Consider the following 226,386-nt stretch of genomic DNA (forward strand, 5'->3'; position numbering starts at 1 on the left):
TCGTCGCCGCCGCGATTGAATCACCGCCCCGAAATTCCTGCAGCGATGCGGCCGAAAGGCCGCGGGGTCTGGCCCTGCCTCAGGCCTTGCGCTTCGACGGCACCGCTTCTTCCAGCGCGGCCGGCGCGGTGTCGGTGGCGTCGCGCAGCTGGCCGTGGGTGTCGTGGTGCGCCAGCAGCTGGCGCGTGCGCTGCCAGGTCGACAGGCGCGCGGGCGCGACCTCGATGTACGACGCCAGCGCGAACAGCGACGACTGCTCTTTTTCCGGCGGCGTTTCGCGCCGGTGCTGGCGGCGGCGCAGCGGGCCCATGACCAGCATCGAGGCGAGGATCACGCCGATGACGATGGCGTACAGGCCCAGCAGCTGCAGCACTTCGGGCTGGGAACGCGCACCCATCACGTAGGGCCATGCGTACCAGAGGGCGCAGAACCAGATCGCGACGGTGATCGCCGGGCGCAACGCGCGCAGCCACAGGAACATGGCCAGGGTGCGTGCCGGCGAGCGGCCGTTGCCGAAGGCGTGCAGCGGGATGCGCGCGGCGTCGATGATGGGTTCGTCCATCGCGGGTTGGCCCCACGAGCGGGTGCGGGGCGGCGGGGCTTCGTGGACCGTCGGCGAAGAAATCGGGTGTTCAGGATGCATCGGAAGAAACTCCTCGGTCAGGGCTCGTCCACACCGCGCGCTTGCCGCGACGGCGTATCAGGGCTTTGGGAAGGGCGACCACCGTGGTGGCCATCGTGATCGTCCAGAACGCGATCGGGTACCAGATCGTTCCAGCGAAATAGCGCATGAGGTCGCGGTCGTAGCGACGGTCGATCCACAGGCTCAGCAGCATCTGCAGGATGCAGGTCATGGCCAGCAGCGTGCCCTGCCAGTGCGGCAGCAGCGCGGAATGCCAGGCCGACTCATGCGGCAGGAAGGGACGGATGAAGCTGATCACCAGCACCAGCGCCATCGCATAGGCCCACACCACGCTCACCATGTACTCGCTGTAGATGAGCCACAGGCGCCAGCTGCGCAGGCGCAGGATGGACGGCGTGATGCGCAGCATGGTCTGGATGCCGCCGATGGCCCAGCGCAGGCGCTGCTTCCACAGGCCGCGCAGCGTCTCGGGCATGAGGATCCAGCACAGCGCGCGCGGTTCGAAGCGCAGGCGCCAGCCGGCGAGCTGGAGCTTCCAGCTCATGTCGATGTCCTCGGTGAGCACGTCGGGGCTCCAGAAGCCCACCTCGAGCACGGCGCGGCGGCGGAACATGGCGAGCACGCCCGACACCGTGAACAGCGTGCCGATGAGCTGCTGCGAGCGCTTGATGAGGCCGATGATCGACGAGAACTCGCCCACCTGCATGCGCCCCAGCAGTGTGGTGCGCGTGCGGATGCGCGGGTTGCCGGTGACCGCGCCGATGCGCTCCGAGGCCAGCATGCGCTTGAGCATCCACGCGATGGCGTTCGGGTCGACCAGCGCGTCGCCGTCGATGCCCAGGATGTACTCGCCGCGCGCCAGCTGGCAGGCGGTGTTCAGGCCCACGGCCTTGCCCTGGTTGCTGGCGTTGTGGACCACGCGCAGGCGGCTGAACTCGAGCGTCATCTGGTCGAGCAGCTCGCCGGTGCCGTCGGTGCTGCCGTCGTTGACGGCGATCACCTCGTAGTTCGGGTAGTGCGTGCGCATGAGCTGCTCGATCACTTCGCGCAGGTGCGGCGCTTCGTTGAAGCAGGGCACGACCACGGTCACGAGCGGCTGCGAGGGCAGCAGCGGCAGCGGGTCGACCTCGACATCGCGCTTGCGTTCGAACGACCACGCGTGCGAGAGGCCGCCCGCGATCCACACCCACGCCATGAAGAACGGGTAGTAGAAGACGAAGCCGAAGAGCACCGGCGGAATCAGGTCCACCAGCATCTGGAGCGTGTTCATCGGGGCTTCCCTCCTTCAGGCGGCAGCGTGGCGGCGTCGTGGTTGCGCCGGGGTGCGCGCGACAGCAGCGAGCGCACCGAGATCGCGCGGCGCACGGTCTCCAGCGAGGGCTGGTTGTTCAGAAAGTCGTCGGGGTAGTAGCCCAGGTGGCGCACGCCGGCGCGCTGTAGCAGCGTCCACTGGCGCGTGAGTTCGGCGTCGGGCACGGGCTTGCCGGTGCGCCAGTCGCGCGCTTGCAGCTCGAACACGGTGCCGTCGAGGCCGCGCGGCGTAGCGGCCGCGCGCTGGGCGAGGCGGCCGAGCCAGGCGTCGCTGTCAGCGGCGGTGCGGGCTTCCTGCTCCATGCGCGGCATGGCCATGAGGCCGACGTAGTCGTAGGCGGCGAGCGAGGCCTCGTAGTTCTGCGCGAACCACTGTTCGGCAGCAGGTTCGAGCACCGGCCGCGCGTAGAGGTTGCGCGCCGTCTCCAGGCCCGGGCGCCAGGTGCCGACGCGCGCTGCCAGCTCCTGCGTGAACTCGATCAGGTGGCGGGTCTTGGCGGTGGTCCAGCGCGCCATGAGCGCGGGGTCGGCGCGCAGCGCGGCCACGTCGGCCGGCAGGCCCCAGCGGCGGTAGGTGTCGAGCGCGGCGGGGCTGGCGTCCTCGTCGTCCGAGAGCATGGCGTCGTCGTGGAACAGCAGGCCCTCGAAGAAGGTGTGGCGGCCCAGGTCTTCGTACAGGTCGCCGACCAGCGTGCGCACGGCGGGGTCGAAGGGCGAGAGCCGGTGGTAGCGGTCGGCCGGCGTGTCGCCCTTCAGCGTGCGCACCGTGTGCGTGGCGAGCGGGTTCGACGCCGGCAGCCGGTAGGCGGTGACGGGCATCCACGCGTAGACCTTCACGCCGGTGCGGCTGCGCAGCTGCCAGGCGGCGCGGGCGAACAGGTCGGCGCGCATCGGCAGGTGGCGGTTGGGAAAGTACAGCGCGTCGGCCACGCCGTCGCCGTCGGGGTCGGCGTAGGCCTGCAGGAACACCGAGCGCGGGCGCACGGCGGCGACACGCTCGATCAGCGCCGAGAGGTTGCGCTCCTGCTGGGCCGGGTCGGGGTCGTACACGTAGTCGAGGTCGACGTGCATCACGCGGTTGATCGGCCGCACCTCGCCGCCCACCGGGCTGCGCAGCATCTGCACGTAGTCGGGCGCTTCGTTGTCGTAGGCGGCCAGGGCGCGGCGGATGCGGCTGAGCGGAATCTCCTTCGTGTTCGCGCCGTCGTCGAGCGTGAAGGTGATCGGCATGCCCACGCGCGCCGAGGCTTCCAGCGCGGGCGTGTTGTAGGCGCCGTAGGGCCACACGGTGGCGCGCACCTTGGCGCCGGTGCGTTGCTCGATGAGTTCGCGGCTGCGGCGCAGGTCGGCCTCGATGCGGCGCAGGTAGGCGGCGTCGTCTTCGTAGCGGCCGGTGGCCGGGTCGTAGCGGTGCGTGGCCGCGGCGGGCAGCATGTTGCCTTGCGGGTTGGCCTGGATGCCGGTGTGCATCGCGTCGGTGTGGCTCGCGAACTCGACCAGCGGCGAGCGCGCCATCTCGGCGGCTTCGCGCCACAGCAGGAAGTTCTCGCGCGGCGCGGGCTTGTCGCCCCAGTGCACGGGCTGGCCTTCGGGCACTTCGAGCCAGCTCGTCACCAGCGCGAACAGCGCCGGGTAGTTGAAGCGCTTGAGCAGCGGGAACACGTGGGTGTAGGCGCTGCGGTAGCCGTCGTCGAAGGTCAGCAGCACGGGCTGCGCCGGCAGCGGCTTGCCGCCTTTGCGCGCATCGAGGATCTGCTGCAGGCTGACCGGGTGGTAGCCGCTGTGCTGCAGCCAGGCGAACACTTCGGCGAGCGTGCGCTCGTCGATGGCGGTTTCGTCGGGCGAGGTCTCGAAGCTGGCGCGCACGTTGGGGCGCACGTCATGGAACGAGATCACGCGGAAGTCGACACCGTTGTCGGGGTCGGCGGGCAGCACCGGGGCTGCGAGCACAGGCAGCGAGGCCGCCAGCAGCAGCCCGAGCAGGGCTGCGCGCAGCCGGCGGAAGAAGGTGGGGGCTTGCATCACGGACATCACTGCAGGGGCATCGAAAGGTTCAGGAACACGCCACGCTGTTTTTCGCGCACGCCGTCGTAAGGGTGGCTGCCGTAGGTCAGGCCATAGCGCAGCGTGAGCTTCTGGCCGAGGGCCCAGCGGTGCTCGTAGCGCAGGTTCCACAGCGGGCCGCTGCCGAAGCCTGCCTGGTGGTAGCTGCCGCCGCCGAGTTCCAGCACCTGGAAGAACTGGCGGTCGTCGCTTTTCCAGGTGAGCCACTGGCCGCGCACCGACAGCTGCGCGCTGGCGTCGCGCGAGGGGCTGAAGTAGCGCACGTCCTGCAGGCGGCTGCGGCTGGCATCGACGCCCAGCCGTGTCTCGAGCTGGAAACGCGGCGTGCTGACCCAGCGTTCGCGCCAGCCGAGGTCGAGGCCGTCGCGCAGGTTGCCGTCGCTGAAGTCGAGCCGGCGCCATTGCAGGTCGAAGCGGCGCGACTCGTTGACGATGTGGGCCACGCTGGCGCCGAACTCGCGCGCGCCGATGGCCTGCGCGCCGAAGGGCACGGCGCGGGCTTTCCACGGCAGCTCCTTGCTGTCGCCGTCGTAGGTGGCCGACAGCTGCCAGGCATCGCCGGCGCGGTAGTCCACGCGGCCAGCCACGCTGTTGCGGTAGCGGCCGCTGTTCGAATGCTGCAGCACGCCTTCGGCCAGCCAGCGGCCCTGCTGCCAGCTGGCGCCGAGGCCGCTGCGGGCCCACTTGGCGTTGCCTTCGGAGGTGTAGCCGCGGCCCAGCGTCTGCGCGTAGAACACGCGCCACGCGTCGTCGATGAGGCCGGAGCTGAGCCGGCTGTCGACGCGCCATTCGCGGCTGGCGAGCGTGCCGCCGCCGCGCGAACCTTCGGCGTCGATCTCGAGTTGCGGGCCGACCAGCGAGCGCCGCTTGCGTGCCATCTCGCGCACTTCGGCGGCGTCGGGCGCGTCGGCCTCGACGGCTTCGGCGCGCAGCCACGCGGCGCGGAATTCGTCGGCGTCGAGCAGCGCTTCGACATGGCCGGTGCGCACGCTCAGGTCGTCGGGGTGGTCGGCGCTCAGCGCCTCGAAGCGCGCCACGGCCGCTTCGGGGTGCTCGCGCAGCCGCTCGGTGAGCGCGGCGCCGTAGGCGTAGCTCGCGTTGAGTGGGGCTTCGTAGGTGAGCGTGTCGAAGCGCGGTTGCGCCACCTTGGGCCGGTCGCCGTAGAGCTGCAGCAATGCGCTCAGGCCGCTCACTTCGGAGAACTGGTCGTTGGGACGACCGGCTTCGGGTGCCAGCCGCATCAGCACGGGCGTGGCGTCTTCGATGCGTTTGAGCAGTGCTTCGGCGTCGTCGAAGCGACCCGTATCCAGGTACGCATAGACCAGGCCGAAATGCAGGGGGTCGGGCATCGGCAGATCAACGACTGCCTTTTCGAACAGCGGCACGGCGTCGGCCGAGCGGCGCTCCTGCGCCAGCGCGCGGGCGGCGGTGCCCAGTGCGTAGGGCGGCAGCAGGGTGCCGTCGGCACGCAGGCTGTCGTACAGCGCGATCGTGTCGGCGGGACGGCCACGCTCCAGCAGTGCCATCATGCGGTCGGACTGCAGCCGCGTGCGCAGCGTGCGCCAGGTGTCGGCGTCTGGTGTGGCGGGCTGCGCGAGCGCGGCGTCGACCCGGGTCAGCGCGGCGCTCTGGGCGGCCAGCACCTTGTCGAGGTCGGTGACGCGTGCCGCGCCCAGGCGCTGGTCGCGCGCCTTCACGGCCCAGCGCAGTTGCTGCGCCAGCGCCTGCTGTTCGAGCAGGGCGAGTGTCAGCGGCGCGATGCTGCCGGGCTGCTTGCGGTCGGCGGCTTGTGCGTCTTCGAAGGCAGCGGTGGCGCCGCCGTACTCGGCGAGCAGAAAGTCGGCGTCGCGCTGTGCATCGCGTCGGTCGGGCTGCAGCGCGGTGATCTCGCCGTAGGCCGACAGCGCCTGGAAGGGCTGGCCTTGGGCACGCGCCAGCGCGGCGCGCAGGTCGAGCAGCGCGACGCGGTCGGCGACCGCTGTGGGCGCGGTCTGGGACAGCGCACGGTAGATGGTTTGCGCGCCCGCCTTGTCGCCGCTGGCCAGTCGCCAGAAGGCTTCGTGGATGCGCGGCTCGCGGGCGGTCGGCTGGCGCGCGCGCCAGACCTTGACCGTGTCGCCTTGCAGCGCAACGTCGCCCGTGCGCCGCGCGGCGCCGGCCAGCGGGCCGAGCGCGTAGTCGCTCAGCTCAGTGGGCGGCACCTGGCGGGCCATGGCCACTGCGTCGGCGAACTGGCCCTCGGCCACCGCGATGGCGATGGCGTCGGACGCCACGCGGCGACGTTGATCGTCGGCCAGCGGGGCGGCCAGCCATTGGCGCAGCTGTTGCAGGGCGTGGGCCGGCGTGATGCGACCGGCGCGGCGCGCGACGATCAGGGCGTCGTGCTGCGACGCGTCATAAGCCACCGCGCCGCCAAGGGCGGCGACAGGCGGGGGCGTGACAGTGGAATCCGCGTACGCGGTGCTGCTTCCGAAGATCAGCACGCACACGATCGGCGGCAAACCCCGCACGGCACGTGCGAGATGGTGAGGCAATGCCTTGAAGGGCGCGACTTTGCGCCCGGCAACGACGGTGCCTCCATTTTTTTGTGGATGGATGGACACGCAACTCCCTTTTGCTTGAACTCTCCTGGGCCGTGACAAGCCGTAGCGGAAAGTTCGTGAAAAGGGACTCTAGGCCAATTTGTAAACAATAGGGCCAAACATGGGCAAAGATGAGAACTAATCGTGAACAGATTCGCGATCAATTCGTCGGATGTTGGCAAGTTGTATGCAAGTGCTACCCACAACGCGCCCCTGGCCCTCGCCCTAAGATCGCGACATGAACGCACTTCCGGTCTCTTCGCCCCGTTTGCCCCGCTTCTGGTCTCAATTGACGACGCGCGACTTCGCCGCGCTCGACGCGGCGACCACGGTGGCGGTGCTGCCGCTGGGCGCGACCGAGCAGCACGGCCCGCACCTGCCGCTGGGCGTGGACACCGTGCTGGCCGACGGCATCGTGGCCGCCGCGCTGCCGCTGCTGCCGCCGGAACTGCCGGCGCTGTTCCTGCCGACCCAGCAGATCGGCCTGAGCCCCGAGCACGCGCGTTTCGCGGGCACGCTCACCTTCTCGGCCGAGACATTGATCCGGATGTGGAACGACATCGGCGCGGGCGTGGCGCGCGCCGGCGTGAAGAAGCTGGTGCTGTTCAACGCCCACGGCGGCCATGTGGGCGCAATGGACATCGTGGCGCGCGAACTGCGCGCCGCGCACGGCCTCATCGTCTACAGCGTGAGCTGGTTCAACCTGCCGCTGGGCGATGCGAACGCGCAGTTCAGCGCCCAGGAGCACCGCTTCGGCGTGCATGCGGGCGAGGTCGAGACTTCGATGATGCTGGCGCTGACGCCCGAGTTCGTGCGCATGGGCGAGGCAAAAGATTTCAGTTCCACCTCGCAACAGCGCGCGGCGGACTACGCGATCCTCGGCAACGGCAAGAGCGCCAAGCTCGGCTGGGCCATGGAGGACTACAACGCGCACGGTGCGGCAGGCAATGCGGCGGCGGCCACAGCGGCGAAGGGCCAGGCGGTGATCGATGCGGCTGCGCAGCAGTTGGCCTTGCTGCTGGCCGAGGTGTCGCGGCTGCCATTGAGCACTGCGAATACCGGGCCGCTGCCCTGAGGGTGTGGTTCAGGGCGACGCTCCCGCCGACGCGGTACCTTGCTCCGCGAATGTCCCCCGGGGCTGCGCCCCTCCTCCTTGATTTCGCTGCGCAAGGCACCGCATCGACGTGAGCGTGTTCAGTGCGGTCGTTGATCGGCGAGTACCACGACGGCGCCCAGCGGGCTCAGGACACTGGGTGCTTCCCGCAGCGAAATCAAGGAGGAGGGCGAAGCCCGGGGGACATTCGCGGAGGGAAGTACCCGGTGGCCTGTGCACGCGCCCTGAACAGCAGCAACTCGCTCAGGAAGCGCTGCGCCCCAACACGCCGGCGAACATGTCGGCGTCGACATTGCCGCCGCTCAGCGCAATGCCCACCGTCTTGCCGCGCCAGCGTTCCTGCTGCTGAAGCGCCCCCGCCAACGCCGCCGCACCCGCCCCTTCCGCCACGTTGTGCGTGTCGCTGAAAAGAACGCGCATCGCTTCCGCCACTTCGTCGTCGGTGACGGTGATCACGTCGTCGGCTTCCTGCAGGATCACGTCCAGCGAGGCAGGCACCGGCGTGCGACAGGCCATGCCGTCGGCCAGCAATGTAGTGACGGGCGATTCGATCGGCTGGCGCGCACGGAACGAATCGCGGTAGGCGGTGGCATGCGCCGACACCACGCCGATGAGCTTCGTCGACACGCCGCAATGCGCGCGCGCCGCCGCCGCGCCGGCAAAGCCGGAGCCCAGGCCGATGGGCACGAACAGCACGTCGGGCGGTGAATCTTTCAAAGCACTGAAGAACTCGACATACGCGGTCGACACACCCCGCACCAGCTCGCGATGGAACGAGGGCACGCGGTGCAGTGCGTCGCGCTCGGCCAGCACGGCCGCATGTTCGGAGGCCGCCTGGAAGTCGTCGCCATGCTCGACCAGCGTCACGCCGAGCGCGCGCATCGCGGCGTTCTTCTCGCGCGAATTGCCGTGCGGCACCACGATGGTCGCGGCCAGCCCGTGGCGCTGCGCCGCGAAGCCGACCGACTGGCCGTGGTTGCCGCGCGTGGCGCTGATCACATGGCGCACCTCGGGGTGTTCGCGCGCCAGGGTTTCGAAGTAAGTCAGGCCGCCGCGGATCTTGAAGGCGCCGACCGGCGTGTGGTTCTCGTGCTTGGCCCACACGGTGGTGCCTAGGCGCTGCGACAGCAGCGGCCAGGTGTACTGGGGCGTGGGCGGCATGGCGGCATGCACGGTGCGCAACGCAGCGTCGATCTCTTCGCGGGTGAATCGCATCAGGCGTCTTTCGTTCTTACTTGCGTTCGGTGAGCGCCACGCGCACGGCCAGCGCGGCCAGCACGCTGCCCATGATGTAGCGCTGCGCACGCAGCCAACCGGCACTTTGCGACAGCACCGCGGTGATGCTTGCGGCGCCGACGATCACCACGGTGTTGACCAGTGCGCTGCTCGCCATCTGCGCCAGGCCCAGCTGCAGGCTCTGCAGCAGCACCGAGCCGCGCTCGGGGTGGATGAACTGCGGAAAGAACGACAGGTAGAACATCGCCACCTTCGGGTTCAGCAGGTTCGTGAGAAAGCCCATGCGAAACAGCTTGGCCGGCGGATCGGCCGGCAGCGAACGGGCCTCGAAGGGCGCGTTGCCGCCGGGCTTGACCGCCTGCCACGCGAGCCACAGCAGGTAGGCCGCACCGGCAAAGCGGATCGCGTCGAACGCGACCGGCACCGCCAGCAGCAGCGCCGTGAGCCCCAGCGCCGCGGCGAACAGGTGTACCAGGAAGGCCATCAGCACGCCGCCCAGCGAGATCATCCCCGCGCGGCGGCCCTGGATCAGCGTGCGCGAGACGCAATAGATCATGTTCGGCCCCGGCGTGAGCGCCAGCAGCAAAGAGGCAAGAGCGAACCAGGCGATTTCGGTGAGGGTCAGCATGTCAGAGTCCTTTGGATTCGAGCGTGACGGGGCCGCGCGGCGTGTCGAACACCGCGACGAGGTTGGGTGGGCCGGCATCGACCGGCAAGCGGCCCATGCCGATGGCCGAGAGCGCGGCCGACAGTGCCGGCGCGCGCGGATGCGCCACGCGCAGCGAACGCAGCGTGAGGCCCGAGGCGGGCATGGCATCGGTCGGATGCACGGCGCCCCACTGGATCAGCGTGGGCAGCGCGCCGTAGAACAGGCGCTGGCCGTCGTCGCGCACCGTGATCTGCCATTCGAGCCGGCCGGCCGGCGTGTCGCGCGAGGCTTCGAGCAGGTGGCCGCGGTCGATGTGCGCATGCTCTTCACGCGCGAGCGCCTGCGTGGCAGCGTGCGCGTCGGGCACGCGCGCCACGAAGTGGATCAGCCGCGGGCCGCGCTGCACGAGCGCAGTCTGCAGCGCGGCGTCGTCGAGGTCGAACCAGCGGTGCGTCTTCGGCCGCGACGGCGCCTTGCCGGGCTCGATCGCGATGATCTCGGCATAGGCCCTCGGGAACGCGTCGCTCGCGATGTTCAGCAGCCGGTTGTGCGTGCCCATGAGCGGGTGCGCGCCGCCCGGCGCGGGCGTGACACCGAACGTGGCCTCGCACCATGCCACGCCCTCCGCCAGCGAAGCGGCGGCGATCACGAGGTGGTCGACTTCGGCAGGGGCCATGGTGTGCTTTCGTTCAGAGCGCGACGTGGCCATCGACGCAGGTCACGGCATCGCCGCCGACCCAGATCGTGCCGTCGCTGTCGCGCTCGATGTACACGCGGCCCGCGCGGCCCAGGCACTGGCCTTGCGCGGCCAGGTAGCGCTCGGGCATGTGGCCGTCGGCAATGAGCCATTCGGCCAGGCCCGCGTTGAAGCTGCCGGTGACCGGGTCTTCATCGACGCCGACGGCGGCTGCAAAGGCGCGCACCTCGAGATCGATCGTCACGCCGTCGGCGTCGGGCGCGACCACGGTTGTCGACCGCTTGCCGAAGGCGCGCGCTTCACGGTTGGAGCGGCTGATCAGCTGCGAGGAGTCGTGCGCCGAAGGCACGCCGGCCACGCCCACCTCGACGCCCAGTTCCTTGAGCAGCCGGTGGTCGGGGCGCAGTTGCAGCACCGCATCGGCGTTCTCGAGCAGCAGGCCGAGCCAGGCGGGGCCGTTCTGGAGCATCTGCGCCGCGACGATCTGCTGCGCCTTCAGACCCAGCGCGCCGGCCACCTTGGCCAGCAGCGCGGGGCTCGGTGCGCTGCGCTTGAGCGGCGGCGCGGCAAAGGCCAGGCGCGCGAGGCGCTCGCCGTCGCGCCGCAGCGGCACCAGCCCAGCGCCGCACTGCTGCACCACGCGGCCCGCCACCTTGGGCTTGCCGCCGGCCTGCAGCCATGCGTGGCAGCTGCCGATGGTCGGGTGGCCGGCAAAGGGCAGTTCGCCGCCGGGCGTGAAGATGCGCACGCGGTAGTCGGCGGTCGCGTCGGTCGGCGGCACCAGGAAGGTGGTCTCGGACAGGTTCGTCCACTGCGCAAAGCGCTGCATGGCGTCGTCGTCCAGGTCCTGGCCGTCGAGCACCACCGCGAGCGGGTTGCCGAGGTAGGCGGTGGCGGTGAAGACGTCGACTTGCTTGAAGGGGCGGGATTTCATCAGGGTCATTCGAGAGGTAAATCGAGCACGCCACGCGTGCCCGGTCGGGAAAGCAATTCCGAGTACCAACGCTCGACGTTCGGCCAGACCGGATGGCGGTACTCGGCGCCGGGCAGGCCGAACCAGCGGTGCGCTTCGCAGCCGATCGGGATGTCGGCCATGGTGAAGCGATCGCCGGCCATGTAGGGGCGCTGCGCGAGGTGCGCGTCGAGCATGGCGAACAGCGCCTCGCTGTCGCGCACCGACGCGGCAATCAGCGCGGGCTGGCGCTCCGAAGGCGCTGTGCGCACCCATTGCACGAAGGCGTCGCGGCTGGCGCGGTTGAGCGTGGTCTGCTGCCAGTCCATCCAGCGCTCGGCATCGAAGCGCGCGGGCAGCTCGCTCGGGTAGAGCGTGCCGTGCGCGTGCTTGGCGCAGAGGTAGCGCACGATGACGTTCGACTCCCACAGCGTGACGCGCTCGGCGCCTTCGCCGTCGTCGATGGTGGGCACCATGGCGTTCGGGTTGAGCGCGCGGTATTCGGGCGTCTGCACCACGCCGAACTTGCCGCCGGCCTCGGTGCGCTGGAAGTCGAGCCCGAGTTCCTGCGCGCACCACACGACCTTGCGCACGTTGATCGAGCTGATGCGGCCCCAGATGTTGAGCATGGGTGAGGTTCCTTGTGTGTGTTGGCCGAGGGGGCTCAGGCCGCCATGACGCGCGCCGTGCCCGACACGCGAACCGAGCTGCCCGCCACGGGCGAGATGTCGGCATGCAGGCGCGACAGCATGCCCATGTCTTCGCCCTGCACCACGTCGATGGCGCCCCCGTGGGGCCACCCGAGGTCGCGCAGGTAGCCCGCGAGCGCGGCCGTCGCGGCGCCGGTGGCCGGGTCTTCGTAGACGCCGCCCGAGGCAAAGGGGTTGCGTGTGTGAAAGCGCTGGGCGCTTTCTGCGTGGAGCCAAACGATGGTCGTCAGCTCGGCGCGTTGCATCAGCGCGCGGCCGGCTTCCAGCGCGTAGCGCATGGCGGACAGTGCCTGGCGGCTGTGCAGGGCCAGCACCAGATGGTTCGCGCCGGCGTGGGCCACGGCGGGCGGAATGCGTGCGTCGAGGTCGCTGGGCGCGTAGCCGAAGAGGGCCAGTGCCTCGGCGACCAGTGCGGGCGCTGCAGGCGCGCTGTGCGTGGGCGGCGATTGCAAGGCGGCGGCAATCACGTTGCCTTCACGCCGGCCCTCGACCGTGATCTCGGCCTGGTTGAGCGTGAGCGCGAACACACCGTCGCCGTGGCGCAGCGCGAGCGCGGCACCGAGCGCGATGGTCGCGTGGCCGCAGAACGGCACTTCGGACTGGGGCGAAAAGTAGCGCACGCGCCAGCCGCCGTCGATGGGCGCCGCGAAGGCGGTCTCGGAGAAACCGACCTCGGCGGCCACCGCCTGCATCTGCGCGGCGGACGGCAGCGCATCGCCGATGACGACGCCGGCGGGGTTGCCGCCTGTCTGTCCCTCCGAGAAGGCTGCGATCTTCAAGACGTTCATGAGGGGACTCGCTTTCAGCGCGGTGTCGGTCGGTCGAGGAACAACAGGCGCACGGCCAGCCCCAGCATCACGGCGGCGAGCAGGCCGCGCTGGAACTTCTCGGCGCCCGGGCGTTGCTGCAGCCAGCGGCCGACCTGCCCGCTGCAGGCGCCCAGCAGCGTGTTGAACGCGAGCGCGGCCAGCGACAGCACCACGCCGAGCTGCACCAGTTGCAGCGGCACGCTGCCGTGCGACGGATCGACGAACTGCGGCAAAAAGACCATGAAGAACAGCAGTGCCTTCGGGTTCACGAGGTTGTTCAGCAGCGCCATGCGCACGATGCGGCCGAAGCCGGCCGGCTGCGCCTGCGCGCCGGGGCGGAAGCCGCCGCCGCTGCGCAGTGCCTGCACCGCGAGCCAGACCAGGTACAGCGCGCCCGCATAGCGCAGCATGTCGAAGGCCGGCGGCCACGCCGCGACCAATGCGGTGACGCCGGTGGCCGCGAACAGCGTATGGACCAGGTCGGCCGCCGAAATGCCGACCGCCGCCGCGAAGCCGCCGCGCGGGCCGTGCGCCACGCCGTGCGACATCACGAAGGCCATGTTCGGGCCGGGCGACAGGAACAGCGCCAGCACCGCGAGCAGGAAGAGCGAGAGGGTTGCGAGTCCGATCATGTCTGTGTTCCGTGGGTCAGTGGATCAGGCCGTGGCCGCTTGCTGCGTCTGCAGGTACGGCTCGATGTTGCGCAGCGCGCGCGCCACGTAGTCTTCTTTCTCGCCGACCGGCGCGACGTAGTGAAGCGCGCTCTTCGCAGTTTCGAGGCCTTCGGTGCGCGCGATGAGCCACGCCGCGAGGTAGGGCGCCGAGAAGCAGCCGCCCGCTGTGGCCACGTTGCCCTGTGCAAAGAAGGGCTGGTTGAGCACCTCGATGCCGGCCTCCTGCACCCAGGGCTTGGTCGTGAGGTCGGTGCACGCGGGCACGGTGCCCAGCAGGCCGAGCTTGGCGAGCAGCAGCGTGCCCGAGCATTGCGCGCCGATGAGCTGGCGCGACGGGTCGAGCCCGCGCAGCACGCCCATCAAGCCCGCGTCGGCGGCGATCTCGCGCGTGCGGATGCCGCTGCCGACGATCACTGCACCCGCCTCGCAAGCCGATTCGAGCGTCGAACTTGCATGCACCGTGACGCCGTTCATCGAGGTCACGGTGGCGCTGGGCGAGGCCAGCGTCACGCGCCAGCCCGGCTTCTTCACGCGGTTGAGCACACCGAGCGCGACCAGCGAGTCGAGCTCGTTGAAGCCGTCGAAGGTGAGGATGGCGATGTGCATGGTCGTGGGCCGGTTCAGGCGTGGGCGGGGGCGAGCAGCGCCAGCTCTTCGCGCAGCGTGAGTGCGAGCGCTGCGATGGCGGTGTCGATCTCTTTGACGCTGGCTGTCACGAAGGACAGGCGCAGCGTGCGCGGATCGCCCTCGCCCGCGTAGAACGGCGCGCCGGGCACGAAGGCCACGTTGCGCTCGACCGCCTTGGGCAGCAGGGTCACGGTGTCGATGCCCTCGGGCAGGCGCGCCCACAGGAACATGCCGCCCTTGGGGGCGTTGAACTTCACGTCCAGGCCGGCCATCTCGCGCGTGAGCGCGGCCATCATGGCGTCGCGCTGGCGCTTGTACAGCGCGCGGATGGTGGGCACGTGGCGGTCGAGGAAACCGTCTCGCATCACGGCCGAGACCATGCGCTGTGTGAAGATCGGCGTGTGCAGGTCGACCGCCTGCTTGGCCTGCAGCAGCTTGGGGAAGATGGCCTTCGGCGCCACCAGGAAGCCCAGGCGCAGGCCCGGGGCCAGCACCTTCGAGAACGAGCCCAGGTAGATCACGCCCTCGGGATTGCGCGCGGCCAGCGGCAGCGGCGGGGCTTCGTCGAACCAGAGCTCGCCGTAGGGGTTGTCTTCGACGATCGGCAGGTTCGCGGCAGCGGCTGCAGTCGACACGGCGGCGCGGCGCGCCTCGGTCATGGTGCGGCCGGTGGGGTTCTGGAAGTTGGGCAGCAGGTAGACGAAGCGCGCATCGGCGGCCTTGCTCACGAGGTCGTCGACGATCACGCCGTCGTCGTCGCTGGCCACGCCCACGGGGTGCGGTTCCATCGGGCCGAAGGCCTGCAGCGCGCCCAGGTAGGTGGGCGTTTCGACCAGCACCTTGCTGCCCGGATCGATCAGCACCTTGGCCACGAGGTCGAGGCCCTGCTGCGAGCCGGTGGTGATGAGCACCTGCGAGGCATCGACGTCCCAGGGCAGCATGTCGGCCACGGCCTGGCGCAGCGGTGCGTAGCCTTCGCTGGCGGCGTACTGCAGCGCGGCCGCGCCGTCGTTGTGCAGCACTTCGGCGCAGGCGTCGGCGAACTCCTGGATCGGGAAGGTCTTTGGCGAGGGCAGGCCGCCGGCCAGGCTGATGATGCCGGGGCGCTCGGTGACCTTGAGGATTTCACGCAGCACCGAAGGATTCATCTTGGCGGCGCGGGCGGCGAGTTTCCAGTTCATGGGAGGCTTTCTTCTTTCTGGCGGATGAGAGGTGAGGTGAGTCTGAGTGTGGGGTCAGGGCGGCGGAATGTCGCCACGGTGCACGACATGGATTTTGTTGCCGTCCGGGTCGCGCAGGTAGGCGCCGTAATAGCCCTGCCCGTAGCGGGGGCGGGGACCGGGCGCGCCTTCGTCGCGGCCACCGCGGCGCAGGGCCGCCTCGTGGGCGGCGTGAACGGCCTGCGGCGAGGGCGCGCAGAACGCGACCATGCTGCCGTTGCCGGCGCTGGCGGGTTCGCCGTCCAGCGGGATGTACACGTAGAAGCGCGGCAGCGTCTGGCCCGGCACGATCCAGCAGGCGGCGTCGGGGCCGCCGTCGGGCGTCACGGGGCGACGGATCAGGCCGAGCGGCGCGAGCACCGCGTCGTAGAAGACGGCGGCACGCGACAGGTCGGTGCAGCCGACGGTGACATGGCTGAACAGCGTCATGGTCGTCAGCTCCTGGCCTGCGGCTCGGCGCCGCGCGGCACAGCGGGCGCCGTCGCCGGTTGCGACAGCCGCTTGCCCACCACCACCGTGGCGACCACGGCGGCGGCGAAGCCCAGCGTCACCAGGTCGAGCGGTTCGCCCAGCAGCGGGATCGAGGCGAGGATCGACAAAAACGGCTGCAGCAGCTGCGTCTGGCTCACGCGCAGCGCGCCGCCCAGGGCCAGGCCGCGGTACCACGCGAAGAAGCCGATCCACATCGAGAACATGCCCACGTAGGTGAAGCCGACCCAGGCCGAGGCGGCCACGGGCTGCTGCGGCCAGAGGGCGATCGTGGCGGGCAGCGACACGGGCAGCGCCATCACGCAGACCCAGCAGATCACGCGCTCGGCACCGAGCGCGGGCGTGACCTGCGCGCCGTAGATGTAGCCGACCGAGGCCGCGATGACCGCGCCGACCAGCAGCAGGTCGGCCCATTCGAAACCGAAGCCGTGCCCGCTCTGCTGTGCGCGCAGCACCGAGAACACCACCACCAGCAGGCTGCCCGCGACGGCGCAGAGCCAGAAGCCCAGCCGCGCGCGCTGGTGCAGCACCCAGGCCGCGACCGCGGCCGTCACCAGCGGCAGCAGCGCCGTCACCACCGCCGCGTGGCTGGCTGTGACCACACGCAGCGCAAAGGCCAGCAGCAGCGGAAAGCCGATCGCGTTGCCCAGCACCGCCATGCCCAGCGGCTTCCATTGGTGCGCCGCCGGGCGCGGCGAGCGCGTGACCAGCAGGAAGATGGCCGACAGCACGCCCGCCAGCGCCGCACGCCCGACCGTGACGAACCACGGCGACAGCTGCGGCGCGTCTTGTGTGCCCGTGGCCAGCCGCGTCATCGGCAGCGTGACGGCGAACAGCGCCACACCGACCATGCCAAGCCACATGCCCAGCGTTTCGTCCTTGATGGCGAGCTTCATACGCCCACCATCCACCAGGCCGTGAGCACGAGGATCAGGCCCATCGTGCGGTTGAACCACAAGAGGCGCGTGTCCTTGGCCAGCCACTCGCGCAACAGCGCGCCGACCAGCGCATAGGCGAAGTTGCTCGTGAAGGCGTAGGTCAGCATCACCGGCGCGACGATGGCGAAGCGCGCGAGCGCGTCGGGCTGGCCGGCGATCCAGCCGGCCACCAGCGTGAGCGCCAGCAGCCAGGCCTTGATGTTCACGAACTGCAGCATCACGCCCTGCGTGAACCCGACCGAGAGGCTGGCGTTGTCGGCCTTGCCGAGCTGGGCGCTGCCGCTGAGCTTGTAGGCCAGCCACAGCAGGTAGGCGATGCCCAGGCCCTTGATCGCCAGGCGCAGCGGCGGCATGGCCACCACCAGCGCGCCGACGCCGGCCGCGCAGATGGCGAGCAGCAAGGTCCAGCCGACCGGCACCGCGACCACGAAGCGCATCGCGCGCGGCAGGCCGCCGTTGGCCGCCAGGGCGGTGGAGAGCGTGGTGTTGGGTCCGGGCGAGAAGCTCATCGCCGTGGCCAGCACCAGCAGCGCGGTGAATTCTTGCCAGTTCATGTCACAGACTCTAAACTTGAGACCATTACAGTTCCGGTACAGATGATCGAACAATATCTGAATCTGTATTGGTTATCTCTTCGGTACACCCTTCGACACACCTGCCGTCGCAGCACCTTTTCACCCTGAACCGCATGCTGACACGAACCTCCACCCAGTCACTCACCAGCCAACTGGCCGACCGCCTGGCCGAACGCATCCGCACCCGCCTGCTGCCGCCCGGGGCCCGCCTGCCGTCGGTGCGCGAATGCGCGCGGCAGCAGGGCGTGAGCCCCTACACCGTGGTCGCGGCGTACGACCAGTTGCTGGCGCAGGGGCTGGTCGAGGCGCGTCGGCAGCGCGGCTTCTATGTGCGGGATTCGGCACCGGTACAGGACAGCCGCCCCGGCAATGGTGCGGACCCCGTCGGCATGCCGGCGGCGATGGCCGTGCAGATGCTGGCTTCGCGCGTGCCGGCCGATGCCAGCTCGCTGATCCGCAGCATGTTCCATCGCCCGAGCGACAAGCCGCAGCCGGGCATGGGCGTGTTTCCGCCGGACTGGATGGCGTCGACCTTCATGCCCACGGCCGTGCGGCGCGTGACCAGTACAGCGGCGCTGCAGGAGCTGTCGCTCCAGTACGGCGAGCCCTCCGGCGACATGGCCCTGCGCCGCAGCCTGTCGCAGAAGCTGGTGGGCATCAACGTGCCGGCCACGCCCGACCAGATCGTCACCACCATCGGCGCCACCCACGCGCTGGACATCGTCAGCCGCACGCTGCTGCGCGCGGGCGATCCGGTGATGGTCGAGGAGCCCGGCTGGGCGCTGGAGTTCGCGCGGCTCGAGGCGCTGGGCATGCGCATCCTGCCGGTGCCGCGCCGCGCCGACGGGCCCGACCTCGACGTGATGGCGCAGTACTGCAAGCTGCACAGCCCCAAGCTCTTCGTCAGCGTGAGCGTGCTGCACAACCCGACCGGCTACAGCCTCACGCCGGGCAGCGCGCACCGCGTGCTCAAGCTGGCCAATGAATACGACTTCCACATCGTCGAGGACGACACCTACAGCCACCTCGCGCCCGAGCACGCCACGCGGCTCAGTGCGCTCGACGGGCTGCAGCGCACCATCTACGTCAGCGGCTTCGCGAAGATCCTGGCGCCCAACTGGCGCATCGGCTTCCTGGCCGCCTCGCCCGCGCTGAAGGAGCGGCTGCTCGAGACCAAGCTGCTGGCCACGCTGACCTCGCCCACGTTGTTCGAGCGGGCGCTGTCGTGGTGCATCGACCAGGGCCAGCTGCGCCGGCATTCGGAGCGCATCCGCATCCGGCTCGACGGCGCGCGCGCCCGCACGGTCAAGCTCGCGATGGCGCACGGCTGTCGCTTCGCCTCGGAGCCCGCGGGGCTGTTCGGCTGGGTCGACACGGGCGTCGACACCGACGCGCTCACGCAGCGCATGCTCGACCAGGGCTACCTGCTGGCGCCGGGCTCGCTGTTCCATGCGCGGCGCCCGCCGAGCACGATGATGCGGATCAACTTCGCGACCTCGCAGGACGCGAATTTCTGGAAAGTTTTCAGCCGCGTCAGGGACGAGCTCTGATTCGCTGGCAAAGGGCTTGGAGTAAGCTGGCAACACAAGAAAACCCAGCCAGGAGACCTCCCGCATGAGCAACGCCAGCAAACCCTTCGACTTCAGCCAGTTCGTCCCCGGATTCGACTTCCTGAAGAACCTCGCCGGCGGTGCCGCAGCTGGCTCCGGGTCGGTGCCCGGCATCCCCAGCCTCGCCAGCTGGGTCGCGCCCACCATGAGCGTCGAAGAGGTCGACAAGCGCATCCAGGAATTGAAGACGGTCCAGTACTGGCTCGAACAGAACGGCCACGCGCTCAAGGCGACCATCCAGGCGCTCGAGGTGCAGAAGATGACGCTGTCGACCCTGCGCGGCATGAACGTGCGGATGGAAGACATCGCCAGCGCGTTCACCAAGCAGGCCGCGGCCATGGCGCCAGCGCCTGCATCGGCCCCTGCCGCTCCGGCTCCCGCACCCCGGCCCGAACCGGAGGCCGTCGAGGAAGAGGAAGAAGAGTTCGACGAGGCCGAGGAAGAAGAAGCGGAAGAAGAAACCCCGGCGCCGACGAAGAAGTCGCGCGCCAAGACGGCCACGGCTGGCGCTGCCGGCGTCGACCCGATGCAATGGTGGGGCTCGCTCACCGAACAGTTCCAGCAGATCGCGAGCACGGCGCTGCAGGACGCGGCGCAGCTCAAGGTGCCGGCCATGGCGCAGCCGCTGGCCGACGCCGTGGGGCAGGTCATCGGCAAGGCGACGGCGGCACGCAAGCCGGCCGCCAAGACCGCCGCTGCGAAAAAGGCCGCCCCCAAGAAAGCCGCGCCGGCACCCGCCGCGCGCAAGAAAACCACGTCCGCCGCCGCGCGCAAGCGAACCTCCGGCCGGCGCTGACGTCTTACAGCCACCTTTCCAGACGACGACGCACGGGTCGGTACGCACCATGAAACTGTTTCCCACCGGCCATGCCACCCACCCGCAATGGCGCATGGCCGCCGGCCTCGTGCTGGCCCAATTGCGCGCGCAGATGGCGCTGCCTGACTACGCGTCGAACCCGACGCTCGGGCTGCTCTACATCACCGACCACTACGCGAGCGAGGCGCAGGAGATCCTCGATCACCTGAGCGGCGAGCTGCCCGAAGTGACCGACTGGTCGGGCACGGTCGGCATCGGCGTGTCGGCCAACAACGCCGAGTACTTTGACGAGCCCGGCCTGAGCCTGATGCTGTGCGCGCTGCCGAGCGACCAGTACCGCGTGTTCTCGGGCGTGGCGCCGCTGGGCAGCTCCGAAATGAGCGGCTTCGAGGCGCACACCGCGCTCGTGCACGCCGACCCCGCCACGCCCGACCTGGGCGAACTCATCGCCGAGATGGCGGGCCGCACCGACACCGGCTACCTGTTCGGCGGGCTCTCGTCCGGCCGCGGCGGGGCGCTCCAGTTCGCGGTCGGCGGCAACGGCAACATCCGCGGCCACGGCGCGGCGGGTGGTGTGTTCTCGGGCGGCCTGTCGGGCGTGGTGTTCGGCGAGGGCGTGCGGCTGGTGTCGCGCGTCACGCAAGGCTGCCAGCCGCTGCGCACCGGCGGCGCGCGCGAGCGCGAGATCACCGAGGCCGACGGCAACCTGCTGCTGTCGCTCGACGGCGAACCGGCGCTCGACGTGCTGCTGGCCGACCTGCAGGTGTCGCTCGACCGGCCGCAGGAAGCCATCGACGCCGTGCGCAACACGCTGGTCGGCCTGGCCGACGCGGGCAGCGACGGCCTGCGCCGCACCGGCGACTTGGGCGCCGACGTGCTGGTGCGCCACATCATCGGCCTCGATCCGACGCGGCGCGGCATCGCGATTGCCGACAACGCCGAGGCCGGCATGCGGCTGAGTTTCTGCCGCCGCAACGCGCAGGCGGCACGCGCCGACCTGATGCGCATCTGCGCCGAGATCCGCGAAGAGCTGGAGCCCGAAGAACAGACGCTGGCCACCGCGCGCGCCGTGGCGGCCGGCGAGGCGGAGGCCGCGCCGCATCCCGCGCGCCGCATCGCGGGCGCGGTGTACGTGAGCTGCTCGGGGCGCGGCGGTCCGCACTTCGGCGCACCGGGCGCCGAGCTGCAGATCGTGCGCCATGCGCTGGGCGACGTGCCGCTGGTCGGCTTCTTCGCCGCCGGCGAAATCGCACGCCACCACCTGTACGGCTACACCGGTGTGCTGACGGTGTTCACCGCGCCGGACTGAGGTCCGGCGCCGGTTGCGTTCAGGCCGGTTGCAACGCGCGCGGTGCGGGCGCCGGCATGCCGGCGAACGCGAAGTCGACCTCGGGTGCGAGCCCGCTCACGATGCGCGCGATCGACTTGCCCGAGCCGCAAGCGTGCGTCCAGCCGAGCGTGCCGTGGCCCGTGTTGAGGAACAGGTTCGGCAGCTTGGTCTTGCCGATCAGCGGCACGTTGCTCGGCGTGGCCGGGCGCAGGCCGGTCCAGAACTGCGCGCGCTCGGTGTCGCCGGCGCCGGGGAAGAGTTCTTCGACGCGCCGCACGATCGCTTCGCAGCGCACGCGGTTCAGGTCGCGGTCGTAGCCGTTGAGTTCGGCCGTGCCGGCGATGCGCAGGCGGTCGCCCGATTCGGACGTGTAGCGCGAGAACACCAGCTTGTATTCGTCGTCGGTGAGCGAGACCTGGTGCGCCTTCGATGCGTCCTTCACGGGCAGCGTCACCGAGTAGCCCTTGGCCGGGTAGATCGGCAGGCGAATGCCCAACGGCGCGGCGTACAGCGGGCTCAGCGAACCCATCGCGAGCACGAAGGCGTCGCCGCGGATGCGCTGGAAGCGGCCTTCGTTGTCGGTGGCTTCGATGTGGTCGATGCTGCCGCCGGCTTCGCGCAGCGCGGTCACGGTGTGGCTCATGAGGAACTTCACGCCGGCCGCTTCGGCCAGCTTCACGAGCTCGCGCGCGAAACGGTTGGCGTCGCCCGACTCGTCTTCGGCGGTGTACGTGGCGCCGGCGAGTTGCGGACGGATGTGGGCGAGGGCGGGTTCGATCTTGATGGCCTCGTCGGCCGAGATGACCAGGCGCTCGCAGCCCAGGGCGCGCATCTGCTCGGAGGGCTTGAGGGCGCCGTCGAATTCTTTCTGCGTCGTATAGAAGTGCAGGATGCCCTGCGTGCGCTGGTCATAGCTCAGGCCGGTGTCTCGACGCAATTGCTGCAACATTTCCCGGCTGTATGTACCGAGACGAACGATCTGTTCGATGTTGTGGCGGGTGCGCGCGGGGGTGCATTCGCGCAAAAACTGCAGGCCCCAGAGCCACTGGCGCATGTCGGCGCGGATGCGGAAGAGCAGCGGCGCATCTTCCTTGCCGAGCCATTGCAGCACCTTCAGCGGCGCGCTCGGATTGGCCCACGGTTCGGCATGGCTGACCGAGATCTGGCCGCCGTTGGCGAAGCTGGTTTCGGCGGCCGGGGTGGCCTGCCGATCGATCACGGTCACCTCGTGACCGAGTTGCTGGAGGTAATAGGCCGAAGTCACGCCGAGCAGGCCGGCGCCAAGAACGATCACACGCATTGCAAGTACCTTTGAGTTTGCAGCGCTTGAACGGCGGGCGTGGAGTGCTATTGAATGAATAGCAAGCAACCGGACGACCGCTGTCCAAGTTGCCGCTCCCCCTGTCCTCGGTACCTGAGAGATTCACCCTGCTGCACCCGCAGCGGGTTTGCTCCTTCGGTGCGCCACATGGCGTGGCGGCTCTCCAGACGGCTGTATCGATGAGTGCAGTACTGACCCCTTGCCGAAATTCCTTGGCGTTGCCTGGAATGTCGTCGGGCCGACCTGAGCGTTTATGGGAGTTTGCGCCTTCGGTAGGGCCTCCATGGAAGCCCGCTCTCCTGCAATTGCTGCCGATTGTAGGCGGGCCCCGCAAGCCGGCCAAGCCCTGTACATCGGCACTTCACACCGATGGGATAATTGAATGTTGATTTTCGGTAAAGCAAACTTTTTTCTACATGCAGGGAGCCCCATGATCCTGGTTACCGGCGGCGCAGGCTTCATTGGCGCCAATTTCGTACTCGACTGGATCGCGCAGGGCGGCGAGCCCGTCGTGAACCTCGACAAGCTGACCTACGCAGGCAACCTCGAGACCCTCGCATCGCTCAAGGGCAACGCGAACCACGTCTTCGTGCAAGGCGACATCGGCGACAGCGCGCTGCTCGACCGCCTGCTGGCCGAGCACAAACCGCGTGCCGTCGTGAACTTTGCCGCGGAATCGCACGTCGACCGTTCGATCCACGGCCCGGAAGACTTCGTGCAGACCAACGTGCTCGGCACCTTCCGCCTGCTCGAATCGGTGCGCGGTTACTGGAACGCCCTTCCGGCCGACCAGAAGGCGGCCTTCCGCTTCCTGCATGTGTCGACCGACGAGGTCTACGGCTCGCTCTCCAAGACCGATCCGGCCTTCACTGAAGAGAACAAGTACGAGCCCAACAGCCCGTACTCGGCCAGCAAGGCCGCCAGCGACCACCTCGTGCGCGCCTGGCACCACACCTACGGCCTGCCGGTGGTCACCACCAACTGCTCGAACAACTACGGCCCGTTCCACTTCCCCGAGAAGCTGATCCCGCTGATGATCGTCAACGCACTCGCCGGCAAGAACCTGCCCGTGTACGGCGACGGCATGCAGGTGCGCGACTGGCTCTACGTGAAGGACCACTGCAGCGCCATCCGCCGCGTGCTCGAAGCCGGCCGGCTCGGCGAGACCTACAACGTGGGCGGCTGGAACGAGAAGCCCAACATCGAGATCGTCAACACCGTGTGTGCGCTGCTCGACGAACTGAGCCCCCGCGCCGACGGCAAGCCGTACAAGGAACAGATCACCTACGTCACGGACCGCCCGGGCCACGACCGCCGCTATGCCATCGATGCACGCAAGCTCGAGGCCGAACTCGGCTGGAAGCCCGCCGAGACCTTCGACACCGGCATCCGCAAGACCGTCGAGTGGTACCTCGCCAACGGCGAGTGGGTGCGCAACGTGCAAAGCGGCGCGTACCGTGAGTGGGTCGAGAAGCAGTACGACGCCACGACGGCGAAGGCCGGCGCATGAAGCTGCTGCTGCTTGGCAAGGGCGGACAGGTCGGCTGGGAGCTGCAGCGCAGCCTCGCGCCGCTCGGCGAACTGGTCGCGCTGGATTTCGACAGCACCGACTTCCACGCCGACTTCAGCCGTCCCGAGCAGCTGGCCGAGACGGTGCTGGCGGTGCGCCCCGACGTCATCGTCAATGCCGCCGCGCACACCGCCGTCGACAAGGCCGAGAGCGAGCCCGACTTCGCGCGCAAGCTCAACGCCACCTCGCCCGGCGTGGTGGCCGAGGCGGCGCAGCAGATCGGCGCGCTGATGGTGCATTACTCCACCGACTACGTCTTCGACGGTAGTGGTACCCGGCCCTGGAAAGAAGACGACGCGACCGGCCCGCTCAGCGTGTACGGCCAGACCAAGCTCGAAGGCGAGCAACTGGTGGCCAAGCACTGCGCGAAGCACCTGATCTTTCGCACCAGCTGGGTCTATGCCGCACGCGGCGGTAACTTCGCCAAGACCATGCTGCGCCTGGCCAAGGAGCGCGACAAGCTGACCGTCATCGACGATCAGTTCGGCGCACCGACCGGCGCGGAGCTGCTGGCCGACATCACCGCGCACGCCATCCGCGCCACGCTGCAAGACCCGACCAAGGCCGGGCTGTACCACGCCATCGCCGGTGGTGAGACCAGCTGGCACGGCTACGCGCGCTTCGTGCTCGAGATGGCGCAGCAAGCCGGCGTCGAACTCAAGGCCGGCCCGCAGGCCGTGGAAGCCGTGCCCACCAGCGCCTTCCCGACGCCCGCGACGCGACCGCACAACTCGCGGCTCGACACCACCAAGCTGCAGACCACCTTCGGACTGCGCCTGCCGCCCTGGCAGGAAGGCGTCGCGCGCATGCTGCGCGAGACGCTCTGACCGACTGACTGATTTTTCCGGCCCCTACAGAAGAAGACCCCCATGACGCAACGCAAAGGCATCATCCTCGCCGGTGGCTCCGGCACCCGCCTGCACCCGGCCACGCTCGCCATGAGCAAGCAGCTGCTGCCGGTGTACGACAAGCCGATGATCTATTACCCGCTGAGCACCCTGATGCTCGGCGGCATGCGCGACATCCTGATCATCAGCACGCCGCAGGACACGCCGCGCTTCCAGCAGCTGCTGGGCGACGGCAGCCAGTGGGGCATGAATCTGCAGTACGCGGTGCAACCGAGTCCTGATGGGCTGGCGCAGGCGTTCATCATCGGCGAGAAGTTCGTGGGCAATTCGCCGAGCGCGCTGGTGTTGGGGGACAACATCTTCTACGGGCATGACTTTGCCCATCTGCTGGGCGGTGCCGACGCGCAGGACTCGGGAGCCACTGTTTTCGCGTACCACGTGCACGATCCGGAGCGCTATGGCGTGGTGGCGTTCGACGCGCAGGGCAAGGCCAGCAGCATCGAGGAAAAGCCGCTTAAGCCCAAGAGCAACTATGCGGTGACCGGCCTGTATTTCTACGACAACCAGGTCATCGACATCGCCAAGGCGGTGAAGCCGAGCCCGCGAGGCGAACTCGAGATCACGGCTGTCAATCAGGCGTACCTCGATCTCGGCCAGCTCAACGTGCAGATCATGCAGCGCGGCTACGCCTGGCTCGATACCGGCACGCATGAAAGCCTGCTCGAGGCGGGGCAGTTCATTGCGACGCTGGAGCACCGGCAAGGGTTGAAGATCGCTTGCCCGGAGGAAATCGCGTGGCGACAAGGGTTCATCGACAAGGAACAACTGGCGCGACTGGCCTTGCCATTGCAGAAGAATGCTTACGGCAAGTACCTCAATCGGCTGCTTGCCGAAGAGCACTCATTCTGAATACTGACTCACAACAATTTCTTCGGTAGCACAAGCCATGCATGCATCAACTCAAACCCTGACGGGTCAAAAATACCTCGTAACCGGCGCAGGCGGGTTCATCGGCAGCCATCTTGTCGAAGCGCTGGTGCGCGCCGGCGCAGACGTCACTGCCATGGTTCGTTATGGTTCCGCATCGAGCTGGGGCAACCTGGAATTCGCGCCCGATGATGTGAAGGGCCAGTTTCGCGTTGTGGCGGGCAACATCGACGATGGTGATTTCGTCATGCACGCCATGCAGGGCATTGACGTCGTCTGCCATCTGGCGGCGTTGATCGCCATTCCGTATTCGTACGTTGCGCCGCGCAGCTACGTGCGCACCAACGTCGAGGGAACGCTCAACGTCGTGGAGGCCGCGCGTCGGCTGTCGGTTCGTCGCGTCGTCCACACGAGCACCTCGGAGGTGTACGGCACCGCGGTGCGCGTTCCAATCGACGAAGAACATCCGCTGCAAGGGCAGTCGCCTTACTCGGCCTCGAAGATCGGGGCGGACAAGATTGCCGAGAGCTACTACCGCTCGTTCGATACCGGTGTCGTGACCTTGCGCCCGTTCAACACCTTCGGCCCGCGTCAGTCGGCCAGGGCATTCATTCCGACGATCATCTCGCAGGCACTGACGCAGGACGTGATCAAGCTCGGGTCGCTGACTCCCGAGCGCGACATGACCTTCGTGACGGACACGGTCGCCGGTTTCGTCGCCGCTTCGGTGACACCCGGCATCGAGGGGCAGACCATCAACCTGGGAACCGGCTCGACCTACACGATCGGCCACTTTGCCGAGCGCATCCTCAAGCTGATGGGCGTGGAAAAAGAGATCGTTGCGGACACCGCGCGCATGCGCCCTGACAAGAGCGAGGTCTTGAAGCTCGTCTCCGACAACGCACTGGCCGCGAAGTTGATGGGATGGTCGCCGCAAGTCGATCTGGATGAGGGATTGCGCCAGAGCATCGAATTCATCCGGCGCAACATCCACCTGTACCGCCCCGCGGTCTACACCGTCTAAGGGAGCACGTATCATGAAAGCAGTCGTCATGGCCGGCGGCAAGGGCACCCGCCTGCAGCCGTTCACCGCCTCGTTTCCCAAGCCTCTCATGCCCCTGGGGGACATGCCCGTGCTGGAGCTGCTGCTGCGGCAGCTTCGTCGTGCCGGCGTCGAGGAAGTCTTCCTCGCGGTCAACCATTTGCATCACCTGATCCGCGCGTTTTGCGGCGACGGTTCGCGATTCGGGCTGAAGATCGACTACAGCCTCGAGGACAGCCCTCTGGGCACGGCCGGCCCGCTCGGCGCATTGATCGACAAGGTCGGCGAGAACTTCATCGTCACCAACGGCGATCTGCTCACCACTTTCGATATCGGTCAGCTGATCCGCACGCATGCGGAGCGGCAGTCGGATGCCACGATCTGTGTCTACGAAAGAGAGGTCAAGATCGATTTCGGGCTCATCCAGGTCGATGCGGAGATGAATCTCCAGGGCTACCTCGAGAAGCCCATGAGCAAGCACCTGGTCAGCATGGGCCTCTACATGCTCAATCGCGATGCGGTGAAGCCGCATGTCAGCGAGGGCGTTCACCTGGACATGCCGGACCTGTTGCTCAAGCTGAGCGCGGCCGGCAAGAAGGTGCGCTGCCATCAACAGCCCGAGAGCTTCTGGCTCGACATCGGTCGGCCGGATGACTACTCGACGGCGCAGAAGATGTTCGACGAGAGTCGCGAGCTTTTCCTGCCCGAGTAGCCCATGCGTGTGCTTGTCACCGGTGCCAGCGGATTCGTCGGGCGGGCGGTGCTTGAAGAACTGCGGGCGCGCGGCCTTGAAGTCTTCGCCGTCAGCAGAACCGAACGGCCTGCTGTCGCAGGCGAAGCAAGGCGCGTGCTTTCCGATCCTGCCGATACGGCCGAGGTCCGCGCTCTGCTCTCGTCCATAGAGCCACAGTTCGTCGTGCATCTGGCGGGTGTTTCCTCCGCCCCCTCTTACAGCGAGCTCTACGAGGCCAATGTCGTCTTCGCGGCCAACCTGCTGGATGCCGCGCTCGCCATGTCGCGCAAGCCGCGCGTGCTCCTGGCGGGAAGCGCAGCCGAATACGGGGCAGTGCCCGCCGCCCAGCAGCCCGTGCACGAGGATGTGGCGTGCCGTCCCAACACGGCCTACGGTGCAAGCAAGCTGGCCCAGACGAGTCATGCCTTCGTCGCCGCTTCGCGTGGGCTGCCCGTGGTGGTGGCCCGACTGTTCAATCCCATCGGACCTGGCATGCCGAAATCTCTGGCCCTGGGAAGCTTTGCACACCAGATCGCCAGCATGGGCGCGCGTGGCGGTGTGCTGGCAACCGGCGATCTCGATGTTGTGCGGGACTTCATGGATGTCCGGATCGCTGCGAAGCTTCTCGTCGATCTGTCCCTGGTGAGCGACACCTCTGCGCAGGTGGTGAACATCTGCAGCGGCGACGGACAACGTCTGCTTGACCTGACCCAGCGCTTGATCGCTGTCTCCGGCGTGCCGGTCGAGTTGCAGCACGATGAATCGCGACGCGGCAACAGTGATGTCAGAGCTTTCGTCGGCGATCCGTCCAGGTTGAAGGCCCTGGGGCTGCATGCCGGGCGCTCCGACATGGACTCGGTTCTCGACGCGATCCTGCGCAGCGCGCGCGAAGAGATCTCCGCAACTTAGACCGAGGGCGTGCAAGGGACGTGTTCGGCCCGATGCCGGACAGCCCTTTCGTTTTCTACTGGCAAACAACAAAAATGATCTGCAACGCGTGTTCCGGTACCAGCTTCAAGCCGTTCGCCATCCGGGCGGATGGCATGGAAATCAAGCGATGCAGCTATTGCGGCCTGGGTGTGATCGCCAACCTGCCTGAGAGCACGCAGGCGTACTACGACGACAACTATTACGTGAACGGCACGAGCAGCGGCTATGCGGACTACAACTTCATGGCCGAGCACGGACTGGGTTGGGCGGCCGCGCTGGTCCGGCTTCTGGCCGACCACGGAAAGATCCTCGACATAGGCTGCGCGGACGGCTACTTGCTGGACAAGTTCACAAGCGCTTTCGACAAGTCCGGCATCGAAGTCAATGCCAAGGCGGCCGGGCAGGCGCGGGACAAGGGCATCCGGCTTCTTGGCAACGACCTGCTGGATCCGCAGCTGGTGCATGACCATCGCGCCGGGTTCGATGTGGTGACCGCCATCGCCGTCTTCGAGCATCTGCTCGATTTTCGCGGTGGATTCCACGCCGCCATCGAACTGCTGAAAGACGACGGGTTCCTGCTGTTCGAGGTACCTGTCATGTCGGCCGAGGCCAGCAACGCGGCATGGCTGAACAGTTCGCTGGAGCACATCTACTATCCAACCGAGGGGGCGATCCGCCACATCGTCGAAACGGAGCTCGGCGCTCACCTGATCGGCGCGGAAGTTCTCATCAAAGACTACGCTTCGACTTATGTCGGCATCGTCACGAAGAACGAACGCCAGGCTGCGCGCGTCAAGGAAGTTTTTGACCGCTTGATGAGCGCCGACTTCGATGGCGCGACGGCCGAGGAAGCCAAGGCCCTGACGCACCTGTTCCTTCTGCATGCGGGCCAGGCGACCGAAGCCTCGGTGCGATCGCTCACTCGACTGGACGGCAACGAGTTCACGCCGCCGCTGGTTGCGCGCATCGCCCAGCTCTGGTCGTTTGACCTGAAGCGGCTGCAATCCGGTGCCTGGCAACCGGTGAGTTTCGGGGCCGCGAGCCGCGAGGTCCAACGCCTGAAGGGCGAAGTCGAAGTGATCCTCGCAGACGCGCGTCTCAATGCGGCGCAGGCCACCGAGGCCATCAACTTCGAGATCAGGCGGGCCGCGGAGCGTGAGGGAGAAGCGGCGGCGCTTCGCAGGAAACTCTCCGAGGAGGTCGCGAAGACCGCCGCCATGGAACATCGGGCGCTGGAGGCTGCGGGTCGGCTGGAGGCCATGCAACAAACCATCGCATGGCGGGCCACGACGCCCTTGCGTCGCTGGGCGACGAACAATCCCCGCGCGGCACGACGGGCCAAGCAAGTCGCAAAGCTGGCGTGGTGGACGCTTCGGGGTCGCATCTTCGATCACCTGCGGGAATTCAGGCGCCGGCGTGCGCTGGCCGGAGGCGGCGCCAGGAACCTGGAGGCCGCAAGGCGCACTGCGGCGGCGGTCCGTCTCCTCGCGCCGGCAGGCGTGGTGCCGGATGCCGTGAAACCGCCGAGCGGAGCGGACTGGCCATTGGATCGGCCGCTCGTCAGCATCGTGATTCCTTGCTTCAACTACGGCCACCTCGTGGGCGAGGCGATTCGCTCGGTCGAGGCGCAGACCTTCACCGACATCGAGATCATCGTGGTGGAGGGGGGCTCGAGCTCCCCCGAATCCCGCCAGCGCCTGATCGACGCCGTCTCCAAGGCATCGCCCAAACTGCGTCTGTTGCTGCAGGACCAACCGTACCGTGCCGGCGCCAACCGCAACTTCGGCATCAGCCACGCCAGGGGCAAATACATCTGCTGCCTGGATGCCGACGACCGCATCGCGCCGACTTACATCGAGAAGGCGGTCTTCATGCTGGAGCATTCCGGCTACGGGGTGGTCTCGCCGGGGCTGCAGTTCTTCGGCGACAGGTCGGATGTCTGGACGCCGCACGAACGCCCGACCCTGGACATGCTGCTCGATGGCAACAATGCGCTCACTTGCGCCGTGTACAGCAAGGAGCTCTGGCGCAAGGCCGGTGGCTACCGGGACACGGACCCGACCACCGGCCATGTCCACGAGGACTGGTTGTTCTGGGTGCGTCTTGCGGCGCTCGGCGCGCGCTTCATCGGCATTCGCGAGCCGCTTTTCCACTATCGCAGCCACGGCAACACGCTGAGCAATCGAAGCGACGTGCTCGATAACGAAATCCAGAAGCTGCTGGTCCGCCGCTTCAACGACGACGTGCTGACGGAAGACGTGCTCCAGTCCGCGAGAGCGGTCAGCGCTTCCCCACCAGGCCGTCCGCCGCAGTCTTTTGCGACCCGGCGAAATTTCCATGTTCAGGCGGCCACCGGCCCCACACTGTTGATTGCCTTGCCATTCCTGGTTCTGGGCGGTGCCGAGCGTTTGTTGAGCGCCATCGTTGCGCAATTGGTGCGAAATGGGTGGCGCGTGGTGATCGTGACCACCGTGCCCGTGGGGCAAACCCACGGCGATACCACCTCCTGGTTCGAATCGGCAACGCCGGAAATATTCCATTTGCCGCGGTTTCTCGAAGTCGAGTACTGGCGGGACTTTCTCGATCACCTGCTGCAATCCAGGGATGTCCAGATTCTCTGGGTGATCGGCAGTGCTTTTGCCTATGACTGCCTGCCCGCATGGAAGCTCAGGTATCCGCGCCTTGCCGTGGCCGACTTGCTTTTCAATACGGTGGGCCATACAGCCAACAACCGGCGGTATGCCGACTGCATCGACCTGACCTTCATTGAAAATACCGAAGTCCGGGAATGGTTGATCGCCGCAGGCGAATCGCCGGGGCGCATCAGCCTGGTGGAAAGCGGTGTCGATCTCGATCAAAACGCGCCGGCGGCCCCAGGGCAACTGTCCGTGATGGCCGGTGATATTCCTGAAGATGCGACAGTCGTCGGATTCTTTGGCCGTTGGTCCGAAGAAAAAGACCCTCTGGGCTTCGTCGAAATAGCAAAGCGCCTTTCCAGCGAATCGAAGGCGGTGTTTTTGATGACCGGCACCGGGTCTCTCGAGCCGGAACTCAGGTTGGCCATTGCAGCGGCCAATTTTCCGCCGGGAAGATTCCTGTTGAAAGGGTCCGTACCGGATCTCAAGCCTTACCTCCAGGCGTGCGACATCCTGTGCCTGCCGTCACGGCTTGACGGGCGGCCGAACATCATCATGGAAGCATTGGCCAGCGGCGCGGCGGTGATCGCGTCCAGGGTGGGGGCGCTGCCGGACATGATCGAAGAAGGGCGGCAAGGCTATCTGTGCGCGCCCGGTGCGTACGATGAATTCGCTCGCAGGATTGAAGAGCTTGCGTCGGACAAGCAGAAGCTCCAAAACTTTCAATTGGCAGCCAGAGCCTTTGCGGAGAGTCGTTTCGACATTCAGGCAATGCTCCGGCAATATGAGGGCGAGCTGCGGCGCTTGATTGGACGGGGGTGAACCAGTCCAGCCAACTCCGCGCAATACCTGCGGGTGGTCGCCGAAGCCTGCACCGTTGTTTTCCCGATCTCCTTGCATCGATACGCAGGCAACGGGGGGTGACGCCGGGCAATCCAGTCGGGATTTTGGATAACAATGTCCTCATCGTGGCGCCGGGTTTGACGGCGAGCGTTTCTCTAACGATGAAGTATGAAGATATCTCCTACCAGCATTCCGGACGTCGTTGTCCTGGAGCCCAAAGTCTTCGGTGATGCCCGAGGCTTCTTTCTCGAGAGCTACAACGAGGAAGTGTTCCGGCGATCGACGGGTTCGGAGTTGACGTTCAAGCAGGACAATCATTCCCGCTCGTCGAAGGGTGTGTTGCGGGGGCTGCATTTCCAGGTCGAGCAGCCACAGGGCAAGCTGGTCCGCGTGGCGCGCGGCGCCGTGTTCGACGTCGCGGTCGACATCCGTCCCACGTCTGCGACTTTTGGACAATGGGTCGGTATCGAATTGAGCGAGGACAACAACCGGCAGCTCTGGATTCCTCCCGGCCTGGCACATGGCTTCCTGGTGTTGAGCGAAAGCGCAGACTTTCTCTACAAGACCACTGAATACTATGCGCCTGCCCACGAGCGAAGCATTGCGTGGAACGATCCGGCCATCGGCATCGAGTGGCCACTGTTCGGTGCCGCCCCGGTCCTGTCGGCGAAAGACGCCGCCGCGCCGTCGCTTGCCGCCAGCCTTGCCGGAGACGGGCGTTGATTCTGGTCACTGGCGGGGCCGGATACATCGGGTCCCACACATGCATCGAGCTGGCGCGTGTCGGGCATGAATTCGTGGTGTTCGACAATTTTTCCAACAGCACCCCTGCAGTCCTGGCGCGCATGGAGCAAATCATCGGGCGGCCGGTGATTTGGCATGCGGGCGATGTCCGTGACCCAGCGGCATTGGACAAAGTCTTTGCAGGGCATCCGGTGTCCGCGGTCCTGCATTTCGCGGGGCTGAAGGCGGTGACCGAATCGATCAGCCAGCCGATCGACTACTTTGACCACAACGTGCACGGGTCCATTGCGCTCATGGGAGCAATGGCGCGTGCGGGATGCAAGACCTTGGTCTTCTCGTCATCCGCAACGGTCTACGGGCCCGAGCAGCCGATGCCCGTTGCCGAGGATGCACCATGTGCGGTGAGCAATCCCTACGGGCGCACCAAGCTGGTTGTGGAAGACTTGCTGAATGAGCTGGGCCGCTCCGATCCGCAATGGCGCATTGCGACGCTCCGGTACTTCAACCCGACGGGGGCACACCCCAGTGCGCTGATCGGCGAAAGCCCTTTGGGTACGCCCAGCAACTTGATGCCGCTGGTGTGCCAGGTGGCAGCGGGAATCCGCCCGTCGTTGCAGATATTCGGTGACGATTACCCGAGTCCTGACGGAACCGGCGTGCGCGATTTCGTCCATGTCATGGATCTTGCAGAGGGCCACGTGGCTGCGCTCGATTTCCTTACGAAGAATCAGGCTCGCATCGTGGTCAATCTCGGAACGGGGCACGGAACCTCGGTGCTGGAAGTCATCCAGACGTTCGAACGGGTCAGTGGCCAGCGTGTCCCTTATGAAATCGTGCCGCGGCGGGATGCGGACATCGGCATCAGCTTTGCCGATGTGCGTCTTGCGCGCGAATTGCTGGGCTGGGTCGCCAAGCGCGATGTCGATGAGATGTGCCGCGATGCATGGCGGTGGCAGGCTGCGAACGGCAGCTGAAGAGAACAGGCGATCGCTTGCGGGCGAATCAGTCGATGTAAGACGATGAAAAAAATCCCGAAACGGGACGGGGGAGACGCAGTGTCTGATTCAATGTTGTCGACTGGCGCGACGGTGTGCGCCAGTCCGGGTGTATCTCCCGGCGGCGTGCGAGTTGGTCACGGTATTGCCGGCGAAATGCCGCTGTCGCACTCCGGCGTCGCCGGCGCTTTCAGGGAAGCTGAATGAGCCGTCTCGTGTTCGTTTCCACGGAGCTGGCTCCGTACACGCCCGGGGCCGTTGGCCGGGTGATGCGCAACATGCTGCGCGCGCTCGACGAAGCAGACCGCATGCGCACGACCATGGTGATGGTCGATGCCGCCGTTGACGCCGTGGCGTTCAGGGCCGCGTTCCCTCATGTGGAACTGGTCGAGGTCGACACCCGGGCGCCTCAGGCTCGCTTCACCGATTCGCGCCACCACCCTCCGGCCTCGGCGTACTCGAACACGCTGTGGCACTGGCGCTCGGCTTGCGTCTTCAGGGCCCTGGCCGAATTGAGCAAGAGCGGACCCATCGATTACCTGGAGTTTCCGGATCTCGGGGGGCTGGCATTCTGTACCTTGCAGGAACGCCGGCTCCAGGACTTTCTGCCCGATGCCATCGTCGCCGTTCGTCTTCACGGATCGCACACCGCCCTCCTGCACGCTGAAGCGAGACCGCTCGCGATCGCAGATCTCAACTTGAGCGACCTCGAGCGCAAATGCCTGCGCGATTGCGACTACGTCATTGCGTCCAGCCTCGCGGTGAGCGAGGCCGTGCGCGACATCTTCGATTTTCCGGCGCAGGAATGGGAGCCTCGGGTGCTCTGCCATGTGCCGTTCGATGGGATGTCGCTGGTCACAGACACGGTGCCCGCGTCATATGGCCAAGCCGTGGTCTTCGCCTCCGAATTCCAGCGGTCGGGGCGCCCCGATCTCTTTGTGCGCGGCGTCGTCGGCCTGATGCGCAATTGCCCGCAGTACACCGGCGCGATGACGCTGGATGCGCGCAGCACCGACGAGGCCTATCGTGCGCAGATCGAACGGCTGGTTCCGCCGACGCTTGTCGAACGTGCCGTTTTTCTGGCGCACGCGGAGCAGCAGGTGTTCGACGCGCTTGCCGCACATGCGACGGTCGTGTTCCCCGGCACCTTCGAGGCTGCGGCCACGGCTGCGCTGAACGTGTCACTTCAGGGGGGGCGCGTGATCCTGAACAAGGCGAATCCCGCCTTCGGCGAAGGCACGCCTTGGCTTGACGGGATCAACTGCCTGACGTTCGACGGAACGCCCACGGGACTGGTCGAGGTGCTGGAACGCAACTTCGCCCGCAATGAGAAACTGGTGCCGGTGCGCCATCCGGAAAGTCCGTGGCCATGGCTCAACGCTGCGAAGCGAAAGCGGGCGTGGCGGGCATTGGGTGAACACCCCCCCCTGGTCTCGGTCGTGGTGCCTCACTACAACCTCGGGGGCTATTTGCCCGCGACACTCGAGAACCTGATCGGGCAGAGCTACGGGAACATCGAAATCCTCGTGGTGGACGATGCGTCGACGGACGCACAGAGCGTGCTCGCGATCGACGAACTCGCACGCAGCGCGGACCCCCGCATCAAGGTGATCCGACTGGCTGCGAATGTCGGTCTGGCGGGCGCGCGCAATGTCGGCGTTCGTCATGCGACCGGACCGTACGTACTGACACTCGACGCCGACGACCTGATCCATCCGCGTTTTCTCGAGGTCGGCGTGGCCGCGCTGGAGAACAACGCGGAGTTCGATATCGTCGTGACGCCGGCGGGTTATTTCATCGATGGAGACGTGCCGCCTGTGGTCGGAGCGGTGGTCACTCCCTGCCGTGACTACGCCATGTTTTCCGGTGAAGCCGTTGTCGCCGGATTGCTCGAGAACAGGTTTTCCACCGCAACTGCGCTCTTCAGGCGCTCGGCGATGGAACGGTTTCCCTATCTGGAGAGCTTGAGTTGCTACGAGGACTGGTCGCTCTTCATGAGGATGTGCGATGCGGGCCTGCGGTCCATCGTGACCACAGACGTTTTCTTCTTCTACAGGAAACGGCGCAATTCGATGGTGCACACGCCGCGCGATCTTGCCCGCAGGCGCATCGAATACAGCGACCTGCTGCGAACAAGTGCCCCTGCATCGCTCAGGCAGAAATCCAGGCAGCTTTTGGTGGGCCTTGGCTCAGCGGTCGCCGGCAACCAGTCGGAGGCTGTCGACGACTCCGTGGTCGCACCTCCCAGGATGGAGCCCACGGCGGAAGAACTCATCAGCGGGCTCTTCGGATCCGGAGGGCAGTACGACGAGCAGATTGTTTTCGCGAGCCTCAAGGCTTCGCGTTGGCTCGAGCGCAACGCGCCTTGGATCATTCGGGGTGGCGTGTTGGCTGCCCGCTGGACTTGGCAGGCCTATCGCTTCGTTCGCCGCAAATGATGAAAATTCGGCTCGTTGATCCAGGCAATGGATACGCCACACTGAATCGACCGAATCAAGATTGCCGATGCCTCGAATCAAAATTTATGGAAGGAACTGATTTGCACTTTGTCAAATCATTCGTTTGATGAAAACAGAAAAAAATAAAATCGACGACTTGCTTGAATCAAGGCATCTGAAGCTGTTGCTCATATTCTTCGGCGTTGCATTGGTCGCAAGAGGCGGCGTGCTCGACCGAGGCTTTGCCGTGGATGATTACTCATTTGGGCAAGGATTTTCAACGAGTGAGTTTGACGTCTTTTTGGCACAAGGACGCTTTTTTCTGGCCGCAATCGATGCGGCTATACACGCCTTGGGCGTAAACATAGCCGATATCTATATTTCTTTGGGACTTCTGTCACTGCTGTTGCAAGCCGGGTTGATTTTGGCGGTGTTGAGATTTGTTGGGGCGGCTGATAAGCCGGGTGCCATCGTTGCTGGCTCGCTGATGGTGGCGCACCCGTACTTTGCCGAAATACTTACCTTCCGCATGGTACTTCCGGGCTATTGCGTCGGAGCATTGCTTACGATCATTGCGCTTGAAGCATTGTCGCAAGAGGCAGAGAAGAAAAAAAGAAACCTTCTGATCTCTCTCGTCGCGACGGTAGGCATGCTTTTTATTTATCAGGGATTTTTGAATTATTTTTCAGTCGCATTGATTTTTTCATTCTTGTTTGGTGAGGTTTTTAAAAGCGCATCGACATCGAATAACCAAATCATCACGGATCATCGCAGTCGAGCCTTGAATCTATTGCTTGTTTGCTTTGTTTCGATTGTGATTTTCCTGGCGATCGTGACCGCTGCCAAAAAATTCGGCCTCATCAGTTTGACGAGTCGTGCGGCATTTATCAGGTCGCATGAAGTGCCCGAGAGAATTTCTCAGATTTTCGACCTGATTGCAAAGGTATATTGGCTTGGAGAGCCAATGGGGGCCCATTGGGTGAAAGTCATCATTGCCATGATGCTTGTCATTAGTAGCGTTGCGGTATGCGTTGAGATTTTTCGAAGCCCAAGGGACGAGGGATTTCGAACAAAAACGATGGTGTTTTTACTTGCAGGCCCGTTGCTCGTATTGGCGACAGTGGGCGTTGTCCTCCCTTTCAAGGACTGGTGGCCAGTGCCAAGAGTGCTGTCGCAGACGTCACTGATCACCGGGTTGATCTTCTTGCTCGCGTATCCGATATTGCGCCAACGGCTGGCGAAAATACCCACAGCCGCCTTCATGGTGCTTCCGGCCGTCTTGATCTCGGCATTTATTTTCAAGAGCAATCAAGTTTTCGCCGATCAGCAGCGCCTGAATTCGTGGGACAAGATGAGAGTCAATCGAATCATTGCGCGCCTGGAGAAAAATCCTGATTTTCAAAAAATAGAATATGTCTTTTTTAGCGGCGGAAGAGGAGGCTACCCAGCGGGGTTGAATACCATTCAAGGCGATATGAATGTATCCGCGCTCTATCCGTCTTATTCAAAACTACCGTTATTCTTGGAGACTTCTGGATATAAATTCAAATTGGCAGTTGGTGAGCAGGTGACTCTCGGCGAAGGTTTCTGCAAAACTGCAACGACATGGCCGAGCGAAGCCTCAATTTCTGTGGTTGGAAACTTGGCGATGATCTGTTTGGGTGATTGATTTTTTTGAATTTCCATTTGCCTTTCTGGGGCTATGGATTGAAGTAGTTCGGCCGATAATTTGAAAATGTGATGCATTGCAATGAATGACGCTCAAAGAGTATCCGTCGTAATTCCTGTTTATGCGGGAGAACAGACGCTTGCCGCACTTGTCGCCGAAATTGAAAAATTTACCTCGCCTCAAAAAACGGGCGGGGGCGTCGATTTTTTTGTGTGCGAAATATTGCTCGTTCACGATTGCGGTCCGGACCGTTCAGACGTCGTGATTGGCGCGCTCTCAAAGAAATATTCTTTCGTTCACCCGGTATGGCTGTCTCGTAATTACGGGCAACACGCCGCGACGATGGCTGGCATGGCGAGTGCCACCGGTGATTGGGTGGTCACCATGGATGAGGATGGGCAACAGGACCCGGAAAGCATCCAGGTCCTGATGGATCAAGCGCTGCGAGAAGGTTTGCAGCTTGTTTACGCCCAACCTACAAATCCGGCTCCGCATGGGCTTGTCAGAAATTTTTTCAGCAAAGCCGCCAAAATCATAAGCATGCGGCTTTTGGGCAACGCATCCATTGGCCGCTTCAACAGTTTCAGGTTGATCGACGGAGAAATAGCGCGTACCTTGTCGGCGTATTGCGGAAACGGTGTATACCTTGATGTCGGGCTTTTCTGGATAACTGGCCGAATTGGGCATTGCCCACTCGAACTTAGAGAAGAGTTCGGCCGACCATCGGGCTATTCGTTTCTTTCACTCGTCAAACATTTCTGGAGCCTGGTCCTGACGACCGGAACCCGACCGCTCCGACTGATCACGATCGTTGGGGCATTTTCAATACTTTTTGCTATTGGATTTGCGCTCTATGCCCTGTATGAAAAATACACGGGACAAGTTCCCGTGGAGGGTTGGGCATCGCTGGCGGTCGTGATGGCTTTTTTCTCAGGAGTCATCCTCACAGCACTCGGAGTCATTGCGGAATATCTAGCGGTGACGATGGGGATCGCAATGGGCAAGCCGCTCTACGTGGTCAGTTCCAAGCCGACCCGGTCGAACCGTTCATGACACTGGCTTGGGTCTTGGGTGCGCGAGGTCTGCTGGGATCGGCTTTGTGTCGGGCGCTCTCACTTCGCGGTGTGAGGTCATTTGTGCCCTCGGAAAAATTTCAATGGACCAATGAATCGAGTCTGCGGTCGCAGATCGAATCGGCCGTCCGTGAATTTTCCGCCCATGCGAGTCAAGCGAACCACTGGGAAATCTATTGGGCCGCAGGCGTGGGGACCATGGCAAGCTCCGAAGAAGCACTTGGGCCGGAGACCCGTGCCTTGGCTTGGCTGCTGGAATTGATCCAATCGGACACCCGGCTTGTCGCCATGCCCGGCAAACTCGTTTTCTCTAGCTCTGCGGGAGCGATCTACGCGGCTTGCTCGGACGAAGTGATCACAGAGCAATCCTTGCCAGCGCCTAACAGCGCATACGGCCGGGAGAAGCTGAGTCAAGAAGATTTGCTGCGATCGTTTTGTGCTGCGAATCCAGCGATGACGGTACTCCTTGCCCGCATATCCACGCTCTATGGTGTGGGCCAGGCAACGGGGAAACCGCAGGGGCTGTTGACGCATGTCGCACGCAGCATCGTTCGAAACAAGCCGGTAAAAATTTATGTTCCGATCGACACCATTCGTGACTATATCTCGGTCGATGATGCGGCAACGGAAATAATTTCAGTGCTTGATGAATTGAATTCAAGCCGCGGTTTATCCGTGAAAATTATTGCCTCGGAGCGCCCGGTGACGATCGCTGAAATAATTTCCATATTCAAAAGGGTCGCGAAAAAATCGCCGAAAATCACGACTGGAGTCAGTGAGTCATCAATGCTATTTTCGCGGCGTGTTCAGTTTCGTTCCATTGTTCCGATCGGGGCACGCATGCGAAAAATTCGCAGTCTCACGGTGGGAATTGCGCAATTGCTCGGTGCCGAGCGGTGTGTGCATGCAAATCCTCGCCGCCAATCAAATTCGGACTGATCTCGTGAACTTATTGAAAATGAAGAGAGATGAAATTTTCTCCTCTCAATTCATTCGATTTCTCGTTGTGGGTGTCATAAATACCCTGAGTGGGTTGTCGATAATATTTGCTGCGAAGTATTTCTTTCATGCGGGGGATGTCGTCGCGAATCTCATAGGCTATGGCGTTGGGTTGTGCATAAGTTTCAATCTCAACAGCCGATGGACGTTTGCGTACCAGGGGCGGCAACTGACTGCGGTAGTGAAATTTATTCTTGCTACTGCAGTTGCTTACGGCGCAAACCTTTTGACAGTCATTGTTGCAATAGAACACCTTGGGTTGAATAGCTATCTTGGGCAGGCAATGGGCATGCCTGCGTACACAGTGACAGCCTATCTGGCGAGCAGGTATATCGTGTTTCGCCCGACCCGTTCGTGACCCGGAGCGGTTGCTGCTGGGACGCAGGTCAATCGGAATTGTTTTTCATCGGTGTGCTGCTGGTGGCTGCGGGTGTCACAGTTATGAAATGTCAACCGTATACTCGCCCGACTTGCTTCGGCGCGGGACACCTTTCTTCTGACTTACCACACCGTTGCACATGACTCTTTTTATCTATGGGGCCGGCGGACTGGGACGCGAAGTGCTGTCCGCCCTGCAAGCATGCGGGGAGTGCGTGTCCGGCTTCATGGTTGATCCGGGCTTCTCGACGGCGGATATCCAGGGTCTGCAAGTGCGAGCCGAGCGTCTGGAGGCTTTGTCGGACCCTGCCGCGCGCTTCGTCCTGGCGGTCGGGGATGGCAGGGCGCGTCAACGTGCTGCGCTGTCGCTGGGTACCGGCACTGAGTTCGTCACGGTGCGGCATCCGGCCGCAGTGATCGGCTCCTGCGTTTCAATCGGCGAAGGAACCATGGTCATCGGCCTGTGCAGCATCACGACGGATGTTTCGATCGGGTCCCACGGGCTGATCAATCCCGGTTGCACGATCGCCCATGACTGTGTGCTCGAGGACTTCGTCAATCTCGGGCCTTCGTGCGCTCTTGCCGGGCGTGTCACGATTCAAGAGGGCGCGAATCTGGGCGTGGGCGTCTCAGTCGCGCCAGGCGTCGTGATCGGTGCCTGGTCGACGGTGGGGGCCGGCGCGGTGGTGATACGGGACGTCGAGCCCGGATCGACCGTCGTTGGCGTTCCGGCGCGCCCCATTCGGCACAGGGGTGACCCTGACCCTGCGGTTCTCTCTTCGACCTAGTCTTTTATCGCCCCACTGCTCAGATGCCTCAAGCCATGCCCAATCAAGAACACGACGCTTCCCCGGCGACGATCAAGGTTCTGCGACCGAAACTGCCGACGTCGGCTGAACTCCTCCCTTACCTGGAGCGCATCGACAGCTCCCGCACATACAGCAACTACGGGCCGCTCAATGGAGAGTTCGCGCGCCGTCTCGGCGACCTGGTCGGAGGAAGTCACACGACGCTGACCTCCAATGGAACCACCGCAATTGAGCTTGCGCTCAGGTTGCGCTGTGACCAAGGCGGTCATTGCCTGATGCCGGCATTCACCTTCATCGCCAGCGCGCACGCGGTGTGCAATGCCGGGCTGACGCCGTACCTGCTTGAAACAGACCCGGACTCCCTGGCGCTCACGCCCGAAATCGCGACCGCAGCGCTGAACTCGGTGCCTGGTCCGGTCGCGGCGGTGCTGGTCGTCAGTGCCTTCGGCGCACCACCGGACTTCGCCGCTTGGGCCGACTTTGAGGCGCGGCATGGGATTCCCGTCGTGTTCGATGCGGCGGCGGCATTGACCTCGCTCTCCGGTATCGGTCAGCAACCCGTGTGCGTGAGCCTGCATGCCACCAAGACGCTGGGCATCGGTGAAGGCGGTGCCATCTTCTGTGCCGACCGGACGCTGATGGACCGCGCAACGGCCATGACGGGCTTCGGATTCGTCGGTCAGGAGCGCCTGTCGTCACTGCGCGCGGGCAACTATCGCATTTCCGAATACTCGGCAGCGGTGGGTCTTGCCGGGCTGGACGGGCTGCCGATGCGCCTCGAGGAGATGCGTGAATTGACGGCCGCGTATGCGAGTCGACTGGAAGGAAAAGCGGTGCAGCTCCAGCGCGGCGTCGGAATCGATTGGGTCACCATGACACTGAACGTGATTGTTCCGGCTGCGGATGTTGCCGCGACCCTGGGTCGACTCGACGATGCCAAGGTCGAGTGGCGCCGCTGGTGGGGCCTGGGTTGCCACAAGCATCCGGCGTTCAAGGATGTGCCGATGTCCGATTTGTCGGTCACCGATGCCCTCGCGCCTCGTGTCATCGGCTTGCCTTTCCATGCCGACCTGTCGCCGGGTGACCTGGACCGCGTCACCGGTTGCCTCCAATGAGCACGAGCCCGCTTCTTTCGTACATCGTTCTTTCGTACAACTACGAGCGCTACATAGGCAAGACATTGCGCAGCATCCTGGACCAGACGGTGCAGGACTTCGAGATCGTGGTCGTGGACGACAGATCCATCGACAACTCGGTGGCCGTCGTGTCGGCCATTGATGACCCGCGCATCAGACTGTTCGTCAATGAGAAGAACCTGGGCGGTGCGGCGAGCTACAACCGGGCGGTTCAAGAAGCGCGCGGCGAGTGGTTGGTCAACCTGGATGCGGACGATTGGGTCGATCCGCGAAAGGCTGAAATCCAGTTGGAGGCGGCTGCTCGGAATCCACAACTCGATGTCATTGGCACCTATGTCGAGATCTATGACGAGAATGACAATCGACATCCGTCGGCCGATGCGATGGAGGCGGGATACAACCAGCCGCGCGACCTGAATCTGGTCGACACCTGGATCGGTGCCAACCATCTGTGTCGGTCCTCCACCATGGTGCGCGCTTCCGCGCACAAGCGAATCGGGTTGGATGACCCGCTGATGGTCCGTGCGCCCGACTACGAACTGTGGACGCGCGCGCTGCAGCACGGGTGCAAGTTCGCCATCATTCCGCAGCGCCTGACTTTCATTCGTGCGCACTCGCGCGGCGTGACCCATGGTGATCCGGTCGGCACGCTGCTCGAGGTCAGCTACGCGATGCAACGCAATCTGGTGCCCCTTGCCGAGGCCCGTTCGCTGCTTCTTTCCATCACTCGAATGGTTGCATGGACATGCCGCCATCCATCGCTGAGCCAGTTGCCTCCATTGCAGGCGCACAGGCTGATGGGCGTGATGATGCAATCGACTGCGGCCTCCGATTTCCAGCATTTCCTGGCGATGCTGGGAAACTACAGCGACCATCCCGAACTCGCTGAAGTCGGTCGACGCTCCTTTGCATTCGTGGGGCCGAGCGCCGATGCCTATCAGGATGTCGACAAACTTCACAGTGACATCCGGGCCTATATCGAGGCGAGGGACTACTTCAAAGGGGAGTGCGAGAACTGGGAGCGCGCCTACCGCACGCTTCAAGCCGAGCACCAAGCGCTCAACGACGCTCTGGCCTCACGCGGTTCACTCTCTCTTCCCCGGCGTGCTTGGTCGCGTCTTATCCGTACCCTGACCAAATGAACTCGCCCCGTATCCTGGCGCTGCTCCCTTTCCTGGTGAAGGGGGCTCTCTCGATTGCGATCTTCCGTGCGCTCCGAGCGCGCGGAGTCGAAATCACGGTTGCCTATTGCGGCGATGCCTCGGCGGACTACGAGCCCGATGCGCTGGAAGATTTCGCCTCGACCGGGCACCTTCTCGATCTGTCCGACATGAGCGCGGTGACCCGGTTCGATCTGGTTCAGAAACAGCTTGTCGATCGCAAGATCGATCTCGTGCTGCAGGTAGGCGCTACACAGCTGTATCACCTGCTTCCCTATTGGAAAGAGCGGTTGCCTGCGCTGCGGATCGCCGACGTTCTTTACAACGAAATCGGCCATACGTTGAATCACTTCCTCTATGAAGGATGTTTCGATGCGGTGATCGTCGAGAGTGATTTCATGGGCGGTTTCATCAGACGTTCATCCCTCAGGCCTGATCCTCCTGTTGTCGTCGTTCGCAGCGGTGTCGCTCTGGACGAGTTTTCTCCTGCCACGACGCACAGCGGCTCGGGACTCAAGGTCGGATATGTGGGCCGGATGTCAGACGAGAAGAATCCCGTCGGATTCGTCGAGTTGGCACGGCGACTGGCGAGCCTGAACCCCGGGCTCGAGTTCGAAATGTTCGGCACGGGCCCCGATGCGGCCATGGTCAAGGAGCGCGTTGCAGCCAGTGGGATCACAGAAAGACTGAGATATCACGGCTTTGTGGAGCACGCCCGAGATGCGTTGCACCAATTGGACGTACTCATCCTGCCGTCGAAGTTCGATGGCAGACCCGTTCTGGTCATGGAGGCGAATGCGTGTGGTATTCCCGTGATCGCAGCGCCGGTGGGCGGAATCCCTGAACTGGTGGCCGACGGGGTCAACGGCTTTCTGATGCATCCGACTGAAACCGAGCGCATTCATGGGTTGCTGTCCAGGTTGCAGGAGCAACCGCAGGCACTCCAAGCGCTGAAGACCGCAGCGCGCGCCCATGCGCTGGAGCATTTCAGCCGCGACAAGATGATCGAGGCGTATGCAGCCGCCTTTGCGAAAGTGGCCCTCGTTTGAAAGAGACTCACGACCGGTATCGCGAGCTTCGCTGTGACGCGCGTAGCAGCAAGCGCACGGGCCCAAACGATGCCGCAGCAACCCACCATTGAAAATCTAAGGGCGCTGACCAGCCTGCGGTTTTTTGCCGCAATGATGATTGTGGTCTTGCACGGGTCCAACAGCCTTGCCTGGCCATGGCTGCGCGGTGCGCCTTTGGCGCTTGCACAGGGCGTCAGTTTCTTTTTCGTCCTGTCCGGTTTTATCCTGACGCATGTCTACGCTGATCGCCCGCCTGGGTCGATCCTGACGTTCATGCGCGCAAGGGTGGCAAGACTTTGGCCAGTGCACGTGGTCGGCATTGTCTTACTGGTCGTCGGCGTCGCGCCAGACTCGATCACGTTCGACGGTCCCGGGATTTTCAACAAGTGGGTGGTGCTCGGCTTCAATGCCATCCTCGTGCACTCGGTTTTCCCCTTTCTGGCGTACACGTTCTCGTGGAACTCGGTGTCGTGGAGCATCTCGACAGAGATGTTTTTCTATCTGGCGTTTCCGTTTCTGCTGGTCAACATCGAGCGCACCTGGCACTGGAAGCTCTTGGGCGCCGCTCTGTTGGCGGCGGTTTTGATCGCAGCGCTTCGCATCGCGGCGGTACCGATCCAAAGCGATGACTTCAATCGATTCACTGCGGGCTATGCGACCTACCCGAGCCCATTGATGCGTGGGTTCGAGTTTGTGCTGGGCATGTCGACCAACGTGCTGTGGAGGAAGTATCTGAGCCCTCAGTCCAGATCGCTGTGGTGGTGGACGGCAGTCGAAGTGTTCGCACTCGCTGTCTTCACATGGTGGATGTTGACGGGCTTCTACGTGGTGCAACGACAGTTCCCGAGCCCGTGGTTCAACCTGTTTTTTCAGCCGGCCGGATCGTGCTGGGCCTTTGCATTGGCGATCGGGTGTCTTGCCTCCGGTCGCGGCCTGGTCGGGCGATTGCTGTCCGTGCGCCCGCTCGTATTTTTTGGCGAGATCAGCTTCTCCATCTACATGCTGCATCTCATTCTGATCAAGGCATTCGTCACCACGTTCGCATGGCCGGGCGTCCCCGAGGTTGTCTACTTCAGTGTGCTCTTTGTGTTGGCGACGACGGTCTATCTGCTCGTTGAAAAGCCTGCACAGCGGCTGCTGCGTGGTGGGAGCAAGGCCAAGACCTTGCATCCGCCGATTGCAGAGCGAGCGGCGGCAAAGTAGAGCGCCATCGACCCATGAGAGAAACCTACCTTGACGGCCTGCGCGGCTGGGCGGCGCTCGTCGTCGTCCTGTGCCACGCGGGAGAGGTCCTCTGGCCAGCATGGCATCCTGGCTTCTTCCCTCTCCTCACCGACGGGTCATTTTCGGTGTTCATCTTTTTCGTTCTCTCCGGCTACGTGTTGAGCGTGGGGTTTTTTCGGACCGGTGAGCGACGCGCGGTCGTCGACCTCGCGCTTCGACGCTATCCACGGCTCACTGTGCCGATCTTTGCGGCTTCGTGTCTGGCCATGGTGTTGATGGCGCTTGGCTGGATGCGCAACATCCCGGCGAGCAAAGTGGCAGGAAGCGAGGGCTGGCTGCCGATCGTCTATACCTTCACCCCCACCGTGGCAGACGTGCTGCACTTTTCCTTCTGGAGGGTGTACGTCGACGGCTCGCCGGCAAGCTCCTACGATGCGCCACTTTGGACCATGCCCGTCGAGATGCAAGGCTCGATCCTTGTCTTTGCGGCGCTGCTTGTCATGGGGCAGGGGGCTGTGCTGCGAGGCGTCATTCATGTGGCGCTGCTCGCGATCACCGGATGGCTTGCATCTCCGTTCGTGGCGATGGCCGCAGGGGCCGCGATTGCGAACTTCACGCAACTCGACATGCATCGGAAGCTGGGCGAATCAAAAGCCGCGCCCGTGGTGTCGTGGGCGCTGCTGATCGGTGCGATCGTTTTAGCCGCGGTGCGGCCGAAGGACTTCGGGCCGGTGTGGCTCACGCTCTGCAGCGCCGGGCTGCTCTACGGCGTGTTGCTCAACAAAGGATTTCAGCGGGCACTTTCGTTGCCGATATCCCAGTGGCTCGGCCGGATCTCCTTCTCGCTGTACCTGTTGCACGTTCTGGTGCTCTGCAGCTTCACATCGTGGGCCTATCTGGCGTTGGGGCGCGGAGAGAAGCTGTCGAGCAGCGGGACCGCTGTGCTGCTGTGCGCAACGGTCGGCCTTTGCCTTGTCGCTGCCACCCTGTTCCATGCGGTGGAAAGAGGGGGCATCGCCCTAGGGCGCCGCTTTTCACGGGCCGTCCTTCGCACCGTCTAGTCGCGGCGCGTCTTCGATTCGCGATGCGCCGCAGTCGTCCAGGTGCTGCGCCCTGATCCGGAGCGGTCCCTGGAGTTTCTCGACACGCCGTTCAGGATGGATTCAACAGCGACTGCAGCTGCTTGTACATCGCAGCGTTGGTCGCTTTCAGGTTTTCAGTGTCGTGATGCAGGCGATCCCACTCATGCTGCCAATTTTTCGCCTGTTGCTCATGCCATTTCGCACTCTCCAACGCACCTCCGGCGTTGTCTGCGACGACCCGGTCCGTGTGCCAGAGCTGCGTCAGGCGCTTCACCAGATTGAAGCTGTAGGCGTGCTTGACGAGCGTAGGCAGCGCCAGAATGCGGTCTGCCGTCACGTTGAATGAGTGGACGACGTTGTACGCAAGATTGATGCAGGTCTCCGCGTCGGAAAGGCCGGCAGGCGAAGGCTTTGTCATGGCCTCGAAAAGCTGACTCACGCGAGAAAAAACCTGCGGATCACGGGCGGCAACGCCGATATAGGTCGAGCTGTAGCCGGCGATGTCGGACTCGAATCCCGTGAACTGATAGTTCGGGAATTCCTTGAACAAAGCCTCCAACCCCTTGACCGTGGGGTAGTACACATGCTCGTACGAGGATTCGAGCCAATCCTTGTTGTTCCTTGTGTACGACATCAGCGGAACCTCGAAGATGAGGACGCCGTCGGGTCGAAGGGATTGCAGGGAAACATCGAATGCGCCCCTGAAGTCGTTCACGTGCTCGAAGGTTGCGATCGACGTGATGAAGTCAAAACTGCCGTGCGTTCGATTGCTGACTGCGGGATCGAACACATCGGAGGCAATGACGGCCACGCCTCTCTTCTTGGCCACGCTGGCTGCGGCCGCATTGACCTCGATGCCGAAGCGTTCGTAGGCCCCGTTCAGGCTTTGGAGCAAATGGCCGTTGGCGCAACCGATGTCCAGAATCCGGCCCGCGGGTGAGATCGCCTCCAGGACCAGCTTGACCCACAGAAGGCTGTGGTCCGCCGTGAACTCGTAGTCGTGGTACCCGACCTCGTCCGCGTTGCTCGCGCCGTAGTACGTGTCTTCATAGAAAACGCTCGTATCTTCGGGAACCACTTCGACGACCCCCATGTCGCAGTTCTCGCAGAACAGGACATTGCGCCCATCACCCCGTGTCAGTGACCGGCCCGCACGGACAGACGCGCAAACGTTGCATTTGAAATGCATATTCATTCAATCCTTGAGGGGCGCAATACGGGGGCAATCATCATTTTTGTTGAATGTCCCGAGGCTTTGTGGAGGCCGAAGAGAACCAGGGCGCCGGAAGCCGTACCTTCAACTTTCGACGATTCGCCCGTGCTCCATGTGAATCACGCGATTGCACTCTTTGGCAATCAGGTCGGGCGAGTGCGATGCCAGCACCAGGATGCCCGACTTCGACACCACGTCGCGCATCCGCTTCTCGGCCTTCTCGGTGAACGCAGCATCGCCCACCGACAGCCATTCGTCCATCAGCAGGATGTCGGCTTCGACGCTGGTCGAGATGGAGAACGCGAGCCGCATCATCATGCCGGTGGAGTAGGTGCGAACAGGCATGTTGACGTACTCGCCCAGCCCGCTGAACTCGCAGATCTCGGGCGTGAGCCGGTCGACCTCTTTCTTGCTCATGCCCATCACGAGGCCGCGCAGCATGATGTTTTCGATGCCGGTGGCGTCCATCTCGATGCCCAGTGCGGGGTCGATCAGGCTCGCGACGGAGCCCTGGCGCGTGAATTCGCCCGACGACGGCTCATAGACGCCCGCCAGCGTGCGCAGCAGCGTGGACTTGCCTGCGCCGTTGTGGCCGATCAGCCCCAGCCGGTCGCCGCTCTTGAGCTCGAGGTTGAGGCCGCTGAGCGCCTGCACCACGGTGACCCCGGTTTCCTTGCCGAAGCGCCCGCCGGTGACGGACGCCGCCAGCGTCTTCTTGAGCGACACCGAGCCTGCCCCGTAGATGGGGAAGCTGACCGAAACGTTTTTAAGTGAAATGGATGCCATGGATCAGAGCCAGTAAACGACGCGGCGACGGTATTTGACGAACATCACGCTCGCGGCGGTCAGGCACAACACGGTCCACAGACCGATACCGATCCAGCTCTCGAGGTGGGCTACGCCGCCCATCAGCGGTGTGCGCAACAGGTCGAGCATCTGCGCGAAGGGGTTCCAAAGCACGTACTTGGCGCGGCCCGGGAGGTTCTCGGGGAGCCAGAACACGGGCGTGAGGAACATCAGCATCTGCATGACGCTGGTGATGATCTGGGTCACGTCGCGGTAGCGGGTGCAAATGAGGCCCAGCAGCAGGCCGAGCGCGTGGGCGTTGACGACGAGGATCAGGAAGGCCGGAATGACCAGGAGAACCGACCATGACAGCGAGACACCGGCCCAGAGGGCGACGGGGATGTACAGCACGATCTGGTGGGCGAACTGGATCAGGTTGCGTCCCAGGCCTCGCCATACGAAGAGACTGACGGGGAAGTAGCCCTGCTTCAAATAGTTGGAGGCGCCGACAAAGGCGTTGCAGGCATCGGTGACGATGGCGGAGAAGAAACCCCAGAAGATCACGCCGAGCGCCAAGTGCGGGAAGAACTTGTCCAGCTGGGTGCCGAAGAGCGAGGCGTACAGCGGGCCCATGCCGCCGATCATGATGCCCATGCTCAGCGTGAGCCACAGCGGCCCCAGCATGGAGCGGCGGTAGCGCAGCACGATGTCGAACCACGCCAGGGTCCACCAGATGTCGGTGCGGCGGGTGCCTTCCCACCAGTCGGCCAGGGCGCTTCGATGGAGATTGGAATGAACTTGGCTCATGCGTGTGCGTCAGTGTCTTTGTCTGCCATGCGGATGGTGATGTGCAGGGTCAGGTTCCCACCGCCGCGTGAAACGGCGATGAGCAAAAGCGCTTCGTGGCCGAGGGGGTCAAGCGGGATTTCTTGGAGGGCTATGGCCGGATGGGCCGGGACGGTGCTCGTGCGAGCCCGCGCATTTTATTCAGAGTATCAACTGAGAGATAATTTTACCGGCTCCGGTTCCCGTGCAATTCGTAACCATGGAAGAGCCCACCGCTCCCCCGATCGGCCGGGTTGTGGCTGCCATCGGCAGCATGCCCGACAGAAAAAACGATCAGCCCATGCGCAATTCCCGTTCCCTCGAAGTCTCCGTCGCCCTGTGCACCTACAACGGCGCCCGCTTTCTGCGCGAACAGGTGCGCAGCATCTGCCTGCAGACCCGGCCGCCGATCGAGATCGTGCTCTCCGACGACGCTTCTCGCGATGGCTCGGTCGATGTCGTGCGCGCCACGGTGGCCGAATGCGCGGCGGAGCGCCCCGGGCTGGCCATCGCCTTGCGGGTCTTCGAGAACCCCGTGGCCCTGCGGGTCGTCAAGAATTTCGAGCAGGCCATCTCGGCCTGCACCGGCGACCTGATCGCGCTGAGCGACCAGGACGACGTGTGGGTGCCCGACCGGCTCGAGCGGATGGTGGCGCCTTTCGTGCAGGACGACAACCTGTGGCTGCTGCACACCGACGCGCGCTTGGTGGATTCGCAAGGCCGCGACCTGGGCAACACGCTGTTCCATGCGCTCGAGGTCACGCCGTCCGAAATCGAGCGGATTCACACCGGCCGGGCCTTCGACGTGCTCCTGCGCCGCAACCTCGTGACCGGCGCCACCACGGTTTTCCGCCGCGCGCTGCTCGCCGATGCGCTGCCTTTGCCCGTCGAATGGGTGCACGACGAGTGGCTGGCCATCGTCGCGTCGACGACGTCGCGGGTCGACCTGCTGGAAGAGCCCCTCATCGAATACCGGCAGCACGAATCCAACCAGATCGGTGCCCGCCGCGACACCTACAAGGAAAAAGTGCGCAAGGCGCTCGCCTCGCGCGGCAACACGCACGTCGAGCGCGCGATCAAGGCCGAGCTGCTGCTGGAGCGCCTGCTTCAGCTGGGCGACCGCGTGCCTCCCGAAATCCTCGACAAGGTGCGCAGCAAGATCGTGCATCAGCGCTTTCGCGCCGCCCTGCCGGCCTCGCGCCTGGCGCGGTGCGTGCCGATCCTGCGCGAAGCCATGACCGGTCGCTACGACAAGTTCGGTCGCGGGGTGCGCGGCGTGGTCCGCGATCTTTTCGAGTCTGTCTGATAGAGCACACAACAACAATGAATTCCACCCACACCCCCATGAACTCTCCCCGGCCCAGCGAGCCGCCGGCCTGGCCGAGCGTCGTGGTCATCATTCCGTTCTACAACGGCGCCGATTTCATCGAGCGTTCGGTGAAGAGCGTGTTCGAGCAGTCGGTGCCCGCGCACGAAGTGATCGTGGTCAACGACGGCTCGCGCCCCGAAGAGCGCGCTGCGCTCGACGGGCTGGCCGCCCGCTACCCGTTCCGCATCCTCGACAAGGAGAACGGCGGACAGGGCTCGGCGCGCAATGCGGGCGTGGCGGCGTCGACGTCCGAGTACATCTGCTTCCTGGACCAGGACGACTTCTACCTGCCGAACCACATCGAGACGCTGGTGTCGTCGATTCCGGCGGACGACCGCCTGTTCGGCTACATCTACGCCGACCTGTACGAGGCGGACGGCGACGGCAACGTGATCCGCACCGGCGTCATCAAGGACCACGCGCAGCACCCGAAGCGCAGCATCTTCGACCTGCTGCGCTACGACATGTTCGTGCTGCCCTCGGCCACGCTCGTGAGTCGCAAGGCCTTCGACGCGGTGGGTGGTTTCGACTCGCAGTTCATGGGCTACGAGGACGACGACCTGTTCCTGCGCATCTTCCGCAAGGGCTACAGCAATCACTTCGTGGACAAGGCGGTGACGGTCTGGTGCATCCACACGGCCAGCACCTCGTTCGGCATCCGCATGGTGCGCAGCCGCTTCAAGTACTTCAAGAAGCTGCTGCAGATGTTCCCCGACGAGCACCAGCGCGGTCGCTACTACCTGCGCGAATACCTGATGCCGCGCTTCCAGCTGTTCTTCGTGAACGAAGCGATCGAGGCCATCAAGAAGGACGACCAGTACCGCGGCGAGATGACGGCGGTGCTCGACGACTACGCGGCCATCGTCTTCGCAAACCCGTATGTGGGCCGCAAGAAGAAGCTGCGTCTGTGGATCACGTTGTTCCTGCTGCGTCGCAGCACGCCGGGCATGGTGCGCTTCATCGGCGCGCTGACGAAGCTGCCGGGCATTCGCAGCCTGCGCAAGGTCTACAAGTCCTGACGATGCGCACCGCGGCGGCCCCGAGGCCGCCGCAGCCTGGTGCTCAGCGGGCCGGCGCCGGCACCGGCGTGGTCATTGCCGGGTCCATGTAGGTCGCGTGCTTGCGCACGTACTCGGCGCGCAGGTGGCCAGCGTCCTTGTAGATCGGCGTGGCGTCGGCATCGGCGCGGGTGCACCAGTCTTTCTCGCACAGGGTCGGAATCGGGTCGATCACGATCGCGCCGCTGCGCTGCGCGATCTGCCGCATGCGCTCGTGCAGCACCTTCTGCTTTGGGTCCCAGGGCGCGGTGGGCGACATCTTGCCCACTTGCATGTCGCCCAGGCGCCCGCCCTTCACGAACTCTTCGGGGCCGAAGCCTTCGCCGACCGGGTTGTCCAGCAGCAGGTAGACCTGCTTGTGCTTGGCCAAGGTGGTCAGCACGGTCTCGAGCATGTTGAGCGAGAAGTCCACCCCGCCGCCGCCCATGAAGCGCCGTTTGTCCTTGCCGTCGAAGAAGTAGTAGCGGTCGGCCGCAGCGGTCTCGGCATTGGGCTTGCCGGTCTCGGAGAAGTAGCAGTTCCAGCAGCCACCGAAGACGACGGCATCGAACCGGTCGCTCATGGCCAGCCGCATGCCGCCGTCGCGGCGTTCGCCGCAGAGGTTGTTCTGCTCGTCGACCACGTTGGGAATCGGCGGGCAGGCGCCCCAGGTCACGAAGGAGAGCGAATCGAGCGTGCCCGGCGAGGTCTTGGCGAGCTCCACGGCGCGCGGCCCGTACTGTTCGACGTGGCTGTCGCCGAAGAACAGCACCCGGCGCTTGCCCTGGCCGATCTGCTGCAGCACCTCGCCGTCGACCTTGATCGGACTCAGGCCATCCGGGTAGGCCCAGTCCTTGGCGGCGGCAGCGGTCTTGTTGAAGTACGGATCGCTGTGGCGGCCCACGTAGTAGCGCGTGGTCGCCAGCAGCCCGAGCACGACGAAGCCGACCATCACTGCGACCAGCCCCGCCGTGATCGCCGGGTTCTCGCTGCGGCGCGTGTAGCGCTCGACGAAACGGTAGGTGAGCCACGCGAGCACGAACGACGCCACCAGCATCAGCGCGCGAATGCCGTCCGGCGGCAGCTTGCCTTCGAGGATGTGCGCGTAGGCCAGCAACGGCCAGTGCCACAGGTACAGCGGATAGCTGATGAGCCCCACCCACACCATCGGCTTGGACGCGAGCACGTAGCGGTTCAGCACGCCAGTCGGCCCGGCGGCGATACAGAAGAAGGCGCCGAGTGACGGCAGGATGGCCCAGAAACCCGGGAAGGCCTTGCCGCCGCGGATGTAGCACAGGCCCAGAATGATCAGCACGAGGCCGGCGATCGACTGCGCGTGGCGGCTCCAGCCCGGCTTCGGTGGCGGCCGGTGCAGCCGCGCATAGGCCAGCATGCCGCCGATCATCAGCTCCCAGAAGCGCGACAGCGGCGAGTAGAACGCGGCCGTGCGGTGGCTGTGGATGGTCGTCACGTTGAGCAGGAACGACATCGCTGCCACCGTGCCGAGCACCGTGAGCATCCGCCACTTGCGCTTCCAGGCCAGGCCCAGCAGCACGGGCCAGAAGATGTAGAACTGCTCTTCGATGGCCAGCGACCACAGGTGCAGCAGCGGCTTGGTCTCGGCGGCGTTGTCGAAGTAGCCCGCTTCGCTCCAGAAGGCAAAGTTCGAGACAAAGCCCGCGCCCGCGGCCACGTGCTTGCCCAGCTGTTCCCATTCGTGTGGCAGCAGCGAGAACCAACCGAAGGCCATGGTGGCCAGCAGCACCAGCGCCAGCGCCGGAAAGATCCGCTTCACACGACGCGCATAGAACTCGCGGTAGCTGAAGCCGTCGCCCTGGAAGCTGCCCAGGATGATGGTGGTGATCAAAAAGCCCGAGATGACGAAGAAGATGTCGACGCCGATGAAGCCGCCCTTGATCCACTGCGGGAACGCGTGGTAGCCGAGCACCGAGAGCACCGCGACGGCGCGCAGCCCGTCGATGTCCGGGCGGTATTTCGGGTGGACCAGGTGGGCGTGTTCGGGGAGGGAGGGCGGGCTGCTCGGTGTCGTCATCGTCGGTGCTGAAAGCGGCGCTTGCGGGCTTTTCTTGCGGGGCTTTTCGGCCCCGATTGTCCTCGCAAACGTCGCGGTGCCTTTTTCAGGCGGTGGCGCGCTGCAGCCGCCAGTACCGCCAGAACGCCCCCGACAGCCACACCTTGAGCAGGCTGGTCACGTGCCAGTACAGGTACTTCTTGCTGCGGTGGCTGGCGCGCTGGGCGTCGTGGCGTGCGCGCAGGTCTTCGGCCACCTGGAGCTTCCAGCCGGCCAGCCGGGTGCGGGCGCAGATGTCGAAGTCTTCCCCGTACATGAAGAAGCGCTCGTCGAAACCGCCGATCTGGCGGTAGGCCTCGCTGCGGAACAGCATGAACAGGCCGGGAATCCAGGCCGGCACGGCCGGCGGCTGGTAGCCGGGCTTCTTGCGGCCCAGGATCTCGAAGGGGGTCAGCAGGTCGCGGTGCGGCTCGGGCACGGGGCGGCCCGACTCCAGGATGCGCGGCGTCATGAGGCCGGCGTCGGGCGCGGCCTGGGCGAGCATCGGGGCGAGCACGTCGGCGTCGAAGCGGATGTCGGGGTTGAGCACCAGGAACCAGGGTGTGTCGCAGCGCGCAAAGGCCTGGTTGTGGTTGGCACCGAAGCCCAGGGGCGCCGGGTTCTCGATCCGCTCGATGGCAAAGCCCCAGGGCCGTCCTGCGGTCAGGTCGGCCTCGGGAATGTTCAGCGTGAGCACGACCTTGGCGATCGAGTCCCGGCTGTGGCGGTCGAGCTGCTCGAGCAGCGGCAGCACCAGCGCGAGCTGGCCGTGGCTCACGATCGACAGGGTGACCGGGGCTTGGGGTGAAGAAGGGGGCGTGGGCATGGTCTAATTTCGCTCGGGAATTCTAGGGTTCCCCCAACCCCACTCATGATTGCCCTGATCATCCTCAGTTTCTTCGTCTCCGCCATCGCGGTGCAGCTGTTCATGCGCCGCGCGCGCAGACACGCGCGCCGCTACGGCGCCGACATGCCCCAGCGTTTCCACAAGGGCCACGTGCCGCGTCTGGGCGGGGCCGGCATCATGCTCGGCATGAGCGCGGCCTGGCTGGGCGCCGGCCTGATCGAGCCGCTGAACATCGCCTGGCCGCTCAAGACCTCGATGCTCACGCTGGTGTGCATCCTGCCGGCCGTGCTCGGCGGCATCGTCGAAGACGTGACCCAGCAGGTCAAGGTGCGCTACCGGCTGGGCCTGACCATCGGCTCGGCGTTGCTGGTGTGCTGGGTGCAGGGGCTGGGCGTGGCGCGCACCGGCTTCGAGACGCTCGACGGCTGGCTCGCAGTGCTGCCGTATGCCTCGCTGGTCTTCGCGGCCCTGGCCATCGGCGGCCTGCCGCATGCCTTCAACATCATCGACGGCTACAACGGGCTGGCTGGCACCGTGGCCGTGCTCGTGTGCCTGGCGATCTCGCACGTCGCGCTGCAGCTGGGCGACCGGCAACTGGCCGCGATGGTGATCTGCCTGGTCGGCGCCACCTTCGGCTTCCTGGTCTGGAACTACCCGCGCGGCAAGATCTTCGCGGGCGACGGCGGCGCCTACGTCTGGGGCATGGTGATCGCCGTGGCCTGCGTGACGCTGGTGCAGCGCCACCGCGTGGTGTCGCCGTGGTTCCCGATGCTGCTGCTGATCTACCCGGTGTGGGAGACGCTGTTCTCCATCTACCGCAAGCTGGCCCGGGGCCAGTCGCCGGGCACGGCCGACGCGCTGCACTTTCACCAGCTGATCTTCCGGCGCATCGTGCGCGTGGCCTTCGCGGACGACGAGGCGCGCCAACTGCTGGCGCGCAACAACCGCACCTCGCCGTACCTGTGGATGTTCGCCGCGCTGTCGGTGGTGCCCGCGGTGCTGTTCTGGAACAACACCTTCGTGCTGATGCTGTTCTGCCTTCTGTTCGTCACGACCTACGTCGGGGCGTACCTGATGATCGTGCGCTTCAAGGTCCCGCGCTGGCTGCGGCCCTGACCGCCGGCGCACCCTTGTTGCGAGAATCCTTTCCTTCGTCCACCGCTTCGGAGCCTGACTGTCCATGACCGATCCCGTCCTCAACATTCCTCCGCGCGACAAGGCCGAGATCCTGGCCCAGGCGCTGCCGTACATCCGCAAGTTCCACGGCAAGACCATCGTCATCAAGTACGGCGGCAACGCCATGACCGACCCGGCGCTGCAGGCCGACTTCGCGGAAGACGTGGTGCTGCTCAAGCTGGTCGGCATGAACCCGGTGGTGGTGCACGGCGGCGGCCCGCAGATCGAGGCCGCGCTCAACAAGTTGGGCAAGAAGGGCAGCTTCATCCAGGGCATGCGCGTGACCGACGCCGAGACCATGGAAGTCGTCGAATGGGTGCTGGCCGGCGAGGTGCAGCAGGACATCGTGGGCCTGATCAACCAGGCCGGCGGCAAGGCCGTGGGCCTCACGGGACGCGACGGCGGCCTCATTCGCGCGCAGAAGCTCAAGCTGGCCGACCGCACCGACCCCAACGTGCACCACGACGTGGGCCAGGTCGGCGACATCGTCTCCATCGACCCCAGCGTGGTCAAGGCGCTGCAGGACGACGCCTTCATTCCCGTCGTGAGCCCGATCGGCTTCGGCGAAGAGAACGAGAGCTACAACATCAACGCCGACGTCGTCGCCGGCAAGCTCGCCACGGTGCTCAAGGCCGAGAAGCTCATGCTGTTGACCAACACGCCCGGCGTGCTCGACAAGAACGGCAACCTGCTCACCAACCTGAGCGCGCGCGAAATCGACGAGCTGTTCGCCGACGGCACCATCTCGGGCGGCATGCTGCCCAAGATCGAAGGCGCGCTCGACGCGGCCAAGAGCGGCGTGAACGCCGTGCACATCATCGACGGCCGCGTGCCGCACGCGATGCTGCTCGAGATCCTGACCGACCAGGCCTACGGCACGATGATCCGGGCGCGCTGAAGGCCCTCGCGTGCCTTCGGCGACCCGAAGGCGCGCGCTCACTGCGCTGTGCGAGAATCAATTGATTACATCTTTGCACGCGCTCCCATGCAGAACGAAGAGACAGCTGCCCCCGGCGTAGAGACCCCGGCCGACACGCCCGCCGCCGCACCGACGCGCAAGCGCCCCAAGCCGGGCGAGCGGCGCGTGCAGATCCTGCAGGCGCTGGCCGCCATGCTGGAGCAGCCCGGTGCCGAGCGGGTCACCACCGCCGCGCTGGCCGCGCGGCTCGAGGTGAGCGAGGCGGCCCTGTACCGCCACTTCGCGAGCAAGGCCCAGATGTTCGAGGGCCTCATCGATTTCATCGAGCAGAGCGTCTTCACGCTGGTCAACCAGATCCTCGAGCGCGAAGGTGCCACCGGCAGCCAGCAGGCCGCCCGCATCCTCACGCTGCTCGTGCAGTTTGCCGAGCGCAACCCCGGCATGACGCGCGTCATGGTCGGCGATGCGCTGGTCTACGAGAACGAGCGCCTGCAGCAGCGCATGAACCAGTTCTTCGACAAGATCGAAGCCACGCTGCGCCAGGTGCTGCGCGGCGCGGCCGCCGCCGACGGCTCGGCCACGCCCAGCGTCGATGCCCAGGTGCGCGCCGCGGCGCTCACGGCCTTCGTGGTCGGGCAGCTGCAACGCTTTGCGCGCTCGGGTTTCCGCCGCGCGCCGTCCGAACACCTGGAAGCCACGATCGCCCTGATCGTTTGACGGCAAGGCCGGCCGGCTCGGCACGGCCATGCCGAACTCGACGCGCCCCCTTGCGGCGCGTACGATGAATTCCCTCCCTTGCCGCCACGCGGTGCCGCGGTGACAAGCCCGTTTCGCATGACCTCTGGATCGGAGGTTCGCATGAGTGCTTGTCGTTGCAACAACCCGCGCAGCCGCGGCCATCGGCCTGATGGAGCGCGCCATGCCTGACGCCGCCGCCCGCCCGGCCCTTCTCCTGCACGCCGTCGTGCTCACCGCGGTCGCCATGGTCGCGTTCGCGGCCAACTCGCTGCTGTGCAGGCTCGCGCTTCAACAGGGCGGCATCGATCCGGCCAGCTTCGGCAGCATCCGGCTCGCGTCCGGCGCGATCACGCTGGCGCTCGTCGTGCGGTTCCGCGCGCAGCCGTCGGCCCTCGGGCGCACCAGCTGGCTCCCGGCCGTCATGCTGTTCGCGTACGTCGCGTTCTTCTCCTTCGCCTACCTGAGCCTGTCCGCGGGCACGGGCGCGCTGATCCTGTTCGGTGCGGTGCAGCTCACGATGCTGGGCGCGGGCCTGGGCAGTGGCGAGCGCTTCGGGGTGCTGGCGTGGTTCGGCTTTGTCCTCGCGGCGGCCGGACTCGTCTACCTGGTGTCGCCCGGCGTTGCCGCGCCGCCGCTGCTCGGCGCCGTGCTGATGGCGGTGGCGGGCGTGGCGTGGGGCGTGTATTCGCTGCGCGGCCGGGGCGTGGCCGACCCGCTGGCGGCCACGGCGCGCAACTTCCTGCGCGCGGTGCCACTGGCCTTCGCACTGAGCCTGGTGTTTGCCACGCGCGCGCACGCCGATGCGCGTGGCATTGCGCTGGCCGTGGCCTCCGGTGCGCTGACCTCGGGGCTCGGCTACGTGGTCTGGTACGCGGCGCTGGGCCGCCTGTCGGCCTTGCGCGCGGCCACCGTGCAGCTGTCGGTGCCGCTGCTGGCGGCGTTCGGCGGCGTGCTGTTCCTGTCGGAGGCGATCACGCCGCGGCTGGCGCTCGCCTCGGTGGCGATCCTCGGCGGCATCGCGCTCGTGCTGAGCCAGAAGTCGCGCCGCGCGGCGCGGCGTTAGACGACGGCCACGCCCACCTTGGCACCGGCGGCGACGATCTCGCCCCACGTCGCGTCATCGACCCACACGCCGTCGCGTCGACGTGCCGCGCGCGCCTGGCGTTCCGGCTCGCCCGCGATCTGCACGGCCTCGAAGCCCTGGCCCTGCGGGCTTTGCCGCAGCCAGTCGATGAACGCGCGCGCCTCGTCGTCGAAGGCCTTCTGCGTGCCGAGCTTCACGGGGTCGATCAGCACCGTCAGCATGCCGTTCAGCACCGTGCGCGCCGTGTCCGCCGGCCGGTGCCAGGTGCCGCCGCCCGTGAGCGCGCCGCCCAGCAACTCGCAGGCCACCGCCATGCCGTAGCCCTTGTGCTCGCCGAAGGTCATGAGCGCGCCGAACAGGCCGTTGCCCTGCGGCACCACGACCACGCCCGGGTCGTTGGTGGGCGCACCGCGTTCGTCGATGAGGTAGCCGTCGGGCACCTGCTCGCCCTTGTTGTGGGCCACGCGCATCTTGCCCTGCGCCACGCGGCTGGTGGCGTAGTCGAGCACGAAGGGCTCGGCGCCCGCGAGCGGAATGCCGATGCAGCACGGGTTGGTGCCGAAGCGCCCGTCGCCGCCGCCCCAGGGCGCCACCACGGGCCGCGAGAGCACATTGACGAAGTGCATCGCCACCAGCCCCTGCGCCGTCGCCATCTCCGCGAAGTGCCCGATGCGTCCCAGGTGGTGTGCGTGCGCGAGCGTGAAGATGCAGCTGCCGTGCTGCTTCGCGCGCGCGATGCCCAGCTCCATCGCCTGCACGCCGACGATCTGCCCGTAGCCGTGCTGGCCGTCCAGGCCCATCAGCGTGCCGATGTCGAGGTTGACCTTCACAGAGGCGTTGGGCACGAGGCCGCCCTCGGCCACTGCGTCGATGTAGCGCGGCAGCATGCCCACGCCGTGCGAGTCGTGCCCGCTCAGGTTGGCCAGCACGAGGTTGGCGGCCACCTGCTGCGCCTCGGCGGCCGTGCTGCCTGCGGCTTCGAGGATGCGGGCGACGTTGGCTTGCAGGCCGTCGGCCTGCAGGGTTCTGGACATGGATCAGGCTCCTCGTGCGTTCAATGGGATGGCGTGGCCGAAGGGGAGGGCGGGCATGGACTGCGCGGGCCTCACATCACTGCGCCGACCTGCCAGGGCACGAACTCGTTCTGCCCGTAGCCGTGCTGCTCGCTCTTCGACTGCGCACCCGAGGCCGTGGCCAGCACCAGTTCGAAGATGCGTTGGCCCATCTCCGCAATCGAGGCCGTGCCGTCGACGATCTCGCCGCAGTTGATGTCCATGTCTTCTTCCTGCCGCTGCCACAGCGCCGAGTTGGTCGCGAGCTTGAGCGACGGCGAGGGCGCGCAGCCGTAGGCCGAGCCGCGCCCCGTCGTGAAGCAGATCAGGTTCGCACCGCCGGCCACCTGGCCCGTGGCGCTCACCGGGTCGTAGCCCGGCGTGTCCATGTAGACGAAGCCGTGCGCGGTGACGGGCTCGGCGTACTCGTACACCGCTTCGAGGTTGCTCGTGCCGCCCTTGGCGACCGCGCCGAGCGACTTCTCGAGGATGGTCGTGAGACCGCCCGCCTTGTTGCCCGGCGAGGGGTTGTTGTTCATCTCGCCCTCGTTGATCTCGGTGTAGTGCTCCCACCACTTGATGCGGTCCACGAGCTTCTGGCCCACCTCGCGCTTCACCGCACGGCGCGTCAGCAGGTGCTCGGCGCCGTACACCTCGGGCGTTTCGCTGAGGATGGCCGTGCCGCCGTGCGCCACCAGCAGGTCGACCGCCGCGCCCAGCGCCGGGTTGGCGCTGATGCCCGAGTAGCCATCGGAGCCGCCGCACTGCAGCCCGATGGTGATGTGCGCGGCGCTGCAGGGCTCGCGCTTCACCGCGTTGGCGCGCGGCAGCATCTCGTTGATGAGCGCCACGCCCTTCTCGACCGTCTTGCGCGTGCCGCCCGTGTCCTGGATGTTGAAGGTGCGGAAGTTCTCGCCTTCGGCCAGATGCCCGGTCGCGAGCCAGGCGTTGATCTGGTTGGCCTCGCAGCCGAGCCCGACCACCAGCACGCCCGCGAAATTCGGGTGCGTGGCGTAGCCCGTGAGCGTGCGCTCCAGGATCTGCATGCCCATGCCCTGCGTGTCCATGCCGCAGCCGGTGCCGTGCGTCAGCGCGACGATGCCGTCCACGTTCGGAAATGCCGCGAGCGCCTGCGGATTCGTCTTGCGCGAGAAGTGGTCGGCAATCGCGCGCGCGGCCGTCGCCGAGCAGTTCACGCTGGTCAGCACACCGATGTAGTTGCGCGTGGCCACGCGGCCGTCGGCGCGCCGGATGCCCATGAACGTGGCCTCGCGTTTCGCGGGCGCGGGCTTCACGTCGGCACCGAAGGCGTAGTCGCGTTCGAAGTCTCCCTTGTCCGGGCCCATGTCCAGGTTCTGCGTGTGCACGTGCTCGCCCGCGGCGATGGGCTTGCTCGCGAAACCGATGATCTGGTTGTAGCGGCGCACCGGTTCGCCCGGTGCGATGGCGCGCATGGCGATCTTGTGGCCCGGCGGAATCAGGCCGCGCACGGCGACGTGCTCGACGACGGTGCCGCCGAGCAGTTGCGAACGCGCGATGACGACGTCGTCGGCGGGGTGGAGTCGGATGTAGGGCGTCATGGTCAATAGAACATCTTGGGAACCCAGAGCACCAGCTTGGGCATGTAGGTGATCACGCCCAGGCTGAGCAGGAGCGGCACCAGCCAGGGCAGGATGGCCATCGTCGTGCGCTCGAAGCTCAGGCCCGCCACGCGCGCCAGCACGAACAGCACCATGCCCATCGGCGGGTGCAGCAGGCCGATCATGAGGTTGAGCACCATCACCAGGCCGAAGTGGATCGGGTCCACGCCGAGCTGCGTGGCAATGGGCAGCAGGATCGGCACGAGGATGGTGATGGCCGCCGTCGGCTCCAGGAAGCAGCCCACGAACAGCATCAGCAGGTTGGCCAGCAGCAGGAACACCCACGCTTCCTGGGTGAAGCCCAGCACCCAGCTCGCGATGCTGGTGGTGACGCCCGTGGCCGTGAGCATCCAGCCGAAGATCGACGCGGCCGCCACGATGAACAGCACTGTGCTCGTGGTCTCGATGGTGTCCAGGCAGACCTTGATGAACATCTTCCACGACAGCGTGCGGTACCACGCGAAGCCCAGGATCATGGCCCACACGCAGGCCGCAATGGCGCCTTCGGTGGGCGTGAACAGGCCCGTGGTCATGCCGCCGATGAGCAGCACCGGCGTCATGATGGGCAGCAGCGCCTCGAAGCGGAAGATCTTGTCCAGCACGAAGAGCGAAGCCAGCCCCGCGAACACCGTGAGTTGCGGCGGCGTGCCCAGCTTGGTCACAAGCACCCACAGCATCAGCGGCCAGCCGACCACCACGGCCAGCTCCATCAGCGCCTTGAACAGGCGCGTGCGCGAGAACTTGACGTCGGCGCCCCACTTGTTCTTGTGCGCGTAGTACGCCACCGTGAGCATCATGAGGATGGCCATCAGCGCACCCGGCAGCAGGCCCGCGAGGAACAGCGCGCCCACCGACACGTTGGCCATCATTCCGTAGATCACGAAGGGCAGGCTCGGCGGAATGATCGGGCCCAGCGTGGCCGAGGCGGCCGTCACGCCCACCGCGAACTCGGTCGAGTAGCCGTGCTCCTTCATGGCCTTGATCTCGATGGTGCCCAGGCCGGCCGCATCGGCAATGGCCGTGCCGCTCATGCCCGCGAAGATCACCGAGCCCAGCACGTTCACGTGGCCCAGGCCGCCCTTGAGCCAGCCCACCAGCGCCAGCGCGAAGTTGTAGATGCGCGTGGTGATGCCGGCGTTGTTCATCAGGTTGCCGGCCAGGATGAAGAAGGGCACGGCCAGCAGCGGAAAGCTGTCGATGCCGCTCACCATGCGGTGGATCACCACGAACGGCGGCAGCGTGCTGTCGCTCACGAGGATGTAGACCAGCGAGGCGCCGGCCATGGCGATGGCCACGGGAATGCCGCCGGCCATGAAGAACAGGAAGATGATTTTCAGCATGGGGTTCCGTCGGGAGGCGGGGCCTCCGTGTTTGACCGAGGTGTGCCGGCGCGCGCCGCCTCAGCGGTCGTGCAAAGTGGATTCGGGTTGTTCGAGCACGCTGTAGCCGCGCTGCCAGTGGATGCGCAGCACCTGCAGCGAACGCCACGCCATCGCGGCGAAGCCGAACACGCACAGCGCGTACACCACGTTCATCGGCAGGTCGACGATGGTCATGCGCGTCTGGTTGCCGATCTTCAGCATCATCTGCACCGTCATGGCGACGGCCGCGACGAAGAAGGCGGTGCGCAGCACATCGACGGCCATCGAGAGCGCACGGCCCATCGCGCGCGGCATGTGGCGGTAGAAGAAGTCGACCTGGATCTGGTTGTTCTTCGCCACCCCCACCGCCGCGCCGACGAAGACCACGCCGATGAGCATGTAGCGCGCGACCTCCTCGGTCCAGGCCGCCGAATCGTTCATCACGTAGCGCGTGACGAACTGGTAGAACACCGTCAGGCCCAGCATCCAGAACAAGGCCAGGGAGATCCAGCCTTCGGCGATGGTGTCCGACAGGTCGACCACTTCGTCTTCCGCATGGAAGTGGCCCTCGTCGTCGATGATCTTCTGTTCGGTCATGGCCGCTTCGCTTACTTGATGGCCAGGATGCGGTCGTAATCTTGCTGGCGGTAGCCCTGGTCGGTGGGCTTCGTGGCCTTGAGCACCGCTTCACGGAACGCGTTCTTGTCGACCGTGATCACGTTGTTGCCCTTCTTCTTGAACTCTTCCACCAGGCGCGCTTCGGACGCGATGATTTCGCGGCCGGTCTTTTCGGCGGCTTCCTGCATCACCTCGGTGAAGATCTTCTTGTCTTCCGCCGAGAGCTTGGTCCACAGCTGGCCCGAGGTGATGGTGAGCAGCGAGTCGACGATGTGGCCGGTGAGCGAGATGTTCTTCTGCACCTCGAAGAACTTCTTGGCCTCGATGGTCGGCAGTGGGTTCTCCTGCGCATCGACCGTGTTGTTCTGCAGTGCCAGGTACACCTCGGCAAACGCGATCGGCGTCGGGTTGGCGCCCAGCGCTTTCGGGAACGCCAGGTAGGCCGGTGCGTCGGGCACGCGGATCTTCAGGCCCTTCATGTCCTCGGGCTTGGCCACGGGCCGTGCGGCGCTCGAGGTGACGTGGCGCGCGCCGTAGTAGCTCAGCGCCGTGATGTGGTTGCCGCTCTTGTCGTCGTAGCCCTTGGCGAGCTCCTTGAACACGTCGCTCTTGGCGTACTTGAGCTGGTGTTCGGCGTCGCGGAAGATGAACGGGAAGTACGAGATCGCCAGCGGCGTGTAGGTGCGGCCAGCGAAGCTCGCGCCCGACAAAATGATGTCGACCGTGCCCAGCGTCAGGCCCTGGTTGATGTCGGCTTCCTTGCCCAGCGTGGAGGCCGGGAACACCTGCACCTCGTAGCGGCCGTTGGTGCGCTTCTTGATCTCGTCGCCGGCCCACACCGAGTACTTGTGGAAGGGCTCCGAGGTCTCGTACACGTGGGCCCACTTGAGCTTGGTCTGCGCACTGGCGATGCCCGCCACACCCAGCGCGCCGGCTGCGAGGGCGCAGGCGGCCAGTGCCTTGAGGGCGGTGCGTTTGCTGTTCTTGCTGCTGATCATGTGGCTTGTCTCCGTTGTAGTCGTTGGCAAAAATTGCTGGCGAAAAATCAGGAAGGCTTGGCGCGGCGCCAGCTCGCGCTGAAACGGTGGTGCGAGTTGTCCATGTGCGCGTGCATGGCGGTGCGCGCGGCCTCGGCGTCGCGCGCGGCAATGGCGTCGCGAATCGCCTCGTGCTCGGCGATGGCGGCGCGCCACGAGGTCACGGTCTCGAAGTAGCCGCCCAGCCGCGTGAAGATCGGGCCGCGGCGCGAATCCCAGAAGCCCTGCACCGTCTCGGCCAGCACCACGTTGCCGCCGGCGTTGACGATGGCCAGGTGAAAGGCGCGGTCGCCGTCCAGCGGCATGACGTTGCGGTCGGCCATCTCGCGCATGGCGGCAATGGCGCGCGTCATCGCGTCCACGTCCTTGCGCTTGCCCGACAGGGCGGCGATGGCGGCGGTCTCGCCTTCGATCACGCGGCGCGCGCGGATCAGCTCCAGCGGCCCCCACTCGGTGGGCGCCACCGGCGCGCTGGCACGGTGCGAGCGGTCGAGCACGTACACGCCCGAGCCGGTGCGCACCTCGACCCAGCCCTCGACCTCGAGCGCAATGAGTGCCTCGCGCACCGAGGGCCGGCTCACGCCGAGCTGCTTGGCCAGGTCGCGCTCGGCGGGCAGGCGCGCGCCCACGTCGAACTCGCCCTTGGCGATCAGCCCCCGGAGCTGGTCGGCAATCTGGCGATAAAGGCGTTGGGGTTCGACGGTCTGGAGCGGCACGGGACGAGAGGGCAGGTGGCGGGCGAGGCGGTGGATCGGCTTAAGGGTTGTCCTGAATTGGACAAGTGGTAAGGCCAATTCAGAATACGGCGATTCACAGTTGTCACCCATCGGGCCTAACCCGAATCCACCCCCGCACACCCCTGCATCCGCAGAACACCCCAGGAGACACCGACCATGAGATTGAAGGGAAAGACCGTGCTCGTCACCGCCGCCGGCCAGGGCATCGGCCGCGCGAGCGTGCTGGCGCTCGCGGCCGAGGGCGCCCATGTGTGGGCCACCGACGTCAACGAGACGCTGCTGGCGGCCTACGCCGGCGTAACGAATGTCACGGCCCTGAAGCTCGACGTGCTCGACAAGGCCGCCATCGGCGCGCTGGTGGCGCAGCTGCCCACGCTCGACGTGCTGTTCAACTGCGCGGGCGTGGTGCACAACGGCACCATCGAGCAGGCCAGCGACGACGACCTCGACTTTGCCTTCCGCCTCAACGTGCGCGCGCAGATGTGGACCATCCAGGCCGTGCTGCCCGGCATGCTCGCGGCCGGGCGCGGCAGCATCATCAACATGGCCAGCGTGTGCTCCAGCATGAAGGGCCTGCCCAACCGCTTTGTCTACGGCACCACCAAGGCGGCGGTGCTCGGCCTCACCAAGAGCGTGGCGGCCGACTACGTGGCACGCGGCATCCGCTGCAATGCCGTGTGCCCGGGCACGGTCGACACGCCCTCGCTGGGCGATCGCATCAATGCCAACGCCGACCCCGAGGCCGCGCGCAAGGCCTTCGTGGCGCGCCAGCCCATGGGCCGCCTCGCGCAGGCCGAGGAGATTGCGCCGGTGGTGGTGTTCCTGGCCAGCGACGAATCCATCTTCGCCACCGGCCAGTACTTCACCGTCGACGGCGGCATCACGATATGAACCGGCTCGATTTCGAAGGCCGCCATGCAGTGGTCACCGGCGGTGCCACGGGGCTGGGCTTCGGCATCGCGCAGCGGCTCGTCGCCTCGGGCGGCAGCGTCACGCTGTGGGACCGCGACGAGGCCGCCGCCGGACGTGCGGCCGAAGCGCTCGGCGCCAAGGCCTTCGCACTGAAGGTCGACGTGACGCAGCAGCCGTCGGTTGCGAAAGCCGTGGCCGCCACGCTCGCGCACGCGCCACGCATCGATGCGCTGGTCAACAGCGCCGGCATCACCGGGCCCAACGTCAAGCTCTGGGACTACCCGGTGGACGACTGGCGCCAGGTGATGGAGGTCAACGTCAACGGCGTGTTCCTGTGCTGCCGAGAGGTGGTGGCGCAGATGCGCAAGCAGGGCGCGACGGGCGAGGGCCGCATCGTCAACATCGCCTCGGTCGCCGGCAAGGAAGGCAACCCCAACGCCAGCGCCTACAGCGCAAGCAAGGCCGCCGTCATCGGGCTCACCAAGTCGCTCGGCAAGGAACTGGCCGACACCGGCATCCGCGTGAACTGCGTGACGCCCGCGGCAGTGAAGACCGCCATCTTCGACCAGATGACGCCCGAGCACATCGCGTTCATGTTGTCGAAAATCCCCATGGGCCGTTTCGGCACGGTGGACGAAGTGGCCGCACTGGTCGGCTGGCTTTGCACCGAAGATTGTTCTTTCTCCACGGGCGCCGTGTTCGACCTGTCCGGCGGCCGCTCTACGTACTAATCCCCCATTTCAATGCACTGAAAGGAACGCATGAAACTCGTCCGCTATGGCAACCCCGGCAAAGAGAAGCCCGGCCTCATCGATGCCGAAGGCAAGCTGCGCGACCTGAGCGCCATCGTCAAGGACATCGGTCCCGACCAGCTCGGCGATGCCGCCATTGCCAAGCTGCGCAAGACCAAGGTCGACAAGCTGCCGCTGGTCAAGGGCAAGCCGCGCCTGGGCAGCCCCGTGGCCAACGTCGGCAAGTTCATCGCCATCGGCCTGAACTACGCCGACCACGCGGCCGAATCGGGCCTGCCGGTGCCCAAGGAACCCATCGTCTTCATGAAGGCCACGAGCTGCATCCAGGGCCCGAACGACCCGGTGATGCTGCCCAAGGGCTCGGTCAAGTCCGACTGGGAAGTCGAACTCGGCGTGGTCATCGGCACGAAGGCGCGCTACGTCTCGCAGAAGAGCGCACTCGACTACGTGGCCGGCTACTGCACCATCAACGACGTGAGCGAGCGCGAGTTCCAGATCGAGCGCGGCGGCACCTGGGACAAGGGCAAGGGCTGCGACACCTTCGGCCCGCTCGGCCCCTGGCTCGTCACGCGCGACGAGATCGAGAACCCGCAGAAGCTCGCCATGTGGCTCGACCTGAACGGCCAGCGCGTGCAGACCGGCAGCACCAAGACCATGATCTTCAGCGTGGCCAAGCTCGTGAGCTACGTGAGCCAGTTCATGACGCTGATGCCCGGCGACGTGATCACCACCGGCACGCCGCCCGGCGTCGGCATGGGCATGAAGCCGCCGCTGTACCTGAAGAAGGGCGACGTGATGACGCTGGGCATCGAAGGCCTCGGCGAACAGCGCCAGGAAGTGCTGCCCTTCAAGCTCTGATCACGCGGATCAGTTCGTCGTACACCAACCGCACGCGCGCCGGCACCGGCGCGCGCTGCGGGCGGTAGACGTGAACCGGCCAGGGCTCCGGCGCATCGGCCGCCAGCAGCTCCACCATCGCGCCTGATTGCAGCCACGGCTCCGCCAGCGGGCCGATGAGCTGGCCGAAGCCGATGCCCGCCAGCACCGCGGCGCATTCGGCGTCGATGTTGTCCGCAACGAACGCGGGCGACGATACGGTGAACACCCGCTTCTTGTTGAACGCCCAGGGCCAGGGCCGGCCCGAGCTGCGGTCGATCAGCGCCGTGACCGGCAGCGCAGACAGCGCATCGACGGTGCGCGGCGCGCCGACCCGCTCGATGAGCGCCGGTGAGGCCACCACGCGCAGCGGCATCTTTCCCACGCTCCGGGCCACGAAGCGCGCGTCGCGCATCGGCCCGACGCGCACGCCGATGTCGATCTGCTGGTCGACCACATCGGCATGCTGCTCCGACAGCCGCAGGTCGAGCACCAGCCCGGGGTGCGCCACCAGCAGCGGCGCCAGCGCCTGCGGAATGAACCGGCCGTACACATGCGGCGCCGTGACCCGCACCGTGCCCGCGTGCTGCGACAGCGCGCGCCGGTCGATGCGGTGAAAGAGATCGTCGACGCCGCCCACCGCGATGCGAGCGCGTTCGGCGAGTTGCCGCCCGAAATCGGTGAGCTGCACGCCGCGCGTGCTGCGGTGAAAGAGCGGCTCGCCCAGTTCGTCTTCGAGTTCGCGCACCGCGCGCGTCACCACCTGCGGCGACACCGACAGGCGCACGGCCGCCTCGCGGAAGTTGGCGGCAGCTGCGGCGGTGAAGAACACGCGCAGGGCTTCGAGGCGGTTGGGCATGAGGTGTTCCTTGATTCCTGGATATGGAATTCTGAAGTCGCCAGAGTTTCATTTACTGGAACGCGTGGATTTTCCACACTGCATGCACTTCTTCCACACCCCTCAAAGGAAATTCCCATGACTTCCGTTCAAGACAACATCCAAGGCAAGGTCGCCATCGTCACCGGCGCGAGCAGCGGCCTGGGCGAATCGACGGCGCGCCACCTGGCCGCGCGCGGCGCCAAGGTGGTGCTCGCGGCCCGCCGCACCGACCGGCTCGACAAAGTCGTCGCCGAGATCCGCGAAGCCGGCGGCGAAGCCATCGCCGTCGCCACCGACGTGGCGAAGCGCACCGATCTGGAAAAACTCGCTGCCGCCACCGTCGAGGCCTTCGGCCGCATCGACGTGCTGGTCAACAACGCGGGCGTGATGCCGCTGTCGCCCCTCGACAAGCTCAAGGTCGACGAGTGGGACCGCACCATCGACGTCAACATCAAGGGCGTGCTCTACGGCATTGCCGCCGTGCTGCCGCGCATGCAGGCACAGGGCACCGGCCACATCGTGAACGTCGCATCGATTGCCGGGCTGAAGGTGTTCACGCCCATCGGCACCGTCTACAGCGCGACCAAGCACGCGGTGCGCGCCATCTCCGAGGGCCTGCGCGTGGAGGTGGGCAACAGCGGCGTGCGCGTGACCATCGTGTCGCCCGGCGCCGTGGACTCGGAACTGAAGCTCGGCAGCAGCGACGCCGAGAGCGCCGCGGGCGTGAAGGCTTTCTACGACGCCAACCAGATCCCCGCCGACTCGGTCGCGCGCGCCATCGTCTATGCGGTGGAGCAGCCGGCCAACGTGGACATCAACGAGGTCGTGCTGCGGCCCGTGTCGCAGGAGTTCTGAGGCCGCAAGGCAAGGGTGCGACCCCCTGGCGGTCGCCCCTTGCTTTGGCTAACCTTCATTAACCTACCGCGGACCAAGGTCATTTGCGGTCAAAAGTGCAAAGCCCCTGCAAAATAGAACGACCGTTCGTTTTATTCGGAGCTTTCACGATGTCTGCCACCGCCGTTCCCGCCAAGCCGGCCCGCGCCGCCCCCAAAGGCCAGCAGACCAAGGCCATCATCGTCGACGCCGCACTGGCGCTGGCTGCGCAGATCGGGCTCGAGGGCCTGTCGATCGGCGCCGTGGCCGAAATCACCAAGATGAGCAAGTCGGGCGTCTTCGCCCACTTCGGCTCGCGCGAAGAACTGCAGATTTCCGTGGTGCGCGAGTACCACGCCCGCTTCGAGCAGGAAGTGTTCTTCCCGGCTCTGACAGCCCCGCGCGGCCTGCCGCGCCTGCGCGCCATGTTCGCCAACTGGATGAAGCGCACCTCGACCGAAATCGACTCGGGCTGCATCTACATCAGCGGCGCTTCCGAATTCGACGACCGCCCGGGCCCGGTGCGCGATGCGCTGGTCGAGTCGGTCAGCATCTGGCAGGCCGCCGTGCTGCGCGCCATCGTGCAGTCGAAGACCGAAGGCCACCTGCGCGCCGACGCCGACGAGCGCCAGGTCGGGTTCGAGATCCACGGCCTGATCCTCGCGCTGCACTACGAAGCCCGCTTCCTGCAGGTGCCCGGCTCCATCGGCCGCGCCAACGTCGGCTTCGACAACATCCTTGCGCGTGCCGCCACGCCGGACGCGCCGCCCGCCTCCAACGCCGCCGAGTCCGCGCCCGCTGCGCGCGGCACGCGCCGGCTCAAGACCGTGCGCTGAGCGCCGCGGCTGCCCGTTTCGTTTTTCTTTCCGTTTTCGTTTTTTCCAATCTATCTAGCTTCGACCAGGAGAGTCCCGGATGCCTACCTACAACCCCCCCGTGCGTGACATGCAGTTCGTGCTGCACGAAGTGCTCAACGTCGCCGAGGAACTCAAGGCACTGCCGGCCCACGCCGAGACCGATGCCGACACCATCAACGCCGTGATCGAAGAGGCCGGCAAGTTCGCGGCCGAAGTCACCTTTCCGCTGAACATCAGCGGCGACGAAGAAGGCTGCGTGCTCGACAAGGCCACGCACGAAGTGAAGACCCCCACCGGCTTCAAGGACGCCTACGCCAAGTACGTCGAAGGCGGCTGGCCCGCGCTGTCGTGCGACCCGGCCTTCGGCGGCCAGGGCCTGCCGTTCGTGGTGAACCAGTGCCTGTTCGAAATGCTCAACAGCGCCAACCAGGCCTGGACCATGTACCCGGGCCTCTCGCACGGCGCGTACGAGGCGCTCAAGGCCCACGGCACCGACGACCAGAAGAAGACCTACCTGCCCAAGCTCACGAGCGGCGAGTGGACCGGCACCATGTGCCTGACCGAACCCCATTGCGGCACCGACCTGGGCCTCTTGCGCACCAAGGCCGAGCCGCAGGCCGACGGCACCTACCGCATCACCGGCAGCAAGATCTTCATCTCGGCCGGCGAGCACGACATGACGGACAACATCATTCACCTGGTGCTGGCCCGCCTGCCGGACGCGCCCAAGGGCAGCAAGGGCATCAGCCTGTTCGTGGTGCCGAAGTTCCACGTCAAGGCCGACGGTTCGCTCGGCGAACGCAACCCGATCTTCTGCGCCGGCCTGGAGCACAAGATGGGCATCCACGGCAACGCCACCGCGCAGATCGTGATCGAAGGCGCCACCGGCACGCTGGTGGGCGAGCCCAACAAGGGCCTGGCCGCGATGTTCGTGATGATGAACGCCGCACGCCTGGGCGTGGGCAACCAGTCGCTCGGCCTGACCGAAGTGGCTTATCAAAATGCGCTGGCTTACGCCAAGGACCGCATCCAGATGCGTTCGCTGTCGGGCGTGAAGGCCAAGGACAAGGAAGCCGACCCGATCATCGTGCACCCCGACGTGCGCAAGATGTTGCTCACGGCCAAGGCGTACGCTGAAGGCGGTCGCGCGCTGCAGATCTTCTGCACGCTGCTGCTCGACAAGGAGCACAACCATCCCGATGAAAAGGTGCGCAAGGACTCCGGCGAACTGGTCGCATTGCTCACGCCCATCGTCAAGGCCTTCATCACCGACAACGGCCACATCGCGACCAATTCGTGCATGCAGGTCTTCGGCGGCCACGGCTTCATCAAGGAATGGGGCATGGAGCAGTTCGTGCGCGACAACCGCATCAACATGATCTATGAAGGCACCAACACGATCCAGTCGCTGGACCTGCTGGGCCGCAAGATCCTGGGCAACAACGGCGCCTCGCTGAAGAAGTTCGGCAAGCTCGTCGCCAAGCTGGTGGAAGAAGAAGGCGTGAACGAGAAGATGGCCGAGTTCATCAACCCGATCGCGATGCTGGGCGACCAGCTCACCAAGTTCACGACCGAGATCGGCTTCAAGGGCTTCCAGAACCCCGACGAAGTGGGCGCCGCCGCCGTCGACTACCTGCGCGTGGCCGGCCACTTCGTGTTCGGCTACCTGTTCGCCCGCATGGCGCAAGTGGCCCTGCGCGAAATCGCCGCGGGCAACACCGATCCGTTCTACGTCGCCAAGCTGCAGACCGCACGCTTCTACTTCGCCAAGCTGTTCCCCGAGACCGTGATGCTCATGCGCACCGCGCGCGCCGGCAGCAAGGTGTTGATGGACACCGACGCAGCACTCGCGTAAGCGACACACAGCCTTTCTTCATCGACCCACCGGGAGCCCGCTCATGAAAGCTACGCTTGCAGCCGTCTTGTTCACCGTCACCGCCGTCTCGGCCATGGCCCAGAGCACGCCGGTGGGCCTGTGGCGCAATGCCGACGACAAGACCGGCGAGGCCAAGGCCGAGATCCGCATTGCGGAGACCAACGGCGCGCTCAGTGGCCGCATCGAGAAGTCGTTGAAGAAAGACACCAAGCCCGACGCCACCTGCGATGAATGCGGCGACGACCGCAAGGGCAAGCCCATCGCGGGCCTGGAGATCATCCGTGGCGGCAAGAAGGCCGAGGGCAAGGACGTCTGGGAAGGCGGGAAGATCCTCGACCCCGAGAACGGCAAGGAATACCGCGCGAGCTTCACGCCCATCGAGGGCGGAAAAAAGCTCGAGGTCCGTGGCTATCTGGGCCCCTTCTGGCGCACCCAAACCTGGAACCGCGTTCCTTGACCCACCCCCGTAGCTGCTCACTTCGTGTAGCAGCCTCCCCCTCAAGGGGGCAACACCAGCGGCCCGGCAAAGCCGGTTCCGCGGTGTTCCCCGAACTGATTCAGAACTTCGAAACTCCGCTATGTCCCGATTTCAAGTGAAGAAGGTCGCCGTGCTCGGCGCCGGCGTGATGGGCGCGCAGATTGCCGCCCACCTCGTCAACGTGCGCGTGCCTGTCGTGCTGTTCGACCTGGCCGCCAAAGACGCGACCGGTGCGGTCGCTCAAGGTGCAGCGAAGAACGGCATCGTCACGCGCGCCATCGACAACCTCAAGAAGCTCAAGCCCGCGCCGCTCGGCGACGTGGCCGATGCGGGCCTGATCGAGCAGGCCAACTACGAAGACGACCTGGCCAAGCTCGGTGAATGCGACCTCATCATCGAGGCCATTGCCGAGCGCATGGACTGGAAGCTCGACCTGTACAAGAAGATCGCGCCGCACGTGGCCAAGCATTCGATCCTGGCCTCGAACACCTCGGGCCTGTCGATCACCAAGCTCAGCGAAGCACTGCCTGAAGCCCTGAAGCCGCGTTTCTGCGGCATTCACTTCTTCAACCCGCCGCGCTACATGTTCCTGGTGGAGCTGATCAACACGCCCACCACGCAGCCGCAGGTGCTCGACGACCTCGAGGCCTTCGTCACCAGCACGCTCGGCAAGGGCGTGGTGCGCGCGCACGACACGCCCAACTTCATCGCCAACCGCGTCGGCATCGCCGGCATGCTGGCCACGCTGAAGGAAGTCGAGAAGTTCGGCTTGACGCCCGACGTGGTCGACGACCTCACCGGCAAGAAGCTGGGCCGCGCGAGCTCGGGCACCTTCCGCACCGCCGACGTGGTGGGCCTGGACACCATGGCCCACGTCGTGAAGACGCTGCAGGACAACCTCAACGCCGAGACCGATCCGTTCTATGCCAACTTCGCGACGCCGCCGGTGCTCGCCAAGCTGCTGGAGCTGGGCAACCTGGGCCAGAAGGCCAAGGCCGGTTTCTTCAAGAAGGTCGGCCGCGACATCCTGCGCTTCGACCTGAAGAGCGGCGAGTACGTGCCCGCCGGCACCAAGGCCGACGAGGTGTACGGCCGCATGCTCAAGAAGCCCGCGGGCGAACGCCTGAAGCTGCTGCGCGAGAGCGAAGGACCGCAGGGCCAGTTCCTCTGGGCCATCCTGCGCGACGGCTTCCACTACGCCGCCGTGCACCTGGCCGACATCGCCGAGAGCGCACGCGACATCGACTTCGCGATGCGCTGGGGCTTCGGCATGAAGCAGGGCCCGTTCGAACTCTGGCAGGAAGCCGGCTGGGCGCAGGTCGCCAAGTGGGTGCAGGAAGACATCGACGCCGGCAAGGCACTGAGCACTGCACCGCTGCCGAAGTGGGTGTTCGAAGGCCCGGTCGCACAAGCCGGTGGCGTGCACACGCCCGAAGGCTCGTGGAGCGCCTCGCAGAACAAGTTCGTGCCGCAGCGCAAGCTGCCCGTGCATGACCGCCAGCTGTTCCCCGAGAGCGTGCTGGGCGCCAACGCGGCCGATGCCAATACGGCCGGCACGACGATCAGCGACGAAGGCGATGTGCGCGTGTGGACGCTCGACGGTGAAGTGCTCATTGCGAGCATCCAGTCGAAGATGCACGCCATCAGCCCCGACGTGGCCGAAGCACTCGGCGCCGCGGTCGACCTGGCCGAAGCCGAATACAAGGGCCTGGTGATCTGGTCGCCCGACGAGGTGTTTTCGGTCGGCGCCGACCTGCAGGCGATGCTGCCGGCCTTCGTGGTCGCGGGCATCGGCGCGGTCGAAGGCGCGGAAGAAGAGCTGCAGAACGTCATGCTCAAGATCCGCTACGCCAACGTGCCGGTGATCTCGGCCGTGCGCGGCATGGCACTGGGCGGCGGCTGCGAGCTGGCCATCCACTCGGCCAAGCGTGTCGTCGCAATGGAAAGCTACATCGGTCTGGTCGAAGTCGGCGTGGGCCTGATCCCCGGCGCGGGCGGCCTGACGTACATCGCACGCCGCGCGGCCGAGAACGCATCGGCTTCCACAGGCACCGACCTGCTGCCGTTCCTCACCGAAGGCTTCACCGCCGCGGCGATGGCGAAGGTCGGCACCGGCGCGCTCGATTCGAAGAAGCTGGGCTACCTGCTCGACAGCGACGTGATCGTGCCGAACAAGGACGAGCTGCTGTACGTGGCGCTGCAGCAGGCCAAGGCCATGGCCGACGCCGGCTACCGCCCCCCGCTGCGCCGCACCTTCCGCGTGGCCGGCCGCAGCGGCGCCGCCACGATCAAGGGCCAGCTCGTGAACATGCGCGACGGCGGCTTCATCAGCGCGCACGACTTCCACATTGCCAGCCTGATCGCCAACGTGGTCACCGGCGGCGACGTGGACGCGGGCTCGCTCGTGACCGAGGAATACCTGATGACGCTGGAACGCAAGGCGTTCTGCTCGCTCATCGTGCATCCCAAGACGCAGGAGCGGATCATGGGGATGCTCAGCACCGGCAAGCCGGTCCGCAACTAAGGACAGATTTCATGAGCAGCAAGCAAGTACAAGACGCCTACATCGTCTCCGCCACCCGCACCCCCATCGGCAAATCCCACCGCGGCTACTTCCGCAACTACCGTCCCGACGACCTGCTCGCGACCACGCTGAAGGCAGCGCTGGCCGCCGTGCCCGGCCTCGACCCCAAGGCCATCGAAGACATCATCTGCGGCTGCGCGATTCCCGAATCGCAGCAGGGCCTGAACGTCGCGCGCATCGGCGCAGTGCTGGCGGGCCTGCCGACCAGCATCGGCGGTATCACCGTGAACCGCTTCTGCGCTTCGGGCCTGTCGGCTGTGCAGATGGCGGCGGACCGCATCCGTGTCGGCGAGGCCGATGTGATGATCGCGGCCGGTGTCGAGAGCATGAGCATGGTGCCGATGATGGGCAACTCGCCCTCGCTGTCGCCTTCCATCTTCGAACGCGAAGGCGACGTGGGCATTGCCTACGGCATGGGCCTCACGGCCGAGAAGGTCGCGCAGCAGTGGAAGGTGAGCCGCGAGGCGCAGGACGCGTTCGCGCTCGCCTCGCACCAGAAGGCACTGGTCGCGCAGGCCGCCGGCAAGTTTGCCGACGAGATCACGCCGATCGAAGTGACCGACCGCACGCCGGACCTGGCCACCGGCGAGTCGATCGCCAAGACCCGCACCGTGAGCCTGGACGAAGGCGCGCGCCCCGACACCAGCATCGAAGGCCTGGCCAAGCTGCGCACCGTGTTCGCCGCGCGCGGCACCGTGACGGCCGGCAACAGCTCGCAGACCTCCGACGGCGCAGGCGCGCTGATCCTGGCCAGTGAGAAGGCCATCAAGCAGTACGGCCTCACGCCGCTCGCGCGTTTCGTGAGCTTCGCCAGCAAGGGCGTGCCGCCGCACATCATGGGCATCGGCCCGATCGAGGCGATTCCCGCTGCGCTGCGCTATGCCGGCCTGAAGCACGAAGACATCGACTGGTTCGAACTCAACGAAGCCTTCGCCGCGCAATCGCTCGCGGTGATGAACACGCTGGGGCTCGACCCGTCCAAGGTCAACCCGATGGGCGGCGCCATTGCGCTGGGCCACCCGCTCGGCGCGACCGGCGCGATCCGCGCGGCGACCGTGGTGCACGCGCTGCGCCGCGAGAAGCTGAAGTACGGCATGGTCACGATGTGCGTGGGCATGGGCCAAGGCGCCGCAGGCATCTTCGAGCGCGTCTGATCGGCAGGGGAATCACGGCCATGCACGGCACGCAGCAGCAGCGCCCTGCCGGCGGTGCATGGTCCCCGGTGCGTGCCGCAGTGCAGCACGCCAACGTCCCGCACACGACTGCGTGAGGTCATCCACCGGAGGCACACTGGCGATCACCATGCGCACGACCCCACACCCCTTCGACAAAGCCCTGGCCCTGCACCACAGCGACATCCGCGTGGGGCACTTCACGGGCACCACGAGTCCCGACTACTGGAACATGGTCGGTCCGTTCGGCGGCACCACCGCGGCGCTGGCGCTGCAGTCGGTGCTCCAGCACCCCGACCTGCTCGGCACGCCCATCGCGTTGACGGTCAACTACGCGGCCGCGCTCGGCGAGGGCGCGTTCGACATCCAGGCCACTGCCGTGCGGACCAACCGCTCGACGCAGCACTGGACGGTGACGATCACGCAGCCCGGCGCCGACGGCACGACGAACATGACGACCACCGCCACGGTGGTGACGGCCGCACGCCGCGACACCTGGAGCCAGGCCGACCTCACCATGCCCGAGGCGCCGGCGCCCGAGTCGGTCGATCGCATGAGCATCGGCCCGTCGGGCGTGGCCTGGCTCGACCAGTACGAGATGCGTCCCTTCAGCGGCGGCATTCCCGCGAAATGGGACAGCAGCCTGCAGCACAGCGAAACCCGCATCTGGGTGCGCGACGCGCAGGCCCGCCCGCTCGACTTCGCCTCGCTCGCCGCGTTGAGCGACGTGTTCTATCCGCGCGTCTGGCTGCGCCGCGCCAAGCATGTGCCGGCGGGCACGGTGTCGATCACCACGTACTTCCATGTCGGCGCCGCCGAACTGGCCGAGGTCGGCACGGGCTACCTGCTGGGTTGCGCGGCGGGGCAGCAGTTCTTCAACGGCTTCTTCGACCAGAAGGCGCAGCTGTGGAGCGAGAAGGGCGCGCTGCTCGCCACGTCCAATCAGATCGTCTACTACAAGGAATGAACGTCATGGCGCTCACCAAGGCTGCTCTCATCGTCGGCGCGGGCGATGCCACCGGCGGCGCCATTGCCCGCCGCTTCGCACGCGAGGGCTACGCCACCTGCGTCACGCGGCGCAGCCTCGACAAGCTGCAGCCGCTGGTGGCGCAGATCGAGGCCGACGGCGGCCGGGCCCACGCCTTCGCTTGCGATGCACGCAAGGAAGAAGAAGTGGTGGCGCTCATCGAGCAGATCGAATCGACCGTCGGGCCGATCGAGGTGATGGTGTTCAACATCGGTGCCAACGTGCCGGAGAGCATCCTCACCGAGTCCGCGCGCAAGTACTTCAAGGTGTGGGAGATGGCCTGCTTCTCGGGCTTTCTCAACGGCCGCGAAGTCGCGAAGCGCATGGTGGCGCGCGAGATGCCGACGGGCGCTCATCGCGGCACGATCATCTTCACCGGCGCCACGGCGTCGCTGCGCGGTGCGGCCCACTTCGGCGCCTTCTCGGGCGCCAAGATGGCCTTGCGCGCGTTGGCCCAATCGATGGCGCGCGAGCTGGGGCCGCAAGGCATCCACGTCGCGCATGTCGTGGTCGATGGTGCCATCGACACCGAGTTCATCCGCAGCAATTTCCCCGAGCGTTATGCGCTGAAGGACAGCGACGGCATCCTGAACCCGGACCACATCGCCGACAGCTACTGGATGCTGCACTCGCAGCCGCGTGACGCGTGGACGCACGAGCTTGATCTGCGTCCCTGGTCCGAGAAGTTCTGACCGGCGCCAGACCTCGCGTCGCGACGCACAGCCATAAGGAGACACCCATGACGAAATCCGTCGAGTTCTTTTTCGACGTCGGCAGCCCCGCTGCCTACCTGGCCGCCACGCAGCTGCCGCACGTGTGCGCTGACACCGGCGCCGAGCTGGTCTGGAAGCCCATGCTGCTGGGCGGCGTGTTCCAGGCCACGGGCAACCATTCGCCGGCCGAGATCAAGGCCAAGGGCCCGTACCTCACGACCGACCTGCAGCGCTTCGCCAAGCGCTATGGCGTGCCCTTCATGCACAACCCGCATTTCCCGATCAACACGCTGTTGCTGATGCGCGGCGCGACCGGCGTGCAGATGACGGCGCCCGAACGCTTCGGCGCGTACGTCGATGCGGTGTTCCATGCGATGTGGGTCGCGCCGAAGAACCTCAACGACCCCGCGACCGTCGGTGCCGTCTTGCAGAATGCAGGCTTCGACGCCGCGGGCCTGCTCGCGCTGGCCGGTGCGCAGGAGACCAAGGACCGCCTCAAGGCGGTCACGCAAGAGGCAGTGGAGCGCGGCGTGTTCGGCGCCCCCACCATGTTCGTCGGCGACCAGATGTTCTGGGGCCAGGACCGCCTCGACTTTGTCCGCGAAGCCCTCGTCGGCGCCTGAGCGCGTCGCCCCCCGTTTTACCCATCCAAGGATCTTTCCATGAGCGACATCCTCGTCCACACCGAAGCCGGCGTGATGACCATCACCTTCAACCGCGTCGACAAGAAGAACTCGATCACCAGCAGCATGTACGCCGCGATGGCCGACGCGCTCGCCACCGTCGAGACCGACGCGGCTGTGCGCTGCGTGCTGTTCCAGGGCGACCCGACGATCTTCAGCGCCGGCAACGACATCGGCGACTTCCTCAATGCGCCGCCCGCCAACACGGAGTCGCCGGTGTTCCGCTTCCTGCGCGGCATCGCCACCTTTCCCAAGCCGATCGTCGCGTCCGTCTGCGGCCCGGCCGTGGGCATCGGCACCACGATGCTGTTCCACTGCGACCTCGTCTATGCGGGCGACAACGCGGCCTTCTCGATGCCTTTCGTCAACTTGGGCCTGTGCCCCGAGGCCGCGTCGAGCCTGCTGGTGCCGCAGATGCTGGGTTACCACCGCGCCGCCGAAGCGCTGCTGCTGGGCGAGCCCTTCATGGCCGAGGCCGCGCTCGAAGTGGGCCTGGTCAACCGCGTGGTGCCGCCGACCGAAGCCAACGGCATCGCGCAGACGCAGGCCCGCAAGCTCGCGGCCAAGCCGCTGAGCGCGCTGATCGAAACCAAGCGCCTGCTGAAGAAGACGCAGATGCCCGCCGTGCTCGAGCGCATGGGCGAAGAGGGCGCGAGCTTCGGCCGCATGCTGCGCGAGCCGGCCGCGAAGGAAGCGTTCGGCGCTTTCATGGAGAAGCGCAAGCCCGATTTCTCGAAGGTCTAAGCCTTCCGTGGACTTGCCTGCGGACGGTGGCTGCGTACACTGTTCCTCGTGCCTGCTCCAGACATCAACCCGCCCACAGCGCCCGCCACACGGGCGATGCGTGCTACTGAAAAAGTAGCATTCGGGCCCACGCGCCGGCATGCTTTGGGCTTACTCGCGGGCACGCTCGCGGCGCCCTCGCTGGTGCTGGCGCGCGTGCGGCCATTGCGCATCGGGGTCATCGGTTCGTGGTCGGGGCCCTATGCGGGCGGCGGGCGCCAGTTCGACGCCGGCATGGCGGTCTGGCTGGCCGATCACAAGCAGCAGATCGCGGGCCGGCCGGTCGAACTGCTGCGCCGCGACGTGCCCGGCAGCGCGCCCGAACAGGCACGGCGCCAGGCGCAAGACCTCATCGAGAACGAGCGCGTCGACCTGCTCACGGGGCTGGATTTCAGCTCCAACGCGTACGCCGTCGGCACCGTCGCCACGCAGTCGCGCGTGCCGACCGTGATCATGAACGCCGCCTCCTCGGGCATCACCGGGCGCTCGCCGTTCATGGTGCGGGTGTCGTTCACCATCGCGCAGGTCACGGCGCCGCTGGCGCGCTGGGCGCTGCAGCAGGGGCTGCGCGACGTGTGCACCGTGGTGGCCGACTACGCCTCGGGCGTGGACGCCGAAAGCGCCTTCGTCTCCGGCATCACCGCGGGCGGCGGGCGTGTGGGCGCGATGCTGCGCGTGCCGCTGAACACGCTCGACTATTCGGCCTACATGCTGCGCCTGCGCGAGCTGAAGCCGCAGGCCGTGTTCTTCTTCCTGCCGTCGGGCCAGATGCCGGCCATCTTCCTGAAGTTCTGGCGCGACCGCGGCATGGCCGACACCGGCATCCGCCTGCTCGCCACGGGCGACGCCACCGACGACCACTACCTGGACGGCATCGGCGAACTGGCCGAGGGGCTGGTCACCAGCCACCACTATTCCTTCGCCCACGAGTCGCCGGCCAACCGGCGCTTCGCGGGCGCCTTCGAGGCCGAGTACGGCAGCCACCTGCGCCCGGGCTACTTCGCCGTGGCGGCGCACGACGGGCTCGCGGCCATCGATGCGGCGCTGAGCGCACCGGGTGCGCGCGGTGGCAAGGCGGGCGCCGAGCGGCTGGTGGATGCGTTCCGCGGCCTGCAACTGGACAGCCCGCGCGGGCCGGTCGAGATCGACGCCCACACGCGCGACGTGGTGCAGTCGGTCTACATCCGCCGCGTGGAGCGGCGCGACGCGCGCTGGATCAACCGCGAGTTCGAGTGCATCGAACGGGTGCGCGACGCCGGCATCGGCCTCGGCTGAAGAAGGAGGCCGCTCAGGCGGCCGGCTGTTCGATGGGGCGGGGGCGGCCGTTGTCGTCGATGGCCACGTAGGTGAAGGTGGCCTGCGTCACCTTGATGTACTCGCCCTGGGCGCGAAAGCGCTCGGCGAACACCTCGACCGTCACCGTGATCGAGGTGCGGCCCACGCGCACCAGCTTCGAATAGAACGAGAGGATGTCGCCCAGCCGCACCGGCTGCTTGAAGATGAACTCGTTGACCGCCACCGTCGCCTGGCGCCCCTTGGCGTAGCGCGCCGGAATCACCGAGCCGGCCAGGTCGCACTGCGCCATGACCCAGCCGCCGAAGATGTCGCCGTTGGCGTTGCAGTCGGCCGGCATCGGAATGACCTTGAGCACCAGCTCCATGTCGGTGGGCAGGCTCTTGAGGGTGGCGGCGGCCGTCGCTGCGGCGGAAGAGGCACTGGAAGAAGAGGACATGGGCACAATCTGAGGCAACAACAACAGCCACGATTGTCCTCCATGCGCCGAAGCGGCGAAGCCCTTTCCCCCTCTCCCCATGCGCCTGGCGGCCATCCGCCGGACCGCGCCGACCGTTCCGACTGGGCGACCCTGCGTCGCCTCTTTCCCTATCTCTGGCAGTACAAATGGCGCGTGATGGCCGCGCTCGCCTTCATGGTGGGCGCCAAGGTGGCCAACGTGGGCGTGCCGGTGCTGCTGAAGAACCTCATCGACACGATGACGCCCAAGCCCGACATGGCGCAGGCGCTGCTCATCGTGCCCATCGGGCTGCTGCTGGCCTACGGGCTGTTGCGCTTTTCGACAGCGCTCTTCGGCGAGCTGCGCGAGCTGATCTTCGCCAAGGCCACCGAAGGCACGGCGCGGCAGATCGCGCTGGAGGTGTTCGGCCACCTGCATTCGCTGAGCCTGCGCTTTCACCTGGAGCGCCAGACCGGCGGCATGACGCGGGACATCGAGCGCGGCACGCGCGGCGTGCATTCGCTCATTTCGATGTCGCTGTACAGCATCGTGCCGACCATCATCGAGCTGGTGCTGGTGCTCACCATATTGGGCGTGAAGTTCGATTCGCTGTTCGTGTGGATCACGGGCGCGGCGCTGGTGCTGTACATCACCTTCACCGTCACGGTGACCGAGTGGCGCACCCAGTTCCGCAAGACCATGAACGAGCTCGACTCGATGGCGCAAAGCCGCGCGGTCGATTCGCTGCTGAACTACGAAACGGTCAAGTACTTCAACAACGAGGAGTTCGAGGCGAAGCGCTACGACGCCAGCCTCGACCGCTACCGCAAGGCCGCCATCAAGAGCCAGCGCACGCTGAGCATGCTCAACACCGGCCAGCAGCTGCTGATTGCGATCAGCCTGGTGCTGATGCTGTGGCGCGCCACCTCGGGCGTGGTCGAGGGGCGCATGACGCTGGGCGACCTGGTGATGGTCAACGCCTTCATGATCCAGCTCTACATTCCGCTCAACTTCCTGGGCGTGATCTACCGCGAGATCAAGCAGAGCCTGACCGACCTGGACAAGATGTTCGTGCTGATGGAGAAGGAGCGCGAGGTGCGCGACGCGCCCGGTGCGCAGCCGTTGGCGGGCATCAACTCCAGCATCCGCTTCGAAGACGTCAGCTTCGCCTACGAACCCGAGCGCCCGATCCTCAAGCACGTCAGCTTCGAGATCCCCGCCGGCAAGACGGTGGCCGTGGTCGGCCCCTCGGGCTCGGGCAAGTCCACGCTCGCGCGCCTGCTGTACCGCTTCTACGACGTGCAGCAAGGCCGCATCACCATCGGCGGCGAAGACATCCGCGCCGTGCAGCAGTCCAGCGTGCGCCGCGCCATCGGCATCGTGCCGCAGGACACGGTGCTGTTCAACGACACGGTCGAATACAACATCGCCTACGGCCGCCCCGGCGCCACGCGCGAAGAGGTCGAAGGCGCCGCGCGCGCTGCGCGCATCCATGACTTCATTTCGGCCACGCCCAAAGGCTACGAGACGACGGTGGGTGAGCGCGGCCTGAAGCTCTCGGGCGGCGAAAAGCAGCGCGTGGCCATTGCGCGCACGCTCTTGAAGAACCCGCCGATCGTGATCTTCGACGAGGCCACCTCGGCACTCGATTCGGCCAACGAACGCGCCATCCAGTCCGAGCTGCGCAGCGCCGCGCAGGGCAAGACCACGCTGGTCATCGCGCACCGTCTCTCGACCGTGGTCGAGGCGCACGAGATCCTGGTGCTCGAATCGGGCGTGATCGTCGAACGCGGCACGCACTCAGAGCTGTTGGCCCAGCAGGGGCGCTACGCCCAGATGTGGGCTTTGCAGAAGAGCGAAGCAGTGCCTTTGCTCTAGCCCGATCATTCATTCCCTTTCCTATCGATTCAGGAGTTCAGACGTGTCGACCAAGATTCCCCTGCTGGTGCTCAACAGCCTCTCGAGCGCCCACCAGGCCCAGATTGCCGAGGTCTACGACATGACCTACGCCTTCGGCGACGCCGAGCGCGCCGCCGCCATCGCCGAGCACGGCGCCAAGTTCCGCGCGGTGCTGACCATCGGCGTCATCGGCATCACGCCCGAGGAAATCGCGGCCATGCCGGCGGTGGAGCTGATCTGCTGCCTGGGCGCGGGCTACGAGGGCGTGCCGCTCGACGTGACACGCGCACGCGGCATCGCCACGGCCAACGGCGCCGGCACGAACGACGACTGCGTGGCCGACCACGCCTTCGGTCTGCTCATCAGCATCGTGCGCGAGTTCCGCAAGCTCGACCGCCTGTGCCGCGAAGGCGTGTGGCGCGAAGCCATTCCGCAGCCGGCCAACGTGTCGGGCAAGAAGCTCGGCATTCTGGGGCTGGGCACCATCGGCCAGAAGATCGCCAAGCGCGCCGCCGCCTTCGACATGGAGGTCGGCTATCACAACCGCAAGCCGCGCGAAGGCGCCACGCAGCGCTACTTCGACGACCTGAAGTCGCTCGCCACCTGGGCCGACTTCCTGATCCTGGCCGCGCCGGGTGGGCCGGCCACGAAGCATCTCGTCAATGCCGAGGTGCTCGATGCGCTGGGGCCGCAGGGCTACCTCGTGAGCATCGGCCGCGGCAGCGTGGTCGACACCGAGGCGCTGGCGAAGGCGCTGCGCGAACACCGCATCGCGGGCGCAGGCCTGGACGTGTACGAGAGCGAACCCAAGCGACCCGAGCCGCTCGTCGGCCTGGACAACGTGCTGCTCACACCGCACATGGCGGGCTGGTCGCCCGAGGCCACGCAGAAGTCGGTGGACCACTTCCTCGCGAACGCCGAAGGGCACTTCGCGGGGCGGGGCGTGCGCACGCCGATCTGACGGTTTTGCTCCTTCCCCCTCTGGGGGAGGGCTGGGATGGGGGCGGGCAGAGCGCCCGATGGATGCGCCGCGTGCCCCCACCCCCGCCCTCCCCCGGAAGGGGAGGGAGTCAATCCAACGCAGAGGGGCGCCGCGCGCCCCAGCCGCAGGCCTGGTCATACGCATGCCCCAGCCGCAGCACCTCGAGGTCCGCATGGATCGGCCCCGCCAGTTGCAGCCCCATCGGCAGCCCGCCGTCGCCGAAGCCCGCGCGCACGTTGAGCGTGGGCAGGCCCGCGAGCGTGAAGGGCGTGACGATCTCCATCCAGCGGTGGTAGGTGTCGCTCTTCACGCCGTTCACCTCGGCCGGCCAGTGCAGCTCGGCGTCGAACGGGAACACCTGCGCGGTCGGCGCGAGCACGAAGTCGAAGCGCTCGAAGAGCTTGAGGAACGCGCGGTACACGTTCGAGCGGTAGAGCGAGGCCTGGTACAGCGAGGCGGCGTCGAGGTGGCGGCTTTGCTCGATCTCCCATTGCGCCTCGGGCTTGAGCTGGGCGAACAGCTTCGGGTCGCTGACATAGGCGCCGAGCTTGCCGCCCACCAGCAGTTGGCGCAGGCGCAGCCACGCGCTCCAGTTGTGCTCGCGCGGCACGTCGAGCGTGCAGGGCTCGACCTCGCAGCCGATGGTGCGGAAGGTGTCGAGCGCCTGTTCACCGAGTTCGCGCACGCCCGGTGCCAATGGCAGCTCGGGCCAGACGCTGCCGAGCCAGCCGATGCGCAGGCCCTTGCCGTCGCCGTCCAACTGCATGTCATCGGGCGAGGGCAGGGCGTGCGGCGACGACAGCGGCACGCGCGTGTCGAAGCCTGCCTGCACGGCCAGCAGCCGCGCGGCGTCTTCGACCGTGCGCGCCATCGGGCCTTCGCAGCCGAGTTGCTGGAAGAAGAGTTCCTGCTCCGGATCGCCGGGCACGCGTCCGCGCGAGGGGCGCATGCCGATCACGTTGTTGAAGGCGGCGGGGTTGCGCAGCGATCCCATCATGTCGCTGCCGTCGGCCACGGGCAGCATGCCCAGGGCCAGCGCGACGGCCGCGCCGCCGCTGCTGCCGCCCGCGCTGCGGTCGGGCGCGTAGGCGTTGCGCGTGGTGCCGAACACCGTGTTGTAGGTGTGCGAGCCGAGCCCGAACTCGGGCGTGTTGGTCTTGCCGATGACGACGGCGCCGGCCGCGCGCATGCGCGCGACGTGCAGGCTGTCGGTGCGCGCGGGCGAGCGCGGCGACAGCGGCGAGCCCATCGAGGTCGGCAGGCCGGCGGCGTGGCTCAGGTCTTTCACGGCCAGCGGAAAGCCGTGCATCCAGCCGCGCCGTTCGCCGCGCGCCAGTTCGGCGTCGCGCTCGTCGGCCTCGGCCAGCAGCTGCGCCGGGTCGCGCAGGGAGACGATGGCATTGAACTGCGGATTGAGCGCGTCGATGCGGGCGAGCGACGCCTGCATCACCTCACGGCAGGACACGTCACGGGCCGCGATGCGGCGCGAAAGTTCGGTGGCGCTGAGGTCGGGCAAGTCTTGCAAGGCGTCGAAAGACATGGCGAATGCGGGAAAAGGAGGGGGAGCCCAGTATGGCGCGGCGCTCGCATAATCGCCGCGTATGGAAACAAAGTGGCTTGAAGACTTCATCAGCTTGGCGGAAACCCGCAGCTTCAGCCGCTCGGCCCAGTTGAGGCACGTGACACAGCCGGCGTTCTCGCGGCGCATCCAGGCGCTCGAAGGATGGGCCGGCACCGACCTGGTCGACCGCAGCTCGTACCCCACGCGTCTCACGCCCGCGGGCCAGACGCTCTACAGCCAGGCCATCGAGATGCTGCAGTCGCTGCAGAGCACGCGCGCCATGCTGCGCGGGCATTCGGCCGCGGGGCAAGACGTGATCGAAATTGCCGTGCCGCACACGCTGGCCTTCACCTTCTTTCCGTCGTGGGTCACCAGCCTGCGCGAGCACTTCGGGCCGATCAAGAGCCGGCTCATCGCGCTCAATGTGCATGACGCGGTGCTGCGTCTGGTTGAAGGCAGCTGCGACCTGCTGATTGCCTACCACCACCCCTCGCAGCCGCTGCAGCTCGATGCCAACAAGTACGAGATGGTCAGCCTCGGCGAGGAAACCGTGGCCCCCTGGGTCAAGGCCGATGCCGAGGGCGCACCGCGCTACCGGCTGCCGGGCCGCCCGGGCCAGCCGTTGCCCTACCTGGGCTATGCGCCGGGCGCGTACCTCGGGCGCGTGGTCGACCAGTTGCTGAAAGAGTCGGGCACCGCCATCCACCTCGACCGCGTCTACGAGACCGACATGGCCGAGGGCCTGAAAGCGATGGCGCTCGAAGGCCACGGCATCGCCTTCCTGCCGCAGAGCGCGGTGCGCAAGGAGGTCAAGGCGCGCAAGCTGGTGAGTGCGCTGCCGCCCGAGATCGACAGCCTCGAGGCCAAGATGGAAATCCGCGCCTACCGCGAGCGGCCCAGCGCACCGGTTCCGGTGAAGGCCGGCGCCGGCCGTTCGGCCGCGCGGGCGGGGTTGTCGGAAAGCATGCAGCCCAAGCGCACGGCCGACGCGCTCTGGTCGTACCTGGTCGGGACCCAGCCGCCGCACTGAACGAGCGTGAATGGTGGATGGATTTGTGCACTGCACAATCTATAAGCACCACGCATACGGCCCCCCGCAATCAGCATTGGCGGCCGGGCCGCGCCGCCACTACAGTCGCGGCAGTTTTTTTCGGCCATTGCACGCCGGGGATCGCCGGTAGCTGCTTCCGCCACGCACACAGCCGCTCCCACGCGGGCACAAAGGCTGCTTAGTGAAAGTCGGACAATGCGAAATGTCTGGATTGCACCAGGCTGGCGCCTCGATGGGCGCAGCCGGTGCGAGGCGGGCGGCGATGCCCGTGGGATGCACCGGGTTGGTCCGGGTATCCCGCAAAATGCGAGTGTCTAGAATTTCGTTCTATTTGTTTCAGTCACCCTCAGGAGCTTTTCGTATGAAAAAACAAGTATTGGCATTGGCTGTCGCAGCGCTCGCCACCAGCGGCGCCTTTGCACAGGCCAATGACACCCTGGCCAAGATCAAGGCCTCGGGCACCATCACCGAAGGCGTGCGTGAGTCCTCCGGCCTTTCGTACACGCTCGGCAATGGCCAGTACACCGGCTTCCACTACGACGTCTGCGCCAACATCATCAAGGACCTCGAGAAGGCCGCCGGCAAGAAGCTCGAAGTCAAGTACCAGCCCGTGACCTCGCAGAACCGCATCCCCCTGGTGCAGAACGGCACCGTGGACATCGAGTGCGGCTCGACCACCAACAACGCCACCCGCCAGAAGGATGTGGCTTTCGGCGTGACCACCTACGTCGAAGAAACCAAGATCGTCGTCAAGGCCAACTCGGGCATCAACTCGCTGGCCGACCTGAAGGACAAGACGGTTGCCACCACCACCGGCACCACGCCGCTGCAGACCGTGCGCAAGCAAAAGCGCGCCGAGAACCTGACCTTCAAGGAGGTCTACGGCAAGGACCACTCCGACAGCTTCCTGCTGCTGGAAACCGGCCGTGCCGACGCCTTCGTGATGGACGGTTCCATCCTGGCTGCCCTGGCCGCCAAGTCGAAGTCGCCCAAGGACTACAAGATCCTGAACGACGTGCTGGCCGTGGAACCCATCGCCATCATGATCCGCAAGGACGACCCGGCTTTCAAGAAGGCCGTGGACGACAGCATCAAGGCACAGGCCAAGTCGGGCGAGCTGACCAAGCTGTACGACAAGTGGTTCCTCAAGCCGATTCCCCCGGCCAACGTGACCATCAACCTGCCGCTCGGCGAAGCCACCAAGAACGCGTGGGCCAACCCGAACGACAAGCCCGCCGAAGAGTACGTCACCAAGGAATAAGCGCGCGTCGCTGCGTGAATGGACGCCCACCTTTCACGGTGGGCGTTTCTTTTCAAGGGACGGTATTTCGAAAAGAAGCTGAAGGAGTAAACACACATGGGAAACTGGGATTGGCAGGTCTTCCTGCAAGACCCCGGGGGGGAATATCCGAGCTACCTGCAATGGATGCTCTCGGCCTGGGGCTGGACGGTGTCGGTCGCGCTGCTGGCGCTGATCGTCGCGCTGGTGCTCGGCTCGCTGGTCGGCATCATTCGCACGCTGCCCGACAGTCCGTGGCTCGTGCGCTTCGGCAATGCATGGGTGGAGCTCTTTCGCAACATTCCGCTGCTGGTTCAGATCTTCCTCTGGTACCACGTGATTCCGGCGCTCATCCCCGTGATGAAGGGCGTGCCGAGCTTCATCCTCGTGGTGCTGGCGCTGGGCTTCTTCACTTCGGCGCGTATCGCCGAGCAGGTGCGCTCCGGCATCCAGGCGCTGCCCAAGGGCCAGCGCTACGCGGGCATGGCGGTGGGTTTCACCACGCCGCAGTACTACCGCTACGTGATCCTGCCGATGGCGTACCGCATCATCATCCCGCCGCTCACGAGCGAGACGATGAACATCTTCAAGAATTCGTCCGTCGCGTTCGCCGTGTCGGTCACCGAACTCACCATGTTCGCCATGCAGGCGCAGGAAGAAACCTCGCGCGGCATCGAGGTCTACCTGGCGGTGACGGCGTGCTACGTGGTGTCGGCGCTCATCATCAACCGCCTCATGGCATTCATCGAGAAGAAGACCCGCGTGCCGGGCTTCATCGTCTCGGCCAGCGGCGGCGGAGGACACTGACATGATGAATCTCGACCTGTCCTTCTACAACTGGGACGTCATCAGCAACTTCGTCATCAAGGGCTTCTACTTCAGCATCATGCTGACGGTGGTGGCCACGATCGGCGGCGTGATCTTCGGCACGATCCTGGCGCTCATGCGCCTGTCGGGCAAGAAGTGGCTCGATACGCCCGCGGCCATCTACGTCAACGGCATGCGAAGCATCCCGCTGGTGATGGTGATCCTGTGGTTCTTCCTGCTGGTGCCGGCGTCGTTCTATTCGCTGTTCGGTTCGCTCGGCTCGAACTACCGCTCGGAAATTTCGGCGGTGATCACCTTCGTTGCGTTCGAAGCTGCCTACTTCTCCGAGATCATGCGCGCGGGCATCCAGTCGATCCCGCGCGGCCAGGTGAACGCAGGCCAGGCCGTGGGCATGACCTACGGCCAGAACATGCGCCTCGTGGTGCTGCCGCAGGCCTTCCGCAACATGCTGCCGGTGCTGCTCACGCAGACCATCATCCTGTTCCAGGACACCTCGCTGGTCTACGCCATCGGCGCCTACGACATGCTCAAGGGCTTCGAAACGGCGGGCAAGAACTTCGGTCGTCCGATCGAGGCCTACCTGCTCGCGGCGGTCGTGTACTTCGTCATGTGCTACGCCCTTTCCTGGCTGGTGAAACGCCTGCACAAGAAAATCGCCATCATTCGCTGATCGAGTTGGCTGAACTGAACCGGAGAGAAACAAATGTCCGAAAAAATGATTGAAATCAAGAACGTCTCCAAGTGGTACGGCCCGGTGCAGGTGCTCAACGACTGCTCGGTGAACATCTCCAAGGGCGACGTGGTGGTGGTGTGCGGCCCGTCGGGTTCCGGCAAGTCCACGCTCATCAAGACCGTGAACGCGCTCGAGCCTTTCCAGAAGGGCGAGATCACCGTCAACGGCATTCCGCTGCACGACCCCAAGACCAACCTGCCCAAGCTGCGCTCCAAGGTCGGCATGGTGTTCCAGCACTTCGAGTTGTTCCCGCACCTGTCGGTGACCGAGAACCTCACGATCGCGCAGATCAAGGTGCTGGGCCGCACCGCGGACGAAGCCAAGGTGCGTGGCCTGAAGATGCTCGACCGCGTGGGCCTCATGGCGCACAAGGACAAGTTCCCGGGCCAGCTGTCGGGCGGCCAGCAGCAGCGCGTGGCGATTGCCCGTGCGCTGTCGATGGACCCGATCGTCATGCTGTTCGACGAACCCACCTCGGCGCTCGACCCCGAAATGGTCGGCGAAGTGCTCGACGTGATGGTGGCCCTGGCCAAGGAAGGCATGACCATGATGGTCGTCACGCACGAAATGGCTTTTGCCCGCAAGGTCGCGAGCCGCGTGATCTTCATCGACGTGGGCGGCAAGATCCTGGAAGACTGCCCGAAGGACGAGTTCTTCAACCACCCGGAAAACCGTCAGCCGCGCACCAAGGACTTCCTCAACAAGATCCTGCAGCACTGATTCGCTGCGGCGCTCAAAGCACAAAGCCACGCTGTCCGCAGCGTGGCTTTTTTCATGGGCGCGCCGTGTTCAGGGCAGCCGCGCGATGTGCTCCGTCAGCAGGTCGAAGAAGCCCTGTGCATCGCCGTCGACGATCCACTGCACGTTGGCGGGCCGCTTCAGGCTGCCGTGCCAGTCGGCCACGGTCTGGCCGAAGCCCATGCCTTCGCGGCTGTCGATCTCGACGTGGATGCGGCGGCCCTGGAACAGGTCGGGGCGCAGCAGGTAGGCCGTGACGGTGGCGTCGTGCACCGGGCCGCCCGGCATGCCGTAGTGCGCCATCTCCTGCGGCGCGTAGGCGTCGAGGATGTCGGCAATGATCGCGCCGGCTCGGTTGCCCAGCTGGCGCAGCCGCGCGATGCGCGCGTCGCTCGTGAGGATCTTGTGCGTCACGTCCAGCGGCAGCATCGTGATCGGCACGCCGCATTGCAGCACCGCCTCGGCCGCGTGCGGGTCGGCGAACACGTTGAACTCCGCCACCGGCGTGATGTTGCCGCCGTTGAAGTGCGCGCCGGCCATGAGCACCAGCTCGCGCAGGCCGCGCACGATGTCGGGCGCCTGTTCGAGCGCCAGCGCGAGGTTGGTCTGCGGGCCGAGCATGGCGAGCGTCACGCTGTGCTCGGGCGCGGCGCGCAGCGTGCGAACAAGGTAGTCGACGGCACTGCCTTCGGCCAGCGGCATGGCAGGGTCGTGCACGGCCACGCCCGTGAGGCCTTCGCGGCCGTGGATGTTGGCGGCGTAGATGGGCGTGCGCTGCAGGGGCCGCTCGGCACCCGCATAGACCGGAAGCTCCGGCCGTCCGGCCCATTCGCAGGCCAGGCGCGCGTTGCGCGAGGTCTTGGCCAGGGGGACATTGCCTGCCACCGTGGTCAGCGCCTGAATCGCCAGTGATTCGGGCGCCGCCAGGGCAAACAGCAGCGCGATCATGTCGTCCGCGCCGGGGTCCGTGTCGATGATCAGGGTGGTGGGATGCAGCATGGCGACATTGTCGCGATCGTCACCACCACCCGTCACCCCGATGCACGGGGAAGAAAGGAACGCGAGGCTTGCTTACTTCGCGCGGGCCGCGATGGCCTTCTCGGCCTTCGCCACCAGGTCGGTGCCGACGGTCGACTTCCACTTGTCGTACACCGGGCGCGTGGCCTTCACGAAGGCGTCGCGCTCGGCCGGCGTGAGGTTGGTCACCGTCACACCCATGGCCGCGATGTCTTTCAGCACGGGCTTGTCGGCTTCCACCAGGCCCTTGCGCGCGATGGCGATTTCCTGCTTGCCGGCGTCGAGCGCGGCCTGGCGCACGATGGCCTGGTCGGCCGGCGTCCACGAGGCCCAGATTTCCTTGTTCACGACGAACACCAGCGGGTCGGCCACGTAGCCCCAGGTGGTGACGAACTTCTGGCCCACCGTGTGCATCTTGAGCACGGTGAACAGGAACAGCGGGTTCTCCTGGCCGTCGACCGCGCCGCTGGCCAGCGCGGGCTGCGCGTCGGCCCAGCTCATCTGCGTGGGGTTGGCGCCCAGCGCGGTGAGCATGTCGGAGTAGATGGGCGAGCCGACCACGCGGATCTTCATGCCCTTGATGTCGGCCGGCGACTTGATCGCCCGCTTCGAGTTGGTGATTTCGCGGAAGCCATTCTCGCCCCAGGCAAGCGGCACCACGCCGGCCTTGTCGAGCGTCTTGAACATGTCCTTGCCCACTTCACCTTGCGTGAGCGCGTCGATGGCCGCGTAGTCGGGCATCAGGAAGGGCATGGAGAACAGGTTGAGCTGCTTCACCTGCGGCGACCAGTTGATGGTCGAGCCCACGGCCATGTCGATCACGCCCTGGCGCAGTGCGCTGAACTCGCGCGTCTGGTCGCCTTGAATCAGCGACACGCCCGGGTACAGCTTGATGTTGATGCGGCCCTGGGTGCGCTCCTTCACGAGGTCGGCCCAGATCTTTCCGGCCTGGCCCCACGGCGTGGGCGGGCCCAGCACCAGCGACATCTTGTACTCGGGCTTGTAGGCGGCCTGCGCCATTGCGCCGGTCGAGAACAGGCCGAGCGTGGCGGCCACAGCGGCAAGGCCGAGCAGGGTGCGGCGGAATTTCATGAGAGAGGTCTCCTCTTGGTCTGTCGATGGAACGAAAAAATCAGTAGCCCAGCTTGCGGGGCAGCCAGAGCGCGAGTTCGGGGAAGGCGATCACCAGCACCATCACCACGAACATCGAGAACAGCATCCAGCCCACCCACTGCACGGTTTCTTCCATGCGCACCTTGGCGATGCGGCACGAGACCATGAGGTTGACGGCCAGCGGCGGCGTGAACTGGCCCAGCGCCACCTTCAGCGTGAGGATCACGCCGAACCACACCGGGTCCCACTTGTAGTGCTGCACGATGGGCAGCAGCAGCGGCACGAAGATCAGGAAGATCGACACGCCGTCCAGGAACATGCCCACGGTGATGAGCAGCAGGATCAGCAGCGCCAGGATGCCGTACTCGCCCAGGCCCGAATTCACGATGGCCTGCGTCACCGGATCGATGATGCCCAGCGTCGAGAGCGAGTACGCGAAGATGCCCGCCAGCGACACCACCAGCAGGATCACCGCCGACAGCTCGCCCGACTCGCGCAAGATCACGAACAGGTCGCGCACCTTGATGGTCCGGTGGATGCACATGCCCACGAACAGGCCGTAGAACACCGCCACCACGGCCGCTTCGGTGGGCGTGAACCAGCCCGCGCGCATGCCGCCCAGAATCAGCACCGGCGCCGCCAGGCCCCAGATCGCTTCGCGAAAGCTCTTCCAGAACGGCGGGCGCGGCAGCGTCGATTCGAGCGCGCCCATCTTGTGCTTGCGCGCCAGCCACACGGCCGGAATCATCAGCGCCAGGCCGGCCATGATGCCGGGGATCATGCCGGCCGCGAACAACGCCGGCACCGAGGCGCCGGGCACCAGCACCGAGTACACGATGAACGCGACCGAGGGCGGAATCAAAATGTCGGTGGCCGCCGCGGCGCCCACCACGCTGGCCGAGAAGGCCGGCGGATAACCGGCACGGCTCATGGCCGCGATCATCACCGCGCCCACGGCGGCGGCGTTGGCCGGGCCCGAGCCCGAGATGCCGCCCAGGAACATCGCCACGGCAATCGCCACCAGCGGCAGCATGCCGGGGCCGCGACCCACGATGGCAATGGCAAAGTTGACGAGGCGCAGCGCCACGCCCGAGCGGTCGAAGATGGAGCCGACCAGCACGAACATCGGAATCGCCAGCAGCGGGTACTTGCCCAGGCCGGCGTAGAAGTTCTGCGGCACGGCCAGCAGGCCGAACCACTGGGCGTCGGCGTTGGCCAGCGCAATGCAGGCCGCGCCCGCCAGGCCGAGCGCGGCGCCGATGGGCACGCCCACCAGCATCATCACGACGAAGGCGACGAAGAGCAGGGTGGCGATCACTTGGCGTCGCCCTTCTTGCTGTTGTTGTTGTCGTCAGACTTGTAGTTCGTCTTGCGCCCGCGCCGGACCATCAGGCCGATGGCGCGCCCCGCGATCGCGAACGACACGATAGGCAGCCAGATCGAATACCACCAGGCCGGCAGGCCGATGCCGGGCGTGGTCTCCTCGAAGCGGTAGTCGTCCCACACCATGCGGATGCTGAGCGCGCCGATCAGCGCGAACAAGATGGCGATCATCAGCGCGCCGAACTGGGCCAGCCGCTTGCGCCGCGCCATCGAGCCGCTTTCAGAGAAGTACTCGATGCGGATGTGCCGGTCGCGCGCTACGGCGGCCGAGCCGGCCACCAGCGCCAGCATGATCATCAGGAACACCGAGAACTCTTCCGTCCACGCGAAGGACGAGTCGGTGAAGTAGCGCACCAGCACGTTGGCGAAGGTAATGAGCGCGAGCGCGCCCATGATGAGGACCGTGAGCCAGTCTTCGATGGCGAGGGGAACCTTGGTCGGTTCGTCGGCGGCTTCGATGTCGGGGGGAAGGGGGCTGGCGGCGTCCAGCGTAGGGCCGGACTCGGGAGGAGTTGTCATCGCAGGAAGGGGCAGCTGAGGCAGGCGCCATGTCACCGGGCGGACGCCGGGACGCGATCCGTACACCTTGACAGGCGAGCAGCGCTCGATCCTAGGGGGTCAATGACCATTCATATATCGGGGGTTTCCTTAGCTGTGGCGGTGCGCTGACGGCCTCGGCTGGGGGTCCTTCGGGGCGCGTGCAAAGGACACCGGGTACTCCCCTCCGCGAATGTCCCCCGCCTTCGGCTCCTCCTTGATTTCGCTGCGGGGAGCACCCGATGCCCTGCGCACGAGGAGTGCAGCTGTGAGGTTGGCGGTTCGACCGCTGCGGCGGATGGCAGATGGACGTGTGTGGGGGGGGCGTACTGCTGAGCTTTCGTGAGCGACAGGCACTGGCGAAGCAGAAGTCCGAAGGGCTGGTGTCGGCTGCGGTCGACATAGACATGGCTGCGTTCAATGTTCGCTTCAGACTGGTTGTTGTCGTTCGTTCGATCGATCGAACGAGCAGATCGGAGGGGTGCTATCGGTCACAAGCGGCCAATCGCGAATGGCTGCTTCGGCGATGCTCTGTCCTCATTCAGAAGGTGTGGGATCGCTAGCTCGGAGGAGTAGGCGATTGACGCGCGCAGCCTTCGCTGCTTAACATCAATGCACCTTCCACCGTCGACGTGCCATGAAACGCCGTGAGTTCGTTCTTGTTGGCACTGCGCTTGCCTCACTCGGCGTGTCGGCATGCACCCATTCGATCGGAGGCTTCGCCGCGACAACCTCGCGAGAAGATGGCGGGAACATCGCCGCGGGTGACGACGACAAGCTCGTTGACACCACCGCACTCAGCAAGATGGCCGATCGGCTTGCGGCTTCGGGCTCGAACATTCACTCCGTCCTTGTCGTGCATCGCGGTAAGCTCGTCTTCGAGCGCTACCTGCAAGGCAGCGATCAGGTGCCGACCAGCTTTTTCGGCAGCCGCGTAGAGAACATCGTCTTCAACGCCGGCACGCGCCATGCAATGAAGTCAGCGACGAAGAGCGTCGCGTCGCTCGCCGTCGGCATCGCGATCGACCGGGGGCTGATCCATGACGTCGACGAGCCGATCCTTGGCTTCTTCCCCGAACTCGCAGACCTGCGAACGCCAGAATCGGATCGCCTGTTGCTGCGGCACGCGCTAAACATGACGCTCGGCCTCGAATGGATCGAGTCGACGCCCGCCACCGGCGATCTCGCGAACGACGAAACGCGCATGTATTTTTCGGGCGATCCGTGCCGCTACGTGCTAACGCGCCGAGCTGTGGCGGCGCCTGGGCAGCAGTTCTTCTACAGTACCGGCGCCCTAGCGCTTGTATCAGCGATTCTGCATCGGGCCACCGGCAGACCACTGGACGAGTTCGCGCGAGTGAGCCTGCTGGAGCCCCTGGGCATCTCGGGCGAAGAATGGAGCCGAATGGGCAGAGACAGCGACGCCGGTGGTGGCCTTCGCATGCGTCCGCGGGACATGGCGAAGATCGGACAGCTCGTGCTAGCGGGCGGGCGCTGGGATGGACGCCAGATCGTGTCGAAGGGATGGATCGAAGCTTCCACCGCGTCACTCATCAAGGCAACGGACGACCAGGACTACGGCTACCTTTGGTGGAGCGGCCATGCCAGAGCGCACCGACGAACAGTCCGCTGGATCGGTGCGCTCGGTCGAGGCGGGCAATCGATCCGCATCGTGCCCGAGCTCGATCTCGTCGTCGCCGTGACGGCAGGCTACTACCAGGACTACAGCCCGCAGGCATTCAAGGTGCAGTACGGCGTGTTCAGCGATGTGCTGCAGGCTATCTCACCGTCCCAGTGACTCGGATACCGTGACTGGCGTCCGTGCTGTCAGCGCTTAATTGAACCGCGAAACATCGAGCGATCTTCGCGAAACGCCTACTACGGTGACTGGCCGCTTGGCGATGGCCCAAGTTGCACTCGCTACATCCGCTTGGGGCCCCTGGCTGAAGTTAACCTGCAGCCAACAGAAGCGTCGAAGGCTTCTGGAGCCCCTCATAATCAAAACCTGCCCCCCGCTTGTTCGAGATACCGATCTTTCGCCATGGATAAATTCTTGCTGCAACAGCAGGTGCTGGAACGGCTCGCCGAAGACCTGCTGCAAGCCGAACAGGCAGTGCGGGCAGCCCATGAAACGGCGACTCACGAAGAGAACATCGCCGAAAACAAATACGACACGTTGGGACTCGAAGCCGCCTACCTGGCCACCGGCCAAGCCCGGCGCGCCGAAGCCATACGCCAGGCGATGGCCAATTGGCGCCGATTCCGCCCGCGTCCCTACGACGCCATCAAAGGCATACAGCTCGGCTCGCTGGTCTGCCTGGTCGATTCCGACGACAAGCAGCAACAGCTCTTTCTCGGCCCGGATGGGGGCAGCATGACGTTGGTCAGCGGCACTCAGCTTGTTCAGGTCATCAGCAGCGAAGCCCCTTTGGGCAGGGCAATGCTGGGCAAATGCGAGGGTGATGAGGTGTCGATACAGGTCGCTCCCATCCGACAGCAGTTTGAGGTGCTGCGGGTTCTTTAAGCCGCAAGCAAGTTCACGCCGAATGGGCCGAGGTCAGCAGACGTGCAGGCGTCGTGAACGTACCGGCTGATCAGCAAGGTCAGCAGTACTTGAAACCGGCCACTGGGTCGAGATGACACGGGCGCATGAATGACCGCCGCGTGGCCAAGACCGTGAACTCAGGAGGCCAGCATCACCGGCAGCAACCGCTGCATAGCCCTCCTTCGTGTGCGGCCGCTTCAGTCTGTTGCGAGGCAGGCCTGCACGCCTGGCTATCTCGCGAATGCACAACCAATCATTTCATTTGCATCTTTTACTCAGGGCAAATTGGCCGGCGCATCATGCCTTGTGCATGTCGTACTGATGCACTTTGGGTCTCGGCTCGACCCACCCGGCCGCTCCGGTATCCAACTACTTCAATTGGAGACCCAAATGAAAAAATTCATTCCCAGCGCCATCGCCAGCCTCCTGATCGCAGGGGCAATTTTTCCGGCCGCCGCCAAGGAGAAAGTCGTCGACCGGAGCATCACGGAAGCGGAAGTCCTGGGGGCCCAGCAGGCCTGGTGCAAGGCGCTGGTCGACATCAGCGCCGCGAATTCCAGCGGAGGGCAGCCGGCCGCCAGGGCGCTGGCCGAGAAGGTCATCGACAGCGCCTACGCCTACCAGCTGGGCGCAGTGCTGTTCAAGCCGACGCTCACGACATCGCCGCAGACCTTCCGCACCGCTCGCGACGGCGCGCTGGCGTACTTCGTGGGCGGCAACCCTGCCTTTCCCAACGACACCGGCTTCGCCCTGAAGGGCTGGACTAAATGCGAGATTGCCAACAGTGCCGTGCTCATCCACGGCGACGTGGCCAGCACGCTGGGTAACGTGCTGTTCACCGACCCGGACGGCAAGGTCACCACGGTCGACAAGACCTGGACTTTCGTGAAGGACGGTGCCGGCAAGCTGCGCATCGTCGTGCATCACTCGTCGCTGCCGTACGCTGGCCGTTGAACACCGCGTTCGAGTGCAGCAGACATTGGGTCAGCTTTGACAAGGCGCCAAGCAAATCAGGGTAGATAGAGCCTCCATCCACAGTTCGCTGAAATCGCGCAGCGACGGAGGCTCCAGTTGCTGTCGAGCGGCAGTGGCCAGCGTGGCTGAACGCGTGCCTGTCTTGGGCTAGTAGGCGCCCATGTAGTCGCGCTTGCCGATCTCAATACCGTTGTGACGCAAGATGGCATAGGTCGTGGTCACGTGGAAGAAAAACTGCGGCAGTCCATAGTGCAGAAGATATGCGCCTGCGGTCAGCTTCTTTTCCTTGGGGGTGCCGGGGCGCAAGACGATCTCGCGGCTCTCGCTTGAATCAAATTGCTCAGACGTGAAGGAGCCGATATGGGCCAAAGCTTTGGCGATCAACGCTTGCAGGTCGGCGAAGCTGACCTCAGTGTCGGGCCAGGACGGTATCTCGGCACCAGCCAGGCGGGAGGCAATGCCCTTGGAGAAGTCTGCGGCGATCTGTACCTGACGCAGTAGCGGAAACATGTCAGGGAACAGCCGCGCCTGCAGCAGCGCATTGGGATCGATATTCTTCTGCGTCGCCTGGTCTTCGGCCTTCTTGAGCACGTCGGACAGGGCGCGCAGCATCTGCTGCATGACGGGAACGGAGGCGTTGTAGAGCGGGCTGGTCATAGTGAGTTCACTTCTAAAATTGGGCACGATGGCCGGAGTTGGCGTGGCAGAGGCCCTGCCGACCATGTAAGGCTAACAGCACAGGGCGAACTGAATCGCCCCGGCCTTTGTGGCCAGCTTTTCTTCCCGCTGGTAGTCGGAGCAGCCGCGTTGAAGGGCAGTTCACTGGCAAGAAGCGGACGTCAATTGCAGACGCACGACAGACCGCGATCGCTGCAAAGCAGTCGGTCGACCTCTCGCATCGAAGGACCGCATCGGGCCCCTTCGCGAAGGCAGAGCCACCGGCTACAGTCGGCCAGGAGCAGTCGGTGGCTCTTAGGTAAAGCGGACACTCAACGTCGGAGTTGACCGGTGCGCAGTGGCGTTGCTCCGCAAGACGTATGTTCACGTACACAGCCTGCGGCGCAAAGCCGCTGCGTGTCCGTGTCGAACGACCTGTTAGACCACACTCGTTGTACTCCACTGAGCCTTAAGCAAAGCATATTGCAGAAGGTCGTGGTGCCGGCCTGCCCAGTACCCTGCATCCCGTTGATGCCCCTCTTGCAGAAAGCCAAGCGTTGCGAGCAATGCCAGAGACGCCTTGTTGTCAGGGTGTACCTGCGCCTCGATTCGATTTAGTTGCACCTCTCGGAACCCCCACGTGATAACTGCTTCTAGCGCTTCTCTTACGTATCCGCGCCCCTGATGCGCCGGAGCGATTTCGTATCCGACTACGCAGGATCTCCAGTTTCGATTCCAGCGAAACAGGCCGCACGTACCAATCAGTCCTGGTCGGTCTTTCAGCTCCATGGCCCAGCGCGCTCCAGAAACCGGCTCTTTCCGCCAGCTCGCAAACGTAGCGACTAGCTTCCTGGCGTCGTCAAGATTGGGAATCGGATCCGACCCGAACCATCGCATGTGCTCGTGGTCACCATGGATTTGAAGGAGACTTTCCGCATCCGATTCCAGAATCTCGCGCAGGGTGAGTCGGGATGTCTCGAGCGTTGGGTAGTCGACCATGAGTTGCCTGCGGTCTAACGTTTGACATGAGAGGCGGCGCCCGGCTTTCCGGGTGATGTATCTCGCAAACCTTGCGAAACAAACTGGACCGTGCGAGATATTCTGGACACTCATTCCTCCTGTAAGTGGCTTGCGGCCTGAATTTGCACAGGGATGCCTGTTTAAAACCCAGGTACAAAAATCCGCTAAACCCGGCAAGTGTGAAGTCAGCAAACTATAGCGTTGCCCGTAGACAGGGACCGGGCCCGCCGACTGTACGTTCGGGCACCGATCAATCCGTTTTGAATCAAGGGCCGCTTTTGGGAAGAGGCCCCGTAGTCGGCTCAGGGCCCAAAGCCGCCGGTCGCCTTGCTCCAAAGCGGGCACTGCGACACAAGACCCTATTCGATTCCCACCGGCAAGCCAGACGCGCCATCCATCTTGCTGATGCGCCAGCGTCCTGGGTCATCGCGCTCAAAATCGATGTTGAAGTCAAAGCTCGAATTGACGCTAAGCAACAAGACACAAAACGCTTGTTCAGCGGAGCCCATTCGCTCGCGCAACGCCCAGGCCAATTCGCTCATTCGATTGAAGAACTCTGAGTTCCTCAACGCGGACAACAAGCTGATGTTGGCTCCGGCGACGTATGAAGCGTTCGACCCCGTCTTCAAGTGGTCCGCCTCGAATCTGAAGAATGCTCGGCTCCACCCCGGAACGTCACGCTGGAGCAAGTCCATGAAGGTCTTGGCCATCTCAACAACGATTTCGTCGCTACTCTGATTTGTCATTTGGGTTCGGTGCGAATGGGTAGCTCAATGTCCGGTCATGGCCGAACTCGGCCGCAGTAACGAGGCGAGTCCATGAGTGCCCCTTCACGTGTCCCGCCTCCACACTCTGGTGACGTTCATGGTTTCATCCAGTTCGACCCAGAGGAGCGTGTTTGGCATGTGAAGACCTGCCGGAAATTTGACTGCGGGCACATCACGCGGAGCACCGCTAGCAGCAAGTCCATTCCCAGGATGCAGAAGGATCCGTATCTCCCCCTTCGTCAGCGATCCGAAGACGACGGCAGGAACCTTTTTCAGCCAATCGGCCGGGTACTTCTCTTCTGCGATCAAATGGTCCTCCTCGCCCCTATTCAATACATCGATTTGCAACGCACCCGCGAAGGTCGGCTTCTGGCCGCATTCTGCCTATTGAGCAGCGATGCACGCCACAGCCGTTGCGGCCGTGGCTACGACGGAGTGCCATTCGGGAAGCTCGATGTACTCTGCATCGGAAAGCTTGGTGCCGTGCTTTGCGAAGACGGCTTCAATCGACGCAACTACCGCTGTAACTGTATCTGCCTCTGATGCATCTTTGAGAATCCAGCCGATGGTCGAGTGGGGGTCAGATGCAAGCGCCGTATCGTCAAACAGAAAGTGCACGGCGTAGTCAAACTCGTCATGCTGCACGCCATCTTCGAGCAGTTGATCGACCCACACACGGCGCTGATACTGCGGGTCGGCGAGGCCCTGCAGGTACTCGATGAGTTCCTGCCGCATTTCGGGATAGGTAATGTGGTTCATGAGAACTTGTTGAAGGTCCGCTTCTGGCCGAATCGCGTCATGGTAGCTTCAGCAGGATGCATCCCACGTCCCGCGTGCTCATTTTGAAGCTCTGGTCGGCTCGACCACAGGAAATCCGGTATGTGCCCGCCACCGAAGACGCCCTGAGCTCCTTCGAGAAGGAATTTGGCCCGATTCCACAAGACTTTCGCTGGTTCCTCGCCTCGTGCGGCGGTGGGGTCGTCGGCAGCGAATGGGTCGATGGAATCGAACAGCTCGCCGGCTCACACCGAAAGCACTTGCGAGAGCGAACGGCCGGCGAGTGGAAGGCGGATTTCTTTCTCATCGGATGGGATGGCGCAGGGAACCCCTTCGGCATCAACCCCGCGACTGGTGAGCTTGTAGCTGAGCTCGAGGGAAGCGATAAGGAAGTGCGGCTGCTATCGCCGTCGATTGAAGCCTTCTTACTGAAGGGCATCATCGCTTGAGCGTGCGGCTGCTTCTGGCCGCTTATCTACGGCGCCTTCTCGTCAGAGTCCACCACTACCGTCGACAAAAGGCATCGGAAAGCTTTTCGAGGTCATCGAATTCCTCAGCAGCATCCGTCAGCGTGACGAGTCCTTTGATGGTCGTTCGCTTGGAGATGTAGGGGTTGGCGGATAGATAGCCGTAGAAGTTCCCCTCCTTGTCGACGACGGCGGGTGCATCGGTGCTGTACTTGTTCCAGGGCGACGCACTGTTGTACTTCGAACCATAGGTGCCGTACGGGTTCCAGATGCTGTCCGATTGGTATCGTGAACCGAACTGACCGTAGGCATTGCAAACCGAGCCGCCGTCGTAGCTTCCGCAGTTCAAGCAGCCAAGAAACGTCTTGTGGCCGGTGCCTCCAAAGAGCAAGAGCGCCGTCGTTTGCGCAGAGGCTATGGAACCCAAATCTGAAAGGCTGGCCGCGGCAATCAGCCAGACCAACCGCCGACAATTGAACATGCCCTTCTCCATCCTTATTTTTCTAGATGCTACGTTCGCGCGCGCGATTGCGCTAGTTCTACAAACGAGGATATCTCACAGGCTGCCTAAAGTGTCGTTGCATGGTCCGACTGGCGGTTGAGCGGGAAAGTCCGGTCCTGGCCGACTGGAGCCGGCGGCATGCTACCTTCCGGGCCGATACGGCTCGTTGGAATCATAGATGGACGTACATCAGCCTCGCCGCCCGCACCGCCTCGGTTGGCTGCCCGCTGTCGACGCCGCGCGTTGCACGGGCTGCGGTTGGTGCGTCGCCGCGTGCAACCTTCACCTTCTCAGCCTCGAAGTCCAGCAATGGAAGAAGGCGTCGACGCTTCAAGATGCGGATCGGTGCACGGGCTGCAGCGATTGCGCAGTGACTTGTCCTTTTCATGCGATCACCATGCGAAAGGGCTGAAACGCCCTGGGCGCGCGGCTCGCCGCCCAGGCAATCCGTAGACCCGGACGCGTGAGCCCGACGGTCACGAGTGTCGGGTCCTAGCCCGGATTCTGCCCGACGCTCAAACCTCTCGAAGCTGCTCGGCAAACACAACAAAATTGCTGCTTCCTGCGGTGGATTCAACTCCCCAGGGTCGCGTCGTCACAGCGCTGACCAACGAGCGGCCTTCCGAATCAACCCACTGCGACTCGACCTCGCAAGCGATGACACCAAGCGCGGGAAGCGCACCGATGACGACCGCCGTGGAGGTCACGATGGCATCCTTCTCCACGAACCGGTGTGTCTGCCCTTTCGCATCGACCAAGAGGCATTCCACGAGGGGCGGATATGCGCTGTCGTCAACCACTTGCGCGATTTCAACGACGATGGCTTTCATCGGGAGTCCTATCTCAGTGACCAAGGTGATGGTCTGCGGCCGGCTTCAGCGGCTCATCCGCAATGTGGCGAACCGCCACGGCGCGATGCTACGATTTGTATCGAGGGAGTCGGGTGTCGAACCCAAGCTTTCGCCCCGACCAAATCGAATCTATGCAACCCAAACGAAGCATCTTCCGCGGCCGTGCAGCATTTCTGAATCGTTGGGGCTGGGGCGAATACGGAATGCTTGCCGCGTTCTGGGCGGTCCTTTCAATTCCCCTCCATGTTCACGGCTGGGGGTGGTGGTCGATTCTTAGTCTTCCAAGCTTCTTTGCTCTCATAGTGGCCGCGATAGCGGTCGCCGAACGCTTTGCGAGGCGCCTGCCACGTTTGAATGCAACGGACGACCATCTCATCGAGTTTTACACCCACCTAGCGGGCACCACCAAGCATGGGACGTTGACCTGTAATCGCGGCGTGCCACACGCGAGTTGGACGACCACGAGTGAGAGTGGAACGAAGACGACCGCGAATGCACTGCTGAGCCGCGACAGGTTCGCCAAACATTGGACGAGCGCTGGAGCCCGGTACCTGAACCCCTACAAAGTCTCCGCCGGCGGCGTAGTCCCGGACCCTGGGGCGCACTACGTCGTCAACGTACGGTTCACCAGGCAGGGTGAGACTTACGGGCTCATGTATGCGATTCCGCACGAGAGCTCCGCCGGTCCAATTGAATGGATTGATGCCTTGCAACGTGCTGAGTCGGTGGAGCGTCTGTAGGCAAGGGGCACCTGTGCTGGGTCGCAACCGCGCAGGTCACCAGGGTCTGCGTGCGAGTGAATTGGGCCCCGTCTATGAATGACCGGTCCTGGCCGAACCCGGAGGTCTAGCTTCGGCCAATGACAGTCCGCCTCCACTGCAAAGCGGATGCCCGCATCGCCTGCCGACGATCAGCATGGAACACATAGCTGCCACCGAGGCCTACCCCACAAGCACCTCAATCGAACCGAATTCCCTCCATCACAAGGGCTTCAGCCGTCGCACCCAAAAGAACCTGTTCACCAGGGCGGGCCGCGAAACACGCAGCCCGCAGACCAGCCGCTAACCGCCGGTCTCAAGCGCTGCGCGTCGCGCCTTCTCGCTCCGTTGAAACAGCTCCCCAGCCTTGCGAGCAAGTTCAGCCGCAAGCCAAAGCACGTTGTCCAGTTGTCGAGGTCCGTCACCGCTGCACCAGTCGATCTCTTCCCCATGGCAGACCCACAGGAGCGCTTCGAGTTGAGAGAGGGTGTTTTCGAGAAGATCCGCCGGGTCTTGGGCGTTGTCTTCGGAAACTACCGGCGTGCGAGGCCGGGCTATAGTCTTGGTAGCCATTTTTGTGCGCTTCTTTAGAGGGGTTGCACGAACTTGGTTAGACGGCCGGGGTGCTAGTAACACCTCGGCCGTCGCCTTTTGATACCTCGCATCTGCATCGCTGCTTTCGCACCGACGACCTGCCGCGAGGCAAGCAGCCTTCAAACATCTCGGTGGTGGGGGTGTGGCGCCTTTCTTCTTCCCTTGGTGGGGTGTCGAGTGACAGGGGCATTCACTCTAGAGAAGAACTCGGCGAAGCAGCCGGTTCATGCGGCACGAAGTCTCGGCGAGCGCCAACAAATGCAGCTTCTGCGATGCGCCGCGCACGGACCTCGTGGGCCTGGTGCCGCGGCAGAGCCTGAAGCCCTCAGTTCATCCAGCTGCGCGCCCGGTCCAGATGCTCCCGGCACTCCCGCACCATGCGCTCCAGCAATTCGGCACACGTCGGGATGTCGTCGATCAGCCCGATGCACTGGCCGGCCGAGACCACGCCGTTGTGCACCTCGCCCGATTCCAGCGCCGCGCGGCCGCGTGCGCCGGCGACCAGCGGACGGATGTCCTCGAACTCGCAGCCGCCGGGACGGCGTTCGGTGGCCACCACTTCTTCGGAGATCGCGTTGCGGAACACGCGCGCTGTGTTGTGCAGGGTGCGGAACATCAGCTTGGTGTCGCGCTCGGTCGCGGCCACCAGTGCCTGCTTGATGTTGTCGTGGATCGGCGCTTCTTGGGTCACGCAGAAGCGCGTGCCCATGTTGATGCCTTCGGCGCCCAGCGCCAGCGCGGCGGCCATGCCGCGGCCGTCGGCGATGCCGCCCGACGCGATGATCGGAATGCGCAGCTTGCGCGCCGCCACCGGCAGCAGCACGAGGCCGGGCACGTCGTCTTCGCCCGGGTGGCCGGCGCATTCAAAGCCGTCCACCGACACCGCATCGACGCCGTTGCGCTCGGCCGAGAGCGCGTGGCGCACCGAGGTGCACTTGTGGACGATCTTCACGTCGTGGCGTTTCAGGGCTTCGATGAAGTCTTTCGGGCTGTTGCCCGCGGTCTCCACGATCTTCACGCCGCTGTCGATGATGGCCTGGATGTACTCGGCGTACGGCGGCGGCTTCACCGCCGGCAGGATCGTGAGGTTCACGCCGAAGGGCTGGTCGGTCATCGTGCGCGTGCGCTCGATCTCGTGGCGCAGGTCGCCGGGCGTGGGCTGCGTGAGCGCGGTGAGGATGCCGAGGCCGCCGGCGTTCGACACGGCCGCGGCCAGCTCGGCGCGGCCCACCCATTGCATGCCGCCCTGGATGATGGGGTAGCGGATGCCGAGCAGTTCGGTGATGCGGGTCTTCATCGTCGCAGCCGCTTACAGCGCCTTCACGAGTTCCGGCACGGCCGTGAACAGGTCGGCCACGAGGCCGTAGTCGGCCACCGAGAAGATCGGGGCTTCTTCGTCCTTGTTGATCGCGACGATGACCTTCGAGTCCTTCATGCCGGCCAAGTGCTGGATGGCGCCCGAGATGCCTGCAGCGATGTACAGCTGCGGCGCAACGATCTTGCCGGTCTGGCCCACTTGCCAGTCGTTCGGGGCGTAGCCTGCGTCGACGGCTGCGCGGCTGGCGCCGAGGCCTGCGTTCAGCTTGTCGGCCAGCGGGGCCATCACTTCGGTGAACTTCTCTGCGCTGCCCAGGGCACGGCCACCGGAGACGATGATCTTGGCGGCCGTCAGTTCGGGGCGTTCGCTCTTCGTGACTTCACGGCCGACGAAGCTGCTCTTGCCGCTGTCTGCGACGCCTTCAGCGGTTTCGACCGTAGCGCTGCCACCGGTGGCAGCGGCTGCGTCGAAGCCGGTCGTGCGCACGGTGATCACCTTGGTGGCGTCGGTGCTCTGCACGGTGGCAATGGCGTTGCCGGCGTAGATCGGGCGCTCGAAGGTGTCCGGGCTGTCGACCTTGGTGATGTCGCTGATCTGCGCAACGTCCAGCTTGGCGGCCACGCGCGGAGCGACGTTCTTGCCGTTGGCGGTCGAGGGGAACAGGATGTGGCTGTAGTTCGCTGCGATCGCGAGCACTTGTGCAGCGACGTTCTCGGCGAGGTTTTCTGCCAGCGATGCGCTGTCGGCAGCGATCACCTTGGACACACCGGCGATCTGCGCGGCGGCCTTGGCGGCTTCGGCTGCGTTGGCACCGGCCACGAGGATGTGGACGTCGCCACCGCAAGCCAGGGCTGCAGTCACGGTGTTGAGGGTGGCCGGCTTGATGCTGGCGTGGTCGTGTTCGGCAATGACGAGTGCGGTCATGTTCGTTTCTTCCTCAGATCACTTTGGCTTCGTTCTTGAGCTTGTCCACCAGGGTGGCAACGTCGGGCACCTTGATGCCCGCGCCGCGCTTCGGCGGCTCGCTGACCTTCAGGGTCTTGAGGCGGGGCTTGACGTCCACGCCCAGGTCTTCGGGCTTGAAGACATCGAGCTGCTTCTTCTTGGCCTTCATGATGTTGGGCAGCGTCACATAACGCGGCTCGTTCAGGCGCAGGTCGGTCGTGATGACCGCGGGCAGCGTGAGCGTCAGCGTTTCCATGCCGCCGTCGACTTCGCGTGCGACGGTGACCTTGTCGGCTGCGAGCTCGACCTTCGAGGCGAAGGTGGCTTGCGGCAGGTCGGCGAGTGCAGCCAGCATCTGGCCCGTTTGATTGGCGTCGTCATCGATGGCTTGCTTGCCGAGGATGATCAGCTGGGGCTGTTCCTTGTCGACCAGTGCCTTGAGCAGCTTGGCAACCGCGAGGGGCTGCAGCTCTTCGGTGGTCTCGACCAGGATGCCGCGGTCGGCGCCGATGGCCATCGCGGTGCGCAGGGTTTCCTGGCACTTGGCATCACCGCAGGACACGGCGATGACTTCGGTCACGATGCCCTTTTCCTTCAGCCGCACCGCTTCTTCGACAGCGATCTCGTCGAAGGGGTTCATGCTCATCTTGACGTTGGCAATGTCCACCCCGGTGCCGTCGCTCTTGACGCGCACCTTCACGTTGTAGTCGACGACCCGTTTGACAGGCACCAGAACTTTCATGGCTGTTCCTCTTGAATGACAAAAAATGGGGAAGGGGTTACTCGAGCTTGGCGCCCGACTGCTTGATCAGGCGCTCCCACACGGGACGCTCCTGCTTCCAGGCTGCTGCAAAGAGTTCGGGCGAGCTGTCCTTGATCTCGAAGCCCATGGCCGCCACGCGCTCGCGCACGTCGGGCTGCTGCGTGGCCTTGCGCACCTCATCGGCGATGCGGTCGACGATGGCCTTGGGCGTCTTCGCGGGCGCGGCAATGGCGAGCCAGCCGGTCACGCGGTAGGCCTCGTCCTTCAGGCCTTGCTCGGCCAGCGTGGGCACGTTGGGCAGCGTGCTCATGCGGCGCTCGCCGGTCACGCCGACGGCCTTGAGCTTGCCCGCGTCGATGTGCGGCTTGGCCGCGAGCGCGCTGGCGTAGGCCATCTGGATCTGGCCGCCGATGAGGTCTTGCACCATCGGCGCCTCGCCCTTGTAGGCGACGTGGTTCATGTCGGCCTGCTGCGTGAGGCTCATGTGCGCGCCGGCCAGGTGCGGGTAGGCGCCCACGCCGTACGAACCGTAGGCGACCTTGCCCTTGTTCGCGGCCACGTACTTCAGCAGCTCGGGGCCGGTCTTGGCGGGCACGCTGGGGTGCACCACCAGCACCAGCGGCGCCATCGCGATCTGGTAGACCAGCGTGAGGTCGCGCTGCGTGTCGTAGGGCAGCTTGTCGTACAAGAACTCGTTGGTCATGAGCGAGTTGCTCAGCGACAGCACGATCGTGTAGCCGTCGGGCGCGGCCTTGGCGACCGCGTCGGTGCCGATGATGCCGGCCGCGCCGGGCTTGTTGTCCACCACGATGGGCTGGCCCATGCTGGCCGCCATCTTCTGGCCCAGCACGCGCGCCAGCACATCGGTCGCGCCGCCGGCCTGGAAGGGCACGACGAGGCGGATCGGCTTGTTCGGGTAGGGCGCCTGCGCATGCGCGGGGGCCAGCGCGAACAGCGCGGCGGTCGATGCGGCGGCGCACAGCAGGGCGCGGCGGGTCGAGGCGTGATGGGTCATGGTGTGTCTCCCGTTCGGTTTCAGAAAATCGTGTCGAAGAAGAAGCAGGCCGGTCACTTCAGCGCGATGCGCGTCTTGAAGGGCAGCGGTTCCAGGGCCTTCTGCAGCCGCTCCTGCAGCGCTGCGGCTTGCGTGCCTGCTGCGGCGGCGTCGATCTGCACATGCACGAGGCTTTCGCCTTCCGTGCTCACCGCAGGCCGCGCCGCATCGCTCAGGCCGAGTGCCGTGCAGACCTCGGCGACCGTGGCCGCCACCACCTGCCGCGCGGCCATGGCGCGCAGCTCGGGCTTGTAGATCTTGCCGACGTTGGTCATCGGCATCGTGGCGATCACCGACACCCACTTGGGGCGCGCGGGCGCTTCGTCGACGCGTGCTGAAGTGAAGGCCAGCAGCTCGTCTTCGGTGGCCGAGGCGCCGGGCACCAGCGTCGCGAAGATCACGGGCAGTTCGCCCGCGTAGGCATCGGGGGCGCCCACGGCGGCGCACAGCTGCACGGCCGGGTGCGCGCCCAGCGCGTCCTCGATGGTCTTGGGGTCGATGTTGTGGCCGCTGCGGATGATCAGGTCTTTCGAACGGCCCGTGAGGTGCAGCCGCTCTTCGGCGTCCATCCAGCCCAGGTCGCCGGTCGCGAGCCAGCCGTCGGCCGTGAAGGCCTTGGCGTTGTCGGCCGCATCGACGAAACCCGAGAACACGTTGGGCGACTTGAACAGCACCATGCCGGTCTCGCCCTGCGCCACTTCGCGGTCGCTGGCGTTGCCGTTCTCGTCGAGCGCCACGATGCGCACCTGTGCATACGGCAGCCGAAAGCCGACGCAGCCCGCAGGCCCGTTCACGCCGGGCGGCGTGATGGTCGAGATGCCGGCCATCTCGGTCATGCCCAGGCTCTCGTGCACGTGCAGGCCGAACAGGCGTTCGAAGCGCGCGGCCAGCTCGGGCGCGAGCACGGCGGCGCCGGTGCGGCAGTAGGTGATGGACGAAATGTCGGCGCCGTCCAGCGGCACGTTGGCCAGTGCGGCGAGCACCGTGGGCACGGCCGACAGCGAGGTGGGGCGGTACTTTTCGACCAGCTTCCAGTAGTTGGCCAGCACCTCCTTGTTGCGCAGCAGCGAGGGCGTCGGAATGATCACCTCCACGCCCGCCGACAGCGCCGACAGCGAGGCCGGCAGCACGCCCGCCACATGGAACAGCGGGTAGCCGTTGATCGAGATGCCCTGTTCGTTCATGCCCGCGAGCTGCACGCTGGCCCAGGCGGTGAACACCTGCGCGCCATGGCTGTGGCGCGCGAGCTTGGGCGCGCCCGTGGTGCCGCCGGTGTGGAAGTAGGCGGCGATGTCGGTGGGCGCGATGTCGCGGCCGCTCACGAGGCGGTCGCTCGGTTGCGCGGCGCGCAGCACGTCGAACTCGGCCACGCCTTCGGGCAACGCACCCGCAGCACCCGGTGCTTCGTCGTGCGGCGCCACGCGCAGCACGGTGGTGAGTGTGGGCACCTGGCCGCGCAGGCGCATCGCCTTCGACCACATGCCCGATTCCGCGTCCGAGCCGTAGGCGATGAGCACCTTGGCATGCGCCGCGGTCATCAGCGCGACCAGCTTCTCGTCGGTGAGCAGCGGGTTCAGCGGCTGCACGATGCCGGCCGCCTCGCCGCCCCAGAGCGCGAGGTGGTACTCGAGGCAACCGGGCAGCAGCACCGCGACCGCATCCTGCGGCCCCACGCCCAGCGTGTGCAGCAGGTTGGCGGTCTGGTGAATGCCCGCGAGCAGCTGCGCATACGACCAGCGGATGGGTTCATCCGCCGGGTTGCCGCTGCGCAGGAAGGTGAGCGCGGTCTTGTCGCCGAAGGCCGCGCCGGAATTGCGGAAGAGCTCGTAGGTGCTGCGCACCGTGAGCGCTTCTTCCAGCGGCGTTGCTTCGAGCGCGCGGATGTCGGCGAGCCCGCGCACCGGGAACCGGGGGCGGAACGGGGTGCCGATGACGTTGTGGTTGTTCTTGTCGTTGCCTGTTGTCATGGTGTCTCCTTGAGGTCGTCTGGCCGGCTGCGGACGGGGTGCCCCGTCGTGTGTCTTACTGGTTCGTGATCTTGTTGTCGCGGATGACCTTGCCCCAGCGCTCGAAGTCCTGGCGCATGCGCGTGGCGGTCTGTTCCGGCGTGCCGTAGGCCGCGAAGGAGCCCACGCTCTGCAGCTTCTCGCCGACTTCCTTGTCGGCCAGTGCCTTCTTCAGCTCGGCGCTCATGCGGTCGACCACGGCCTGCGGCGTGCCGGCCGGGGCCAGCAGTCCGCCCCACGAGGTGGCGTCGAAGCCGGGGAAGCCTTGCTCGGCCACGGTCTTCACGTCGGGCAGCAGGCTCACGCGCTTGCCGGAGCCCACGGCGATGGGGCGCAGCGTGCCGGCGCGGATGTGCGGGATCACGGCCACGAGGTCGGAGAACATCGCGGGCACCTGGCCGCCGATGAGGTCGGTCACGGCCGGGGCGCTGCCGCGGTAGGGCACGTGCTGCATCTCGAACTTGCCGATGTTCTTCAGCTGCTCGGTCGTCAGGTGGCCGAAGCTGCCGGCGCCGGCGGTCGTGTAGTTGAGCTTGCCGCCGTCGGCCTTGGCCTTGGCGATCAGGTCCTGCAGGCCGTTCACGCCGGGCAGGGCCTTCGGGTTCACCACCATCACGATCGGCAGGTCGTACACCGTGCCCACGGGCGTGAAGTTCTTGAAGATGTCGTAGGGCACGGTGCCGTACAGGTGCGAGGCCAGCAGCGTCGGTGTGGCCAGCATCACGAAGGTGTAGCCGTCGGGTGCGGCCTTGGCGGCAAAGGCCGCGCCGATGGTGCCCGAGGCGCCGCTGCGGTTGTCGACCAGGATGTTCTGCTTGAGCGACAGCGACATCTTCTGCGCCACGATGCGCGAAGCCACGTCGGTCGGACCGCCGGGCGGGAAGGGCACGACCAGCGTGATCGGCTTGGTCGGCCAGGCCTGGGCGAAGGCGCTGCCGGCCAGGAGGGGAAGGGCCAGCGCGATCAGGGCGCGGCGCACGGGATTACGGGGGGAGCTAAGGAACGGAAAGGCCATGGATTTCTCTTCAGGGATGCGGGCGTTGTCTTCGCTGTGTGCGATCAGACGACGCCGTTCGTTTTCAGCGCTGCCAGCTTTTCATCCGACAGGCCGAGCAGGGACTTCAGCACGTCGTGCGTGCCTTCGCCCAAAGTGGGCGGCGCGCTGCGCACGGGCAGGCGCTCGCCATCGAAACGGTAGGGGGGCGCCAGCACGTCGACCTCGCCGGCCACCGGATGCGGCTGCTTGGTCACCAGGCCGGCGTCGGTCGCGCGCTTGGAGTTCAGCGCCTCCAGCAGGCCCAGCACTTCGCCGCAGGGAATGCCCGAGGCGTTGAGCTTTTCGAGCAGCGCGGCGCGCGGGCGCTTGGCCAGCTCGGCGTGCAACTCGGGCAGCAGCACGGCGCGGTTGGCCGAGCGCAGGATGTTGGTCTTGAAGCGCTCGTCGGCCGCGAGGTCGGGGCGCTCGATCACTTCGGTGCAGAAGCGCGAGAACTGCGCGTTGTTGCCCACGGTGATCACCAGCGGGCCGTCGGCCGCGTCGAACACGCCGTAGGGCACGATCGACGGGTGCGAGTTGCCGTAGCGCGGCGGGTCTTCGCCCATCAGCAGCGCTTCGAGGCCGTAGTAGGCGGTGATCATGAGGCCGCAGTCGAACAGCGCCATCTCGATGTGGCGGCCGGTGCCGGTCTTCTCGCGCTGGTAGAGCGCGGCCAGCACGGCCTGCGCCGAGTACATGCCGGTGAACAGGTCGACGGCGGCCACGCCGAACTTCAGCGGCGGCTGGTTGGCTTCGCCGTTGAGCGCCATCAGGCCGGCCTCGCCCTGCACCACGAGGTCGTAGCCGGGGCGTGCGGCCTCGGGGCCGGTGCGGTCGTAGCCCGAGATCGAGCAGTAGATGAGGCCCGGGTTGTCCTTGCGCAGCTGTTCGTAGCCCAGGCCCAGCTTGTCGATACCGCCGAACTTGAAGTTCTGCAGCACCACGTCGCACTGCTTGGCCAGGTCGCGCGCGATCTGCTGGCCTTCGGGTGTCTGCAGGTCGAGCGTGACGGAGCGCTTGTTGCGGTTCACGCTGTTGAAGTAGGCGGTCTCGGTCTTGCCGACGCGCAGGCCCCAGTCGCGCGTGTCGTCGCCGCGGCCCGGGTGCTCGACCTTGATCACCTCGGCGCCCATGTCGGCCAGCACCATGCCGCACCAGGGGCCGGCGAGGATGCGGGACAGATCGAGGACGCGCACGCCGGCGAGCGGCAGCGAGGAATTCAGCGAGGGCATGGGAACAACTCCAGGAAAACGAAAGACCCCCGCATCTGCATCGGCATGCACACGCGGGGAAGGGCGCGGCGCGTCAGGACGCGTCAGGCTTGGGGGCGTGGCGCAACGCGACGAAGTCGGCCTTGCGCTTGCCGAGGAAGGCGCCGATGCCTTCAGCGGCTTCGGCGTCGGCCTGCGACGTCACCATGTAGACCGCTTCGGCATCGAGTTGTTCCTCGAGCGTTGCACGATGGGCCTGGCGGCACAGCGTCTTGATGCGTGCACTGGCGCGCTGCGGGCCCGTGGCCACCTTGGCCGCGAGTGCGATGGCTTCGGCCAGCGCGCCGCCCTTGTCGGTCAGGCGGTTCACGGCGCCCATCGCGTGCAGGCGCTCGGCCGTGAGGCGGTCGCCGGTGAGGCACAGCTCGGTGAGCACCTGGCGCGAGACGAACTCGGCGAGGAAGGCCGTGGCGCCGCCGTCGGGCGTGAGGCCGACCTTGATGTAGGCCACCGTGTAGAACGCATCGCGCGCCGACACGAGCATGTCGCAGGCCAGCGCCATCGACAGGCCGGCGCCGGCTGCGCCGCCTTCGACCGCCGCGATCACGGGCTTGCCGCAGTCGCGGATCGCGCGGATCAGGCCGTGCAGGCCTTCGAGCTTCTCGCGGCGTTCGGCCTCGGGCAGTTCGCGGCGCTTGGCCAGCAGGTTCAGGTCGCCGCCCGAGCAGAAGAAGTCGCCCGCGCCGGTGAAGACGATGGCGCCCACCTCGGGGTCGTTCTGCGCATCGGTGAGCGCGGCGGAGAGTTCGGCGTACAGCGTCGGCGTGATCGCGTTGCGTGCGGCCGGGTTGCTGTTGGTCAGGATGCGGACGGCGCCTTCCTGCGAGATCAGCACGGTCTTGTTGTCGCTCACGACGCCAGCTCCTTGCCGGACTCTTTGCCCAGGGCGATGTAGCGCTGCAGGTGGTGGTCTTCGTCGCCGAGCTGGTGGTCGATCATCACGAGGCGCTTGGCGTAGTGGGGCAGTGGCAGCTCCCACGTCATGCCGATGCCGCCGTGCATCTGGATGCTTTCTTCGGCCACCAGCGCGCCGATGCGGCCGATGCTGAACTTGGCGGCCGACAGCGCGCGTTCGCGCACCACGCGGTCGCTGCCGTCGATGGCGGCTGCGGCGTTGATCACGGCCGAGCGGGCCTGTTCGATCTCGAGCAGCAGGTCGGCCATGCGGTGTTGCAGGGCCTGGAAGCTGCCGATGAGGATGCCGAACTGCTTGCGTGTGCGCAGGTACTCGAGCGTGGCAGTCTTGGCGGCTTCCATCGCGCCCAGTGCTTCGGCGCACAGTGCGAGCACACCGCGGCCGATGGCGCGCTCCAGCGTGGCGGCGCCCTGGCCTTCGGCGCCCAGCAGCGCGTCGGCGCCGAGCGTCACGCCGTCGAGCGTGAGTTCGGCCACACGGCCCCCGTCGATCGCGGGGCAGCCGCGCACCGTGAGGCCCGCGGTCTTGGCGGGCACGAGGAACAGCGAGATGCCGGCTTCGGCATCGACGTTGCCCGAGGTACGGGCCGACACGAGGAACAGGTCGGCCTGCTCGCCTTGCGGCACCACGGCCTTGGCGCCCTGGAGCACCCAACCGTCGCCGCTGCGCTCGGCGGTCGTGGCGACGCGCGTGCGTTCGTAGTGCGTGTCGGCTTCGTCGTGCGCAAAGGCCGCCACGGTCACGCCGTTGACGATGTCGCCGATCTTTTCTTTCTGCGCGTCGCTGCCGGCGGCGCTGATCGCCTCGCCGACCATCACGGCGCCCAGCAGCGGCTCGACCACGAGGCCGCGGCCCAGCGCTTCGAAGACCACGGCGATGTCGAAGCCGCTGCCGCCGAAGCCGCCGTCGGCCTCGCTGAACAGCGCGCCGATCACGCCGAGCTCGGCGAAGTTCTGGAAGATTTCCTTGCTGAAACCGTGTGCCGACTTTGCGATGCGGTCGCGCGCATCGAAGGCGTACTGCTCGGCGATGAAGCGGTTCAGGCTGTCGGCGAGCATGCGCCGGTCTTCGGAATGTTCGAAGTTCATGGCGTCTTTCCTTTACAGGCCCAGGATCATCTTGGAGATGATGTTCTTCTGGATTTCGTTCGAGCCGCCGAAGATCGACAGCTTGCGGTTGTTGAAGTAGCGCGACGCGGCAGCCGACGCGTAGGCGGGGCCGAAGGTCTCGCCGTCGAAGCCGTCGTGCAGCGCCTCCTCGATGAAGGGCCGTCCGTACACGCCCATTGCACGGCGCGCCAGCGACGAAATTTCTTGACGAATTTCCGTGCCGCGAATCTTCAGCATCGAGCTTTCCGCACCCGGCACGCCGCCGCCGGCCACGGCCGCGATCACGCGCAGGTTGGTCGTCTTCATGTTCTCCAGGTCGATCTCGACGCGCGCCAGGCGTGCCGCAAAAGCCGGGTCGTCCGCGAGCGGCTTGCCGTTCTTGGTCTGCGACGCGACGATGCCCTTGAGCTGCTCGAGCGCGGCCACCGAAAAGCCCACGCCCGCGATGTTGGTGCGTTCGTAGGTCAGCAGGTACTTGGCGCAGGTCCAGCCCTTGTTCTCTTCGCCCACGAGGTTCTCGGCGGGCACGCGCACGTCGGAGAAGAACACCTCGTTGACTTCATGCTCGCCGTCGAGCGTGATGATCGGGCGCACTTCCACGCCGGGCGAGGTCATGTCGACCAGCAGGAAGCTGATGCCTTCCTGCTTCTTCGCTTCGCGGTTGGTGCGCACCAGGCAGAAGATCATGTTGGCGTGCTGGCCCAGCGTGGTCCAGGTCTTCTGGCCGTTCACGATGTAGTGGTCGCCCTGCGCATCGATGCCGCGCACGGCCGTGGTCTTCACCGCGGCCAGGTCGGAGCCCGCGCCGGGTTCCGAGTAGCCCTGGCACCACCAGTCGGCGCCGCTCAGGATGCGCGGCAGCCAGTAGCTCTTTTGCGCTTCGTTGCCGTACTTGATGAGCACCGGGCCCAGCATGTTGACGCCGAAGGGCACGATGCGCGGCGCGAAGGCCAGGGCGCATTCGTGCTCGAAGATGAACTTCTCGACCGCGGTCCAGCCGGGGCCGCCGTACTGCTCGGGCCAGTGGTTGGCGAGCCAGCCGCGTTCATTCAGGATGGCGTGCCATTCCTGCATGTCGGCCTTTTCCAGGATCTTGCCGCCGCGCACCTTGTCGGACAGCCGCGCAGGCAGCTTGCCCGCCAGGAAGGTGCGCACTTCGCTGCGGAAGGCTTCTTCTTCGGTCGTGAAGTTCAGGTCCATCGCGGACTCCTCAATGAATCAGTAAATTTCGAACAGGCCCGCGGCGCCCATGCCGCCGGCGATGCACATCGTGACCACGGCGTACTTGGCGCCGCGGCGCTTGCCTTCGATGAGCACATGGCCCGTGAGGCGCGCGCCGGTCATGCCGAAGGGGTGGCCGATGGAGATCGCGCCGCCGTTCACGTTCAGGCGTTCCGACGGAATGCCCAGCTTCTCCTGGCAGTAGATCGACTGCGAGGCGAAGGCTTCGTTGAGTTCCCACAGGTCGATGTCCTGCACCTTCAGGCCGTGGCGCGCGAGCAGCTTGGGCACGGCGAAGACCGGGCCGATGCCCATCTCGTCGGGTTCGCAGCCGGCCAGCGCCAGGCCGCGGAACGCGCCCAGCGGCTTCAGGTTGGCGCGCTCGGCGTCCTTGGCTTCCATCATCACGCAGGCCGAAGCGCCGTCGGACAGCTGCGAGGCGTTGCCGGCGGTGATGAACTTGTCTTCGCCCATCACCGGCTTGAGCTTGGCCAGCGCCTCGTAGGTGGTGCCGCGGCGGTTGCAGTTGTCTTCCGTGGCGGTGACTTCGCGGTGCGTGACTTCCTTGGTGTCCTTGTCGGTCACGGCCATCGTGGTGGTGCAGGCCACGATCTCGTCCTTGTAGCGGCCGGCCAGTTGCGCTTCTTCGGTCTTGCGCTGGCTCTCGGCCGAGAAGCGGTCTTGCGCTTCGCGGCTGATGTTGTAGCGCTTGGCCACGATGTCGGCGGTGTCGATCATCGCCATGTACAGCTCGGGCTTGTGCTCGACGATCCACGGGTCGAGGCTGAGGTCGCCGCCGTCGCCGGGGCTGCGGCCGCGGATCTGCGAGATGCTTTCCACGCCGCCCGCGATCATGGCCGGCGCGCCGTCCACCACGATGCGGCCGGCGGCCATGGCAATCGCCTGCAGGCCCGAGGCGCAGAAGCGGTTCACGGTGGTGCCGGCGATGCTGATGGGCAGGCCCGAGCGGATGATCGACTGGCGCGCGATGTTGCGGCCGGTGGTGCCTTCGGGGTAGCCGCAGCCGAGGATGGCGTCCTCGATCAGGGCCGGGTCCAGGCCCGAGCGCTCGACCGCGGCCTTCACCGCGAACGAGGCCAGCGTGGCGCCGGAGGTGATGTTGAATTCGCCGCGGTGCGCCTTGGTGAGCGGGGTGCGGGCGGTAGAAACGATGACGGCTTCACGCATGGGGTTGTCTCCTGGACGGTGGGCTCTAACGGTTACTCGGATTTGTTGAGGCTGGCGAAATCGGCGCCGCGTTCGACCAGCTCCACGAGCAGCGGCGACGGCTTCCAGAAAATCGGGTCGGCCTTGGCGAACTCGCGGATGTCGGCCAGCACCTTGGGCAGGCCCACGGTGTCGGCGTACTTCATGGGGCCGCCGCGGTGGCGCGGGAAGCCGTAGCCATAAAGGAAGGTCACGTCCACGTCGAGCGGGCGCAGCGCGATGCGCTGGAGCACGACATTCGCGCCTTCGTTGACCATGGCGGCCATGTAGCGGCGCATGATTTCTTCTTCGGTGAATTTGCGCGGCGTGATGCCGGCGCGCTCGCGCTCGGCGTCGATGATGGCCAGCACCTCGGGGTCGGGCACGCCGGTGCGCGCGCCTTCGGGGTACAGGTAGTAGCCGCGCTGCGTCTTCTGGCCGAACCAGCCGCGCTCGCAGATGCGGTCGGCCACCTGCACGTAGCGCGCCTGCGGGTCGCGCGTGGCGGCCTTGCGCTTGCGCGTGGCCCAGCCGATGTCGCCGCCGGCCAGGTCGGACACCTGGAACGGGCCCATCGGGTAGCCGAAGTTGCGCACGGCCGCGTCGATCTCGTAGGGCGAGGCGCCGTCTTCCATCATGTGGTCGGCGGCCTGGCGGTACACGGCCAGGATGCGGTTGCCGATGAAGCCGTCGCACACGCCGGCGCGCACGGGCACCTTCTTGAGCTTCTTCGCGAGTTCGAAGCCGGTGGCGACCACGTCGGCGCTCACCTTGGCGGGCACCACGATCTCCAGCAGCTTCATGATGTTGGCGGGCGAGAAGAAGTGCAGGCCCACCACGTCCTGCGGGCGCGAGATGCTGGCGGCGATCTCGTCGATGTCCAGGTACGAGGTGTTGGTGGCGAGCACGGCGCCCTTCTTGCACACGCGGTCGAGTTCGGCGAACACGGCCTTCTTGACGCCCATCTCTTCGAACACGGCCTCGACCACGATGTCGACATTGGCGAACGCGTCGTAGCTCGTCGAGCCCGAGAAGCGCGCCATCACGGCGGCCTTGGCTTCGGGCGTCATGCGGCCCTTGGCGATGAGGCCGTCATACACCTTCTCGACGTGCGCACGGCCGCGCGCGAGGCTGGGCTCGTCGCGCTCGACCATGGTCACGGGCAGGCCCGCGTCGAGCATCGCCACGGCAATGCCCGCACCCATGGTGCCGCCGCCGACGATGCCGGCCGAGGCGAGCGCGCGCGGGCTGGCCGAGCGGGTCTCGGGCGCCTTCAGCACTTCGCGCTCGGCGAAGAAGGCGTGGATCAGGCCGGCGCGCTGCGGGCTGTCGATGCACTGCAGGAACAGTTGGCGTTCGAGCGCCATGCCGTCGTCGAAGGGCAGCGTGAGCGCGCCTTCGACGGCTTCGATGATCTTCATCGGCGAGAACAGGCCGCGGCTCTTCTTGGCGGTGTCGGCGCGCGCGGCGTCGAGGGCGGCGCGGGCTGCGTCCTTGTCGGCCAGGCCGGCGGCTTCGCGCGTGCGGCGCACCGGGGCGTTGGCGGCGACGAGTTCCTGCGCGTAGGCGAGGCCTTCGGCGCGTGCGTCGGCTTCAGCGCCGAGGCGGTCGACGAGGCCGAGCGTCAGCGCTTCCTTGGCGCCCGCATGGCGGCCGCTGAGCATCAGTTCGAGCGCGGGCTTCACGCCGATCAGGCGCGGTGCGCGCTGCGTGCCGCCCGAGCCCGGCAGCAGGCCCAGCGCCACTTCAGGCAGGCCCAGCTTGGCGGTGGGCGAGGCGAGGCGGTAGTGCGCCGACAGCGCAATCTCCAGCCCGCCGCCGAGCGCGGCGCCGTGGATGGCGGCGACCACCGGCTTGGTGCAGTTCTCGATCTTCAGGCAGACCTCGGGCAGCGAGGGCTGCTGCGGCGCCTGGCCGAACTCGCGGATGTCCGCGCCGGCGATGAAGTTGCGGCCCGCACCGACGATCAGCACCGCCTTGGCGCCGCTGTCGGCCTCGGCCGCGTCGATGGCGGCGGCCAGGCCGCGGCGCACGTCCACGCCCAGGGCGTTGACGGGCGGGTTGTCGATGGTCACCACACACACGTCGCCTTGACGCTGGAAGGTGACGGGACCGTTGGACGTGGAAGGGCTGGGAGTGGGGGTGGCCATGTGCGTGTCGTTTGTCTCTTGCTTGCGTGGCAGGCCCTCGTGAAGCCGAGGGGTCCGGGGCTCTGGGGAGCCCTGCATTCTTGGCCGGTATCTCGGCTTTGACAATTGCATAGGTGGTTGACAGACTGTCAAAGAATTTTTGACACAATGCGCCCATGGACCTGCAATCGCTCACCCTGCTGGTGGAAATCCTGGACGCGGGCAACCTGAGCGCGGCGGCCCGCCGGCTCAAGATGACCCGCGCCAACGTCAGCTACCACCTGAACCAGCTGGAGCGCTCGGTCGGCGCGCAGCTGATCCGGCGCACCACCCGGCGCGCCGAGCCCACCGAGATCGGCCTGCGGCTGTACCAGCATGGCGTGGCCATCCAGACCGAGCTGCTGGCGGCGCGCGAGTCGGTCACCGCGCTGGGCGAGGGTCTGCAGGGCCGCGTGCGCCTGAGCGTGCCCAGCGGCTACGGCCAGCTCGTGATGGCCGACTGGCTCATCGACTTCAAGCGCCAGTACCCCGGCATCGTGCTCGACGTGGTGTTCGAGAACCGCATCGAGGATTTGCTGCGCGACGAGGTCGACATTGCGATCCGCGTGATTCCCGAGCCGCCGCAGAACCTGGTGGCGCGCGAGATGGGCCCGGTGCGCTATGTGGCCTGCGCCACGCGCGCGTATGCCGAGCGCCACCCGCTGCCCGTACAGCTCGACGCACTGCGCGCCACGCCGGTGGTCACGGCGGCCGTTATCGGTCGGCAGCTGCGCATCTCGGCCTACCAGGGCGAGACGCGGCGCGAGGTGATCCTGGAACCCACGCTGATCTCGGAGAACTTCTTGTTCCTGCGCCAGGCCATCCTCGCCGGCCTGGGCGTGGGCCTCGTGCCCGACTACGTGGTGCAGGAAGACGTACGCCGCGGCGACGTGGTGACCACGCTGGACGACTGGCGCCTGTCGATCTTCGGCACCCAGATGTTCATGCTCTACATGCCGAACCGCCAGCACACGCGGGCGATCCGGACGTTCATCGATTTCATCCTGGCGCGGGTGCGGCCGGAGGAAGCCGAGGCTCAGTCGCAGGGGTAGGTGACTTCTTTCGCCGGCCCGCATCGAGGCCGCTGCGATGGCTTGATCAGACGGGGCGCAACTGCTCCGCGAGCGAGCGCGTCTTCTCGGTGACGGTGCTTCCGGTGTGCAGCGTGGTCTTGCGCTCGATGAGCATCAGGTGGCATTCCTCCTCGGCGACTGGGTTGTGCCGCACGCCCTTGGGCACGACGAACATCTCGCCTTCGCCGAGCTCGACCGGGCCCGCTTCCATCTCGATGCGCAGGCGGCCCTTGAGCACCATGAACAGCTCGTCTTCGTCGTCATGGCTGTGCCACGCGAGCGAGCCGTGGACCTTGGCGACCTTGATGTAGGCGTCGTCGACTTCGGCGACGACGCGCGGCGACCAGAACTCGGTGAGCGAGGCGGCGATTTCCTTGGGGGTGGTGACCTGGGTGTTGTTCGACATGGCGCTTCTGTGCGGGACGTGGGAACAGCAGCCTAACCCAGGCCGCATGGCCCTGTATTACCCCGCGATGCGCTCGGCCAGCGCGACCAGCGACCGGTCCGACCCCGCCGGCCCGAGCAGCGAGATACCCAGCGGCGCACCATCGCGCGTCGCGAGCGGCATCGACAGTTGCGGAAACCCCGCCAGCCCCGCGATGCACAAGAGGCGGATCGCGCGGTTGCGGTAGTCCTCCATCGAGGCCTCACTGTCACTGCGCAGCGGTGCGATGTCGGGCATGGTCGGCATCAGCAGCACGCCGTCGGTGCCGAGCAGCCCGGCCAGGTGCGCGCGGAAGGCGGTACGGAACACGCGCGCGGTCGCCACCTGCGCATCGGTCACGTCGCGCGACCACGCAAAGCGCTCGGCCACGCCGGGGCCGAGCGGCGGTGCGTAGCGCTCGATCAGCGGGCCGTCGGTGAGCCAGGCTTCGCGCGATTGCAGGTAGCGGAAGTTCCAGTACATCGCGTCGAAGGATTCCATCGCCACGGTCGTGCCCTTGGCGGGGCCGAGCAGGCTCTGCACGCGATCGGCCGCGCCTTGCAGCGCTTCGACCGCGGCAGGCACGGCGAGCGCCCAGACGTCGTCGGGCCGCAGCAGCCGCACGCGCTCGGGCAGGGCGGCTGCGTCGGCGTCCAGCAGCACATCGGCCACGCGCGCGAAGGTGCCGATGTCGCGCGCGAACCAGCCGCAGGTGTCGAAGCTGGGTGCGAGGTCGAGCGCGCCCTCGAGGCTCACGCGGCCGTGGGTCGGGCGCAGGCCGTAAAGGCCGCAGTGGTTGGCTGGCGCGCGCACCGAGCCGCCGGTGTCGGTGCCCAGCGCGAAGTCGCACAGGTTCGACGACACCGCCGAGGCCGAGCCCGACGACGAACCGCCCGTGATGCGCAGCGGCGCCCCGCCGTTGATCGGCGCGCCGAAGTGCGCGTTGTTGCCGTTCATCGAGAACGCGAGTTCGTCGGTCACGGTCTTGCCGGCAAAGCGCGCGCCGGCATCGAGCAGCTTCTGCACGGTCGGTGCGGTGCGGGTCTTGATGCCCGACATCGCCAGCACGATGGGATTGCCACCGCCCGTGGGGTAGCCGGCCACGTCGAACAGGTCCTTCGCGGCAAAGCTCAAGTCGGCCAGCGGGCCGGTCGAGGCGCGCGCCACCGGCGCATCGGGATACGGAACGAAGGCGTGGGCGGGATCGTGCAACGGCATGGTGGTGGGATGGAAAGGGTGGAAGGTTCAGGCGACCAGCACGGGCGCGATGGCCGCTGCGGCATCCGTATGGATGCAGCGCACACGGTGGTTCGGCGCCAGCTCGACCACGGGCGGTTGTGCGGCGCGGCAGGCATCGCTGGCCAGCGCGCAGCGCTCGGCGAAGGCGCAGCCGGGCGGCAGTGCGGAAAGATCGGGCGGTGCGCCGCCAATGGTTTCCAGCCGCGTGCCGCGCGCCAGTGCGCCGTGCGCGCGACTCTTGAGCAGCGCGATGGTGTACGGATGGCGCGGCGAGCGGATCAGCTCGCGGGCCGTGCCTTCCTCGACGATGCGGCCCGCATACATCACGGCGATGCGGTCGGCCACTTCGACGGCGGCACCGATGTCGTGCGTGACGAAGATCACCGACAGCCCCAAGTCGCGCTGCAGTTCGCGCAGCAGCAGCAGGATCTGGATCTGCACCGTGGCGTCGAGCGCCGTGGTTGGCTCGTCGGCCAGCAGCAGCTGCGGCTTGCAGGCGAGGGCGAGCGCGATCATGGCGCGCTGGCGCATGCCGCCGGACATCTCGTGCGGATAGGCCTCGAGCCGCCGTTCGGGGCTCGGAATGCGCACGCGTTCGAACAGCGCCAGCGCGCGCTGTTGCGCCTCGGCCTGACTGACGGATTCATGGCGGCGGATCGACTCGACGATCTGCGCGCCCACCGAGTACACCGGGTCGAGCGCCAGCAGCGGCTCCTGGAAGATCATCGACGCGACCTTGCCGCGGAAGTCGGCCAGTTCGCGCTGCGACATCGCGAGCACGTCGCAGCCCGCCACCTGCACCTGGCCGCCCATGCGCGTGCGGCGCTCGGGGTGCAGGCGCAGCAGGGTGCGCATGGTCACGCTCTTGCCCGAGCCCGATTCGCCGATCAACGCGACCACCTCGCCGCGCTGCACTTCGAGGCTCACGCCGCTGACGGCATGCACGGGCTTGCGGCCGCCGCTGAAGGTGACGCTGAGGTCGCGCAGCCGGACCATCGGTTCGTTGTTGTCGCTCATGCTGCTTCTCTCCGGGCTTCAGTGGCCATCGGATGCCCGCTGCCCGTTTCGTGGATCAGACAGCTCACCGCATGCTGCGAGCCGGTGACGATGCGTTCGGGCACGACCTTGCTGCACACCGGTGCGGCGAGCGCGCAGCGCGGATGAAAGCGGCAGCCCGTGGGCGGGTTGATCGGGTTCGGCGGATCGCCAGCAAGCGCGGCTTCTTCGGTGCGGTTGTCGGGGTCCATCGACGGCATCGAGGACAGCAGCGCGCGCGTATAGGGATGCGCGGGCGCTTCGTACAGCGCATCGGCGGGCCCGATCTCGGCCACCTGGCCGAGGTACATCACCATCACGCGGTCGCTCACGTAGCGCACCACGTTGAGGTCGTGGCTGATGAAGACGTAGGTCAGGCCGAACTCGGTCTTCAGGTCGAGCAGCAGATTGATGACTTGGGCTTCCACCGACTTGTCGAGTGCCGACACCGCCTCGTCGAGGATCACCATGCGCGGTTGCAGCGCCAGCGCCCGCGCGATGTTCACGCGCTGCCGCTGGCCACCGGAAAGCTCATGCGGGTAGCGCTCGGCAAAGCGCTGCGGCGACAGCCCGACGCGCGCGAGCAGGTCGCGCGCCCGCGCCACCGCCTCGCGCCGCGACACGCCGTGCACCTGCGGCCCGAAGGCCACCGAGTCCTCGATGGTGAGGCGCGGGTTGAGCGAGGCGTAGCTGTCCTGGAACACCATCTGCACCTGGCGGCGGAACTCCTTGAGCGGCAGGTCGCGGCTGCCGACTTCGCGGCCGTCGAACACCACCTCGCCACGCGTGGGCTCGATCAGCTGCATCAGGAGGCGCGCGGTGGTCGATTTGCCGCAGCCGGATTCGCCGACCACACCGAGCGTTTCGCCCTTCATGACTTCGAAGTCCACGCCGTCCACGGCGCGCACCACGCCGCCGCCGCGGCCGAGCGGGTCTTTCTTCAGCGGGAAATGCTTGACCAGGCCGGTGATGGTCAGGAGCGGCTGTGCCGGGCCGCCGATGTCTTTCAGTGCGTCCATGGCCTCACCCCTTGTTGTCCATCGCCGAACGCAGGCCGTCGGAAAGCAGGTTGAAGGAAATCGAGGTGATGAAGATCATCACGCCCGGCAGCGCCGCCACCCACGGCTGCGCGTAGATCGCCGTGCGCAGCGTGTTGAGCATCAGGCCCCACTCGGGTTCCGGTGGCTTCACGCCCAGGCCGAGGAACGACAGGCCCGAGGCCAGGATCATCGACACCGCGATGAGGCTGGTGGCGTAGACGAAGATCGGTCCGAGCACATTGCCCAGCACATGCACCCGCACGATGGTGAAGGGGCTGGCGCCCGAGGCGCGTGCCGCTTCCACGTAGTCGCGGGTGCGCACCTGCGTGGTCACGCTTTCGGCCACGCGCGCGATCTGCGGAATGAACACGATGGTCAGTGAGATCAGCGAATTGACCACGCCCGCGCCCAGCGTGCCCGAGAGGGCGATGGCCAGCAGCACCGAGGGGAACGCGTAGAACACGTCGATCGTGCGCATGATCAGCGTGTTGGTGATGCCACCCGCATAGCCCGCGACGATGCCGATGACCGTGCCCAACACGAAGGCGCAGAGCACCGGCGTGATGCCGATGAAGAGCGACAGCCGCGCGCCGACGATCAGCCGAGAGAGCATGTCGCGGCCCAGTTCGTCGCTGCCGAGGGGCAGGCCCTCGGTGCCGATGGGCTTGAGGCGCTTGAGCATCGACGACTGGTACGGGTCGGACGGTGCGAGCCACGGACCGAACAGCGCGAGCGCGATGAGCACCAGCACGACGACGGCGGCGCCGACCGCGACCGGGTCGCGCCGCAAGCGCAGCCAGACCGAGGCCCAGTAGCCGCGCGAGCGCTGGGCCGGCAGCGGTTCGACGGCTGCGGCAGTGGGAGAAGAAGCGAGCACAGTGGACATGGTGTTGCGGCTTTCTTCTCTCTTCAGGCGCGCGCGATGCGCGGATCGAGCAGCGTCTGCAATACATCGACCAGCAGGTTGAGCACGACGAAGAACAGCGCCAGCACCAGGATCGTTCCCTGCAGCAGCGGCAGGTCGCGCTGGAAGATCGCCGAGTTCAGCAGGAAGCCGGTGCCGGGCCACGAGAACACGGTCTCGATCAGGATCGAGCCGCCCAGCAGGTAGCCCAGTTGCAGGCCCATCACCGCCAGCGCCGTGGGCGCGGCGTTCTTCACCATGTGGCGGAACACGCCGAAATGGGTGAGCCCCTTGGCGCGCAGGCCCACGATGAATTCCTGGTCGAGGATGTCGGCCACCAGCGCACGCACGGTGCGCGCGATGATGCCCATGGGAATGACCGACATCGTGAGCGCCGGCAGCAGCAGGAACTGCAGGTGTTCCCAGTCCCAGGCCCAGTCGCCCGAACCGCTCGGGCCCGCGCCCGTGGCCGGCAGCCACATGAGCTGCGACGAGAACACGATCACCATCACCATGCCCAGCCAGTAGTGCGGCACGCTCACGCCGAGCACCGAGAGCATCGAGGCGAGGCGGTCGACCCACGAGTTGCGGAAGTAACCCGCCACGAAGCCGAAGAGGCAACCCAGCACGAAGCCGATGAAGGTGGCCACCACCGCCAGGCGCAGCGTGTTGCCCACGGCGGTGAAGACCTCGCCGGCCACCGCGCGGTTGCTGGCGATGGACACGCCCAGGTCGCCGTGCAGTGCGCGCCAGACCCACAGCGCGAACTGCTCGGGCAGCGAGCGGTTGAAGCCGTAGAGCTCGCGCAGTTGCGCCTGCAGGTCCGCCGAGGCGTCGGGCGGGAGGATGGACACCAGCGGATCGCCGGGCGCGATGTGCACGAGCAGGAAGCACACGAGGGCCACGCCGATCATGATCGGCAAGGCGTAGATCACGCGGCGCAGGAGGTAGGCGAACATGGGTGGCTGGCTCGTGGCTGGCTGCAGGAGGCGATCAGTCCATCGTCATGGTCGCGATGTCGATGAACCAGCTCTTGGGCTGCACCACGTTCTTGACCTTGGGCGAGAGTGCGCGCGGGCCCACGTCGTGCGCGATCCACACGAAGGGCGCGTCGTCCACGATGTGCGTGTGCAGCTTCGCAAGCGCAGCGTCGCGCGCCTTGTCGTCGAAGCTGGTGCGCGCATCGGCCACGAGCTTGTCGACCTCGGCGTTGCCGTAGTAGCCCCAGTTGTTCGACACCGGCGGGAAGGCCTTGGTGCTCACGAAGCGCACCATCGCGAAGAACGGGTCCATCGCCGCGAAGCTGATGTTGACCGCGTTGGCGCCGTTGGCCGACGGGTCCTTCGCGCCCTTGCGCCAGTTGGTGAAGAGCGTGTTCCATTCGATGACGTCGAACTGCACGTCGAAGTAGCACTGCTTGAGCGACTGCTGCGCAAATTCGTTCATCGGCAGCGGCTGCATCTGGCCCGAGCCCGAGGCCGAGATCTGCACCTTCACCTTGATCGGCTTGGCGGCCGAGTAGCCGGCTTGCGTCATCAGCGCCTGCGCGGCCTTCACGTCGTACCTGATGTCGAAGGTGGGCTTGCCGAACCACGGGTGGCCCGGTGGCACCGTGCCCTTGGGCTCGGCCATCATGCCGCCCAGCAGCTGCTTCATGCCGCCGCGGTCGATGCACAGGTTGGCGGCCTGGCGCACGCGCTTGTCGAGCCAGGGCGAGCCTTCGGCGAACGACAGCTGCCACGGCCACACATGCGGCTGCGCGTTCGAATAGATCTTGAAGCCGCGCTGCGTGATCTGCGCCATGGAATCGGGTGCGGGCGCCTCGATCCAGTCGACCTGCCCGCCCAGCAGCGCGGCGGTGCGCGCGTTGGCTTCAGGCATCGGAATCATCACGACCTTGTCGATCTTCGGCGTGCGTTTGGCGTCCCAGTAGGTCTTGTTGGCCGCAAGTTCGAGGCGTTCGCGCGCGACGAAGCGCGTGACCTTGAACGGGCCCGAGCCGGCCGGGTCGGCGGCAAAGGCGGTCCAGGCGGCCTTGGCCTTGTCGGCGGGCGTGGCGCCGGCTGCGGCATCGAACTTCTTCTGCCAGTGCACCGGCGAAGCCATGAACAGGTTCGTGAGATTGATCGGCAGGAAGGCATCGGGCTCGCTGGTGGTGAGCTCGACCGTCATGTCGTCGATCTTGCGGGCGGACTTGAGCGTGGGCATGCGCGAGGCCGTGACGCCGACCTGGCTGGCGTCGAACTGCGGCGCTTCCTTGTCGAGCACCTTCTGCACGTTCCACACCACGGCGTCGGCGTTGAAGGCCGAGCCGTCGTGGAACTTGACGCCGGGGCGCAGCTTGAAGACCCACTTGGTCTTGTCCTTGGCATCGACGGCCCACGACGTGGAGAGCCCGGGAATCAGCACGCTGGGTGCGTCGGCCTTCGACAGGTCCCACTGCGTGAGCGCGTCGTAGATCGGGATGCCGGTGAAGCGGTTGCCTTCGAAGCCCTGGTCGGGTTGGCCGAGGGTGCGCGGAATGTCGGCCGCGGTCATGGCGATGCGCAGTGTTTTTTCCTGGGCCAGCGCAGCGGGCGATGCAAGAACCAGGACGGCGAGCGCCGCGCAGGCGGCCAGGGGTTTCAGGGACAGGGCGGGGGCAGCACGCTTCACATGGAACTCCGGTGGGTGGGGGGTGACGGAAAGGACGAAAACCCCTCAAGCACGACATGTGCCAGCCGACGGATATCCCCTGGTCGACTCAGGCGATCTCGCGCCGTGCGCAGCGCAGGCCCACCTCGACTCCCACGTTCACGATCGTCACGATCGGCGGCCGCGCCAGGTGCCAGGTAAGGCCGGTGGTGCGCGCGCCGCGCTGCACGATCTCGTCGAACACCAGCGCGCACGATGTCGTGCGGCCCGAGGAAGCCGACGCTCAGTCGCAGCGGTAGACGACTTCCCCCGCCGGCACGCCCTCTGCCGCTACTTCCGACACCGTGCTGCTCAAGAAGCGCATCGGCGCGCCGAAGTTGCGGCAGTAGTTCTCGGCGTCCTGCGCGGTGGGCGACTTGAACACGCCGTCGGCCAGGAAGGTGACGCGCGGCGCGGGCCGCGAGACGCAGCCCGCGACGATGAGCAGGGCCGGAACGAGGGCGAAGAAAGCAGCGAATCGGCGCATGGGGCAGGGCGGAAAGAAGAGGTCGCGACTGTAGCCGCTCGAGGGCGTCAGCCGGCCAGCCACACGCTGCCATCCGCCGCCTCGCGCAGCGCCAGCGGCGTGAGGCGCGTGCCCCGGCAGGGGCCGCCGACGCAGCGCCCGGTGTCGGGCTCGAAGATCGCGCCGTGCCGCGCGCACATCAGGTAGCGCCCCGAGCTTTCGAGGATCTGGCCTTCGAAATCGAGCGGACCGCCCGCGTGCGGGCACTGGTTCAGGTAGCCGTGCACGGCGCCCTGCCAGCGCACCGCGAAGGCCGGCGCGCCGCCGGGCGCGGTGAACAGGGCGGCAAGGCCGCCGTCGGCGAGTTCGGTGGCGATGGGGTGTGCGGTCGGGGCGGGCGCGGCTGTCATGAGCGCGAGCCTACCAAGGTCCGCCGCCGGGGCTGCCGCTTCGGGGAAACCCCCGTGTCATCACATGTTCCGGCTATGTCATCCGACCAATAGACGCAGGAGCGTGCCGTTTCCACAATGCACCCGCTCGCATTCCTTCGTCCGTGCATCCTTGTGTCAAGGGGGATTCCCACCGATGAGCACGCTGAAACAGGGCTGGCGCGGGGCCGATGTCCGTCGCCTGCAGGAGGCCCTGAACCGCAAGTTGCTACCCAGCCCGGGTCTCGCGCCCGATGGCGACTACGGCCCCGTCACCCGGGCGGCCGTGCTGCGGTTGCAGGCCGCGCACTGGCTGTGCGAGGACGGCGAGGCCGGCCCCTGCACCCGCAACGTGGCCTTCGACAACGAAACCCACGCACCGCTGCTGCACCCCGTGGCGCTGATTCCGCAGCCCGTGCACGCGCTGTGCTGGGCGGCCGCCACGGCGATGCTCACGCGCGCCACCGTGCAGACCGTGCTGGCGCGCACGCCCTCCGAGCTGATGGGCGCCGACGGCGCACTGCGCCGCCACGTGGACAGCGACCGCCATGCGGCGGGCAGCCACGATGACGACGACGACAACCGCCGCTTCGCCGCCGCGCACGGCCTCACGCTGCGGCCTCACGGCCCGTGGACCGTCGCCGCGCTGCGCACCGCGCTGCACGCCGGGCCGCTGATGTTCGACCTGCGCTGGGGCGCCAAGGGCGGCGCGCCGGCCGGCCAGCCGGGCCACATGGTCGTGCTCGTGGGCATCCGCGGGGACAACGACCCCGGCGGGGGCGGCACCACGCTGCGCGTGTTCGACCCCTGGCCGCCGGGCCGGGGCGCGCGCAGCTCGACCAGCCATGTGCGCTGGATGCAGGCCGTGGCCGACCGCGTCTGCGGGGTGTTCCAGCGGTAGCTGTGCCTCGTGCGGACGCGCGTGGCCGCGACGCCATGAAAAAATCCTGACTTTCCGCGAACCGTTTCGGCGGGTGATCGCCTCTTTCCATGCGGGAGGGGCGTTCTGCTCCCCCGCACTCACACGTCACGGATCGAAGGAAACCACCATGCTCTATGTCAAGAATGTCCCCGGCTGGGAACGCGCCCTGCGCATCGCCATGGGCCTCCTCGGCCTCGCCTTCGCCGCCATGAACTGGCCGGCGGACGCGCTGGCCGTCGCGGTCGGCCTCATGGGCGCGATGCTGGCCCTCACCGGGCTGGTCGGCTTCTGCCCGATGTGCGCGATGGTCGGACGCAAGCTCGACAAGGGCCGCTGATCATGACCACCGCCACCATCGACCGCACCTGCCTGATCCTGGCCGCGCAGACCGGCGACCCCGTCGCCATCGAGGGCCTGCTCGCCGCCTGCCAGACCGACGCGCGCCGCTACGCCCGCCGGCACTGCCAGGCCAGCGACGTGGACGACGCCGTGCAGGAGTCGTTGCTGGTGGTCGCACGCCGGGTGCGCGGTCTGCAGGCGGCCGCGGCGTTCTCGTCGTGGCTGTTCACCGTCATCCGGCGCGAATGCCTGCGCCTGCAGCGCGCCATGTTCCGCCACGATGCGCTCGACGAAGACGTGGTCGAACGCCAGCTCGCGGCCCGCAGCGACGACGCGCTGCGCATCGACCTGGCCAACGCGCTCGAATCGCTGCCGGCGCACTACCGCGAGGTCGTGCTGCTGCGCGACTTCGAGGAACTCACCATCGCCGAGATCGCTGAACGCTTCAACGAGCCGACGGGTGCTGTGAAGAGCCGGCTGCATCGTGCGCGCCTGCTGGTGCGCGAGTACCTGCTGGGGTAGTGGCTCGCCTCGGGGGCGATGCGACAATCCCGGGGCCATGACAGACACCCTCACGATCACCCGCCCAGACGACTGGCACCTGCACGTGCGCGATGGCGCCGCCCTTGAAGCCGTCGTGCCCCACAGCGCCCGCCAGTTCGGCCGCGCGCTGATCATGCCGAACCTGCGTCCGCCCGTGACCACTGCCGCACAGGCCGTGGCTTACCGCGACCGCATCCGCGCCGCCGTGCCCGCGGGCACGTCCTTCGAGCCTGTGATGTCGCTCTACCTGACCGACAAGCTGCCGCCCGAAGAAATCGCGCTGGCCGCCGAAGCCGGCGTGCGCGCGCTCAAGCTCTACCCGGCCGGCGCCACCACCAACAGCGATGCCGGCGTGACCGACATCCGCAAGACCTACAAGACGCTCGAGGCCATGCAGAAGCACGGCCTGCTGCTGCTGGTGCACGGCGAAGTGACCGACCCCGCCGTCGACCTGTTCGATCGCGAAGCCGTCTTTGTCGACCGCGTGATGATTCCATTGCGCCGCGACTTCCCCGAGCTGAAGGTGGTGTTCGAGCACCTGACCACCAAGGAAGGCGCCCACTACGTGCGCGATGCCGATCGCTTCACGGCTGCCACCATCACGGCGCACCACCTGCTGTACAACCGCAACGCCCTCTTCACCGGTGGCATCCGCCCGCACTACTACTGCCTGCCCGTGCTCAAGCGCGAGACGCATCGCGTGGCGCTGGTCGAGGCGGCCACCAGCGGCAGCGACCGCTTCTTCCTGGGCACCGACAGCGCGCCGCACCCCGCGCACCTGAAGGAGCACGCACTGGGCTGCGCCGGCTGCTACACCGCGCTCACCGCCATCGAGCTGTATGCCGAGGCCTTCGACAGCGTGAACGCGCTCGACAAGCTCGAGGGCTTTGCCAGCTTCCACGGCCCCGACTTCTACGACCTGCCGCGCCACACCGACACCGTCACGCTCAAGCGCGAAACCTGGACCCTGCCCGAGACCGTGCCCTACGGCGAAGCCACGCTCAAGCCGCTGCGCGGCGGCGAGACCGTGAACTGGAAGCTCGCATGACGCCGGCAGCGCCCCTGTCGTCGCTGCGCGTGATGCTGCTGATCGACGCCGACAACGTCTCGGCCGACGTGATCGAGCAGGCCGTACAGCGCACGATGGAAGACTTCGGCGCCATCCACGTGCGCCGTGCCTATTGCAACGCCGAGATGGCCGTGAACCGGCAGGCGCTGTTCAAGCGGCTGTCGGTGCGGCCGATGGTGAACCTGTCGGCCGGCAAAAACAGCACCGACATCGCGCTGGCCGTCGATGCCATCGACCTCGTGATTGCCGAGCGGCCCGACGTGGTCGTGCTGGTGTCGTCCGACTCCGACTTTGCGCCGCTCGTGATCCGCCTGCGCGAAAAAGGCTGCCGCGTCTGCGGCATCGGCCAGCAGGGCAAGACCGGCGAAGAGACCGTCGGCGTCTACGACAGCTTCATCGACATTCCGCACCACGGCGTGAAGCCGGCCGTGCGCACCGCGCCGGCCAAGAAGACGACCGCTGCAGCGAAGAAGACGCCCGCTGCCAAGACGGCACCCGCGAAGAAGGTGGCCGCCAAGACCGCGCGCAAGACGGCGGCCAAGACGGCCAAGCCCGCCGCGCCGCCCCCACCGCCGAAGCAGCCGGAAATCTCCGAAGCGGCCGAGTTCATCCTGCAGGCCATGCCCGCGCTGCGCCGCGGCACCGACGTGCCGCTCAACGACGTGGCCAAGGCCCTGCGCACCGCCGGCCTGCTCAGCAAGAGCGGCAGCTCGCTCAAGCTGTTCGACAAGCTCACGGCCGAGTTCGCGGTGATGCAGCATCCCGACCGCATCCGATGGACGGGGGCGACCGCGCCTTGAGTTCGGCCCTGCCGGCGGTCGCGGCCATCGAGTGGGCCGCACCCTGGCTGGCCCCGTACCGCGACCCCGGCGAAGCCGTGGCGCAGGCCATTGCACAGAGCGGCACCGTCGCCGCCGCGCTGCAGGCGGCCAAGCCGCCGACCGTGCCCGACTTCGTCGCGCAGGACGCGCTGCCCGAAGGCCAGGCCTACGAGGCCCACATCTTCCGCACGCGCACCGTGCCCACGCGCGACAACCTGCACGACTTCTTCAACGGCCTCGCCTGGCTGGCCTTTCCCGAGACCAAGCGCCGGCTCAACGAACTGCAGGCCACCGAGATCGCACGCGCCGGCGTCGGCGCCACGCGCGGGCCGCTGCGCGATGCGCTCACGCTGTTCGACGAGAACGGCGCCGTGCTCAATGCGCCGCCTGCGTTGTGGGAGGCGCTGGTGGCGCGCGACTGGCAGGCGTTGTTCGTCACGCAGCGCAGCCTGTGGCACGAAGCGCGCCTGCTGCTCTTCGGCCATGCGCTGCTCGAAAAACTGGTGACGCCGCGCAAGCCGATCACCGCACATGTGCTGCTGACGCACCGTGCGACCGGCGCCGCCGCCCTCGACGATGCGGCGATCGCGAGAAATATCGATGCGAAACAGCTCGAAGCGAAGCCTTTCGTTCCTATTCCGGTGCTCGGCGTGCCCGGCTGGTGCGTCGAAAATACATCGGCTTCGTTCTATGCCGACCCGCAGGTCTTCCGACCCTTGCCGGGCGCGTCGGCAGAGCCGAAGTCGCGCTAGCGTTCACGGGCTCGGGAGGGCCCTTCGCCAGGCGATTGCATCGCGCGCCACGCGCGCGCCATACGTTCACATGCCAAGGGAGAGGCCAAAAAGATGGACACCATCATCATCGTGCTCAAGGTCGGGCTGATTCTTTACGGGATCTACAGCTTCATCGTCTACATGTCGCGACGCTCCGACAACCGGAGTGCCCTGAAGGACTTCCGCAATGCACCGGTGCTGCGTCGCATCACCGACGAAGAAAAATCGGCGCTGCAGCCCTTCCTGATGGGGCAGAAGCTCACGGTCGACGACAACGTGCGCGAACTCAGCGGTGCGTTCCTGCGCCATGGCCTGTCGACGCAGGGCTCGTCCACCGAGCACGACACCATCGGCGACGTCGATGTGCTGCTGCCTTACGACGCCATCGACTACATCGAGCCGCACAACCAGGCGCTGGTGGTGCTGGCCGGAAAGTGCGCCGTGGTGATCCGCCTGAACGGCTTCGATCTGCTCGAAGGCCGGCAGCGCGCGCAGCGCCAGCAGGCGCAGGACCAGCAGTGGAAGCGCGGCGAGATCGGTGCACTTCCGTCGCTGGACGAGGTCGGAGCAGACACCGGTGCGGCCATGCCCGAAGCCGTGGCCGCATCCGTTGCGACCGACCCGAATGCGCGCTACCAGCGCGGCGAGGTCGACATCCTGAGCCAGCGCACCGAAACGCCCGAGGAGGTCGCAAGCCGCATGGGGCGCGGCGGCTGGGCCTCGGCCTTCGCCTGGCTGCTTGCCTTCGTGCTGTTGTGGGTTGCCACCTGGGATGCCACGCAAGCGGTGAGCGTCTACCTGATGGGCGCAGGCGGGCTTGCGGGCCTGTGGGCCGCGTGGCTGTTCGTGCGCACCCCGTCGGCGACGGCGCCTGCGCGGCAACCGCAACCGGTGAACCGCGTGCGCGGCATGCTCAACCAGATTGCGGTGGTCAACGCCAGCAACGCGTCGGTCCAGAACGTGGGGCTGTTCATCGGCGACAAGCTGAGCCTGGTGTTGCCTTCGCATTGGCGCAAGACAGCGTCGGTCCCTTACGGCGAGGTGATCGACGCCGAGCTGCGCACCAGCGACTACAGCGCCGTGAGCTTCGGTTCGAAGTGGTCGGTGGCCGAAGAATGGCGGCGTTTCCGGCCCGCGTACTGGGGCCGGCACCTGCTGCACCTGGTCATCGGCCTGCTCGCTATCGGCGCGGTCGCGCTGTCGGCACCCGACCCGCGCGGCGAGGCTGCGCTCGCCGCGCAATGGCTCACGAATGGCGGCGCCACAGCCACCTATGGCGATGCCGGGCAACTCGCCGACAAGCTGCCGCAGTGGGGCAGCCGCGCGCGCATGGAGGGCCAAGGCCGGTGCGAGATCGACATGAGCGGCCGTGCCGAAGCGCACACCAACAGCGGCGTGCCGGTCATCGATTGCACGTCCGTGCGCTGGAACGGCACCGCACCCGTCGTCCCCGCGCTGGACATCCCGCCCAGCGTGCTGGCGCTCGCCGAGTCCGGCTTCCTTCGTGCCACCGAGAACCACGCCATGGCCAGCCTGATCGCGATGCTGCGCATGCAGCAGATGGGCGGGCAGGCCGCCGACCCGCTCGCGGCCTACCGTGCGCGCGAGAGCGTGCCGTTGACCGTGCGCGGCTTCGACCGCTCGGTGGCGATGATCGACACCGCCTGCAAGGACGCCGCCGGCCTGTCGCCCGCCGCCTGCGAGCGCCTGCAGCACGACCTCGTGCGCGCCATCGACGCCACGGTCGACAAGGACGGCGTCGACACGCCCGTGAGCACCTGGCAGGCGCTGGCCACGAGCGCGGCGGCGGGCCAGGAGAACGCCGACCTCATCCTGTCGCGCCAGCAGCTGGCGTCCGTGCAGCGTACGCTGGCCCAAGCGGTCGACAGCGTGGTGGCCGCGAAGATCGAAGCCGCGCGTCCGGCCATCGTGCCCGCGCAGGGCGGCGTGCTGCTGGCGTCTCCCACGCGCATCGGCGACGCGCGGGTGCAGCGGCCCGGTGAGGGCAATGACGATGTGCCGGGCGCGACCGCGGGCGCGGCCGATGTCGCTGAAGACGACACCGACAGTTCCTTGCTCGGCCGCTGGGCGCGCCTGCAGCGCAACGCCACGGCGGAAGGCCTGAAGCCCTTCACGCTCGAAGGCCTGGTCACCGCCAGCGGCAAGGACATCACCGGCACGCCGTGGGTGCGCATCGACCCGAGCCTCGATGCCTCGCGCATGACCGCGGCGGGCGCGCATGTGCTGTGGTGGCTGTTCGCCGCGGGGCTGGTGCTGGTCAACGGCGTGCTGTTCGCGCTGCGCTGGACGCAGGACAGCCGCCGCCGCGCCCGGCTCGACGCCGACATCGCCACCCGCCCGGCGCCGGGCACCAGCGGCCTTTTCTGACAGGCCTTGACTCCGGCGGGGAATATCGGGGCGCCAGAACTTTTGCTCCTATCATGGCTCCACCGGATGCAACACCGAGGGCCTCCCCGCCGCGCGCGGCTTGAAGAGGGCTCCCCGGGCCCTTATCTAGGTGGCAGTTTCCCCACGGAGAATTCAACTTGAAACGTATCCTTCTGTTTGTCCTGACCAACGTGATGGTCGTCGCGGTGCTCGGCGTGGTCGCCAGCCTGCTCGGCGTCAATCGCTTCCTCACGGCCAACGGGCTCAACCTCACGGCGCTGCTCGGCTTTGCGCTGGTGATGGGCTTCGGCGGCGCGATCATCTCGCTGCTCATCAGCAAGCCCATGGCCAAGTGGACGGCCGGCCTGCGCATGATCGACAACCCCCAGTCGCCCGACGAGGCCTGGATCGTCGGCACCGTGCGCAAGTTCGCCGACAAGGCCGGCATCGGCATGCCCGAGGTCGGCATCTTCGAAGGCGAGCCCAACGCCTTCGCCACCGGCGCGTTCAAGAACTCGTCGCTCGTGGCCGTGTCCACCGGCCTGCTGCAAGGCATGACGCGCGAAGAGGTCGAGGCCGTCATCGGCCACGAAGTCGCGCACATCGCCAACGGCGACATGGTCACCATGACGCTGATCCAGGGCGTGATGAACACGTTTGTCGTGTTCCTCTCGCGCGTGATCGGCTACGCGGTCGACAGCTTCCTGCGCCGCGGCGACGACCGCTCGTCGGGCCCCGGCATCGGCTACTACGTGAGCACCATCGTGCTGGACATCGTGCTCGGTTTTGCCGCCGCGATCGTGGTGGCCTGGTTCTCGCGCCAGCGCGAGTTCCGCGCCGACGCCGGCGCCGCCGCACTCATGGGCAACCGCCAGCCGATGATGAACGCACTCGCCCGCCTGGGCGGCCTGCCGGCCGGCGAACTGCCGAAGGCGGTCGAAGCCATGGGCATCACGGGCGCGATGGGCAAGCTGTTCGCCACGCACCCGCCGATCGAAGAGCGCATTGCGGCGCTGCAGAACGCGCGCTGAGCACAGACAGACCGCGCAGCGGCACAAAGAAAAAGGGGCTGGTGATTCACCAGCCCCTTTTTCATTCACCGAAGAACGGTGTGTCGTTCAGTCAGGGACCTCAGAGGTTGAGCGCCGAGACAGCTTCCAGGCCTTGCTTGATGTTGTTGCGCGCGGCACCTTCCACCGACATGCGCAGGCGGGTCGTTCCGACGAGCGAGTCGAACGCGCCGCCCGTGTAGGTCGACTTGATGACCTGGCGCATCGCGACCGACTTGTCGGAGGTCTTGATGAGCGACCAGCCTGCTTCCATGTCGACCGTGAACGCGGCGCCGAACATGGGCTTGGTCAGCTTGACGATCGAGACCGACAGCTCGTAGTCGCCGCTCTTGCCCTTGACGACTTCCTTGAACAGGGCCGACTGCGTGACCGACTTCTCGATGGCGGCACCCAGGTCTTCGTTGGTGATGTCCGAGCTCCACAGCGGGTTCGTTTCGTTGCCGCCGCCGGTCTTCACCGACACCGAGTAGGGCAGCTTCTTGCTCGAGGCGATGCTGGTGGGCGTCATGGCCTCGCGGTTGGCCGACGAGGCGCAGCCTGCGAGCACGACGACGATGGAGAGAACGGCCAGGGCGCCTGCGCGGCGAAGGGTGGTGGTGTTGATCATTTGGTTTTGTCCGATTCTTTGAAGATGTTGCCGACCACTTCATCGACCATTTCGGGCGGCGAGAGGCGTGTGAGGGAGGTGTGGAGCGAATTGCCGGTGGCCAACGGGTAGTCGGACTTGGGTTCGCGGACCGTGACGGTGAGCTCGACGAGGTACATGGTGATGTCCCACATCCACTTGTCGACGTAGGTGACGACAGCGTCGACTGGCTCGGGGGGCTTGGCTTCTTCCGTGACCTCGAAGCCGCGTTTGCGCAGGTTGCCCGCAATCAGCTTCTGGAGCGTGCCGTCTTCCCCCTCGAGCTTCCTGACCTGCACCACGCGCAGCTTGTCAAGATTCGCCGAGGGGTCGACGGTGGCTGTGGCGCGGTTGACCGCGCAGCCGCTCGCGAACACGGAAACAGCCACGACTGCGAGAAGCAGCCTGATGACTCTTTTCAAATTAACTTCTCCTCCGCCCGGGATGGGCCGGAGGAATGTAGCTGGAAATGTGTAGAAACGTTTCCTGAACGCCGATCCCTAGCGAAAAATTCGCCGCGCCGCAGTCGGACTGCACAGTTGCAGCCTTCTGGGCGCTTCGGGGCGTTCAATTGCCGGTGGCGGCAGGCTCGTCGGACGCGGGCGCGTCCGGTGCGGATTCGGCGGCTTGCGGCGCAGCTTCTGGTGCTGCTTCCGGTGCCGCTGCGGCCGCAGCGGCGGCGGCTTCTGCCGCTGCCTCGGCCCGCTTCTTGTCGTCACGCACGCGCTGCAGCGTGCGCGTCACGTCGCCGGGCTTCATGCCGTACATGTCGGCGAACTCCTGTTCGCTGCGGCCGCTGGCTTCGAAGGCGCGCAGCAGGGCTTCGCGCTTGGCGGCCTGCTGGGCGAGTTCGGCCAGGGCTTCGTCGACGATGGCGTTGGTGTTGGCGTCGCGCGAGCGCACCAGCACGGCATACGCCTCGTGGTCGAGGTTCGAGGCTTCGATGGCCTTGGCGATGCGCGTCACCAGCTGCGGACGCAGGTCTTCGCCGGGGTTGCGGTGCGAGCGGCGGCGGTGCAGCTCGAGGATGGCGTGGTGCACGTGCTCGGGCGCGACCGGGTCGAGCGCGTTGCCGTCGAGGTCATGGCGCGCATGGCCGGCGGCCACGCTCTCCAGGTAGCGCGTGGAACGCGCATGCTGGCCCATCGCGACCTTCAGGTCTTCGGCCTTGAAGTCTTCGGGATGGCGCGCAATCAGCTCTTCGTACACGCCGAGCTTGAGCGGCACGAAACGCGCGCCGAAGAGCTGCGGGTACAGCGCGAACAGGCGTTCCAGTACCGGGTTGACCTTGCGCGGTGCGCGCTGGGCTTCCGGTTGTTGTTGCTGTTGCGGCTGCTGCGGGCCGCGCGGCTTGCGCCCTTGCTGGGGTTGCTGCTGCCCGTGCGGGCGCTGCTGCTGCTTGGCCCGCGGCGGGCGTTGCTGTTGCTGCTGTGGCTCGGAAGCGGGTTGCGCGACCGACGCGTCAGCGCCTGCGTCGGGGCCCGCGCCGGTCTTCAGCTGCTGCAGCTGCTCGGCCATGTCCGGGCGCTGGCGCCGTGCGTTGCGCGAGTTCGTGTTCGGGGCGGCGGTGGATGCGTCGGTCATACGGAAGGCTCGGCGATGGGCGCGAGGGATGGAAAAGGGAAGAAAAAGAACAACCGGTCCCGCGCGGTCAGCGCGGCCGGAACATCCTGCGGGTATTGTCAGGGCGGATCGTCATGCGCGTGCAGCGCCTCGGTCAGCGGCTTGCCGGCCGATCAGCAGCCGGAACGGCAGCAGCATCAGCACGCCGACACCGAGCTTCACGCCCAGGTCGCCGAGCGCCCAGGTGAGCCAGGGGCCGTCGGTGCCTGCGAAGGCGATGCCCCAGAAGACGATGCTGTCGAGCACGGCCGCGATCACCGTGGCCACGAGCGGCGCGCGCCACCAGAGGCCGCGGCGCAGGCGGTCGAACACGCGGATGTCGAGCAGCTGTGAGGCAATGAAGGCCAGGCCCGAGGCGGCGGCGATGCGCGCCGGTGCGAGCAGCAACGACACCGCCACGGCCACCGCGAAGCCGACCCAGGCCACGCGCCGCGCCATGCCGGGGCCGAAGCGCCGGTTGACGAGATCGCTCACGAGGTAGGCCACCGGGTAGGTGAAGGCGCCCCAGGTGAGCCAGTCGTTGATCGCGAACTGCACCAGGATGTTGGACGCGAGCACCACGGCGGCCATCGCCAGCGTGGCGACGGCCAGCTGGCCGGTGGTGGGACGGTGGAAGTGCATCGTCAAACCGCCGTGCCGAGCACGCTGCGCGCCACGGCCTCGGCCACCTTGATGCCGTCCACGCCGGCCGACAGGATGCCGCCCGCGTAGCTCGCGCCTTCGCCGGCCGGGTAGAGGCCGCGCACGTTCAGGCTCTGGAGGTCGTCGCCGCGCGTGATGCGGATGGGCGACGAGGTGCGCGTTTCCACGCCGGTGAGCACGGCGTCATGCGTGTCGAAGCCCTTGATCTTGCGACCGAAGGCGGGAAAGGCCTCGCGCATCGCCTCGATGGCGTAGGCGGGCAACGCCTGGTGCAGGTCGGTCGGCGTCACGCCGGGCTTGTACGACGGGATGATGCTGCCGAGTGCGGTCGACGGCTTGCCGGCGATGAAGTCGCCCACCAGCTGGCCGGGCGCATGGTAGTTGCTGCCGCCGAGCACGTAGGCGTTGCTTTCGAGCTGGCGCTGCAAGGCGATGCCTGCGAGCGCGTCCCCGGGGAAGTCCTTCGGGTCGATGCCCACCACGATGCCCGCGTTGGCGTTGCGTTCGTTGCGCGAGTACTGGCTCATGCCGTTGGTGACCACGCGGCCCGGCTCGCTGGTGGCCGCGACCACGGTGCCGCCGGGGCACATGCAGAAGCTGTAGACCGAGCGGCCGTTGCTCGCGTGGTGCACCAGCTTGTAGTCGGCCGCGCCGAGCAGCGGATGGCCCGCGTGGCGGCCCCAGCGGGCGCGGTCGATCAGGCCCTGCGGGTGCTCCACGCGAAAGCCGATCGAGAAGGGCTTGGCCTCGATGTACACGCCGCGTGCATGCAGCATCTCGAAGGTGTCGCGCGAGCTGTGGCCCAGCGCCATCACGACGTGGTCGGCGCGCAGTTCGCTGCTCTGGCCCGTCGTCTGGTCGAGCACGGTGAGGCCTCGCAGGTGGCCGTCTTCGATCTGCACGTCGGTCACGCGCTGCTCGAAGCGGATCTCGCCGCCGAGCGCGACGATCTGTTCGCGGATGTTCTCGACCACCTTCACCAGCTTGAAGGTGCCGATGTGCGGGTGCGCGACGTACAAGATTTCGGGCGGCGCGCCCGCCTTCACGAACTCTTCCATCACCTTGCGGCCGAGGAAGCGCGGGTCCTTGATCTGGCTGTAGAGCTTGCCGTCCGAGAAGGTGCCGGCGCCGCCTTCACCGAACTGCACGTTCGACTCGGGGTTGAGCACGCTCTTGCGCCACAGGCCCCAGGTGTCGCGGGTGCGCTGGCGCACGGTCTTGCCGCGTTCGAGCACGATGGGCTTGAAGCCCATCTTCGCGAGCATCAGCGCCGCGAAGATGCCGCAGGGGCCGAAGCCGATCACCACGGGGCGCGTCGCGTCGGCGGGCGCATGGCCCGGCGGCGTGTAGCGCATGTCGGGCGCGGGCTGGATGTGCGGATGGCTGGCGTGCTTGGCGAGCAGCGCGGCTTCGAGCGCCGCGTCGGCCAGTTGCACGTCGCAGATGTAGACCGTGAGCAGGTCGACCTTGCGGGCGTCGAAGCTGCGCTTGTAGACGGTGTGGGAGGCGATCGCTTCAGGCGGAACGTCGAGCGTTCGGGCGATCAGGGTGGCCAGCGCGTCAGGCGCGTGGTCGAGCGGGAGTTTGAGTTCGGAGATTCGCAGCATGTCGGTGTGGCTTGTGGTTATCAAGCAGACCGACGATTTTAAGCGCCTGGGGCGCTATGAAACTTGTAGCTGGATCAGGCGGGCAGGAAGCCCTCGACCGACAGGTAGCGCTCGCCCGTGTCGTAGTTGAAGCCCAGCACCACCGCATCGGGCGCCAGCGAGGGCAGCTTCTGCGCGATGGCCGCGAGCGTCGCGCCCGACGAAATGCCGACCAGGATGCCTTCCTCGACCGCGCAGCGGCGCGCCATTTCGCGCGCGGGTTCGGCGTCGACCTGCAGCACGCCGTCGAGCAGCGAGGTGTCGAGGTTCTTCGGAATGAAGCCCGCGCCGATGCCCTGGATGGGGTGGGGCGCCGGCGCGCCGCCCGAGATCACGGGCGAGGCCACGGGCTCCACCGCGAACACCTGCAGCTTGGGCCACTTCTTCTTGAGCACCCGCGCCACGCCCGTGATGTGGCCGCCCGTGCCCACGCCGGTGATGAGCACGTCGATGCCCTCGGGAAAGTCGGCCGCGATCTCTTCGGCCGTGGTGCGCACGTGCACGTCGACGTTCGCGGGGTTGTTGAACTGCTGCGGCATCCACGCGCCCGGCGTGCCGGCCACGATTTCCTCGGCGCGGGCGATGGAAGCCTTCATGCCGCCGGCGCGCGGCGTGAGGTCGAAGGTGGCGCCGTAGGCCAGCATCAGGCGGCGGCGCTCGACCGACATGCTGTCGGGCATCACCAGGATCAGCTTGTAGCCCTTGACGGCCGCGACCATCGCCAGGCCGATGCCGGTGTTGCCCGAGGTCGGCTCGACGATCGTGCCGCCGGGTTTCAGCGCGCCGCTCTTCTCCGCGTCTTCGACCATCGCGAGCGCGATGCGGTCCTTGATCGAGCCGCCGGGGTTGGCGCGCTCCGACTTGATCCAGACCTGCTGCTTCGCGTGACCGAACAGACGGTTGATGCGGATGTGCGGCGTGTTGCCGATGGTCTGGAGGATGTTCTGGGCCTTCATGGAATCTCCTTGGATGCGAGTGGCGGATGGTCAGCGCGCATTGTGAGACCAGCCGTGCGCGGTTGTCGCCTGGCGCGATGCCGGTCGGCATGCTGGCTGGTCTGACATTGCCACGCTATGCATTTGAAAATACAGCGATGTACATTACCGTGCCTTTCATTCCTTGAATGAAGAGGCACACGTTGTGTCGATCAAAACATAGAGAAGACGGAGACTTGAGCATGCAGTGGTCCAGAAGCCTGGTGTGGGGTGGGGTTGTGTGGATGCTGGCCGGGTGCGGCGGCGGGGCGGATGCCGGCGCGGTGTTCCCGCCGATCGTGCCGGCGCCCGCACCGGCGCCCGCGCCTGCGCCACCACCCCCTGCGCCGCCCGCGCCGGCACCCGCACCGGCCGTGCAACTGGGCGGCGCGGTCGATCGCCCCGCGGCCTTCACCGAGGCCGACCTGTCGGCGCGCGCCGCCGTCACGCAGACTGTCAACTTCTCCAGCGGCAGCGGGCCGCAGACCCACACCTACACGGGCACCGCGCTGTGGTCGCTGCTGAACGACGCGGGCCTGCAGGCCGACCCCGCGCGCAAGAACGACCTGCTTGGCCGCTACGTGCTGGCCACCGGCGCCGACGGCTACCAGGTGGCCTTCGCGCTCGGCGAGCTGAGCCCCGACTACGGCAACAAGCCAAGCCTGCTGGTTTACGCCGAAACGAAAGACGGCGCTTCGGCCCCGCTGGGCGCGGCCGACGGCCCGTTCCGCGTCACTGCGCCGGGCGACGTGAAGGGCGGGCGCTATGTGTCCAACCTCGTGCGGCTCGACGTCCGGGCGCCCGCCGCCACGGCCACCGGCATCGGCGGCGGCGTCTCGACCACCTTCGCCGTGTCGGGCCAGGTGAAGACGCCCGCGCAGTTCGACCTGCAGGCGCTCAAGGGCCTCACGCCCGCGATCGATGTGACGATCGGCGCCAACGTCTACCGCGGCGTCAGCCTCTGGACGCTGCTCAGCGGCCTGGGCCTGCCGGCCGCGCCGAAGAACGTCACGCTGGGCATGGTGGCGGTCGCCACCGGCAGCGACGGTTACCGCGCCACGGTGTCGCTGGGCGAGATCGATCCGAACTTCGGTGCTAAGGGCGCGCTGGTGGCCTACCAGATGAACGGCGTCGACCTCACGGGCGCCGGATTCGCGCGGCTCGTGGTGCCGGGCGAGGTGAAACAGAGCCGTTCGGTGTCGAACCTCGTCGCCATCGAGGTGTTCGCGGCGGGGGCGCCGTAGCGATGCGGCGATAATCGCGCCGTGAAGCACGCCAGACCGCCGCTGGTGCAAGCCCGAAAGGGACGACGCTGCGCCTTCGGGCAACAGCATCGGGTCGAAAGATCGCACTGGAGGAACGTCCGGACTGCACAGGACAGCGCAGGAGTTAACGACTCTCCACCGTGAGGTGAGGATCAGAGCAACAGAGACGAGCCGATTAAGTTCGGGTGAAACGGGCAATCTCTGCGCGCAGCAACACCAAGTAGGCCAGTATTGAGGTGGTTCCGCTGAGCTGGCGGGTAGGTGGCATCGAGCCGTTTGGCGACAAACGGCCCAGAGTAATGGCGGTCACGCCGGGGTCTTCGCAAGAGGGTTCCGGTGCACAGAATCCGGCTTATCGGCGAGCTTCACACTTTTCTTTCTCTCCCCCTTTTTCTTTGGGCCGCGCGCTGACGACATGCGCGGTCGCATGCAAGACTCGGTAGAAACCCGTACAATTGTTAGCAAGCTAACTAATTGATAACGCCGTGGCCGACTCCGAACCCCTCTCCCCGCTGCGCGAACACGCGCTGATGCGGCTCGGCACCTCGCTGTCGGTGCTCCAGCGCGGCTACCGCGCGGGGGCAGACAAGGCGGTGGCGCACGTCGGCCTGTCGCAGACGCTGGCCTGGCCGGTCGTGGTGCTCGGGCGCATGGAAGACGGCGTGCGCCAAGGCACGGTGGCGGAGGCGCTGGGCATCGAAGGGCCGTCGCTGGTGCGCTCGCTCGACCAACTGGTCGAGGCCGGCCTGGTCGAGCGCCGCGAAGACCCGGCCGACCGCCGCGCCAAGACGCTGCACCTCACGGCCGCCGGCCGCGCCGTCTGCGAGCCCATCGAGGCCGCGCTGCGCCAGATGCGCGCCGCGCTGTTCGAAGGCATTCCCGACGAGGACATCGCCGCTACCTTGCGCGTCTTCGGCGCGCTCGAGGCCAAGCTCGGCCGCAGTGCCTCCGGCATGCAGAGCCTGACGCAGGAAGGGCGCGGCCAGTAGATGTCAGTGTTGGCGTTGCCGCGCTTCACCCGCGCGGAAGTTCTCTTTTCCGTCAAGAGCTTCGCCGCCGCGATGCTGGCGATGTACCTGGCCAGCCGCGCCGGCCTGCCGCGCCCGTTCTGGGCGCTCATGACCACCTACGTCGTCGCCCATCCGCTGGCCGGCGCCGTGCGCTCCAAGGCGGTGTTCCGCTTCTGCGGCACGCTCATCGGCAGCGTCGCCACCGTGCTCATGGTGCCCGCGCTGTCCAACGCGCCCGAGCTGCTCACGCTGGTGCTCGCGCTGTGGGTCGGGCTGTGCCTGTACATCTCGCTGCTCGACCGCACGCCGCGCTCGTACGTCTTCATGCTCGCCGGCTACACGGCGGCGCTGATCGGCTTTCCGTCGGTGCAGACGCCGCTCGTGCTGTTCGACACCGCCGTGGCGCGCGTGGAAGAAATCGGCCTGGGCATCCTGTGCGCCACGCTGGTCCACAGCCTCGTGCTGCCCACGGGGCTCGCGCCTACCGTGCTGGGCCTGCTCGACCGCACGCTGAAAGACGCGCGCCAGTGGATCGGCGACCTGTTCCAGCCCGGCGACCGCAGCACCCCCAAGGACGCCGACCCCAAGCGCCTGGACGACGACCGCCGCCGCCTCGCGGGCGACATCACGCAGCTGCGCCTGCTCTCTACCCACGTGCCCTTCGACACCACGCACCTGCGCTGGACCGCTGGCGCCATCCGCGCCATGCAGGACCGCGTGGCGGCACTCACGCCCGCGCTGTCGGCCGTCGAAGACCGGCTGCAGGCGCTGGCGCAAGCCGAAGGCCGCCTCGCGCCCGACGTCACCGCCGTGCTGGCGCTGGCCGCGCAATGGCTGCGCGACGAAAGCGACCCGGCCGTCGACGCATCGGCCCGCCTGCAGGCGCTGCGCCAGGCGATCGGCACGCTGGGCACCGCGCAGGACACGGGGCTCAGCCCCTGGGCCCGCGCGCTGCGCATCGGCCTCGCGGGCCGGCTCGAAGAACTGGTCGACGGCTGGACCGCCTGCGCCCAGCTGCGCCGCGACATCGACGAAGGCCTGAAGGGCGGCGCGCCGCTGCGCCGCACGGCCGCGCTCGGCCATCGCGCGATGCACCGCGACCACGGCATGGCGCTGCTCTCGGCGCTCGCGGCCGTCATCGCCATCTGCCTGTGCGGTGCGTTCTGGATCCTCACGGGCTGGACCATGGGCTCGGCCGCCACCATGATGGCCGCGGTCTTCTGCTGCTTCTTCGCGACCATGGACGACCCGGTGCCGGCGATCCACGGTTTCCTGAAGTGGACGCTGTGGTCCATTCCGATCTCGGCCGTCTACGTGCTCGTGCTCATGCCCACGGTGCAGGACTTCGGCATGCTGGTCGTCATCTGCGCGCCGCTCTTTTTGCTGCTGGGCCTGTACCTGCCGCGCCCGACGCACTTCATGGCCGCGATGGCGCTGGTCTTCGGCGTGTCGGGCACGCTCGCGATGCACGACACCGCCAGCGCCGACCTCGTGAGCTTCATCAACAGCATGATCGGCCAGGTCGTCGGCGTGGTGGTCGCAGCGCGCGTCACGCGCCTCGTGCGTTCGGTGGGCGCCGACTGGAGCGCGCGCCGCATCCAGCGCGCCACCTGGCGTGAACTCGGCGACATGGCCGCGTCGGCCCAGCCGCAGTACGCGCAGAGCGACGCCTATGCCGTGCGCATGCTCGACCGCATCGGCCTGCTGGCGCCGCGCATCGCGCAGGCCGGTGGCACCGTCGAAGGCGTGGCCGCCAACGACGCGCTGCGCGACCTGCGCATGGGCGCCGACATCGCCGTGCTGCAGCGCGTGCGCGCCCAGCTGCCGATGGCCACCTCGGCCGCGCTGCTCGGCGGCATCGCGCGCTTCTTCCGCCAGCGCGGCGAAGGCCGCATGGCGCCGCGACCGGCGGCACTGCTGCCGCAGATCGATGAAGCATTGGCCGCCGTGCTCGCTGCACGCGACACCTCCACCGCGTCGCGCGCCGCCGTCACCGCACTGGTCGGCCTGCGCCGCAACCTGTTCCCCGACGCACCGCCTTCGCTCGCAGCCGTGTCCGTGTCCTCTTCACCGCAAGGAGCTTCCGCATGATCGGCGAAGCCAGTTTCTACGGGCTCTACGTGCCCTGGCTCATGCTGCTGGCCGCCGCCGCGCTGCTCGCCCTGTGGGGCGTGCGCCGGCTGCTCGCCGCCACCGGCCTGTACCGCTGGGTGTGGCACCCGGCGCTGTTCGACATGGCGCTGTACCTGCTGCTGCTGTACGGCCTGAGCCGCCTCACGGCACACCTGCAATGACGCCTGCAATGACAACCCAAACACCACAGAGATTCCCATGAAAGCCAACCCCTTCGCAGACAACCCCCGGGCCCAGAGCCTGCTGCGCGTTCTTCTCACCGTGGCCGTGGTGGCCGTCGCCGTCTGGGCGGGCTTTCGCCTGTGGGACCACTACGAACTCTCGCCGTGGACGCGCGACGGCCGCGTGCGCGCCAACGTGGTTCAGATCGCGCCCGACGTCTCGGGCCTCGTCACGGCCGTGCCGATCCGCGACAACCAGTCGGTCGCCGCCGGCACGCTGCTGTTCGAGGTCGACCGCGCGCGCTACGACCTCGCCGTGCGCCAGGCGCAGGCCGCGCTCGCCGCGCAGCGCGCCGTGAGCGCCCAGGCCCAGCGCGAGAACGCGCGCAACACGGGGCTCGACGACCTGGTGTCGAAGGAGTCGCGCGAACAGACCCGCGCCCGCGTCGAGCAGGCCCAAGCTGCTGTCGCGCAGGCCGAGGTGGCGCTCGATGCGGCGCGCCTGAACCTGCAGCGTGCCGAAGTGCGCGCACCGGCCGACGGCCTCGTCACCAACCTCGACCTGCGCCAGGGCAGCTACGCCGCCGCCGGCCACCCGGTGCTCGCGCTGGTCGATGCGCAGTCGTTCTACGTCGAGGGCTACTTCGAAGAAACCAAGCTGCCGCGCATCCACCTGGGCGACCGCGTGCGCGTGACGCCGATGGGCGGTGGCGCGGTGCTCGAAGGCGCGGTCGACAGCGTGGCCGCCGGCATCGCCGACCGCGACCGCTCCACCAGCGCCAACCTGCTGCCCAGCGTGAACCCGACCTTCAACTGGGTGCGGCTGGCGCAGCGCATCCCGGTGCGCGTGAAGCTCGACCCGCTGCCCGACGGCGCGCGCCTCGTGGCCGGCCAGACGGTCACGGTGCAGGTGCTCGAACGCGACACCGCCACGCCGAAGAAGGGATGACCGCCATGACCCGCTTCGCCTTTCGTATGGCCTCGCTCGCCCTCACGGCGATCGCGGCCGGACTCGCGGCCTGCGCGGCGGTCGGCCCCGACTACCAGCAGCCGCCCGAAGCACTGGCCAGCCAGCCCGCTGCCGCCAAGCCCTTCGCCGAAGCACCGGCCCACGCCGCGCCGCTGCCCGCGCACTGGTGGCGCCTGTACCACGACCCGCTGCTCGACCGGCTCGTCACCCAGGCGCTCGCGCACAACACCGACCTGCGCCAGGCCGTGGCCAACCTCGAGCGCGAACGCGCCATCGAAACCGAAGTGGCCGGCGCCAAGTACCCCACGATCGGCGTCAACGGCGGGCCGTCGTTCGGCCATGTCTCGGGCCTGTCGCTGCTGCAGAAGGGCTACGAGCCGCCGAACACCTTCAACTACAGCGCGGGTGCGTCGCTGTCGTACCAGGTCGACCTGTTCGGCCAGATCCGCCGCGCCATCGAGGCCTCGGCCGCCAACAGCCAGGCCGCCGAAGCCGCGCTCGACCTCGTGCGCGTGAACGTCGCGGCGGGCACCGCGCGCGCCTATGCCGAGGCCTGCTCGGCCGGCCTGCGGCTGCAGATTGCGCAGAAGTCGGTCGCGCTGCAACAAGACGCCGTGAATGTCACCGAGCGCCTGCAACGCGCGGGCCGCGCCGGCGCCATCGACGCCGGCCGCGCGCGCGCCCAGCTCGCGCAGCTCGATGCCGCACTGCCGCCGCTGAAGGCCCAGCGTCAGGGCGCGCTCTATCGGCTGGCCACGCTCACCGGCGCACTGCCGCAAGACTTTCCGCGCGAGGTGGCCGACTGCACCACGGCGCCGCGCGTGGCCGGCGCACTGCCGGTGGGCGACGGCGCCGCGCTGCTGCGCCGCCGGCCCGACATCCGCCAGGCCGAGCGCAGCCTCGCCGCATCGACCGCGCGCATCGGCGTCGCCACGGCCGACCTCTATCCGAAGGTGACGCTGGGTCTGTCGGGCTCGTCGGCCGGCCATGCCACCGGCTTCGGCCGGCAGGACACGCTGGCCTGGAGCGTCGGCCCGCTGATCTCGTGGACCGTGCCCAACACCGGCGCCGCGCAGGCCCGCATCGCGCAGGCCGAGGCGGGCACGCGCGCCGCGCTCGCCAAGTTCGACGGCACCGTGCTGACCGCGCTGCGCGAGACCGAGACCGCGCTCGGCACCTACGCCCGCGAACTCGACCGCCGCGCCGCGCTGCAGGCCTCGCGCGACGAAAGCGCCAAGGTCGCCGCGCAGGCGCGCCAGCTGTACCGCAACGGCCGCACGGCCTACCTCGACACGCTCGACGCCGAACGCGCATTGGCCGGCGCCGATGCCGCATTGGCGGCCAGCGAAGCGCAACTGGCCGACGACCAGGTCGTGCTGTTCATGGCGCTCGGCGGTGGCTGGGAGCCGGCGGACGACGCGCTCGCGCACGCCGATCAAGGCAAGCCCGCCACGACCGTCCGCTGAGCGGCACGCGCTCGCTCAGCGCGTGAACAGCCAGCCGCCCTTGGGCTGGCGCGTCAGCTCGTGGCGCTTGACGGCGCGCTCCTCGCCGTCGTCGCCCACGTAGACCACCTCGAAGCGCAGCAGCCGGGGCGACACCAGCTTCCAGTTCTGGATGCGCTGCACCGTCACGCAGGCGGTCTTGTCGTGGTACTGCATCTCAGCCATCGGCCCGCCCTGGAAGCCCGTGCCGTCGAACAGCCGGCCGGGCGCCGCGAAGGGGTTGAGCACCGCGCCATTGCGCGCCGTGATGCAGCCTTCGGTGCGCAGGAAGGATTCGATGGTCGGCGACGCGCTCCCCACCACCTTGCCCACCGCGGGGCTCGGGGGCTTGCCGCCGACGGCTTCGCGGATGCGATCGACCTGCACCGCGGTGATCGGCGCGAGGCCGTCTTTCGAAACCACGGTGGGTGGGGTCGCGGGTTGGGCTGTCGCTGCGGGCGGCGAGGCAGCCGGTTCGTCCGTGGACAGCAGGCCGGAGAGGTAGCTGCAGCCCGCCAGCAGTGTCAGGGGCAGGGTGCAGGCCAGGGTGCGGATCGGTGTGCCGAACTTCATGGTGCTGGAATCTCCCGTGTGCGGCGCGGGCCGCTGTCTTCAGGTGGCAGTTTGCGGTGCTGCCTCGTCGTCCTCAAGCCGCTCTCAAAAACGCTCGTGCGGCGCCAGGTAGCGCCACTGTCCCGGCTGCAGCCCGGCCAGCGGCACGCGGCCGATGCGCAAACGCCGCATCGCGACGATGCGCAGGCCCACGGTGTCGCAGATGTTCGCGATCTGCCCGGGCCGCGCGCCCTTCAGTGCAAAGCGCAGACCGGTCTGGTCGTCGGCCTGGCGGCCGATGCTCACGCGCGCGGGCGAACGCTCCAGCCGCGCCAGTATTTCAGGCCCGACCGGGCCGGCCACATCGACCATCACTTCATGTTCGAGGATGCCCGCGTCTTCCTGCAGCTTGCGCTCGATGCGGAACTCCTGCGTGTAGGCCACGAGGCCGCTGGCGCCGGTTTCGAGCGGCGTCATGCAGCGTTGCCCGCGCACATGCGCCGGCAGGAAGCGCTGGCCCTCGCGTTCGGGGTCGTGGTGATTCGCGGCCACCAGCAGCTGGTGGGCGTTGTCGGTCGGCATGCCGGCGGGCTTGTAGAGCACCAGCGTCACCGGCACGATCGGCTCGGGCCGCGCGCCGGCCGCGATCTCGACCTGCTGGTGCGCCTGCACGCGCGACTGCGGCAGCAGGGCGGGCACGCCGTCGACGCGCACCGCGCCGTTCTCGATCAGCAGTTCGGCCTCGCGGCGCGACACCTGGGCCATGGCGGCCACGCGCTTGGCCAGGCGCACGCCTTCGTCGCCGGGCGCAGAGGGGCGGTTCGAGCGGTTCATCGCGCGTCCGCCAGTTGACGGATGCGCGCCACGTGCGCCGCCAGCGACCGCGCCGCCACCGGCCACATGCGCTCGGGCACGTCGTCGTAGGCGAGCGGCAGCCACTGCTCGGGCGTGCCTTCGGGCAGCCGCTGCATCGCGGCGGCGATCTTGGCTTCGCGTTTCAGGCGGTGCGCCTTCAGGTGCGCGATGGCCGTGCGCGCAAAGCCGATCACGTAGCCGTGCGCCGGCAGGATGAAGTCGATGCCGCCGGCCGCGCAGGCCGCGTCGAGCTTGTCGAGCGACTCGAGGTACGCCGTCATGTCGCCGTCCGGCGGGTCGACCACCGTCGTGCTGCCGTTGAGGATGTGGTCGCCCGAGAACAGCAGGCCGTCTTCTTCGAGCACCAGGCACAGGTGGTTGGCCGCGTGGCCGGGCGTGTGGATGGCGCGCAGCGTGTGCGTGAGTGGCGTGCCGTCGGGCGCGGTGCCCGAGAGCACCAGCCGTTCGCCGTCGGCCAGCTCGCGCTCGGCGCTGAAGCGCGCGGTGGAACGTGCCGTGGGCGCGGACGACAGCCCGAGGATCTGCGGCTTGCGCCCTGCAGCGCACAGCGCCTGCAGCGGCGCGGCGCCCGGCGAGTGGTCGGCGTGCGAGTGCGTGCAGACGATGAGGCGGATGTCGCCTTGCGTGGCTTCGATCAGCCGCGCGAGGTGCGTCGCGTCGTTCGGGCCCGGGTCGATCACGAGGTAGCCGGTGGCCGCGTCGCCCACGAGGTAGGTGTTGGTGCCCGGGCCGGTCATGGCGCTGGGGTTGGGTGCGGTGAGGCGCTGCACGTTCTTCAGCAGCGCCACGGGCTGCGTGCTCTGCCAGTCGAGCGCATGCGCGATCTGGCCGTCGGGGCACACCAGCGCGAGCTCGCCGAAGGGCGACTCGTGTTCCATGTAGCGCGCGTCCTCGCCCTTGAGCAGGCCGGCGCGCGGGCAGCTGGTCCACAGCGGTTTTTCTTCGCCGCCGGCGATGGGCGCGCAGGCCGCGAGCACCGCATCGACCGATGCATAGGCCGCCATGCGCTGCAACGTGCGGATGGTCGGGAAGATCATGAAGAAGCTGCCCGCCTCGTGGCGCGCCAGCGCGTCGGCCGGGCGCACCCAGCAGGGCTCGAACTGCTCGCTCTCGTCGGCCGTGGGCACTTGGCCTTCGGGCATGCGTGCCACCAGGAAGGGCACGTCGAAGCGCTTGGGCAGGTCGCGGTCGGTGATCCAGTGCGCGAAGGTGAACACGGCGTCGGCCGACAGCACCAGGCCGCGTGCCGCGCACTGGTCGGCGAAGGCCGTGCCGGCGGTGGCGTTGCGGTCCATCGCGGCGACCTCGTCGGCGCTCACGGCGCGGCCGTCGGCGTGGCGGGCCAGCAGGATGCCCAGCTCTTCGAAGGCCTCGCGGATCGCGGCGATGGCTTGGGTGTGTTGCGTGGTGCTTTGCGTGGCGCGCCGCGCCGCAATGCGTGCGGCGGCGGCGTCGGCCGCGTCGATGTGGCCCCCCGGGAAAACGTAGGCACCGGGCGCGAAGCTCGCGGTGGCCGAGCGCCGGGTCATGAGGAGTTCGAGCCCGGCGTCGGTGTCGCGCAGCAGCAGGACGGTGGCGGCGGCGCGCACGGGCACCGGCTCGCGATTGGCGTGGAGTTGTTGTGTGGGGCGGACCATGGAGCGATTATGGAGAGGCAAGGGGCGCGGTGCATAAGCACATGTGCAAACAGATATCAGCCGCGCGCCACAATGTGCGCCTGCACCGTCCGCCTCGAAGAAAGACCGATATGGCCCATTCTCCCTTCTCGCGTCGCGCCTTGCTGGCCGCCGGCGCCTTGCTCTGCACCACCGCCGCATCGACCCTCGCGCTGGCCCAGCCCGACTGGCCGCAACAACCCGTCACACTGATCATGGGCTTCCCGGCCGGCTCGGGCGTCGATGTGGTGGCCCGCGCCATCCAGGAGCCGCTGTCGCGCCAGCTCGGCAAGCCCGTGATCATCGACTACAAGTCGGGCGCGGCCGGCAACATCGCCAGCGAGTACGTCGCGCATGCCAAGCCCGACGGCTACACGCTCTCGTTCGGCACCGCCGCCACGCACGGCAGCAATGCCGCGCTGTACAAGAAGCTGCCCTTCGACGTGGAGGCCGACTTCGTGCCCGTGGCGCCCGTGCTCGACGTGTCGAACGTGCTCACCATCAACCCCGACGTGATCAACGTGCGCACGCTCAAGGAGTTCGTCGAGCTGGTGAAGGCCAACCCCGGCAAGTACAACTACGCCTCCACCGGCAACGGCGCGGGCACGCACATGGCCTTTGCCGAGTTCAACTCGCGCCTGGGCCTGAACATGGTCCACGTGCCCTACAAGGGCGGCCCCGAGGCCATCACCTCGGTGGTGCGCGGCGAAACCTGCTGCATCATGAACCAGGTGCAGACCGTGCTGCCGCACTACAAGGCCGGCAAGGTGCGCCTGCTGGGCGTGACCACCGCCACGGCCGTGCCGGCCGTGAAGGAAGTGCCGACTATCGCCTCCAGCGGCCTGCCCGGCACCAAGGGCTTCGACAGCGCCATCTGGTTCGGCATCTTCGCGCCCAAGGGCACCGACGCGCACATCGTCGACAAGCTCAACGCCGCCGTGAAGACGGTGCTCGAGCAGCCCGAGATCCGCGAGCGCTTCGAGAGCCAGGGCAACACCGTGCGCATCGAGTCGCCCGCGCAGTTCAAGAAGACCGTGCACGCCAACCGCGTGAAGTGGGCCGAAGTCGCCAAGGCGGCGAACATCAGCATCGACTGATCACAGCGTCTTGGTCAGGGTGAGGATGAAGCGGGCCTTGTTCGGCGAGTAGGTCGTCTGGCCGACCGTGCCGAAGCCGACGTCGTAGCCCGGGTTGGCCACTGAAACGTACGAACTCTTCTTGTTGGCACCTTGCACCGAGCCGGTCAGCGTGAGGCCGCTGCCGAAGTCGTAGGTGGCGCCGACGTTGTAGTCCACATAGCTTTTGTAGCCCAGGCTGCGGATGTCGCTCGACATGTTCGTGTAGCCCACGGCCGCTTTCAGCGTGACCTTGGGCACGATCTCCTTGCTGTAGGCCAGGTTCAGGTAGCCGGTGTTGCGGCCCGTGCGGCCCGAGCCGGTCTTGGCGCCGGCGTAGCCGAAGTAGTCTTTCGACACCGTGTGCGAGTACTTCAGCGTGAACGAGCCAAGCGTGGCGTCGCTGTAGCCCGCGCTGGTGTACAGCTCCGTCGTGTTCCCCGTCGAATTGCCCGGGTACAGGTAGGTGAGCGCGCCCACGTCCATGTCGAGCGGGCCGGCCTTGAACTTGTAGCCACCGTACAGGTCGCTCTCCAGGCTGTTGCCCTTGAGCCAGTTGACGCTCGAATTCCAGTTGCCGAGGTAGAAGCCGCTGTCGCCGAAGGCGTAGTCGAAACCGCCCTGCACGGCGGGCTTGAAGCCGCGGGTCTTGGCGTAGTCGTTCTTGCCGAGCATGTCCTGGTCCTGGCCGCGGAACTTGTAGTTCGTGGTCAGCGCCACATTGCCCGTGAGCTGCGCGTTGGCGAGCATCGGCAGGGCGAACAGGGTGGGAAGAACGAGCACCGGCAAGGCGGTGCGAAGGAGGTGTTTCATCGAAAGAATTCGCTAACGGATGGAGGAGCCGGCAGCGTAGAAGGGCGCGTCTAAAGGCCGCGTAAAAAACGAAGGCCCCGGCGCAAAAGTTGTGTGTCGGGCATCGTCATCGCGACCACGCCCACCACCACGCAGGCCAGCCCGACCCACGCCGTGGCCGCCAGCGTCTCGCCCAGAAACACCACGCCGATCGTCACGCCGATGGGCACGCGCAGATACGCCTGTGCCGAGGTCGACATCGGCCCCAGCGTCTTGATGAGCCGGAAGTAGATCGTGAAGGCCAGCGCGGTCGAGAGCACCGCCAGCGCCAGCACGGCGAGCATCGATGCGGCCGAGGGGGCGAGCGCCCAGGGCCTGTCGATCGCCAGGCTTGCGGGCACGAGCAGCGCCGCGCCGCTCAACAGCGAGCCGGCCGCAGGCACCATCGGGTCCAGGCCCTTGAACACGCGGCCGAACATCGCGGCGCAGCCGTAGCAGACGGCCGCCACCACCAGCGCCAGCTGTGCCAGCAGCGAATGCCCCAGCCCATGCAGTGCCTCGAAGCCCACGATCAGGCAGATGCCCGCCAGCCCCGCCCCCACGCCGAAGAGGCGCTGCAGCGTGGGCTTCCCCGAGCCGCCGAGGCCCCACCCCAGCAGGAAGATGAAGATCGGCGAGGTCGAGTTGAGGATGGTCGCCAACCCCGCATCCACGCTGCGTTCGGCCCACGCGATCAGCGTGAACGGCAGCACGCTGTTCAGGCAGGCTTGCAACGCGAAGCGCCGCCATGTCGCGCCGTCTGTCGGCAAATGCACGCCGCGCACGCGCAGCACCGCGAGCAGCAGCAACCCGGCGATCAGGGTGCGCGCCGCGATCAGCGTGACCGGCGGGATCGTCGCCACGCCGATCTTGATGAAGGTGTACGAGGCACCCCAGCAGGTCGCGAGCACCGCGAGCAGCGCCCATTCGAAAGCAGGGGCGTGGGGTTGGCCTGAAGCGGCGCGCGTGGTCGTTGGCATGGTGCGCCGATCTTCGCGAGACCGGCCTCTCGACACTTCGCTGATGAACGAAATGTCGGCGAAACGTGCGCGCGAAAGCCTCAGTGGCTGTGATCGTGCCCGTGGCTTCGCGCCGGCGCGTCGCCATTCAGCAGCGCCGCCAGGTCGACTTCCTGCTCCGCCGCCGCTCCCGCGATCACGCGCTGCTCCAGCTCGTCCAGGTGTTCCAGCGCCACGGCCAGTGCGGCGTCGAGCGAATCGCCCATGAGCGCTTCGATGATCTGTTCGTGCTCGCGCGGCGCGCAGCTCGCGGCCTCGGCCGAGTCGTACAGCGCCTTGTAGAGCTCGGTGTTCGCAATCAGCCGCCGGATGTACGACAGCAGTTCGTCGCTGCCCGCCATCTGCGCCAGCAGCAGGTGGAAGTCGCCCGCCAGGCGAATCGCATCCTCGCGCCGGCCTTCCTTGAACGCCTTCTGCTCCGCCTGCACGTGCTTGCGCAGCGCAGCCACCTGGTCGCGCGCCAGCGTGCCGAACAGCGTGGTCACCAGCCCGGCTTCCACGATGCGGCGCGCGCGGTAGATGCCGCGCATGTCCTCGATCGACGGGTTGGGCACGAAGGCGCCGCGGTTGTGTTCCAGCACCAAGCGCTTTTCGGAGCCCAGCCGTGCCAGCACCTTGCGCACCGCGCCGCGCGTGCAGCCCAGCGCCTCGGCCAGCGCGCGCTCGCGCAGCGGCGTGCCCGGGCGCAGCTTGCCGCTGAGCAGCGCCTTGGACACGGCGGCGTAGACGCGCTCGTCCACGTTCGCGTCGTCAGCGGACTCGATGGGTTCGGTCGAAGGGTTGGGCGCGGTGGATCGGCGGGTGGCGGCTGGCATGGGCCTGCGGATTATTGCCTGCACCCCGCCGCCTCCGGGAAAGCCCCCGGATTGACGCGGCCCGCCCGGCTCCGTACCATTCGCGCCGTTTGGTTAACCAAAATATTTAAAATGGTTAACCAAAGGAAGATCGAATTTCCAACCACCCAGACACACAGAGACATCCCATGAAACTCGCCAAATGGCTGGCCCTGCTGCCGGTCGCCGCCTTCTTCAGCGGGGGATGGCTGTCGTCCGTCGCGCCCACCTTCGTGCTCGGCATGCCCTTCCTGATGGTCTGGAACGTGAGCTGGCTGGTGCTGACCTCGCTCATCATGGTGGTCATCGACCGCGCCGAAGGCGACCTCGATGCGCAGGACGCGCAGGCTGCCCAAGCCGCAGGAGACGCGCGATGAACGCCGCACTCGGCGTGATCGCGCTCTTCGTGGCCGGCGCACTCGGCCTGGCCGTGCTCGCGCGGCGCGGGCGCACCATGAGCCTGGAGCAATGGGCGCTCGGCGGGCGCGGGCTGGGCACGATCATGGTGTTCCTGCTCATGGCGGGCGAGTCGTTCTCGACCTTCACCTTCCTGGGCGCCAGCGGCTGGTCGTACAGCAAGGGCTCGCCGGCCTTCTACATCCTGGCCTACGGCGGCCTGGCCTACCTCATGGCCTTCTGGATGCTGCCCGCCATCTGGCGCTACGCCACCGCGCACAAGCTGGTGTCGTTCTCCGACTTCTTCGCCCACAAGTACAACAGCCGCCCGCTCGGCGTGCTGGTGTCCATCGTGGCGCTCATGGGCATGGTGGCGCTGCTCACCATCCAGCTGCGCGGGCTGGGCATCATCGTGTCGGAGGCCTCGTACGGCTCCATCGCGCCGCAGGTGGCGATCTGGATCGGCACCGTCGTGATGGTCAGCTACATCCTGTTCTCGGGCATCCACGGCTCGGCCAGCATCGCCATCGTGAAGGACATCCTGATCCTCGTGCTCGCCGTGTTCCTGGGCGTGTACCTGCCGTGGCACTACTACGGCGGCGTCACGCCGATGTTCAGCGCCATCCACGCGGCCAACCCCAGCTTCTTCGAGTTTCCGAAAGAGGGCCTGAACCTCACCTGGTACAACTCGACCATCCTGCTCACGGCGCTCGGCTACTACCTGTACCCGTTCAACCTGACCTCGGTGTATGCCGCCCGCAGCGCGAGCGCGGTGCGCCGCAACACCATCCTGATGCCGCTGTACCAGGTGGTCATCGCCTTCCTGTTCCTGGTGGGCTTCGCGGCCATCCTGCAGGTGCCGGGGCTCAAGGGCTCCGAGGTCGACCTGGCCCTGTTCGGCCTCGTGAAGCACACCTTCGACCCGTGGTTCGTCGGTGTCATCGGCGGCACGGGCGTGCTCACCGCACTGGTGCCGGGCTCGATGATCTTGCTCACCGCTTCGACAGTGATCGGAAAGAACGTCTACAAGGAAGGCTTCGCCCACAACGCCACCGACAAGCAGGTCTCGCGCGTGGCGCGCGGCGTGCTGCCCGTGTTCGCATTGGTGGCGGTGTACTTCGTGCTGCGCGGCGGCACCACCATCGTGGCCGTGGCCATCTTCGCGTCGAGCCTGCTCACGCAGCTGCTGCCCTCGCTGCTGTTCAGCCTCATGAAGAAACCCTTCGGCAGCAAGCACGCCGCCTTTGCGGGCATCCTCGCGGGCGGTGCGGTGCTGGCCTTCACGATGACCACCGGCGCGAACCTCGGCACGCTGTTCCCGTCGGCGCCCGTCGTCTTCAAGTCGCTCAACACCGGGCTGGTGGCGCTGGCGGTCAACGCGCTGGTCTTCGTGGCGGTGGCGCTGTGCACGCCGCGCATGCTGCCGCGCACCGTGGCGGCGCAACCCGCCTGACCGGTCTTCCCTTGCCTCTGACCCACGAACGAAACCGAATGACCTCGCAGCTATTGATCCGCAACGTGCGCCCCCTGGGCGCGTCTCCTGTCGATGTGCGCGTGCACGACGGCCACATCGCCGAGATCGGCACCGCACTCGCCGCACCGGCCGGCGCCACCATCGAAGAAGGCGAGGGCGCCTTGCTGCTGCCCGGCCTCGTCGAAGGCCACACCCACCTCGACAAGACGATGTGGGGCATGGACTGGTACCGCAACGAGGTCGGCACGAACCTCACTGACAAGATCGAGAACGAGCGCGCCTTCCGCCACGCCAGCGGGCACGATGCCGCCGCCCAGTCGCTGGTGCTCGCCAAGGCCTTTCTTGCGCTCGGCACCACGCGCTTGCGCACGCACGTCGACGTCGACACCCAGGCCGGCCTGCGCCACCTCGAAGGCACGCTGCGCACGCGTGAGACGCTGCGCGAGGTGCAGCAGATCCAGGTCGTCGCCTTTCCGCAGTCGGGCCTGCTCGGGCGCGCCGGCACGGCCGAGCTGCTCGACCAGTCGCTGGCCATGGGCGCCGACGTGCTCGGCGGCCTCGACCCCTGCGCCATCGACGGCGACCCCGTGAAGTCGCTCGACGTGCTCTTCGGTATCGCCCACAAGCACCAGCGCCCGCTCGACATTCACCTGCACGAGCCCGGCGCCATGGGCGCCTTCTCGCTCGACCTGATCCTGCAGCGCACCGAGGCGCTGGGCATGCAGGGCAAGGTCGCCATCAGCCACGGCTTCTGCCTCGGCGACGTGAGCGAACGCGAGCGCGATGCCTTGCTCGCGCGCATGGCCAAACTCGGCGCGGTGCTCGTCACCAGCGCGCCGGCTTCGCGCAACGTGCCGCCGCTCATGGCATGCCGCGCAGCCGGTGTGACCGTGCTCGGCGGCAACGACGGCATCCGCGACACCTGGTCGCCCTACGGCAACCCCGACATGCTCGAGCGCGCCATGCTCATCGGCTTGCGCTACAACCTGCGCCGCGACGACGAGCTCGACGTGGCGCTCGACACCGTCACCCACGCCGGCGCGCGCGGCTGCGGCTTTGCGGCCTACGGGCTCGACGTGGGCTGCCGCGCCGACCTCGTGCTGGTCGACGCGCAAACGACCGCGCAGGCCGTGGTGAGCCGCCCGGTGCGCCGGCTCGTGGTGTCGGGCGGCCGCGTGGTCGCGCGCCACGGCACGCTCGTGCCCGGCGCCGTGCCCGCGTGAGCCGCACGGCATCTCCCGCATCCAGCAACTCGCGCACCGGCGCGGGCCCGGTCTTCTTCGCCTGCGTGGTCGTGCTGGTCGCGCTCAACCTGCGCGCCTTTCTCACGTCGAGCAGCCCCTTGCTCGAACCGATCCGCGCTGCGACCGGCATCGGCTTTCATGCCGTCGCATTGCTCACCGTGTTGCCGATGTTCGCGATGGGCGCCGTGTCGCTGTCGGGCGCGGCCGTGGGCCAGCGTCTGGGTGCGCGCGGCGGCATTGCGCTCGGGCTCGGCGCCATCGCGCTGGCCTGCGCCGGCCGCTACGTGGCCGGTGGCGCCGCGGCGCTGCTGTGGAGCGCCGCGCTCGCGGGCGCGGGCGTCGGGCTGGTGCAGGCGCTCATGCCCGGTGTGGTCAAGCAGGCGTACCCCGCGCGGCTCGGCCTCATGACCGGGCTCTATTCGGCCGCCATCATGGGCGGCGGCGGGCTCGGCGCCATGGCCAGCCCGTGGCTCGCGCGCGCCGTGGGCGGCGAGGCGCAACTCGACTGGCACGCCGGCCTCGCCATGTGGGCGGTGCTCGCGGTCGTGGCGCTGGCGGCGTGGCTGCGCGGTGCGCGGCAGTTGCCGTCTGCATCGTCATCCGCACGTGGCACCGCCGACCCCTCGCTCGACCGCGCCTGGCTGCGCTGCTTCGGCCATCGCCGTGCGTGGTTGCTGGCCCTGTGCTTCGGCCTCATCAACGGCGGCTACACCAGCCTCGTCGCGTGGCTGCCGCATTACTTCCATGCCGAGCGCGGCTGGACGGCGCAGCAGGGCGGCGCCGTGCTCGCGCTCATGACACTGGCGCAGGTCGTCGGCGCGCTCACCTTGCCGGCGCTCGCGCGGCGCGGCGGCCAGCGCGACCTGCGGCCCTGGCTGGTCGGTGCGTTGCTCGCACAGCTCGCGGGCTTTGCGGCGCTCGGGTTCGCGCTGCCCGTGCCAGCCGCCGCTATCGCTGTCGTGCTCGGCGTCGGCCTGGGCGGTGCGTTCTCGCTGTGCATGGTGCTCGCGCTCGACCACCGGCCAGACCCCGCGCAGGCCGGCGCGCTCGCGGGCTTCATTCAGGGCGTGGGCTTCATGGTCGCGGCGCTCGCGCCCTTCGTCACCGGCTGGGTGCGCGAGCAGACCGGCGGCTTCACCATGGCCTGGGCCTACCTGGCCGTCGTCACCGTGCTGCTGCTGCCCGCCGTGCTGCGCTTCGACCCGCGCCGCTACGCCAGCGCCACCGCCGGCCTGTTCGGCGCGCCGGCCGCGCCCGCGCTGTCCCCCATCGACCAGGCCCGCAAGGCCTGAGACAAACGGAGATCCGACCCATGTACCAAGAACACTTCATGCAGCGCGCCCTGGCCCTTTCGGCCCGGGCACTCCAGGAGCCCGGCACCGAGCCCTTCGGCGCTGTCGTCGTGAAGAACGGCGAGGTGGTGGGCGAGGGCTTCAACCACTCCGTCGCGCACCACGACCCCACCTCGCACGGCGAGGTCGAAGCCATTCGCGACGCCTGCCGCCGGCTGGGCACCGTCGACCTGTCGGGCTGCGAGCTCTACACCTCGTGCGAGCCCTGCGCCATGTGCGTGGCGGCCATGCACATCGCGGGCATTGGCCAGCTGTACTACGCGGCCACGCTCGCGCAATCGGGCGAAGCGTTCCAGGGCGTGACCCTGGCGGCCCGCCACCCGATCGACGTCGACGTGCTGCGCACCGAAGCCGGCGCACCGCTGGCCGCACGTGCGCAGCCGGCCGCACAGAAGATGGACGCCGAGGCCGTGCGCATCCTGTCGGCGTGGGCAGCGCCGCGGCGCGGCAACTGAAACGCTACGCAGCTGCAGCGTCGCCGCGTGTCGCCTCTTCGAACTCGGCGCGGTTGAACAGGCCGAAGTAAAGAATCTCCGACCACTGCAGCCCGAGCGGATATTCCGTCGCGCGGGTGCGCGTGCTGTCGCAGTCGTCGTCGAAGCGCAGCCCGAAGAAGGCATCGAGCGGGGCCGCCTGCTGGGTTGCACCGGCCTCGCGCAGCAACTGCGCCGCCGCCGCGATGTCTTGCGGCAGCGCATCGAGCGCGGCACCGGCCTGCTGACAACGTGCGAGCTCCTTCTCGACACAGGCCCGCAGCGGGGCTTCTTCCGATTCGTACATCGTGTCGAGCTCGATCGTCTCCAGCAGCAGATGCTCGTTGCGGTGGGCTTCGAGAAAAGCCAGCGTCTCGTCCAACCACTTCGGCAGCAGCGTCGAGCCCGTCGCGGGTGTCGCCGATGCGGGAGAGACGGCCGCAGGCGGTGCCTTCGGTGATGCGGCGGGTGGCGAGAACCAGCCCTTGAGCCGGTCGACCAACGACGTGGCCTTGGGCGCAGCCGCCACAACGGGCGGGGCTGCAGGCGCAGGCGCCGGCAACGGCGCCTGCGCCGCCAGGTACCGCACGATGTCGATGAGGCGCTTCACCCGCGCAAAGCCCGGCTCGAAGCGCCCGCTGATCGCGTACAGCTTGCCCTTCTGGCCCGTCTCCTCGTCGTCTTCGAGGCCGTCGGAGATCAGCGACGCGCACAGCTGCGGGTCGCCCGACATCAGCAGGCGGTACATGAACGGGATGTCGTAGTTCCATTCGGACACGCCCGAGATGGTTTCGGGCCGGTCCGTGTACGACGTGGGCCGGTTGGTGAGGCTGTAGAGGTAGGAGCGATTGGCCATGGGTCTGTGAAGTGTGAACGGCGGCTGCACTGTGTGCGGCGCCGCGATGAACCAACAAGAAATGAAGAAGTGCCACCCCTCGCGAAGCGGCCTTCGGCCTGGTCAGGTGATTCTGCCCGCGCCAGATTTACACTCCGCCTCATGCCAGGAAAGCCAGGAAAAGACGACGTTCAGCGCGGTTTGCAGCCCGTGGTGGAGCTGCGCTCTGAAGGCGCGTCGTACCTGTATTCCGTGCGCGCACCGCGCTCCAAGGGCGTGATCCCGCCCAGCTCTTACAGCCACACCGGCTTTGCCAGCGTTGCCGATTGCCTGCGCGACATTGCTCGCGCGCTCGGCGGCAACTTCACGCGCATCTACGTTCGCCTCGAAGGCCATTGCGTCGGCGAGCGCGACATTGCCGAACTGCGCAAGGCGCCGGACGCCGTCGCGGCGGAACTGCAAGCCATGTGCCGCGCGGTGATCGCCGAGCAGCAGAAGCAGAAGCCGCCGCAGCAACAACAGGAACAAGGCGAAGCCACCGTGCAGCGCGGGTAGCCGCACCCAGCGACGACGACGACGGCCGCCGCTGTCGCGCGCTTACTGCGCCACGTTCACGATGGTCGCCTGCATCATCGCCACCACCTTGTAGTCCGTGTCGCTCGCCTTCGCGAAGGCGCGCACTTCGCCCGTGCACACCGCGAGCAGCTTGCCCGAGCTCTGCACCCGGCCGACCGCCAGGAAGCGCTCGCCCAGCGCGGGCCGCATGAAATTGATCTTGAACTCCGCCGTCACCACGTCGCAGCCCTGCGGCGCTTTCGTGAGCCCCGCGTAGCCGCAGGCGCTGTCGACGATGCTCGTCACCGCGCCCGCATGCACATAGCCGCGCTGCTGCGACAGCGCCTTCGAGAACGGCATCTCGATGTGCACCTCGCCATCGCCCACATGCACCAGCCGCGCGCCGAGCGTGGCCATCAGGCCCTGTGCGTTGAAGCTGTCGGAGATGCGGGTGTGGAGGGCGGTCATGGCGGGCGAGGGGAAAAGAAGCAGAAGAAAAAGGGCGCCGGTCGTGGCGCCCCGAGGGGTTGCTGCATTCTGCCGCGCGGCCTCACCGCCTCATGCCCGACGCCAGAGCCTCAATCCCACGCCGGCGACAGCCCTTGCGGATCGGTCAGCCGTTCGCCGCGGTCGAGCGCTGCGATCTGCGCCATCTCGGCCTCGGTCAGCGTGAGTTGCTGCGCCTTCAGGTTGCTTTCGAGGTTCGCGCGCTTCGTCGACGACGGAATCACCGCGTAGCCCAGCTGCATCGCCCAGGCCAGCACCACCTGCGCGGGCGTGGCGCCGTGCGCCGTGGCAATCGCACCAATCACCGGGTCGTTCAGCACCTTGCCGTAGGCCAGCGTCATGTACGAGGTGATGCGGATGTTGTGGCGCTGCGCGAAGGCCACCACCTTGCGGTTCTGCAGGTAGGGGTGCAGCTCGATCTGGTTCGTGGCAATGGCTGGCGCGCCTACGGCGGCAATGGCCTCCTGCATCAGCGCGATGTTGAAGTTCGACACGCCGATCTGCTTCGTGAGCCCCAGCGCCTTGGCCTCGGCCAGCGCGCCCATGAACTCCGCCACCGGCACCGCGTTGCCGGGCGAGGGCCAGTGGATCAGCGTGAGGTCGACTTCGGTTGTGCGCAGCTTGGCGAGGCTGTCTTTCAGGCTCGGCACCAGCTTGTCCTTCGCGTAGTGGTCGGTCCAGATCTTGGTGGTGATGAAGAGGTCGTTGCGGGCCACGCCGCTTTCGGCAATCGCCTGGCCCACCTCGGCTTCGTTGCCGTAGATCTGCGCCGTGTCGATCGTGCGGTAGCCCAGGTCGAGGCCGTTCTTCACCGAGTCGATCACCACCTGGCCCTGCAGGCGGAAGGTGCCGAGGCCGAAGGCGGGAATGGGAGCGTTGATGTTGTTCGTGGTCATGACGTGTGTTGTCCTTGTGCGTTCAAAGAAAGGGAAAAGAAGAGGGGAGAAGAGAAAGGCTCAGTGCCCGACCGGCACCGGCCCCGAGGCGTGCACCGGAATGCCGGCACGGCGGTCGAGCGTGCCGCTCCACTGCGTGAGGGCCAGAGAGACGAGCACGACGAGCGCGCCGATCCAGGGCGTGTGCATCAGCCCGAGGTGCGTCACGATCAAACCGCCGGCCCAGGCCGCGCCGGCAATGCCCAGGTTGAAGGCCGCGATGTTCAGGCCCGAGGCCACGTCCACCGCCTGCGGCGTGAAGCGTTCGGCCTGCTTCACCACGTACACCTGCAGCCCCGGCACGTTGCCGAACGCCACCGCGCCCCACATCAGCACCGCCACCAGCGCCAGCCACTTGTGCGGCGCCGCGAAGTTGAAGACCAGCAGCACGGCCGCCAGCAGCGCAAAGATGATCTTCAGCGCCGGAATCGGACCCAGCCGGTCGGCCAGCTTGCCGCCCCAGATGTTGCCCACCGCCACCGAGATGCCGTACACCAGCATCACCCAGCCCACCGCGCCGGCGCTGAAGCCCGATACGTCGGTGAGGATCGGCGCCAGGAACGTGAACGGAATGAACGAGCCGCCATAGCCGATGGCCGTCTTGGCATACACCAGCAGCAGGCGCGGCTCGGCCAGCACCTTGGCTTGTTGCGCCAGCGAGGCCGGCGGCGTGTGGCGGATGTTGCCCGGCACGAAGATCCAGCTGCCGATGAAGGCGACCACGCCCAGCGCCGACACCGCCAAAAAGGTCTCGCGCCAGCCAAAGTGCTGCCCGATGAACGTGCCCAGCGGCACGCCCGTGACCAGCGCCACCGTGAGGCCCGTGAACATGATCGCGATGGCGCTCGCCGCCTTGTCCTTCGGCACCAGGCCGGTGGCAATCGTCGAGCCGATCGAGAAGAACACCCCGTGCGCCAGCCCCGTGAGCACGCGGGCGGCAATCAGCGATTCATAGCTGGGCGCTTGCCACGCCAGCAGGTTGCCGACCGTGAACAGCGCCATCAGCCCGAGCAGCAGCGCCTTGCGCGGCAGCTTGCCCGTGAGGGCCGTGAGCACCGGCGCGCCAATGGCAACGCCCAGCGCATAGAGGCTGACCAGCAGGCCGGCCGAGGGAAGGCCGATGCCGAGGTCGGCAGCGACGGTGGGGAGGAGGCCAACGATGACGAACTCGGTCGTTCCGATGGCGAAGGCGCTGAGGGTCAGCGCGAGTAAGGCGATTGGCATGAGAGCACTCCTTGGGGGATGAGGAGGAGTGTCTTGCGGTTACCTTTGCGGATAAATGGGGGGTGGGGAAGAAGATAGTTGCCTAGCAAGCAAGAGTGCGGCTGCGACGAGAAGGAATTGCAACCCCGAAGCCTTAACGGCGTTGAATCCGCATCGAATTTTCTATTGATGTTCGCTAGTGAGGTTCACACCCACCGAAGTCAATCGCGTCGACCGGCCAAAACACTGAAACTCAAGCCAAGGAGTAAGAGAAATCTATGCGACCTTCGTATAACATACTGCGTCGTAGACGCAGGACGGATGGGGCTCGCAAGATTCCACGAATTACTGTAGTAGCGACTGGACCAATTCGCGTATTGGAATTTATCTCTCGCCATTTTGAAAGTTACCGATGCCTTATTCGCGCGCGGTCAATAAAGAAAAAGAGGAGTTTCAGGCTCCGCAAATTGATGGCCTTGTCGATACGTCGTTTTTGGCAGAAGAGCTTCGACGGGAATACAGAAAATCTCACGAACCGGTAGAGGTTGAATTTAGAAAACTGGTGAATTGGGTTAGGTTAGGTGATCAACTAACCCATCAGATACATCAGTACCCCGCAAAATTGCTCCCGCATATAGCGCATTTCTTTCTGCACGCAAGTACCTTTCGATCGGAAGGTGGAGTAGTTTTAGATCCATTTTGTGGGTCCGGGACTGTCGCACTTGAATCCTCTATAGCGAACCGGCAGGCCTATGTTAGCGACGCTAATCCAATGGCTTTGCTGATCACAAAAGTCAAAACAACGCCGTACGACGCTGACCAGTTGGTTCTAGAAGCTGTTGCTATTGTTAAGAGAGCAAAACGCTATCGATTGGCTCCATCGATTGGCATCGTAAATGCGGACTTGTGGTACAGCAATCCGCGCAAGCAGCAGTTAGAAATTCTCCTTCGCGCCGTCCGTGATGTTGAGGACAAATCGGCGCAGGATTTCTTCTTGATCTGCTTTTCAACAGTGGCTCGACGACTAAGTGCCGCCGACCCATCTATTTCGGTGCCAGTTAGATTAAAAACAAAAGAGAGTTTTTCGCAGGCAATAAATTTAAAAATTGTCGCACATCTAAAATGGATTTCCGATGCAGATTATCTTGAGGAATTTAGTAACGTCACCCTTGCAAATATCGACAGGGTGTTGCGCGCAAACGCCGTAAATCCAAACCGCAAGTCCGCTACTGTCGTTGGTGAAGATGCCCGTCTTCTCATGGAGCCAAAAGGAAGCGAGAGGCTGAAGTCGGCGAGTATTCCTATGGTGCTGACGTCTCCTCCATATGGAAGCGCCCAGAAATATGTGAGATCTACCAGCTTGGCGTTAAATTGGCTTGGATTGGCAGGCCCTCAAGAGCTTTCCGAGCTGGAAGCAAAATCAATCGGGCGTGAGCACGTTGCACAAAAGCGAAATGCTCTCCTGTGCTCTTTGCCTGCTAATTACGAGAGTTTTTTATCCCAAGTAAAAAAGGTAAACCCTCGAAGAGAAAAGATCTCGCGGCAATATCTTTCAGATCTTTCGGTCGCCATGTCTGAAATGATTCGGGTTGCCAAGTCTGGCGGTCATATTATTTTGATTGTCGGAAATAATGAGGTGTGCGGCATTCCTCTAACGACAGATCAATTTATCACGGATAACATGCGCAGCGCTGGTGTTGATATCGATATGCATCTTATTGATAAGATTAAATCAAGAGGACTAATGACGAAAAGAAACACCACTGCATCCGTGATTTCGCGTGAAAGCATACTTGTATTTAAGAAGAGATAAAGTTAAGTATGTATAAAGAAGAGTGTGAGGAGAAGTTGAGGAATCTTGTCATTCATGCTTGGGATGACGAAATAAAATGGCCGCAAATTGAACAATGGGCGGAAAATTTCATTGGGACGGCATTCGATCAAGAGCGTGAGCGCGATCATGGGTTATTTGCCCTAACCCGATTCATGTATTTTGGTCGACGACTCGTTCGAGAGTTGTTGCGCTCTCTTTATCGGGATCACTTTGAAGCGCCGCTGATGCAGCGAATTCGGCGAAATTATGGGAGTGAAACGAGTGGAGCCGTGCTTCGCTCTGCATACTCATCCGAACTCGCCTCGACTCGGTTCATTGGAGTGGGGAACCCCGCAGAGAGTGGAGCCCATTTGTTGTACTTCTTTAGGCAAGTAAACCACTTGTCAAAAGAACTGTTTTCAGATATTCATGAGGCTTTTGTCGTTCGCTTAGATGAGAGCGGAAGAGAGCGCTATGAACAGCGGAATGGTGGAGTCAGTAGATACGTTTTTTTCGATGATTTGGTCGGATCAGGTGACCAAGTTAGCCAATATTTGAAAACTTCTCTGCGAGCTATTCGGCAAGGCACGCCGGAGGTAGAGCTTCGGTTTTTATCTCTTTTTGCCACCTCTGCCGGAATCGATCGATTGAACGAGAAACAGTTGTTTGATGGGAAGGCTTTTTGCTTATTTGAATTGGATGATTCATATAAGGCTTTCGACGCAAATAGCAGATATTTCTCAGGAGCTCCTGAGTGGTTTGTTTTGAATGACCTGCAGCAATTGGCTCGCGTTTATGGGAGCGCGCTTCAGCCTCGGCGCGCTTTGGGTTATAAAGACGGACAGCTCCTGCTCGGCTTTTCGCACAATACCCCCGATAACACGTTGCCAATATTCTGGGATGAAGGAATTCGACACCCCTGGAGCCCTGTGTTTCAGCGGTACGATAAAAAGTAATTGTCTGTATGACCGAAAACCTCAATCCATTCGCACTAATTCGAGCGTCCGACTATACGGATGCTCAGATCAACTCACTATGGGTGGAACTTGGCGCGAAGGTTATTAATGCAATTATCGAACCTCGCTCACGCGATTCCAAATATATTTTGGGTGGGAAGGGAACGGGTAAGACTCATTTGCTTAGATACCACTCGTATTCGGCGGTGCGTCTTCGAGCACCTAAAAAGCAAGGGGTTGAAATAATTGCAGCAGCGAAGGTGCTTGCGGTATTTGTTCGTGCGGCAGGCTTTGATGCCTCACGCTTTGACCCCCCAAAGGAGTCGGCGGCCAAATGGCAACAGCTTTTTGGTGTTTATCTTGAGTTGCGCTTAGTTGAAGGCGTTCTTGATGCACTCAACGATATTAAGAAAAGTTCGCCCGATAGTTATTTCGACGACGCAGCACTTCTGCAAAGTATTTCCAGATCGGTTCATGATCCCGAGATTCTTCAATGCCAGACGCTAAGCGATTTTTCTCGGTGGGTGGACAGAGAGCGTCGTGGAATTGATGATGCCGTAAATAATTCTGCTTTTAATGGTGAGCTCAATGTGCGCGTCGCCTTTGCTATCGGCGGGTTGTGTATTCCTCTTGGACGTGCGCTCGCCGCATGGAATGAATGTTTTTTGGATGTTCCGTTAATTTATCTCGTTGACGAAATCGAGAATTTTTCGATCTCTCAGCAAGAAGTTGTTAACACGCTAATTCGATACGGCGAAGGTCAAACAACTTTTCGAATGACTGGGCGTCTGTATTCGCGGAAAACCTTATCCACCATTGCTAACGGAGAGGAGAATCGCGAAGGCTCGGAGTTTCGGACGATCGTTTTGGACGAGGTTTTGCGAAGCTATCAAAAGTATCCACAATTTGCTAGGCAATTCGTTGCAAAGCGATTGGGGATAATCGGAATCGATAATGTTGATTTCACGGGAGGCGGCTTTGATCCTAAACTTTGCTTTGAGGAAATCGATGGATCTGATTTTTATGCGAAGCCCATTGCATCGCTTGGGATAGCGGACTCAAATCCTCAATTTGTAAAGCACTTCCGTGATGCACTGTTTAGTCTTAGGGGATTTGTTGCGCTATCGGGGAGTGAAATTGATGTTGTTGTAGACGGGCTGACCGCGGCATTTCCTTTGCTGTTGCAAAAACTGAATATCTTGATTTTTTGTAAGCGATTTACGAAAAAGTCCAAGGCGCTGGCAGTTGCGATGGAAATTAAAAACATGGGGTTGGAGTTCTTGAAAAAAGAGAGTTCCAAAAGAGACTATTACGCGACAGCGTACGGGCATTATGCGATAGATCTATTCGCACAGCTTTGTCGTGAATCTAGCAAGCTCGAGAAGCCCTTGTACGCCGGATTTGATTCCTTTGTAAAAATGTCATCCGGAAACCCCCGGAACCTACTTGTAGTGCTTGGGCGTTTATATGAAATTGCTACCTTCAAAGGTATGCCATTCATGGGAGGCGCGATCTTGCCGATTTCGATGCAATCTCAAGCCGCTATTGAGGCCGCAAGATTCATGTTTGAGCGGGACACAAATTACGGAAGTCAATCAGATTTAGCTCGTGAAGGTGTCTCACGACTCGCATCGCTTCTTAGGGTTGCGCGTTATGCACTGAGCATCCCGGAGGTTTCTCCATTGGCTGTGAGTTTTGCAGATTCTGATTTGACAAAACAAGCTCGAAAAATTCTCAATAGCGCCCTAAACTATTCCCTAATTTTTGAAATTCAAGAGGGACGACCAGACAGGAATAGTCAACTTCTTTTGAGAAAAATACAACTAAACCCGGTGCTCTCTCCCAGGTGGGGGTTGCCCGTGGCAAGAAGAGGGGATTTGTCATTGACAAAAGATTTGCTTAATGCAATTTTCGATCCGGAGCTTGAGAAAGACTTTGAAGCCCTTCTGAGAACCCATTCTGCAAAATGGAATATGCCGCTAAAAGGTTCGTATTTCGACATATCGCAAAGCAATCTTTTTGAAAATGATTGATTACGCGGTTTTTTATCGACGACCAATTCAAGTTGAGAGAATCTCCAAGGAGTTGCCTCGATTTGATATTCTCGTTTCAGCTTTTAATTCCAGCGATAGAGTGAGTGGAGTGTTTTCTGGAATTAATTCGGTGAGGAAAATTTGGCTCATTCATCCAGAATATCAGTACCTACCAGTTGATCTTCCTGAGGGGCACGAGCTCGTTCACCCGACATCTACGGATGAAGTTGTTCAAGTCAATGCGTTGCTGGCACAAATGGGCGACCTAAATGGAAAGTCAATTTGCGTTGACATTACAGGATTTATGCGTCACGTCCTAGTATTTTTGACAGCGAAGTTTGAGAATTTGGGGTTGCATCAATTTACGGCTGTCTATTCTGAGCCACAGACATATCTAAAACAGGAGCACACTAGTTTTAGTACAACCACGTCTGGCGTCGTTCGGCCTGTGCGGGGTCTTGGTCCAAGTACGACAGGCTCGGCGAAGGAGTTTTTGATCTTGGGTGTTGGCTACGATGATCGATTGATAAGTGAAGTCGCAAACAATAAAGATGGATCGGTTGTTTTTCCTGTCTTTGCATTCCCTTCCCTAAGCCCCGATATGTATCAGCAAAGTGCAATTAGGGCAGCTGCGAGCGGGGAGGTCGCTCTCAGAAGCGATTGGGTGGGGAATAGACGATTCGCTCCGGCAAATGATCCATTTTCGACAGCCAATACACTCAGTGCAATAGTTAATGAGATTGATCGAAAGGGTGGAGCGAATAACATCTATTTGTCCCCTCTGTCAACAAAAGTGCAAGCACTTGGATTCAGCATTTATTGGTTATTTGAGGGGCGCTCGAGAGGTGCAGTTTCGATCATCTTTCCTGAGTGTCTGACGTATTCTCGGGAAACTTCGATTGGTCTGAAGAGGCTTTGGACCTACACGGTGGAGTTGCGTCGCCCACCTGCGTGACACGTTGCTATGGATTCGGAAAATTAATTTGGCGGGCTTGCTCGCGTCGATATACTGACCCGTCGCGCAAAAAGCGTGACCGGGTTTGGAAGCCCGTCGAAGTTCTGCGACGAAAGCCGCAGTCACCGCAACATGGTCTGCGGCTTTTCTGTTTGCGCCTCCAGTTTTTGGCGGCTCGAACGGGAAGGCGCGAGCCTTGCCGGTTCTCGTCAGAGCTTCCCGGTCTTCCAACCCGTTCGAGCTGCCGCCACCGTTTGGAAGCGGGTGCGTCGGTTGTTGCAAATCGAAGTTCTGGGAGGCCACTCATGGCTGAATCTGCACCCGTGTTCGCGCAACCGCGCGCTTGCACCTCTTCTCTCGACTCCGCGCTACCCACGCTCGACGACCTTGCCCTGCAAGCTTGCGACGACGCCGACAGCCTCAATGGCGTGATGCGCGCCTACACAGCGCTAGAAAAGCTCGTAGACACCAGCGCCCTGAACGACAGCGAAGAGCTCGCCCCCACCCGCACTGAACTGAGCGCCTTGCTGCGCCTGCTCAACGAAGCGTTGATGACGCGTATCGCCACCGTCAACGCAACAGCCGGCGCCGTACGCGATGCGCTGCAAGCGCAACCTTCGCTCAAGCCGGCCTAGCCACAGCGGCTGGCGTGAGGCCTCTGCATCACGACCGGCCCGCAACCCCTAAGCCGCCTTCGGCTCCGGCAACACCGCCGTCAACGCAAAGTCCACCAGCATCAACCACGTCTCTTCAAGCCCGGTGATGTTGTGGTGGTCCGAATTCGACACGGTCTGCACGCTCACGGGCGTGGGCCAGGCGGCGATGAGTTTTTCGGAGCGTTCGTGCGGCACGACGTCGTCCTTCGCGGCGAGCAGCACCTGGGTCTTGGCGGCGACTTCCTTGCTGTGCTCGATGGAGTTGAAGCGGTGCCGCAGCAACAGCGACAGCGGCACGAGCGGAAAGCGCTTCTTGGCGACTTCGAGCAGCGAGTCGTACGGGGTCACGAGCTGCAGGCTTTCGAAGGGCTGCTGCGCCACGAGCTGGATGGCCACGCCGGTGCCGAGGCTGCGGCCGACCACGTGCAGGCGCGCATGCGGAAAGGCGCGGCGCAGGTGGTTGGCGAACTGGGCGGCGTCGGCGACGGAGGCGATTTCGGAAGGCGCGCCCTCCGAGTCGGCCACGCCCCGGTAGTTGAGGGCGGCAAAGCCGAAGCCCTCGGGCAGCCAGTGCAGCATCTGCGCGGTGGCGCGCACGTCTTCGCCGCGGCCGGCGAAGTAGATGAACAAATCCTGCAGCGCGTCTTCACCGTGGGGGTGGTACACGTAGCCGCGCACCATGCCGCCCGGCACGGGGTGTGAGTAGGTCGAGAAGTCGTCCGACAGATGCACGACGGGCAGCTTGCGGGCGTTGAACAGGATGTGGCCCTGTCGCGTGGCGAGCAGGGTCCAGTAGGCGGCCAGGCTGCCGATGACGGCGGCCGAGGCCGACAGGGCAATGCGTGCAATCTTGGCTTGGGTCTTCGGCTGCAAATCTGGGCTCCCGGAAAAATGGCTGCGTGGCACTGCAAGGGCAGGGCCCAGCGGGTGCACAACGCGCAAGGGGCGTAGTTTCACCGCGTTCGCAAGGCGCCGCGTTGCGAGGTGTATGGCGGTACCGTGCGGCGCGCTGGCCGGGGGCTGAAGATAATCCGGACATGATCGCTCTCGACTGCTACTACAGCCTCTCCTCGCCCTGGGCCTACCTCGGCGGCCCGCAACTGCAAGACATCGTGCGCCGCCACCACGTGCAGCTCACGCTCAAGCCCTACGACTTCCAGGCGGTGGTGCCGCAGACCGGCGGCATTCCGCTGAAGACGCGCCCGGAGCCGCGCCGCACGTACCACGCGCTGGAGCTGTCGCGCTGGCGCGATTACCTCGGCCTGCCGATGAACCTGGAGCCCGCGCACTACCCGAAGGGCGCGCCGACCGATCCGAACTGGAACAAGTACCCCGGCTGGATGGTGATTGCCGCCCAGCTGCAGGGCCTCGACGCGCAGCCGCTGTCGCACGCCTTGCTGCGCGCGCTGTGGGCCGAGGAGCGCGACACGGCGCAGGCCGACGTGCGCATCGCCATCGCCGACGAAACCGGTTATGACGGCGCGGCGCTGCAGGCGCTGGAGCAGTCGGCCGAGGTGCTGGCCGTGTACCGCGCGAACAGCGCCGACGCGGTGGAGGCGGGCGTGTTCGGCGCGCCCACGTTCATCCTGAACGGCGAGCGCTTCTGGGGGCAAGACCGCCTGGCGTTCCTCGACCGGGCGCTGGACAAGCTGCGCGCCGGCGGCTGAGCGACAACCTCTTCGTTTTTCTTTCTCTTCTTCTTCAGGCGAACGAGCGCGGCAGCAGCGCGGGAATGAGCGAGCGGTTCAGCCGCTCGCGCCACCAGCGCAGCGCCTGGCCTTGTGCGCCGGTCTTCCACGCGAGCCAGAAGGCTTCGGGCGTGCGCGGCTCTTCGGTCGGCAGTTCGACCAGCGTGCCGCGCGACAGCTCGCCGGCGATGCAGGCGCGCGGCAGAAAGCCGTGGCCCAGTCCGGCGACCTGGCAGGCGACCTTGGCGGCCATTGACGGCACGGTAATGCGCGGCTGCCCGGCCATGAGGCCGACGGTGCGGTCCGACAGGATGCGCGCGGTGTCGCCGACGACGATGGCGTTGCAGTCGATCAGGTCGCCGCGCTGCACGGGGCGCGTCAGCCGCGTGAGCGGGTGGGTGGGCGCGACGCAGAAGGCGAAGTCGAGGCTGCCCACGGCCGCGGTCTGGTAGCCGCCGCCGGCCGGGCCTTCGCCTGCGGCCACGACGATGTCGGCGCGGCCCTCGCGCAACGCCTCCCAGCTGCCAGTGAGCGCCTCGCAGCCGATGCGCAGCCGCGTGCCGCAGCGCAGGTCTTCAAAAGCACGGATGTCGCTCATGAAGGCCTCGGTGGGAATGAGCGAGTCGTGCACCAGCCGCAGCTCCGACTCGTAGCCGGTGGCAATCTGACGCATGCGCGATTCGAGGTCGCTCGCGGCGCCGAGCAGCCAGCGGCCTTCCTTGAGCATTTCTTCGCCGGCCCCGGTGAGGGTCACGCGCGGACCGTTGCGCTCGAACAGCAGCATGCCGAGCTGCTCTTCGAGCTTGCCGACGGCGTAAGAGATGGTGGAGGGCACCTTGTTCAGCCGCGTCGCGGCGGCGGCAAAGGAGCCGTGGCGCGCGATGGCGTCGACGACCTCGATGGCTTCCAGGGTGAGCTTGAGCACGGGGCGTTCCTCGCAAAAAAGGAATGATCGAAAACTTCGATCATTGATGGTGAAAAGTTTCGTCGATGAGGCCCTGCGTGCACCGGATGATTCAGCCCACGCCAAGGAAATTCCCTCCGAAAGCGATTGTGAACCGAATCGAATATCTAAGTACTCAACCCTGTCAAAGGAGCCTCTCATGACCGTCAAAGCCACCCCCACCGCCGGCGCCACGCTGCTCACCCCCACCGACCACACGCTGGTGATGATCGACTTCCAGTCGCAGATGGCCTTTGCCACGCACTCGATCGACGCCGTCAACCTGCGCAACAACGCCGCGCTGGTGGCGCAGGCGGCGGCGGGCTTCAAGGTGTCGACCATCCTGACGACGGTGGCCGAAAAGAGTTTTTCGGGCCCGATGTTCAGCGAGATCACCGACGCCTTCCCCGGCCAGAAGATGCTCGACCGCACCTCGATGAACACCTGGGAAGACGCCGCCGTGATCGACCGCGTGAACGAAATCGGCAAGCCGCGCATCGTGCTGGCGGGCCTGTGGACCAGCGTGTGCATCGTCGGCCCGGCGCTGTCGGCACTCGACCAGGGCTTCGAGGTGTACGTGATTGCCGACGCCAGCGGCGACGTGTCCACCGAGGCGCATAACCGCGCAATGGAGCGCATGGTGCAGGCCGGCGCGCGGCCGATGACCTCGCTGCAGTACCTGCTGGAGCTGCAGCGCGACTGGGCGCGTGGCGACACGTACGAGCTGACGACCGGCATTGCGAAGAAGGTGGGCGGCGCCTACGGTCTGGGCGTGACCTACGCCAAGACCATGTTCGGCGCGCACGAAGGCTGAGCGCCAGAGCACCCGGAAGGCCGACCGACCATGAAGACCTATGTCGTTTCCCTCGCGCTCGGCCTGCTGGTCGGCGTGATCTACGCGCTCTTCCAGGTGCGCTCGCCGGCGCCGCCGGTGATCGCCCTGGTGGGCCTCTTGGGCATCCTGCTGGGCGAGCAGATTCCGCCGCTGGTGCGGCAGGTGTTCGACCGGCCGGCCGCCACCTCGTGGCTGCAGCACCAGGTCAAGCCGCATGTGTTCGGCGAACTGCCCACCTGCGTGAAGCCCGAGGCGGTGAAGACCGCCGCCGCCCGCCCGTCCGAGCGGAGCGACGCATGAGCTCGCAAGACCCGCAACGCCGTCACTTTCTTGGCGCCCTTGGCGCCCTCGCAGCCACCTCCCTCGCACCCGCATCGACCATGGCCCACACCGAAAACTCCACCCCCGACCTCATCCTGCGCAACGGTCGCTTCACCACGCTGGACCGTGCCAACCCCACGGCCGACGCGGTGGCGATCAAGGACGGCCGCTTCACCCGCGTGGGCCGCGCCGAAGACGTGCTGCCGCTGGCCGGCAGCCGCACCCGCGTGATCGACCTGCAGGGCAAACGCGTGCTGCCGGGCCTCATCGACAACCACCTGCACATCATTCGCGGCGGGCTCAACTACAACATGGAGCTGCGCTGGGACGGCGTGAAGAGCCTGGCCGACGCGATGGGCATGCTCCGGCGCCAGGTGGCGATCACGCCTGCGCCGCAGTGGGTGCGCGTGGTGGGCGGCTTCACCGAGCATCAGTTCGTCGAGAAGCGCCTGCCGACCCTGGCCGAGCTGAACGCGGTGGCGCCCGACACGCCGGTGTTCATCCTGCACCTGTACGACCGCGCGCTGCTCAACGGCGCTGCGCTGCGCGCCGTGGGCTACACCAAGGACACGCCCGCGCCGCCCGGCGGCGAGATCGTGCGCGACAGCGCCGGCAACCCCACCGGCCTGCTGCTGGCCAAGCCGAATGCGGCCATCCTCTACGCCACGCTGGCCAAGGGGCCGAAGCTGCCGTTCGACTACCAGCTCAATTCCACGCGCCACTTCATGCGCGAGCTCAACCGCCTGGGCGTGACCGGCGCCATCGATGCGGGCGGCGGCAACCAGAACTTCCCCGACGACTACGAAGTGATCCGCAAGCTGCACGACGACGGGCAGCTCACGATCCGCCTGGCCTACAACCTCTTCACGCAGAAGCCCAAGGCCGAGAAGGACGACTTCCTGAACTGGACGGCCAACTCGACCTACAAGCAGGGCGACGACTACTTCCGCCACAACGGCGCGGGCGAGATGCTGGTGTTCTCGGCGGCCGACTTCGAAGACTTTCGCCAGCCGCGCCCCGAGATGGCGCCCGAGATGGAAGGCGACCTTGAAGGCGTGGTGCGCATCCTGGCGCAAAACCGCTGGCCGTGGCGCATGCATGCGACCTACGACGAAACCATCAGCCGGTCGCTCGACGTGTTCGAGAAGGTCAACAAGGACACGCCGCTCGCGGGCCTGAACTGGTTCTTCGACCATGCCGAGACGATTTCCGAGAAGTCGATGGACCGCATCGCCGCGCTGGGCGGCGGCGTGGCGGTGCAGCACCGCATGGCCTACCAGGGCGAGTATTTCGTCGAGCGCTACGGCCCCGGCGCGGCCGAGGCCACGCCGCCGGTCAAGCGCATGCTCGAGCGCGGCCTGAAGGTCTCGGCCGGCACCGACGCGACGCGCGTGGCCTCGTACAACCCGTGGGTGTCGCTGTCGTGGCTGGTCACGGGCAAGACGGTGGGCGGCATGCAGCTGTACCCGCAGCGCAATTGCCTGGACCGCGAAGGCGCGCTGCGCATGTGGACCGAGAACGTCGCCTGGTTCTCGAACGAAGAGGGCAAGAAGGGCCGCATCGAGGCCGGTCAGCTCGCCGACCTGGTGGTGCCCGACCGCGATTTCTTCGCCTGCGCCGAATCGGAAATCGCCGACACGACCGCGCTGCTCACGATGGTGGGTGGCAAGGTGGTCTACGGCGCCGGCCCGTTCGCCCCGCACGACGAAGGCAGCGTGCCGCCCGCCATGCCCGACTGGTCGCCCGCGCGCACTTTCGGCGGCTATGCCGGCTGGGCCGACAAGGCCGAAGGCGCACCGTTGCAGAAGGTGATGCGCAACGCTGCGATGTCGTGCGCCTGCGCCAACGACTGCAACGTGCACGGCCACCAGCACGCGACGGCATGGAGCAGCAAGCTGCCCATCGCCGACCTGAAGAGCTTCTGGGGCGCGCTCGGTTGCGCCTGCTGGGCGGTGTGATGAAGACGATGCACTGGACCCTTTCGCCCGCCGTGCGCTGGATCGCCTTGCTGCTGCTGTGCGCGGCCTACCTGCAGGGCGGCCTGAACAAGGCGATGGACTTCGATGCCGCCATCGGCGAGATGAACCACTTCGGCCTGTCGCCGGCCGGCCCGCTGGCCGTGGCGGTGATCGTGCTGGAGCTGGGCGCCGCGGCGCTCATCCTCATCGGCTTCTGGCGCTGGCTCGGTGCGCTCGCACTGGGCGGCTTCACGCTGATGGCGACCTTTGTCGCGCTGCGTTTCTGGGAAATGCCGATGGGGCAAGAACGCTTCATGGCCGCGAACTCTTTCTTCGAACACCTGGGCCTGGTCGGCGGCTTTGTGCTCGTCGCCTGGCTCGACCTCAAGGAGCGCCAGGATGACTGAGCCTCAAAAGTCTGCCGGCGCTTTTGCGCCGCTGCGCCAGCCGGTCTTCGCGGTGCTGTGGGCCGCCACGGTGCTGGGCAACATCGGCAGCTTCATGCGCGACGTGGCCAGCTCGTGGCTGGTGACCGACCTGTCGGCCAGCCCGACGGCGGTGGCGCTGATCCAGACGGCGGCGACGCTGCCGATCTTCCTGCTCGCGATTCCGGCGGGCGTGCTCTCGGACATCCTCGACCGGCGGCGCTTTTTGATCTTCGTGCAGGTGCTGCTGGCTGCCGTGAGCGGCACGCTGCTGGTGCTGTCGCACACGGGGGCGCTCACGGTCGAGTACCTGGTGGCGCTGACCTTCGTGGGCGGCATCGGCGCAGCACTCATGGGGCCGACCTGGCAGTCGATCGTGCCGGAGTTGGTGCCACGCAGCGAGTTGAAGGGCGCGGTGGCGCTCAACTCGCTGGGCATCAACATCGCGCGCTCCATCGGGCCGGCGGCAGGCGGGCTGATCCTCGCGAGCTTCGGTGCGGCTGCCACCTACGGGCTCGATGTGCTGAGCTATGTGTTCGTGATCGCGGCGCTGTTGTGGTGGAAGCGCCCGGCGGCGGTCGACAGCGGGCTGTCCGAGAACTTCTTCGGCGCCTTCCGTGCGGGCATCCGCTACACGCGGGCCAGCAAGGAGCTGCACGTGGTGCTGCTGCGCGCGGCGGTGTTCTTCTTGTTTGCCAGCTCGGTGTGGGCGCTGCTGCCGCTGGTGGCGCGCCAGATGCTCGGCGGCACGGCGAGCTTCTACGGCATCCTGCTCGGCGCCGTGGGCGCGGGCGCCATCGGCGGTGCGCTGGTGATGCCGCGGCTGCGTGCGCGGCTCGATGCCGACGGCATGCTGCTGCTGGCTTCGCTGCTCACGGCGGCGGTGATGGGTGGACTGGTGTTCGCGCCGCCGCAATGGCTCGCGGTGCCGATGCTGGGCGTGCTCGGCCTGGGCTGGATCATTGCGCTCACCACGCTCAACGGGGTGGCGCAGTCGATCCTGCCGAACTGGGTGCGCGGGCGCGGGCTGGCCGTGTACCTCACGGTGTTCAACGGCGCCATGGCCGCGGGCAGCCTGGGCTGGGGCCTGATTGCGCAGCAGATCGGCGTGCCGGCCACGCTGGTGGCGGGCGCGGTGGGGCTGGTGGTGATGGGGCTGGTGTTCCATCGCGTGCGGCTGCCCGCCGGCGAGGCCGACCTGCAGGCGTCGAACCACTGGCCCGAACCGCTGCTGGCCGAGCCTGTGGCGCACGACCGCGGGCCCGTGATGATCCAGGTCGAGTACCGCATCCGCAAGGAAGACCGGCCGGCGTTCCTCGATGCGATGAAGCGGCTGTCGCTCGAGCGCCGCCGCGACGGTGCCTACGCCTGGGGCGTGCACGAACACACGACCGACGCCGAGCGCGTGATGGAGTGGTTCCTCGTGGAATCGTGGGCCGAGCATTTGCGCCAGCACCACCGCGTGTCGCAGGCCGACGCCGACCTGCAGGCCGAGGCGCTGCGCTTTCACATCGGCCCGGGCAAGCCCGAGGTGCATCACTTCCTGGCGCTCTGAGCGGCGCTTTCTTTCCCGTTCCATGTCTCTTCAACCCAAGGAAAAAACCATGACAACACTGACCCTTCGCGACGGCACCGAGCTCTATTACAAGGACTGGGGCAGCGGCCAGCCGATTCTTTTCAGCCATGGCTGGCCGCTGAGCGCCGACATGTGGGACGCCCAGATGCTGTTCTTCGCCGAACGCGGCTACCGCGTCATCGCGTTCGACCGCCGCGGTTTCGGCCGGTCGAGCCAGCCCTGGACCGGCTACGACTACGACACCTTCGCCGACGACATCGCCGAACTGATCGAGACGCTCGACCTGAAGGACGTGATCCTGGCGGGCTTCTCGATGGGCGGCGGCGACGTCACGCGCTACATCGCGCGCAAGGGCAGCGCGCGTGTGGCGAAGCTCGCGCTCATCAGCGCGGTGACGCCGCTGTTCATGAAGACGGCCGACCATCCCGTGGGCCCCGAGGCGTCGCTGTTCGCGGGCATCCGCGCCGGGCTGGCCGCCGACCGGCCGCAGTTCATCGACGACTTCAGCACGCTGTTCTACGGCACCAACCGCCCGGGCGCGAAGGTGTCGCAGGGCGTGTTCAAGCAGACGCTGCAGATCGCGCTGCAGGCCTCGATCAAGGCCACCATCGACTGCGTGACGGCGTTCTCCGAGACCGACTTCCGCCCCGACATGGCGAAGATCGACGTGCCCACGCTGGTGATCCACGGCGACGACGACCAGGTCGTGCCCTTCGAGGCCACGGGCAAGCTGGCGGCCGAAATGATCAAGGGCAGCCAGCTCAAGGTGTATGCCGGCGCGCCGCACGCCACCTGCACCACGCACGCGGCGCAGGTCAACGCCGACCTGCTGGCGTTCATCCAGGGCTGAGGCCGCTGAGACTGGGTGTGCCGAAAGGGCTGCGCCCTGCGGCCCTTTCGGCGCGAAGGGCGGCGCCGGTGGCGATAATCCGGCGATGCGAATCCGCTTTACCAAGATGCAGGGAGCCGGCAACGATTTCGTCGTGCTCGACGAAACGCGCGGCACGCTGGGCCTCAGCGCCGCGCAGTACCGCTTCCTGGCCGACCGCCATTTCGGCGTCGGCGCCGACCAGATCCTCACGGTGCGCCCGTCGCCCGCTGCAGGCATCGACTTCCAGTACGTGATCCACAACGCCGACGGCGGCGAGGTGGAGCAGTGCGGCAACGGGGCGCGTTGTTTCATGCGCTTCGTGAGCGAGCACGGCCTGACCGAGAAGAAAGACGTGCGCGTGCAGACGCTGGCCGGCGTGATCGAGCCGCGCATGGGCGACGACGGCCGCGTGACGGTCGACATGGGCGCCCCGGTCTTCGAGCCGGCGCGCGTGCCCTTCGACACGGCCGGGCTCGACCCGCAGCACGAAGGCGCGTGGCAGAAGTGGCACCTCGCCTTGGGCACCCGGGCCGGCAGCGCTATCGTTTCGGTAGCGGTGCTGTCGATGGGCAACCCGCACGCGGTGCAGGTGGTCGACAACGTCGACACGGCGCCGGTGGCCGAGCAGGGCCCGCAGATCGAGCACCACCCGCGCTTTCCGCAGCGCGTGAACGCGGGCTTCATGCAGGTGGTCGACCGGTCGAACATCAAGCTGCGGGTGTTCGAGCGCGGCGCCGGCGAAACGCTGGCCTGCGGCACGGGCGCCTGCGCGGCGGTGGTGGCGGGCATTCGCCTGGGGCTGCTGGATTCCCGCGTCGACGTGCAGACGCACGGCGGCATTCTCACGATCGAGTGGCAGGGCGACGGCCGGCCGGTGCTCATGACAGGACCGGCCACGACGGTGTTCGAGGGCGAGATCGACGTGCCCGACATTTCGGAACAGCCATGACCCCATTCACCCACGACAACAACGCCATGAACCCGATCACCGAAGACGACATCGCGAACTACCTGTCGAACACGCCCGACTTCTTTGAGCGCCACGCCCAGCTGCTGGCGCAGGTGCAGCTCACCAGCCCGCACGGCAACCGCGCCGTGAGCCTGCAGGAGCGCCAGGCCGAAATGCTGCGCGAGAAGATCAAGGCGCTGGAGCACCGCCTGATGGACATGGTGCGCCACGGCACCGAAAACGTCGTCATCGCCGACCGCCTGCAGCGCTGGACCAAGGGCCTGCTGACCACGCGCGACCCGCGCAGCCTGCCGTACCGCATCGCGGTCGACCTGCAGTCGCTGTTCCTGGTGCCGCAAACGGCCATCAAGGTGTGGGACTGCGGCACCGAGTACCTGAACGAAGCCTATGCCCAGTGGGTGAGCGACGACGTGAAGGCGCTGGCCACCTCGCTCACCTCGCCGTACTGCGGGCTCAATTCGGGCTTCGAGGCGGCCAACTGGCTGCCCGAGCCGCAGGGCGCCGCATCGATCGCGCTGATTCCGCTGCGCGCCGACGCCGAATCGCCGGCCTTCGGCCTGCTGGTGCTGGCCTCGCCGGACGCGCAGCGCTTCAACGCCGAAATGGGCACGGACTTTCTCGAGCGCATCGCCGAGCTGTCGTCGGGCGCGCTGTCGCGGCTGCGCCCTTGAGCGGTCCCGCGCGACGCGGGTGGCGCCGCCGGCCCTGGCTGACCGGCCTGTGCCTGCTGCTGCTGGCCGGCGTGCTGACGTATGTCGCCATCGCGGGCGTGATCTGGCGGCATGCCGAAGCCGCACTGGCCGGCCCGCTGCCGCGTGCGGCCGACGTGGCGCTGGTGCTGGGCAACCGCGCCTACCTCGACGGCAAGCCGAACCCCTGCCTCACGGGCCGGGTCGACCAGGGCATCGTGCTGGCGCGCGCCGGTCGCGTGCAGACGCTGGTGTTCTCGGGCGGCGTCGATGTCGAAGACGGCCGCATCGAAGCCGAGGTGATGCGCGACCACGCCACGGCCGAGGGCTACACGGGGCCGATGGTGCTGGAGTCGGTGTCGTCGTCCACGCGCGCCAACCTGTCGCTGTCGCGCACGGTGCTCGAAGCCAATGGCGTGCGCAGCGTGATCATCGTGTCGGAGCCGTACCACCTGTGGCGCATCGAGCGGCTGGTGCGTGCCAGCGGCTTCGACCAGGCCTTCGACGTGCAGTACGCCGCCGCGCCCACCTCGTGCTGGCGCCGCTGGGGCATGCTGTTCAAGGGCGCATTGCGTGAGCCTGCCGCCATCGTGAACAATGCATCGCTCGGTTATCTGTTCTAGCTAGCGCGGCCCCGCGCGGCGCACGGAGCACGACGACACCATGGAATGGATCGACAAATACCTCGAACACGTGCGCGTGGAGCGTCGGCTCGCGCCGCGCACGGTCGAGCTGTATGCCTTCCACCTGCGCGCGCTGACCGACCACGCCGCCGAGGCCAACCTGCCGCTGGACCGCGTGCAGACGGCGCACATCCGCCGCTGGATGGCGCAGCTGCACAGCGTCGGGCGCGAGCCGCGCGGCATTGCGCTGGTGTTGTCGTGCTGGCGCAGCTTTTACCGCTGGCTCGGCCATGAAGGGCTGATCGGCTTCAACCCGGTGCAGGACGTGCACGCGCCCAAGGCGGGCCGGCCGCTGCCGAAGGCGCTGGGCGTGGACGACGCGGTGCGCCTGGCCGAGCTGTACGACCCCGAGGCCGACCCCTGGACCGAAGCGCGCGACGGCGCCATCGTCGAAGTGCTCTATGGCTGCGGCCTGCGCGTGAGCGAGCTCACGGGGCTCGACGCACAGGCGAGCGGCACGGCGCGCGGCTGGGTCGATCTCGATGCGATGGAAGCCCACGTGCTCGGCAAGGGCAGCAAGCGGCGCAGTGTGCCCGTGGGCAGCAAGGCGGCCGAGGCGCTGCGCGACTGGCTCGCGGTGCGCGGCGAGCGCCAGGAGCCGGCGCTGTTCGTGAGTGCGCGCGGGGCGCGCATGTCGTCGCAGGGGGTGTGGAAGCTGCTGCGCGAGCGCAGCCTGAAGGCGGGCCTGGCCGCGCCGGTGCATCCGCACATGCTGCGCCACTCGTTCGCGAGCCACGTGCTGCAGTCGAGCAGCGACCTGCGCGCGGTGCAGGAGCTGCTGGGCCATGCCAACATCGCGACCACGCAGGTCTACACGCGGCTGGATTTCCAGCACCTGGCCAAGGTCTACGACGCGGCGCATCCGCGCGCCAAGGCCCGGCCGGACAAGGACGACAAGTAGCGGGCGCGAGCAAGCGCCTGCCTCGTTTTTTCATTTCTCTTTCTTTATTCCTTTTTTCATTCAGTCATGAAAACCCTTCGCCTCAAGCCGGGCAAGGAGCGCTCGCTCCAACGCCGCCATCCCTGGGTCTTCGAATCCGCCATTGCGCGCGGCGGCGCGGACTCAGGGGAAACAGTGCGCGTGGAGTCGCACGACGGCAACTTCCTTGCGTGGGCGGCCTTTGGCCCCACGTCCAAGATCCGGGCACGGGCCTGGAGCTTTGATGAGAAGCAGCGCATCGACGCTGCTTTTTTTTCCACGGTCTGCGCGCGCGCGGTGCATGCGCGCGGCCTGTTCGACCTGCAGAGCGACGGCGTGCGGCTGGTGCACGGCGAGGCCGACGGCCTGCCGGGGCTGATCGTCGATCGTTATGGCGACACGCTGGTGGCGCAGTTTTTGTCGGCCGGCGTGGAGCGCTGGAAAGACGTGCTGGCCGATGCGCTGCTCGAGGCCACGGGCCTGACCAAGCTCTATGAACGCTCCGACGCCAGCGGCCGTGAGCGCGAAGGCCTGAAGCCCGTCACGGGCTGGCTGCGCGGCGAGGGCGAAACCCAGATCACCATCCGCGAGCACGGCTGGCAGCTGTCGCTCGACATCGCGACCGGCCACAAGACCGGCTTCTACCTCGACCAGCGCGACAGCCGCCAGCGCTTTGCCGAACTGGCACAGCACCGACGTTTTCGCCGCGTGCTCAACTGTTTTTGCTACACGGGCGGCTTCACCGTGGCGGCGCTCGCGGGCCTGAAGGCGGCCGGGGCGCTCGACGGGGCCTCGCTGGTGTCGGTCGATTCGTCCAAGCCCGCACTCGACCGGGCCCGCGCGCATCTGGCGCTGAACGGCTTCGAAGGGCAGGGCATTGCCACGGAATTTCTCGATGCCAACGTGAACACCGTGCTGCGCGAGTTCATCGACCAGGGCCGCACCTTCGACGCGATCGTGCTCGACCCGCCGAAGTTCGCGCCCACGGTGCTGCACGCCGAGCGCGCCGCGCGGGCCTACAAGGACATCAACCGCCTCGCGCTCAAGCTGCTGGAGCCCGGCGGCGTGCTGCTCACGTTTTCGTGCTCGGGCGGCATCAGCGCCGACCTGTTCCACAAGATCGTGGCCTCGGCCGGGCTCGACGCCGGCGTGGACGGTTACATCGCCGAACGCCTGGGCGCCTCGCCCGACCACCCGATGACCATCGAGTTCCCGGAAGGGGAGTACCTGAAGGGGCTGGTGGTGGTCAGAAAGCCGTTGTGAACGGGGGCTTGACCCCATCGGCAACGCAACTCAGTGGCATTGGCTAAACTGCCCGCCAATCCCCCGCCTTTTTCTGTTTTCCGCTTTCGGAGCACTTTTCCATGGCCCTCATCCCCGCGACCATCCTGACCGGCTTTCTCGGCTCGGGCAAAACCACGCTGCTCAAGCGCATCCTGACCGAGGCCCACGGCCAGAAGATCGCGGTCATCGAGAACGAGTTCGGTGAAGAGAACATCGACAGCGACATCCTCGTGACCGAGTCGAAGGAGCAGATCATCCAGATGAGCAACGGCTGCGTCTGCTGCACCATCCGCGAAGACCTGCGTGAGGCGCTGCAGCTGCTGGCCGCCAAGAAGCGCCAGGGCCTGCTCGACTTCGACCGCGTGGTGATCGAGACCACCGGCCTGGCCGACCCCGGCCCCGTGGCGCAGACCTTCTTCATGGACGACGAGATCGCCGAGAGCTACCTGCTCGACTCGATCCTCACGCTGGTCGATGCCAAGCACGCGCCGCAGCAGCTCAACGACCGCCAGGAAGCGCGCCGCCAGGTGGGCTTTGCCGACCAGATCTTCATCAGCAAGAGCGAGCTGGTGTCGGCCGAAGAGACCGACGCGCTCATTCACCGCCTGAAGCACATGAACCCGCGCGCGCCGCAGCAGAAGGCGCACTTCGGCGACGTGCCCCTGAAGGACATCTTCGACCTGCGCGGCTTCAACCTGAACGCCAAGCTGGACATCGACCCCGACTTCCTGAAGGAAGAAGAGGCGCACGATCACCACGACCATGACCACGCGCATGGCGAGGCGTGCGACCACCCCTCGCACAAGCACGAGGGGCACGGTCACCATCACCACACCGATGACGACGTGAAGAGCTTCGTCTACAAGGCCGACCGGCCTTTCGACCCGGCCAAGCTCGAAGACTTCCTGGGTGCCATCGTGAACATCTACGGCCCGCGCATGCTGCGCTACAAGGGCGTGCTGAACATGAAGGGCACCGAGCGCAAGGTGATCTTCCAGGGCGTGCACCAGCTGATGGGCAGCGACCTGGGCCCGGAGTGGGGCAAGGACGAGGCGCGCCAGAGCCGCATGGTGTTCATCGGCATCGAACTGCCGCGCGAGATCCTGGAGCAGGGGCTGGAGCAGTGCCTGGTCTGAGCAGGTTCGCCTGAAATGAAAAAACGGCGCTGACCGCGAGGTCAGCGCCGTTTTTCATGGGGCAGTCAGTGGCTACTTGCCGAAATTCCCCACCGGCTTGCCGATGAGCTTGAGCTGGCCTTCGCTGAACTCGACCTGGCTGACCACGTCGTCGCCCGCGCGCTTCACGTAGCCGCTCTGCTCGGCCTGTTCGATCAGGCCCGCGATCAATTCAGGCGGCGGCGTCTGGCCGCTCTCGGCGCCGGTTTCGGCCAGCTTCTCGATCCACTTCACGGGCACGCGCGCGTTGGCCTTGAGCACGCCGCGCTGGAGCAGCAGCGTGTTGCCGGGCAGCTTCAGGTCTTCGTCGGTCACGCCGGCGAGGGCCACCGAGTAGCTGAGCTCGGCGCTCTGGCCGCCGATCTCGATCAGCATGCGGTCGAGGCCGGCTTCGGGGCTGTGCTTGGCCATGGCCTTGAGGTCGGGTGCGAGCTGCTCGATCAGCGCCTGCATCGCGTCCTTCTGGCCCTTGCTGCGCTGGCCGCAGCCGGCACCGTCGGTCGACTGCAGCCAGGCGTCGGCCAGCTTCTTGTAGCCGGCCGCCTGGATGCGGCGTGCGCTGCTGGCGATCTCGAACTTGTCGATGGCGGTTTCGTTGACCTTGCCCTTGCCCTTGAAGGCGCCTTCGGAGGCGTACAGGCCGTCCTTGATGGTGGCTTCGCCGGTCAGGTCGATGCTTTGCAGCAGCACCTTGATCGACTTGGCGGGGGCGGCGCCCTCGCCGCCGGGGAGCAGGCCCTTGGGCGCGTTCAGCTCGAAGCTGTCCAGACGGCCTTCGGACTTGCCGGTGGCGAGGAGCCAGCCGGCGCTGCCGTCCATGTCGGCCTTGGCGGTGAACTTGCCCACCTTCACCTGCACGCCCTTGGAGGCGGTGTTGATGTCCATGCCCGGCATGGTCATGTCGTAGCGCAGGCGGGTGCGGGCCGCGTCCATGTCCAGGCGGGCCTGCGCGCCTTGCCAGGCGAACTCGCCCTTGCCTTCTTCGGCCAGCTTCGCGGGCGCGACGGTGAGGTCGCTGGTGAAGCCGCCGCCGAAGCCGACCTTGGTGTGCGCGGTCACTGGTTTGGCCTTGCCGAACAGCTTTTCGGCCTCGGCCTGCGCCTTGGCGTCGAGCACGAGTTCGCTGTCGATGACGGCCGCGGCCAGCGTGCCGCCGGCGAACGGGCCGTGGCGGATGGTGTCGCGGAAGGTGATGCGCACGGGCTTGGGCGGGGTGGCCTTGGCGTCGCCGTCGTCTTCGGTGGGTTCTTCTTCCTCGCCTTCGGTCGTGGCCTGGGCGACGTCGGTCGTGGCTGCGGCCGGCGCGGCGGCGGGTGCCGATGCGGCGGGGGCCACTTCGGCCTCGGCCGGGCAGCCCAGTTCGAGCGTCACGGTGCTCACGGCGCCGAGGAAGTTGCGCTCGTAGCTGCGCTCGATGACGCGCACCAGCGCGGTCTGCTTCGGCAGTTCGCCGAGGGCGACGTCGTAGCTCGATTTGATTTGCGTGCCGGCCCACCAGGTGCTGCCGCCATAGGCAACGGCGAGGGCCGCGGCCAGGACTCCCAATACTGCTTTTTTGCTCAAGATTTCTTTCCGATCAGTTGTATTTGAATGGCGGGTGCGGCGCCTTCCGGCGCGCACACCGTGCCTGCGCCGCCTCCTCCGGTGGCGCCGCAAGATGCTAACGGAGCAGGGCAGTGCGCCACCCGATGGCGCCGTGTTTCGAGTTCTCTATACAATCGCGCGCCTGTTCCGGGAGCCATGCTTCGCCCACAGGGGCGAGATATGACTTACGGCACGGGGCGCCGAAGGTTTTTGGCGGGCTTTCGGGGGTATAACCCCGGGGTTCACCACTTGAGGACGCCCCCCGACAACGTGAGCCGACGCGGCCTGACACCCGCAACGGTTCCCTTGGGAGGAGACACCCAGTGAAAGCGCGTTCCAGTTCGTACAAGGAGCCAGTCACCGTGAAGAAACCCGCCGCCAAGGCCACGCCAGCCACCAAGCCTGCCGCAAAGAAGGCGCCGGCTGCGAAGGCTGTACCCGCGACGAAGAAGGTTTCTGCCACCGCTGCTGCCGCCGCTGTCGCGAAAGAGAAAAGCGCTGTCAAAAAGCCTGCGGCAACCCCGGCCAAGACCGGGACCGCGGCTGCCAAGAAGTCCGCCAAGCCCGCAACGAAATCCGCGGGCGCGGCGCCCACGTCATCCCAACCGGTCGGCCGTCCTGCGGCCACCCTTTCTGCTTCCCCGACCCCCATGAAAAAAACGGCTGCCGCCTCTTCTTCCGCCCCGGCGACACCCTCGATCCCCGCTACGCCCGCTCCCGCCGCGCGTGGTGGCCGCGTGTCCCGGCTGTCGCAACTGACCGTGCCCTCGATGCCGCAATCCGTGGCCTCGACCGCCGCCAAATCCAGCTTCTCGCAGGCGCCTTCCACCGCGCTGGTGCCGCCGCCGCCCCTGGCCGTCAAGAAAGACCCGAAGCTGGTCAACAACTGGAAGACCAAGACGCCCGCCGAGCTGAGCGATGCCGAAGTCATCGCGATGCCCGACGACGAGTACATGAACGACAAGCAGATGGCGTTCTTCCGCCTGAAGCTCGTCGAACTCAAGCGCGGCATCCTCGAGAACGCCGGTGAAACCACCGAGCACCTGCGCGAAGACACCGTGGTCGTGCCCGACCCGGCCGACCGCGCCACCATCGAGGAAGAGCACGCGCTCGAACTGCGCACGCGCGACCGCGAACGCAAGCTGCTCAAGAAGATCGAGCAGTCGATCCAGCGCATCGACGCCGGCGACTACGGCTACTGCGACGAGACCGGCGAGCCCATCGGCGTCGGCCGCCTGCTGGCCCGCCCGACCGCCACGCTCTCGCTCGAAGCGCAACAGCGCCGCGAGCTGAAGCAGAAAATGTTCGGGGATTGAGCCGCAGCAAGGTAGAGAGAAATTCGCGCTTTCGATAACCTTCTCTGAATGGCAAAGGAAGAGTCAGGCCGCCTTTTTTCGAAGGTGGCCAAGTTCGTTCGAAATCCCCTGAAAGACTGGTCGGAGCTGGACGCCCCGTCCTCCGACTCGTCGCTGCCCGAGCAGACCTACAGCCGCGAGATGCTGAAGGAAATGATCGAACGGCGTCAGCGCAACGACTTCGTGCGCCGTCGCGAGTTCGACATGCTGCGCAAGCTGCGCCAACGCGAGGCGGCGGCCCACGCCTTCGAGGCCACGGTCACGCCCTCGTCGTTCAACCTCAACAGCACCTCCGAGAAACCCGAGGGCCGCGCACTCACGCTCAAGAAGATCGACGAGATCGAAGAGCAGATGTCGCAGCAGTGGTGGAAGGGCCGCGGGCCGAACGGCGAGACGCTGGTCAATCCGCCGCCCGACGCGGGCGCTGAGACGCTGCCGCCGGTCGACAGCGGGGGCGACCAGTTGCCGGCCGATTCGGGCGCGCCGGTTGCTTCTGCACCCGTGGCCGCAGCGCCAGAGGTCGCCGCAGCCGCCGTCCCCGCGCCGCAGCCGTCCCGGCTCGCGCACGACGGCGCGCTCGAAGAGGCGGTGATCCGCTTCGCGCACGGCGACGACACCGGCGCCGAAGCCATCCTGCTGCAGGCACTGGCTGCCGAAAGCGCGCCCGCCACCGAAGACGGCGCCGCCGCCGCCACGCTGGAACGCGACGACGCCCGCTGGCGCGCGCTGTTCGACCTGTACCGCGCCACCGGCGACGCCGCCAAGTTCGCGGCCGCCCGCATGCGCTATGCGCAGCGCATGAAGCGCATGGGGCCCGACTGGGTTTCGCTCGACGAGCTTGCCCGCAGCGTGAAGGCCGTCACCGCCAGCGAGGATGCCGAAGCGGCCTCCGACACGACGGGCGCCGCCGACTGGGCCAGCCCGGCTCACCTCACGCGCGAAGGGCTCATGGCGCTCACGCGCGCGCTCTCGCAGGCCGGCATGGTCTGGACGCTCGACTGGCGCGCGCTCACCGAGATCGACCCGCCCGCCGCCGCGCCGCTGCGCATCCTGTTCGCGCACTGGTCCGATTCGCCGGTGCAGCTGCGCTTCTTCGGTGCCTCGCAGCTCATGGCCGTGCTGGCCGCGGCCACGCCCAACAACGAGCGCCATCCCGACGACGCCTGGTGGCAGCTGCGCCTCGCGACGCTGCGCATGCTGCACATGCCCGACGACTTCGAGCTGGTGGCGCTCAACTACTGCATCACCTACGAGGTGTCGCCGCCCTCCTGGCAAGACCCGAAGGGCGAGTGCACCTTGCTGGCCGCGCCGCCGCCGAGCCGGCCGAGTTCGGTGTGGTCGCTGCTGTCGGTCGGGGGCGATTCCGAGAGCTTCCCGTCCACCGACAGCGGCTTTGCCGCGCTGGCGGGCGACCTGCGCGGCGATTCGCTGTCGTGCTGGCAGCGCCTGGACCACGACCTGCGCCACACGACGGCGCCGGTCATCTCGTGCGCGGCCCTGCTGCGCATGGACCTGGCGGCGGCCGGCACGCTGCTGAGCTGGGTGCGCGAGCGTGACGCGAACGGCGAACGGGTGCAGTTCGTCGACGCGCACCGGCTGATCGCTGCGCTCTTTGGGCTGATCGGCATCACCGACCACGCCACGGTCGCAGTCCGCAAAAACTGACCCTTTACGGGGCATCCGCGGCCTCTGCGCCGCGTTTTTTCCGCCATCAGCTTGTCCGACCGCAGGGGTTGCATTGGCGGGGCCCATCCCCAGATGGCTGCGATGGAACAGTTTCACGGCACCACCATCGTGAGCGTGCGCCGCAAGACCCCCCAAGGCGATCAGGTCGCCATTGGTGGGGACGGGCAGGTCACTCTCGGCAACATCGTCATCAAGGGCACGGCGCGCAAAGTGCGGCGGCTCTATCACGGCAAGGTCCTGGCGGGATTCGCTGGCGCCACCGCCGATGCCTTCACGCTCTTCGAGCGTTTCGAGGCCAAGCTCGAAAAGCACCAGGGCCACTTGACCCGCGCAGCGGTCGAGCTCACCAAAGATTGGCGCACCGACCGCGTGCTGCGCAAGCTCGAGGCCATGCTGGCCGTGGCCGACGCCACGACCTCGCTCATCATCACCGGCAATGGCGACGTGTTGGAGCCTGAAGACGGCGTGATCGCCATCGGTTCGGGCGGCGCGTACGCCCAGTCGGCGGCCAAGGCGCTGATCGACAACACCGACCTCTCGGCCGAGCAGATCGTGCGCAAATCGCTGGCGATCGCCGGAGAAATCTGCATTTACACGAACATGAACCACACGGTGGAAGCGCTCTGACCATGTCCATGACCCCCCAGGAAATCGTCTCCGAGCTCGACAACCACATCGTCGGCCAGCCCGCCGCCAAGCGCGCCGTGGCCATTGCGCTGCGCAACCGCTGGCGCCGCCAGAAGGTCGACGATTCGCTGCGCCACGAGATCACGCCGAAGAACATCCTCATGATCGGCCCGACGGGTGTCGGCAAGACCGAAATCGCGCGCCGCCTGGCCCGCCTGGCCGATGCGCCGTTCATCAAGGTCGAGGCCACCAAGTTCACCGAGGTGGGCTACGTGGGCAAGGACGTCGATTCGATCATTCGCGACCTCGCCGAGATCGCCGTCAAGCAGACGCGCGAATCCGAAAGCGTGAAGGTGCGTGCCCGCGCCGAAGACGCGGCCGAGGAGCGCATCCTCGACGCGCTGCTGCCGCCGGCACGCGGCGCCGATGGCGCCACGCCCGCACTCGACAGCCCCAATCCGACGCGCCAGGCCTTTCGCAAGAAACTGCGCGAGCACCAGCTCGACGACAAGGAGATCGAGCTCGACCTCGCCGAGACCCGCGCGCCGCTCGAGATCATGGGCCCCGCCGGCATGGAGGAAATGACCGAGCAACTGCGCGGCATGTTCGGGCAGATCGGTGGCGGCAAGCGCAAGACGCGCAAGCTCAAGATCGCCGAGGCGATGCGCCTGTTGATCGACGAAGAGGCCGCCAAGCTGGTCAACGAGGACGAGATCCGCACGCAGGCGATTGCCAACGCCGAGCAGAACGGCATCGTGTTCATCGACGAGATCGACAAGGTCGCCACGCGCAGCGAAGCGCAGGGCTCCGACGTCTCGCGCCAGGGCGTGCAGCGCGACCTGCTGCCGCTCGTGGAAGGCACGGCCGTGTCGACCAAGTACGGCGTGGTGCGCACCGACCACATGCTGTTCATCGCAAGCGGCGCCTTCCACCTGAGCAAGCCGAGCGACCTGATCCCCGAGCTGCAGGGGCGCTTTCCGATCCGCGTCGAGCTGCAATCGCTCTCGGTGTCGGACTTCGAGAGCATCCTCACGCAGACCCGCGCATCGCTCGTGAAGCAGTACCAGGCATTGCTGGCCACCGAAGGCGTGACGCTCGACTTCACGCCCGACGGCATCACGCGTTTGGCGGCCATCGCCTTCGAGGTGAACGAGCGCACCGAGAACATCGGCGCACGCCGCCTCTCGACCGTGATGGAGCGCCTGCTCGATGAGGTAAGCTTCGATGCCACCCGCATCGAGGGCCAGACGGTCCGCATCGATGCCGCTTACGTCGACGAGCGCCTTGCGGCACTAAGTCACGACGAAGACCTTTCGCGCTTCATCCTCTGAAGCCGCCTCCCCGGCCCCTGTAACGGGGTCGTCCTTCACGCATCACTTTCACTGCGTGAGCTAAGTACTTCATTTTCAACACAATTCGCCGATTTCCAGCTTTGGAAATCGGCGCTAAGTCGTTGATTCCATTACAAAAAATACCCCCGAGCCCCAGTTGCGTCGCAAGTGTTTCCTGCTACAGTGGAAAAAAGTGCAGTTAAGTGGGAAAAAGTGCGGGCAACGCCCCTTCCGGGTGTCGCGGCACCTCCCACCACAGGGGTTTCGTGGTCGTGTTTCAAGGCGCTTCATCGCTCAGTCTGGATGCCAAGGGGCGGCTCTCCGTGCCGACCCGGCACCGTGACGTCCTGAGCGCGACGGCAGGCGGCCAGCTCACGATCACCAAGCATCCGCACGGATGCCTGATGGTGTTCCCCCGTCCCGAATGGGAAAAATTCCGCGAACGCATTGCTGCGCTGCCGATGTCGGCGCAGTGGTGGAAGCGCGTCTTCCTCGGTAACGCGATGGACGTCGAGATGGACGGCACCGGCCGCGTGCTGGTGTCGCCCGAGCTGCGCGCCGCCACCGGCATCAACCGCGAGACGCTGTTGCTGGGCATGGGCAACCACTTCGAACTCTGGGACAAAGCCACCTACGAGGCCAAGGAGGCCGAGGCCACCCAGGGTGAGATGCCGGATGTGTTTCAGGACTTCGCGTTCTGAGGATCCCCGTGAACACCCCCCTGACCCACACGACCGTCTTGTTGAGCGAGGCGGTGGAAGCACTTCTTTCCGGCAGCGCGGCAGGCGCAGGCACGTACGTGGACGCCACCTTCGGCCGCGGAGGGCATGCGCGCGCCATCCTCGCGCGGCTGGCGCCGGAAGGCAGGCTCATCGCATTCGACAAGGATGCAGAAGCAGTGGCCGAAGCAGCGCGCATCTCGGATGCGCGTTTTTCTATCCGCCACCAGGGGTTCCGCTCGCTGGGCGAATTGCCCGACGCCAGCGTCAACGGTTTGCTGATGGACCTGGGCGTGAGTTCGCCGCAGATCGACAACCCGGTGCGCGGTTTCAGTTTCCGTTTCGACGGTCCGCTCGACATGCGCATGGACACCACGCGCGGCGAGAGCGTGGCCGAGTGGCTGGCAACGGCCGAACTTCAACAAATTGCAGAGGTGATCCGTGACTATGGCGAAGAACGGTTTGCTGTTCAGATTGCAAAGGCGATTGTTGCTCGCAGACAAGAACGGGGCGCAATTTCAACCACCACCGAACTGGCCGAGCTCGTGGCTGGCACGGTCAAAACCCGCGAGCAGGGCCAGAACCCTGCAACGCGCACATTTCAGGCTTTTCGGATTTTCATCAACGCCGAGCTTGAGGAGCTGCAACAAGCGCTAGAAGCCAGCCTGTCGGTGCTTGCGCCCGGCGGCCGGCTCGCGGTGATCAGCTTCCATTCGCTCGAAGACCGCATCGTCAAGCAGTTCATCGCCAAGCACTCGAAGGAGGTCTACGACCGCCGCGCGCCCTTCGCTGCGCCCAAGGTGATGAAGCTGCACGCGCTCGAGCGCATCAAGCCGTCCGAAGAAGAAGTGCGCGGCAACCCGCGCTCGCGCAGCGCCATCCTTCGGGTGGCTGAACGCACGGAAGCCGGGTAGCCATGGCGCGGATCAACCTGCTCCTTCTGCTGGCCGTCATTGCGACGGCTTTGTACCTTGTGCACACCCAGTACCAGTCGCGTCAGCTCTACACCGAGTTCGACCGCGCCCAGCAGGAGGCGCGCAAGCTCGAAACCGAGCACGACCGCCTGCAGGTGGAAAAGCGCGCACAGGCCACGCCGCTGCGCGTGGAGAAGCTGGCCAAGGAACAGCTGCAGATGCGCACGGCCTCGCCGGCCATCACGCAGTACGTGCGGCCTGACGGCTCGGTGATCCCGGCCATCGCACCGCTGCCGCCGACCACGCAGCCCAAACCCGGCGCCGCCACCGCGAGGCCCGCCCGATGAGCCGCGGCAACCGCAGCGTGCGCTACACCACCAGCCCCTTGCTCGCGAGCAAGACGCCGGTGTGGCGCAGCAAGTTCATCGTCGCCGGCATCGCCTTCGGCTTCGTCATGCTGGCGGCGCGGGCCGCGTACGTGCAGGTCTTCAACAACAGCTTCTTCCAGCGCCAGGGCGAAGTGCGCTTTGCGCGCACGCTGGAGCTGCCGGCCAACCGCGGCCGCATCCTCGATCGCAACGGGCTCATCCTGGCGTCCAGCGTGGTGGCGCCCAGCATCTGGGCCATTCCCGAAGACGTGGAGCGCGACGACCCCGAGGTGCGCGCCAAGCTCAAGCAGGTGGCCAAACTGCTCGGCATGCCGCAGAAGGACTTCGACAAGAAGCTCGAAGACGAAGACAAGACCTTCGTCTGGATCAAGCGCCAGGTCGACGAGCCCATTGCCAAGCAGATCGCCGCGCTCAACCTCAAGGGCATCTACCAGCGCAAGGAATACAAGCGCCAGTACCCCGAGGGCGAGGCGGCGGCGCACGTGGTGGGCTTCACCAACGTGGAAGACAACGGCCAGGAAGGCATCGAGCTGGGCTTCAACAAGGAGCTGGCCGGCAAGGCCGGCTCGCGCCGCGTCATCAAGGACCGGCTGGGCCGCGTGGTCGAGGGCGTGGGCGAGCAGGTGCCGCCGGTCGAAGGCCGCGACATCCAGCTGAGCATCGACAGCAAGGTGCAGTTCTTCGCCTACCAGAAGCTGCGCGACGCCGTGACGGCGCGCAAGGCCAAGGCCGGCAGCGTGGTGGTGCTCGACAGCACCACCGGCGAGGTGCTGGCGCTGGCCAACTACCCGAGCTACGTGCCCGACAAGCGCCAGAACCTCACGGGCGAGCAGCTGCGCAACCGCGCGCTCACCGACACCTTCGAGCCCGGCTCGACCATGAAGCCGATCACCGTGGCGATGGCGCTGGAGGCCGGCCGCGTGAAGCCCTCGACCATCATCGACACCGCGCCTGGGCGCTACCAGCTGGGCGGCTTCACCATCAGCGACACCCACAACTACGGTTCACTGACGGTCGAGGGCGTGATCCAGAAGTCGAGCAACGTGGGCGCGCTCAAGATCGCCCAGAAGATGACGCCCCACGAGATGTGGGACACCTACACCGCGCTCGGCTACGGCCAGAAGCCGCAGATCCAGTTTCCTGGTGCCGTGACGGGCCGGCTGCGCCCGTGGAAGACCTGGAAGCCGGTCGAGCAGGCGACCATGGCCTACGGCTACGGCCTGTCGGCGTCGCTGTTCCAGATGGCGCATTCGTACACCTCGTTCGCGCACGACGGCTCGCTCATTCCGGTGACCATCCTGAAGAACGCCGAGCCGCCCGTCGGCGTGCGCGTGTTCTCGCCGTCCAACGCGCTCGCCGTGCGCAAGATGCTGCAGATGGCCGCCGGCCCCGGCGGCACCGGCACACGCGCGCAAACGGTGGGCTACTCGGTCGGCGGCAAGTCGGGCACGGCCCACAAGCAGGTCGGCAAGGGCTACGCCAGCAACAAGTACCGCGCCTGGTTCACCGGCATGGCGCCCATCGAGAAGCCGCGCATCATCGTCGCGGTGATGATCGACGAGCCGACCGACGGCCAGTATTTCGGCGGCCTCGCCGCGGCGCCCGTGTTCAGCGAAGTCGTGCAGCAGACCCTGCGCATGATGAACGTCCCGCCCGATCTGGCGGTCAAACCCCTCGTGCAGACGCAAGACGTCCCCGAGAGCTTCTGACATGCTGACACTCACTTCCCCCACCACCGCCGCGTTCTGGCTGAAAGAGCGCGTGCAGGGCGCGCTGCTCGCCGACAGCCGCGCGGTCGGCCCGGGCGATGCCTTCATCGCCTGGCCCGGTGCCGCGACCGACGGCCGCCAGCACGTGGCGGCCGCGCTGGCGCAGGGCGCCGTGGCCTGCCTCGTCGAGCACGAGGGCGTGGACGCCTTCGGCTTCGACGGCGATGAACGCATCGTGAGCTACCCCGGCCTCAAGGCTGCCACCGGCCCGATCGCCGCCGCCTTCTACGACAACCCCTCGGCGCAGCTCGACCTGCTGGCCGTGACCGGCACCAACGGCAAGACCTCCACTGCGTGGTGGCTGGCCGAATCGCTGTCCACGCTGCGTGCGGCCGGCGGTGTGCGCGCGATGCGCCCCGACGGCACCACCGAGCGCGGCGCCCCGTCGCCCTGCGCCGTGGTGGGCACGCTGGGCATCGGCGTGCCGCCCGCGCTCACCTACACCGGCCTGACCACGCCCGACCCCGTGATGCTGCAGCGCGCGCTGCGCGACTTCGTCACCGAAGGCTTCGGCGCCTGCGCCATCGAGGCCTCGTCGATCGGCATCGCCGAGCGCCGGCTCGACGGCTGCCGCATCGCGGTCGCCGTGTTCACCAATTTCACGCAGGACCACCTCGACTACCACGGCAGCATGGACGCCTACTGGCAGGCCAAGGCCGAGCTGTTCCGCTGGCCCGGCCTGCGCGCCGCCGTGATCAACATCGACGACATGCACGGCGCCAGCCTGTGCGCCAACCTCGTCGACGCCGGCATCGGCGCGCTCGACGTCTGGACCGTCTCGGCCGCCGGCAAGCCCGCGCGGCTCATGGCGCGCGACATCGGCTACGACGCCCAAGGCCTGCAGTTCACCGTGGCCGAACACGGCAGCACGGCGCCGGCCGAGCCGCTCGCCACCGGGCTGATCGGCCAGTACAACGTCGCCAACCTGCTCGGCGTGCTCGGCACCCTGCGCGCGCTGGGTCTCACGCTCGCGCAGGCCGTGGCCGCCTGCGCCCACCTCAGTAGCGTGCCGGGCCGCATGGACCGCGTGCAGCCGACCGACGGTGCGCCGCTGGCCGTGGTCGACTACGCCCACACGCCCGACGCGCTCGACAAAGCCCTCGCCGGCCTGCGCCCGCTCGCCAGGCAGCGCGGCGGCGCGCTCTGGTGCGTGTTCGGCTGCGGCGGCAACCGCGACCCGATCAAGCGCCCGCTGATGGCCGCCGTTGCCGAGCGGCAGGCCGACCACGTCGTGCTCACCAGCGACAACCCGCGCAACGAGAACCCCGACGCCATCATCAGCCAGGCACTGCGCGGCTTCACGCGCGTCGAGGCGGCCCGCGTGCAGGTCGACCGCGCGCGGGCCATTGCCGAAACCATTGCGCAGGCGGCCCCGCAAGACGTGGTGCTCATCGCCGGCAAGGGCCACGAAGAGTGGCAGGAAATCGCCGGCCAGCGCCTGCCGTTCTCCGACAAGACCCACGCGCTCGACGCGCTCGCCACGCGGGGTGCCGCATGACCGCCATGGCCACGCCCGTCTCCACACCGCTCAACCTCACGCTGGCGCAGGCGCAGCAATGGGTGCCAGGTTCGCGCCTCGTGGGCGACCCCACCACCGTCGTCGCCCGCGTCCACACCGACACCCGCACCCTGGCCGCCGGCGACCTGTTCGTTGCGCTCAAGGGCGAGCGCTTCGATGCCAACGACTTCCTGGCCGATGCGAAGAAGCAGGGCGCCGTGGCCGCCATTGCGCACGGCGGCCTTGAAGCCGCCGGCCTTGCCGGCCTCGAGGTGCCCGATTCGCTCATCGCCCTCGGCGCGCTGGGCGCCGGCTGGCGCGCGCAGTTCAGCCTGCCGCTGATCGCCGTCACCGGCAGCAACGGCAAGACCACGGTCACGCAGATGATCGCGTCCGTGCTCGCCGCCTTCCGCGCCGACCGCGCGCTGGCCACGGCCGGCAACTTCAACAACGAGATCGGCGTGCCGCTCACGCTGATGCGCCTGCGCGCGCAGCACCAGCTGGCAGTGCTCGAACTGGGCATGAACCACCCGGGCGAGATCGCACGGCTGGCCGCCATGTCGCGCCCGACCATCGCGCTGGTCAACAACGCGCAGCGCGAGCACCAGGAGTTCATGGCCAGCGTCGAGGCGGTCGCCATCGAGAACGCCGCCGTGTTCGCGGCGCTGCCCGACGACGGCACGGCCGTGTTCCCGTACGGCGACACCTTCACCTCGCTGTGGACCGACATGGCGCGCCAGAGCGGCTCGCGCCGCTGCCTGACCTTCAGCGAACACGCCGATGCCGACATCTCGCTCGACAGCGCCGAATGGCTGCAGGGCGCCTGGACCGTGCGCGTGCGCACGCCGCTGGGCACCTTCGACGCGCGCCTGCACATCGCGGGCCGCCACAACGTGGGCAACGCGCTCGCCGCCACCGCCTGCGCGCTGGCCGCCGGCGTGTCGCTCGACACCATCGCCGCGGGCCTGTCGGCCTTCGAGCCGGTCAAGGGCCGCTCGCGGGCCGTCGAGGTCGTGTTGCCCGACGGGCACGCGCTCACGCTGGTCGACGACAGCTACAACGCCAACCCCGATTCCGTGATTGCCGCCATCGACGTGCTCACCGGCCTGCCCGCGCCGCGCCTGCTGGTGCTCGGCGAGATGGGCGAGGTCGGCGACCGCGCGCCCGCATTCCACGCCGAAGTCGGCGCCTGGGCGCGGCAGCGCGGGCTCGACGCCGTCTACACGCTGGGCGGCGAGACCGTGCACGCGGCCACGGCTTTCAACAACAACGACGACGCTGGCGATGCCGGCGGTCGCCATTTCGACGATTTCGACACGCTCCGCGCGGCCGTGCTCGCCCGCCTGCCGCAGCTGGGCAGCGTGCTGGTCAAGGGTTCGCGCTTCATGAAGATGGAACGCGTGGTGCAGGCGATCGAAGCACAACAACAAAAGGAGGCCGGTCATGACGCATGAGCCGCGCAACACACCATGCTGATGTCCCTGGCCCAATGGCTGCAGACGCTGTCGCCCGAGTTCGGGTTCTTGCGCGTTTTCAACTACCTCACGTTCCGCGCCCTCATGGCCGCGCTGACCGCGCTCGTGGTCGGCCTGGTGGCCGGCCCGTACGTCATTCGCCGCCTCGCCGCGCTCAAGATCGGCCAGCCGATCCGCGGCTACGGCATGGAAACGCACCTGACCAAGAGCGGCACGCCGACCATGGGCGGCGTGCTGGTGCTGTTCGCCATCGCGTTCGCCACCTTGCTGTGGTTCGACATCTCGAACCGCTTCGTGTGGATCGTGCTGTGGGTGACGATGGGCTTCGGCGCCATCGGCTGGGTCGACGACTGGCGCAAGGTGGTGCGCAAGGACCCCGAAGGCATGCGCTCGCGCGAGAAGTATTTCTGGCAATCGCTGGTCGGCCTGCTCGCGGGCTTCTACCTGCTGTTCAGCATTTCCGAGAGCTCCAACTGGCGCGTGCTCGAGCTGTTCTACGCCTGGGTCCGCTCGGGCTTCGACCTCGACTTTCCGCCCAAGATCAACCTGCTGGTGCCTTTCTTCAAGGAAGTGAGCTACCCGCTGGGCGGCATCGGCTTTGTCATCCTCACGTACCTCGTGATCGTGGGCGCCAGCAACGCCGTCAACCTGACCGACGGCCTCGACGGCCTGGCGATCATGCCGGTGGTGATGGTGGGCTCGGCGCTGGGCGTGTTCGCGTACGTCACGGGCAGCGCGGTGTATTCCAAGTACCTGCTGTTCCCCAACATCCCGGGTTCGGGCGAGTTGCTGGTGTTCTGCTCGGCCATGGCCGGCGCGGGGCTGGCGTTCCTCTGGTTCAACACCCATCCGGCGCAGGTCTTCATGGGCGACGTGGGCGCGCTGGCGCTGGGCGGCGCGCTGGGCACCATCGCGGTCATCGTGCGCCAGGAGATCGTGTTCTTCATCATGGGCGGCATCTTCGTGGTCGAGGCGATCTCGGTGATGGCACAGGTCATGTACTTCAAGTACACGAAGAAGCGCTACGGCGAAGGCCGCCGCGTGCTCAAGATGGCACCGCTGCACCACCACTTCGAGAAGAGCGGCTGGCGCGAGACGCAGGTCGTCGTGCGCTTCTGGATCATCACGATGCTGCTGTGCCTCATCGGCCTTTCCACGCTGAAGCTGCGGTAACCACACAACCATGCGGCACCTGAAAGACCTCCCCGTTCTCATCCTCGGCCTCGGCGCGTCCGGGCTGGCGATGGCGCGCTGGTGCGCGCGCCACGGCGCGGTCGTGACCGTGGCCGACACGCGCGAGGCACCCACTTCGCTCGCGACGCTGCAGGCCGAGCTGCCCGACGCGACCTTCATCGGCGGGCCGTTCACGGCCGCGCTGGTTGAAGGCACGCCGATCCGAGCCGTCTACCGCTCGCCGGGCCTGTCGCCCGCGACGCTGGCGCCGGTCGTCGATGCCGCCAAGGCCGTGGGCCTCGTGGTCGGCGGCGAGCTGGACCTGTTCGCGCGCGCGCTGCTCGACCTGCGGACGGTCGAGGTGCCGGTGGTGGAGGCCGAGGCTGAAGCTGAAGCGCCAGTTGAGGTCGCCGTGACCGAGCCCGTCGTCGAAACGCCTGCCCAGGCCGAACTGGCCTTGAGCGAAGAAGTCTCTGTGGCGGATGCTGCGGTGCTCGAGACGCCGGAAGTGCCGGCGCCGGTAGCTGCTGCGGTTGCCGAAGGCGAGCCCGCAGCGGCTGCACCCGTCGACGCTGTGGAGGCGACCGAGGCTGCTGCACCCACGGAGGCCGTGGCCCCTGAGTCGACCGAAGCCGCACTGCCCGTCGATGCGACTGCAGCAGAAGCTGAACCCGCAGCTTCCGTCGAACCGACCGAAGCCGTCGAACCTACGCTGCCCGCCATGGCCGAAGCCATGCCGCGCGACGCATCGCTGAGCGTGCCGGTAACGCCGCCCACCGAAGATGTTGTCGCTGAAGACGCCGCGACGGAAGACGGCGCAGCACCGGCCGCCGATGCGCCGCCCGCACCCGTGTCCGCCGCCAGCCTCTCCCGGCTCCCGCCCCCCGGCAAGCCCTACGTGCCCACGGCGGCGCGCGAGGCCGCAGCGTTCGTCGCCACGATCGCCGAGCTGTCCGCCACCAACCCGGCATCGGCCGCGGTCGAGGAAGACACGCCCCAGATGGTGCTCATGCCGGAGCCCGAACCCGAAGCGCCCAAGGGCTACACGCCGGCCGTGCTCGCAATCAGCGGCACCAACGGCAAGACCACTGTCACCTCGCTCACCGGCCAGCTGGTCGAGCGTGCAGGCAAGACCGTGGCCGTGGCCGGCAACATCGGCCCGACGCTGCTCGACACGCTGGCCGCGCACATCGACGCCGACACGCTGCCCGAGGTGTGGGTGCTTGAACTCTCGAGCTTCCAGCTCGACGGCGTGCAGGGCTTCGAGCCCACGGCCGCGACCGTGCTCAACCTCACGCAGGACCACCTCGACTGGCATGGCGACATGCCGGCGTATGCCGCGGCAAAGGCGCGCATCTTCGGCGCCAAGGGCCTGTTGATCCTGAACCGCGACGACGCCGGCGTGATGGCCATGCTGCCGCCGCCTGTCCGCGTGAAGCTGCAGCGTCCGCAGATCCGCGCCCACGTCACCTTCGGCGGTGCGATGCCGCTGCGTCCCGGCGACTACGGCATCGAGCGCATCAACGGCGTTTCGTGGCTGGTGCGCGCGCTGGAAGCCGACGAAACGCAGAAGCGCAAGCGCGGCGCGGTGGTCGAAGAAGAAATCTTCTTCCAGCGCCTCATGCCCGCCGACGCACTGCGCATCCGCGGCCGCCACAACGCCATGAACGCCCTGGCCGCGCTCGCGCTCGCCAGCGCCGCCGACTGCCCGCTGGGCCCGATGCTGTACGGCCTGCGCGAATACCGCGGCGAGCCGCACCGCGTCGAACCGATCGCGATCGTGGACGAGGTCGAGTTCTTCGACGACAGCAAGGGCACCAACGTCGGCGCCACCGTGGCCGCATTGAGCGGCCTTGGTGAAGAGCGTCGCGTGGTCGTGATCCTCGGCGGCGAAGGCAAGGGCCAGGACTTCGAGCCGCTGGCCGACCCCGTGCGCCAGTACGCGCGCGCCGTCGTGCTCATCGGCCGCGACGCCCCGCTCATCGAGGCCGCGTTGGCTTCCACCGGCGTGTCGCTGAAGCACGCGGGCTCGATGGAAGAAGCCGTCAAGCTCGCCGCCGCGCGCGCCCACCCCGGCGATGCCGTGCTGCTGTCACCGGCCTGTGCGAGCTTCGACATGTTCAAGGACTACGCGCACCGCGCCGAAGTGTTCTGCGAGGCCGTCGAGGCCTACGCCGAAAGCCCGCGCGAGGCCGTGGGTGGCGACGACGCCGTGGTGTCGTACGTGCCCAGCGCGTCGCTGTCCACCGCCGGATCGATGGAGGACCCGATTTGAACTCCGCAGCCGCAGGCCAGGAAACCCGCACCGGCAGCCGTTTCGGCGGCTGGTTCCGGCGCGCCCGCAGCGGCATGGATTCGCTGCCCGTGCACCTGCCCGTGCGGCTGGGCGGCGCCGGCATTGCGCAGACCAAGGCCACGCCGATGCGCGTGCTGGGCTTCGACCAGGCGCTGGTCTGGGTCACGGTCGCGCTGATGACCTGGGGCCTGATCATGGTGTATTCGGCCTCGATCGCGCTGCCCGACAACCCGCGTTTCGCGCGCGCCGGCTACGGCCCCTCGTACTTCCTCACGCGGCATGCGGCCTCGCTGGTCATCGCCTTCATCGCCGCGCTGCTGACCTTCCAGGTGCCGATGAAGACCTGGGAGCGCGCCGCGCCCTGGCTCTTCGTGGCTTCGTTGCTGCTGCTGGTGGCGGTGCTCATTCCGCACATCGGCATCAACGTGAACGGCGCGCGCCGCTGGCTGCCGATGGGCTTCATGCGCTTCCAGCCGTCGGAGCTGGCCAAGTTCGCGATGGTGCTTTATGCCGCCAGCTACATGGTGCGCAAGATGGAGATCAAGGAGCGCTTCTTCCGCGCCGTGCTGCCGATGGGCATCGCGGTGGTGGTGGTCGGCATGCTGGTGATGGCCGAGCCCGACATGGGCGCCTTCATGGTGATCGCCGTGATCGCCATGGGCATCCTGTTCCTGGGCGGCGTGAACGCGCGCATGTTCTTCGTGATCGCGACGCTGGTGGTGGTGGCCTTCGGCTCCATCGTGGCGAGCAGCCCGTGGCGCCGCGAGCGCATCTTTGCGTACCTCGATCCGTGGAGCGAAGAGCACGCGCTGGGCAAGGGCTACCAGCTGTCGCACTCGCTGATCGCCATCGGGCGCGGCGAGGTCTTCGGCGTGGGCCTGGGCGGCAGCGTCGAGAAGCTGCACTGGCTGCCCGAAGCGCACACCGACTTCTTGCTGGCCGTGATCGGCGAAGAGTTCGGCCTGGTCGGCGTGCTGCTGATCATCGGCATGTTCCTCTGGCTCACGCGCCGCATCATGCACATCGGTCGTCAGGCGATCGCACTCGACCGCGTGTTCTCGGGCCTCGTGGCGCAGGGCGTGGGCGTGTGGATGGGCTTCCAGGCCTTCATCAACATGGGCGTGAACCTTGGCGCACTGCCGACCAAGGGCCTGACCTTGCCGCTGATGAGTTTCGGCGGCTCGGCGATTTTGATGAACCTCGTGGCGCTGGCTGTGGTGCTGCGCATCGACTATGAGAACCGCGTGCTCATGCGGGGAGGTCGCGTATGACGCGCACTGCTCTGGTCATGGCAGGCGGCACAGGCGGCCACATCTTCCCGGGTTTGGCCGTGGCCGAAGCCCTGCGCGAGCGCGGCTGGCGCGTGCACTGGCTGGGCGCGCCCGGCAGCATGGAAGAAAAACTCGTGCCGCCGCGCGGCTTCGCTTTCGAGCCGGTGCAGTTCGGCGGCGTGCGCGGCAAGGGTCCGCTCACGCTGTTCCTGCTGCCGCTGAAGCTGCTGCGCGCCTTCTGGCAGAGCCTGGGCGTGGTGCGCCGCGTGAAGCCCGACGTGCTGGTGGGCCTGGGCGGCTACATCACCTTCCCGGGCGGAATGATGGGCGTGCTCATGGGCAAGCCGCTGGTGCTGCACGAGCAGAACTCGGTCGCCGGCCTCGCCAACAAGGTGCTGGCGGGCGTGGCCGACCGCGTGTTCACGGCCTTCCCGAACGTGCTGAAGAAGGCGCAGTGGGTGGGCAATCCGCTGCGCGCGGCGTTCACCTCGCAGCCCGATCCGGCCACGCGTTTCGCGGGCCGCACGGGCCCACTCAAGCTGCTGGTGGTCGGCGGCAGCCTGGGCGCGCGTGCGCTCAACACCGTCGTGCCGCAGGCGCTGGCGCGCATCGCGCCCGACCTTCGTCCACAGGTGCTGCACCAGAGCGGCGCCAAGCAGATCGACGAGCTGCGCGCCAACTATGCGGCGGCCGGCGTCGAGGGCGAACTCACGCCCTTCATCGACGACACCGCGCAGGCGTACGCCGAGGCCGACCTCATCGTCGCGCGCGCGGGCGCCAGCACCGTCACCGAAATCGCGGCCGTCGGCGCAGCAGCGCTGTTCGTGCCTTTCCCCTCGGCGGTCGACGACCACCAGACCACCAACGCGCGCTTCCTCGTGGACGCGGGCGGCGGCTGGCTGGTGCAACAGACCGACCTCACCCCTGAATTGCTGGCTGATTTGCTACAGACAACCGAACGCGCGACCTTGATCGAACGGGCCCAGAAGGCCAAGACTATGCGGAAGACCGAAGCCGTCCAGGCCGTCGTCCGCGCCTGCGAGGAGCTTGCGAAATGAAGCACGCGATCCGTCACATCCACTTCGTCGGCGTCGGCGGCTCCGGCATGAGCGGCATCGCCGAGGTGCTGCTGAACCTGGGCTACAAGATCACCGGCTCCGACCTGTCGGACAGCGCCACGCTGCGCCGCCTTGCAGGCCTGGGCATCGGCACCTTCGTGGGCCATGCCGCCGCGCACATCGACGGCGCGGACGCAGTCGTCACGTCCACCGCCGTGCAGTCGGACAACCCCGAGGTGCTGGCCGCGCGCGAAAAGCGCATTCCGGTCGTGCCGCGTGCGCTGATGCTCGCGGAGCTGATGCGCCTGAAGCAGGGCATCGCCATTGCCGGCACGCACGGCAAGACCACCACCACCAGCCTGGTGGCGAGCGTGCTCGACGCCGCCGGGCTCGACCCGACCTTCGTGATCGGCGGTCGCCTGAACAGCGCCGGCGCCAATGCGCAGCTGGGCAGCGGCGACTACATCGTGGTCGAGGCCGACGAGTCGGACGCCTCGTTCCTGAACCTGCTGCCCGTGATGGCGGTGGTCACGAACATCGACGCCGACCACATGGAGACCTACGGGCACGACTTCGCGAAGCTCAAGAAAGCTTTTGTCGATTTCCTGCACCGCATGCCGTTCTACGGCGTGGCCATTCTTTGCACCGACGATCCGGCGGTGCGCGACATCGTGGCCGACGTGACCTGCCCGGTCACCAGCTACGGTTTCGGCGAAGACGCCCAGGTGCGCGCCATCGACGTGCGCGCCGTCGGCGGCCAGATGCATTTCACCGCGCAGCGCCGCAACGGCGTGACGCTGCCCGACCTGCCCATCGTGCTGAACCTGCCGGGCGAGCACAACGTGCGCAACGCGCTGTCGGTGATCGCCGTGGCCGTCGAGCTCGGTATTCCCGACGAGGCCGTGCAGCGCGGCCTCGAAGGCTTCAAGGGCGTGGGCCGCCGCTTCCAGAGCTACGGCGATGTGGCCGTGCCGAACGACACGGCCGGCGGTACCTTCACCGTCATCGACGACTACGGGCATCACCCGGTCGAGATGGCGGCCACCATTTCCGCCGCGCGCGGTGCCTTCCCGGGCCGCCGGCTGGTGCTGGCCTTCCAGCCGCACCGCTACACCCGCACGCGCGACTGCTTCGAAGACTTCGTGAAGGTCATCGGCACGGCCGACTCGGTGCTGCTGGGCGAGGTCTATGCCGCGGGCGAGGCGCCCATTGTGGCCGCCGATGGCCGGTCGCTGGCGCGCGCGCTGCGCGTGGCCGGCAAGGTCGAGCCGGTGTTCGTGGACGACATCCACGCGCTGCCGCAGGCCATTCTGGACAACGCCCGCGTGGGCGACGTGGTGCTGTGCATGGGCGCAGGCTCCATCGGCGCCGTGCCGGGCAAGGTGGTCGAACTCGGCGGGGCTGTCGTGCCGTCGCCCGCACCCTCATCAACAACTTCAGAGCGCCCTGCGCGCAAGGGGAGGGCCTCGTGAGCCTTCAGGATCCACAACTTTTCGGCAAGGTCGCCGTGCTGTTCGGCGGCAGTTCCGCGGAACGCGAGGTGTCGCTGATGTCCGGCGCCGGCGTGCTGGAGGCCCTGCGTTCGCGCGGCGTCGATGCGCACGCGTTCGACCCGTCGGAGCGCGAGCTGACCGACCTGAAGCGCGAAGGCTTCGCGCGCTGCTTCGTCGCGCTGCATGGCCGCCATGGCGAAGACGGCACCGTGCAGGGCGCGCTCGAACTGCTCGGCATTCCCTACACCGGCTCGGGCGTGATGGCCTCGAGCGTGGCGATGGACAAGGTCATGACCAAGCGCATCTGGCAGGCCGACGGCCTGCCGACGCCCAAGTACGTGCGCCTGGCCTTCGACCAGCAAAGTCGCGAGCAGATCATGGTGGTGCCCGACGTGCTCGGCCTGCCGCTGATCGTGAAGCCGCCGCGCGAGGGCTCGTCCATCGGCGTGACCAAGGTCGAGGGCTACTCGCAGATGCAGGATGCAGTCGCGCTGTCGGCCAAGTTCGACGCCGACGTGCTGTGCGAAGAGTTCATCGCCGGCGAGGAAGTCACCTGCGCCGTGCTCGGCCAGGGGCTCGATGCACGCGCGCTGCCCGTGGTGCGCATCGCCGCGCCCGAAGGTGCCTACGACTACCAGAACAAGTACTTCACCGACGACGTGAAATACCAGTGCCCGAGCGGCCTGCCCGAAGCCGAGGAACGCGAGATCCAGCGCATCACGCTGGCCGCGTACCACACGCTCGGCTGCCGCGGCTGGGGCCGCGCCGACGTGATGATCCGCGCCAGCGACCGCAAGCCCTTCCTGCTCGAGATGAACACCTCGCCCGGCATGACCAGCCATTCGCTGGTGCCGATGTCGGCGCGCGCGGCGGGCATTCCCTATGAAGAGCTGTGCGTGCGCGTGCTGGCTTCGGCCGCGCTCGATGCCAAGGGAGGCGCGAACTAAGCCATGGCCGACAGCATCCCCGCTCCCTTCGACGTCAAGCTGATGAACATCGTCGCGAACGTTGCGTTCGTGCTGGTGGCGCTCATGCTGCTGGCGGCGAGCGCGTGGTGGGTGCTGCGCCAGCCTTTCTTCCCGATCTCGGGCATCAAGGTGGACGGCGAGGTCACGCACAACAACGCGGTCACGCTGCGCGCCAACGTGGCGCCGCAGCTCAAGGGCAACTTCTTCACCATCGACCTGGCGCGTGCGCGCACCGCCTTCGAGACGGTGCCGTGGGTGCGCAGCGCGGTGGTGCGGCGCGAGTTCCCGAACAAGCTGCGCGTGACGCTGACCGAGCAGGTGCCGGTGGCGGTGTGGGGCGACGAGGCCGGCTCCAAGCTGATCAACGGTTTCGGCGACGTGTTCGAGGCCAACGTGGCCGAGGTCGACAGCGACCTGCCGCGCCTGGACGGGCCGATCGAGCAGGCCGGGCAGGTGCTGGGCATGTACCGCGTGCTGGCGCCGATGTTCGAGCCCTACGACTTCGACATTGCCGAGCTGCGGCTGTCCAGCCGCGGCAGCTGGAAGGTGCTGCTCGACAGCGGGGCCGAGATCGAACTCGGCCGCGGCCAGAGCGACGAGGTGTCGGCGCGCCTGCAGCGGTTCCTGAAGACCGTGACGCAGGTCGCGGGCCAGTACCGCCGCACGGTGGCCGACGTCGAACGCGCCGATCTGCGCCACAACGACGCGTATGCCCTGCGGCTGCGCGGCGTCACCACGGTCTCGCCCGAGGCCCCAAGAAAAATCAAGTAGCGAATACCGAGGACATCTACATGCCCAAAGAATACAAAGACCTGGTCGTAGGCCTGGACATCGGAACCGCCAAGGTGATGGTGGTCGTGGCCGAGGTGCTGCAAGGCGGCGAGCTCAAGCTGGCCGGCCTGGGCATCGCGCCCAGCAACGGCCTCAAGCGCGGCGTCGTGGTGAACATCGACGCCACCGTGCAGAGCATCCAGCAGGCGCTGAAAGAAGCCGAGCTGATGGCCGACTGCAAGATCAGTCGCGTCTACACCGGCATCACCGGCAGCCACATCCGCGGCATCAATTCGAGCGGCATGGTGGCGGTGAAGGACAAGGAAGTCACGCCCGCCGACGTGGCCCGCGTGGTCGAGACGGCGCGCGCCATCAACATCTCGAGCGACCAGCGTTTGCTGCTGGTGGAGCCGCAGGAGTTCGTGATCGACGGCCAGGACGTGAAGGAGCCGATCGGCATGAGCGGCATGCGCCTGGAGGCCAAGGTGCACATCGTGACCGGCGCGCAGAGCGCGGCCGAGAACATCATCAAGTGCGTGCGCCGCTGCGGCCTCGAGGTCGACCAGCTGATGCTGAACCCGCTGGCCTCGAGCCAGGCGGTGCTGACCGAAGACGAGCGCGAACTCGGCGTGGTGCTGGTCGACATCGGCGCGGGCACCACCGACGTGGCGATCTTCACCAACGGCGCGATCCGCCACACGGCCGTGATTCCGATCGCGGGCGACCTCATCACGAGCGACATCGCGATGGCCCTGCGCACGCCCACCAAGGACGCGGAGGACATCAAGGTCGAGCACGGCTACGCCAAGCAGCTGCTGGCCGACCCTGAATCGCAGGTCGAAGTCCCCGGCCTTGGCGATCGCGGCCCGCGCATGTTGAGCAAGCAGGCGCTTGCCGGCGTGATCGAGCCGCGCATCGAAGAAATCTTCTCGCTGGTGCAGCAGGTGGTGCGCGAGTCGGGCTACGAGGAAGTGCTGTCTTCCGGTGTGGTGTTGACCGGCGGCAGCGCCGTCATGCCCGGCATGGTCGAGCTCGGTGAAGACATCTTCCTGAAGCCCGTGCGTCGCGGCATTCCGAAGTACTCGAGCGCGCTCTCGGACATGGTGGCGCAGCCGCGCGCGGCCACCGTGATGGGCCTGCTCGAAGAGGCACGTTTTGCACGCATGCGTGGTTTCAAGGTCGCACAGAAGAACGGGTCCGTAAAGACTGCGTTCGGACGTTTCAAGGACTTCATCGTGGGGAACTTCTGACCATGAACCACTCCCCACTCTGGCTCGCACGCGCGGGTCCTCGGCTGCATTTCAACGAGCGATGGCGACGCACCGGTCCACCATCGCGACGGCGATCCCGTTGATCACGTCAGGCAGAAGAAATATTCATAGATACATAACGGCAACTGCAATATTCAAGGAGTTAGAAATGACCATCGAAATGATCGAAGTCGAAGAATTCAACCAGGGCACGCAGATCAAGGTGATCGGTGTCGGCGGCGGCGGTGGCAATGCGGTCGCCCACATGATGGAGCGTGGTGTGCAAGGCGTGCAGTTCGTTTGCGCCAACACCGACGCGCAAGCCCTGCAACGCAGCAACGCGCACAAGAACATCCAACTGGGCATCAGCGGCCTGGGCGCCGGCAGCAAGCCCGAGAAGGGCCGTGACGCGGCCGAAGCCGCGGTGGACGACATTCGCGCCGCCATCGACGGCGCGCACATGCTGTTCATCACGGCCGGCATGGGCGGCGGCACCGGCACCGGCGCGGCGCCCGTGATCGCGCGCGTGGCCAAGGAAATGGGCATCCTCACCGTGGGCGTGGTGACCAAGCCCTTCGACTGGGAAGGCGGTCGCCGCATGACCAACGCCGACGCCGGCCTGGCCGAGCTCGAAGCCAACGTCGACTCGCTGATCGTGGTGCTCAACGAGAAGCTGCTCGACGTGCTGGGTGAAGACATCACGCAGGACGAAGCCTTCGCGCACGCCAACGACGTGCTGAAGAACGCCGTCGGCGGTATCTCGGAAATCATCAACGAGTACGGCGGCGTGAACGTCGACTTCGAAGACGTGCGCACCGTGATGGGCGAACCCGGCAAGGCCATGATGGGCACGGCCGCGGCTGCAGGCCCGGACCGCGCGCGCATCGCCGCCGAACAGGCCGTGGCCTGCCCGCTGCTCGAAGGCATCGACCTCTCGGGCGCCAAGGGCGTGCTGGTGCTGGTGACGGCATCGAAGGGTTCGCTGAAGCTGAACGAGTCGAAGCTCGCGATGAACACCATCCGCGCCTACGCCTCGCCGGACGCGCACGTGATCTACGGCGCCGCCTACGACGAAAGCCTGGGCGACCAGATGCGCGTCACGGTGGTGGCCACGGGTCTGTCGCGTGCCGACGCACGCCGCCAGGCCCCGACGCTCGAAGTGATCCGCACCGGCACCGACAACATCCCGTTCACCGTGCCGACGCTCGGCGGCATGGGCCACGCGGGTGGTGGTTCGGGCAGCCAGCCCAACTACGACGGCATGGCCGTGCCCAGCGTGTGGCGCACCAACCGCACGATGGCCGCCGCCAAGGTCGACGCGCTGTCGTCGGGTGGCATGGACGACTTCGAAATCCCTGCATTCCTGCGCCGTCAAGCAGATTGACCGCAGGCCACTGAACGCAGAGGGCACGAGGGTTCGCAAGGGGACGGGGAAGACCTGAAAGGGACTGCCCCCCGGCTCTAGGCGCTGCGTTCACCTCGTGCCCCTTGCGTCCACCGCCGGGGGCTCCCCGGCTTTTTTTTGTGCGCTTTCTTTTTTGACCGGTCCATGTCTATCGCGGCCATAGCCAGGGGAATAGGGCGTCACGGTCGCAGTCCGCCTAAAATCATGGGCGTGCTGCAACAACGAACCCTCAAGTCGATCAGCCGCGCCGTGGGCGTGGGGCTTCACAGCGGCCAACGCGTGGAGCTGACCCTGCGACCGGCCCCGGCCGACACGGGCATCGTGTTCCGCCGTGTCGACCTGCCCGAGCCGGTCGAGATCCGCATGACCGCCGAATCGGTCACCGACACGCGCCTGGCGTCCACCGTCTCCACGGGCGGCGCCAAGGTGCAGACGGTCGAACACATCATGTCCGCCTGCGCGGGCCTGGGCATCGACAACCTCTACATCGACATCACGGCCGACGAAGTGCCGATCCTCGACGGGTCGGCCTCGTCCTTCGTGTTCCTGCTGCAAAGCGCGGGCATCGAACTGCAGAAGGCGCCGCGCCGCTTCATCCGCGTGCTGCGCAAGGTCGAGGTGCGCGAAGGCGAGGGCGCCAACGAGAAGTGGGCGAGCCTGGAGCCGTACCACGGCTTCAAGCTGAGCTTCGAGATCGACTTCGACCACCGCGTCGTCAACTCCACCGGCCAGCGCGTGGAGTTCGACCTGGGCACCGACTCGTACAGCCGCGACATCGCGCGTGCGCGCACCTTCGGCTTCACCAAAGAGGTCGAGTACATGCGCAGCAAGGGCCTCGCGCTCGGCGGCGGCCTGGACAACGCCATCGTCATGGACGACACCAAGGTGCTCAATGCCGGTGGCCTGCGCTACGACGACGAGTTCGTGAAGCACAAGATCCTCGACGCCATGGGCGACCTGTACATCATCGGCAAGCCGCTGCTGGCCGCGTACACCGCGTTCCGCTCGGGCCATGCGCTCAACAACAAGCTGCTGCGCGAACTGCTCTCGCACAGCGACGCCTACGAGGTCGTGACCTTCGAAGACGAGAAGCGCGCACCGCGCGGCTTCGGCGAAGTGGCGCGGGCCTGGTAAGCGGCGCGCGCTTTTTCCGATGCTTCTCTTTCGCTGGGCCATCCTGCTGCTTCTGCTGGTGGCGGGCGTGTCCTTCGCGTTCTACGCGGGCACGGGGCAGGTCAAGTACCGCCGCTTCGGTTGGACCGTGTTCAAGTGGACGGTGCTGGCGGCACTGGGCTTCTTCGCCGTGCTGATCGCTGAACGCGTCGCGTAGCGCCAGCCGTTCAATCGACCAGGGCCTGCAAGGCCTGCACCTGCTGCGCGAGCAGCGGCCCCTTGCGGTGCGCGGGCACCAGCAACATCAACGTGTCTCCCAGTGCCTTCGGCCGCCCCCAGGGCGCGTGCAGCCGGCCCTTCTCGAGCAGTGGCGCCACCAGCCGCTCGCGACCCATCAGCACCCCTTCGCCATCGAGCGCGGCCTGCAGCGCGAGGCTGTAGAGCGAGAAATCCGGGCCAGCGGCCAGCGCATCGGCCTCGGTCGAGGTGGTGCCGGGGCGCACGGTCTGCAGCCAGCGCGACCAGTCGTCGCGCCACACCGTGTCGTGCAGGCCGCCGCAGCGCGCGAGCACGTCGATGAGGTCGTCGAGCGGGCGCGGGCGTCCGCTGTCGAGCAATGGCCGCACGCGCGGGCTGCACACGGGCACGAGGCGGTCGCGCGCGAGCGGGATGCCCGTCGCGCCGACGGCAGCCTCGGCGCCGCGCGCATAGAACAGCCCGAGATCGAAGGGCTCGCGACGGAAGTTCGGCGGCTGCTCCAGCGCCGTCACCGACACCTGCACGCCGGGCAGCGCGGCCTTCAGCCGCGAGAGCCGCGGCGACAGCCACAGCTGCGCCATGGCCGGCAGGGCCGCCACCTGCAGCGTGCTGCGGCGCGCAGCGGTCTGGGTTTCCTGGCGCAGCGCCTGCACCGCGAGGCCGAGTTGGTCGACCGCCGCACTGAGCGCAGGCAGCGCACGCCGGCCGTGCGCGCTGAGCCGGATGCCCTGGCTGTGCCGCTCGAACAGCGCACCGCCGGCCCAGGTTTCGAGCGCCTTGATCTGCTGCGCGACGGCAGCGGGCGTCACGAAGAGTTCCTCGGCCGCCCGCGCGAAGCTGCCGTGGCGCGCCGCAGCCTCGAAGGCACGCACGGCCGTGTGCGGTGGCAGGCGAGGGCGGGGTGGGGCGAGGGACATGAGGTACAGGCCAAGTTTTTCTAGGGCTCGGGACCAGTTTATCCATGTTGCCCGCGAAGGCACGCGGCGCGACCATGCGGTCATTCCTTTCCTCAGCGAGACACCGCATGCCCGCAGCCCTTCACCGCCGTTCTTGGGTTCCCGCCGCCAGCGAGGACCACGTGCTCGCCATTGCCGCCGACGCCGCCGCACGCGATGCGGCGGGGGTGGCCGCCGAGATCGAACGCCTCGTGGCCGACAACCACCGCATCCACGACATCGACGGGCTGAACCTCAACCCCGCCACCAACGTGATGAACCCCGCCGCCGAGGCGCTGCTGTCGCGCGGGCTGGGCTCGCGTCCGTCGCTGGGCTATCCCGGCGACAAGTACGAGATGGGGCTGGACGCCATCGAGCGCATCGAGGTCGTCGCCGCCGAGCTGGCGGCCGAGGTGTTCGGCGCGCGCTTCGCCGAGGTGCGCGTGAGTTCGGGCGCGTTGTCGAACCTCTACGTGTTCATGGCGACCTGCCAGCCCGGCGACACGATCATCGCGCCGCCGGCCGCCATCGGCGGCCACGTGACGCACCACGCAGCGGGCGCGGCCGGGCGCTACGGCCTGAAGACCGTGCCGGCGCCGGTCGATGCCGACGGCTACTCGGTCGACGTGGTCGCGCTGGCGAAGCTCGCGCGCGAGGTGAAGCCCAAGCTCATCACCATCGGCGGCAGCCTGAACCTGTTCCCGCACCCGGTGTCCGCGATCCGCGAGGTGGCCGACAGCGTGGGCGCGAAGCTGCTGTTCGATGCCGCGCATCTCTCGGGTATGGTGGCCGGCAAGGCCTGGCCGCAGCCGCTCGAAGAAGGCGCGCATGCGATCACCATGAGCACCTACAAGAGCCTGGGCGGCCCGGCCGGCGGGCTGATCGTGTCGAACGATGCAGCGCTGATGGAGCGCATCGACGCCATTGCCTACCCCGGCCTCACGGCCAACTCGGATGCGGGTCGCACGGCGGCGCTGGCCCGCGGGCTGCTCGACTGGAAGGTGCACGGCGTGGCCTATGCGGCAGCGATGCGCGACACCGCGCAGGCGCTCGCACGTGCGCTCGATGCCGAAGGCCTGCCCGTGTTCGCGAAGGCGCGCGGCTTCACGCAGTCGCACCAGTTCGCGCTCGAGGCCGCGCGCTGGGGCGGTGGGCAACGCGCCGCGAAGCAGCTCGCTCAGGGCGGCCTGCTGGCCTGCGGCATCGGCCTGCCGATCGCGCCGGTCGACGGCGACATCAACGGCCTGCGCCTGGGCGTGCCCGAGATCGTGCGGCTGGGCTTCACGCCCGAGGACATGCCGCAACTGGCCAATTGGATCGCGCGGGCGCTGGCCGGCGATGCATCCGCCGTGGCCCTCGAGGTGCGCGAACGCCGTCGGCGCCTGGGCGACCTGCGCTACATCGTGCGCTGAAGCCTCAGCGCGAACGCCCTTGCCGGTAGGTGCCGGCGTGCGTCTTCGACAGCTCGGCCGCTTCTGCGAGCCGCGCCATCGAACGGCCGACCTGTGCGTGCGTGATGGCAATGCCCAGCGCATCCGCCGCGTCGGCGCCCGGCAGGCCGGGCAGGTCGAGCAGGCGCTTCACCATCTCCTGCACCTGTGCCTTCGCGGCCTGGCCGTGGCCGGCCACGGCCTTCTTCATCTGCAGCGCTGTGTACTCGGCCACCGAGAGGTTGCAGTTCACCAGCGCCGTCACGCAGGCACCGCGCGCCTGGCCCAGCAGCAGCGTCGACTGCGGGTTGACGTTGACGAAGATGATTTCGACCGCCGACGCATCGGGCTGGTAGCGCGCCGTGATCTCGCCGATGCCGTCGAACAGCACCTTCAGGCGTGCCGGCAGGTTGCCGCTGCCCAGGTGCCGGGTGCTGATGGTGCCGCTGGCCACGTAGCGCAGCGCATGGCCGTCCGCATCGACCACGCCGAAGCCGGTGGTCTGCAAACCGGGGTCGATGCCGAGAATCCGCATGAAAAGGAAGCGTAAAGGCCTAAGCCCGGGTGAGGAAGGTTGAAGAAGGTGCGAATTCGTGCGGGATGCGTGGGTATCGCGGGCAGAATCCGCCCGGTTCTTGCATTCCGCCCCGCTCCGCGCGGGGCACGCCACACAAGGAAGCGAAGGTGAATGTAGTCGAGTCCTCCGCAGAGCAGCAACTGACGCAACTGAACGACGCCCAGTCTCTGCTTGCGCGCCCGCAGCCTCCCGCCGAACGCGCCGCCGCGAGCTTTCGCCAGGCGGAGCTGTTGAGCGACCTCGGCCGCCGCCGCGAGGCGATCGCCGCCTGCAGCCAGTTGATCACCGAGTTCGGCGCGCTGTCCGACGCCGCCTTGGTCGTGCCCTGCTGCCAGGCGCTGCGGCTGCTTGCGCACGTGCTGCGCCAATTGCATCGCCCGGCCGATGCGCTGGCCACGCTCGACCGCCTCGTCGCCGCGCACGGCGCGCGCAGCGAGCCCGAGATCCGCGCACACATCGCCCACGCGCTCTACCAGCGCACCTGGCTCATCGACGATGCCGCGGCGCGTTGCGAGGCCTGCGACTTCATGAGCGAGCAGCTCGATGCGCAGGCCGACACTGCGCTCGATGCGTGGCGGCTCGATGCGCGCCTGCTGAAGGCCGAGATCGAACACCACCGCGGCCTGCCGCAAGACGCATTGGCCACGCTCGAAACGGCCATCGAACGCTTCGAAGGCGGCACCGATCCCGGCGTGGTCCTGCGCGTGGCGCGGGCCCGGCTGGCCGCGGTGCTCAACCTGCGCGAGCTGGCGCAGCACACCCAGGCCCAGGTGCTGTGCCTGCAGGTGGCCGACCCGATCGAGGCCGGGCTGGCCGATGCCGCGCCCGAGCTGCGGCTGGAAGGCGTTCGCGCGCTGGCCCTGTTCTTCGACGGCCTCGGACTCGACGAAGTCGCGCGCCGCGCCGAGCTGGTCGGTTGGCTGCTCGACCGCTACGGCCACGACGCCTCGGCGCAGGTGCGCCGCCTTGCGGCCGTGCGCGCCCATGACTGGGCTGTGGGGCTGCGCGATCAGGGTGACGGCGACGCCGCCCTGGCCGCCTGCGAGCGCCTGCTCGGCACCTTCGCCCGCGATGGCGACGCCGTGGTGCAGCGCACCGTGGCCACCACCTTGCTGCACAAGGGCTTCGTGCTGCTCGATCTGCTGGGGCGGCCCGAGGCTGCGCTCGCGGTGTACGAGCCACTCGTGGCGCTGTCGCGCGACGGCGCCACGCCCGAACTGCGCGAGCTGCGCGTGAAGGCGACGGCCGGGCGCGAGGCCTGCCTGAAGCGGCTGCGCAAGTCCGGCGGGCTCGAGGCCGGCGAGCTGCCGGCCGAACTCTTCGATGCGGCATGCGACACCGTCCGTGAAGGCCGCAAGCTCGGTGACGCGGGCGCGTCGCGCGAGGCCATCGCGCGGTTCGACGAGGTGCTCGCGGCGCATGCCGCCTCGCCGCACCCGCTGATGCGCCGCCAGTGCGCGCGTGCCCTGTCGCACAAGACCTTCTGCCTGCTGGCGCTGGAACACTTCGCCGAGGTTGTCGAGGCCGCCGACGCGATGGACGCGCGCTACGGCGCCGATGCCTCCACCGAGATGCAGTCGCAGGTGGCGCTGTGCCTGCAATACAAGAGCACCGCGCTCGACCGCCTCGCGCGGCCCGCGGACGAGATGCGCGTGCACGACGAGATCGTTGCGCGCTGGGGCAACTCCGAGCTGCCCGACCTGCGTGCGCGCGTGGCCGGTGCTTTGTTCCGCAAGGGTGCCGTGCTGCGCCGCACTGGCCGGTTCGCCGAGGCCGTGGCCAGCTACGACGAGGTGATCGCGCGCACGGCGATGGCGCGCGACAGCGCCCTGCAGCTGTGGGCCGCCAAGTCGATGATCAACAAGGCCAAGGCCTTCGACAAGATGGACGACCTGCCAGGGCAGGCCAAGGCCTACCGCCTGCTCATCGCGCGCTTCGGCGAGTCGGGCGACGCGGCCTTGCGCGGGCGCGTCGCCAATGCCTGCGAATGGCTGGCCGAGGCCGAGGGCCGGCAGGGGCGGGTGGCGGCGCAGCGCGAGGCGCTCGAACAGGCGCTCGGGCGTTTCGGCACCGCGCTCTCGGCCGAGCAGCGCACGCGGCTCAAGCGCGAGCTTCAGGCGCTGAAGACGAAGGCCTTGGGACGGCGCGCGAAGCAGGCCTTCGACCGGGTGGTGCTGCGCAAGGCGTGACGGCCGCTGTCCGCCCGGTGCTTCAGACGTTGAAGTACCAGCGGATCGAATGGAAGAAGATCGGCGCCGCGAAGCACAGCGCATCGACGCGGTCGAGCAGGCCGTTGGCGCCGGTCACGCCCACGCCCTTCTGGCCCCAGTTCGGAATGCCGCGGTCGCGCTTGAGCGCCTTCATCACGAGGTGGCCCATCGAGCCCGCGACGCAGGCAATGATCGACACCGCGAGCGCCTGCCCGAACTTGAACGGCGTGATGAACGAGAACAGCGCACCCACCAGGCTGGCCACGACGATGCCGATGCCCCAGCTGGTCCAGTTGAAGCTGCGGCTCACGTTCGGCGCAAACGGCGTGCGCTGCATGCGCCGCGAGATCAGGTGCTGCACCAGCACCGAGGTCTGCACCACGATCACCAGGAAGAACACGAGGAAGGCGCTCTTGCCTTCGTAGCCCGGGAAGGTCAGCAGCAGCAGCGCGGGCACGTGGCTCATGCCGTACACGCAGACCATGATGCCCCACTGCAGCTTGGCGTTGCGCTCGAGAAAATGGCTGGGGTCGTTCGCCAGCGCACTCGCCACCGGAATGGCGAGGAACACGTAGACCGGGATGAACACCGTGAACAGGTCGAAGCGCGCCGTGGCCACCAGCCAGAACTGGATCGGCAGCACCACGAAGAACGCGAGGATCAGGCTGCGGTGGTCGCCACGCCGCGTCGGCGAGAGCGTGATGAACTCGCGCAGCGCAAAGAACGAGATCAGCGCGAACAGCACGGTGGCCACCGTTTCGCCCAGCGCCCAGCCGATCCAGAACACGATCACCATGAACCAGGTGGTGCCCAGCAGCGCGCGCACATGCGCCAGCTCGACCTGCCACGACGCGTCGTGCACCGGGTTGCGCCGCTCCTTGAAGCTCAGGAAGAAGACGGTGGTGCTCACGATGACGAGCAGGCCGAAGACGATCAGGAAAAGGGCCGCGACCTGCTGGGTCGGGCTGAGGCTGCGCAGGAACTGGTTCATACCTTTTTCAGACGTCGCGCAATGCGATCACCGCAGCACGCGCACGGTCGAGGAAGGGGCGGCGCTCTTCGCCGTCCTCGACGCGGATCGGTGCGCCGAAGGTGACTGAGCACAGGATAGGCACGGGCACGATCTCGCCCTTGGGCATGACGCGCTGCACGTTGTCGATCCAGGCCGGCACGAGGACCACGTCGGGGAACATCGTCGCCAATGCGTACAGGCCCGACTTGAATTTCTGCGGCTCGCCGGTGTGGCCGCGCGTGCCTTCGGGAAAGATGATGATCGAGTCGCCGCTGCGCAATGCGTCGATGAGTGGCGCGAGCGGGTCGGCGGCGGGCGACTCGGGTGCGGCGGCCGGTGCTTCGGGTTCGATGACGGGCGGCGGTGCGACCGGCGGTGGGGGCGGCGGGGGCGCGGGGAGGTCGAGCTGGCCCTGGATTTCTTGCGGTGCCTCGGCGGCGGTGATCGTTTCGATCGGCAGCAGCGGTTCCATCGACGGCTCGATGCGCTCGGCCGGTGCGTTGGGCGCTGCGGGTGGCCGTGCTTCAGGCGGCGGTGGCGCGGCCGGCGCTGCAGCCCCTGCAGGCGCCGTGGCCGCACGCTCCACATACACCGCGTTGAACACCTCCGTCGTGATCCAGCGCTTGACCGGCGTGTTGGCCCAGTAGTCGCGCGCCGCGATGGGCCGTGTGATGCTGCGCAGCTCTTCGGGCAGCGCGGCCCAGATCATCACGAGGTCCGCGTGGCTCTGGTGATTCGCGAAGTAGATGCGCTGCTCGGCCTTCGGTGGACAGCCGTACCAGCGCGCCTGCGCGCCGGTGAGCAATCGGACGATTCCCAGCAGCAACCAACCTGTGAGCTTTGCCAGCATATGGAGGCGATGATACGGGCCATGCGATGGCGTTTCGATCTTCTTTCCCTGGCGTGGGCGGTGGCCCTCTTTGTGTTGCTCGTGCTGCTGGCCACCGTCGGCGCGCGCTGGGGCTGGGTGCGAAGTTTCTTCGGCGACGTGCTGGCCGTGGCGTGGGTGTACGTGGTGTTCAAGACCTTCGTCGCCGCGCGCGTGCTGCCGCTCGCGCTGGCCGCCTTCGGCGTGGGGCTGCTGGTCGAGCTGGGGCAGTTCCTTGCGTCGACCTGGCACCTGCACATTCCGAACCGCGCGCTGCGCATCGTGCTCGGTGCCACCGCCGACTGGTGGGACGTGGTGGCCTACGCGATCGGCTTCGTCGCCGTGCTGGCGGTGGAAGCTGCGGTGCGCAAGCTCAGGGCAGGTCGACCGCCGACATCCGCGCCACGATCGTCGATGCCCGCCCGTTGATGTAGGACGAATTGGGCCGACGCTCGAAGAACTTCGGGCTTGGCAGCATCACGGCCAGGCGCGCCGACTCGTACGCACTGAGGCGCGCGGCCGGCTTCTTGAAGTAGTACTGCGCCGCAGCCTCGGCGCCGAACACGCCTTCGCCCCATTCGACGTTGTTCAGGTAGATCTCGAGGATGCGCTGCTTGTCGAGCAGCACTTCGAGCAGCGTGGCGAGCACCAGCTCCTGGCCCTTGCGCAGCATGGTTCGTTCGCCCGACAGCAGCAGGTTCTTCGCAAGCTGCTGCGTGATGGTGGAGCCGCCGCGCAACGGTGCCGGCTGCACCGGCTTGCCGCGTGCAGCGGCGCGTGCCATGCGCTTGGCGGCCAGCTGTTCGGCGCGAGCGTTACGCTGGCGCGCACGCTCGATGGCTTCCCACTCGACGCCGTTGTGGTCGACGAAACCGGCGTCTTCGCTCGCGATCACGGCGCGCTTGAGGGAGTCGTTGATCTGCGTGTACGGCACCCAGTCCTGACGCCATCCGCCTTCGCGGCCCTGCGAGAGCGCAACGCGCCAGGCCTCGGAGCGCTGGAAGGCCGTGCTCTGTGGATCGATCACCGCCATGGCCGCGATGCGCACCACGAAGAACAGCTCGAGCGCCAGGCCCGCCACCACGAGGCAGGCGATCAGGCGCAGCAGGCCCTTCATGCGCCGGCGGCGAGCGAGGCGCGCAGCTCGGCGAGAACCTGGGCCGAGGGCGGGTGCACGCCGCGCCAGAATTCGAAGGCTTCGGCGGCCTGTTCCACCAGCATGCCGAGGCCGTCGCGCGCGACCGCGCCGTGCGCTTCGGCCCAGGCCATGAAGCCTGCGGCGGCGGGCCCGTACATCATGTCGACGGCCAGCGCGCCGGGGCGCAGCACCTGCGCGCTCACGGGCACGGCGTCGCCCGCGAGGCTGGAGGCGGTGGCGTTGACCACCACGTCGAAAGCGCCCGGCACTTCGTCGAGCGCCCAGGCTTCGAGCGTGGCGCCGTGGCGCAGCGCGAGCGCGGCATGGCGCTGCACCAGCGCGATGGCCTTGTCGAGCGTGCGGTTGGCCACCACGACGTGCGTGGCGCCCGCGTCGAGCAGCGGTCCGAGCACGCCCGCCGCGGCGCCGCCGGCGCCGATCAGCAGCAGCGACCGGCCCGCCAGCGGCACGCCGGCATTGCGCACGATGTCGTTGACCAGGCCGATGCCGTCGGTGTTGTCGGCATGGATGCTGCCGTCGGTCTCGAAGCGCAGCGTGTTCACGGCCTGCGCCAGCGTGGCGCGCTCGCTGGTGTGCTGCGCGAGCGCGGCGGCGTCGAACTTGAAGGGCACGGTGACGTTGCAGCCGCGCGCGGTGTCGCCTTGCGCGGCGGCCTCGCTGCGGAAGGCGGCGATGCCTTCGGCGAATGCACCGATCGGCACCAGGCGCCGGCCGTAGGCCATCGGCTGGCCGCAGAGTTCGGCAAAACGCGCGTGGATGCGGGGCGAGCGGCTGTGCTCGACTGGGTTGCCCATGACGCAGTACTGATCCATGGCCGGTGTTCCGTGTTCTGCTGTGGGGGTTATTGAGACGACAGCTCGATCGTTTCGTCGCGCGTGAACTTGAAGCGCGACTGCAGCACGATCTGGTCGGTCTGCTTGCGCATCGCGTCGGTGAAGGTGCCGAAGTTGCCGACGCTGCGCACGATGGCCTGGGCCCGACGGTCGAGCGTGGTGTTGCCCGAGCTTTCGTCGACCACGGCGTCGAGTACGCGCCCGTCGTGGTTGATGGTGACCGTCATCTTGAGTTCGCCGTAGAGCTTCTTGCCGGCCGCGGTCGGGAAGTTCTCGGTGCCCTTGACCTCGATGCGGCGGCGCAGCGTGTCGACGTACAGCGCGTAGGCCGCCTCGCGCGTGGCGGGGCTCAGGTAGCGCTTCTTGGGGCGCGCGTTTTCCTCGTTCACGCGGCGTTCGATCTCGGCGAGCAGCGCGACCATCTGGCGGCGCTTTTCCTCGCGCGCGGCGGCTTCGGTCGGGTCGCCGGCCTGGCGCGGATCGGGCACGGGCATGGCGGCCAGCTCGCGCTTGAGCTGCGCCAGCATCTGCATCTGCTGGGCCTGCATGGCCTCGACCTGGCGGCGCGATTCCTCGAAGGAGTCGCCCATGGTGGTGAAGCTCGACGGCGGCAGCGGGCTGGTGGCGCGGCCCTTGTCGAGGTCGCCGCCGCCCGCGAGCGTGGTCTGCGCCATCACGCGGGCTGCGGGGTCGGGCTTGTCGTTGGTCTTGCTGTTGACCAGGATCACTTCGAGCGGAGTTTCGCTGAAGACCCGGTTGAACGATTCGGGATCGACGAAGCGCACCGCGAGCAACGCGGCATGCGCGATGACCGACACGCCCAGAGCGATCTGCAGCGTGCTGAGGTCCTTGAGATTCATTCTCGAAACTCCTCCAGGGGGCGGCGCGTGTCTCCGGTCGAACGACCGGAGGTCATGCAGGCGCGGTCGTCGTCGGGTCGGGTGCGGCCTCGCTGTCGCTCAGGTCGACCGCGATGGCGATCGGGCCGGCGACTTCTTCTTCGTCGTCCTCGCCGCCGCTTTCATCGGCCGCAGCATCGGTTTTCGGCATGTCGAAGCGTTCGAGCACGGTGCCGCTCACGTCGAGCGCGATCTCGTCGATTTCGCCGAGCTTCACGCGCACGCGCGCGCCGCGCTCCTGCTGGCCCGCCACCGGGAACACCAGCGGCAGCGCATCGGCCCGCACCAGCGCACCGTTGGGAATGTCTTTGATGACCGTGGCTTCGAGCTCGGTGATGCCGTTCTGCTGCAGGTACTTGAGCGTCCAGAAGCGCTCCATGCCGCCCTGGTAGGCGTTGTACGTGGCATAGGCGGCGTCGAAGCCCGAGAGGATCGAGAACAGGTCGGCGTCCTTCGGCTTGAAGGGCGCGGCCAGCGCAGCGGTCTTGCCGTGGCGCGCGGCCGCGATGATCTGCCACTGGTTCACGAGGTCGGTGTAGCGGCGCAGCGGCGAGGTGCTCCAGGCGTAGCTCTTCACGCCCAGGCCCGCGTGCGGCAGCGCGCGCGTGCCCATGCGCACCTTGATGCCGGGCGCCAGGCTGGCCTGGCTGCGGTACAGGCCGGGCACGCCGAGTTCGCCGAGCCAGCCGCCCCAGCTGCTGTTGGCCAGGATCATGGCCTCGGACACGATCAGGTCGAGCGGCGCGCCGCGCTGGCGCGTGGTGATCTGCACCTGCTCGTTGCCGGTGGGCTCGGCGCCGTCGTTGCCGACGAGGCGGAAGTTGTAGTCGGGCCGGCTGAAGTTCTCGGGCTTGCCGCGCACCACTTCACGCAGCGCCTTCAGGTGCTTGGCGAGGCGGAACAGGAAGCTCAGCGGCGCGCGCAGCTTCGCGGCGGCGTCGGGCGTGTTGTCCGAATTGAAGGTGGCGTCTTCGAGCCAGGGCTGCGTGACGACGGCATCGAGCTGGTCGTGGCGCAGGTTGGCGACGATCGGCACGCGTTCGAGCTTGGTCTCGGTGCCTTGCAGCTCCAGCGTGGCTTCGTCGAAGCGTGCATAGAGCGACACGGCCGGGCGGTCGCCGCCTTCGAGCAGCGTGTAGGTGTCGACCACTTCGTCGGGCAGCATGGTGATCTTGTAGCCCGGCATGTACACGGTGGACATGCGCGCGCGCGCCACGGCGTCGATGGCGCTGCCCGGCGTGAGCGCCAGGCCCGGCGCCGCGATGTGGATGCCGACCGTGATGGTGCCGCTGCCCATGCCCTGCACGGACAGCGCGTCGTCGATTTCGGTGGTCTGCGAATCGTCGATCGAGAAGGCCCGCACGCCTTCGGCCAGCGGCAGGTCGTCGGCGACGGCCGGCGCCGCGAGCGCGGGGAAGCCGGTGCCCTTGGGGAAGTTCTCGAACAGGAAGCGCCGCCAGTGGAACTGGTAAGGCGAATCGATGGCGCCGGCGCGCTCCAGCAGGTCGAGCGGCGGGCGCTGCGTGGCGCGCGCGGCGTCGACCACGGCCTTGTACTCGGGCGCGTTCTTGTCGGGCTTGAACAGGATCTTGTAGAGCTGCTCGCGGATCGCCGGCGGGCACACGCCTTCGGCGAGCTGGCCGGCCCATTCGACGATCTGCGCCTGGATGGCCTTCTTCTTCTCGATGGCGGCCAGCGCCTGCTGCACGATTTCGGCGGGCGCCTTCTTGAAGCGCCCCTTGCCCGCGCGGCGGAAGTAGTGCGGCGCCTCAAACAGCGCGAACAGCGCGGCGGCCTGCTGCGCGAGCGTGGGCTTCTCGCTGAAATAGTCGGCGGCCAGGTCGGCAAAGCCGAACTCGCCTTCGGCTGCGAATTCCCAGGCGAGGTCGAGGTCCATGGCAGCGGCCAGCGCACGCGCCTCGGCCATCAGCTCGGGCGGGGCCGGCTTCTCGAAACGCAGAACGATGTTGGCGCCCTTGACCTTGACGCGCTTGCCGGTCTCGAGCTCGACCTGTGCCGAGGCTTCGGCTTCCGACAGGACGCGGCCGCCGAGGTATTTACCGGCTTCTTCAAACAATACAAACATGCCGCGATTGTCCACGACTCGGCCAGGCCGGAGCCGCTGCCCCGGCCGGCGGCGCGCGCCCTAAATGGGGTTGATGAAGGCCATCACGTCGGCCAGGTGCGCTTTTTCGAAGTCGGACAGCGCATGGTCGCCGCCTTCGAGCAGCTTGATGCGGCTGTCGGGGTAGCGCGCCGACATCTCGTGCCAGTCGAGCGCCTCGTCGCCCTTGGCGATGATCGCGAACAGGCGCTCCGGCCGTGTGAGCGCGCCGATTTCCATGGCGCGCAGTTCCTGGATGAATTCCGGCTGGAAATAGAAATGCTCGGCCGGGTCGTGCCAGGCGGTCTGGCTGCCGATGTAGCGCGTGAGGTCGCGCGCCGGGTGCACCGCGGGGTTGAGCAGCACGGCGCGGCAGCGGGTCATGCCGGCGACGTAGGTGGCGTAGAAACCGCCGAGCGACGAACCGATCACCGCCATCGACTTGCGTGGCCAGTCCGCGATGCCCTTCATCACCATGTCGATGGCATCGTGCGGCGACGGCGGCAGTTGCGGGCACCACCACTCCAGGTTCGGGTGCTCGCGCGCCACGTGCTTCGCCACCAGCCGCGCCTTGGTGGAGCGGGGCGACGAACGGAAGCCGTGCAGGTACAACAGATGGGTGGTTTGCGGGTCCATGGGAGAAGGTGACTGGCGGTGCGCAGGGCGCGCGCCGTGGCCGGATTCAGACAATTCTGCATGAGGTCCGCAGCACCAAAGGCGCGGTGACCCCACAAATCCCTGCGAAACAAGCGACAAGGACGTGTCTGGAATTCGAAAGTATTCACGGTGCGGCCACGCGGGGTGCGGGCGATGCGGCGCAAGGAAGAGGGATGAGACAAGTTTCGTGACGCATCTGGCAGGGGGCATCCCATGAACGAGGGAGGCCGGGCCGGCATGGCCGCAGGTGTCGAGGCTTATGCTTCATCCCATGAATACCGAGGCACAGGATGACGGGCTGCCACGCCGCTGGGGCGTGCTCGTGGTCGAGGACGACAGCCGCGCACGCGCCTTCTTCGAGGCCAGCGTGCAGCGCAGCCCGCGCCTGTTCTGGCTCGGCAGTGCGGGCACAGTGCAGGAAGCGCGCACCTGGCTGGCCGGCACCGCGACCATCCCCGACGTGCTGCTGGTCGACCTCGGCATGCCCGACGGCACCGGGCTCGACGTGATCCGCGACGCCGTGGCCCGCTTTCCCGGTTGCGAGCCGCTGGTGGTGTCGGTCTTCGGCGACGAAGAGAACGTGCTGGCCAGCATCGAGGCCGGCGCCGTGGGCTACATCCACAAGGACGCCGCACCGGAAGACATCGCGCAGACCATTGTCGAGATGAAGGCCGGCGCCTCGCCGATCTCGCCCATGATCGCGCGCCGCGTGCTCGCCAAGTACCGCAGCCTGCAGGCGGCCGTGCCGGGCACCGCCGGCGCGGCGCCGGCAGAGGCGGCGCTCGACGAGACCGACCGCGGCCTGCTCTCGGCGCGCGAGCACGAGGTGCTGACGCTGATCGCGCGCGGCTTCTCGTACGCCGAGATCGCGCGCCTCAAGGGCCTGAGCGTGCACACGGTGCAGACCCACATCAAGAACCTCTACGGCAAGCTCGCGGTGCATTCCAAGAGCGAAGCGGTGTTCGAGGCCACGCGCCTCGGCCTGCTGTCCCACCCGGGCTGAGGGCGGATGCTGCGGAGGCTGGCGTTCCTGTGCCTGCTGGGGTTGGCGGCGCTGTTCGTGGCGGGAGGTGCCGCCGCGGCTGCGACGCAGGGCCCGATCGAGCTGCGCCACGCCATGGTGACCACCACCATCGACGGTGTCGTGCAGACCGAAGCCGTCGACCTGTCCTACCACTGGGACCGCCGGCACCGCGGCCGCACCGGCTTCGCGAGCTTCGAGCTGCCGTTCCGGGTCGAGACCCTGCCCGAGGTGCCCTGGGGCATCTTCATTCCCCGTGCCGGCAGCGTCTTCGAGGTGCAGCTCAACGGCACGCTGCTGCAGGCCTACGGCGACCTGGGACAGGGCAACCGCGCCGACTACGCCAAGGCCCCCGTCTACGTGCCGGTGCCCGGACGGCTGCTGAAAGAGGGCGAGAACCTGCTGCAGATCCGCATCCGTGCCGACAGCGAGCGGCGCGCCGGCCTGTCGCGCGTCACCGTCGGGCCGGCGACGCCGGTGCGCACCACGCTGTTCGAGCGCGCC

The 226,386-nt window shown here is 66.6% G+C and carries 214 protein-coding genes, 1 other RNA gene and 2 riboswitches (1 of these 217 running past the window's edge); of the genes, 124 read left to right on the forward strand and 91 right to left on the reverse strand.

All coding sequences use genetic code 11. From position 1 onward, the window contains the following. Positions 1-79: 79 nt before the first annotated feature. From pgaD to pgaA, 4 genes are read right to left on the reverse strand one after another with little or no spacing between them, the layout of a single operon-like run. Positions 80-643, reverse strand: a complete 564-nt coding sequence (pgaD, locus tag CLU95_RS18220) for a poly-beta-1,6-N-acetyl-D-glucosamine biosynthesis protein PgaD (RefSeq protein ID WP_099794903.1) — start codon at positions 641-643, stop codon at positions 80-82. Further along, positions 633-1,913 carry a poly-beta-1,6-N-acetyl-D-glucosamine synthase gene (pgaC, locus tag CLU95_RS18225; RefSeq protein ID WP_099794904.1) on the reverse strand — a complete coding sequence of 427 codons (1,281 nt, stop codon included), beginning with the start codon at positions 1,911-1,913 and terminating at the stop codon, positions 633-635. The genes pgaD and pgaC overlap by 11 nt, the downstream gene beginning before the upstream one ends. Continuing rightward, positions 1,910-3,976, reverse strand: a complete 2,067-nt coding sequence (gene pgaB, locus CLU95_RS18230) for a poly-beta-1,6-N-acetyl-D-glucosamine N-deacetylase PgaB (protein WP_099797372.1) — start codon at positions 3,974-3,976, stop codon at positions 1,910-1,912. The genes pgaC and pgaB overlap by 4 nt, the downstream gene beginning before the upstream one ends. 8 nt (positions 3,977-3,984) lie before the next feature. Then, entirely contained in the window at positions 3,985-6,501 is a 2,517-nt protein-coding gene (gene pgaA / locus CLU95_RS18235; protein WP_180288637.1) for a poly-beta-1,6 N-acetyl-D-glucosamine export porin PgaA, read from the reverse strand. A 337-nt stretch (positions 6,502-6,838) separates the two neighbouring features. Here pgaA and CLU95_RS18240 point away from each other — a divergent pair, with 337 nt between their 5' ends. After that, positions 6,839-7,675, forward strand: coding sequence for a creatininase family protein (locus CLU95_RS18240; RefSeq protein WP_099794906.1), 837 nt, complete (start codon positions 6,839-6,841; stop codon positions 7,673-7,675). Between the two features lie 282 nt (positions 7,676-7,957). Here CLU95_RS18240 and CLU95_RS18245 read toward each other — a convergent pair whose 3' ends face one another. From CLU95_RS18245 to CLU95_RS18300, 12 genes are read right to left on the reverse strand one after another with little or no spacing between them, the layout of a single operon-like run. Continuing rightward, positions 7,958-8,929, reverse strand: coding sequence for a threonine dehydratase (locus CLU95_RS18245; protein ID WP_099794907.1), 972 nt, complete (start codon positions 8,927-8,929; stop codon positions 7,958-7,960). Positions 8,930-8,945: 16 nt separating this feature from the next. Further along, positions 8,946-9,578 (reverse strand): LysE family translocator, encoded by a 633-nt coding sequence (locus CLU95_RS18250; protein WP_099794908.1) that lies wholly within the window; start codon positions 9,576-9,578, stop codon positions 8,946-8,948. Position 9,579: 1 nt separating this feature from the next. Continuing rightward, on the reverse strand, positions 9,580-10,275 hold the full coding sequence (locus CLU95_RS18255) for a VOC family protein (protein ID WP_099794909.1): 696 nt from the start codon (positions 10,273-10,275) through the stop codon (positions 9,580-9,582). Between the two features lie 13 nt (positions 10,276-10,288). Next, positions 10,289-11,230, reverse strand: a complete 942-nt coding sequence (locus CLU95_RS18260; RefSeq protein ID WP_180288638.1) for a PhzF family phenazine biosynthesis protein — start codon at positions 11,228-11,230, stop codon at positions 10,289-10,291. Between the two features lie 5 nt (positions 11,231-11,235). Continuing rightward, entirely contained in the window at positions 11,236-11,877 is a 642-nt protein-coding gene (locus tag CLU95_RS18265) for a glutathione S-transferase family protein (RefSeq protein ID WP_099794911.1), read from the reverse strand. Between the two features lie 35 nt (positions 11,878-11,912). Next, positions 11,913-12,746, reverse strand: a complete 834-nt coding sequence (locus tag CLU95_RS18270; RefSeq protein WP_099794912.1) for a PhzF family phenazine biosynthesis protein — start codon at positions 12,744-12,746, stop codon at positions 11,913-11,915. A gap of 14 nt (positions 12,747-12,760) precedes the next feature. Further along, positions 12,761-13,399 carry a LysE family translocator gene (locus CLU95_RS18275; protein ID WP_099794913.1) on the reverse strand — a complete coding sequence of 213 codons (639 nt, stop codon included), beginning with the start codon at positions 13,397-13,399 and terminating at the stop codon, positions 12,761-12,763. 24 nt (positions 13,400-13,423) lie between these two features. Continuing rightward, positions 13,424-14,047 carry a DJ-1/PfpI family protein gene (locus CLU95_RS18280; protein ID WP_099794914.1) on the reverse strand — a complete coding sequence of 208 codons (624 nt, stop codon included), beginning with the start codon at positions 14,045-14,047 and terminating at the stop codon, positions 13,424-13,426. A gap of 14 nt (positions 14,048-14,061) precedes the next feature. Beyond that, positions 14,062-15,249 (reverse strand): aminotransferase-like domain-containing protein, encoded by a 1,188-nt coding sequence (locus CLU95_RS18285; protein ID WP_099794915.1) that lies wholly within the window; start codon positions 15,247-15,249, stop codon positions 14,062-14,064. Between the two features lie 54 nt (positions 15,250-15,303). Further along, positions 15,304-15,711, reverse strand: coding sequence for a VOC family protein (locus CLU95_RS18290; protein ID WP_099797373.1), 408 nt, complete (start codon positions 15,709-15,711; stop codon positions 15,304-15,306). Between the two features lie 11 nt (positions 15,712-15,722). Further along, positions 15,723-16,673 carry a DMT family transporter gene (locus tag CLU95_RS18295; RefSeq protein ID WP_099794916.1) on the reverse strand — a complete coding sequence of 317 codons (951 nt, stop codon included), beginning with the start codon at positions 16,671-16,673 and terminating at the stop codon, positions 15,723-15,725. Beyond that, the gene (locus CLU95_RS18300; protein ID WP_099794917.1) at positions 16,670-17,269 is read right to left on the reverse strand and encodes a LysE family translocator; all 600 of its coding nucleotides are present in this window, start codon (positions 17,267-17,269) and stop codon (positions 16,670-16,672) included. Before CLU95_RS18300 ends, CLU95_RS18295 begins: the two co-directional genes overlap by 4 nt. 134 nt (positions 17,270-17,403) lie before the next feature. Between CLU95_RS18300 and CLU95_RS18305 the strand changes: the two genes are divergently transcribed. From CLU95_RS18305 to CLU95_RS18315, 3 genes are all read left to right on the forward strand, one after another. After that, entirely contained in the window at positions 17,404-18,840 is a 1,437-nt protein-coding gene (locus tag CLU95_RS18305) for an aminotransferase-like domain-containing protein (protein WP_099794918.1), read from the forward strand. Between the two features lie 64 nt (positions 18,841-18,904). Further along, complete coding sequence (locus tag CLU95_RS18310) at positions 18,905-19,696, forward strand: PhaM family polyhydroxyalkanoate granule multifunctional regulatory protein (RefSeq protein ID WP_099794919.1); 792 nt, start codon at positions 18,905-18,907, stop codon at positions 19,694-19,696. Between the two features lie 49 nt (positions 19,697-19,745). Then, positions 19,746-21,026 (forward strand): FIST signal transduction protein, encoded by a 1,281-nt coding sequence (locus CLU95_RS18315; RefSeq protein ID WP_099794920.1) that lies wholly within the window; start codon positions 19,746-19,748, stop codon positions 21,024-21,026. A gap of 19 nt (positions 21,027-21,045) precedes the next feature. Here CLU95_RS18315 and CLU95_RS18320 read toward each other — a convergent pair whose 3' ends face one another. After that, positions 21,046-22,347, reverse strand: coding sequence for a D-amino acid dehydrogenase (locus CLU95_RS18320; RefSeq protein WP_099794921.1), 1,302 nt, complete (start codon positions 22,345-22,347; stop codon positions 21,046-21,048). 91 nt (positions 22,348-22,438) lie between these two features. Then, positions 22,439-22,545, reverse strand: a riboswitch (glycine riboswitch). A 44-nt stretch (positions 22,546-22,589) separates the two neighbouring features. Further along, positions 22,590-22,680: riboswitch (glycine riboswitch) on the reverse strand. Positions 22,681-22,798: 118 nt separating this feature from the next. On the opposite strand from CLU95_RS18320, the gene rfbB reads away from it, so the two are divergent. From rfbB to CLU95_RS18420, 20 genes are all read left to right on the forward strand, one after another. After that, on the forward strand, positions 22,799-23,878 hold the full coding sequence (gene rfbB, locus CLU95_RS18325; RefSeq protein ID WP_099794922.1) for a dTDP-glucose 4,6-dehydratase: 1,080 nt from the start codon (positions 22,799-22,801) through the stop codon (positions 23,876-23,878). Continuing rightward, positions 23,875-24,765, forward strand: a complete 891-nt coding sequence (rfbD, locus tag CLU95_RS18330; protein ID WP_099794923.1) for a dTDP-4-dehydrorhamnose reductase — start codon at positions 23,875-23,877, stop codon at positions 24,763-24,765. The genes rfbB and rfbD overlap by 4 nt, the downstream gene beginning before the upstream one ends. A gap of 42 nt (positions 24,766-24,807) precedes the next feature. Then, the gene (gene rfbA / locus CLU95_RS18335; RefSeq protein WP_099794924.1) at positions 24,808-25,695 is read left to right on the forward strand and encodes a glucose-1-phosphate thymidylyltransferase RfbA; all 888 of its coding nucleotides are present in this window, start codon (positions 24,808-24,810) and stop codon (positions 25,693-25,695) included. Between the two features lie 37 nt (positions 25,696-25,732). Beyond that, on the forward strand, positions 25,733-26,737 hold the full coding sequence (locus tag CLU95_RS18340) for a GDP-mannose 4,6-dehydratase (RefSeq protein WP_099794925.1): 1,005 nt from the start codon (positions 25,733-25,735) through the stop codon (positions 26,735-26,737). Positions 26,738-26,750: 13 nt separating this feature from the next. Next, positions 26,751-27,467 carry a sugar phosphate nucleotidyltransferase gene (locus CLU95_RS18345; protein ID WP_099794926.1) on the forward strand — a complete coding sequence of 239 codons (717 nt, stop codon included), beginning with the start codon at positions 26,751-26,753 and terminating at the stop codon, positions 27,465-27,467. A gap of 3 nt (positions 27,468-27,470) precedes the next feature. Then, a complete protein-coding gene (locus tag CLU95_RS18350; RefSeq protein ID WP_099794927.1) occupies positions 27,471-28,397 on the forward strand; it encodes an NAD-dependent epimerase/dehydratase family protein in 927 nt (308 codons plus the stop codon). Between the two features lie 32 nt (positions 28,398-28,429). Beyond that, the gene (locus CLU95_RS18355; protein ID WP_180288639.1) at positions 28,430-31,876 is read left to right on the forward strand and encodes a glycosyltransferase; all 3,447 of its coding nucleotides are present in this window, start codon (positions 28,430-28,432) and stop codon (positions 31,874-31,876) included. Between the two features lie 189 nt (positions 31,877-32,065). Next, on the forward strand, positions 32,066-32,620 hold the full coding sequence (rfbC, locus tag CLU95_RS18360; protein ID WP_099794929.1) for a dTDP-4-dehydrorhamnose 3,5-epimerase: 555 nt from the start codon (positions 32,066-32,068) through the stop codon (positions 32,618-32,620). Next, positions 32,617-33,615, forward strand: a complete 999-nt coding sequence (galE, locus tag CLU95_RS18365) for a UDP-glucose 4-epimerase GalE (protein ID WP_099794930.1) — start codon at positions 32,617-32,619, stop codon at positions 33,613-33,615. Before rfbC ends, galE begins: the two co-directional genes overlap by 4 nt. Positions 33,616-33,839: 224 nt before the next feature. Beyond that, the gene (locus CLU95_RS18370; RefSeq protein WP_099794931.1) at positions 33,840-36,074 is read left to right on the forward strand and encodes a glycosyltransferase family 2 protein; all 2,235 of its coding nucleotides are present in this window, start codon (positions 33,840-33,842) and stop codon (positions 36,072-36,074) included. Positions 36,075-36,201: 127 nt separating this feature from the next. Then, a complete protein-coding gene (locus CLU95_RS18375) occupies positions 36,202-37,743 on the forward strand; it encodes a glucosyltransferase domain-containing protein (RefSeq protein WP_099794932.1) in 1,542 nt (513 codons plus the stop codon). Between the two features lie 81 nt (positions 37,744-37,824). Next, complete coding sequence (locus CLU95_RS18380; protein ID WP_099794933.1) at positions 37,825-38,796, forward strand: glycosyltransferase; 972 nt, start codon at positions 37,825-37,827, stop codon at positions 38,794-38,796. Beyond that, positions 38,793-39,755 carry an NAD-dependent epimerase/dehydratase family protein gene (locus tag CLU95_RS18385; RefSeq protein ID WP_099794934.1) on the forward strand — a complete coding sequence of 321 codons (963 nt, stop codon included), beginning with the start codon at positions 38,793-38,795 and terminating at the stop codon, positions 39,753-39,755. The genes CLU95_RS18380 and CLU95_RS18385 overlap by 4 nt, the downstream gene beginning before the upstream one ends. After that, positions 39,721-40,173, forward strand: a complete 453-nt coding sequence (locus CLU95_RS18390) for a GtrA family protein (RefSeq protein WP_099794935.1) — start codon at positions 39,721-39,723, stop codon at positions 40,171-40,173. Before CLU95_RS18385 ends, CLU95_RS18390 begins: the two co-directional genes overlap by 35 nt. Before the next feature lie 160 nt (positions 40,174-40,333). After that, complete coding sequence (locus CLU95_RS18395) at positions 40,334-40,981, forward strand: NeuD/PglB/VioB family sugar acetyltransferase (protein WP_099794936.1); 648 nt, start codon at positions 40,334-40,336, stop codon at positions 40,979-40,981. A gap of 35 nt (positions 40,982-41,016) precedes the next feature. After that, a complete protein-coding gene (locus tag CLU95_RS18400; RefSeq protein ID WP_099794937.1) occupies positions 41,017-42,117 on the forward strand; it encodes a DegT/DnrJ/EryC1/StrS family aminotransferase in 1,101 nt (366 codons plus the stop codon). Continuing rightward, positions 42,114-43,280 carry a glycosyltransferase family 2 protein gene (locus tag CLU95_RS18405; RefSeq protein WP_099794938.1) on the forward strand — a complete coding sequence of 389 codons (1,167 nt, stop codon included), beginning with the start codon at positions 42,114-42,116 and terminating at the stop codon, positions 43,278-43,280. The genes CLU95_RS18400 and CLU95_RS18405 overlap by 4 nt, the downstream gene beginning before the upstream one ends. Continuing rightward, positions 43,277-44,347 (forward strand): glycosyltransferase, encoded by a 1,071-nt coding sequence (locus CLU95_RS18410; protein ID WP_099794939.1) that lies wholly within the window; start codon positions 43,277-43,279, stop codon positions 44,345-44,347. The genes CLU95_RS18405 and CLU95_RS18410 overlap by 4 nt, the downstream gene beginning before the upstream one ends. Before the next feature lie 69 nt (positions 44,348-44,416). Beyond that, positions 44,417-45,571 (forward strand): acyltransferase family protein, encoded by a 1,155-nt coding sequence (locus CLU95_RS18415; protein ID WP_099794940.1) that lies wholly within the window; start codon positions 44,417-44,419, stop codon positions 45,569-45,571. A gap of 14 nt (positions 45,572-45,585) precedes the next feature. Continuing rightward, complete coding sequence (locus CLU95_RS18420; protein WP_099794941.1) at positions 45,586-46,653, forward strand: acyltransferase family protein; 1,068 nt, start codon at positions 45,586-45,588, stop codon at positions 46,651-46,653. Between the two features lie 91 nt (positions 46,654-46,744). On the opposite strand, the gene CLU95_RS18425 is transcribed toward CLU95_RS18420, so the two are convergent. The 3 genes from CLU95_RS18425 to CLU95_RS18435 form a co-directional block, all read right to left on the reverse strand. Beyond that, entirely contained in the window at positions 46,745-47,767 is a 1,023-nt protein-coding gene (locus tag CLU95_RS18425; protein ID WP_257214660.1) for a class I SAM-dependent methyltransferase, read from the reverse strand. Between the two features lie 204 nt (positions 47,768-47,971). Beyond that, positions 47,972-48,673 (reverse strand): ABC transporter ATP-binding protein, encoded by a 702-nt coding sequence (locus CLU95_RS18430; RefSeq protein ID WP_099794943.1) that lies wholly within the window; start codon positions 48,671-48,673, stop codon positions 47,972-47,974. Between the two features lie 3 nt (positions 48,674-48,676). After that, entirely contained in the window at positions 48,677-49,480 is an 804-nt protein-coding gene (locus CLU95_RS18435) for an ABC transporter permease (protein ID WP_099794944.1), read from the reverse strand. A gap of 319 nt (positions 49,481-49,799) precedes the next feature. Here CLU95_RS18435 and CLU95_RS18440 point away from each other — a divergent pair, with 319 nt between their 5' ends. Further along, the gene (locus CLU95_RS18440; RefSeq protein ID WP_099794945.1) at positions 49,800-50,804 is read left to right on the forward strand and encodes a glycosyltransferase family 2 protein; all 1,005 of its coding nucleotides are present in this window, start codon (positions 49,800-49,802) and stop codon (positions 50,802-50,804) included. 38 nt (positions 50,805-50,842) lie between these two features. Next, entirely contained in the window at positions 50,843-51,886 is a 1,044-nt protein-coding gene (locus tag CLU95_RS18445; RefSeq protein WP_257214661.1) for a glycosyltransferase family 2 protein, read from the forward strand. Between the two features lie 43 nt (positions 51,887-51,929). Here CLU95_RS18445 and CLU95_RS18450 read toward each other — a convergent pair whose 3' ends face one another. Beyond that, a complete protein-coding gene (locus CLU95_RS18450) occupies positions 51,930-53,957 on the reverse strand; it encodes an acyltransferase family protein (protein ID WP_099794947.1) in 2,028 nt (675 codons plus the stop codon). 85 nt (positions 53,958-54,042) lie between these two features. Further along, positions 54,043-54,801, reverse strand: coding sequence for a glycosyltransferase family 2 protein (locus CLU95_RS18455; RefSeq protein WP_099794948.1), 759 nt, complete (start codon positions 54,799-54,801; stop codon positions 54,043-54,045). A 45-nt stretch (positions 54,802-54,846) separates the two neighbouring features. Here CLU95_RS18455 and CLU95_RS18460 point away from each other — a divergent pair, with 45 nt between their 5' ends. From CLU95_RS18460 to CLU95_RS18475, 4 genes are all read left to right on the forward strand, one after another. Beyond that, the gene (locus CLU95_RS18460) at positions 54,847-55,938 is read left to right on the forward strand and encodes a glycosyltransferase family 4 protein (RefSeq protein ID WP_099794949.1); all 1,092 of its coding nucleotides are present in this window, start codon (positions 54,847-54,849) and stop codon (positions 55,936-55,938) included. Between the two features lie 64 nt (positions 55,939-56,002). After that, complete coding sequence (argB, locus tag CLU95_RS18465) at positions 56,003-56,896, forward strand: acetylglutamate kinase (protein WP_099794950.1); 894 nt, start codon at positions 56,003-56,005, stop codon at positions 56,894-56,896. A gap of 87 nt (positions 56,897-56,983) precedes the next feature. After that, positions 56,984-57,634, forward strand: a complete 651-nt coding sequence (gene slmA, locus CLU95_RS18470) for a nucleoid occlusion factor SlmA (RefSeq protein ID WP_099794951.1) — start codon at positions 56,984-56,986, stop codon at positions 57,632-57,634. A 202-nt stretch (positions 57,635-57,836) separates the two neighbouring features. Further along, on the forward strand, positions 57,837-58,718 hold the full coding sequence (locus CLU95_RS18475) for a DMT family transporter (RefSeq protein WP_099797374.1): 882 nt from the start codon (positions 57,837-57,839) through the stop codon (positions 58,716-58,718). Here the strand turns inward: CLU95_RS18475 and CLU95_RS18480 are convergent. The 6 genes from CLU95_RS18480 to CLU95_RS18505 form a co-directional block, all read right to left on the reverse strand. Continuing rightward, on the reverse strand, positions 58,715-59,773 hold the full coding sequence (locus CLU95_RS18480; RefSeq protein WP_099794952.1) for a malate/lactate/ureidoglycolate dehydrogenase: 1,059 nt from the start codon (positions 59,771-59,773) through the stop codon (positions 58,715-58,717). The genes CLU95_RS18475 and CLU95_RS18480 overlap by 4 nt on opposite strands. Before the next feature lie 71 nt (positions 59,774-59,844). After that, on the reverse strand, positions 59,845-61,371 hold the full coding sequence (locus CLU95_RS18485) for a UxaA family hydrolase (protein ID WP_099794953.1): 1,527 nt from the start codon (positions 61,369-61,371) through the stop codon (positions 59,845-59,847). A gap of 2 nt (positions 61,372-61,373) precedes the next feature. Further along, positions 61,374-62,771: a TRAP transporter large permease gene (locus CLU95_RS18490; protein ID WP_099794954.1), complete on the reverse strand. Its 1,398-nt coding sequence runs from the start codon at positions 62,769-62,771 to the stop codon at positions 61,374-61,376. Positions 62,772-62,831: 60 nt separating this feature from the next. After that, entirely contained in the window at positions 62,832-63,389 is a 558-nt protein-coding gene (locus CLU95_RS18495) for a TRAP transporter small permease (protein ID WP_062471123.1), read from the reverse strand. An 11-nt stretch (positions 63,390-63,400) separates the two neighbouring features. Further along, positions 63,401-64,408: a sialic acid TRAP transporter substrate-binding protein SiaP gene (locus tag CLU95_RS18500; RefSeq protein WP_099794955.1), complete on the reverse strand. Its 1,008-nt coding sequence runs from the start codon at positions 64,406-64,408 to the stop codon at positions 63,401-63,403. A 47-nt stretch (positions 64,409-64,455) separates the two neighbouring features. Next, positions 64,456-65,163, reverse strand: a complete 708-nt coding sequence (locus CLU95_RS18505; protein WP_099794956.1) for a FadR/GntR family transcriptional regulator — start codon at positions 65,161-65,163, stop codon at positions 64,456-64,458. 177 nt (positions 65,164-65,340) lie between these two features. Here CLU95_RS18505 and CLU95_RS18510 point away from each other — a divergent pair, with 177 nt between their 5' ends. The 3 genes from CLU95_RS18510 to CLU95_RS18520 are packed head-to-tail and all read left to right on the forward strand — an operon-like array spanning position 65,341 to position 67,706. Then, positions 65,341-66,075 carry an SDR family oxidoreductase gene (locus tag CLU95_RS18510; RefSeq protein WP_099794957.1) on the forward strand — a complete coding sequence of 245 codons (735 nt, stop codon included), beginning with the start codon at positions 65,341-65,343 and terminating at the stop codon, positions 66,073-66,075. After that, positions 66,072-66,827: an SDR family NAD(P)-dependent oxidoreductase gene (locus tag CLU95_RS18515; RefSeq protein WP_099794958.1), complete on the forward strand. Its 756-nt coding sequence runs from the start codon at positions 66,072-66,074 to the stop codon at positions 66,825-66,827. The genes CLU95_RS18510 and CLU95_RS18515 overlap by 4 nt, the downstream gene beginning before the upstream one ends. A 30-nt stretch (positions 66,828-66,857) precedes the next feature. Beyond that, positions 66,858-67,706 carry a fumarylacetoacetate hydrolase family protein gene (locus CLU95_RS18520; RefSeq protein ID WP_099794959.1) on the forward strand — a complete coding sequence of 283 codons (849 nt, stop codon included), beginning with the start codon at positions 66,858-66,860 and terminating at the stop codon, positions 67,704-67,706. Here CLU95_RS18520 and CLU95_RS18525 read toward each other — a convergent pair. Then, positions 67,696-68,583 (reverse strand): LysR family transcriptional regulator, encoded by an 888-nt coding sequence (locus tag CLU95_RS18525; protein ID WP_099794960.1) that lies wholly within the window; start codon positions 68,581-68,583, stop codon positions 67,696-67,698. The genes CLU95_RS18520 and CLU95_RS18525 overlap by 11 nt on opposite strands. A gap of 117 nt (positions 68,584-68,700) precedes the next feature. Here CLU95_RS18525 and CLU95_RS18530 point away from each other — a divergent pair, with 117 nt between their 5' ends. From CLU95_RS18530 to CLU95_RS18580, 11 genes are all read left to right on the forward strand, one after another. Beyond that, on the forward strand, positions 68,701-69,459 hold the full coding sequence (locus CLU95_RS18530) for an SDR family oxidoreductase (RefSeq protein ID WP_099794961.1): 759 nt from the start codon (positions 68,701-68,703) through the stop codon (positions 69,457-69,459). A 149-nt stretch (positions 69,460-69,608) separates the two neighbouring features. Next, the gene (locus CLU95_RS18535; protein WP_099794962.1) at positions 69,609-70,313 is read left to right on the forward strand and encodes a TetR/AcrR family transcriptional regulator; all 705 of its coding nucleotides are present in this window, start codon (positions 69,609-69,611) and stop codon (positions 70,311-70,313) included. A 79-nt stretch (positions 70,314-70,392) separates the two neighbouring features. Then, a complete protein-coding gene (locus tag CLU95_RS18540; protein WP_099794963.1) occupies positions 70,393-72,189 on the forward strand; it encodes an acyl-CoA dehydrogenase C-terminal domain-containing protein in 1,797 nt (598 codons plus the stop codon). Positions 72,190-72,232: 43 nt separating this feature from the next. Beyond that, entirely contained in the window at positions 72,233-72,667 is a 435-nt protein-coding gene (locus CLU95_RS18545) for a DUF2147 domain-containing protein (RefSeq protein ID WP_099794964.1), read from the forward strand. A 121-nt stretch (positions 72,668-72,788) separates the two neighbouring features. Then, positions 72,789-75,212 carry a 3-hydroxyacyl-CoA dehydrogenase/enoyl-CoA hydratase family protein gene (locus CLU95_RS18550; RefSeq protein ID WP_099794965.1) on the forward strand — a complete coding sequence of 808 codons (2,424 nt, stop codon included), beginning with the start codon at positions 72,789-72,791 and terminating at the stop codon, positions 75,210-75,212. An 11-nt stretch (positions 75,213-75,223) separates the two neighbouring features. After that, positions 75,224-76,426 (forward strand): acetyl-CoA C-acyltransferase, encoded by a 1,203-nt coding sequence (locus tag CLU95_RS18555; protein WP_099794966.1) that lies wholly within the window; start codon positions 75,224-75,226, stop codon positions 76,424-76,426. A 148-nt stretch (positions 76,427-76,574) separates the two neighbouring features. After that, complete coding sequence (locus CLU95_RS18560) at positions 76,575-77,411, forward strand: acyl-CoA thioesterase (protein WP_099794967.1); 837 nt, start codon at positions 76,575-76,577, stop codon at positions 77,409-77,411. Between the two features lie 5 nt (positions 77,412-77,416). Continuing rightward, positions 77,417-78,163, forward strand: coding sequence for an SDR family oxidoreductase (locus tag CLU95_RS18565; protein WP_099794968.1), 747 nt, complete (start codon positions 77,417-77,419; stop codon positions 78,161-78,163). Positions 78,164-78,210: 47 nt separating this feature from the next. Beyond that, positions 78,211-78,807 carry a 2-hydroxychromene-2-carboxylate isomerase gene (locus CLU95_RS18570; protein ID WP_099794969.1) on the forward strand — a complete coding sequence of 199 codons (597 nt, stop codon included), beginning with the start codon at positions 78,211-78,213 and terminating at the stop codon, positions 78,805-78,807. A gap of 39 nt (positions 78,808-78,846) precedes the next feature. Then, positions 78,847-79,611: an enoyl-CoA hydratase gene (locus CLU95_RS18575; RefSeq protein ID WP_099794970.1), complete on the forward strand. Its 765-nt coding sequence runs from the start codon at positions 78,847-78,849 to the stop codon at positions 79,609-79,611. Between the two features lie 195 nt (positions 79,612-79,806). After that, complete coding sequence (locus tag CLU95_RS18580; RefSeq protein WP_099797375.1) at positions 79,807-80,925, forward strand: ABC transporter substrate-binding protein; 1,119 nt, start codon at positions 79,807-79,809, stop codon at positions 80,923-80,925. Positions 80,926-80,938: 13 nt separating this feature from the next. Here the strand turns inward: CLU95_RS18580 and CLU95_RS18585 are convergent, their stop codons facing one another. After that, positions 80,939-81,382, reverse strand: a complete 444-nt coding sequence (locus tag CLU95_RS18585) for an acyl-CoA thioesterase (protein ID WP_099794971.1) — start codon at positions 81,380-81,382, stop codon at positions 80,939-80,941. Positions 81,383-81,424: 42 nt separating this feature from the next. Here CLU95_RS18585 and CLU95_RS18590 point away from each other — a divergent pair, with 42 nt between their 5' ends. Together CLU95_RS18590 and CLU95_RS18595 are read left to right on the forward strand one after the other, a co-directional pair. Further along, complete coding sequence (locus CLU95_RS18590) at positions 81,425-83,260, forward strand: ABCB family ABC transporter ATP-binding protein/permease (RefSeq protein WP_099794972.1); 1,836 nt, start codon at positions 81,425-81,427, stop codon at positions 83,258-83,260. Between the two features lie 43 nt (positions 83,261-83,303). Then, the gene (locus CLU95_RS18595; protein WP_099794973.1) at positions 83,304-84,242 is read left to right on the forward strand and encodes a 2-hydroxyacid dehydrogenase; all 939 of its coding nucleotides are present in this window, start codon (positions 83,304-83,306) and stop codon (positions 84,240-84,242) included. A 109-nt stretch (positions 84,243-84,351) separates the two neighbouring features. Here the strand turns inward: CLU95_RS18595 and CLU95_RS18600 are convergent, their stop codons facing one another. Further along, positions 84,352-85,803 (reverse strand): amidase, encoded by a 1,452-nt coding sequence (locus CLU95_RS18600; RefSeq protein ID WP_099794974.1) that lies wholly within the window; start codon positions 85,801-85,803, stop codon positions 84,352-84,354. A 61-nt stretch (positions 85,804-85,864) separates the two neighbouring features. On the opposite strand from CLU95_RS18600, the gene CLU95_RS18605 reads away from it, so the two are divergent. The 5 genes from CLU95_RS18605 (at position 85,865) to CLU95_RS18625 (ending at position 90,435) form a co-directional block, all read left to right on the forward strand. Continuing rightward, on the forward strand, positions 85,865-86,854 hold the full coding sequence (locus CLU95_RS18605; RefSeq protein WP_099794975.1) for a LysR substrate-binding domain-containing protein: 990 nt from the start codon (positions 85,865-85,867) through the stop codon (positions 86,852-86,854). 382 nt (positions 86,855-87,236) lie between these two features. Then, the gene (locus CLU95_RS18610) at positions 87,237-88,136 is read left to right on the forward strand and encodes an amino acid ABC transporter substrate-binding protein (protein WP_099794976.1); all 900 of its coding nucleotides are present in this window, start codon (positions 87,237-87,239) and stop codon (positions 88,134-88,136) included. Between the two features lie 96 nt (positions 88,137-88,232). Continuing rightward, positions 88,233-88,961 carry an amino acid ABC transporter permease gene (locus tag CLU95_RS18615; RefSeq protein WP_099794977.1) on the forward strand — a complete coding sequence of 243 codons (729 nt, stop codon included), beginning with the start codon at positions 88,233-88,235 and terminating at the stop codon, positions 88,959-88,961. A 1-nt stretch (position 88,962) separates the two neighbouring features. Then, positions 88,963-89,652: an amino acid ABC transporter permease gene (locus CLU95_RS18620; RefSeq protein ID WP_013539317.1), complete on the forward strand. Its 690-nt coding sequence runs from the start codon at positions 88,963-88,965 to the stop codon at positions 89,650-89,652. A gap of 45 nt (positions 89,653-89,697) precedes the next feature. Next, entirely contained in the window at positions 89,698-90,435 is a 738-nt protein-coding gene (locus tag CLU95_RS18625) for an amino acid ABC transporter ATP-binding protein (protein WP_099797376.1), read from the forward strand. Between the two features lie 69 nt (positions 90,436-90,504). Here CLU95_RS18625 and CLU95_RS18630 read toward each other — a convergent pair whose 3' ends face one another. From CLU95_RS18630 to CLU95_RS18645, 4 genes are all read right to left on the reverse strand, one after another. Beyond that, positions 90,505-91,452 (reverse strand): nucleoside hydrolase, encoded by a 948-nt coding sequence (locus tag CLU95_RS18630; RefSeq protein WP_099794978.1) that lies wholly within the window; start codon positions 91,450-91,452, stop codon positions 90,505-90,507. Between the two features lie 72 nt (positions 91,453-91,524). Continuing rightward, on the reverse strand, positions 91,525-92,562 hold the full coding sequence (locus CLU95_RS18635) for a DctP family TRAP transporter solute-binding subunit (protein ID WP_099794979.1): 1,038 nt from the start codon (positions 92,560-92,562) through the stop codon (positions 91,525-91,527). 40 nt (positions 92,563-92,602) lie between these two features. Beyond that, positions 92,603-93,901, reverse strand: a complete 1,299-nt coding sequence (locus CLU95_RS18640) for a TRAP transporter large permease (protein WP_099794980.1) — start codon at positions 93,899-93,901, stop codon at positions 92,603-92,605. Continuing rightward, complete coding sequence (locus CLU95_RS18645) at positions 93,898-94,485, reverse strand: TRAP transporter small permease (protein WP_099794981.1); 588 nt, start codon at positions 94,483-94,485, stop codon at positions 93,898-93,900. Before CLU95_RS18645 ends, CLU95_RS18640 begins: the two co-directional genes overlap by 4 nt. A 655-nt stretch (positions 94,486-95,140) precedes the next feature. Here CLU95_RS18645 and CLU95_RS18650 point away from each other — a divergent pair. The 3 genes from CLU95_RS18650 (at position 95,141) to CLU95_RS18660 (ending at position 98,002) form a co-directional block, all read left to right on the forward strand. Beyond that, on the forward strand, positions 95,141-96,301 hold the full coding sequence (locus tag CLU95_RS18650) for a serine hydrolase domain-containing protein (protein WP_099794982.1): 1,161 nt from the start codon (positions 95,141-95,143) through the stop codon (positions 96,299-96,301). A 243-nt stretch (positions 96,302-96,544) separates the two neighbouring features. Next, complete coding sequence (locus CLU95_RS18655; protein ID WP_099794983.1) at positions 96,545-97,027, forward strand: GreA/GreB family elongation factor; 483 nt, start codon at positions 96,545-96,547, stop codon at positions 97,025-97,027. A 411-nt stretch (positions 97,028-97,438) separates the two neighbouring features. After that, on the forward strand, positions 97,439-98,002 hold the full coding sequence (locus CLU95_RS18660) for a hypothetical protein (RefSeq protein ID WP_099794984.1): 564 nt from the start codon (positions 97,439-97,441) through the stop codon (positions 98,000-98,002). A 168-nt stretch (positions 98,003-98,170) separates the two neighbouring features. Here CLU95_RS18660 and CLU95_RS18665 read toward each other — a convergent pair whose 3' ends face one another. The 4 genes from CLU95_RS18665 to CLU95_RS18680 form a co-directional block, all read right to left on the reverse strand. Continuing rightward, positions 98,171-98,680, reverse strand: a complete 510-nt coding sequence (locus CLU95_RS18665) for a DUF1993 domain-containing protein (RefSeq protein ID WP_099794985.1) — start codon at positions 98,678-98,680, stop codon at positions 98,171-98,173. Between the two features lie 438 nt (positions 98,681-99,118). After that, positions 99,119-99,793: a GNAT family N-acetyltransferase gene (locus CLU95_RS18670; RefSeq protein ID WP_306512810.1), complete on the reverse strand. Its 675-nt coding sequence runs from the start codon at positions 99,791-99,793 to the stop codon at positions 99,119-99,121. 266 nt (positions 99,794-100,059) lie between these two features. Next, entirely contained in the window at positions 100,060-100,410 is a 351-nt protein-coding gene (locus tag CLU95_RS18675) for a hypothetical protein (RefSeq protein ID WP_143606013.1), read from the reverse strand. Positions 100,411-100,851: 441 nt separating this feature from the next. Then, positions 100,852-101,226, reverse strand: a complete 375-nt coding sequence (locus CLU95_RS18680) for an SCO4402 family protein (RefSeq protein WP_099794988.1) — start codon at positions 101,224-101,226, stop codon at positions 100,852-100,854. 122 nt (positions 101,227-101,348) lie between these two features. Between CLU95_RS18680 and CLU95_RS18685 the strand changes: the two genes are divergently transcribed. Further along, on the forward strand, positions 101,349-101,693 hold the full coding sequence (locus CLU95_RS18685; RefSeq protein ID WP_180288640.1) for an SMI1/KNR4 family protein: 345 nt from the start codon (positions 101,349-101,351) through the stop codon (positions 101,691-101,693). Positions 101,694-101,748: 55 nt separating this feature from the next. On the opposite strand, the gene CLU95_RS18690 is transcribed toward CLU95_RS18685, so the two are convergent. Beyond that, positions 101,749-102,204 (reverse strand): hypothetical protein, encoded by a 456-nt coding sequence (locus CLU95_RS18690; RefSeq protein WP_257214664.1) that lies wholly within the window; start codon positions 102,202-102,204, stop codon positions 101,749-101,751. Positions 102,205-102,391: 187 nt separating this feature from the next. On the opposite strand from CLU95_RS18690, the gene CLU95_RS18695 reads away from it, so the two are divergent. After that, positions 102,392-102,625 (forward strand): ATP-binding protein, encoded by a 234-nt coding sequence (locus CLU95_RS18695; RefSeq protein ID WP_099794990.1) that lies wholly within the window; start codon positions 102,392-102,394, stop codon positions 102,623-102,625. A 103-nt stretch (positions 102,626-102,728) separates the two neighbouring features. On the opposite strand, the gene CLU95_RS18700 is transcribed toward CLU95_RS18695, so the two are convergent. After that, positions 102,729-103,043 carry a hypothetical protein gene (locus CLU95_RS18700; protein WP_099794991.1) on the reverse strand — a complete coding sequence of 105 codons (315 nt, stop codon included), beginning with the start codon at positions 103,041-103,043 and terminating at the stop codon, positions 102,729-102,731. Between the two features lie 152 nt (positions 103,044-103,195). Between CLU95_RS18700 and CLU95_RS18705 the strand changes: the two genes are divergently transcribed. Further along, on the forward strand, positions 103,196-103,804 hold the full coding sequence (locus CLU95_RS18705) for a hypothetical protein (protein WP_143606014.1): 609 nt from the start codon (positions 103,196-103,198) through the stop codon (positions 103,802-103,804). A gap of 937 nt (positions 103,805-104,741) precedes the next feature. On the opposite strand, the gene CLU95_RS18715 is transcribed toward CLU95_RS18705, so the two are convergent. From CLU95_RS18715 to CLU95_RS18770, 12 genes are all read right to left on the reverse strand, one after another. Next, complete coding sequence (locus CLU95_RS18715) at positions 104,742-105,713, reverse strand: NAD(P)H-dependent flavin oxidoreductase (RefSeq protein WP_099794994.1); 972 nt, start codon at positions 105,711-105,713, stop codon at positions 104,742-104,744. Between the two features lie 12 nt (positions 105,714-105,725). Further along, positions 105,726-106,658, reverse strand: coding sequence for an electron transfer flavoprotein subunit alpha/FixB family protein (locus CLU95_RS18720; protein WP_099794995.1), 933 nt, complete (start codon positions 106,656-106,658; stop codon positions 105,726-105,728). Positions 106,659-106,671: 13 nt separating this feature from the next. Further along, positions 106,672-107,421, reverse strand: a complete 750-nt coding sequence (locus tag CLU95_RS18725) for an electron transfer flavoprotein subunit beta/FixA family protein (protein ID WP_099794996.1) — start codon at positions 107,419-107,421, stop codon at positions 106,672-106,674. A gap of 37 nt (positions 107,422-107,458) precedes the next feature. After that, on the reverse strand, positions 107,459-108,457 hold the full coding sequence (locus CLU95_RS18730; protein ID WP_099794997.1) for a Bug family tripartite tricarboxylate transporter substrate binding protein: 999 nt from the start codon (positions 108,455-108,457) through the stop codon (positions 107,459-107,461). A 53-nt stretch (positions 108,458-108,510) separates the two neighbouring features. After that, a complete protein-coding gene (locus CLU95_RS18735; RefSeq protein ID WP_099794998.1) occupies positions 108,511-110,463 on the reverse strand; it encodes an acyl-CoA synthetase in 1,953 nt (650 codons plus the stop codon). Positions 110,464-110,518: 55 nt separating this feature from the next. Continuing rightward, on the reverse strand, positions 110,519-111,517 hold the full coding sequence (locus CLU95_RS18740) for a Bug family tripartite tricarboxylate transporter substrate binding protein (RefSeq protein WP_099794999.1): 999 nt from the start codon (positions 111,515-111,517) through the stop codon (positions 110,519-110,521). A 44-nt stretch (positions 111,518-111,561) separates the two neighbouring features. Then, the gene (locus tag CLU95_RS18745) at positions 111,562-112,770 is read right to left on the reverse strand and encodes a CaiB/BaiF CoA transferase family protein (protein ID WP_099795000.1); all 1,209 of its coding nucleotides are present in this window, start codon (positions 112,768-112,770) and stop codon (positions 111,562-111,564) included. 73 nt (positions 112,771-112,843) lie between these two features. Beyond that, on the reverse strand, positions 112,844-113,662 hold the full coding sequence (locus CLU95_RS18750) for an oxepin-CoA hydrolase, alternative type (RefSeq protein ID WP_099795001.1): 819 nt from the start codon (positions 113,660-113,662) through the stop codon (positions 112,844-112,846). Then, positions 113,659-114,813 (reverse strand): acyl-CoA dehydrogenase family protein, encoded by a 1,155-nt coding sequence (locus CLU95_RS18755; protein ID WP_099795002.1) that lies wholly within the window; start codon positions 114,811-114,813, stop codon positions 113,659-113,661. The genes CLU95_RS18750 and CLU95_RS18755 overlap by 4 nt, the downstream gene beginning before the upstream one ends. A gap of 12 nt (positions 114,814-114,825) precedes the next feature. Continuing rightward, positions 114,826-116,034: an acyl-CoA dehydrogenase family protein gene (locus CLU95_RS18760; protein ID WP_099795003.1), complete on the reverse strand. Its 1,209-nt coding sequence runs from the start codon at positions 116,032-116,034 to the stop codon at positions 114,826-114,828. An 18-nt stretch (positions 116,035-116,052) separates the two neighbouring features. Further along, on the reverse strand, positions 116,053-117,243 hold the full coding sequence (locus CLU95_RS18765) for an acetyl-CoA C-acyltransferase (RefSeq protein WP_099795004.1): 1,191 nt from the start codon (positions 117,241-117,243) through the stop codon (positions 116,053-116,055). Positions 117,244-117,275: 32 nt separating this feature from the next. Beyond that, positions 117,276-119,411, reverse strand: a complete 2,136-nt coding sequence (locus CLU95_RS18770) for a 3-hydroxyacyl-CoA dehydrogenase NAD-binding domain-containing protein (RefSeq protein WP_099795005.1) — start codon at positions 119,409-119,411, stop codon at positions 117,276-117,278. Positions 119,412-119,566: 155 nt separating this feature from the next. On the opposite strand from CLU95_RS18770, the gene CLU95_RS18775 reads away from it, so the two are divergent. Then, a complete protein-coding gene (locus CLU95_RS18775) occupies positions 119,567-120,481 on the forward strand; it encodes a LysR family transcriptional regulator (RefSeq protein ID WP_099795006.1) in 915 nt (304 codons plus the stop codon). A gap of 46 nt (positions 120,482-120,527) precedes the next feature. Here the strand turns inward: CLU95_RS18775 and CLU95_RS18780 are convergent, their stop codons facing one another. The 10 genes from CLU95_RS18780 to CLU95_RS18820 form a co-directional block, all read right to left on the reverse strand. Next, positions 120,528-120,908, reverse strand: coding sequence for a cupin domain-containing protein (locus tag CLU95_RS18780; RefSeq protein ID WP_099795007.1), 381 nt, complete (start codon positions 120,906-120,908; stop codon positions 120,528-120,530). Between the two features lie 57 nt (positions 120,909-120,965). Continuing rightward, positions 120,966-122,144: an amidase gene (locus CLU95_RS18785; RefSeq protein WP_099795008.1), complete on the reverse strand. Its 1,179-nt coding sequence runs from the start codon at positions 122,142-122,144 to the stop codon at positions 120,966-120,968. Between the two features lie 27 nt (positions 122,145-122,171). Then, entirely contained in the window at positions 122,172-123,182 is a 1,011-nt protein-coding gene (locus CLU95_RS18790; protein WP_257214665.1) for an ABC transporter ATP-binding protein, read from the reverse strand. Next, the gene (locus CLU95_RS18795; protein WP_099795009.1) at positions 123,179-124,219 is read right to left on the reverse strand and encodes an ABC transporter ATP-binding protein; all 1,041 of its coding nucleotides are present in this window, start codon (positions 124,217-124,219) and stop codon (positions 123,179-123,181) included. The genes CLU95_RS18790 and CLU95_RS18795 overlap by 4 nt, the downstream gene beginning before the upstream one ends. Before the next feature lie 4 nt (positions 124,220-124,223). Then, positions 124,224-125,126, reverse strand: a complete 903-nt coding sequence (locus CLU95_RS18800; protein ID WP_099795010.1) for an ABC transporter permease — start codon at positions 125,124-125,126, stop codon at positions 124,224-124,226. Positions 125,127-125,149: 23 nt separating this feature from the next. Beyond that, positions 125,150-126,103, reverse strand: a complete 954-nt coding sequence (locus CLU95_RS18805; protein ID WP_099795011.1) for an ABC transporter permease — start codon at positions 126,101-126,103, stop codon at positions 125,150-125,152. Positions 126,104-126,137: 34 nt separating this feature from the next. Further along, the gene (locus CLU95_RS18810) at positions 126,138-127,799 is read right to left on the reverse strand and encodes an ABC transporter substrate-binding protein (protein WP_099795012.1); all 1,662 of its coding nucleotides are present in this window, start codon (positions 127,797-127,799) and stop codon (positions 126,138-126,140) included. A gap of 88 nt (positions 127,800-127,887) precedes the next feature. Beyond that, a complete protein-coding gene (locus tag CLU95_RS31175) occupies positions 127,888-128,022 on the reverse strand; it encodes a hypothetical protein (protein ID WP_257214666.1) in 135 nt (44 codons plus the stop codon). A 39-nt stretch (positions 128,023-128,061) separates the two neighbouring features. Beyond that, on the reverse strand, positions 128,062-128,304 hold the full coding sequence (locus CLU95_RS18815; protein WP_099797379.1) for a hypothetical protein: 243 nt from the start codon (positions 128,302-128,304) through the stop codon (positions 128,062-128,064). A 47-nt stretch (positions 128,305-128,351) separates the two neighbouring features. Then, the gene (locus CLU95_RS18820) at positions 128,352-128,693 is read right to left on the reverse strand and encodes a Rieske (2Fe-2S) protein (protein ID WP_099795013.1); all 342 of its coding nucleotides are present in this window, start codon (positions 128,691-128,693) and stop codon (positions 128,352-128,354) included. Positions 128,694-128,868: 175 nt separating this feature from the next. Between CLU95_RS18820 and CLU95_RS18825 the strand changes: the two genes are divergently transcribed. The 8 genes from CLU95_RS18825 (at position 128,869) to htpX (ending at position 136,597) form a co-directional block, all read left to right on the forward strand. After that, on the forward strand, positions 128,869-129,612 hold the full coding sequence (locus CLU95_RS18825) for a peptidoglycan-binding protein (RefSeq protein ID WP_180288641.1): 744 nt from the start codon (positions 128,869-128,871) through the stop codon (positions 129,610-129,612). A gap of 148 nt (positions 129,613-129,760) precedes the next feature. Further along, entirely contained in the window at positions 129,761-129,970 is a 210-nt protein-coding gene (locus CLU95_RS18830; RefSeq protein ID WP_099795015.1) for a YgaP family membrane protein, read from the forward strand. Between the two features lie 2 nt (positions 129,971-129,972). Next, positions 129,973-130,494, forward strand: coding sequence for an RNA polymerase sigma factor (locus CLU95_RS18835; RefSeq protein ID WP_099795016.1), 522 nt, complete (start codon positions 129,973-129,975; stop codon positions 130,492-130,494). Between the two features lie 37 nt (positions 130,495-130,531). Beyond that, the gene (gene pyrC, locus CLU95_RS18840) at positions 130,532-131,563 is read left to right on the forward strand and encodes a dihydroorotase (protein ID WP_099795017.1); all 1,032 of its coding nucleotides are present in this window, start codon (positions 130,532-130,534) and stop codon (positions 131,561-131,563) included. Next, complete coding sequence (locus CLU95_RS18845; protein ID WP_099795018.1) at positions 131,560-132,384, forward strand: NYN domain-containing protein; 825 nt, start codon at positions 131,560-131,562, stop codon at positions 132,382-132,384. The genes pyrC and CLU95_RS18845 overlap by 4 nt, the downstream gene beginning before the upstream one ends. Then, positions 132,360-133,157 (forward strand): DUF3025 domain-containing protein, encoded by a 798-nt coding sequence (locus tag CLU95_RS18850; RefSeq protein ID WP_099795019.1) that lies wholly within the window; start codon positions 132,360-132,362, stop codon positions 133,155-133,157. The genes CLU95_RS18845 and CLU95_RS18850 overlap by 25 nt, the downstream gene beginning before the upstream one ends. Before the next feature lie 93 nt (positions 133,158-133,250). Then, positions 133,251-135,566, forward strand: a complete 2,316-nt coding sequence (locus CLU95_RS18855; RefSeq protein WP_099795020.1) for an IgaA/UmoB family intracellular growth attenuator — start codon at positions 133,251-133,253, stop codon at positions 135,564-135,566. A 158-nt stretch (positions 135,567-135,724) separates the two neighbouring features. Further along, positions 135,725-136,597 (forward strand): protease HtpX, encoded by an 873-nt coding sequence (gene htpX, locus CLU95_RS18860; RefSeq protein ID WP_056575841.1) that lies wholly within the window; start codon positions 135,725-135,727, stop codon positions 136,595-136,597. Positions 136,598-136,697: 100 nt separating this feature from the next. Here htpX and CLU95_RS18865 read toward each other — a convergent pair whose 3' ends face one another. The 6 genes from CLU95_RS18865 to cysK form a co-directional block, all read right to left on the reverse strand. Beyond that, entirely contained in the window at positions 136,698-137,243 is a 546-nt protein-coding gene (locus CLU95_RS18865) for a hypothetical protein (RefSeq protein ID WP_099795021.1), read from the reverse strand. Continuing rightward, positions 137,240-137,650 (reverse strand): hypothetical protein, encoded by a 411-nt coding sequence (locus CLU95_RS18870; RefSeq protein WP_257214667.1) that lies wholly within the window; start codon positions 137,648-137,650, stop codon positions 137,240-137,242. Before CLU95_RS18870 ends, CLU95_RS18865 begins: the two co-directional genes overlap by 4 nt. A gap of 178 nt (positions 137,651-137,828) precedes the next feature. Next, complete coding sequence (locus CLU95_RS18875; protein WP_099795023.1) at positions 137,829-138,845, reverse strand: ProQ/FinO family protein; 1,017 nt, start codon at positions 138,843-138,845, stop codon at positions 137,829-137,831. 111 nt (positions 138,846-138,956) lie between these two features. Further along, positions 138,957-139,505: a VUT family protein gene (locus CLU95_RS18880; RefSeq protein WP_099795024.1), complete on the reverse strand. Its 549-nt coding sequence runs from the start codon at positions 139,503-139,505 to the stop codon at positions 138,957-138,959. A 2-nt stretch (positions 139,506-139,507) separates the two neighbouring features. After that, positions 139,508-141,133: an NAD(P)/FAD-dependent oxidoreductase gene (locus tag CLU95_RS18885; RefSeq protein WP_099795025.1), complete on the reverse strand. Its 1,626-nt coding sequence runs from the start codon at positions 141,131-141,133 to the stop codon at positions 139,508-139,510. Positions 141,134-141,207: 74 nt separating this feature from the next. Then, a complete protein-coding gene (cysK, locus tag CLU95_RS18890; RefSeq protein WP_099795026.1) occupies positions 141,208-142,128 on the reverse strand; it encodes a cysteine synthase A in 921 nt (306 codons plus the stop codon). Between the two features lie 221 nt (positions 142,129-142,349). Between cysK and CLU95_RS18900 the strand changes: the two genes are divergently transcribed. The 7 genes from CLU95_RS18900 to CLU95_RS18930 all read left to right on the forward strand — a co-directional run bounded on the left by CLU95_RS18900 (position 142,350) and on the right by CLU95_RS18930 (position 149,151). Next, positions 142,350-143,390 (forward strand): molybdopterin-binding oxidoreductase, encoded by a 1,041-nt coding sequence (locus tag CLU95_RS18900; protein ID WP_180288642.1) that lies wholly within the window; start codon positions 142,350-142,352, stop codon positions 143,388-143,390. Between the two features lie 23 nt (positions 143,391-143,413). Then, positions 143,414-143,782: RNase P RNA component class A (gene rnpB, locus CLU95_RS18905), an RNA gene on the forward strand. Between the two features lie 159 nt (positions 143,783-143,941). Beyond that, a complete protein-coding gene (locus CLU95_RS18910) occupies positions 143,942-144,400 on the forward strand; it encodes a MarR family winged helix-turn-helix transcriptional regulator (protein ID WP_099797380.1) in 459 nt (152 codons plus the stop codon). Continuing rightward, positions 144,401-146,512: an FUSC family protein gene (locus tag CLU95_RS18915; RefSeq protein WP_099795028.1), complete on the forward strand. Its 2,112-nt coding sequence runs from the start codon at positions 144,401-144,403 to the stop codon at positions 146,510-146,512. Beyond that, the gene (locus tag CLU95_RS18920; protein WP_099795029.1) at positions 146,509-146,715 is read left to right on the forward strand and encodes a DUF1656 domain-containing protein; all 207 of its coding nucleotides are present in this window, start codon (positions 146,509-146,511) and stop codon (positions 146,713-146,715) included. The genes CLU95_RS18915 and CLU95_RS18920 overlap by 4 nt, the downstream gene beginning before the upstream one ends. A 37-nt stretch (positions 146,716-146,752) precedes the next feature. Beyond that, entirely contained in the window at positions 146,753-147,664 is a 912-nt protein-coding gene (locus tag CLU95_RS18925) for an efflux RND transporter periplasmic adaptor subunit (protein ID WP_099795030.1), read from the forward strand. Next, entirely contained in the window at positions 147,661-149,151 is a 1,491-nt protein-coding gene (locus CLU95_RS18930; protein ID WP_099795031.1) for an efflux transporter outer membrane subunit, read from the forward strand. Before CLU95_RS18925 ends, CLU95_RS18930 begins: the two co-directional genes overlap by 4 nt. Before the next feature lie 15 nt (positions 149,152-149,166). Here CLU95_RS18930 and CLU95_RS18935 read toward each other — a convergent pair whose 3' ends face one another. The 3 genes from CLU95_RS18935 to CLU95_RS18945 form a co-directional block, all read right to left on the reverse strand. Further along, a complete protein-coding gene (locus CLU95_RS18935) occupies positions 149,167-149,742 on the reverse strand; it encodes a hypothetical protein (RefSeq protein WP_099795032.1) in 576 nt (191 codons plus the stop codon). A gap of 84 nt (positions 149,743-149,826) precedes the next feature. Then, a complete protein-coding gene (locus CLU95_RS18940) occupies positions 149,827-150,555 on the reverse strand; it encodes an RNA pseudouridine synthase (protein WP_099795033.1) in 729 nt (242 codons plus the stop codon). Further along, the gene (locus tag CLU95_RS18945; protein ID WP_099795034.1) at positions 150,552-152,234 is read right to left on the reverse strand and encodes an MBL fold metallo-hydrolase; all 1,683 of its coding nucleotides are present in this window, start codon (positions 152,232-152,234) and stop codon (positions 150,552-150,554) included. Before CLU95_RS18945 ends, CLU95_RS18940 begins: the two co-directional genes overlap by 4 nt. Before the next feature lie 110 nt (positions 152,235-152,344). On the opposite strand from CLU95_RS18945, the gene CLU95_RS18950 reads away from it, so the two are divergent. Further along, on the forward strand, positions 152,345-153,349 hold the full coding sequence (locus CLU95_RS18950) for a Bug family tripartite tricarboxylate transporter substrate binding protein (protein WP_099795035.1): 1,005 nt from the start codon (positions 152,345-152,347) through the stop codon (positions 153,347-153,349). On the opposite strand, the gene CLU95_RS18955 is transcribed toward CLU95_RS18950, so the two are convergent. From CLU95_RS18955 to CLU95_RS18965, 3 genes are all read right to left on the reverse strand, one after another. Continuing rightward, positions 153,350-154,180: a TorF family putative porin gene (locus CLU95_RS18955; protein ID WP_099795036.1), complete on the reverse strand. Its 831-nt coding sequence runs from the start codon at positions 154,178-154,180 to the stop codon at positions 153,350-153,352. 50 nt (positions 154,181-154,230) lie between these two features. Then, the gene (locus CLU95_RS18960) at positions 154,231-155,178 is read right to left on the reverse strand and encodes a DMT family transporter (RefSeq protein ID WP_099795037.1); all 948 of its coding nucleotides are present in this window, start codon (positions 155,176-155,178) and stop codon (positions 154,231-154,233) included. A gap of 80 nt (positions 155,179-155,258) precedes the next feature. After that, positions 155,259-156,032, reverse strand: a complete 774-nt coding sequence (locus CLU95_RS18965; protein WP_099795038.1) for a GntR family transcriptional regulator — start codon at positions 156,030-156,032, stop codon at positions 155,259-155,261. Between the two features lie 167 nt (positions 156,033-156,199). On the opposite strand from CLU95_RS18965, the gene CLU95_RS18970 reads away from it, so the two are divergent. Genes CLU95_RS18970 through CLU95_RS18990 form a run of 5 tightly spaced genes read left to right on the forward strand, consistent with a single transcriptional unit; the run spans position 156,200 to position 160,971 of the window. Next, positions 156,200-156,427 (forward strand): DUF3311 domain-containing protein, encoded by a 228-nt coding sequence (locus tag CLU95_RS18970; protein ID WP_099795039.1) that lies wholly within the window; start codon positions 156,200-156,202, stop codon positions 156,425-156,427. Further along, on the forward strand, positions 156,424-157,899 hold the full coding sequence (locus CLU95_RS18975) for a sodium:solute symporter family protein (protein WP_099795040.1): 1,476 nt from the start codon (positions 156,424-156,426) through the stop codon (positions 157,897-157,899). Before CLU95_RS18970 ends, CLU95_RS18975 begins: the two co-directional genes overlap by 4 nt. Positions 157,900-157,937: 38 nt before the next feature. Then, positions 157,938-159,143 carry an amidohydrolase family protein gene (locus tag CLU95_RS18980; RefSeq protein ID WP_099795041.1) on the forward strand — a complete coding sequence of 402 codons (1,206 nt, stop codon included), beginning with the start codon at positions 157,938-157,940 and terminating at the stop codon, positions 159,141-159,143. Beyond that, positions 159,140-160,456, forward strand: coding sequence for a cyanate transporter (locus CLU95_RS18985; protein WP_099795042.1), 1,317 nt, complete (start codon positions 159,140-159,142; stop codon positions 160,454-160,456). Before CLU95_RS18980 ends, CLU95_RS18985 begins: the two co-directional genes overlap by 4 nt. Positions 160,457-160,476: 20 nt before the next feature. Then, positions 160,477-160,971 carry a nucleoside deaminase gene (locus CLU95_RS18990; RefSeq protein WP_099795043.1) on the forward strand — a complete coding sequence of 165 codons (495 nt, stop codon included), beginning with the start codon at positions 160,477-160,479 and terminating at the stop codon, positions 160,969-160,971. A gap of 4 nt (positions 160,972-160,975) precedes the next feature. Here CLU95_RS18990 and CLU95_RS18995 read toward each other — a convergent pair whose 3' ends face one another. Further along, positions 160,976-161,845, reverse strand: coding sequence for a DUF7822 domain-containing protein (locus tag CLU95_RS18995; RefSeq protein ID WP_099795044.1), 870 nt, complete (start codon positions 161,843-161,845; stop codon positions 160,976-160,978). A 141-nt stretch (positions 161,846-161,986) separates the two neighbouring features. Here CLU95_RS18995 and CLU95_RS19000 point away from each other — a divergent pair, with 141 nt between their 5' ends. Next, positions 161,987-162,379 (forward strand): hypothetical protein, encoded by a 393-nt coding sequence (locus CLU95_RS19000; RefSeq protein WP_257214668.1) that lies wholly within the window; start codon positions 161,987-161,989, stop codon positions 162,377-162,379. A 42-nt stretch (positions 162,380-162,421) separates the two neighbouring features. Here CLU95_RS19000 and CLU95_RS19005 read toward each other — a convergent pair whose 3' ends face one another. From CLU95_RS19005 to CLU95_RS19015, 3 genes are all read right to left on the reverse strand, one after another. Beyond that, positions 162,422-162,847: a PaaI family thioesterase gene (locus CLU95_RS19005; RefSeq protein ID WP_099795045.1), complete on the reverse strand. Its 426-nt coding sequence runs from the start codon at positions 162,845-162,847 to the stop codon at positions 162,422-162,424. 110 nt (positions 162,848-162,957) lie between these two features. Then, on the reverse strand, positions 162,958-163,782 hold the full coding sequence (gene dkgB, locus CLU95_RS19010) for a 2,5-didehydrogluconate reductase DkgB (RefSeq protein WP_099795046.1): 825 nt from the start codon (positions 163,780-163,782) through the stop codon (positions 162,958-162,960). Positions 163,783-163,842: 60 nt separating this feature from the next. Then, positions 163,843-165,045 carry an MFS transporter gene (locus CLU95_RS19015; RefSeq protein ID WP_099795047.1) on the reverse strand — a complete coding sequence of 401 codons (1,203 nt, stop codon included), beginning with the start codon at positions 165,043-165,045 and terminating at the stop codon, positions 163,843-163,845. A gap of 391 nt (positions 165,046-165,436) precedes the next feature. On the opposite strand from CLU95_RS19015, the gene CLU95_RS19020 reads away from it, so the two are divergent. The 5 genes from CLU95_RS19020 (at position 165,437) to CLU95_RS19040 (ending at position 171,416) form a co-directional block, all read left to right on the forward strand. After that, positions 165,437-166,837: a DNA methyltransferase gene (locus tag CLU95_RS19020; protein WP_099795048.1), complete on the forward strand. Its 1,401-nt coding sequence runs from the start codon at positions 165,437-165,439 to the stop codon at positions 166,835-166,837. A gap of 8 nt (positions 166,838-166,845) precedes the next feature. After that, positions 166,846-167,793 (forward strand): phosphoribosyltransferase-like protein, encoded by a 948-nt coding sequence (locus tag CLU95_RS19025; protein ID WP_099795049.1) that lies wholly within the window; start codon positions 166,846-166,848, stop codon positions 167,791-167,793. Between the two features lie 8 nt (positions 167,794-167,801). Continuing rightward, on the forward strand, positions 167,802-169,826 hold the full coding sequence (locus CLU95_RS19030; RefSeq protein ID WP_099795050.1) for an ORC-CDC6 family AAA ATPase: 2,025 nt from the start codon (positions 167,802-167,804) through the stop codon (positions 169,824-169,826). Then, positions 169,819-170,781 (forward strand): hypothetical protein, encoded by a 963-nt coding sequence (locus CLU95_RS19035; protein ID WP_099795051.1) that lies wholly within the window; start codon positions 169,819-169,821, stop codon positions 170,779-170,781. Before CLU95_RS19030 ends, CLU95_RS19035 begins: the two co-directional genes overlap by 8 nt. A gap of 305 nt (positions 170,782-171,086) precedes the next feature. After that, the gene (locus tag CLU95_RS19040) at positions 171,087-171,416 is read left to right on the forward strand and encodes a hypothetical protein (protein ID WP_099795052.1); all 330 of its coding nucleotides are present in this window, start codon (positions 171,087-171,089) and stop codon (positions 171,414-171,416) included. Between the two features lie 48 nt (positions 171,417-171,464). On the opposite strand, the gene CLU95_RS19045 is transcribed toward CLU95_RS19040, so the two are convergent. After that, on the reverse strand, positions 171,465-172,310 hold the full coding sequence (locus CLU95_RS19045; protein WP_180288643.1) for an alpha/beta hydrolase: 846 nt from the start codon (positions 172,308-172,310) through the stop codon (positions 171,465-171,467). 164 nt (positions 172,311-172,474) lie between these two features. On the opposite strand from CLU95_RS19045, the gene CLU95_RS19050 reads away from it, so the two are divergent. Then, entirely contained in the window at positions 172,475-173,104 is a 630-nt protein-coding gene (locus CLU95_RS19050) for a 2-hydroxychromene-2-carboxylate isomerase (RefSeq protein ID WP_099795053.1), read from the forward strand. A 34-nt stretch (positions 173,105-173,138) separates the two neighbouring features. Here the strand turns inward: CLU95_RS19050 and CLU95_RS19055 are convergent, their stop codons facing one another. Next, positions 173,139-174,050: a LysR family transcriptional regulator gene (locus CLU95_RS19055; RefSeq protein ID WP_099795054.1), complete on the reverse strand. Its 912-nt coding sequence runs from the start codon at positions 174,048-174,050 to the stop codon at positions 173,139-173,141. Positions 174,051-174,228: 178 nt separating this feature from the next. Between CLU95_RS19055 and CLU95_RS19060 the strand changes: the two genes are divergently transcribed. From CLU95_RS19060 to CLU95_RS19115, 12 genes are all read left to right on the forward strand, one after another. After that, positions 174,229-174,882 carry a hydrolase gene (locus CLU95_RS19060; RefSeq protein ID WP_099795055.1) on the forward strand — a complete coding sequence of 218 codons (654 nt, stop codon included), beginning with the start codon at positions 174,229-174,231 and terminating at the stop codon, positions 174,880-174,882. A gap of 30 nt (positions 174,883-174,912) precedes the next feature. Continuing rightward, entirely contained in the window at positions 174,913-175,203 is a 291-nt protein-coding gene (locus CLU95_RS19065; RefSeq protein ID WP_099795056.1) for a DUF1427 family protein, read from the forward strand. A gap of 80 nt (positions 175,204-175,283) precedes the next feature. Next, entirely contained in the window at positions 175,284-177,182 is a 1,899-nt protein-coding gene (locus CLU95_RS19070) for an amidohydrolase (RefSeq protein WP_218967465.1), read from the forward strand. Between the two features lie 8 nt (positions 177,183-177,190). Next, positions 177,191-177,589, forward strand: a complete 399-nt coding sequence (locus CLU95_RS19075) for a DoxX family protein (protein WP_099797382.1) — start codon at positions 177,191-177,193, stop codon at positions 177,587-177,589. Then, positions 177,582-179,162, forward strand: a complete 1,581-nt coding sequence (locus tag CLU95_RS19080; RefSeq protein WP_099795058.1) for an MFS transporter — start codon at positions 177,582-177,584, stop codon at positions 179,160-179,162. The genes CLU95_RS19075 and CLU95_RS19080 overlap by 8 nt, the downstream gene beginning before the upstream one ends. Positions 179,163-179,211: 49 nt before the next feature. After that, entirely contained in the window at positions 179,212-180,033 is an 822-nt protein-coding gene (locus CLU95_RS19085; protein ID WP_099795059.1) for an alpha/beta fold hydrolase, read from the forward strand. An 85-nt stretch (positions 180,034-180,118) separates the two neighbouring features. After that, the gene (gene dapF, locus CLU95_RS19090; RefSeq protein ID WP_099795060.1) at positions 180,119-181,003 is read left to right on the forward strand and encodes a diaminopimelate epimerase; all 885 of its coding nucleotides are present in this window, start codon (positions 180,119-180,121) and stop codon (positions 181,001-181,003) included. Beyond that, positions 181,000-181,695: a DUF484 family protein gene (locus tag CLU95_RS19095; protein ID WP_099795061.1), complete on the forward strand. Its 696-nt coding sequence runs from the start codon at positions 181,000-181,002 to the stop codon at positions 181,693-181,695. Before dapF ends, CLU95_RS19095 begins: the two co-directional genes overlap by 4 nt. Next, positions 181,692-182,336: a YdcF family protein gene (locus tag CLU95_RS19100; RefSeq protein WP_257214669.1), complete on the forward strand. Its 645-nt coding sequence runs from the start codon at positions 181,692-181,694 to the stop codon at positions 182,334-182,336. Before CLU95_RS19095 ends, CLU95_RS19100 begins: the two co-directional genes overlap by 4 nt. Positions 182,337-182,376: 40 nt before the next feature. Continuing rightward, positions 182,377-183,297 (forward strand): tyrosine recombinase XerC, encoded by a 921-nt coding sequence (locus CLU95_RS19105; protein ID WP_099795062.1) that lies wholly within the window; start codon positions 182,377-182,379, stop codon positions 183,295-183,297. 66 nt (positions 183,298-183,363) lie between these two features. Continuing rightward, the gene (locus CLU95_RS19110) at positions 183,364-184,578 is read left to right on the forward strand and encodes a class I SAM-dependent rRNA methyltransferase (RefSeq protein ID WP_099795063.1); all 1,215 of its coding nucleotides are present in this window, start codon (positions 183,364-183,366) and stop codon (positions 184,576-184,578) included. A 101-nt stretch (positions 184,579-184,679) separates the two neighbouring features. Then, on the forward strand, positions 184,680-185,735 hold the full coding sequence (locus tag CLU95_RS19115; RefSeq protein WP_099795064.1) for a CobW family GTP-binding protein: 1,056 nt from the start codon (positions 184,680-184,682) through the stop codon (positions 185,733-185,735). Positions 185,736-185,807: 72 nt separating this feature from the next. Here CLU95_RS19115 and CLU95_RS19120 read toward each other — a convergent pair whose 3' ends face one another. After that, positions 185,808-187,337, reverse strand: coding sequence for a YdgA family protein (locus CLU95_RS19120; protein WP_257214670.1), 1,530 nt, complete (start codon positions 187,335-187,337; stop codon positions 185,808-185,810). Positions 187,338-187,720: 383 nt separating this feature from the next. Between CLU95_RS19120 and dksA the strand changes: the two genes are divergently transcribed. The 21 genes from dksA (at position 187,721) to CLU95_RS30930 (ending at position 212,136) form a co-directional block, all read left to right on the forward strand. Continuing rightward, positions 187,721-188,674, forward strand: coding sequence for an RNA polymerase-binding protein DksA (gene dksA, locus CLU95_RS19130; protein WP_257214811.1), 954 nt, complete (start codon positions 187,721-187,723; stop codon positions 188,672-188,674). Positions 188,675-188,722: 48 nt separating this feature from the next. After that, positions 188,723-190,378 (forward strand): STAS domain-containing protein, encoded by a 1,656-nt coding sequence (locus CLU95_RS19135; RefSeq protein ID WP_099795067.1) that lies wholly within the window; start codon positions 188,723-188,725, stop codon positions 190,376-190,378. Between the two features lie 102 nt (positions 190,379-190,480). Continuing rightward, positions 190,481-191,026, forward strand: coding sequence for an ATP-dependent protease subunit HslV (gene hslV, locus CLU95_RS19140; protein ID WP_042578379.1), 546 nt, complete (start codon positions 190,481-190,483; stop codon positions 191,024-191,026). A 2-nt stretch (positions 191,027-191,028) separates the two neighbouring features. Next, a complete protein-coding gene (hslU, locus tag CLU95_RS19145; RefSeq protein ID WP_099795068.1) occupies positions 191,029-192,357 on the forward strand; it encodes an ATP-dependent protease ATPase subunit HslU in 1,329 nt (442 codons plus the stop codon). A gap of 272 nt (positions 192,358-192,629) precedes the next feature. After that, the gene (gene mraZ / locus CLU95_RS19150) at positions 192,630-193,058 is read left to right on the forward strand and encodes a division/cell wall cluster transcriptional repressor MraZ (RefSeq protein WP_056576192.1); all 429 of its coding nucleotides are present in this window, start codon (positions 192,630-192,632) and stop codon (positions 193,056-193,058) included. Positions 193,059-193,066: 8 nt separating this feature from the next. Beyond that, positions 193,067-193,990 (forward strand): 16S rRNA (cytosine(1402)-N(4))-methyltransferase RsmH, encoded by a 924-nt coding sequence (gene rsmH / locus CLU95_RS19155; protein WP_099795069.1) that lies wholly within the window; start codon positions 193,067-193,069, stop codon positions 193,988-193,990. A gap of 2 nt (positions 193,991-193,992) precedes the next feature. Then, positions 193,993-194,337 (forward strand): cell division protein FtsL, encoded by a 345-nt coding sequence (ftsL, locus tag CLU95_RS19160; RefSeq protein ID WP_099795070.1) that lies wholly within the window; start codon positions 193,993-193,995, stop codon positions 194,335-194,337. Continuing rightward, positions 194,334-196,088, forward strand: coding sequence for a peptidoglycan D,D-transpeptidase FtsI family protein (locus CLU95_RS19165; protein WP_099795071.1), 1,755 nt, complete (start codon positions 194,334-194,336; stop codon positions 196,086-196,088). Before ftsL ends, CLU95_RS19165 begins: the two co-directional genes overlap by 4 nt. Position 196,089: 1 nt before the next feature. After that, positions 196,090-197,646 carry a UDP-N-acetylmuramoyl-L-alanyl-D-glutamate--2,6-diaminopimelate ligase gene (locus tag CLU95_RS19170; RefSeq protein ID WP_099795072.1) on the forward strand — a complete coding sequence of 519 codons (1,557 nt, stop codon included), beginning with the start codon at positions 196,090-196,092 and terminating at the stop codon, positions 197,644-197,646. Between the two features lie 5 nt (positions 197,647-197,651). Beyond that, positions 197,652-199,100 (forward strand): UDP-N-acetylmuramoyl-tripeptide--D-alanyl-D-alanine ligase, encoded by a 1,449-nt coding sequence (locus tag CLU95_RS19175; protein ID WP_099797384.1) that lies wholly within the window; start codon positions 197,652-197,654, stop codon positions 199,098-199,100. 15 nt (positions 199,101-199,115) lie between these two features. Further along, complete coding sequence (mraY, locus tag CLU95_RS19180; protein ID WP_099795073.1) at positions 199,116-200,294, forward strand: phospho-N-acetylmuramoyl-pentapeptide-transferase; 1,179 nt, start codon at positions 199,116-199,118, stop codon at positions 200,292-200,294. Positions 200,295-200,304: 10 nt separating this feature from the next. After that, on the forward strand, positions 200,305-202,569 hold the full coding sequence (gene murD, locus CLU95_RS19185; RefSeq protein WP_099795074.1) for a UDP-N-acetylmuramoyl-L-alanine--D-glutamate ligase: 2,265 nt from the start codon (positions 200,305-200,307) through the stop codon (positions 202,567-202,569). After that, on the forward strand, positions 202,566-203,861 hold the full coding sequence (gene ftsW, locus CLU95_RS19190) for a putative lipid II flippase FtsW (RefSeq protein WP_099795075.1): 1,296 nt from the start codon (positions 202,566-202,568) through the stop codon (positions 203,859-203,861). Before murD ends, ftsW begins: the two co-directional genes overlap by 4 nt. Next, a complete protein-coding gene (murG, locus tag CLU95_RS19195) occupies positions 203,858-204,919 on the forward strand; it encodes an undecaprenyldiphospho-muramoylpentapeptide beta-N-acetylglucosaminyltransferase (RefSeq protein WP_099795076.1) in 1,062 nt (353 codons plus the stop codon). The genes ftsW and murG overlap by 4 nt, the downstream gene beginning before the upstream one ends. Beyond that, positions 204,916-206,391 (forward strand): UDP-N-acetylmuramate--L-alanine ligase, encoded by a 1,476-nt coding sequence (gene murC / locus CLU95_RS19200; protein ID WP_099795077.1) that lies wholly within the window; start codon positions 204,916-204,918, stop codon positions 206,389-206,391. Before murG ends, murC begins: the two co-directional genes overlap by 4 nt. Beyond that, positions 206,388-207,359, forward strand: coding sequence for a D-alanine--D-alanine ligase (locus CLU95_RS19205; protein WP_099795078.1), 972 nt, complete (start codon positions 206,388-206,390; stop codon positions 207,357-207,359). Before murC ends, CLU95_RS19205 begins: the two co-directional genes overlap by 4 nt. 3 nt (positions 207,360-207,362) lie before the next feature. After that, complete coding sequence (locus CLU95_RS19210; protein WP_099795079.1) at positions 207,363-208,151, forward strand: cell division protein FtsQ/DivIB; 789 nt, start codon at positions 207,363-207,365, stop codon at positions 208,149-208,151. A gap of 20 nt (positions 208,152-208,171) precedes the next feature. Then, positions 208,172-209,401 (forward strand): cell division protein FtsA, encoded by a 1,230-nt coding sequence (gene ftsA, locus CLU95_RS19215; RefSeq protein WP_056575685.1) that lies wholly within the window; start codon positions 208,172-208,174, stop codon positions 209,399-209,401. 169 nt (positions 209,402-209,570) lie between these two features. After that, positions 209,571-210,785: a cell division protein FtsZ gene (gene ftsZ, locus CLU95_RS19220; RefSeq protein ID WP_099795080.1), complete on the forward strand. Its 1,215-nt coding sequence runs from the start codon at positions 209,571-209,573 to the stop codon at positions 210,783-210,785. 231 nt (positions 210,786-211,016) lie between these two features. Then, on the forward strand, positions 211,017-211,940 hold the full coding sequence (lpxC, locus tag CLU95_RS19225; RefSeq protein ID WP_056575680.1) for a UDP-3-O-acyl-N-acetylglucosamine deacetylase: 924 nt from the start codon (positions 211,017-211,019) through the stop codon (positions 211,938-211,940). A 19-nt stretch (positions 211,941-211,959) separates the two neighbouring features. After that, on the forward strand, positions 211,960-212,136 hold the full coding sequence (locus CLU95_RS30930; protein WP_180288645.1) for a hypothetical protein: 177 nt from the start codon (positions 211,960-211,962) through the stop codon (positions 212,134-212,136). Positions 212,137-212,146: 10 nt separating this feature from the next. Here the strand turns inward: CLU95_RS30930 and CLU95_RS19230 are convergent, their stop codons facing one another. Continuing rightward, a complete protein-coding gene (locus tag CLU95_RS19230) occupies positions 212,147-213,094 on the reverse strand; it encodes a LysR family transcriptional regulator (RefSeq protein ID WP_099795081.1) in 948 nt (315 codons plus the stop codon). 107 nt (positions 213,095-213,201) lie between these two features. Here CLU95_RS19230 and glyA point away from each other — a divergent pair, with 107 nt between their 5' ends. Next, the gene (glyA, locus tag CLU95_RS19235) at positions 213,202-214,524 is read left to right on the forward strand and encodes a serine hydroxymethyltransferase (protein ID WP_099795082.1); all 1,323 of its coding nucleotides are present in this window, start codon (positions 213,202-213,204) and stop codon (positions 214,522-214,524) included. A 4-nt stretch (positions 214,525-214,528) separates the two neighbouring features. Here the strand turns inward: glyA and ruvC are convergent, their stop codons facing one another. Continuing rightward, positions 214,529-215,077: a crossover junction endodeoxyribonuclease RuvC gene (gene ruvC, locus CLU95_RS19240; protein ID WP_099795083.1), complete on the reverse strand. Its 549-nt coding sequence runs from the start codon at positions 215,075-215,077 to the stop codon at positions 214,529-214,531. 149 nt (positions 215,078-215,226) lie between these two features. Here ruvC and CLU95_RS19245 point away from each other — a divergent pair, with 149 nt between their 5' ends. Then, entirely contained in the window at positions 215,227-217,308 is a 2,082-nt protein-coding gene (locus CLU95_RS19245; protein WP_099795084.1) for a hypothetical protein, read from the forward strand. 22 nt (positions 217,309-217,330) lie between these two features. On the opposite strand, the gene CLU95_RS19250 is transcribed toward CLU95_RS19245, so the two are convergent. Both CLU95_RS19250 and CLU95_RS19255 read right to left on the reverse strand, forming a co-directional pair. Beyond that, entirely contained in the window at positions 217,331-218,320 is a 990-nt protein-coding gene (locus tag CLU95_RS19250; protein WP_099795085.1) for a phosphatidate cytidylyltransferase, read from the reverse strand. Positions 218,321-218,327: 7 nt separating this feature from the next. Then, the gene (locus CLU95_RS19255) at positions 218,328-219,191 is read right to left on the reverse strand and encodes a lysophospholipid acyltransferase family protein (protein WP_099795086.1); all 864 of its coding nucleotides are present in this window, start codon (positions 219,189-219,191) and stop codon (positions 218,328-218,330) included. A 9-nt stretch (positions 219,192-219,200) separates the two neighbouring features. Between CLU95_RS19255 and CLU95_RS19260 the strand changes: the two genes are divergently transcribed. Continuing rightward, a complete protein-coding gene (locus CLU95_RS19260; protein ID WP_099797385.1) occupies positions 219,201-219,638 on the forward strand; it encodes a ribosomal maturation YjgA family protein in 438 nt (145 codons plus the stop codon). Here CLU95_RS19260 and mtgA read toward each other — a convergent pair. The 5 genes from mtgA to CLU95_RS19285 are packed head-to-tail and all read right to left on the reverse strand — an operon-like array spanning position 219,583 to position 224,840. Then, on the reverse strand, positions 219,583-220,326 hold the full coding sequence (gene mtgA, locus CLU95_RS19265; RefSeq protein WP_099795087.1) for a monofunctional biosynthetic peptidoglycan transglycosylase: 744 nt from the start codon (positions 220,324-220,326) through the stop codon (positions 219,583-219,585). The genes CLU95_RS19260 and mtgA overlap by 56 nt on opposite strands. Beyond that, a complete protein-coding gene (gene aroE, locus CLU95_RS19270; RefSeq protein ID WP_099795088.1) occupies positions 220,323-221,180 on the reverse strand; it encodes a shikimate dehydrogenase in 858 nt (285 codons plus the stop codon). The genes mtgA and aroE overlap by 4 nt, the downstream gene beginning before the upstream one ends. Before the next feature lie 29 nt (positions 221,181-221,209). After that, entirely contained in the window at positions 221,210-222,061 is an 852-nt protein-coding gene (locus CLU95_RS19275) for an energy transducer TonB (RefSeq protein ID WP_099795089.1), read from the reverse strand. A 52-nt stretch (positions 222,062-222,113) separates the two neighbouring features. Continuing rightward, a complete protein-coding gene (locus tag CLU95_RS19280; protein ID WP_099795090.1) occupies positions 222,114-224,186 on the reverse strand; it encodes a ribonuclease catalytic domain-containing protein in 2,073 nt (690 codons plus the stop codon). A 60-nt stretch (positions 224,187-224,246) separates the two neighbouring features. Further along, positions 224,247-224,840 (reverse strand): YqiA/YcfP family alpha/beta fold hydrolase, encoded by a 594-nt coding sequence (locus CLU95_RS19285; RefSeq protein ID WP_099795091.1) that lies wholly within the window; start codon positions 224,838-224,840, stop codon positions 224,247-224,249. A gap of 280 nt (positions 224,841-225,120) precedes the next feature. Here CLU95_RS19285 and CLU95_RS19290 point away from each other — a divergent pair, with 280 nt between their 5' ends. Both CLU95_RS19290 and CLU95_RS19295 read left to right on the forward strand, forming a co-directional pair. After that, the gene (locus CLU95_RS19290; RefSeq protein ID WP_099795092.1) at positions 225,121-225,864 is read left to right on the forward strand and encodes a response regulator transcription factor; all 744 of its coding nucleotides are present in this window, start codon (positions 225,121-225,123) and stop codon (positions 225,862-225,864) included. Between the two features lie 6 nt (positions 225,865-225,870). Beyond that, a protein-coding gene (locus CLU95_RS19295; protein ID WP_099795093.1) for a sensor histidine kinase crosses the window boundary here: on the forward strand, positions 225,871-226,386 show its beginning. Its footprint extends 1,320 nt past the window's final position; 516 of the gene's 1,836 nt are visible here — the first part of the coding sequence; it begins with the start codon at positions 225,871-225,873; the stop codon falls past the right edge of the window.

This window comes from Variovorax sp. 54, from assembly GCF_002754375.1.
Taxonomy (GTDB): Bacteria; Pseudomonadota; Gammaproteobacteria; order Burkholderiales; family Burkholderiaceae_C; genus Variovorax.

Coding starts and splice junctions, on each gene's coding strand:
- dkgB (WP_099795046.1), bottom strand. CDS start 163,782: ATGACCACGAACAACATCAACGCTCCCATTCCCGCCTTCGGCCTCGGC.
- CLU95_RS18605 (WP_099794975.1), top strand. CDS start 85,865: ATGGAAACAAAGTGGCTTGAAGACTTCATCAGCTTGGCGGAAACCCGC.
- CLU95_RS18800 (WP_099795010.1), bottom strand. CDS start 125,126: ATGTCCACTGTGCTCGCTTCTTCTCCCACTGCCGCAGCCGTCGAACCG.
- CLU95_RS19050 (WP_099795053.1), top strand. CDS start 172,475: ATGATCGCTCTCGACTGCTACTACAGCCTCTCCTCGCCCTGGGCCTAC.
- CLU95_RS18915 (WP_099795028.1), top strand. CDS start 144,401: ATGTCAGTGTTGGCGTTGCCGCGCTTCACCCGCGCGGAAGTTCTCTTT.
- dapF (WP_099795060.1), top strand. CDS start 180,119: ATGCGAATCCGCTTTACCAAGATGCAGGGAGCCGGCAACGATTTCGTC.
- murC (WP_099795077.1), top strand. CDS start 204,916: ATGAAGCACGCGATCCGTCACATCCACTTCGTCGGCGTCGGCGGCTCC.
- glyA (WP_099795082.1), top strand. CDS start 213,202: ATGCCCGCAGCCCTTCACCGCCGTTCTTGGGTTCCCGCCGCCAGCGAG.
- cysK (WP_099795026.1), bottom strand. CDS start 142,128: ATGAAGGCCCAGAACATCCTCCAGACCATCGGCAACACGCCGCACATC.
- CLU95_RS18740 (WP_099794999.1), bottom strand. CDS start 111,517: ATGGCCTTTCCGTTCCTTAGCTCCCCCCGTAATCCCGTGCGCCGCGCC.
- CLU95_RS30930 (WP_180288645.1), top strand. CDS start 211,960: ATGCTTCTCTTTCGCTGGGCCATCCTGCTGCTTCTGCTGGTGGCGGGC.
- CLU95_RS18425 (WP_257214660.1), bottom strand. CDS start 47,767: ATGGGGGTCGTCGAAGTGGTTCCCGAAGATACGAGCGTTTTCTATGAA.
- CLU95_RS18610 (WP_099794976.1), top strand. CDS start 87,237: ATGAAAAAACAAGTATTGGCATTGGCTGTCGCAGCGCTCGCCACCAGC.
- CLU95_RS18790 (WP_257214665.1), bottom strand. CDS start 123,182: ATGAGCGACAACAACGAACCGATGGTCCGGCTGCGCGACCTCAGCGTC.
- CLU95_RS18490 (WP_099794954.1), bottom strand. CDS start 62,771: ATGCTGAAAATCATCTTCCTGTTCTTCATGGCCGGCGGCATTCCCGTG.
- CLU95_RS18760 (WP_099795003.1), bottom strand. CDS start 116,034: ATGGACCTGAACTTCACGACCGAAGAAGAAGCCTTCCGCAGCGAAGTG.
- CLU95_RS18405 (WP_099794938.1), top strand. CDS start 42,114: ATGAGCACGAGCCCGCTTCTTTCGTACATCGTTCTTTCGTACAACTAC.
- murG (WP_099795076.1), top strand. CDS start 203,858: ATGACGCGCACTGCTCTGGTCATGGCAGGCGGCACAGGCGGCCACATC.
- CLU95_RS19110 (WP_099795063.1), top strand. CDS start 183,364: ATGAAAACCCTTCGCCTCAAGCCGGGCAAGGAGCGCTCGCTCCAACGC.
- CLU95_RS18560 (WP_099794967.1), top strand. CDS start 76,575: ATGCGCACGACCCCACACCCCTTCGACAAAGCCCTGGCCCTGCACCAC.
- CLU95_RS18500 (WP_099794955.1), bottom strand. CDS start 64,408: ATGATCAGCAGCAAGAACAGCAAACGCACCGCCCTCAAGGCACTGGCC.
- CLU95_RS18315 (WP_099794920.1), top strand. CDS start 19,746: ATGAAACTGTTTCCCACCGGCCATGCCACCCACCCGCAATGGCGCATG.
- CLU95_RS18970 (WP_099795039.1), top strand. CDS start 156,200: ATGAAACTCGCCAAATGGCTGGCCCTGCTGCCGGTCGCCGCCTTCTTC.
- CLU95_RS18665 (WP_099794985.1), bottom strand. CDS start 98,680: ATGACCAGCCCGCTCTACAACGCCTCCGTTCCCGTCATGCAGCAGATG.
- CLU95_RS18880 (WP_099795024.1), bottom strand. CDS start 139,505: ATGCACTTCCACCGTCCCACCACCGGCCAGCTGGCCGTCGCCACGCTG.
- CLU95_RS18495 (WP_062471123.1), bottom strand. CDS start 63,389: ATGACCGAACAGAAGATCATCGACGACGAGGGCCACTTCCATGCGGAA.
- CLU95_RS18975 (WP_099795040.1), top strand. CDS start 156,424: ATGAACGCCGCACTCGGCGTGATCGCGCTCTTCGTGGCCGGCGCACTC.
- CLU95_RS19070 (WP_218967465.1), top strand. CDS start 175,284: ATGGCCCACACCGAAAACTCCACCCCCGACCTCATCCTGCGCAACGGT.
- CLU95_RS19285 (WP_099795091.1), bottom strand. CDS start 224,840: ATGGACCCGCAAACCACCCATCTGTTGTACCTGCACGGCTTCCGTTCG.
- ruvC (WP_099795083.1), bottom strand. CDS start 215,077: ATGCGGATTCTCGGCATCGACCCCGGTTTGCAGACCACCGGCTTCGGC.
- CLU95_RS18885 (WP_099795025.1), bottom strand. CDS start 141,133: ATGCTGCGAATCTCCGAACTCAAACTCCCGCTCGACCACGCGCCTGAC.
- CLU95_RS18265 (WP_099794911.1), bottom strand. CDS start 11,877: ATGCTCAACATCTGGGGCCGCATCAGCTCGATCAACGTGCGCAAGGTC.
- rfbD (WP_099794923.1), top strand. CDS start 23,875: ATGAAGCTGCTGCTGCTTGGCAAGGGCGGACAGGTCGGCTGGGAGCTG.
- CLU95_RS18900 (WP_180288642.1), top strand. CDS start 142,350: ATGCAGTGGTCCAGAAGCCTGGTGTGGGGTGGGGTTGTGTGGATGCTG.
- CLU95_RS19075 (WP_099797382.1), top strand. CDS start 177,191: ATGCACTGGACCCTTTCGCCCGCCGTGCGCTGGATCGCCTTGCTGCTG.
- CLU95_RS18650 (WP_099794982.1), top strand. CDS start 95,141: ATGAAACGCCGTGAGTTCGTTCTTGTTGGCACTGCGCTTGCCTCACTC.
- CLU95_RS18450 (WP_099794947.1), bottom strand. CDS start 53,957: ATGACGACACCGAGCAGCCCGCCCTCCCTCCCCGAACACGCCCACCTG.
- CLU95_RS18920 (WP_099795029.1), top strand. CDS start 146,509: ATGATCGGCGAAGCCAGTTTCTACGGGCTCTACGTGCCCTGGCTCATG.
- CLU95_RS18980 (WP_099795041.1), top strand. CDS start 157,938: ATGACCTCGCAGCTATTGATCCGCAACGTGCGCCCCCTGGGCGCGTCT.
- CLU95_RS19005 (WP_099795045.1), bottom strand. CDS start 162,847: ATGACCGCCCTCCACACCCGCATCTCCGACAGCTTCAACGCACAGGGC.
- rfbC (WP_099794929.1), top strand. CDS start 32,066: ATGAAGATATCTCCTACCAGCATTCCGGACGTCGTTGTCCTGGAGCCC.
- CLU95_RS18585 (WP_099794971.1), bottom strand. CDS start 81,382: ATGTCCTCTTCTTCCAGTGCCTCTTCCGCCGCAGCGACGGCCGCCGCC.
- CLU95_RS18300 (WP_099794917.1), bottom strand. CDS start 17,269: ATGAACTGGCAAGAATTCACCGCGCTGCTGGTGCTGGCCACGGCGATG.
- CLU95_RS18370 (WP_099794931.1), top strand. CDS start 33,840: ATGAGCCGTCTCGTGTTCGTTTCCACGGAGCTGGCTCCGTACACGCCC.
- CLU95_RS18725 (WP_099794996.1), bottom strand. CDS start 107,421: ATGAAAGTTCTGGTGCCTGTCAAACGGGTCGTCGACTACAACGTGAAG.
- CLU95_RS18770 (WP_099795005.1), bottom strand. CDS start 119,411: ATGGCCACCCCCACTCCCAGCCCTTCCACGTCCAACGGTCCCGTCACC.
- hslV (WP_042578379.1), top strand. CDS start 190,481: ATGGAACAGTTTCACGGCACCACCATCGTGAGCGTGCGCCGCAAGACC.
- mraY (WP_099795073.1), top strand. CDS start 199,116: ATGCTGATGTCCCTGGCCCAATGGCTGCAGACGCTGTCGCCCGAGTTC.
- CLU95_RS18380 (WP_099794933.1), top strand. CDS start 37,825: ATGAATGACGCTCAAAGAGTATCCGTCGTAATTCCTGTTTATGCGGGA.
- CLU95_RS18375 (WP_099794932.1), top strand. CDS start 36,202: ATGAAAACAGAAAAAAATAAAATCGACGACTTGCTTGAATCAAGGCAT.
- CLU95_RS18805 (WP_099795011.1), bottom strand. CDS start 126,103: ATGTTCGCCTACCTCCTGCGCCGCGTGATCTACGCCTTGCCGATCATG.
- CLU95_RS18955 (WP_099795036.1), bottom strand. CDS start 154,180: ATGAAACACCTCCTTCGCACCGCCTTGCCGGTGCTCGTTCTTCCCACC.
- CLU95_RS18715 (WP_099794994.1), bottom strand. CDS start 105,713: ATGAAGACCCGCATCACCGAACTGCTCGGCATCCGCTACCCCATCATC.
- CLU95_RS19255 (WP_099795086.1), bottom strand. CDS start 219,191: ATGCTGGCAAAGCTCACAGGTTGGTTGCTGCTGGGAATCGTCCGATTG.
- CLU95_RS18965 (WP_099795038.1), bottom strand. CDS start 156,032: ATGCCAGCCGCCACCCGCCGATCCACCGCGCCCAACCCTTCGACCGAA.
- CLU95_RS19060 (WP_099795055.1), top strand. CDS start 174,229: ATGACCGTCAAAGCCACCCCCACCGCCGGCGCCACGCTGCTCACCCCC.
- argB (WP_099794950.1), top strand. CDS start 56,003: ATGACCGATCCCGTCCTCAACATTCCTCCGCGCGACAAGGCCGAGATC.
- CLU95_RS18590 (WP_099794972.1), top strand. CDS start 81,425: ATGCGCCGAAGCGGCGAAGCCCTTTCCCCCTCTCCCCATGCGCCTGGC.
- CLU95_RS19065 (WP_099795056.1), top strand. CDS start 174,913: ATGAAGACCTATGTCGTTTCCCTCGCGCTCGGCCTGCTGGTCGGCGTG.
- CLU95_RS18455 (WP_099794948.1), bottom strand. CDS start 54,801: ATGCCCACGCCCCCTTCTTCACCCCAAGCCCCGGTCACCCTGTCGATC.
- CLU95_RS19040 (WP_099795052.1), top strand. CDS start 171,087: ATGGCTGAATCTGCACCCGTGTTCGCGCAACCGCGCGCTTGCACCTCT.
- CLU95_RS18930 (WP_099795031.1), top strand. CDS start 147,661: ATGACCGCCATGACCCGCTTCGCCTTTCGTATGGCCTCGCTCGCCCTC.
- CLU95_RS19135 (WP_099795067.1), top strand. CDS start 188,723: ATGGCAAAGGAAGAGTCAGGCCGCCTTTTTTCGAAGGTGGCCAAGTTC.
- CLU95_RS18305 (WP_099794918.1), top strand. CDS start 17,404: ATGCTGACACGAACCTCCACCCAGTCACTCACCAGCCAACTGGCCGAC.
- ftsL (WP_099795070.1), top strand. CDS start 193,993: ATGGCGCGGATCAACCTGCTCCTTCTGCTGGCCGTCATTGCGACGGCT.
- CLU95_RS18960 (WP_099795037.1), bottom strand. CDS start 155,178: ATGCCAACGACCACGCGCGCCGCTTCAGGCCAACCCCACGCCCCTGCT.
- mtgA (WP_099795087.1), bottom strand. CDS start 220,326: ATGAAGGGCCTGCTGCGCCTGATCGCCTGCCTCGTGGTGGCGGGCCTG.
- CLU95_RS19290 (WP_099795092.1), top strand. CDS start 225,121: ATGCTTCATCCCATGAATACCGAGGCACAGGATGACGGGCTGCCACGC.
- CLU95_RS18485 (WP_099794953.1), bottom strand. CDS start 61,371: ATGACGCCCTACATCCGACTCCACCCCGCCGACGACGTCGTCATCGCG.
- CLU95_RS18845 (WP_099795018.1), top strand. CDS start 131,560: ATGACGCCGGCAGCGCCCCTGTCGTCGCTGCGCGTGATGCTGCTGATC.
- CLU95_RS18950 (WP_099795035.1), top strand. CDS start 152,345: ATGGCCCATTCTCCCTTCTCGCGTCGCGCCTTGCTGGCCGCCGGCGCC.
- CLU95_RS18570 (WP_099794969.1), top strand. CDS start 78,211: ATGACGAAATCCGTCGAGTTCTTTTTCGACGTCGGCAGCCCCGCTGCC.
- CLU95_RS18440 (WP_099794945.1), top strand. CDS start 49,800: ATGCGCAATTCCCGTTCCCTCGAAGTCTCCGTCGCCCTGTGCACCTAC.
- CLU95_RS18355 (WP_180288639.1), top strand. CDS start 28,430: ATGCCGGACAGCCCTTTCGTTTTCTACTGGCAAACAACAAAAATGATC.
- CLU95_RS18555 (WP_099794966.1), top strand. CDS start 75,224: ATGAGCAGCAAGCAAGTACAAGACGCCTACATCGTCTCCGCCACCCGC.
- CLU95_RS18940 (WP_099795033.1), bottom strand. CDS start 150,555: ATGAACCGCTCGAACCGCCCCTCTGCGCCCGGCGACGAAGGCGTGCGC.
- CLU95_RS18320 (WP_099794921.1), bottom strand. CDS start 22,347: ATGCGTGTGATCGTTCTTGGCGCCGGCCTGCTCGGCGTGACTTCGGCC.
- CLU95_RS18410 (WP_099794939.1), top strand. CDS start 43,277: ATGAACTCGCCCCGTATCCTGGCGCTGCTCCCTTTCCTGGTGAAGGGG.
- CLU95_RS18700 (WP_099794991.1), bottom strand. CDS start 103,043: ATGAAAGCCATCGTCGTTGAAATCGCGCAAGTGGTTGACGACAGCGCA.
- CLU95_RS18720 (WP_099794995.1), bottom strand. CDS start 106,658: ATGACCGCACTCGTCATTGCCGAACACGACCACGCCAGCATCAAGCCG.
- CLU95_RS18910 (WP_099797380.1), top strand. CDS start 143,942: ATGCGGCTCGGCACCTCGCTGTCGGTGCTCCAGCGCGGCTACCGCGCG.
- CLU95_RS18285 (WP_099794915.1), bottom strand. CDS start 15,249: ATGAACTGGAAACTCGCCGCCCGCGCCGCCAAGATGAATCCTTCGGTG.
- CLU95_RS18250 (WP_099794908.1), bottom strand. CDS start 9,578: ATGCTGACCCTCACCGAAATCGCCTGGTTCGCTCTTGCCTCTTTGCTG.
- CLU95_RS18280 (WP_099794914.1), bottom strand. CDS start 14,047: ATGCACATCGCCATCCTCACCTTCGACGGCTTCAACGAGCTCGACTCG.
- CLU95_RS18945 (WP_099795034.1), bottom strand. CDS start 152,234: ATGGTCCGCCCCACACAACAACTCCACGCCAATCGCGAGCCGGTGCCC.
- CLU95_RS18855 (WP_099795020.1), top strand. CDS start 133,251: ATGGACACCATCATCATCGTGCTCAAGGTCGGGCTGATTCTTTACGGG.
- CLU95_RS18550 (WP_099794965.1), top strand. CDS start 72,789: ATGTCCCGATTTCAAGTGAAGAAGGTCGCCGTGCTCGGCGCCGGCGTG.
- CLU95_RS18435 (WP_099794944.1), bottom strand. CDS start 49,480: ATGAGCCAAGTTCATTCCAATCTCCATCGAAGCGCCCTGGCCGACTGG.
- CLU95_RS18730 (WP_099794997.1), bottom strand. CDS start 108,457: ATGACCCATCACGCCTCGACCCGCCGCGCCCTGCTGTGCGCCGCCGCA.
- CLU95_RS19095 (WP_099795061.1), top strand. CDS start 181,000: ATGACCCCATTCACCCACGACAACAACGCCATGAACCCGATCACCGAA.
- pyrC (WP_099795017.1), top strand. CDS start 130,532: ATGACAGACACCCTCACGATCACCCGCCCAGACGACTGGCACCTGCAC.
- CLU95_RS18990 (WP_099795043.1), top strand. CDS start 160,477: ATGTACCAAGAACACTTCATGCAGCGCGCCCTGGCCCTTTCGGCCCGG.
- CLU95_RS18295 (WP_099794916.1), bottom strand. CDS start 16,673: ATGAAGCTCGCCATCAAGGACGAAACGCTGGGCATGTGGCTTGGCATG.
- pgaC (WP_099794904.1), bottom strand. CDS start 1,913: ATGAACACGCTCCAGATGCTGGTGGACCTGATTCCGCCGGTGCTCTTC.
- CLU95_RS18270 (WP_099794912.1), bottom strand. CDS start 12,746: ATGAACGTCTTGAAGATCGCAGCCTTCTCGGAGGGACAGACAGGCGGC.
- CLU95_RS18820 (WP_099795013.1), bottom strand. CDS start 128,693: ATGACAGCCGCGCCCGCCCCGACCGCACACCCCATCGCCACCGAACTC.
- CLU95_RS19250 (WP_099795085.1), bottom strand. CDS start 218,320: ATGAACCAGTTCCTGCGCAGCCTCAGCCCGACCCAGCAGGTCGCGGCC.
- CLU95_RS18875 (WP_099795023.1), bottom strand. CDS start 138,845: ATGACCGACGCATCCACCGCCGCCCCGAACACGAACTCGCGCAACGCA.
- CLU95_RS18815 (WP_099797379.1), bottom strand. CDS start 128,304: ATGCGCCGATTCGCTGCTTTCTTCGCCCTCGTTCCGGCCCTGCTCATC.
- CLU95_RS18630 (WP_099794978.1), bottom strand. CDS start 91,452: ATGCTGCATCCCACCACCCTGATCATCGACACGGACCCCGGCGCGGAC.
- CLU95_RS18675 (WP_143606013.1), bottom strand. CDS start 100,410: ATGGCCAAGACCTTCATGGACTTGCTCCAGCGTGACGTTCCGGGGTGG.
- CLU95_RS18830 (WP_099795015.1), top strand. CDS start 129,761: ATGCTCTATGTCAAGAATGTCCCCGGCTGGGAACGCGCCCTGCGCATC.
- CLU95_RS19035 (WP_099795051.1), top strand. CDS start 169,819: ATGATTGATTACGCGGTTTTTTATCGACGACCAATTCAAGTTGAGAGA.
- CLU95_RS19105 (WP_099795062.1), top strand. CDS start 182,377: ATGGAATGGATCGACAAATACCTCGAACACGTGCGCGTGGAGCGTCGG.
- CLU95_RS19165 (WP_099795071.1), top strand. CDS start 194,334: ATGAGCCGCGGCAACCGCAGCGTGCGCTACACCACCAGCCCCTTGCTC.
- CLU95_RS18865 (WP_099795021.1), bottom strand. CDS start 137,243: ATGATCAACACCACCACCCTTCGCCGCGCAGGCGCCCTGGCCGTTCTC.
- CLU95_RS18420 (WP_099794941.1), top strand. CDS start 45,586: ATGAGAGAAACCTACCTTGACGGCCTGCGCGGCTGGGCGGCGCTCGTC.
- ftsZ (WP_099795080.1), top strand. CDS start 209,571: ATGACCATCGAAATGATCGAAGTCGAAGAATTCAACCAGGGCACGCAG.
- CLU95_RS18535 (WP_099794962.1), top strand. CDS start 69,609: ATGTCTGCCACCGCCGTTCCCGCCAAGCCGGCCCGCGCCGCCCCCAAA.
- CLU95_RS18340 (WP_099794925.1), top strand. CDS start 25,733: ATGCATGCATCAACTCAAACCCTGACGGGTCAAAAATACCTCGTAACC.
- CLU95_RS18705 (WP_143606014.1), top strand. CDS start 103,196: ATGCAACCCAAACGAAGCATCTTCCGCGGCCGTGCAGCATTTCTGAAT.
- CLU95_RS18510 (WP_099794957.1), top strand. CDS start 65,341: ATGAGATTGAAGGGAAAGACCGTGCTCGTCACCGCCGCCGGCCAGGGC.
- CLU95_RS18260 (WP_180288638.1), bottom strand. CDS start 11,230: ATGAAATCCCGCCCCTTCAAGCAAGTCGACGTCTTCACCGCCACCGCC.
- CLU95_RS19175 (WP_099797384.1), top strand. CDS start 197,652: ATGGCCACGCCCGTCTCCACACCGCTCAACCTCACGCTGGCGCAGGCG.
- CLU95_RS19230 (WP_099795081.1), bottom strand. CDS start 213,094: ATGTCCCTCGCCCCACCCCGCCCTCGCCTGCCACCGCACACGGCCGTG.
- CLU95_RS18680 (WP_099794988.1), bottom strand. CDS start 101,226: ATGAACCACATTACCTATCCCGAAATGCGGCAGGAACTCATCGAGTAC.
- CLU95_RS19260 (WP_099797385.1), top strand. CDS start 219,201: ATGATACGGGCCATGCGATGGCGTTTCGATCTTCTTTCCCTGGCGTGG.
- CLU95_RS18545 (WP_099794964.1), top strand. CDS start 72,233: ATGAAAGCTACGCTTGCAGCCGTCTTGTTCACCGTCACCGCCGTCTCG.
- slmA (WP_099794951.1), top strand. CDS start 56,984: ATGCAGAACGAAGAGACAGCTGCCCCCGGCGTAGAGACCCCGGCCGAC.
- CLU95_RS18755 (WP_099795002.1), bottom strand. CDS start 114,813: ATGAACTTCGAACATTCCGAAGACCGGCGCATGCTCGCCGACAGCCTG.
- hslU (WP_099795068.1), top strand. CDS start 191,029: ATGTCCATGACCCCCCAGGAAATCGTCTCCGAGCTCGACAACCACATC.
- CLU95_RS18530 (WP_099794961.1), top strand. CDS start 68,701: ATGACTTCCGTTCAAGACAACATCCAAGGCAAGGTCGCCATCGTCACC.
- CLU95_RS19170 (WP_099795072.1), top strand. CDS start 196,090: ATGCTGACACTCACTTCCCCCACCACCGCCGCGTTCTGGCTGAAAGAG.
- CLU95_RS19210 (WP_099795079.1), top strand. CDS start 207,363: ATGGCCGACAGCATCCCCGCTCCCTTCGACGTCAAGCTGATGAACATC.
- CLU95_RS18825 (WP_180288641.1), top strand. CDS start 128,869: ATGAGCACGCTGAAACAGGGCTGGCGCGGGGCCGATGTCCGTCGCCTG.
- CLU95_RS18245 (WP_099794907.1), bottom strand. CDS start 8,929: ATGCGATTCACCCGCGAAGAGATCGACGCTGCGTTGCGCACCGTGCAT.
- CLU95_RS18525 (WP_099794960.1), bottom strand. CDS start 68,583: ATGCCCAACCGCCTCGAAGCCCTGCGCGTGTTCTTCACCGCCGCAGCT.
- rfbA (WP_099794924.1), top strand. CDS start 24,808: ATGACGCAACGCAAAGGCATCATCCTCGCCGGTGGCTCCGGCACCCGC.
- CLU95_RS18615 (WP_099794977.1), top strand. CDS start 88,233: ATGGGAAACTGGGATTGGCAGGTCTTCCTGCAAGACCCCGGGGGGGAA.
- CLU95_RS19015 (WP_099795047.1), bottom strand. CDS start 165,045: ATGCCAATCGCCTTACTCGCGCTGACCCTCAGCGCCTTCGCCATCGGA.
- CLU95_RS18415 (WP_099794940.1), top strand. CDS start 44,417: ATGCCGCAGCAACCCACCATTGAAAATCTAAGGGCGCTGACCAGCCTG.
- CLU95_RS18690 (WP_257214664.1), bottom strand. CDS start 102,204: ATGGAGAAGGGCATGTTCAATTGTCGGCGGTTGGTCTGGCTGATTGCC.
- CLU95_RS19115 (WP_099795064.1), top strand. CDS start 184,680: ATGGCCCTCATCCCCGCGACCATCCTGACCGGCTTTCTCGGCTCGGGC.
- CLU95_RS18540 (WP_099794963.1), top strand. CDS start 70,393: ATGCCTACCTACAACCCCCCCGTGCGTGACATGCAGTTCGTGCTGCAC.
- CLU95_RS18445 (WP_257214661.1), top strand. CDS start 50,843: ATGAACTCTCCCCGGCCCAGCGAGCCGCCGGCCTGGCCGAGCGTCGTG.
- CLU95_RS18765 (WP_099795004.1), bottom strand. CDS start 117,243: ATGCGTGAAGCCGTCATCGTTTCTACCGCCCGCACCCCGCTCACCAAG.
- CLU95_RS18395 (WP_099794936.1), top strand. CDS start 40,334: ATGACTCTTTTTATCTATGGGGCCGGCGGACTGGGACGCGAAGTGCTG.
- CLU95_RS18695 (WP_099794990.1), top strand. CDS start 102,392: ATGGACGTACATCAGCCTCGCCGCCCGCACCGCCTCGGTTGGCTGCCC.
- CLU95_RS18670 (WP_306512810.1), bottom strand. CDS start 99,793: ATGAGTGTCCAGAATATCTCGCACGGTCCAGTTTGTTTCGCAAGGTTT.
- CLU95_RS18625 (WP_099797376.1), top strand. CDS start 89,698: ATGATTGAAATCAAGAACGTCTCCAAGTGGTACGGCCCGGTGCAGGTG.
- CLU95_RS18480 (WP_099794952.1), bottom strand. CDS start 59,773: ATGTCCAGAACCCTGCAGGCCGACGGCCTGCAAGCCAACGTCGCCCGC.
- CLU95_RS18745 (WP_099795000.1), bottom strand. CDS start 112,770: ATGCCCTCGCTGAATTCCTCGCTGCCGCTCGCCGGCGTGCGCGTCCTC.
- CLU95_RS19000 (WP_257214668.1), top strand. CDS start 161,987: ATGCCAGGAAAGCCAGGAAAAGACGACGTTCAGCGCGGTTTGCAGCCC.
- CLU95_RS18835 (WP_099795016.1), top strand. CDS start 129,973: ATGACCACCGCCACCATCGACCGCACCTGCCTGATCCTGGCCGCGCAG.
- CLU95_RS18620 (WP_013539317.1), top strand. CDS start 88,963: ATGATGAATCTCGACCTGTCCTTCTACAACTGGGACGTCATCAGCAAC.
- CLU95_RS18350 (WP_099794927.1), top strand. CDS start 27,471: ATGCGTGTGCTTGTCACCGGTGCCAGCGGATTCGTCGGGCGGGCGGTG.
- CLU95_RS18660 (WP_099794984.1), top strand. CDS start 97,439: ATGAAAAAATTCATTCCCAGCGCCATCGCCAGCCTCCTGATCGCAGGG.
- CLU95_RS19025 (WP_099795049.1), top strand. CDS start 166,846: ATGTATAAAGAAGAGTGTGAGGAGAAGTTGAGGAATCTTGTCATTCAT.
- CLU95_RS19030 (WP_099795050.1), top strand. CDS start 167,802: ATGACCGAAAACCTCAATCCATTCGCACTAATTCGAGCGTCCGACTAT.
- CLU95_RS18400 (WP_099794937.1), top strand. CDS start 41,017: ATGCCCAATCAAGAACACGACGCTTCCCCGGCGACGATCAAGGTTCTG.
- CLU95_RS18645 (WP_099794981.1), bottom strand. CDS start 94,485: ATGACAACTCCTCCCGAGTCCGGCCCTACGCTGGACGCCGCCAGCCCC.
- CLU95_RS18390 (WP_099794935.1), top strand. CDS start 39,721: ATGCAAATCCTCGCCGCCAATCAAATTCGGACTGATCTCGTGAACTTA.
- CLU95_RS18310 (WP_099794919.1), top strand. CDS start 18,905: ATGAGCAACGCCAGCAAACCCTTCGACTTCAGCCAGTTCGTCCCCGGA.
- CLU95_RS18430 (WP_099794943.1), bottom strand. CDS start 48,673: ATGGCATCCATTTCACTTAAAAACGTTTCGGTCAGCTTCCCCATCTAC.
- aroE (WP_099795088.1), bottom strand. CDS start 221,180: ATGGATCAGTACTGCGTCATGGGCAACCCAGTCGAGCACAGCCGCTCG.
- CLU95_RS18795 (WP_099795009.1), bottom strand. CDS start 124,219: ATGGACGCACTGAAAGACATCGGCGGCCCGGCACAGCCGCTCCTGACC.
- CLU95_RS18600 (WP_099794974.1), bottom strand. CDS start 85,803: ATGTCTTTCGACGCCTTGCAAGACTTGCCCGACCTCAGCGCCACCGAA.
- CLU95_RS18780 (WP_099795007.1), bottom strand. CDS start 120,908: ATGTCGAACAACACCCAGGTCACCACCCCCAAGGAAATCGCCGCCTCG.
- CLU95_RS18925 (WP_099795030.1), top strand. CDS start 146,753: ATGAAAGCCAACCCCTTCGCAGACAACCCCCGGGCCCAGAGCCTGCTG.
- CLU95_RS18475 (WP_099797374.1), top strand. CDS start 57,837: ATGCCTGACGCCGCCGCCCGCCCGGCCCTTCTCCTGCACGCCGTCGTG.
- CLU95_RS18995 (WP_099795044.1), bottom strand. CDS start 161,845: ATGGCCAATCGCTCCTACCTCTACAGCCTCACCAACCGGCCCACGTCG.
- murD (WP_099795074.1), top strand. CDS start 200,305: ATGCGGCACCTGAAAGACCTCCCCGTTCTCATCCTCGGCCTCGGCGCG.
- CLU95_RS18785 (WP_099795008.1), bottom strand. CDS start 122,144: ATGCCGTTGCACGATCCCGCCCACGCCTTCGTTCCGTATCCCGATGCG.
- CLU95_RS18775 (WP_099795006.1), top strand. CDS start 119,567: ATGGACCTGCAATCGCTCACCCTGCTGGTGGAAATCCTGGACGCGGGC.
- CLU95_RS18520 (WP_099794959.1), top strand. CDS start 66,858: ATGAAACTCGTCCGCTATGGCAACCCCGGCAAAGAGAAGCCCGGCCTC.
- CLU95_RS19280 (WP_099795090.1), bottom strand. CDS start 224,186: ATGTTTGTATTGTTTGAAGAAGCCGGTAAATACCTCGGCGGCCGCGTC.
- CLU95_RS19020 (WP_099795048.1), top strand. CDS start 165,437: ATGCCTTATTCGCGCGCGGTCAATAAAGAAAAAGAGGAGTTTCAGGCT.
- CLU95_RS18935 (WP_099795032.1), bottom strand. CDS start 149,742: ATGAAGTTCGGCACACCGATCCGCACCCTGGCCTGCACCCTGCCCCTG.
- CLU95_RS18275 (WP_099794913.1), bottom strand. CDS start 13,399: ATGATCGGACTCGCAACCCTCTCGCTCTTCCTGCTCGCGGTGCTGGCG.
- CLU95_RS19085 (WP_099795059.1), top strand. CDS start 179,212: ATGACAACACTGACCCTTCGCGACGGCACCGAGCTCTATTACAAGGAC.
- CLU95_RS18345 (WP_099794926.1), top strand. CDS start 26,751: ATGAAAGCAGTCGTCATGGCCGGCGGCAAGGGCACCCGCCTGCAGCCG.
- CLU95_RS18565 (WP_099794968.1), top strand. CDS start 77,417: ATGGCGCTCACCAAGGCTGCTCTCATCGTCGGCGCGGGCGATGCCACC.
- CLU95_RS18240 (WP_099794906.1), top strand. CDS start 6,839: ATGAACGCACTTCCGGTCTCTTCGCCCCGTTTGCCCCGCTTCTGGTCT.
- pgaD (WP_099794903.1), bottom strand. CDS start 643: ATGCATCCTGAACACCCGATTTCTTCGCCGACGGTCCACGAAGCCCCG.
- CLU95_RS18255 (WP_099794909.1), bottom strand. CDS start 10,275: ATGGCCCCTGCCGAAGTCGACCACCTCGTGATCGCCGCCGCTTCGCTG.
- CLU95_RS18460 (WP_099794949.1), top strand. CDS start 54,847: ATGATTGCCCTGATCATCCTCAGTTTCTTCGTCTCCGCCATCGCGGTG.
- CLU95_RS18635 (WP_099794979.1), bottom strand. CDS start 92,562: ATGAAATTCCGCCGCACCCTGCTCGGCCTTGCCGCTGTGGCCGCCACG.
- CLU95_RS18850 (WP_099795019.1), top strand. CDS start 132,360: ATGGACGGGGGCGACCGCGCCTTGAGTTCGGCCCTGCCGGCGGTCGCG.
- CLU95_RS18385 (WP_099794934.1), top strand. CDS start 38,793: ATGACACTGGCTTGGGTCTTGGGTGCGCGAGGTCTGCTGGGATCGGCT.
- CLU95_RS18575 (WP_099794970.1), top strand. CDS start 78,847: ATGAGCGACATCCTCGTCCACACCGAAGCCGGCGTGATGACCATCACC.
- rfbB (WP_099794922.1), top strand. CDS start 22,799: ATGATCCTGGTTACCGGCGGCGCAGGCTTCATTGGCGCCAATTTCGTA.
- ftsA (WP_056575685.1), top strand. CDS start 208,172: ATGCCCAAAGAATACAAAGACCTGGTCGTAGGCCTGGACATCGGAACC.
- pgaB (WP_099797372.1), bottom strand. CDS start 3,976: ATGCAAGCCCCCACCTTCTTCCGCCGGCTGCGCGCAGCCCTGCTCGGG.
- CLU95_RS18515 (WP_099794958.1), top strand. CDS start 66,072: ATGAACCGGCTCGATTTCGAAGGCCGCCATGCAGTGGTCACCGGCGGT.
- CLU95_RS18655 (WP_099794983.1), top strand. CDS start 96,545: ATGGATAAATTCTTGCTGCAACAGCAGGTGCTGGAACGGCTCGCCGAA.
- CLU95_RS18735 (WP_099794998.1), bottom strand. CDS start 110,463: ATGACAACAGGCAACGACAAGAACAACCACAACGTCATCGGCACCCCG.
- CLU95_RS19080 (WP_099795058.1), top strand. CDS start 177,582: ATGACTGAGCCTCAAAAGTCTGCCGGCGCTTTTGCGCCGCTGCGCCAG.
- CLU95_RS19275 (WP_099795089.1), bottom strand. CDS start 222,061: ATGAATCTCAAGGACCTCAGCACGCTGCAGATCGCTCTGGGCGTGTCG.